Origin of the sequence: Herbiconiux sp. (assembly GCF_004297105.1) — a bacterium.
Lineage (GTDB): Bacteria > Actinomycetota > Actinomycetes > Actinomycetales > Microbacteriaceae > Herbiconiux.
In genome coordinates this window covers 56,797-281,173 of the sequence record NZ_SCVE01000012.1, presented here as the reverse complement: position 1 = coordinate 281,173, position 224,377 = coordinate 56,797, and the positions used below count along the sequence as shown (strand labels likewise).

Annotated in this window: 222 protein-coding genes, 4 tRNA genes and 2 pseudogenes (1 of these 228 cut by a window edge); 150 read left to right on the top strand and 78 right to left on the bottom strand. The window is 69.4% G+C overall.

Annotation, left to right across the window (positions count from 1 at the left end; translation table 11 throughout):
• Positions 1-186: 186 nt before the first annotated feature.
• From EPO52_RS07715 to EPO52_RS07665, 11 genes are all read left to right on the top strand, one after another.
• Positions 187-1,227: a substrate-binding domain-containing protein gene (locus tag EPO52_RS07715; protein ID WP_290804260.1), complete on the top strand. Its 1,041-nt coding sequence runs from the start codon at positions 187-189 to the stop codon at positions 1,225-1,227.
• Between the two features lie 103 nt (positions 1,228-1,330).
• Positions 1,331-2,404 (top strand): ABC transporter permease, encoded by a 1,074-nt coding sequence (locus EPO52_RS07710; RefSeq protein WP_290804257.1) that lies wholly within the window; start codon positions 1,331-1,333, stop codon positions 2,402-2,404.
• 1 nt (position 2,405) lies between these two features.
• Positions 2,406-3,233 (top strand): ATP-binding cassette domain-containing protein, encoded by an 828-nt coding sequence (locus EPO52_RS07705; protein ID WP_290804254.1) that lies wholly within the window; start codon positions 2,406-2,408, stop codon positions 3,231-3,233.
• A complete protein-coding gene (gene eda, locus EPO52_RS07700; RefSeq protein ID WP_290804252.1) occupies positions 3,230-3,922 on the top strand; it encodes a bifunctional 4-hydroxy-2-oxoglutarate aldolase/2-dehydro-3-deoxy-phosphogluconate aldolase in 693 nt (230 codons plus the stop codon). The genes EPO52_RS07705 and eda overlap by 4 nt, the downstream gene beginning before the upstream one ends.
• Entirely contained in the window at positions 3,912-4,748 is an 837-nt protein-coding gene (locus EPO52_RS07695; RefSeq protein ID WP_290804249.1) for an SDR family oxidoreductase, read from the top strand. Before eda ends, EPO52_RS07695 begins: the two co-directional genes overlap by 11 nt.
• 5 nt (positions 4,749-4,753) lie before the next feature.
• Positions 4,754-5,878 (top strand): galactitol-1-phosphate 5-dehydrogenase, encoded by a 1,125-nt coding sequence (locus EPO52_RS07690; RefSeq protein ID WP_290804247.1) that lies wholly within the window; start codon positions 4,754-4,756, stop codon positions 5,876-5,878.
• Entirely contained in the window at positions 5,875-6,927 is a 1,053-nt protein-coding gene (locus tag EPO52_RS07685; protein WP_290804244.1) for a zinc-dependent dehydrogenase, read from the top strand. The genes EPO52_RS07690 and EPO52_RS07685 overlap by 4 nt, the downstream gene beginning before the upstream one ends.
• Positions 6,927-7,868: a shikimate dehydrogenase gene (locus EPO52_RS07680; RefSeq protein WP_290804241.1), complete on the top strand. Its 942-nt coding sequence runs from the start codon at positions 6,927-6,929 to the stop codon at positions 7,866-7,868. The genes EPO52_RS07685 and EPO52_RS07680 overlap by 1 nt, the downstream gene beginning before the upstream one ends.
• Positions 7,869-7,892: 24 nt before the next feature.
• A complete protein-coding gene (locus EPO52_RS07675) occupies positions 7,893-8,486 on the top strand; it encodes a glucose-6-phosphate isomerase family protein (RefSeq protein ID WP_290804238.1) in 594 nt (197 codons plus the stop codon).
• A gap of 8 nt (positions 8,487-8,494) precedes the next feature.
• The gene (locus tag EPO52_RS07670; RefSeq protein WP_290804234.1) at positions 8,495-9,436 is read left to right on the top strand and encodes an NAD(P)-dependent oxidoreductase; all 942 of its coding nucleotides are present in this window, start codon (positions 8,495-8,497) and stop codon (positions 9,434-9,436) included.
• Positions 9,414-10,319, top strand: coding sequence for a MurR/RpiR family transcriptional regulator (locus tag EPO52_RS07665; RefSeq protein WP_290804231.1), 906 nt, complete (start codon positions 9,414-9,416; stop codon positions 10,317-10,319). The genes EPO52_RS07670 and EPO52_RS07665 overlap by 23 nt, the downstream gene beginning before the upstream one ends.
• Positions 10,320-10,412: 93 nt before the next feature.
• On the opposite strand, the gene glpK is transcribed toward EPO52_RS07665, so the two are convergent.
• A complete protein-coding gene (glpK, locus tag EPO52_RS07660) occupies positions 10,413-11,912 on the bottom strand; it encodes a glycerol kinase GlpK (RefSeq protein ID WP_290804229.1) in 1,500 nt (499 codons plus the stop codon).
• Between the two features lie 123 nt (positions 11,913-12,035).
• Here glpK and EPO52_RS07655 point away from each other — a divergent pair, with 123 nt between their 5' ends.
• On the top strand, positions 12,036-13,127 hold the full coding sequence (locus EPO52_RS07655) for an alcohol dehydrogenase catalytic domain-containing protein (protein WP_290804226.1): 1,092 nt from the start codon (positions 12,036-12,038) through the stop codon (positions 13,125-13,127).
• Positions 13,128-13,155: 28 nt separating this feature from the next.
• On the opposite strand, the gene EPO52_RS07650 is transcribed toward EPO52_RS07655, so the two are convergent.
• Positions 13,156-13,863 carry an SDR family oxidoreductase gene (locus tag EPO52_RS07650; protein WP_290804223.1) on the bottom strand — a complete coding sequence of 236 codons (708 nt, stop codon included), beginning with the start codon at positions 13,861-13,863 and terminating at the stop codon, positions 13,156-13,158.
• 74 nt (positions 13,864-13,937) lie between these two features.
• Here EPO52_RS07650 and EPO52_RS07645 point away from each other — a divergent pair, with 74 nt between their 5' ends.
• Genes EPO52_RS07645 through EPO52_RS07635 form a run of 3 tightly spaced genes read left to right on the top strand, consistent with a single transcriptional unit; the run spans position 13,938 to position 16,317 of the window.
• Positions 13,938-14,807, top strand: coding sequence for a transketolase (locus EPO52_RS07645; RefSeq protein WP_290804220.1), 870 nt, complete (start codon positions 13,938-13,940; stop codon positions 14,805-14,807).
• On the top strand, positions 14,804-15,781 hold the full coding sequence (locus EPO52_RS07640) for a transketolase C-terminal domain-containing protein (protein ID WP_290804217.1): 978 nt from the start codon (positions 14,804-14,806) through the stop codon (positions 15,779-15,781). The genes EPO52_RS07645 and EPO52_RS07640 overlap by 4 nt, the downstream gene beginning before the upstream one ends.
• On the top strand, positions 15,778-16,317 hold the full coding sequence (locus EPO52_RS07635) for a hypothetical protein (protein ID WP_290804214.1): 540 nt from the start codon (positions 15,778-15,780) through the stop codon (positions 16,315-16,317). The genes EPO52_RS07640 and EPO52_RS07635 overlap by 4 nt, the downstream gene beginning before the upstream one ends.
• Positions 16,318-16,372: 55 nt before the next feature.
• Here EPO52_RS07635 and EPO52_RS07630 read toward each other — a convergent pair whose 3' ends face one another.
• Positions 16,373-17,293 carry a shikimate dehydrogenase gene (locus tag EPO52_RS07630; RefSeq protein WP_290804211.1) on the bottom strand — a complete coding sequence of 307 codons (921 nt, stop codon included), beginning with the start codon at positions 17,291-17,293 and terminating at the stop codon, positions 16,373-16,375.
• The gene (locus EPO52_RS07625; protein ID WP_290804208.1) at positions 17,290-18,150 is read right to left on the bottom strand and encodes an MBL fold metallo-hydrolase; all 861 of its coding nucleotides are present in this window, start codon (positions 18,148-18,150) and stop codon (positions 17,290-17,292) included. Before EPO52_RS07625 ends, EPO52_RS07630 begins: the two co-directional genes overlap by 4 nt.
• 119 nt (positions 18,151-18,269) lie before the next feature.
• Here EPO52_RS07625 and EPO52_RS07620 point away from each other — a divergent pair, with 119 nt between their 5' ends.
• From EPO52_RS07620 to EPO52_RS07610, 3 genes are all read left to right on the top strand, one after another.
• Positions 18,270-19,166, top strand: coding sequence for an alpha/beta hydrolase fold domain-containing protein (locus tag EPO52_RS07620; RefSeq protein WP_290804205.1), 897 nt, complete (start codon positions 18,270-18,272; stop codon positions 19,164-19,166).
• A gap of 469 nt (positions 19,167-19,635) precedes the next feature.
• Positions 19,636-19,956, top strand: coding sequence for a hypothetical protein (locus EPO52_RS07615; protein ID WP_290804202.1), 321 nt, complete (start codon positions 19,636-19,638; stop codon positions 19,954-19,956).
• Between the two features lie 86 nt (positions 19,957-20,042).
• On the top strand, positions 20,043-21,350 hold the full coding sequence (locus tag EPO52_RS07610) for an MFS transporter (protein ID WP_290804199.1): 1,308 nt from the start codon (positions 20,043-20,045) through the stop codon (positions 21,348-21,350).
• Here the strand turns inward: EPO52_RS07610 and EPO52_RS07605 are convergent.
• Complete coding sequence (locus tag EPO52_RS07605; protein ID WP_290804196.1) at positions 21,338-21,538, bottom strand: hypothetical protein; 201 nt, start codon at positions 21,536-21,538, stop codon at positions 21,338-21,340. The genes EPO52_RS07610 and EPO52_RS07605 overlap by 13 nt on opposite strands.
• 97 nt (positions 21,539-21,635) lie before the next feature.
• Here EPO52_RS07605 and EPO52_RS07600 point away from each other — a divergent pair, with 97 nt between their 5' ends.
• The 5 genes from EPO52_RS07600 to EPO52_RS07580 all read left to right on the top strand — a co-directional run bounded on the left by EPO52_RS07600 (position 21,636) and on the right by EPO52_RS07580 (position 27,576).
• The gene (locus tag EPO52_RS07600) at positions 21,636-23,222 is read left to right on the top strand and encodes a carboxylesterase/lipase family protein (protein ID WP_290804193.1); all 1,587 of its coding nucleotides are present in this window, start codon (positions 21,636-21,638) and stop codon (positions 23,220-23,222) included.
• Positions 23,223-23,823: 601 nt separating this feature from the next.
• A complete protein-coding gene (locus tag EPO52_RS07595; protein WP_290804190.1) occupies positions 23,824-24,492 on the top strand; it encodes a TRIC cation channel family protein in 669 nt (222 codons plus the stop codon).
• A gap of 182 nt (positions 24,493-24,674) precedes the next feature.
• Positions 24,675-25,187, top strand: coding sequence for a hypothetical protein (locus tag EPO52_RS07590; protein WP_290804188.1), 513 nt, complete (start codon positions 24,675-24,677; stop codon positions 25,185-25,187).
• 11 nt (positions 25,188-25,198) lie between these two features.
• Positions 25,199-26,068, top strand: coding sequence for an FAD:protein FMN transferase (locus tag EPO52_RS07585; RefSeq protein ID WP_290804185.1), 870 nt, complete (start codon positions 25,199-25,201; stop codon positions 26,066-26,068).
• Positions 26,065-27,576 carry an FAD-dependent oxidoreductase gene (locus EPO52_RS07580; protein ID WP_290804182.1) on the top strand — a complete coding sequence of 504 codons (1,512 nt, stop codon included), beginning with the start codon at positions 26,065-26,067 and terminating at the stop codon, positions 27,574-27,576. The genes EPO52_RS07585 and EPO52_RS07580 overlap by 4 nt, the downstream gene beginning before the upstream one ends.
• 38 nt (positions 27,577-27,614) lie before the next feature.
• Here the strand turns inward: EPO52_RS07580 and EPO52_RS07575 are convergent, their stop codons facing one another.
• Complete coding sequence (locus EPO52_RS07575) at positions 27,615-29,030, bottom strand: deoxyribodipyrimidine photo-lyase (protein WP_290804179.1); 1,416 nt, start codon at positions 29,028-29,030, stop codon at positions 27,615-27,617.
• A 48-nt stretch (positions 29,031-29,078) separates the two neighbouring features.
• On the bottom strand, positions 29,079-29,537 hold the full coding sequence (locus tag EPO52_RS07570; protein ID WP_290804176.1) for a MarR family winged helix-turn-helix transcriptional regulator: 459 nt from the start codon (positions 29,535-29,537) through the stop codon (positions 29,079-29,081).
• A 353-nt stretch (positions 29,538-29,890) separates the two neighbouring features.
• Here EPO52_RS07570 and EPO52_RS07565 point away from each other — a divergent pair, with 353 nt between their 5' ends.
• Together EPO52_RS07565 and EPO52_RS07560 are read left to right on the top strand one after the other, a co-directional pair.
• The gene (locus EPO52_RS07565) at positions 29,891-30,496 is read left to right on the top strand and encodes a sigma-70 family RNA polymerase sigma factor (protein ID WP_290804173.1); all 606 of its coding nucleotides are present in this window, start codon (positions 29,891-29,893) and stop codon (positions 30,494-30,496) included.
• Positions 30,462-31,436 (top strand): hypothetical protein, encoded by a 975-nt coding sequence (locus tag EPO52_RS07560; protein WP_290804171.1) that lies wholly within the window; start codon positions 30,462-30,464, stop codon positions 31,434-31,436. Before EPO52_RS07565 ends, EPO52_RS07560 begins: the two co-directional genes overlap by 35 nt.
• A gap of 99 nt (positions 31,437-31,535) precedes the next feature.
• Here EPO52_RS07560 and EPO52_RS07555 read toward each other — a convergent pair whose 3' ends face one another.
• A complete protein-coding gene (locus EPO52_RS07555) occupies positions 31,536-32,327 on the bottom strand; it encodes a DeoR/GlpR family DNA-binding transcription regulator (RefSeq protein ID WP_290804169.1) in 792 nt (263 codons plus the stop codon).
• An 81-nt stretch (positions 32,328-32,408) separates the two neighbouring features.
• Here EPO52_RS07555 and EPO52_RS07550 point away from each other — a divergent pair, with 81 nt between their 5' ends.
• The 7 genes from EPO52_RS07550 to EPO52_RS07520 all read left to right on the top strand — a co-directional run bounded on the left by EPO52_RS07550 (position 32,409) and on the right by EPO52_RS07520 (position 39,375).
• Positions 32,409-33,056, top strand: coding sequence for a hypothetical protein (locus EPO52_RS07550; protein WP_290804166.1), 648 nt, complete (start codon positions 32,409-32,411; stop codon positions 33,054-33,056).
• Between the two features lie 40 nt (positions 33,057-33,096).
• Positions 33,097-34,407, top strand: a complete 1,311-nt coding sequence (locus EPO52_RS07545) for an MFS transporter (protein ID WP_290804163.1) — start codon at positions 33,097-33,099, stop codon at positions 34,405-34,407.
• A 9-nt stretch (positions 34,408-34,416) separates the two neighbouring features.
• Positions 34,417-34,992: an AAA family ATPase gene (locus EPO52_RS07540; RefSeq protein WP_290804160.1), complete on the top strand. Its 576-nt coding sequence runs from the start codon at positions 34,417-34,419 to the stop codon at positions 34,990-34,992.
• 95 nt (positions 34,993-35,087) lie between these two features.
• Positions 35,088-35,915 carry a DeoR/GlpR family DNA-binding transcription regulator gene (locus tag EPO52_RS07535; RefSeq protein WP_363339632.1) on the top strand — a complete coding sequence of 276 codons (828 nt, stop codon included), beginning with the start codon at positions 35,088-35,090 and terminating at the stop codon, positions 35,913-35,915.
• Positions 35,912-36,916, top strand: a complete 1,005-nt coding sequence (locus EPO52_RS07530) for a 1-phosphofructokinase family hexose kinase (RefSeq protein ID WP_290804157.1) — start codon at positions 35,912-35,914, stop codon at positions 36,914-36,916. Before EPO52_RS07535 ends, EPO52_RS07530 begins: the two co-directional genes overlap by 4 nt.
• 20 nt (positions 36,917-36,936) lie before the next feature.
• Positions 36,937-39,075: a fructose-specific PTS transporter subunit EIIC gene (locus EPO52_RS07525; RefSeq protein WP_290804155.1), complete on the top strand. Its 2,139-nt coding sequence runs from the start codon at positions 36,937-36,939 to the stop codon at positions 39,073-39,075.
• A gap of 30 nt (positions 39,076-39,105) precedes the next feature.
• Positions 39,106-39,375, top strand: a complete 270-nt coding sequence (locus EPO52_RS07520; RefSeq protein ID WP_290804152.1) for an HPr family phosphocarrier protein — start codon at positions 39,106-39,108, stop codon at positions 39,373-39,375.
• Positions 39,376-39,379: 4 nt separating this feature from the next.
• On the opposite strand, the gene EPO52_RS07515 is transcribed toward EPO52_RS07520, so the two are convergent.
• Entirely contained in the window at positions 39,380-40,486 is a 1,107-nt protein-coding gene (locus EPO52_RS07515; RefSeq protein WP_290804149.1) for a LacI family DNA-binding transcriptional regulator, read from the bottom strand.
• 153 nt (positions 40,487-40,639) lie between these two features.
• Between EPO52_RS07515 and EPO52_RS07510 the strand changes: the two genes are divergently transcribed.
• From EPO52_RS07510 to EPO52_RS07490, 5 genes are read left to right on the top strand one after another with little or no spacing between them, the layout of a single operon-like run.
• Positions 40,640-41,989, top strand: coding sequence for an extracellular solute-binding protein (locus EPO52_RS07510; protein WP_290804146.1), 1,350 nt, complete (start codon positions 40,640-40,642; stop codon positions 41,987-41,989).
• A complete protein-coding gene (locus EPO52_RS07505; protein WP_363339627.1) occupies positions 41,986-42,948 on the top strand; it encodes a sugar ABC transporter permease in 963 nt (320 codons plus the stop codon). The genes EPO52_RS07510 and EPO52_RS07505 overlap by 4 nt, the downstream gene beginning before the upstream one ends.
• Positions 42,945-43,769 (top strand): carbohydrate ABC transporter permease, encoded by an 825-nt coding sequence (locus EPO52_RS07500; RefSeq protein WP_290804143.1) that lies wholly within the window; start codon positions 42,945-42,947, stop codon positions 43,767-43,769. Before EPO52_RS07505 ends, EPO52_RS07500 begins: the two co-directional genes overlap by 4 nt.
• Positions 43,770-43,776: 7 nt before the next feature.
• Complete coding sequence (locus EPO52_RS07495; protein WP_290804141.1) at positions 43,777-44,766, top strand: glycosyl hydrolase family 32; 990 nt, start codon at positions 43,777-43,779, stop codon at positions 44,764-44,766.
• Positions 44,763-45,950, top strand: a complete 1,188-nt coding sequence (locus tag EPO52_RS07490) for a serine hydrolase domain-containing protein (protein WP_290804139.1) — start codon at positions 44,763-44,765, stop codon at positions 45,948-45,950. Before EPO52_RS07495 ends, EPO52_RS07490 begins: the two co-directional genes overlap by 4 nt.
• A gap of 52 nt (positions 45,951-46,002) precedes the next feature.
• Here the strand turns inward: EPO52_RS07490 and EPO52_RS07485 are convergent, their stop codons facing one another.
• Positions 46,003-46,611, bottom strand: a complete 609-nt coding sequence (locus tag EPO52_RS07485) for a TetR/AcrR family transcriptional regulator (RefSeq protein ID WP_290804136.1) — start codon at positions 46,609-46,611, stop codon at positions 46,003-46,005.
• 62 nt (positions 46,612-46,673) lie between these two features.
• On the opposite strand from EPO52_RS07485, the gene EPO52_RS07480 reads away from it, so the two are divergent.
• The 3 genes from EPO52_RS07480 (at position 46,674) to EPO52_RS07470 (ending at position 49,577) form a co-directional block, all read left to right on the top strand.
• Complete coding sequence (locus EPO52_RS07480; RefSeq protein WP_290804133.1) at positions 46,674-47,570, top strand: oxidoreductase; 897 nt, start codon at positions 46,674-46,676, stop codon at positions 47,568-47,570.
• A gap of 106 nt (positions 47,571-47,676) precedes the next feature.
• A complete protein-coding gene (locus tag EPO52_RS07475) occupies positions 47,677-48,267 on the top strand; it encodes a helix-turn-helix domain-containing protein (protein WP_290804131.1) in 591 nt (196 codons plus the stop codon).
• Positions 48,264-49,577, top strand: coding sequence for an MFS transporter (locus EPO52_RS07470; protein ID WP_290804128.1), 1,314 nt, complete (start codon positions 48,264-48,266; stop codon positions 49,575-49,577). Before EPO52_RS07475 ends, EPO52_RS07470 begins: the two co-directional genes overlap by 4 nt.
• A gap of 157 nt (positions 49,578-49,734) precedes the next feature.
• Here EPO52_RS07470 and EPO52_RS07465 read toward each other — a convergent pair whose 3' ends face one another.
• Complete coding sequence (locus EPO52_RS07465) at positions 49,735-50,439, bottom strand: winged helix-turn-helix domain-containing protein (RefSeq protein WP_290804126.1); 705 nt, start codon at positions 50,437-50,439, stop codon at positions 49,735-49,737.
• 377 nt (positions 50,440-50,816) lie between these two features.
• Here EPO52_RS07465 and EPO52_RS07460 point away from each other — a divergent pair, with 377 nt between their 5' ends.
• A complete protein-coding gene (locus tag EPO52_RS07460; protein ID WP_290804124.1) occupies positions 50,817-52,283 on the top strand; it encodes an MFS transporter in 1,467 nt (488 codons plus the stop codon).
• Between the two features lie 137 nt (positions 52,284-52,420).
• Here EPO52_RS07460 and upp read toward each other — a convergent pair whose 3' ends face one another.
• Positions 52,421-53,053, bottom strand: coding sequence for a uracil phosphoribosyltransferase (gene upp / locus EPO52_RS07455; RefSeq protein ID WP_290804121.1), 633 nt, complete (start codon positions 53,051-53,053; stop codon positions 52,421-52,423).
• A 76-nt stretch (positions 53,054-53,129) separates the two neighbouring features.
• Between upp and tadA the strand changes: the two genes are divergently transcribed.
• The gene (tadA, locus tag EPO52_RS07450) at positions 53,130-53,567 is read left to right on the top strand and encodes a tRNA adenosine(34) deaminase TadA (protein ID WP_290806148.1); all 438 of its coding nucleotides are present in this window, start codon (positions 53,130-53,132) and stop codon (positions 53,565-53,567) included.
• A 175-nt stretch (positions 53,568-53,742) separates the two neighbouring features.
• Here tadA and EPO52_RS07445 read toward each other — a convergent pair whose 3' ends face one another.
• Both EPO52_RS07445 and EPO52_RS07440 read right to left on the bottom strand, forming a co-directional pair.
• A complete protein-coding gene (locus tag EPO52_RS07445; protein ID WP_290804118.1) occupies positions 53,743-54,462 on the bottom strand; it encodes a glutamine amidotransferase in 720 nt (239 codons plus the stop codon).
• A complete protein-coding gene (locus tag EPO52_RS07440; RefSeq protein WP_290804116.1) occupies positions 54,459-55,421 on the bottom strand; it encodes a cation diffusion facilitator family transporter in 963 nt (320 codons plus the stop codon). The genes EPO52_RS07445 and EPO52_RS07440 overlap by 4 nt, the downstream gene beginning before the upstream one ends.
• An 83-nt stretch (positions 55,422-55,504) precedes the next feature.
• Here EPO52_RS07440 and proC point away from each other — a divergent pair, with 83 nt between their 5' ends.
• Complete coding sequence (gene proC / locus EPO52_RS07435) at positions 55,505-56,368, top strand: pyrroline-5-carboxylate reductase (protein WP_290804113.1); 864 nt, start codon at positions 55,505-55,507, stop codon at positions 56,366-56,368.
• Between the two features lie 213 nt (positions 56,369-56,581).
• On the opposite strand, the gene EPO52_RS07430 is transcribed toward proC, so the two are convergent.
• Both EPO52_RS07430 and EPO52_RS07425 read right to left on the bottom strand, forming a co-directional pair.
• Complete coding sequence (locus EPO52_RS07430) at positions 56,582-57,253, bottom strand: TrkA family potassium uptake protein (protein WP_290804111.1); 672 nt, start codon at positions 57,251-57,253, stop codon at positions 56,582-56,584.
• Positions 57,246-58,733 carry a potassium transporter TrkG gene (locus EPO52_RS07425; protein ID WP_290804109.1) on the bottom strand — a complete coding sequence of 496 codons (1,488 nt, stop codon included), beginning with the start codon at positions 58,731-58,733 and terminating at the stop codon, positions 57,246-57,248. Before EPO52_RS07425 ends, EPO52_RS07430 begins: the two co-directional genes overlap by 8 nt.
• A gap of 120 nt (positions 58,734-58,853) precedes the next feature.
• Between EPO52_RS07425 and EPO52_RS07420 the strand changes: the two genes are divergently transcribed.
• From EPO52_RS07420 to EPO52_RS07390, 7 genes are all read left to right on the top strand, one after another.
• Positions 58,854-59,315 carry a metalloregulator ArsR/SmtB family transcription factor gene (locus EPO52_RS07420; RefSeq protein WP_290804107.1) on the top strand — a complete coding sequence of 154 codons (462 nt, stop codon included), beginning with the start codon at positions 58,854-58,856 and terminating at the stop codon, positions 59,313-59,315.
• 85 nt (positions 59,316-59,400) lie between these two features.
• Positions 59,401-59,607: a helix-turn-helix domain-containing protein gene (locus EPO52_RS07415; RefSeq protein WP_290804106.1), complete on the top strand. Its 207-nt coding sequence runs from the start codon at positions 59,401-59,403 to the stop codon at positions 59,605-59,607.
• An 83-nt stretch (positions 59,608-59,690) separates the two neighbouring features.
• Positions 59,691-59,789, top strand: coding sequence for an AURKAIP1/COX24 domain-containing protein (locus tag EPO52_RS07410; RefSeq protein WP_003792170.1), 99 nt, complete (start codon positions 59,691-59,693; stop codon positions 59,787-59,789).
• A gap of 110 nt (positions 59,790-59,899) precedes the next feature.
• Complete coding sequence (locus tag EPO52_RS07405; protein WP_290804105.1) at positions 59,900-60,214, top strand: hypothetical protein; 315 nt, start codon at positions 59,900-59,902, stop codon at positions 60,212-60,214.
• Between the two features lie 32 nt (positions 60,215-60,246).
• The gene (locus EPO52_RS07400) at positions 60,247-60,525 is read left to right on the top strand and encodes a glutaredoxin family protein (RefSeq protein ID WP_290804104.1); all 279 of its coding nucleotides are present in this window, start codon (positions 60,247-60,249) and stop codon (positions 60,523-60,525) included.
• Positions 60,522-60,821 (top strand): Dabb family protein, encoded by a 300-nt coding sequence (locus EPO52_RS07395; protein ID WP_290804103.1) that lies wholly within the window; start codon positions 60,522-60,524, stop codon positions 60,819-60,821. The genes EPO52_RS07400 and EPO52_RS07395 overlap by 4 nt, the downstream gene beginning before the upstream one ends.
• Positions 60,818-61,363 carry a GNAT family N-acetyltransferase gene (locus tag EPO52_RS07390; protein ID WP_290804102.1) on the top strand — a complete coding sequence of 182 codons (546 nt, stop codon included), beginning with the start codon at positions 60,818-60,820 and terminating at the stop codon, positions 61,361-61,363. Before EPO52_RS07395 ends, EPO52_RS07390 begins: the two co-directional genes overlap by 4 nt.
• 66 nt (positions 61,364-61,429) lie before the next feature.
• Here EPO52_RS07390 and aspS read toward each other — a convergent pair whose 3' ends face one another.
• Complete coding sequence (aspS, locus tag EPO52_RS07385) at positions 61,430-62,755, bottom strand: aspartate--tRNA(Asn) ligase (protein WP_290804101.1); 1,326 nt, start codon at positions 62,753-62,755, stop codon at positions 61,430-61,432.
• Positions 62,756-63,048: 293 nt separating this feature from the next.
• Between aspS and EPO52_RS07380 the strand changes: the two genes are divergently transcribed.
• Genes EPO52_RS07380 through ccsB form a run of 5 tightly spaced genes read left to right on the top strand, consistent with a single transcriptional unit; the run spans position 63,049 to position 67,809 of the window.
• On the top strand, positions 63,049-63,693 hold the full coding sequence (locus EPO52_RS07380; protein WP_290804100.1) for a histidine phosphatase family protein: 645 nt from the start codon (positions 63,049-63,051) through the stop codon (positions 63,691-63,693).
• Entirely contained in the window at positions 63,690-64,286 is a 597-nt protein-coding gene (locus EPO52_RS07375; protein ID WP_290804099.1) for a TlpA disulfide reductase family protein, read from the top strand. Before EPO52_RS07380 ends, EPO52_RS07375 begins: the two co-directional genes overlap by 4 nt.
• A gap of 3 nt (positions 64,287-64,289) precedes the next feature.
• A complete protein-coding gene (locus tag EPO52_RS07370) occupies positions 64,290-65,087 on the top strand; it encodes a cytochrome c biogenesis protein CcdA (RefSeq protein WP_290804098.1) in 798 nt (265 codons plus the stop codon).
• Positions 65,071-66,726, top strand: coding sequence for a cytochrome c biogenesis protein ResB (locus EPO52_RS07365; RefSeq protein ID WP_290804097.1), 1,656 nt, complete (start codon positions 65,071-65,073; stop codon positions 66,724-66,726). Before EPO52_RS07370 ends, EPO52_RS07365 begins: the two co-directional genes overlap by 17 nt.
• A 9-nt stretch (positions 66,727-66,735) precedes the next feature.
• Entirely contained in the window at positions 66,736-67,809 is a 1,074-nt protein-coding gene (ccsB, locus tag EPO52_RS07360; RefSeq protein ID WP_290804096.1) for a c-type cytochrome biogenesis protein CcsB, read from the top strand.
• Between the two features lie 95 nt (positions 67,810-67,904).
• On the opposite strand, the gene EPO52_RS07355 is transcribed toward ccsB, so the two are convergent.
• Positions 67,905-68,906: an o-succinylbenzoate synthase gene (locus EPO52_RS07355; RefSeq protein ID WP_290804095.1), complete on the bottom strand. Its 1,002-nt coding sequence runs from the start codon at positions 68,904-68,906 to the stop codon at positions 67,905-67,907.
• Positions 68,907-68,989: 83 nt separating this feature from the next.
• On the opposite strand from EPO52_RS07355, the gene EPO52_RS07350 reads away from it, so the two are divergent.
• The 3 genes from EPO52_RS07350 to EPO52_RS07340 are packed head-to-tail and all read left to right on the top strand — an operon-like array spanning position 68,990 to position 72,127.
• Entirely contained in the window at positions 68,990-69,907 is a 918-nt protein-coding gene (locus tag EPO52_RS07350) for a 1,4-dihydroxy-2-naphthoyl-CoA synthase (RefSeq protein ID WP_290804094.1), read from the top strand.
• A gap of 13 nt (positions 69,908-69,920) precedes the next feature.
• Positions 69,921-71,156 carry an AMP-binding protein gene (locus EPO52_RS07345; protein WP_290804093.1) on the top strand — a complete coding sequence of 412 codons (1,236 nt, stop codon included), beginning with the start codon at positions 69,921-69,923 and terminating at the stop codon, positions 71,154-71,156.
• Between the two features lie 11 nt (positions 71,157-71,167).
• Complete coding sequence (locus EPO52_RS07340) at positions 71,168-72,127, top strand: 1,4-dihydroxy-2-naphthoate polyprenyltransferase (protein WP_290804092.1); 960 nt, start codon at positions 71,168-71,170, stop codon at positions 72,125-72,127.
• A gap of 99 nt (positions 72,128-72,226) precedes the next feature.
• Here EPO52_RS07340 and EPO52_RS07335 read toward each other — a convergent pair whose 3' ends face one another.
• On the bottom strand, positions 72,227-72,532 hold the full coding sequence (locus EPO52_RS07335; protein ID WP_290804091.1) for a DUF4229 domain-containing protein: 306 nt from the start codon (positions 72,530-72,532) through the stop codon (positions 72,227-72,229).
• A 105-nt stretch (positions 72,533-72,637) separates the two neighbouring features.
• Between EPO52_RS07335 and EPO52_RS07330 the strand changes: the two genes are divergently transcribed.
• The 3 genes from EPO52_RS07330 to recQ all read left to right on the top strand — a co-directional run bounded on the left by EPO52_RS07330 (position 72,638) and on the right by recQ (position 77,206).
• Complete coding sequence (locus EPO52_RS07330; protein WP_290804090.1) at positions 72,638-72,988, top strand: PLDc N-terminal domain-containing protein; 351 nt, start codon at positions 72,638-72,640, stop codon at positions 72,986-72,988.
• Positions 72,985-74,994: a thiamine pyrophosphate-binding protein gene (locus tag EPO52_RS07325; protein WP_290804088.1), complete on the top strand. Its 2,010-nt coding sequence runs from the start codon at positions 72,985-72,987 to the stop codon at positions 74,992-74,994. The genes EPO52_RS07330 and EPO52_RS07325 overlap by 4 nt, the downstream gene beginning before the upstream one ends.
• 94 nt (positions 74,995-75,088) lie before the next feature.
• Positions 75,089-77,206 carry a DNA helicase RecQ gene (recQ, locus tag EPO52_RS07320; RefSeq protein ID WP_290804087.1) on the top strand — a complete coding sequence of 706 codons (2,118 nt, stop codon included), beginning with the start codon at positions 75,089-75,091 and terminating at the stop codon, positions 77,204-77,206.
• A 95-nt stretch (positions 77,207-77,301) separates the two neighbouring features.
• On the opposite strand, the gene EPO52_RS07315 is transcribed toward recQ, so the two are convergent.
• Positions 77,302-78,096, bottom strand: coding sequence for a DUF305 domain-containing protein (locus EPO52_RS07315; RefSeq protein WP_290804085.1), 795 nt, complete (start codon positions 78,094-78,096; stop codon positions 77,302-77,304).
• Between the two features lie 5 nt (positions 78,097-78,101).
• Complete coding sequence (locus EPO52_RS07310; RefSeq protein ID WP_290804084.1) at positions 78,102-78,797, bottom strand: DUF3105 domain-containing protein; 696 nt, start codon at positions 78,795-78,797, stop codon at positions 78,102-78,104.
• A 135-nt stretch (positions 78,798-78,932) separates the two neighbouring features.
• On the opposite strand from EPO52_RS07310, the gene EPO52_RS07305 reads away from it, so the two are divergent.
• A complete protein-coding gene (locus tag EPO52_RS07305) occupies positions 78,933-79,664 on the top strand; it encodes a lysophospholipid acyltransferase family protein (RefSeq protein WP_290804083.1) in 732 nt (243 codons plus the stop codon).
• A gap of 143 nt (positions 79,665-79,807) precedes the next feature.
• On the opposite strand, the gene EPO52_RS07300 is transcribed toward EPO52_RS07305, so the two are convergent.
• On the bottom strand, positions 79,808-80,311 hold the full coding sequence (locus EPO52_RS07300; RefSeq protein ID WP_290804081.1) for a helix-turn-helix domain-containing protein: 504 nt from the start codon (positions 80,309-80,311) through the stop codon (positions 79,808-79,810).
• Positions 80,312-80,376: 65 nt separating this feature from the next.
• Here EPO52_RS07300 and EPO52_RS07295 point away from each other — a divergent pair, with 65 nt between their 5' ends.
• The 8 genes from EPO52_RS07295 to EPO52_RS07260 all read left to right on the top strand — a co-directional run bounded on the left by EPO52_RS07295 (position 80,377) and on the right by EPO52_RS07260 (position 89,684).
• On the top strand, positions 80,377-81,621 hold the full coding sequence (locus EPO52_RS07295) for an MFS transporter (protein WP_290804080.1): 1,245 nt from the start codon (positions 80,377-80,379) through the stop codon (positions 81,619-81,621).
• A gap of 101 nt (positions 81,622-81,722) precedes the next feature.
• The gene (locus EPO52_RS07290; RefSeq protein ID WP_290804079.1) at positions 81,723-83,894 is read left to right on the top strand and encodes an acyl-CoA dehydrogenase; all 2,172 of its coding nucleotides are present in this window, start codon (positions 81,723-81,725) and stop codon (positions 83,892-83,894) included.
• 207 nt (positions 83,895-84,101) lie between these two features.
• Positions 84,102-85,043 carry an ABC transporter ATP-binding protein gene (locus EPO52_RS07285; protein WP_290804078.1) on the top strand — a complete coding sequence of 314 codons (942 nt, stop codon included), beginning with the start codon at positions 84,102-84,104 and terminating at the stop codon, positions 85,041-85,043.
• Positions 85,040-85,861, top strand: coding sequence for an ABC transporter permease (locus EPO52_RS07280; RefSeq protein WP_290804076.1), 822 nt, complete (start codon positions 85,040-85,042; stop codon positions 85,859-85,861). Before EPO52_RS07285 ends, EPO52_RS07280 begins: the two co-directional genes overlap by 4 nt.
• Entirely contained in the window at positions 85,804-87,231 is a 1,428-nt protein-coding gene (locus EPO52_RS07275) for a histidine kinase (protein ID WP_290804074.1), read from the top strand. Before EPO52_RS07280 ends, EPO52_RS07275 begins: the two co-directional genes overlap by 58 nt.
• The gene (locus tag EPO52_RS07270) at positions 87,228-87,929 is read left to right on the top strand and encodes a response regulator transcription factor (protein ID WP_290804072.1); all 702 of its coding nucleotides are present in this window, start codon (positions 87,228-87,230) and stop codon (positions 87,927-87,929) included. The genes EPO52_RS07275 and EPO52_RS07270 overlap by 4 nt, the downstream gene beginning before the upstream one ends.
• A gap of 44 nt (positions 87,930-87,973) precedes the next feature.
• Complete coding sequence (locus EPO52_RS07265) at positions 87,974-88,849, top strand: endo alpha-1,4 polygalactosaminidase (protein WP_290804070.1); 876 nt, start codon at positions 87,974-87,976, stop codon at positions 88,847-88,849.
• 157 nt (positions 88,850-89,006) lie between these two features.
• Positions 89,007-89,684, top strand: coding sequence for an HAD hydrolase-like protein (locus EPO52_RS07260; RefSeq protein WP_290804068.1), 678 nt, complete (start codon positions 89,007-89,009; stop codon positions 89,682-89,684).
• On the opposite strand, the gene EPO52_RS07255 is transcribed toward EPO52_RS07260, so the two are convergent.
• Positions 89,675-90,376 (bottom strand): DUF2510 domain-containing protein, encoded by a 702-nt coding sequence (locus EPO52_RS07255; protein WP_290804066.1) that lies wholly within the window; start codon positions 90,374-90,376, stop codon positions 89,675-89,677. The two genes, EPO52_RS07260 and EPO52_RS07255, sit on opposite strands and share 10 nt — an antisense overlap.
• A gap of 82 nt (positions 90,377-90,458) precedes the next feature.
• On the opposite strand from EPO52_RS07255, the gene EPO52_RS07250 reads away from it, so the two are divergent.
• The 4 genes from EPO52_RS07250 to mtnB are packed head-to-tail and all read left to right on the top strand — an operon-like array spanning position 90,459 to position 94,202.
• Positions 90,459-91,532, top strand: a complete 1,074-nt coding sequence (locus EPO52_RS07250) for a hypothetical protein (RefSeq protein WP_290804064.1) — start codon at positions 90,459-90,461, stop codon at positions 91,530-91,532.
• A complete protein-coding gene (locus tag EPO52_RS07245; RefSeq protein WP_290804062.1) occupies positions 91,529-92,725 on the top strand; it encodes a phosphotransferase in 1,197 nt (398 codons plus the stop codon). Before EPO52_RS07250 ends, EPO52_RS07245 begins: the two co-directional genes overlap by 4 nt.
• Positions 92,722-93,495: an acireductone synthase gene (gene mtnC, locus EPO52_RS07240; RefSeq protein WP_290804060.1), complete on the top strand. Its 774-nt coding sequence runs from the start codon at positions 92,722-92,724 to the stop codon at positions 93,493-93,495. Before EPO52_RS07245 ends, mtnC begins: the two co-directional genes overlap by 4 nt.
• On the top strand, positions 93,492-94,202 hold the full coding sequence (gene mtnB / locus EPO52_RS07235) for a methylthioribulose 1-phosphate dehydratase (protein WP_290804058.1): 711 nt from the start codon (positions 93,492-93,494) through the stop codon (positions 94,200-94,202). The genes mtnC and mtnB overlap by 4 nt, the downstream gene beginning before the upstream one ends.
• Positions 94,203-94,774: 572 nt before the next feature.
• On the opposite strand, the gene EPO52_RS07230 is transcribed toward mtnB, so the two are convergent.
• The 6 genes from EPO52_RS07230 to EPO52_RS07205 all read right to left on the bottom strand — a co-directional run bounded on the left by EPO52_RS07230 (position 94,775) and on the right by EPO52_RS07205 (position 102,149).
• Positions 94,775-95,662: an aminotransferase class IV gene (locus EPO52_RS07230; protein ID WP_290804056.1), complete on the bottom strand. Its 888-nt coding sequence runs from the start codon at positions 95,660-95,662 to the stop codon at positions 94,775-94,777.
• A 49-nt stretch (positions 95,663-95,711) separates the two neighbouring features.
• Positions 95,712-96,935 carry a low temperature requirement protein A gene (locus EPO52_RS07225; RefSeq protein ID WP_290804054.1) on the bottom strand — a complete coding sequence of 408 codons (1,224 nt, stop codon included), beginning with the start codon at positions 96,933-96,935 and terminating at the stop codon, positions 95,712-95,714.
• A gap of 163 nt (positions 96,936-97,098) precedes the next feature.
• Positions 97,099-98,340: an S-methyl-5-thioribose kinase gene (mtnK, locus tag EPO52_RS07220; RefSeq protein ID WP_290804052.1), complete on the bottom strand. Its 1,242-nt coding sequence runs from the start codon at positions 98,338-98,340 to the stop codon at positions 97,099-97,101.
• A gap of 13 nt (positions 98,341-98,353) precedes the next feature.
• Complete coding sequence (locus EPO52_RS07215) at positions 98,354-99,418, bottom strand: ABC transporter permease (RefSeq protein WP_290804050.1); 1,065 nt, start codon at positions 99,416-99,418, stop codon at positions 98,354-98,356.
• A gap of 2 nt (positions 99,419-99,420) precedes the next feature.
• The gene (locus EPO52_RS07210; RefSeq protein WP_290804048.1) at positions 99,421-101,055 is read right to left on the bottom strand and encodes a sugar ABC transporter ATP-binding protein; all 1,635 of its coding nucleotides are present in this window, start codon (positions 101,053-101,055) and stop codon (positions 99,421-99,423) included.
• On the bottom strand, positions 101,052-102,149 hold the full coding sequence (locus EPO52_RS07205) for a substrate-binding domain-containing protein (RefSeq protein WP_290804046.1): 1,098 nt from the start codon (positions 102,147-102,149) through the stop codon (positions 101,052-101,054). Before EPO52_RS07205 ends, EPO52_RS07210 begins: the two co-directional genes overlap by 4 nt.
• A 173-nt stretch (positions 102,150-102,322) precedes the next feature.
• Here EPO52_RS07205 and EPO52_RS07200 point away from each other — a divergent pair, with 173 nt between their 5' ends.
• Positions 102,323-102,898, top strand: a complete 576-nt coding sequence (locus EPO52_RS07200; RefSeq protein WP_290804045.1) for a cupin — start codon at positions 102,323-102,325, stop codon at positions 102,896-102,898.
• A 54-nt stretch (positions 102,899-102,952) separates the two neighbouring features.
• Here the strand turns inward: EPO52_RS07200 and EPO52_RS07195 are convergent, their stop codons facing one another.
• The 3 genes from EPO52_RS07195 to EPO52_RS07185 all read right to left on the bottom strand — a co-directional run bounded on the left by EPO52_RS07195 (position 102,953) and on the right by EPO52_RS07185 (position 106,278).
• Positions 102,953-104,086: a VIT1/CCC1 transporter family protein gene (locus EPO52_RS07195; RefSeq protein ID WP_290804043.1), complete on the bottom strand. Its 1,134-nt coding sequence runs from the start codon at positions 104,084-104,086 to the stop codon at positions 102,953-102,955.
• Positions 104,087-104,362: 276 nt separating this feature from the next.
• Positions 104,363-105,565, bottom strand: coding sequence for an acyl-CoA dehydrogenase family protein (locus EPO52_RS07190; RefSeq protein ID WP_290804041.1), 1,203 nt, complete (start codon positions 105,563-105,565; stop codon positions 104,363-104,365).
• A 71-nt stretch (positions 105,566-105,636) separates the two neighbouring features.
• Positions 105,637-106,278, bottom strand: coding sequence for a histidine phosphatase family protein (locus EPO52_RS07185; protein ID WP_290804039.1), 642 nt, complete (start codon positions 106,276-106,278; stop codon positions 105,637-105,639).
• A 119-nt stretch (positions 106,279-106,397) separates the two neighbouring features.
• Between EPO52_RS07185 and EPO52_RS07180 the strand changes: the two genes are divergently transcribed.
• The 4 genes from EPO52_RS07180 (at position 106,398) to EPO52_RS07165 (ending at position 110,307) form a co-directional block, all read left to right on the top strand.
• On the top strand, positions 106,398-107,825 hold the full coding sequence (locus EPO52_RS07180) for an amidohydrolase family protein (RefSeq protein ID WP_290804037.1): 1,428 nt from the start codon (positions 106,398-106,400) through the stop codon (positions 107,823-107,825).
• Between the two features lie 115 nt (positions 107,826-107,940).
• Positions 107,941-108,399 (top strand): GNAT family N-acetyltransferase, encoded by a 459-nt coding sequence (locus EPO52_RS07175; protein ID WP_290804035.1) that lies wholly within the window; start codon positions 107,941-107,943, stop codon positions 108,397-108,399.
• A gap of 34 nt (positions 108,400-108,433) precedes the next feature.
• Positions 108,434-109,303, top strand: coding sequence for a PPK2 family polyphosphate kinase (locus EPO52_RS07170; protein WP_290804033.1), 870 nt, complete (start codon positions 108,434-108,436; stop codon positions 109,301-109,303).
• A 107-nt stretch (positions 109,304-109,410) separates the two neighbouring features.
• Entirely contained in the window at positions 109,411-110,307 is an 897-nt protein-coding gene (locus tag EPO52_RS07165) for an alpha/beta hydrolase (protein ID WP_290804031.1), read from the top strand.
• Between the two features lie 122 nt (positions 110,308-110,429).
• Here EPO52_RS07165 and EPO52_RS07160 read toward each other — a convergent pair whose 3' ends face one another.
• The gene (locus EPO52_RS07160; RefSeq protein ID WP_290804029.1) at positions 110,430-111,644 is read right to left on the bottom strand and encodes a Bcr/CflA family efflux MFS transporter; all 1,215 of its coding nucleotides are present in this window, start codon (positions 111,642-111,644) and stop codon (positions 110,430-110,432) included.
• An 83-nt stretch (positions 111,645-111,727) separates the two neighbouring features.
• Here EPO52_RS07160 and EPO52_RS07155 point away from each other — a divergent pair, with 83 nt between their 5' ends.
• The gene (locus EPO52_RS07155) at positions 111,728-112,552 is read left to right on the top strand and encodes an SDR family oxidoreductase (RefSeq protein ID WP_290804027.1); all 825 of its coding nucleotides are present in this window, start codon (positions 111,728-111,730) and stop codon (positions 112,550-112,552) included.
• Between the two features lie 13 nt (positions 112,553-112,565).
• On the opposite strand, the gene EPO52_RS07150 is transcribed toward EPO52_RS07155, so the two are convergent.
• A complete protein-coding gene (locus tag EPO52_RS07150) occupies positions 112,566-113,531 on the bottom strand; it encodes an NAD(P)/FAD-dependent oxidoreductase (RefSeq protein WP_290804025.1) in 966 nt (321 codons plus the stop codon).
• Positions 113,532-113,589: 58 nt separating this feature from the next.
• Between EPO52_RS07150 and EPO52_RS07145 the strand changes: the two genes are divergently transcribed.
• The 12 genes from EPO52_RS07145 to EPO52_RS07090 all read left to right on the top strand — a co-directional run bounded on the left by EPO52_RS07145 (position 113,590) and on the right by EPO52_RS07090 (position 126,581).
• Positions 113,590-114,180 (top strand): XRE family transcriptional regulator, encoded by a 591-nt coding sequence (locus EPO52_RS07145; protein WP_290804024.1) that lies wholly within the window; start codon positions 113,590-113,592, stop codon positions 114,178-114,180.
• Between the two features lie 26 nt (positions 114,181-114,206).
• Positions 114,207-114,872, top strand: coding sequence for a hypothetical protein (locus EPO52_RS07140; protein ID WP_290804022.1), 666 nt, complete (start codon positions 114,207-114,209; stop codon positions 114,870-114,872).
• A gap of 210 nt (positions 114,873-115,082) precedes the next feature.
• Positions 115,083-117,515, top strand: a complete 2,433-nt coding sequence (locus EPO52_RS07135; RefSeq protein ID WP_290804020.1) for a glycosyltransferase family 2 protein — start codon at positions 115,083-115,085, stop codon at positions 117,513-117,515.
• Positions 117,512-119,197, top strand: coding sequence for a carbohydrate-binding protein (locus EPO52_RS07130; RefSeq protein ID WP_290804018.1), 1,686 nt, complete (start codon positions 117,512-117,514; stop codon positions 119,195-119,197). Before EPO52_RS07135 ends, EPO52_RS07130 begins: the two co-directional genes overlap by 4 nt.
• 50 nt (positions 119,198-119,247) lie before the next feature.
• The gene (locus tag EPO52_RS07125; protein WP_290804016.1) at positions 119,248-120,771 is read left to right on the top strand and encodes a hypothetical protein; all 1,524 of its coding nucleotides are present in this window, start codon (positions 119,248-119,250) and stop codon (positions 120,769-120,771) included.
• 217 nt (positions 120,772-120,988) lie between these two features.
• Positions 120,989-122,128, top strand: a complete 1,140-nt coding sequence (locus EPO52_RS07120) for an NAD(P)/FAD-dependent oxidoreductase (RefSeq protein ID WP_290804014.1) — start codon at positions 120,989-120,991, stop codon at positions 122,126-122,128.
• Positions 122,129-122,130: 2 nt separating this feature from the next.
• Positions 122,131-122,709, top strand: coding sequence for an amino acid synthesis family protein (locus EPO52_RS07115; RefSeq protein ID WP_290804012.1), 579 nt, complete (start codon positions 122,131-122,133; stop codon positions 122,707-122,709).
• Positions 122,710-122,748: 39 nt separating this feature from the next.
• Positions 122,749-123,597, top strand: coding sequence for a class II aldolase/adducin family protein (locus EPO52_RS07110; protein WP_290804011.1), 849 nt, complete (start codon positions 122,749-122,751; stop codon positions 123,595-123,597).
• Complete coding sequence (locus EPO52_RS07105; RefSeq protein ID WP_290804009.1) at positions 123,594-124,529, top strand: 3-hydroxyacyl-CoA dehydrogenase NAD-binding domain-containing protein; 936 nt, start codon at positions 123,594-123,596, stop codon at positions 124,527-124,529. The genes EPO52_RS07110 and EPO52_RS07105 overlap by 4 nt, the downstream gene beginning before the upstream one ends.
• Positions 124,530-124,540: 11 nt before the next feature.
• Positions 124,541-125,380, top strand: coding sequence for an alpha/beta hydrolase (locus EPO52_RS07100; protein WP_290804007.1), 840 nt, complete (start codon positions 124,541-124,543; stop codon positions 125,378-125,380).
• 20 nt (positions 125,381-125,400) lie between these two features.
• The gene (locus tag EPO52_RS07095; RefSeq protein ID WP_290804005.1) at positions 125,401-125,856 is read left to right on the top strand and encodes a YbhB/YbcL family Raf kinase inhibitor-like protein; all 456 of its coding nucleotides are present in this window, start codon (positions 125,401-125,403) and stop codon (positions 125,854-125,856) included.
• An 11-nt stretch (positions 125,857-125,867) separates the two neighbouring features.
• On the top strand, positions 125,868-126,581 hold the full coding sequence (locus EPO52_RS07090) for an amidohydrolase family protein (RefSeq protein WP_290804003.1): 714 nt from the start codon (positions 125,868-125,870) through the stop codon (positions 126,579-126,581).
• 74 nt (positions 126,582-126,655) lie between these two features.
• Here the strand turns inward: EPO52_RS07090 and EPO52_RS07085 are convergent, their stop codons facing one another.
• From EPO52_RS07085 to EPO52_RS07070, 4 genes are all read right to left on the bottom strand, one after another.
• Positions 126,656-128,206: a GMC family oxidoreductase N-terminal domain-containing protein gene (locus tag EPO52_RS07085; protein ID WP_290804001.1), complete on the bottom strand. Its 1,551-nt coding sequence runs from the start codon at positions 128,204-128,206 to the stop codon at positions 126,656-126,658.
• Between the two features lie 2 nt (positions 128,207-128,208).
• Positions 128,209-128,943, bottom strand: coding sequence for an SDR family NAD(P)-dependent oxidoreductase (locus tag EPO52_RS07080; RefSeq protein ID WP_290803999.1), 735 nt, complete (start codon positions 128,941-128,943; stop codon positions 128,209-128,211).
• 57 nt (positions 128,944-129,000) lie between these two features.
• The gene (locus EPO52_RS07075; protein WP_290803998.1) at positions 129,001-129,759 is read right to left on the bottom strand and encodes an N-acyl homoserine lactonase family protein; all 759 of its coding nucleotides are present in this window, start codon (positions 129,757-129,759) and stop codon (positions 129,001-129,003) included.
• A 105-nt stretch (positions 129,760-129,864) separates the two neighbouring features.
• Complete coding sequence (locus tag EPO52_RS07070) at positions 129,865-130,263, bottom strand: hypothetical protein (protein WP_290803996.1); 399 nt, start codon at positions 130,261-130,263, stop codon at positions 129,865-129,867.
• Between the two features lie 184 nt (positions 130,264-130,447).
• Between EPO52_RS07070 and EPO52_RS07065 the strand changes: the two genes are divergently transcribed.
• The 6 genes from EPO52_RS07065 (at position 130,448) to EPO52_RS07040 (ending at position 137,437) form a co-directional block, all read left to right on the top strand.
• A complete protein-coding gene (locus tag EPO52_RS07065; protein ID WP_290803994.1) occupies positions 130,448-131,545 on the top strand; it encodes a BMP family ABC transporter substrate-binding protein in 1,098 nt (365 codons plus the stop codon).
• A gap of 91 nt (positions 131,546-131,636) precedes the next feature.
• Positions 131,637-133,235, top strand: coding sequence for an ABC transporter ATP-binding protein (locus tag EPO52_RS07060; protein ID WP_290803992.1), 1,599 nt, complete (start codon positions 131,637-131,639; stop codon positions 133,233-133,235).
• On the top strand, positions 133,235-134,467 hold the full coding sequence (locus tag EPO52_RS07055; RefSeq protein ID WP_290803990.1) for an ABC transporter permease: 1,233 nt from the start codon (positions 133,235-133,237) through the stop codon (positions 134,465-134,467). Before EPO52_RS07060 ends, EPO52_RS07055 begins: the two co-directional genes overlap by 1 nt.
• On the top strand, positions 134,464-135,399 hold the full coding sequence (locus EPO52_RS07050; protein WP_290803988.1) for an ABC transporter permease: 936 nt from the start codon (positions 134,464-134,466) through the stop codon (positions 135,397-135,399). Before EPO52_RS07055 ends, EPO52_RS07050 begins: the two co-directional genes overlap by 4 nt.
• A gap of 29 nt (positions 135,400-135,428) precedes the next feature.
• The gene (locus tag EPO52_RS07045; protein ID WP_290803986.1) at positions 135,429-136,589 is read left to right on the top strand and encodes an alanine--glyoxylate aminotransferase family protein; all 1,161 of its coding nucleotides are present in this window, start codon (positions 135,429-135,431) and stop codon (positions 136,587-136,589) included.
• A gap of 83 nt (positions 136,590-136,672) precedes the next feature.
• Positions 136,673-137,437: an IclR family transcriptional regulator gene (locus EPO52_RS07040; RefSeq protein WP_290803983.1), complete on the top strand. Its 765-nt coding sequence runs from the start codon at positions 136,673-136,675 to the stop codon at positions 137,435-137,437.
• 167 nt (positions 137,438-137,604) lie between these two features.
• Here the strand turns inward: EPO52_RS07040 and EPO52_RS07035 are convergent, their stop codons facing one another.
• Positions 137,605-139,284 (bottom strand): amidase family protein, encoded by a 1,680-nt coding sequence (locus EPO52_RS07035; protein WP_290803980.1) that lies wholly within the window; start codon positions 139,282-139,284, stop codon positions 137,605-137,607.
• Positions 139,285-139,298: 14 nt separating this feature from the next.
• Positions 139,299-140,453: an alanine--glyoxylate aminotransferase family protein gene (locus tag EPO52_RS07030; RefSeq protein ID WP_290803978.1), complete on the bottom strand. Its 1,155-nt coding sequence runs from the start codon at positions 140,451-140,453 to the stop codon at positions 139,299-139,301.
• A 189-nt stretch (positions 140,454-140,642) separates the two neighbouring features.
• Here EPO52_RS07030 and EPO52_RS07025 point away from each other — a divergent pair, with 189 nt between their 5' ends.
• From EPO52_RS07025 to EPO52_RS07015, 3 genes are all read left to right on the top strand, one after another.
• Positions 140,643-141,953 carry an acyl-CoA dehydrogenase gene (locus tag EPO52_RS07025; protein WP_290803976.1) on the top strand — a complete coding sequence of 437 codons (1,311 nt, stop codon included), beginning with the start codon at positions 140,643-140,645 and terminating at the stop codon, positions 141,951-141,953.
• A gap of 187 nt (positions 141,954-142,140) precedes the next feature.
• Positions 142,141-143,571: a bifunctional PIG-L family deacetylase/class I SAM-dependent methyltransferase gene (locus EPO52_RS07020; RefSeq protein WP_290803973.1), complete on the top strand. Its 1,431-nt coding sequence runs from the start codon at positions 142,141-142,143 to the stop codon at positions 143,569-143,571.
• 28 nt (positions 143,572-143,599) lie between these two features.
• Entirely contained in the window at positions 143,600-144,352 is a 753-nt protein-coding gene (locus tag EPO52_RS07015; RefSeq protein ID WP_290803970.1) for a glycosyltransferase, read from the top strand.
• 19 nt (positions 144,353-144,371) lie between these two features.
• Here EPO52_RS07015 and EPO52_RS07010 read toward each other — a convergent pair whose 3' ends face one another.
• The 3 genes from EPO52_RS07010 to EPO52_RS07000 all read right to left on the bottom strand — a co-directional run bounded on the left by EPO52_RS07010 (position 144,372) and on the right by EPO52_RS07000 (position 147,316).
• Positions 144,372-145,010 (bottom strand): hypothetical protein, encoded by a 639-nt coding sequence (locus EPO52_RS07010; RefSeq protein ID WP_290803969.1) that lies wholly within the window; start codon positions 145,008-145,010, stop codon positions 144,372-144,374.
• Positions 145,011-145,700: 690 nt separating this feature from the next.
• Positions 145,701-146,312 carry a hypothetical protein gene (locus EPO52_RS07005; protein WP_290803967.1) on the bottom strand — a complete coding sequence of 204 codons (612 nt, stop codon included), beginning with the start codon at positions 146,310-146,312 and terminating at the stop codon, positions 145,701-145,703.
• A gap of 29 nt (positions 146,313-146,341) precedes the next feature.
• Positions 146,342-147,316, bottom strand: coding sequence for a DMT family transporter (locus EPO52_RS07000; protein ID WP_290803964.1), 975 nt, complete (start codon positions 147,314-147,316; stop codon positions 146,342-146,344).
• 97 nt (positions 147,317-147,413) lie between these two features.
• Between EPO52_RS07000 and EPO52_RS06995 the strand changes: the two genes are divergently transcribed.
• From EPO52_RS06995 to EPO52_RS06970, 6 genes are all read left to right on the top strand, one after another.
• Complete coding sequence (locus tag EPO52_RS06995) at positions 147,414-147,971, top strand: CGNR zinc finger domain-containing protein (RefSeq protein ID WP_290803961.1); 558 nt, start codon at positions 147,414-147,416, stop codon at positions 147,969-147,971.
• 79 nt (positions 147,972-148,050) lie between these two features.
• The gene (locus EPO52_RS06990; protein WP_290803959.1) at positions 148,051-148,941 is read left to right on the top strand and encodes an SDR family oxidoreductase; all 891 of its coding nucleotides are present in this window, start codon (positions 148,051-148,053) and stop codon (positions 148,939-148,941) included.
• Positions 148,941-149,855: an SMP-30/gluconolactonase/LRE family protein gene (locus EPO52_RS06985; RefSeq protein WP_290803956.1), complete on the top strand. Its 915-nt coding sequence runs from the start codon at positions 148,941-148,943 to the stop codon at positions 149,853-149,855. Before EPO52_RS06990 ends, EPO52_RS06985 begins: the two co-directional genes overlap by 1 nt.
• 118 nt (positions 149,856-149,973) lie before the next feature.
• Positions 149,974-150,774, top strand: coding sequence for an SDR family oxidoreductase (locus EPO52_RS06980; RefSeq protein WP_290803954.1), 801 nt, complete (start codon positions 149,974-149,976; stop codon positions 150,772-150,774).
• Positions 150,761-152,542, top strand: a complete 1,782-nt coding sequence (locus EPO52_RS06975; RefSeq protein ID WP_290803952.1) for a glycoside hydrolase family 15 protein — start codon at positions 150,761-150,763, stop codon at positions 152,540-152,542. Before EPO52_RS06980 ends, EPO52_RS06975 begins: the two co-directional genes overlap by 14 nt.
• 46 nt (positions 152,543-152,588) lie before the next feature.
• Entirely contained in the window at positions 152,589-154,082 is a 1,494-nt protein-coding gene (locus EPO52_RS06970) for a helix-turn-helix transcriptional regulator (RefSeq protein ID WP_290803950.1), read from the top strand.
• Positions 154,083-154,106: 24 nt separating this feature from the next.
• Here the strand turns inward: EPO52_RS06970 and EPO52_RS06965 are convergent, their stop codons facing one another.
• The 3 genes from EPO52_RS06965 to EPO52_RS06955 all read right to left on the bottom strand — a co-directional run bounded on the left by EPO52_RS06965 (position 154,107) and on the right by EPO52_RS06955 (position 156,487).
• The gene (locus EPO52_RS06965; RefSeq protein ID WP_290803947.1) at positions 154,107-155,036 is read right to left on the bottom strand and encodes a CPBP family intramembrane glutamic endopeptidase; all 930 of its coding nucleotides are present in this window, start codon (positions 155,034-155,036) and stop codon (positions 154,107-154,109) included.
• Positions 155,037-155,173: 137 nt separating this feature from the next.
• Positions 155,174-155,716, bottom strand: coding sequence for a DUF1697 domain-containing protein (locus EPO52_RS06960; protein ID WP_290803945.1), 543 nt, complete (start codon positions 155,714-155,716; stop codon positions 155,174-155,176).
• Positions 155,717-155,803: 87 nt separating this feature from the next.
• The gene (locus EPO52_RS06955) at positions 155,804-156,487 is read right to left on the bottom strand and encodes a GNAT family N-acetyltransferase (RefSeq protein WP_290803942.1); all 684 of its coding nucleotides are present in this window, start codon (positions 156,485-156,487) and stop codon (positions 155,804-155,806) included.
• Between the two features lie 185 nt (positions 156,488-156,672).
• On the opposite strand from EPO52_RS06955, the gene EPO52_RS06950 reads away from it, so the two are divergent.
• Positions 156,673-157,377, top strand: coding sequence for a response regulator transcription factor (locus EPO52_RS06950; protein WP_290806145.1), 705 nt, complete (start codon positions 156,673-156,675; stop codon positions 157,375-157,377).
• Positions 157,374-158,903: a HAMP domain-containing sensor histidine kinase gene (locus tag EPO52_RS06945; RefSeq protein ID WP_290803939.1), complete on the top strand. Its 1,530-nt coding sequence runs from the start codon at positions 157,374-157,376 to the stop codon at positions 158,901-158,903. The genes EPO52_RS06950 and EPO52_RS06945 overlap by 4 nt, the downstream gene beginning before the upstream one ends.
• 15 nt (positions 158,904-158,918) lie before the next feature.
• On the opposite strand, the gene EPO52_RS06940 is transcribed toward EPO52_RS06945, so the two are convergent.
• Positions 158,919-159,749 (bottom strand): TspO/MBR family protein, encoded by an 831-nt coding sequence (locus tag EPO52_RS06940; RefSeq protein WP_290803936.1) that lies wholly within the window; start codon positions 159,747-159,749, stop codon positions 158,919-158,921.
• Positions 159,750-159,806: 57 nt separating this feature from the next.
• The gene (locus EPO52_RS06935; protein WP_290803933.1) at positions 159,807-161,342 is read right to left on the bottom strand and encodes a LuxR family transcriptional regulator; all 1,536 of its coding nucleotides are present in this window, start codon (positions 161,340-161,342) and stop codon (positions 159,807-159,809) included.
• Between the two features lie 81 nt (positions 161,343-161,423).
• On the opposite strand from EPO52_RS06935, the gene EPO52_RS06930 reads away from it, so the two are divergent.
• Positions 161,424-162,437, top strand: a complete 1,014-nt coding sequence (locus EPO52_RS06930; protein ID WP_290803930.1) for a hypothetical protein — start codon at positions 161,424-161,426, stop codon at positions 162,435-162,437.
• On the opposite strand, the gene EPO52_RS06925 is transcribed toward EPO52_RS06930, so the two are convergent.
• The 16 genes from EPO52_RS06925 to EPO52_RS06850 all read right to left on the bottom strand — a co-directional run bounded on the left by EPO52_RS06925 (position 162,409) and on the right by EPO52_RS06850 (position 176,843).
• Positions 162,409-164,439, bottom strand: coding sequence for a hypothetical protein (locus EPO52_RS06925; RefSeq protein WP_290803927.1), 2,031 nt, complete (start codon positions 164,437-164,439; stop codon positions 162,409-162,411). The two genes, EPO52_RS06930 and EPO52_RS06925, sit on opposite strands and share 29 nt — an antisense overlap.
• A complete protein-coding gene (locus EPO52_RS06920; RefSeq protein ID WP_290803924.1) occupies positions 164,432-165,508 on the bottom strand; it encodes a hypothetical protein in 1,077 nt (358 codons plus the stop codon). Before EPO52_RS06920 ends, EPO52_RS06925 begins: the two co-directional genes overlap by 8 nt.
• Positions 165,509-165,516: 8 nt before the next feature.
• Positions 165,517-166,371, bottom strand: coding sequence for a carbohydrate ABC transporter permease (locus EPO52_RS06915; protein ID WP_290803920.1), 855 nt, complete (start codon positions 166,369-166,371; stop codon positions 165,517-165,519).
• Complete coding sequence (locus EPO52_RS06910) at positions 166,368-167,345, bottom strand: sugar ABC transporter permease (RefSeq protein WP_290803918.1); 978 nt, start codon at positions 167,343-167,345, stop codon at positions 166,368-166,370. The genes EPO52_RS06915 and EPO52_RS06910 overlap by 4 nt, the downstream gene beginning before the upstream one ends.
• A gap of 5 nt (positions 167,346-167,350) precedes the next feature.
• Positions 167,351-168,649, bottom strand: a complete 1,299-nt coding sequence (locus EPO52_RS06905) for an extracellular solute-binding protein (protein ID WP_290803916.1) — start codon at positions 168,647-168,649, stop codon at positions 167,351-167,353.
• A 9-nt stretch (positions 168,650-168,658) separates the two neighbouring features.
• The gene (locus EPO52_RS06900; protein ID WP_290803913.1) at positions 168,659-169,723 is read right to left on the bottom strand and encodes a LacI family DNA-binding transcriptional regulator; all 1,065 of its coding nucleotides are present in this window, start codon (positions 169,721-169,723) and stop codon (positions 168,659-168,661) included.
• Positions 169,724-169,849: 126 nt separating this feature from the next.
• Entirely contained in the window at positions 169,850-171,061 is a 1,212-nt protein-coding gene (locus EPO52_RS06895; RefSeq protein WP_290803910.1) for an ATP-binding protein, read from the bottom strand.
• A 40-nt stretch (positions 171,062-171,101) separates the two neighbouring features.
• Positions 171,102-171,785 (bottom strand): response regulator transcription factor, encoded by a 684-nt coding sequence (locus tag EPO52_RS06890; protein ID WP_290803908.1) that lies wholly within the window; start codon positions 171,783-171,785, stop codon positions 171,102-171,104.
• 74 nt (positions 171,786-171,859) lie between these two features.
• The gene (locus tag EPO52_RS06885; protein WP_290803905.1) at positions 171,860-172,570 is read right to left on the bottom strand and encodes an SOS response-associated peptidase; all 711 of its coding nucleotides are present in this window, start codon (positions 172,568-172,570) and stop codon (positions 171,860-171,862) included.
• Positions 172,571-172,611: 41 nt separating this feature from the next.
• Entirely contained in the window at positions 172,612-173,460 is an 849-nt protein-coding gene (locus tag EPO52_RS06880) for a fused MFS/spermidine synthase (RefSeq protein ID WP_290803902.1), read from the bottom strand.
• Positions 173,457-174,671, bottom strand: coding sequence for a winged helix DNA-binding domain-containing protein (locus tag EPO52_RS06875; RefSeq protein WP_290803899.1), 1,215 nt, complete (start codon positions 174,669-174,671; stop codon positions 173,457-173,459). The genes EPO52_RS06880 and EPO52_RS06875 overlap by 4 nt, the downstream gene beginning before the upstream one ends.
• Before the next feature lie 106 nt (positions 174,672-174,777).
• On the bottom strand, positions 174,778-175,677 hold the full coding sequence (locus EPO52_RS06870; protein WP_290803896.1) for a DNA/RNA non-specific endonuclease: 900 nt from the start codon (positions 175,675-175,677) through the stop codon (positions 174,778-174,780).
• 69 nt (positions 175,678-175,746) lie between these two features.
• On the bottom strand, positions 175,747-176,340 hold the full coding sequence (locus EPO52_RS06865) for a hypothetical protein (protein WP_290803893.1): 594 nt from the start codon (positions 176,338-176,340) through the stop codon (positions 175,747-175,749).
• 136 nt (positions 176,341-176,476) lie between these two features.
• Positions 176,477-176,549 (bottom strand) — tRNA-Phe (locus tag EPO52_RS06860).
• A gap of 79 nt (positions 176,550-176,628) precedes the next feature.
• Positions 176,629-176,702 (bottom strand) — tRNA-Asp (locus EPO52_RS06855).
• Positions 176,703-176,770: 68 nt separating this feature from the next.
• Positions 176,771-176,843, bottom strand: a tRNA-Glu gene (locus tag EPO52_RS06850).
• Positions 176,844-177,055: 212 nt separating this feature from the next.
• Between EPO52_RS06850 and EPO52_RS06845 the strand changes: the two genes are divergently transcribed.
• Together EPO52_RS06845 and EPO52_RS06840 are read left to right on the top strand one after the other, a co-directional pair.
• Positions 177,056-178,324 carry a M23 family metallopeptidase gene (locus EPO52_RS06845; protein WP_290803890.1) on the top strand — a complete coding sequence of 423 codons (1,269 nt, stop codon included), beginning with the start codon at positions 177,056-177,058 and terminating at the stop codon, positions 178,322-178,324.
• 5 nt (positions 178,325-178,329) lie between these two features.
• Complete coding sequence (locus EPO52_RS06840) at positions 178,330-179,637, top strand: M23 family metallopeptidase (RefSeq protein WP_290803887.1); 1,308 nt, start codon at positions 178,330-178,332, stop codon at positions 179,635-179,637.
• A gap of 109 nt (positions 179,638-179,746) precedes the next feature.
• Here EPO52_RS06840 and EPO52_RS06835 read toward each other — a convergent pair whose 3' ends face one another.
• Entirely contained in the window at positions 179,747-180,241 is a 495-nt protein-coding gene (locus tag EPO52_RS06835) for an inorganic diphosphatase (protein WP_290803885.1), read from the bottom strand.
• Positions 180,242-180,328: 87 nt separating this feature from the next.
• Between EPO52_RS06835 and EPO52_RS06830 the strand changes: the two are divergent.
• The 18 genes and pseudogenes from EPO52_RS06830 to cls form a co-directional block, all read left to right on the top strand.
• Positions 180,329-180,685 (top strand): annotated as a pseudogene (locus EPO52_RS06830) (ATP-binding protein); the annotation flags it as partial.
• A gap of 555 nt (positions 180,686-181,240) precedes the next feature.
• Positions 181,241-182,020, top strand: a pseudogene (locus EPO52_RS06825) (ATP-binding protein); the annotation flags it as partial.
• An 8-nt stretch (positions 182,021-182,028) separates the two neighbouring features.
• On the top strand, positions 182,029-182,580 hold the full coding sequence (gene hpt, locus EPO52_RS06820) for a hypoxanthine phosphoribosyltransferase (protein WP_290803883.1): 552 nt from the start codon (positions 182,029-182,031) through the stop codon (positions 182,578-182,580).
• A 255-nt stretch (positions 182,581-182,835) separates the two neighbouring features.
• Positions 182,836-183,072, top strand: a complete 237-nt coding sequence (locus EPO52_RS06815) for a hypothetical protein (RefSeq protein ID WP_290803881.1) — start codon at positions 182,836-182,838, stop codon at positions 183,070-183,072.
• 168 nt (positions 183,073-183,240) lie between these two features.
• Positions 183,241-185,253 carry an ATP-dependent zinc metalloprotease FtsH gene (ftsH, locus tag EPO52_RS06810; protein ID WP_290803878.1) on the top strand — a complete coding sequence of 671 codons (2,013 nt, stop codon included), beginning with the start codon at positions 183,241-183,243 and terminating at the stop codon, positions 185,251-185,253.
• A 5-nt stretch (positions 185,254-185,258) separates the two neighbouring features.
• Positions 185,259-185,909: a GTP cyclohydrolase I gene (folE, locus tag EPO52_RS06805; RefSeq protein ID WP_290803875.1), complete on the top strand. Its 651-nt coding sequence runs from the start codon at positions 185,259-185,261 to the stop codon at positions 185,907-185,909.
• On the top strand, positions 185,906-186,727 hold the full coding sequence (folP, locus tag EPO52_RS06800) for a dihydropteroate synthase (protein WP_290803873.1): 822 nt from the start codon (positions 185,906-185,908) through the stop codon (positions 186,725-186,727). Before folE ends, folP begins: the two co-directional genes overlap by 4 nt.
• Positions 186,724-187,110 (top strand): dihydroneopterin aldolase, encoded by a 387-nt coding sequence (gene folB, locus EPO52_RS06795; RefSeq protein ID WP_290803871.1) that lies wholly within the window; start codon positions 186,724-186,726, stop codon positions 187,108-187,110. The genes folP and folB overlap by 4 nt, the downstream gene beginning before the upstream one ends.
• Positions 187,107-187,658: a 2-amino-4-hydroxy-6-hydroxymethyldihydropteridine diphosphokinase gene (gene folK / locus EPO52_RS06790; protein WP_290803868.1), complete on the top strand. Its 552-nt coding sequence runs from the start codon at positions 187,107-187,109 to the stop codon at positions 187,656-187,658. Before folB ends, folK begins: the two co-directional genes overlap by 4 nt.
• Positions 187,655-188,107: a DUF3180 domain-containing protein gene (locus EPO52_RS06785; RefSeq protein ID WP_290803866.1), complete on the top strand. Its 453-nt coding sequence runs from the start codon at positions 187,655-187,657 to the stop codon at positions 188,105-188,107. Before folK ends, EPO52_RS06785 begins: the two co-directional genes overlap by 4 nt.
• Positions 188,108-188,114: 7 nt before the next feature.
• A complete protein-coding gene (locus EPO52_RS06780; RefSeq protein WP_290803862.1) occupies positions 188,115-188,621 on the top strand; it encodes a PH domain-containing protein in 507 nt (168 codons plus the stop codon).
• Positions 188,622-188,631: 10 nt separating this feature from the next.
• Positions 188,632-190,164: a PH domain-containing protein gene (locus EPO52_RS06775; protein ID WP_290803857.1), complete on the top strand. Its 1,533-nt coding sequence runs from the start codon at positions 188,632-188,634 to the stop codon at positions 190,162-190,164.
• Positions 190,161-190,865, top strand: coding sequence for a Rossmann-like and DUF2520 domain-containing protein (locus EPO52_RS06770; RefSeq protein ID WP_290803855.1), 705 nt, complete (start codon positions 190,161-190,163; stop codon positions 190,863-190,865). The genes EPO52_RS06775 and EPO52_RS06770 overlap by 4 nt, the downstream gene beginning before the upstream one ends.
• 93 nt (positions 190,866-190,958) lie before the next feature.
• On the top strand, positions 190,959-191,852 hold the full coding sequence (gene panC / locus EPO52_RS06765) for a pantoate--beta-alanine ligase (RefSeq protein ID WP_290803852.1): 894 nt from the start codon (positions 190,959-190,961) through the stop codon (positions 191,850-191,852).
• Positions 191,853-191,949: 97 nt separating this feature from the next.
• Positions 191,950-193,464, top strand: a complete 1,515-nt coding sequence (gene lysS / locus EPO52_RS06760) for a lysine--tRNA ligase (RefSeq protein WP_290803849.1) — start codon at positions 191,950-191,952, stop codon at positions 193,462-193,464.
• Positions 193,465-193,501: 37 nt separating this feature from the next.
• On the top strand, positions 193,502-193,711 hold the full coding sequence (locus EPO52_RS06755) for a hypothetical protein (RefSeq protein WP_290803847.1): 210 nt from the start codon (positions 193,502-193,504) through the stop codon (positions 193,709-193,711).
• Between the two features lie 33 nt (positions 193,712-193,744).
• Positions 193,745-193,927, top strand: a complete 183-nt coding sequence (locus tag EPO52_RS06750; RefSeq protein WP_290803844.1) for a hypothetical protein — start codon at positions 193,745-193,747, stop codon at positions 193,925-193,927.
• Between the two features lie 51 nt (positions 193,928-193,978).
• Positions 193,979-195,451 carry a cardiolipin synthase gene (cls, locus tag EPO52_RS06745; RefSeq protein ID WP_290803841.1) on the top strand — a complete coding sequence of 491 codons (1,473 nt, stop codon included), beginning with the start codon at positions 193,979-193,981 and terminating at the stop codon, positions 195,449-195,451.
• 172 nt (positions 195,452-195,623) lie between these two features.
• On the opposite strand, the gene EPO52_RS06740 is transcribed toward cls, so the two are convergent.
• Positions 195,624-196,697, bottom strand: a complete 1,074-nt coding sequence (locus EPO52_RS06740) for a pirin family protein (protein WP_290803839.1) — start codon at positions 196,695-196,697, stop codon at positions 195,624-195,626.
• Positions 196,698-196,788: 91 nt separating this feature from the next.
• Between EPO52_RS06740 and EPO52_RS06735 the strand changes: the two genes are divergently transcribed.
• A complete protein-coding gene (locus EPO52_RS06735; RefSeq protein WP_290803836.1) occupies positions 196,789-197,211 on the top strand; it encodes a DUF5684 domain-containing protein in 423 nt (140 codons plus the stop codon).
• A gap of 6 nt (positions 197,212-197,217) precedes the next feature.
• Here the strand turns inward: EPO52_RS06735 and EPO52_RS06730 are convergent, their stop codons facing one another.
• Together EPO52_RS06730 and EPO52_RS06725 are read right to left on the bottom strand one after the other, a co-directional pair.
• On the bottom strand, positions 197,218-197,496 hold the full coding sequence (locus EPO52_RS06730; RefSeq protein ID WP_290803833.1) for a hypothetical protein: 279 nt from the start codon (positions 197,494-197,496) through the stop codon (positions 197,218-197,220).
• On the bottom strand, positions 197,496-197,726 hold the full coding sequence (locus EPO52_RS06725; RefSeq protein ID WP_290803831.1) for a hypothetical protein: 231 nt from the start codon (positions 197,724-197,726) through the stop codon (positions 197,496-197,498). The genes EPO52_RS06730 and EPO52_RS06725 overlap by 1 nt, the downstream gene beginning before the upstream one ends.
• Before the next feature lie 239 nt (positions 197,727-197,965).
• Here EPO52_RS06725 and EPO52_RS06720 point away from each other — a divergent pair, with 239 nt between their 5' ends.
• The 3 genes from EPO52_RS06720 (at position 197,966) to EPO52_RS06710 (ending at position 201,474) form a co-directional block, all read left to right on the top strand.
• Positions 197,966-200,488, top strand: a complete 2,523-nt coding sequence (locus EPO52_RS06720) for an ATP-dependent Clp protease ATP-binding subunit (protein WP_290803830.1) — start codon at positions 197,966-197,968, stop codon at positions 200,486-200,488.
• A 153-nt stretch (positions 200,489-200,641) separates the two neighbouring features.
• A complete protein-coding gene (locus EPO52_RS06715) occupies positions 200,642-201,157 on the top strand; it encodes an amino-acid N-acetyltransferase (RefSeq protein ID WP_290803827.1) in 516 nt (171 codons plus the stop codon).
• The gene (locus tag EPO52_RS06710; RefSeq protein WP_290803824.1) at positions 201,157-201,474 is read left to right on the top strand and encodes a hypothetical protein; all 318 of its coding nucleotides are present in this window, start codon (positions 201,157-201,159) and stop codon (positions 201,472-201,474) included. The genes EPO52_RS06715 and EPO52_RS06710 overlap by 1 nt, the downstream gene beginning before the upstream one ends.
• Here EPO52_RS06710 and EPO52_RS06705 read toward each other — a convergent pair.
• Positions 201,471-201,791, bottom strand: coding sequence for a TraR/DksA C4-type zinc finger protein (locus EPO52_RS06705; protein WP_290803822.1), 321 nt, complete (start codon positions 201,789-201,791; stop codon positions 201,471-201,473). The two genes, EPO52_RS06710 and EPO52_RS06705, sit on opposite strands and share 4 nt — an antisense overlap.
• Before the next feature lie 41 nt (positions 201,792-201,832).
• Positions 201,833-202,003, bottom strand: coding sequence for a hypothetical protein (locus EPO52_RS06700; protein ID WP_290803819.1), 171 nt, complete (start codon positions 202,001-202,003; stop codon positions 201,833-201,835).
• Positions 202,004-202,073: 70 nt separating this feature from the next.
• Between EPO52_RS06700 and EPO52_RS06695 the strand changes: the two genes are divergently transcribed.
• The 5 genes from EPO52_RS06695 to EPO52_RS06675 all read left to right on the top strand — a co-directional run bounded on the left by EPO52_RS06695 (position 202,074) and on the right by EPO52_RS06675 (position 207,064).
• Positions 202,074-202,580 (top strand): 8-oxo-dGTP diphosphatase, encoded by a 507-nt coding sequence (locus EPO52_RS06695; RefSeq protein WP_290803817.1) that lies wholly within the window; start codon positions 202,074-202,076, stop codon positions 202,578-202,580.
• A gap of 9 nt (positions 202,581-202,589) precedes the next feature.
• Complete coding sequence (locus EPO52_RS06690) at positions 202,590-202,844, top strand: hypothetical protein (protein ID WP_290803815.1); 255 nt, start codon at positions 202,590-202,592, stop codon at positions 202,842-202,844.
• 30 nt (positions 202,845-202,874) lie between these two features.
• Positions 202,875-204,347 (top strand): SDR family NAD(P)-dependent oxidoreductase, encoded by a 1,473-nt coding sequence (locus tag EPO52_RS06685; RefSeq protein ID WP_290803811.1) that lies wholly within the window; start codon positions 202,875-202,877, stop codon positions 204,345-204,347.
• 145 nt (positions 204,348-204,492) lie between these two features.
• The gene (locus EPO52_RS06680; protein ID WP_290803808.1) at positions 204,493-205,779 is read left to right on the top strand and encodes a GAF domain-containing protein; all 1,287 of its coding nucleotides are present in this window, start codon (positions 204,493-204,495) and stop codon (positions 205,777-205,779) included.
• 76 nt (positions 205,780-205,855) lie between these two features.
• Positions 205,856-207,064 (top strand): MFS transporter, encoded by a 1,209-nt coding sequence (locus EPO52_RS06675; RefSeq protein ID WP_290803805.1) that lies wholly within the window; start codon positions 205,856-205,858, stop codon positions 207,062-207,064.
• Between the two features lie 33 nt (positions 207,065-207,097).
• On the opposite strand, the gene EPO52_RS06670 is transcribed toward EPO52_RS06675, so the two are convergent.
• Positions 207,098-208,009 carry an AraC family transcriptional regulator gene (locus EPO52_RS06670; protein ID WP_290803802.1) on the bottom strand — a complete coding sequence of 304 codons (912 nt, stop codon included), beginning with the start codon at positions 208,007-208,009 and terminating at the stop codon, positions 207,098-207,100.
• Positions 208,010-208,142: 133 nt separating this feature from the next.
• Between EPO52_RS06670 and EPO52_RS06665 the strand changes: the two genes are divergently transcribed.
• Genes EPO52_RS06665 through EPO52_RS06655 form a run of 3 tightly spaced genes read left to right on the top strand, consistent with a single transcriptional unit; the run spans position 208,143 to position 210,860 of the window.
• Complete coding sequence (locus EPO52_RS06665) at positions 208,143-209,720, top strand: aldehyde dehydrogenase family protein (protein ID WP_290803800.1); 1,578 nt, start codon at positions 208,143-208,145, stop codon at positions 209,718-209,720.
• A complete protein-coding gene (locus EPO52_RS06660) occupies positions 209,720-210,145 on the top strand; it encodes a DUF779 domain-containing protein (protein WP_290803797.1) in 426 nt (141 codons plus the stop codon). The genes EPO52_RS06665 and EPO52_RS06660 overlap by 1 nt, the downstream gene beginning before the upstream one ends.
• 28 nt (positions 210,146-210,173) lie before the next feature.
• Positions 210,174-210,860, top strand: a complete 687-nt coding sequence (locus tag EPO52_RS06655; RefSeq protein ID WP_290803795.1) for a hypothetical protein — start codon at positions 210,174-210,176, stop codon at positions 210,858-210,860.
• On the opposite strand, the gene EPO52_RS06650 is transcribed toward EPO52_RS06655, so the two are convergent.
• A complete protein-coding gene (locus EPO52_RS06650; RefSeq protein WP_290803792.1) occupies positions 210,847-211,233 on the bottom strand; it encodes a cell division protein CrgA in 387 nt (128 codons plus the stop codon). The two genes, EPO52_RS06655 and EPO52_RS06650, sit on opposite strands and share 14 nt — an antisense overlap.
• Before the next feature lie 131 nt (positions 211,234-211,364).
• On the opposite strand from EPO52_RS06650, the gene EPO52_RS06645 reads away from it, so the two are divergent.
• From EPO52_RS06645 to EPO52_RS06635, 3 genes are all read left to right on the top strand, one after another.
• Positions 211,365-211,517 (top strand): hypothetical protein, encoded by a 153-nt coding sequence (locus tag EPO52_RS06645; protein ID WP_290803789.1) that lies wholly within the window; start codon positions 211,365-211,367, stop codon positions 211,515-211,517.
• A 146-nt stretch (positions 211,518-211,663) separates the two neighbouring features.
• On the top strand, positions 211,664-212,851 hold the full coding sequence (locus EPO52_RS06640) for an RtcB family protein (RefSeq protein ID WP_290803785.1): 1,188 nt from the start codon (positions 211,664-211,666) through the stop codon (positions 212,849-212,851).
• Between the two features lie 96 nt (positions 212,852-212,947).
• Positions 212,948-214,498 carry a carboxylesterase/lipase family protein gene (locus tag EPO52_RS06635; protein WP_290803782.1) on the top strand — a complete coding sequence of 517 codons (1,551 nt, stop codon included), beginning with the start codon at positions 212,948-212,950 and terminating at the stop codon, positions 214,496-214,498.
• Positions 214,499-214,636: 138 nt separating this feature from the next.
• On the opposite strand, the gene radA is transcribed toward EPO52_RS06635, so the two are convergent.
• Positions 214,637-215,959: a DNA repair protein RadA gene (gene radA / locus EPO52_RS06630; RefSeq protein WP_290803779.1), complete on the bottom strand. Its 1,323-nt coding sequence runs from the start codon at positions 215,957-215,959 to the stop codon at positions 214,637-214,639.
• 63 nt (positions 215,960-216,022) lie between these two features.
• Positions 216,023-216,808 carry a hypothetical protein gene (locus EPO52_RS06625; protein ID WP_290803776.1) on the bottom strand — a complete coding sequence of 262 codons (786 nt, stop codon included), beginning with the start codon at positions 216,806-216,808 and terminating at the stop codon, positions 216,023-216,025.
• Between the two features lie 124 nt (positions 216,809-216,932).
• Between EPO52_RS06625 and EPO52_RS06620 the strand changes: the two genes are divergently transcribed.
• From EPO52_RS06620 to EPO52_RS06610, 3 genes are all read left to right on the top strand, one after another.
• Positions 216,933-218,117, top strand: a complete 1,185-nt coding sequence (locus tag EPO52_RS06620) for an acyl-CoA dehydrogenase family protein (protein WP_290803774.1) — start codon at positions 216,933-216,935, stop codon at positions 218,115-218,117.
• A gap of 7 nt (positions 218,118-218,124) precedes the next feature.
• Positions 218,125-218,541 carry a DUF6855 family protein gene (locus EPO52_RS06615; RefSeq protein ID WP_290803772.1) on the top strand — a complete coding sequence of 139 codons (417 nt, stop codon included), beginning with the start codon at positions 218,125-218,127 and terminating at the stop codon, positions 218,539-218,541.
• A gap of 150 nt (positions 218,542-218,691) precedes the next feature.
• The gene (locus EPO52_RS06610; protein WP_290806142.1) at positions 218,692-220,284 is read left to right on the top strand and encodes a stealth conserved region 3 domain-containing protein; all 1,593 of its coding nucleotides are present in this window, start codon (positions 218,692-218,694) and stop codon (positions 220,282-220,284) included.
• On the opposite strand, the gene EPO52_RS06605 is transcribed toward EPO52_RS06610, so the two are convergent.
• Entirely contained in the window at positions 220,220-221,164 is a 945-nt protein-coding gene (locus tag EPO52_RS06605) for a phosphodiesterase (RefSeq protein WP_290803770.1), read from the bottom strand. The genes EPO52_RS06610 and EPO52_RS06605 overlap by 65 nt on opposite strands.
• 169 nt (positions 221,165-221,333) lie before the next feature.
• Positions 221,334-221,981, bottom strand: coding sequence for a potassium channel family protein (locus EPO52_RS06600; protein ID WP_290803767.1), 648 nt, complete (start codon positions 221,979-221,981; stop codon positions 221,334-221,336).
• Between the two features lie 62 nt (positions 221,982-222,043).
• Between EPO52_RS06600 and EPO52_RS06595 the strand changes: the two genes are divergently transcribed.
• Positions 222,044-222,964, top strand: coding sequence for an alpha/beta hydrolase (locus EPO52_RS06595; protein ID WP_290803765.1), 921 nt, complete (start codon positions 222,044-222,046; stop codon positions 222,962-222,964).
• Here the strand turns inward: EPO52_RS06595 and EPO52_RS06590 are convergent.
• Positions 222,961-223,740 carry a glycosyltransferase family A protein gene (locus tag EPO52_RS06590; RefSeq protein ID WP_290803762.1) on the bottom strand — a complete coding sequence of 260 codons (780 nt, stop codon included), beginning with the start codon at positions 223,738-223,740 and terminating at the stop codon, positions 222,961-222,963. The genes EPO52_RS06595 and EPO52_RS06590 overlap by 4 nt on opposite strands.
• 60 nt (positions 223,741-223,800) lie before the next feature.
• Here EPO52_RS06590 and EPO52_RS06585 point away from each other — a divergent pair.
• Positions 223,801-223,890: transfer RNA gene (locus EPO52_RS06585), tRNA-Ser, on the top strand.
• Between the two features lie 410 nt (positions 223,891-224,300).
• On the opposite strand, the gene EPO52_RS06580 is transcribed toward EPO52_RS06585, so the two are convergent.
• A protein-coding gene (locus EPO52_RS06580; protein ID WP_290803760.1) for an FRG domain-containing protein crosses the window boundary here: on the bottom strand, positions 224,301-224,377 show its end. Its footprint extends 1,366 nt past the window's final position; 77 of the gene's 1,443 nt are visible here — the last part of the coding sequence; the start codon falls outside the window, past its right edge; its stop codon occupies positions 224,301-224,303.

Below are 224,377 nucleotides of genomic sequence, written 5' to 3'. Positions count from 1 at the left end.
CGATCGGCACGGGAGAAGTGGTCATTGCGCCGATCCTGCCAGTGCCTGCGTGGGAAGGCGCGCACGGGGGCCGAATTCACCCCCGCGGGTGAGCAGGAAACATTCTTTGCTTTCGTCTTGTAATCGTAGAAATTTCCCCTATTCTAATTCCACCGGTAATCATTTCCCTTCCTTCGAGAGGTACTCATGAACGCACGAACTCGCAGCATCGTCGCTGCGACCGCCGCTGGAGCGATGGTGCTCCTCGGCTTGAGCGGCTGCAGCGCCGCTTCTTCGTCGAACTCGGACGAGCCGCTGGTCGGCCTCGTCATCAAGACCCAGGACAACCCCTTCTACGTGAAGATGACCGAGGGAGCGAAGACGGAGGCCGAGGCGCTCCGCTTCAACCTCCAGGTCGCGAGCGGAGACGGCCAGAGCGACGTCGACTCGCAGATCAAGGCCATCGAGAACTTCACGGCCCAGGGCGCCAAGGCGATCCTCATCACTCCGGCCGGCGACGGCATCGTGCCCGCCATCAAGAAGGCTCAGGATGCGGGCATCGTGGTCTTCGCGATGGACTCGCCTCTCAGCGAGGGCTCGGGGATCGACGGCACCTTCGCCACCGACAACGTGCTCGCCGGCAAGCTCGTGGGCGAGTGGGCCAAGGCGGCGCTCGGCGACACTCCCGCGCGCATCGCCACCCTCGACCTCAGCACCGATCAGATCCCGGTCGACGTGGCCCGCAACCAGGGCTTCCTCGAGGGCTTCGGCATCGACCTCGCCGATCCCACCAAGATGTGGGACGAGACAGACCCACGCCTGATCGGTCACGAAGTCACCGACGCGAACGAGGCCGGCGGCCGCACCGGCATGGAGAAGCTCCTGCAGAAGGATCCGACCATCAACCTCGTCTACACGATCAACGAGCCCACGGCGGCCGGTGCCTACCAGGCGGTGACTGCGGCCGGTCTCCAGGACTCCATCACCATCGTCTCCGTCGACGGAGGCTGCCCCGGGGTCACGAACGTGAAGGAGGGCGTCATCGCCGCCACCTCCATGCAGTTCCCGCTCGAGATGTCGAAGCAGGCGCTCCAGGCCGTGAAGGCCTACCTCGCCGACGGCACGAAGCCGCAGAACAGCGACGGCCTCGACTTCACCAACACCGGTGTGACCCTCATCACCGACAAGCCGCAGTCGGGCGTCGACTCCGAAGACACCACCTTCGGTCTCGACAAGTGCTGGGGCTGACCCCCTGAGCATCCGGGGGCGGTTGCGTCATCGCCGCCGCCCCCGGCCCTCCGCGATACCCGATCCCCGGAATCATCCGCACAAAGACGTAGGAAGTCCGACCATGAACAGAAGCGCAACCGACACCCCGGACGCCGAGCGGGCGAGCATCCCCGCCCCGAAGTCGCCGATGGGTCTCGTCGAGATCGACGGCGGCGGCCGCCTCACCCCCCTCCAGTGGGTGGAGCGCCGGATGCTCTCGCGACCCCTGATCGGCCCGCTCGCGGTGCTCGTGCTCGCGCTGATCGTGTTCTCGATCGTGTCGCCGAACTTCGGCACGCTCCAGAACTTCTCCCTGATCCTGCAGCAGGTGCAGGTGATCGCGATGCTCGGCATCGCGCAGACCCTCATCATCCTGACCGCGGGAATCGACCTCTCGGTCGCCGCGGTGATGCTTCTCGCGCAGGTCGTGATGGGCAAGCTCGCGGTGACGCTGGGCCTCCCGGTCGAACTCGCCCTGGTGCTCGGCATCCTCGTCGGGGTGGCCTGTGGTGCCATCAACGGCCTCATCGTGACGAAGCTCAACATCCCGCCCTTCATCGCCACCCTCGGCACACTGAGCATCTTCTACGCCCTCAACATCTTCATCTCCGACGGTGAGAGCGTGCCCTACGCCGACGTGCCCGCGCTGTTCAACTGGCTCGGCACCGGCTTCCAGGTGCTCGGCACCACCTTCACCTTCGGTCAGGTGCTCACGATCCTGATGTTCGTCGTGTTCGCCTACATCCTGAGGAGCACCGCGTGGGGCACCCACATCTACGCGGTCGGCGACAACCTCGAGGCGGCACGGCTCAGCGGCATCCGGGTGAACCGCGTGCTGATGTCGGTGTACGTGGTCGCCGGCGCCATCATCGGCGTCACCGCGTGGCTGCTGATCGGCCGCATCGGCTCGATCTCACCCACCGCGGGTGCCTCGTACAACCTCGCCTCCATCACCGCCGTGGTGATCGGTGGCACGAGCCTCTTCGGCGGCCGCGGCCGCATCATGGGCACCCTGCTCGGCGCGGTGATCGTCGGAGTCTTCTCCAGCGGTCTCTCCCTCGCCGGGTTCGACAACCTCTGGCAGGAGTTCACCATCGGAATCCTCATCATCGGCGCGGTCGCCGTCGACCAGCGCCTTCGCAAGATCGGACGATGACATGACCACCGAATCCGTCACCCCCACCACGCCCTCCGCGCGGTCGACCGAGCTCGTGCTCGAGGCCCGCAAGATCGTGAAGCGTTACGGCCACGTCGTGGCGCTCGACGAGACCGACTTCGAGATCCGCCAGGGCGAGGTGCTCGCGATCATCGGCGACAACGGCGCCGGCAAGTCGTCTCTCATCCAGTGCCTCTCCGGCGCGGTGCAGCCCGATGAAGGCGAACTGCTCGTGAGCGGCGTGCCCGCGACGCTGAAGTCGCCCGTCGAGGCGCGCAAGCTCGGCATCGAGACGGTGTTCCAGAGTCTCGCCGTGTCGCCCGCACTGGATGTGGCGAGCAACATCTTCCTCGGCCGCGAACTCCGCCGGGCGGGCATCGCCGGCAGCGTGTTCCGGATGCTCGACAAGAAGAAGATGCGACAGGAAGCCCTCGGCGCCATGTCGGAACTCGGACTCCAGACGCTCCAGAACGTCGGCCAGTCGGTCGAGACCCTCTCAGGGGGCCAGCGCCAGGGTGTCGCCGTGGCGCGGGCCGCGGCCTTCGGTTCGAAGGTCGTCATCCTCGACGAGCCCACCGCCGCTCTCGGTGTGAAGGAGTCGGGGCGCGTGGTGAAACTCATCAAGGACATCAATGCCCGCGGCATCCCGGTGATCCTAATCTCGCACAACATGCCCCAGATCTTCGAGGTCGCCGATCGCGTGCACATCCAGCGACTCGGCAAGCGGATCGCACTGGTCGAGACCGCACAGATCGACATGGGCGACGCCGTGGCCATGATGGTGGGGGCGAAGACCCCCGAGCAGCTGGGACTGGAGACCGCGTCGTGAGCGCCGTGATCGACCGGGCGTCGTCGTCGACCACGGAATTCCTCCGCCAGGCGGGCGTCGTGCCCGTGGTCGTGGTCGCCTCGGCCGATGAAGGAGTCCGTCTCGCCGAGGCGCTCGCGGAGGGTGGCCTGCCCGGAATGGAGGTGACCTTCCGGTCGCCCGCGGCGGCCGAGGCGATCCGTGCCGTGCGCGCCGCGCTGCCCGACTTCGTGGTCGGCGCCGGCACTCTGCTGAGCCCGGCCGACGTCGTCGCAGCCGCCGAGGCCGGTGCCCACTTCGGAGTGGCACCGGGCACGACGCCCGACGTCGTGGCTCACGCACACCGGCACGGGCTCGATTTCATCCCCGGGGCGGCGACCGCATCCGAGGTGGAGCGCGCTCTCGGGCTCGGCGCGGCCGTCGTGAAGCTGTTCCCCGCCGAGGTGCTGGGCGGAGTGGCTCTCCTCGACGCCTTCGCGGGCCCGTATCCGCACGCCCGGTTCATGCCCACCGGCGGCATCCGGGTCGACGACCTGCCGCGCTATCTCGAGCGCGGCAACGTCCTCGCCTGCGGTGGCACCTGGATCGCTCCCCGTGCCCTTCTCGACTCCGGCGACTTCGCCGAGATCTCGCGCCGAGCGGCATCCGCCGCCGACGCCGTACGAACCATCAGAGAACCATCTGGAAAGGAGCACCCTCATGGTGCCTGACTACCTCCCCCTCGCCGGCGACGCGCTCGTCGGCAGAGTCGCCCTCATCACCGGTGCGGCATCCGGAATCGGTGAAGCGGTGGCGCGGATCTACGCCGCGAACGGTGCCAAGGTGGCTCTGATCGACATCGACACCGCCCGGCTCGATCAGGTGGCCGCCGACATCGTGGAGCGCGGCGGCGACGTGATCGCCCTCACCGGCAACGTGGTCAGCGAAGACCAGGTGCGGTCGTTCTTCGCCGAGACCATCGCGAAGTGGGGCCGCCTCGACCTCGTGGTGAACAGCGCCGGCCGCGACTCGCTCGCGCCGCCGATCACCGAGGTGACGCTCGAGGAGTGGAACAAGACCATCGAGCCCAACCTCACCGGCGTCTTCCTCTGCTGCCGCGAAGCGTTCCTGCAGATGGAGAAGCAGGCCTCGGGTGGCCGCATCATCAACATGGGCTCCTCGTCGACGAAGGTGGCCTCCGGTCCCGGACACAGCCCCTATCGCGCGTCGAAGCACGGCATGCTCGGTCTGTCGAAGAACATCCTCATCGAGGGGATGGAGAAGAACATCGGCGTCACCGTTCTGAACCCCTCGCACGTGCGCACGCCGATGACCGAGATCATCGACAAGGGGCTCTACGACGGCGACCTCCCGGCCTACACCGACGGCTGGCTCGACGAGAAGGAGATCGCGGAGGGCCTGTCGGCCAGCTGCATCGACGTGTCGAACGTGGCCGAGGCCGCCCTCTACATCGCCACCCGCACCCCGGATGTCACCATCCCCACCTTCTCGCTGTACCCCACCCACAAGGTGCTCCGGTACGGCATGGAGGTCTGACCTCCATGAAGGCAGCAGTACTGCGCGGCGTGCGCGACATCGCCGTGCTCGACGTCCCCCTGCCCGAACCGGTCGGCATCGACCCCGTGCTCGTGCGCATCGGCGCCGTGGGGGTGTGTGGTTCCGATGTGCTCCGGTTCGGCGTCGGCAAGGGATACGGCTTCCCGCTCGTGCTCGGACACGAGATGTCGGGCACCGTGGAGGAGGACTCCCCGAGCGGTGCACTGCGGGCGGGCGACCGTGTCGCGATCTTCCCGTGCATCCCGGATGCGGCCGACCCCATGACCGAGATCGGCGAATACACCCTCGCCGAGAAGTACGACTACTTCGGATCACGCCGCGATGGCGGACTCGAGGAGTTCCTGCGGGTGCCGGAGCGCAACCTCGTGAAGCTGCCGGAGGGCACCACCCTCATCGCGGGAGCCCTGGTGGAGCCCGCCGGTGTCGCGCTGCACGCCGTGCGCAAGGCCGAGGTGCCCCCGAACGCCTCCGCCCTCGTGATCGGGGCCGGGCCGATCGGCTTGTTCGCGGCGCAGTGGCTGCGCATCCTGGGCGTGGTGCGGGTGATCGTGTCCGACGTCGACGAGCGCAAGCGCGCCGTGGCCCAGCACCTCGGCTTCGAGACCCTCGACGCCACGACCGGCCCATCCGACGAGCTCGCACTCGCGGCCACCGGGGGGCGGGGGGTCGACATCGCCGTCGAGGCGAGCGGGCTCGGCATCACGTTCCTCCAGGCGGTGCATTCGGCCGCCCACCGCGGTCAGGTCATCCTGCTCGGCGATCTGAGCACGGATGTCGCGCTGCCCAAGGAGACCGTGTCGCGCATCCTGCGCCGGGAGCTCGTGCTGCGCGGCACCTGGAACGCGGTGATCACGCCGCGCGTCACCAACGACTGGGAGATGGTGGTGGCCTGCCTCGGCCGAACCCTCAAGGTCGACGACCTGGTGAGCCACGTCGAAGAGCTCGACGACGCCCCGGAGGTGTTCGCCCGGCTGGCCGACCGGGCAGGCTGGTCGAACAAGACGATCTTCGCCGTCTCAGCCGATGCCCTCGCCGAGCGCGCTGCGGCGTTGGAGGCCTCGCTGTCGGCTTCCCTCGCCGGCTCGCTCGAGAAGGCGGGAGCACGATGAGGGCCGCCGTCTTCCGGGAGCCGGGCCTCATCGAGGTCGCCGACATCCCCCTCCCCGAAGTGGGGCCGGGCGACGCGCTCGTGCGCGTGCGCGCGGCGAGCGTGTGCGGCACCGACCTGCGCATCTCGAAGCACGGCCACTTCCGCATCCCGGCAGGCACCTCGCGCGTGCTCGGCCACGAGTGGACGGGCGACATCGTCGAGGTGGGCCGCGATGTTCAGGGCTTCGCGGTGGGCGACCGGGTCAGTGCCGCCCCCAACGTCGGATGCGGCCGGTGCGCCATGTGCGCCCGCGGCCTCAACCAGCTCTGCCCCGACTACGAGGCGTTCGGCATCACCATGAACGGCGGCTTCGCCGAGTACCTCCTCATCCCGGCCATCGCCTTCGAGCGCGGCAACGTGTTCCCGGTTCCTGCGCATCTGAGCGACGAGATCGCCGCCGTCATCGAGCCACTGTCTTGCTGCCTGCACGGCCAGCGCGCGATCGGCCTGTCGGCGGCCGACTCGGTGCTCATCATCGGGGCCGGGCCGATCGGATGCTTCCACACCGCCCTCGCGAAGCGCGCCGGTGCACGTCAGGTGATCGTGGCGAACACCCGTCAGCCGCGGCTCGACATCGCGGGTCTGATGGGAGCGGACCACCTGATCAACGTCTCCGAACTCGATCTCCGGGAGGAGGTGATGCGGCTGACCGACGGCCAGGGGGTCGACGTGGTGATCACCTGCGTCTCGAAACCCGAGGTCATCGCCTCGGCCACCGACCTCGCCGGTCGTCTGGGCCGCATCAACGTCTTCTCCGGTCTGGGTGACGGAGCCCGGCCCCCGATCGACGTGAACTCGCTGCACTACCGCGAGCAGATCCTCACCGGCACCACGGGCTCGAGTGTCACCGACTACGGCGACGTGATCGACATCGTCGCCACGAGCGACATCGACCTCTCGCCGATCGTCTCGCACCGGTGGGCGCTCGACGACATCCACGCGGCGATGGAGACCTCCCGCTCGGGCGCCGGCATGAAGTCGGTCATCGTGTTCGGGGAGGTGGCCTGATGGCCGAGGTGCTCACACCCGACACGCTCCGGCCGCAGCCGGAACCCACCTTCTTCTTCGTGGGCGTCACCACCGGCTCGTCGTCGATCATGGAGGTCTTCCCGAAGTGGGCCGACCACCTCGGCATCCCGCGGCGCATCGTCGGCATCGACGTGCCGCTCGACTCCCCGCCGGAGGTCTATCGACGGGTCGTCGAGTACCTGCGCGACGATCCGTTCGCCCTCGGTGCGCTCGTCACGACCCACAAGCTCAACCTCTTCAAGGCGAGTCGCGACCTCTTCGACGAGATCGGCGAGTCGGCCGCGCAGCTCGATGAGATCAGCAGCATCTCCAAGCGCGGCGACCGACTGCTCGGCCACGCGATGGACGATGTGACGAGCGGTCTCGCCTATGACGCGATCGCGGGCGACGGAACGGCAGAGCTGCTGCTCCTCGGTGCCGGCGGTTCATCGCTCGCGCTGACCCTGCACCTGCATCGCCGGCAGCAGAGCGGAGCGCCCGTGCCGAGCCGGCTCGTGGTGACGAACCGCCGCGCGGGGCGCCTCGACGAGATGCGCGAGTTCCACGCGCGCATCGGGTTCGGCATCCCCACCGACTACGCGCTCGCTCCGGAGCCGATCTTCAACGACGCGGTGCTCGCGCAATTCGCCCCCGGCGCGGTGGTGGTCAATGCGACCGGCCTCGGCAAAGACCGGCCGGGCTCGCCGCTCACCGACGCGGCCCGGTTCCCGGCCGGCGCCATCGCCTGGGACTTCAACTACCGTGGCGACCTCGTGTTCCTCGACCAGGCGGCGCGCCAGGCCGATCGCGGTGTGACATCCGTCGACGGCTGGTTCTACTTCCTCCACGGCTGGACCCGGGTCATGGCCCAGGTCTTCGACATCCACATCCCCACCTCCGGCGCCGCCTTCGACGCCCTCTCCCGCATCGCCCGTTCCTGACGGGCGCGACACAAAGGAAACCTGATGAGCACTCCCTCCCTCGCCCCCATCACGAAGGCCGTGGCCACCCAGTTCGACCTCGTGTCCGGGCTCACCGCCGACCGTCCCTCGCTGCGCCGCCCGCTCTCGGCGATGGCCGGCATGTACGCCGACACCGCCGCCTTCGACGCGGCGGTCGCGGCCGACGACGTGCTGAGCTATGAGTTCTACGACTTCGGTGTGCCCTCGCTCGAGACCGAGGTGGCCTACGGCACGAGCATCACCTACCCGGGCAAAGTGGGCGACGAGTACTTCATGACCAAAGGGCACTTCCACACCCGCCTCGAGTCGGCCGAGATCTACCTCTGCCTCTCCGGCCAGGGCCTGATGCTGATGGAGAGCCCCGAGGGCGACGTCCAGGTCGAGGAGTTCCGACCGGGTCGTTCGGTGTACGTGCCGGGCCGCTATGCGCACCGCAGCATCAACACGTCGGCCACGGAGCCGCTCATCACGTTCTTCGCCTTCCCGGGCGACGCCGGCCACGACTACGGCACCATCGAGACGAAGGGCTTCCGAAAGATCGTCGTCGATCGCGACGGCTCGCCCGAGCTGCTCGACAACCCACGCTGGGGCAACTGAGGCATCCGATGCCCGACCGCATCGTCGTCACCCCGCGCTCGGCCCACGGGCATCCGGCCATCGAGCGGATGCGCGCGGCCGGCTACGAGGTCGTGTTCCCCTCGCCGGGCGCGGTGCCCACCGCTGAGCAGCTACGCGCCTCGCTCGCCGGCAGCGTCGGCTATCTGGCCGGCATCGAACCGGTGACCCGGGACATCCTCGAGGCGGCGCCGCGGCTCCGAGCGATCTCGCGCAACGGTACCGGGGCCGACGCGATCGACCTCGCGGCGGCTGCTGAGCGTGGAGTGCGGGTGCTGCGCGCGCCCGCGGCCAACGCGCAGGGAGTGGCGGAGCTCACCGTGGCGCTGATGCTCGCGGCCGCCCGGTCGCTGCCCTACGCCGCCGGCGCCATCCGGGCCGGCGAGTGGGGCCGGCGCCAAGGTGTCGAGCTGGGAGGGCGGCGCCTCGGCGTGATCGGCGCCGGGCAGATCGGGAGGAGGGTCATCCGGGTGGCTCTCGCGCTCGGCATGAGTGTGCGCGCCTACGACGCGTATCCGGATGCCTCGTTCACGCCCGACGGCGACTTCGCGTTCGCCCCGCTCGACGACGTGCTCGCGAGCGCCGACGTGCTGACGCTGCACGCTCCCCCCGCCGAGAAGCCGCTCGTCGATCGGGCGGTGCTGACGGGGCTGCCCGCCGGTGCCCTCCTGGTGAACACGGCGCGCGCCTCCCTGGTGGATGAGGAGGCGGTGCTCGAGGTGCTCGACAGCGGAGCCCTCCGCGCCTACGCCACCGATGTCTACGCAGTCGAGCCGCCGGGCGTCACCGCGCTCACGAGCCATCCCGCGGTGATCGGCACGGCGCACATCGGAGGCTTCACCGCGGAGAGCGTGGAGCGGGCCATGAGCGCAGCCGTCGACAACCTGCTCGACGCTTTAGACTCTGACCGTGAGCGACCAGGCCATGAGTGACAACATCCTGCACCAGATCTCGCGCAGGGCGGGTTCGCTGAGTCCTGCGCTCCGCGGTGTCGCCGACGTCATCCTCACGAACCCCGAGGAGGCTCAGGCGCTCTCCATCACCGAGCTCGCCGGCCGGGCCGGGGTGGCCGACTCCACGGTCTCGCGGTTCCTCCGCGAGCTCGATCTCGAGGGCTACAACCAGCTCCGGCTCGGCATCGCCCAGGCGATCTACTCCCGACCGGGTGCCGCCGAAACCCGCACCAGCTGGGTGTACGAAGGGGTGTTGAAGGGCGACAGCCCGGAGAACGTCGTGGAGAAGGTGCTGCACGGCAGCTTCGAATCGCTCACCCGCACGGCCGAGCGGCTCGACCCGGAGATCCTCCTCAAGACGGTGGAGCGCATCCACGCCGCGTCGTCGGTCTACTTCGCCGCCATGGGGTCGTCGTCGACCGCGGCCGAGAACGCCACCATGCGCTTCGTGCGTGCGGGCGTGCGCTGCCACTTCTTCCGTGACCAGAGCGTGCAGTCGATGGGCAGCGCGACACTCGGGCAGGGCGACATCCTGATCGCCATCAGCGACTCCGGAGACTCCACGTCGGTGGTCTCCTCGGCGCAGATCGCCAAGTTCCACGGCGCGCACACCCTCGGCATCACCTCCAACGTCGACTCGGCGCTCGCCTCCGTGGTCGATGACGTGTTGCTCACCGCGGGCACGGTGGCGTCATCCGACGTCTACGGCGAGTCGGTCACGGCCAAGTGGGGGCAGCTGCTCGCCATCGACGTGCTCTACGCCACGTATGCCACGAAGTACTACGAGGAGACCGCCGACTACCTGCAGGAGAGCTACCTGCGGGCCATCAAGCCCACCCGGGTCAGCGACTCCCGCGCCTGACGAAGGCCCGGTCGCGCCCGATCTGACGTTTCGCGTCGATCACGACGAGCGCGAACCGTCACGGTCGGCGCGTGCGCTCGACGGCCGCGTGCTTCAGTGCGTGACCCAGTCGAGGGAGCGGGAGACCGCCTTGGTCCAACCCGCGTAGAGGCGCTCGCGGGTCTCGGCATCCATCTGCGGTTCGAAGCTGCGCTCGATGTCGATCGAGTCGCGCAGCTGGTCCTGTGACGACCAGAAGCCAACGGCGAGGCCCGCGAGGAAGGCGGCGCCCCGCGCGGTCGACTCGGTGACGCGCGGTCGGCGCACGGGTACTCCGAGCTGATCCGCCTGGAACTGGAGGTGGAAGTCGTTCGCCACCGCGCCGCCGTCGACCCGGAGCTCGGGCAGCGGGTTGCCCGACTCGGCCGTCATGGCGTCGATGACGTCACGGTAGGAGTAGCTCATGGACTCGAGGGCGGCTCGCACGAGCTGAGCCCGCCCGGTTCCCGGAGTGATGCCGAACACGGTGGCACGGGCGTACTGGTCCCAGTACGGAGAGGCCAACCCGGTGAAGGCCGGAACGAGATAGACCCCTCCGGTGTCGGGAACGGATGCGGCGATCGCCGCCGTCTCCTCCACGCTGTCGATCACCCGGAGCTCGTCGCGCAGCCACTTGATGGTCACACCGACGCCGAAGAAGACACCCTCGAGCGCATACTCCACCCGACCGTCGAGTCCCCAGGCGATCGTGGTGATGAGCCCGGCCTTCGATTCCACGAGGGCGGTGCCGGTGTTCATCATCACCGAGCCACCCGTGCCATAGGTGGCCTTGACCGAACCCGGTGTGAAGCAGGCCTGGCCGAACAGAGCGCCCTGCTGGTCGCCGGTGGCCGAGGCGACCGGGATGGCGGCGCCGAAGCCGGCGGCTTCACCGGTGCTGCCGTACACCTCGCTCGAGGGGCGCACCTCGGGAAGGATCCCGATCGGGATGTCGAGGAGGGCCAGGATGTCCCGGTCCCACTCCAGCTCGCGGATGTTGAAGCACATCGTGCGCGACGCGTTCGAGTAGTCGGTGACGTGGGCTGCGCCATCCGTGAGCTTCCAGATGAGCCAGGAGTCGATGGTGCCCGCCAGCAGTTCGCCGGCCTCGGCGCGCTCGCGGGCGCCCGGTACGTTGTCGAGCAGCCACTTGATCTTTGTGCCGGAGAAGTAGGTGTCGATTGGCAGGCCGGTGGCGTGGCGCACCCGCTCGGCGTGGCCGAGGTCGCGGAGTTCGTCGCAGAAGCCGGCCGTGCGGCCGTCCTGCCAGACGAGGGCGTTGTGCACGGGCTCGCCGGTGCGCCTGTCCCAGAGCACGCAGGTCTCGCGCTGGTTCGTGATGCCGATCGCGGCCACGGCAGACGCTTCGACACCCGACTCCTCGAGCACGCGGTGCGCGACGCGGCGCTGGGACTCCCAGATGTCCGTCGCATCGTGCTCCACCCAACCGGGGGAGGGGTAGTGCTGCTCGAACTCCTCCTGCGCGATGTGCTCCACCGAGCCGTCGTGCCGGAACAGGATCGCGCGAACGCTGCCTGTACCCGCGTCCAGTGCCATCACATGGGTTGTGCTCATCGTCGAACCGCGTCCACTTCATCGTGTTTGTTGACCGGGCTTCATGCCCCTCACTAGAGTGGCCGAAGATTATTCCGAACTCAAGTCCGGAAGAGAAATAATTACCGAATCGGGAGCGATCTCATGCGAGCAGCCGTCCTCAATGCCCCCCACGAGCGCCTGCGCATCGAGCGGATCGACACCCCGGATGCGCTCGAGCCCCACGAGGTGCGGGTCGCCACAGCGGCCGTCGGCATCTGCCACTCCGATCTGCACGTGATCGACGGCCGCGTCGCGCGGCCGATGCCGGTGGTGCTCGGGCATGAGGCCTCCGGAGTGGTCACCGAGGTCGGTGCCGCCGTGCGCGATGTCGCCGTCGGCGACCACGTCGTCGCGTGCTTCGTGGTGTTCTGCGGCGAGTGCCGGATGTGCCGCGCGGGGCGCCCGGCGATGTGCCAGAACCGCGAGGCCACGATGCGCAAGGCGGATGCGACCCCCCGCCTGTCCCGTGTCGGCCGCGAGGTGCACCAGTGGACCAACATCGCCGGCTTCGCCGAAGAGATGGTGCTGCACCGCAACGCCGTGACCGTCATCGACGCCCGGATGCCGCTCGACCTCGCCGCCATGCTCGGCTGCGCGGTGGCCACGGGGGTGGGATCGGCGCGCAAGGTGGCGGCGGTCGCGCCCGGCGACCACGTCGTGGTGATCGGCGCGGGCGGTGTGGGGCTCAACGTCTGCCAGGGGGCGGCGGCGGCGGGAGCGGCGAGCGTGATCGCACTCGATCGCAGCGACGAGCGCCTGGCCCTGGCGTCGGAGCGGTTCGGGGCCAGCCATGTGATCAACACCGCATCGGTGGTTGATGCCGCATCGGTCATCCGCGACATCACGGATGGGGGAGCAGATCACGCGTTCGAGGCGGTGGGGGTTCCGGCGCTCATCGATCTCGCGCTCGACGCGACCGCGCGCGGCGGGTCGGTGTGGGCGGTCGGAGTGTTCGGTGACGACGCCCGGATCGCGTTCTCGGCCGGGCAGCTGCACTCGGGCAAGGGCGTGCACGGCGTGCGGGCCGGATCGCTGCAGCCGCAGACCGACCTGCCCCTGCTCGTGGGCGACTTCCTGGCCGGCCGGCTGGAGCTCGAGGCGCTCGCGGGGCGGCGGATCGGGCTCGACGAGATCAACGACGGCGTGGCCGACCTCGTGGCCGGAGTGGGCGCGCGCACCCTCGTCGTGTTCTGAGGTCGACGAGGGCACGCGCCGCTCGGCGTCACGCGATGGCGTAGCCGCCGTCGACGTTCAGCACGGTGCCCGTGATGTAGCTCGCATCAGGCGACACGAGGAAGCCGATCGCCGCCGCCACCTCGGATGCGCCGCCCCAGCGGCCGAGGGGGATGCGTGCCGTGATGCGTGCATAGCGGTCGGCGTCGTCGCGCGCACGCCGCGACATGGGCGTCGCGATCCAGCCCGGTGCCACGGCGTTCACCCGGATGCCCTCCGCGGCATAGGCCACGGCCTGGGAACGGGTGAGCGCGACGATCGCCCCCTTCGACGCCGCATAGGCGGGGGATCCCGCCGAGCCGAAGTAGCTCCACATCGACGCGAAGTTCACGATCGCGCCATCCGCGTCGGAGAGCCGGCTGCGAAGGAGCTCGGCGACGGCCAGGACCCCGGTGGCGTTGATGCCGAGCACGGCGTCGAAGGATGCGGGCTCCCACTCGTCGTCACGCAGCACCGCCGCAGCCGTCACGAGTGCGGAGACCGCCCCCAAGTCGCTCACGGCATCGAAGAGTGCGGCGCCGTCGCTCACGTCACAGCGGCGGAAGCTGATGGCCTCGGGGAGATCGGCATCGGCGTCGAGTCCCAGTGCTCGCACGGCCCAGCCCCTCTCGAGCAAGAGCTCGGCGACGGCGCGGCCGATGCCGGTTCCCCCACCCGTGATGACGGCGAGAGGGGGCTGGGAGTGGTCGGTGGTCATGGTTTCTCCATCCGTATCGAAATATATTCCGAACATAGCTTGACCCCGGGTGAAATTTCAATGACGATGGGGGCATGCACTCTGCAACGACGCTCCTGCCCGATCGGCCGACCGCCGATGACGCCTCCCTCGCCGATCGCGCAACCTTCGTGCGCACCGAGGCGATCCGCCTGATCGAGATCGCCAAGGTCGGTCACTACAGTTCGGTGTTCTCCGCCGCCGAGATCTTCGCCGCCCTCTACTACGGGGTGATGCGCACGGATTCCGCGAATCCCGCCTGGGCCGACCGTGATCGTTTCCTGATGGGAAAGGGGCACGCCGCCGTCGGGCTGTTCCCCATCCTCGCCGACCTCGGCTACTTCTCCCGCGAGGTGCTCGACAGCTACACCCGCCTCGGCAGCCCGCTGGGCGACCACCCCGACATGACCAAGGTCGCGGGCATCGACTTCAGCTCCGGCTCCATCGGCCATGCGCTGTCGAACGGGCTCGGGATGGCGCTCGGAGGGCGTCTGGCGGGTCGCGACTTCAGCGTGTTCGTGATGCTCGGCGATGGTGAGATGCAGGAAGGGCAGGTCTGGGAGGCGGCGCTCGCCGGAGCCCACCACCGGCTTGGCAAGCTGGTGGCCATCGTGGACCGCAATGGTTTCCAGCTCGACGGCAGCGTCGACGACGTGATCGGCATCGAGCCCCTCGGCGACAAGTGGCGCGCGTTCGGCTGGGAGGTGCACGAGGTCGACGGCCACGATGCATCCGCGGTGCGCGATCTGCTGCGCGCGCTCGCTGAGCGGCCCGCCGACGCGGCCCCGAGCTGCGTGGTGGCCCACACCAAGAAGGGCAAGGGCGTCGCCTATATGGAGGAGGAGCCCGGGTGGCACCTCGGCTACCTCGTGCCGGCCGATGCGGAGGCCGCCGTGGCCGAGATCCTCGAGGGGGGTCGCGCATGAGCGCCACGCTGACCGAGGGCTCCTGGCAGTACCGGGGCCTGAACGCGCAGAACCCCGGCCTCGACCACCTCTCCGACGGGTTGCTCGATCTCGTGGACGCAGGCCACCCGGTCGTGGCCGGCACGGCCGATCTGCAGTACTCGAACGGTCTCGTGAAGTTCGCCGAACGGCATCCCGACCGATTCGTGCAGTTCGGCATCTCCGAGCAGAACATGGTGTCGGCGGCGGCGGGCCTCGCCACCACGGGAGCGATGCCCTTCGTGGCCACCTTCGCGTCGTTCCTCGCGCTCCTCTGCTGCGAGCAGATCCGCATGGACGTGGCCTACACGAAACTCCCGGTGCGCCTCATCGGTCACCACACGGGCATCGCGCTCGGCTTCTACGGCACCAGCCACCACGCCACCGAAGACATCTCCACGATGCGGGCCATCGCCGGTCTCACCGTGGTGTCGCCCGCCGACGGGCCTCAGTTGCGGGCTGCCATCCGGGCGTCGGCCGAGTGGCCGGAGCCGATCTACTTCCGCACCAGCCGGGGCCGCGATCCTCAGGTCTACGACGACGACGTGGTGTTCGAGTTCGGTCGCGGTATCGAGCACTCCACGGGAACGGATGTCACCCTCATCGCGTGCGGCACCCAGGTGCATCCGGCCCTGCGCGCGGCCGAGACGCTTCGAGCCGAAGGGCTCTCGGTCGGCGTGATCGACATGCCCACCATCAAGCCGCTCGACCGGTCGCTGGTGCTCGCCGCCTCGGAGCGGAGCGACATCGTGATGACCGTCGAGGAGCACAACGTGCTCGGCGGCCTCGGTGCCGCCGTGGCCGAGGTGATGGCCGAGGCCCCCTCGCGTGCACGGCTCGTGCGGCACGGCATCCACGACGAGTACAGCCTGATCGCGCCGCCCACCCACCTCTACGCGCACTACCGGCTCGACGCGCCGGGGATCGCGGCGGTGGTGCGGGAGGCTCTGGCATGAGCGCGCTCCCTGCAGCAGGGCTTCCGTCGCACTGGCATCCCGCGACCGGCCGCGTGCTGCCCGGCGAGGCGGTGATCTTCGACCTCGACGGCGTGCTCGCCGATGCGATGCATCGGCAGCACTTCCTGCATCGCGAAGAACCCGATTGGCGCGGGTTCTACGGCGGTGTCGACGCCGACGGCGTGATCGAAGCCGGACGCGCGCTCGCCGCGGCCATGCGTCACGACGTGCGGATCGTGATCCTCACCGGTCGTATCGACGAGGTCGCCGCCACCACGCGCGAGTGGCTCGTCGGCAACGGCCTGCGCTGGGACCTGCTGGTGTGCCGACCGCCCGACGAGGATGACTCGTCCCGGCACGCGGTCGACTACAAGCGCGATGAAGTGGCACGACTGCGGGAGTGGGGGATCGACCCCGTGCTCGCGATCGACGACAACCGCAAGATCGTGGAGATGTACGCCGAATTCGACATCCCCGGTGTGTACTTCCCGAGCGGGTACTACGACAGCTCGTCGCGGTACGACGGCGGGGTCTGACTCCGTTCGGCCCTTCGTGGTGGGAGGGCCGAACGGAACCTCCGGGTCGGGTCCGTCAGGCCAGGACGGAGCGGGCGATCGTCGAGAGCCGGTCGAACGTGGGCGCGTCGATCTCGATGTCGTGCACGACGCTCACCACGTGCGTCCAGGAGTAGACGAAGTAGTCCCAGCCGTCGACGACCGTCAGGCGCCGTTCCTCCGCCTGGGCCTCTGCCTGGCGGAGGAACGGGCGCTCCCCGCGGTAGTTCATGTCCCAGGCGATCGAGTCGCGCGGGTACTGCACGGCATCGGTGAGTGGGGAGCCCGGGCGATCCTTGCCCATTCCGGTGGCGTTCACGACGAGGGAGTGAGGCGGCAGGCCGGCCACCACGGCGTCGGCCTCGTCGGCCGTGGCGGTGACGATCGGGGTCGTCGGGATGCGGAATCCGATCGTTCGCTGCAGCGCACCGAGCTCGTCGAGCCGATCGGTCGATCGGGCGGTGACCCGGATGCGCGCGGGCACCGGGAGGCCTGCCTGGTCGGCGCGATGGATGCCGAGGACGGTGGCGATCGAGGCCCCACCTGCGCCGAGCAGCAGGAGGTCGCCGTCCTTCCTCCAGAACCCCTCGGGCACGAGCGACTGCAGGGCGAGCCAGCTCGTGCGGTCGTCGAGCGCAGCGCCGAGAAGCCGGCCACGACTCTTGTGCAGGCAGCTCACCTCGTGGAGGAGCACGGCCGAATCGTCGAGTTCTTCGATGAGGTCGGCGGCGGCCGACAGCACGTTCAGCTTGTGGGTCGTGATCAGGCCGCCCATCGAGTCGGGATCGTCTTTCACGCGTGCGACGGCCGATCGGTAGTCGGCGGCCGGGGCGTCGATCGGGAAGTCGATGCCCCGGAGTGCCGAATCGATACCGAGCTCCTCCATCCAGAGCGGGTAGATGCGCTGCATCGCGGACTGGCCTGTGGTCACCCCGAAGAACCAGAACGTCGAGGTCATGCCGTCACGTCCGTCAGCAGGTCCTTCAGGCGGAAGGGCTCGCCGAGTGCCGGGATGTGCCAGCGGGGATCGTCGACCCCCGCGAGCCGGTGGCGGAGGTCATCCGGATCTGCGCTGTTGAACTCGAAGAGCCCCCAGTGGTGGCACACGAGCGCCGGGATCGCTGCGGCGCGGCAGAGCGCCACCGCCTCGTCGAGCTCGAAGTTGCCCGGCACGCCGTGACCGGCGCGGTGGGCGTCGCGACCGTTCACGGGAAGGAGTGCGATGTCGACATCGAGTGAGCGGATGAGCTCCTCCTGCCCTGCATAGGGGGCGCAGTCGCCGGAGTGGTACAGACGCACTCCGCCGATGTCGATCACGTAGCCGAGAAAGAGGTGCTGGCCGTGGGGGTCGAGGGAGATCTGCTCGTGAGCGGCCGGAACGGCGGTGACGGTGATGCTGCCGGCGCCGAAGTACTCGCCGGCGTCGAGGCCGAGAAGTCGTGAGGCCGGGATGCCGCGGGAGATGCCCTTGACGGCTTCCGACCGGGGCACCACGAAGAGCGGGTCACTCGAGGTCTGCAGGTACGGGATGGAGCCGAGGTCCATGTGGTCGGTGTGGCCGTGGGTGCAGAGCACGAGGTCGAGGCCGGTGACATCCGAGGGATTGACGGGTGACGGATGCTGACGGGTGTGCGGAAAGATCTGCCCGCGGTACTTGTCGGCGAGCACGTCGCTCAGGTAGGGATCGATGAACACGAGCTCGTCGCGGTAGCGGAGGGCGAAGCCCGCCTGGCCGAGCCACCAGGCGACCACGTCGTGATCCCAGCCGGGCGGCGGCGGAAATGCCGGGTCGAGGGGGAGGGCGGCATCCGCCATGGGCAAGCTCCTTCGCAAGAATTTCTCTCAGACTACTAAACGTCGAAATTTCTTGCAAACACCCCGGCTTTCGACCTCGTCCACTCCACGCGGAGGCGGCCGGATGAGAGGATCGCACTGTGACCGCAGCCATGACTCTCACGAAGCACGCCGCCGCGCTCGTCTGGGGGCGTGATCGGGCGCGCACCGATTCGGCCGCCATCCGCGCCGAGCTCGTCGAGCGCGAGTATCCGCCGGCCGCACCGATCCCGGCCTTCCTTCGTCGCCGTCACGAGGTCGAGATCGCCACCGTGAAGGGTCGGCCGGTCATCACGTTCACGCCGAAGGATCATCCGCCGGCCACGGAGCTCATCTACCTCCACGGCGGCGCCTACGTGCAGCCGATCGGGCTGCCGCAGTGGATCATCGTGGGTCAGATGCTCCGCCGCCTGGATGCCGCGGTGACCGTGCCGCTCTATGGGCTCGCCCCGTGGCACACGATCGACGATGCGCTCGCCCTCCTGAGCGAGGTGCACGCGATGGTGCGAGCGCGGGCCTCCCAGGCCGGTGTGCCCCTCGCGATCGGCGGTGATTCGGCGGGTGGCGGCCTCACGCTCGCCCACTCCGTCTCCCAGCGCGACGCGGGAGCCGATCTGCCCGACCGCCTTCTTCTCATCTGCCCCTGGGTCGATGTGACGGTCACGCATCCCGATGTCGCCGCGCTCGTGCGGCACGACCTCACCCTCAACCCGGCGGGGCTGCGGGTCGCGGGTGAGCTCTGGGCGGGCACGCGCGACGTGCGCGACCCCGTGGTCAGCCCGATCTACGCCGATCTGGCGGGCCTCCCGCCGATGCGCTCCGTCGTGGGCGGTCAGGAGATCCTGCTCCCGGATGCGCGCGACTTCGACCGCGCGGCACGCGCGGCGGGCGTCGACGCCTCACTGCGTGTCTACCCGGCCGGATTCCACGAGTTCCCGGTTGCGACGTACACCCGGGAGTCCCGCAGCGCGCTCACCTGGCTCACCGAACCATTCTGACCGGAGGTCGTCAGACGATCCCGGCGCCCCACTCAATCGGTTACGCTCGGAAACGGACGCCTCGGGGGAGGCGCTTCCGGGGTGTGGCTGATGAATGGGGGCCTCGATGATGACCATCCGAACGCGGGTGATCATGTGCGTGACGCTCGGGATGCTCATTGCGGGCGTCCCCGCCACCGGCGCAGTCGCCGCTGAAGTCGCACCGCCCCCTGCTCCCGAGGCACCCGTCGGGCCGTCGGAGGTGCCGGTCTACCCCGTGCCTTCACCACTCGAGTCTGCGGCTGAGTCCGATTGGGTGCCTCGCCCCACGGCGGAGCCCTCTCAGCCGATGCTGGACCTCCCGGTTCCTCCGCCGATCGACCTCACGTCGGGGCTCGAAGCGGCCTGGGCGGCGAACCATCCGCCCGGGACAGTGCACGCGTCGAATACGGGCGGCGATCGAAGCGACGGTGCCCTGGGCGAATCGGCGGTGTCCGCCGAACCAGTGTCCGCCGAGCCCGCCGCGGCTTCGCCGGAGAGCGCTTTCGGCGCGTGGGCTGTTCCGAGCGAGGCCGACCGGGGGCTCTGGCTGCGGGTGCTGCCCGCAGCGGTTCGCGCTGCGCCCGCCTCGGCCGGAGCGGAGTTCGTGGCGAAGGGTGAGGTCGGGCGGATGCTCGAGGAGCAGCGCTCCGGCACCGCAGGGCTCACCCGAACCGTCGTGGTGCTGATCGGCGGTCTGCTCGCGCTGGCTGCCGTCGTCGGCACCGTCGTGCTTCCCCGGCTCCGGAGGGGTGCCGCGCCGGAGGCCTGACGCAGGCGGACCCCCGCAGGAGTGTGAGCGCGCGCAGAACGAGGGCGGTCCGGCCCGGTGTCGGAGGCGATGTGTACGCTGTTCACATGGATTCGGAACCGACAGCGGTAGCCATCGGGGCGGAATCGACCCCGCACTGGCGGCGCAACGTCGGGCTCTTCCTCGGCGGGCAGACCGTCTCGCTGTTCGGCTCCATGATCGTGCAGTACGCGGTGATGTGGTACGTCACGTTCGAGACCAAGTCGGGCTTCGCCGTGGCGCTCTACGCGGTCGCGGCCTTCCTCCCACAGGGGATCGTGTCGATCTTCGGCGGCACACTCGCCGACCGCATGAACCGGCGTGTGCTCGTGATGATCTCCGACGGCACCATCGCCGCGGTCACCCTCGTGCTCGCCCTGTTGATGCTCAACGGGGTCACCGATCTGTGGATCATCCTGCTCGCCGTCGGTGTGCGCTCGGTCGGCGCGGGCGTGCAGACGCCCGCCGTGCAGGCGATGATCCCGCAGATCGCACCGCCCGATCAGCTCATGCGGGTGAACGGGGTCTTCCAGACCATCCAGTCGGCCATGGCTCTGCTCGCACCGGCGGTGGCCGGCGCGGTGTTCGGCATCTTCGGCATCGTGCCCGTGTTCTTCATCGACGTGGTCACGGCAGCCATCGGCATCCTGCTGCTCGCCTTCGTGGCCGTGCCCACCCTCGCCTCGATCGCCGCGAAGACGTCGAGCTACCGCGAAGACCTCCTCGAGGGCATGCGCTACATCGGCAACCACCGTGTGGTGCGCTGGCTTCTCGTGGTGTTCGCCATCATCTTCCTGCTCACCGTCGCCCCGTCGTTCATCACTCCGCTCATGGTGGCCCGTACGTTCGGAACCGAGGTGTGGATGGTCACGGTGCTCGAGGTGGCATTCAGCACGGGCATGATCCTCGGCGGCGTGCTCGTGTCGACGGTGCTGACGAAGGTCAGCCGCATGGGCCTCATCCTCTTCGCCTCATTCGGCTTCGCGGTCTTCACCATCGCACTCGGACTCAGCCCGAACCTCTGGGTCTTCTATGGCTTCATGTTCGCGTTCGGTCTGCTCGTGCCGCTCTTCTCGGCGCCGTTCATGACCCTGGTGCAAGAGACCGTCGAACCCGGGATGCACGGCCGTGTCTTCAGCTACGTCGGCATCGTGATGGCGCTCGCCACCCCTATCGGCATGACGGTCTTCGGCCCTCTGGCCGACGTCGTGAGCGTGCAGTCACTGCTCGTGGTGGGCGGGATCGCCACGATCGCCGTCGTTCTCGTCGCCGTGCTGCTGCCCTCGGGCCGTGCGGCTGTCGCGGCCGCGCGGGAGGTCGAAAATGCTCCGGATGCGCCAGGCGGCGACGAGGCCGGCTCCGCTTATTCCTCGTAGCCGAAGTTGTCCTTCAGCACCTCTTCGTCATCGTCGAAGACGGGGTCGACCTTCTCCTCGTCGGTGACCTCGGCGTCGTCGTCGATGTCGGAGGTCTCGTCGAGGTCGACGTCTTCCAGCTCGGTGTCGGACAGCGAGAACTCCTGGGTCTCGTCGGGTTCCTCGATGCGCTCGTTCAGGTCGGCCATGACGTCTCCTCGTCTCGGATCATGCGTGCCCTCCCACCGTAGACACATTCGGGCGACGCGCGGAGAGAACTCAGTCGCGGTGGGTAGCATTTCGATCATGACGCGCGTGGGGCAGGAGTCTCTGATCCGGCAGACGACCGCGGGTGCGGTGCGCGGCAGCAGGCAGGGAGCGGTGCTGAGCTGGAAGGGCGTGCCCTTCGCCGCGGCCCCCGTCGGCGAACGCCGTTTCCGGCGCCCGGCGCCTCCCGAGAAGTGGCACGAGCTGCGTGATGCCACCGCCTTCGGTCCCATGGCGTTGCAGCGTCCGCTCAAGTCGATGGAGGTCGTGCCGGGGGTGGGCGTGGCGGAGGACTGCCTGAGCCTCAACGTCTGGGCACCGCGCGATGCGATGCAGTCGGCCGCATCCGGAACCCCGAAACCCGTGATGGTCTGGATTCACGGCGGGGGCTACTTCCAGGGCTCCACCGCGCAGCGCTACTACGACGGCCGGCACCTGGCCGAGAACGGCGACGTGGTGGTCGTCTCGGTCAACTACCGGCTGGGGGTCTTCGGCTTCGTCGACTTCTCGAGCCTCGGTGACGGGGGGAGCAGGAACTCCGGCTTCCGCCACGGCTTCGACGCCAACATCGGCCTGCGCGACCAGATCGCCGGACTCGAGTGGGTGCGCGACAACATCGCCGCGTTCGGCGGCGACCCCGGCAACGTCACCCTCTTCGGCGAGTCTGCGGGAGGGGCATCCGTCATCGCGCTGATGGCCTCGCCGCTGACCACCGGCCTGTTCCACCGGGCCATCGCCCAGAGCGCTCCCGTCACGTCGATCTACGGTCGCGAGCGCGCGGCTGCCGTGGCTGAGCGGCTGCTCGCCATCGTCGGCATCGACCGTCACGAGGCTCACCGCCTGCGCGACCTCGACCCCTTCGACCTCGTGGATGCGGGTGCCGAGCTCGTGCACCAGGTCTCGTCCGAGGTTCCCGGAACCCTCGCCATGGCCCCCGTGCTCGACGACGAGGTGCTGCCCGAGTACCCGCTCACCGTGTTCCGTGAGGGCCGCGCGCCGCGTATCCCCCTGATCGTGGGCACGAATCACGACGAGTCGTCGTTCTTCAAGCTGATGCGCTCGCCGCTGCTGCCGATCACACCGGCAGCGGTCGAGCAGATGTTCGCCGAGATCGCGAGCGACCGCCCCGAGTTCGAGGGTGTCGGTGAGCGCATCACCGGCGCCTACCCCTCGTATCCGCGGCGCCGTACCCCCGCCGAGGTGTCGCGGGATGCGGGCTTCCGCATGCCCTCGATCTGGCTCGCCGAGGCGCACTCGCGCCACGCACCCACCTGGATGTACCGCTTCGACCACGCCACGCCCCTCCTGCGCGTGACGGGCATCGGCGCCACCCACGCGGCAGAGCTCGCCTACGTGTTCGGCTCGTTCGCCCCGCGCGGCAAAGACATCGTGTTCGGCATGGGCGGCCGCCCCGAGGCCCTGCGCGTCTCCGCGCGCATGCAGGCGCGCTGGCTCGCATTCGCCCACGGCCGGTCACCGGATGCCGACGCGGCTCCGGTCGACTGGCCGCCCTACGAGGAGAGCGGGCGCAGCACCCTCATCATCGATCGCGACGACGTGATCGAGCACGACCCGGATGCCGACATCCGCGAGGCCTGGGGCCCCGAGATCCTCGCCTTCCGCTGAGGTCTCGGCCCAGACCGCCGCCGCGCGCCGCCGCGCGCTCCCGGAGGTTGCCACAAGTTGTGGCAACTCGAGCGTCCGGGCAACACGATGGGGCAAGTCGGTGTGGGGCGTGCCCGCGGCGGCCAACGCGCACGTCCGGGCAACAGGAAGGGGCAAGTCGGCGTGTGGCGTGCCCGCGCCGGCCGGCCGCGTTCCCGGGGTTGCCACAAGTTGTGGCAACTGGAGCGTCCGGGCAACAGGATGGGGCAAGTCGACGTGTGGCGTGCCCGCGCCGGCCCGGCGCGTTCCCGGGGTTGCCACAAGTTGTGGCAACTGGAGCTTCCGGGCAACAGGAAGGGGCAAGTCGGCGTGGGGCGTGCCCGCGGCGGCCCGGCGCGTTCCCGGGGTTGCCACAAGTTGTGGCAACTGGAGCTTCCGGGCAACAGGAAGGGGCAAGTCGGCGTGGGGCGTGCCCGCGGCGGCCCGGCGTGCAGCCCTGCGCGCACGCGTTCCGGGGTGCCACAAGTTGTGGCAACTCGCTCCCGGGTGCCACAAGTTGTGGCAACCCGCGTCCGGGTGCCACAAGAAGTGGCAACCCGCCCTGCCGTGGTAGGAATGCAGCATGGTGGCCGAACAGTTCGTCACGCCCTTCTGGCTCGACCTCGCGGCCACGGCGCTCGGCAGCGTGCAGGGCGCGATGTTCGCCGCCCAGTTCAAGGACAAGCGCCTCGACCTTCTCGGCGTCGGCCTGATCGGCGTGGTCACCGGTTTCGGCGGCGGTATGCTGCGCGATCTGCTGCTCAACCAGGTTCCGGCGGCGCTGCAGTCGAACTGGTACATCCCCGTCGCCATCGCGGCCGCCCTCGTGGGCATGCTGCTCGAGCGGCTGTTCACCCGGCTGAACGTCGTGATCACGATTCTCGACGCAGTGAGCCTCGGCCTCTTCTGCGCCATCGGGGCGAGCAAGGCGCTCTCGGTCGGTCTGCCGGTTGTGCCGGCGGTGTTCGTGGGAATCGCGGCCGCGGTCGGTGGCGGCATGCTGCGTGACATCCTGCTCGGGATGCCGATCGGCGTGATGCACGTCGGTTCGCTCTACGCGGTGGCGGCCGGGGCGGGCGCGATCTTCCTCGTGGCGGCCACCGCGGCCGGATCCGACATCACGGTGGCCGGGATCGGATGCGTGATCGTGACCACGCTCATCCGCCTGCTGGCCGTGCGTTTCGGCTGGAGCCTGCCCGAGCAGCGCACCATCAGCACTCTGCGACGACTCCGTCGCCAGAAGAGTGCGTGATTTCCGACAGGAGATTGAACGTTTTCGCAGGCGCTCCCGTTGACCCCAGATGAGGCCGACGGGCGCCCTCCGGGTCACCGAGCGCTCTCATAGGAAGCGCCAAGGGGCCCCAAAGGAGCCTGAAAGACTCGATCGATACGTTCGTATCAGTCCACTGACCGAGACAACGACAGGACCCCCTGATGAACACTCGACAGAAGAAGATCGCCCTTGCCACGATGAGTGGGCTCTCGCTGTCCGTCGCCCTGGCGGGCTGTGCCACCGATACCGCATCCTCCTCCGCCGAGGCGCAGACCGTCGCCCCCACGACGGCGAGCACCTCGTCGGCTGCCACCTCCTCGGCTGCCGCCTCGTCGACCGCGACCGACTCGGCCACCACCGATTCCGGCAGCAGCGCGAGCACCTACACCGATGGCACCTACGAGGCCACGGGCACCTACACCTCGCCCAACGGCCAGGAGGAGGTCGACGTGTCGATCACCCTCGCGAACGATGTCATCACGGCCGTCACGGTCACCCCGCAGGCGTCCAACCCCAACTCGGTGCGCTACCAGAACGAGTTCGCCGACGGCATCGCCGCGGTGGTGGTGGGTCAGGACATCGACGAGATCCAGGTCTCGCGCGTCGCCGGGTCGAGCCTCACGAGCGGCGGCTTCAACGAGGCCGTCGAGACCATCAAGTCCGAGGCGGCGTAAGGGCCGCGCGCATGAGCCGCGCCTCTTTCGACTTCGACGCCATCGGTACCCGGTGGCAGATCGAGACGGCCGAGCCGCTCGACGAGGCGACCCGGCGTGCGGTGACCGACCGCATCGAGTCGTTCGACCAGGTCTACTCCCGCTTCCGAACCGATTCCCTCGTGTCGCAGATCGCCGCCGGGGCAGGCCGCTTCGAGTTCCCGGATGACTCGCTCGAGCTCTTCGGGCTGTACGACAGGTTGTACTCTGCCACCGGCGGCGCGGTCGATCCGCTGGTGGGCCGCGACCTCGAGCGGCTCGGCTACGACCGCGTCTACAGCCTGCAGCCGGTGACGGCTCCGGATGTCTCGCTGCGGGCATCCTGGGCCGCCGACGTCACCCGCGACGGTGCCGCACTCACCACCACCCGGCCCGTCGTGATCGACGTCGGGGCGGCGGGCAAGGGCTACCTCGTCGACCTCGTACGCGCCGTGCTCGAGGATCATGGCGTCGACGACGTGGTGATCGATGCGAGCGGCGATCTCGTGCACCGGGGCGCGTCGCCCATCAGGGTGGGCCTCGAGCATCCGCTCGACCCGACGAAGGCGATCGGTGTGGCCGAGTTCGCGAACACCTCGCTCTGCGCCTCGGCGAGCAACCGCCGCGCGTGGGGCGATGGGCTGCACCACATCCTGGACGCGCGCAGCGGGAACCCGGCACGTGAGGTGATCGCCACCTGGGTGATCGCCGCCGACACCGCCCTCGCCGACGGGCTCGCCACCGCACTCTTCTTCACCGGTGCCCATGAGCTCGCGAACACATTCCACTTCAGCTATGTACGCATGTACGCCGATGGGCGGGCCGAGCGCTCGCGGTACTTCCCGGGAGAACTCTTCACATGAAAGCACGATTCGACACCCTGATCGGGCGCGTCACCATGTACAACCTCATGGTGATCGTGCTCGGCGCGATCGCCGTCGTCGCCTTGATCGAGAGTGCCCTCGGCCAGATCTTCTACACGCCGCTCGAGATGATCCTCAGCCTCGCCGTGGCCATCGTCGTCACTGCAGTGGCGAGCTGGGTCTTCGCGCTCGCGTTCCGCACGCGAGCGCACCTCCCGTCGTCCACGATCACCGGGCTGCTGATCTTCTTCGTGTTCATCCCCACCGCCGACCCCACGGGGCTCCTGCTGATGGCGCTCACCGCCGTGGTCGCGGCGGCATCCAAGTTCCTCCTGGCCATCCGGGGCCGGCACGTGCTCAACCCGGTGGCCGCCGCCGCCGTGATCATGTCGGTCACCGCGCTCAATCCCTCGGGCTGGTGGGTGGCCACGCCGGTGCTGCTCCCGGTGGTCGTGGTGGGCGCGTTCCTCGTGCTCTACCGCACCGGACGGCTCGCGATCGGCGGCACCTTCGTGCTGCTCGCGCTCGTGATCGTCACGGCGCGCATGGTGATCCTCGGCAGTTCCTTCGGCGATGCGCTCTGGCTGGCTGTGGGCTCGTTCCCCATCGTGTTCCTCGCGGGCTTCATGCTGAGCGAGCCGCTGACGCTCCCTCCTCGCCGGGGGCAGCAGCTCCTCGTCGCGGCCGTCGTGGCGGTGCTCTTCTCCATCCCCTTCTCGATCGGCCCGGTGTACTCCTCGCCCGAGATCGCTCTCGTGATCGGCAACATCGTGGCGTTCTTCTTCGGGCAGCGCCGGGGCATCCGGCTTCGCTACGTGGGCTCGCGGCAGCTCACCCCCACGAGCACGGCCTTCGACTTCGAGCCGTCGCATCCGGTGCGCTTCCTGCCGGGTCAGTATCTCGAGCTGGCGCTGCCGCACCGGGGTGCCGACTCACGCGGTACGCGGCGCATGTTCAGCATCACCTCGGCACCGGATGCCCCGGATCGGGTGAGCGTCGGCATCAAGCTCTCGCAGCCCTCGAGCTCGTTCAAGAAGGCGCTGGTGGGGCTCACGCCCGGCACCACCGTGCGGTCGACCTGGGTGGGCGGCGACTTCCTGCTGCCCCGGGATGCCTCGCACCCCGTGCTTCTCGCCGCCGGCGGCATCGGCATCACACCGTTCGTGAGCCAGCTCGCGGCACGCTCGGCCGGGGGCACACAACCCGTCGACGTGGTACTCGTCTACGCGGTGTCGGCACCCGATGAGCTGGCCTACGCCGACGAACTGGCGGCCGCCGGCATCCGGGTGCTGGTGACGGCACCCACCGAGCCGCCGGCGCTGCCGTCGGGGTGGGTGTACCTCGGGGCGGCCCGGGTCACGGCCGACGTGCTGCGCGCCGCGGTGCCCGACATCGATGCGCGACGCGCCTACGTGTCGGGCCCGCCCGGCTTCGTCGATCATGTGTCGGCCGAGCTGCGTCATGCGGGCGCCCGCGGCATCCGCACCGACGCCTTCGCGGGCTACTAGCCCCTCCGGCCACTCCGCGGAACGTCGAGCGGGCGGGGTCAGCGGATGGTGGCGTAGGCGTCGAGTGCGGCCGCGCGCGACTCCTTGAGGTCGACCATGGGCTCGGGATACGCATCCGTTCCCAGCTCGGGTACGTAGCGCGCGATGTAGGCGCCGTGCGGGTCGAACTTCGAGGCCTGCAACTCGGGGTTGAAGACCCGGAAGTACGGCGCCGCATCCGGCCCCGACCCGGCCACCCACTGCCAGTTCAACGCGTTGGAGGCGGGATCGGCGTCGACGAGCGTGTCCCAGAACCAGGCCTCGCCCACCCGCCAGTCGACCCGCAGGTTCTTCACGAGGAATGACGCCACCACCATGCGCACGCGGTTGTGCATCACACCGGTCTGCCACAGCTCGCGCATGCCGGCGTCGACGAGTGGGATGCCCGTCTGACCCTGCTGCCACCGCTCGAGATCGCGCGCGGGCAGCTCGTCCCAGGGGAAGCGATCGAACTCGGGCCGCATGTTCTCAGTGGTGATCGAGGGCAGGTGGAAGAGGAGGTGGTAGGCGAACTCGCGCCACACGAGCTGCCGGAGGAAGGCGGCGGCCCCGGATGTCGTGCCTCCGCGTTCCCCGTCGGCGGCGGGAGGTGCGGATGACGCCGAAGCACCCCGCGCCCGGTGCCTCTCCACCGCATGCCACACCTCGAACGGGCTGATCTCGCCGAAGCGCAGGTGCGGCGAGAGTCCCGACGTGCCGTCTTCGGCGGGGAAGTCCTGTTCATCGACGTACTCGTCGACTCCGCTCCGCAGGAAGGCGGCGAGCCGGGCATGCGCCCCGGCCGCGCCGGGCTGCCAGCGCGTACGCAGCCCCTCGGCCCAGTCGGGCCTCGTCGGCAGCAACCCCCACGACGCGAGGTCGTCGCTCGGCAGGCGTCGGTGCTGCAGCCCGTCATCCGCCGTGGGAGCGGGCACCGGATGCCGCGGAGCGGGCTTCGCGAGCACGGCGCGGTAGAACGGCGTGAACACCTTGTACCAGCCGCCCTGGCCGGTGAGGATCGTCCATGGCTCCACGAGCACCGAGCCGTGGAAGCTCTGCACGTCGATACCGTCGTCCTTCAACGACGACTTGAGGCCGGTGTCGATGGCCCGTTCGGCTTCGCCGTAGCGGCGGTTCCAGAACACGGCGGTCGCGCCGCTCTCGGCGACGACGGCCCGCACCACCTCGTCGGCGGTTCCGCGGCGGAGCGTGAGCGTCAGACCCACCTCGCGCAGTTCATCCGCGAGCGCCTCCAGGCTGCCATGCAGCCACCACGACGATGCTGCGCCGAGCGGCCGGATGCCGGCGCTCTCCCTGTCGAGCACGTACAGGCACACGATCGGGTCTCCCCGCAGGACGGCGGCGTGCACGGCGGGGTTGTCACGCAGGCGGAGGTCGTCGCGCAACCAGACGACGGTGGTGGGATTCGCGCTCACGGAGTCAGTCAACTCGCTCCCGGCGCATCCCGCACCCGAGGGTGTTCGCTAGCGGGCCGACGCCGTCCGCGCCGCGACGCCCACCCGCAGCTTGTCGCACAGCCGGGTGAGCTCGTCGAGCTCCTCGCCCGACAGCGTGCCCGACATGTGATCGCTGATCGAGGCGCCGTGGATCACGGCGGCCTGACGGTACGTCTGCACACCCTTCTCGGTGAGAGCGACCAGGGTTCCCCGCCCGTCGCTCGGGTCGTCGTGCTTCTCGAGGATGCCGCGCGAGACCAGTCGATCGACCAGGCGGCTGATCGACGGCTGAGTGAGCAGCACCTTCTCGCCCAGATCGCGGATGCGCAACGTCTTCCCGGGTTGCCCGAAGAGGTTGAACATCACGTCGTACTCGTTGAACGACACGATGTCGGTCGGGAACTCCGTGGCGAGCTGGCGCATCACGCTCACCTGCGCTCGGAAGAGCGATTCCCACGCGGCGACGGGGGAGACATCCGGTGCCATCCCAGCTCCTGACACTCGAGGCGAAAAGGTGGCTCTCATTCTGACACGGCCGCCACGGCTCGCCCCGAGGCGGGCGTTTAAATGATTGAGGGCCCGTCGTAGAGGCTAACGACGGGCCCTCTCCCTTGCACCAAGAGTGTCCTGCAATCACATTCCGCCGAAGCTGCCACAGCAAACAACTTCGGCTCTTCGAATATATAACGGTCTGGTAACGGGGAGCAAGTTACCAAATCGTTATTTTCCTGGGAATTGGCTGTGTGCCCCATTCGGGGGTGTGCGGGAGGGGTTCGACCGTCGGCGATCGCACGAGGAGATTGGCGTGAACCGGGTGAGCTGAATCGGACAATACGGTTATGAGTTCCGACAATGAGGTGATCGAACGCTCGGCCGTCGAGCCGGCCGTGTTCGCGACCCTCTACGACCGCCATGCTCCGAGCGTGTTCCGGTACGCCGCCCAGCGGCTCGGTGATGACGCGGGCCAGGACGTGATGTCGGAGACGTTCCTGGTGGCCTTCGAGCGCCGCGCGTCGTACGACCTCACTGTGCCGGATGCCCGCCCGTGGCTACTGGGCATCGCGACCCGGTTGATGCGCAAGCACTCCCGGGTCGAGGCGGCCGCCTGGAAGGGCATGTCGGCCGATCTCGCAGCCCAGATCGCGCCGGACGCCGTGGAGTCGACCGGCTCGCGAATCGATGCCGAACGTCTGTCCCGCCGACTCGCGAAGACCCTGCGTCATCTGTCGCCGGCCGATCGCGACACGCTGCTGCTCTACGCCTGGGCAGACCTGGACTACTCCTCGATCGCCGCCGTGACCGGCGTGCCGGTGGGCACGGTCAAGTCGCGACTGAATCGGGCCCGCCGCCTCTTACGCCGCGCCGCCGGCGCCGGCAGCACGACCACCTCTACCGAACAGGAGATCGACCATGGACGAACTGACACTGCTCCGCAACGCTCGTGACGACACCCGCGAGCCCACCCCCGAGATGATCGCCGAGGGCCGCGAGGCGCTGGTGAACCGGATCGCCCGGGGTGACGGAACCACCACCACCGAGCTCCCGCGCAGCGCCCGACGCCGGACGCTGCCGCGCGTGACGTGGGTGGCGGCGGGAGTGGCGGCCGGGATGATCGCGGTGCTGGTGGCGGGCAACATCAGCCTGGGTGCCCAGTCGGCATACGCCAGCGGTGTGCTCCGCGCCGCTGCCACGGAGACCATCGCCTACGCGAACCTCGTGCCGGACTCGGGCGAGTACCTCCGCGCACGTACGCACGCCCGCTGGCAGGCCTGCACCGGCGACGAGGACGGCGCCGTGGTGTGTGCGCCGAACGACCAGATCCTGGATGTGTTCATGCCGGCCGACCCGGCCGCGGAGTGGGTTCTCTTCCGCGACTGGGGGAACCAGTCCGGGATCACCACGGATGGGTCCATCGAGACCATCCGGGCCGCCGACGGTGCGTTCTACGGCCCCGATTCCTCGTGGGTCACGGTCGACTACGCCGACATCCCCACCGAGGGAGCTGCGGCCTACGACTGGATCGACAGCCAGTACACCGGGGGATCGGCGTCGCGCGACGAAGACGACTTCGTGCGCATCACCGACATCCTGCGCTCCGGTCTGGTTCCTGCGCCCCAGCGCGCGGCCCTTCTCGATGCCCTGTCGCGCATCCCAGGCGTGACCGCCACGGATGACGTCGCCAACCTCGATGGGGTGACGGGAACCGCGATCGGCCGCAACGAGCCCGTGCGTGCGGGCGAACGGCAGGAGGTCATCATCGATCCGGCCACCGGTCTGATCATCGGCGAACGAACCGTCTCCGGAACCACCGTGTTCGGCTGGGGGCCCGACGAGGTCGTCGAGCTCACGGCGATCGAGACCACGATCGCGACGACCGCACCATGACCCTCTGGGGCGACGAACCGATCGACCCCGCTGCGCTCGACCTCCCGCCGACCACGTCGATATCGATTCCCCTGCCCTCGCCGGCCGACGGATCCGGGCTCAGACTGTGGCGAGGCGGAGGTCGAGGCCGAGATCGCCGAGTGATGCGCGTGCGTCGGGGGGCAGATCCGCGTCGGTGATGGCGATGTCGAGGGCGTCGAGGGGGGCGACCTTGAACCGCTCGAAGGTGCCGAACTTCGTGCTGTCGGCGAGGAGCACGCACGAGGACGAGGCGGCCATGGCGGCCTTCTTCAGCACCACCTTGTCGGTGGCCGGGGTGGTGACGCCGTGCGCCACATCCCAGGTGCCGGTGCTCAAGAAGAAGAGGTCGAGGCTGATCGACCCGAGCGTGGCGGCGGCGAGGCTGCCGCTCGATGAGCCGCTCGAGACGTCGACCACGCCTCCCGTGTGGATCGTCTCGATGCTCGGGTAGTCGAGGAGCGTGGTGACCACGAAGAAGTCGTTGGTCACCACGGTGAGGCCGCGGCGGGTGGCCAGGAAGGGTACGACGGCCTCGCAGGTCGTTCCTGCATCCAGGAACACGACCATGTCGTCGTCGACGAGGCCGGCGGCCAGTTCGGCGATCGCTCGTTTTCGGGGCAGCTCCAGCCCGGCCCGCGAGGCGCGCTCGCGTGGGGGTTCGGAGCCCTTCCACTCGCTGAGCCGCACCCCGCCCTGAACGGAGACCACCTGACCGCTCTCCTCGAGCGCGGCGATGTCGCGCCGCACGGTCATGTGCGAGACGCCGAGGAGGTCGACGATGTGCCGGATGCTCAGCACACCCGCGCTCCGGAGCAGCCGCAGGATCTCCTGATGGCGCTGTTCGGGGATGAGAGGCGGGGTGGTGCTCACGACCCAGAGCCTAGCGCTCCGTGGGACAGATTCGAGAAAATGTGTGAACGTTTGTGAATCTATGAGCTATTGTGATGCTCAATGTTAAGCAAATTCGATGTGCTGCGCGCCATCCATGACACCGGTGCCGTCTTGATCATCCGGCTCGACAGCGCCGACGAAGCCCTCCAGGTCGCGAGGGCCGCCATCGCTGGCGGCTTCCGCGCGCTGGAGATCACCCTGAGCGTGCCGGATGCGCTGGGCGTCATCCGCATGCTCTCCACCGAGTACGCCGGCCAGGGCGTCGCCATCGGCGCGGGCACCGTACTCGACGCGGAGGCTGCGTTCGCCTGCGTGCAGGCCGGGGCGCGCATCCTCGTGAGCCCCAACCTCGACCCGGGCATGATCCGCACCGCGGCCCGCTACCAGGCGGTCTCGATCAGCGGCGCCTTCACGCCCACCGAGATCGTCGACACGATGTCTGCCGGGGCCGACATCGTGAAGCTCTTCCCCACCGAGATCGCGGGCCCCGACTACCTGAAGACCGTCAGGGCGCCGCTCGCTCAGGCGCCGATCCTGCCCGCCGGCGGCGCCACGCCCGAGAACGTGGGCACCTGGTTCGCCGCGGGAGCCGTCGCCGTGGGCGTCGGCAGTGCCGTCACGAAGGCGGCACGGCCCGACGGCGACTACTCCAAGGTCACGCGCGCCGCCGAGGCCTTCCTTGCGGCGATCGCGGCCGCCCGCGCCTGACAGCCCCGAACATCCCCCCACACACAAAGGAGTGAATGGCATGAGCCAGACGACCATCGAGGCACCCGTCCTCAGCAAGGCCGAGAAGAAGACCGTCAGGATCCGCTGGTTCCTCGTGGGCTTCCTCATCCTCGGTGGGGTGGTGAACTACCTCGATCGATCCACGCTCAGCGTGGCGAACACCACCATCGCCCAGGAGTTCAACCTCGACGCCCTGCAGATGGGTCTGCTGCTCTCGGCGTTCTCCTGGCCGTACGCCATCGCCAACCTCCCGGCCGGCTACCTCGTCGACAAGTTCGGGCCCAAGAAGATGTTCGCGTTCGCCGCAGGCGCCTGGTCGCTGGTGTCGATCGTCACGGCCGCCGCCAACTCCTTCGGCTTCCTCTACGCGGCCCGTGTCGCCCTCGGTATCGCGGAGTCGCCCTTCTTCACCTCGGCGCTCAAGGTCAATGAGCGCTGGTTCAACAAGAAGGAGCGTGCGCTCCCCGTCTCGCTGGTGAACACCGGATCGCAGATCGCGAACGCCATCGCACCTCCGCTCCTCACCTTCCTGCTGCTCACCATGAGCTGGCGGGGCATGTTCATCATCGTGGGCGCCTTCGGCATCGTGATCGCCCTCGTCTGGCTGCGCATCTACCGCGACCCCACCCTCAAGGAGCAGGCCCTCATCAAGGGCGCGGAGGCCGAGGCGCGGGTCGCGGCCACCAACGAGAAGGTCGGCTGGGGCCAGCTGTTCAAGTACCGCAACACGTGGTTCATGATCCTCGGCGCCTTCGGCATCTTCTACACCGTGTGGGTCTACCTCACCTGGCTGCCGAGCTACCTGCAGACCGCTCGCGGGTTCAGCCTCGCCGAGAGCGGCTGGCTCGCCTCGCTCCCGTTCCTGTGCGGCATCATCGGTGTGATCTTCGGTGGCTGGCTCTCCGGCCGCCTCGTCGGACGGGGTGTGAACACCGTGCGCGCCCGAAAGATCCCCATCGTCGGCGGCGCCCTGCTGGCTGCGGCAGCCGTGCTCCCCGTGGCCTACGTCGACAGCACTCCGCTCGCGATCGTGCTGCTCTCGGTGGGCTACTTCGCCTCGCAGGTTCCCATCGGATGCCTCTGGACCCTCGCCTCCGACATCGCGCCCTCCAATCAGGTGGCCTCGCTGGGTGCGATCCAGAACTTCGGCGGATTCATCGGCGCGGCCGTCGCGCCCGTGGTGACCGGTGCCATCCTCGCCTCGACCGGGGGCAACTACACGCTCGTGTTCCTCATCGGCGGAGTGCTGCTGCTCGTCGGCGCCCTCTCCTACGGCCTGTTCGTCAAGGAGCGCCCGGCCGCCCCGAGCGAGTCCGTGACGACGGCGTAGCCTGACGTCATGGGCAGCACCCTGTACTTCGTGATCGGCCCGGCGGGCTCCGGCAAGTCGACCGTGAGCACGCTGATCGCCGAGCGGATGCACGCGGCCTACCTCGATAAGGACTCGGTGGCGACCTTCTTCACCGAGGCCTTGCTCGAGGCGGCCGGCACCGACAAGCACGAGCGCGACAACAACGAGTACTACCAGCGCGTGGTGATGGACCTGGAGTACCGCACTCTGCTGCGGCTCGCCGGCGACAACCTCCGGCTCGGTAACCCGGTGGTGCTCGACGCGCCCTTCGTGCGCTACTTCCCGCGCGACGACTTCCTCGAGAAGGCCGCGGAGGAGCACGACTGGCCGCGCGACGTCGAGATCGTGGTGGTGCACGTGACGGTGGAGGGCTCCCGGGTGAAGAACCGGGTGGATGCCCGCGGCTACGAGCGCGACGCCTGGAAGCTCGCCCACTGGGACGAGTTCTGGGCCACCGCTCAGGCCTCGGAGTGCCGCTGGCGGGGTGCCCACCACATCCTCTTCGACAACAGCGCCGACGGGGCTGCCGGCAATCTCGAGAGCGCCCTGGCCGCCTTCATCTGACGATTCCCCCCCGGGTCTCGGCCTGAATCTGTGCCGATCTTCATTCGGATGTTGCTTTTCCCGACATTCGGATCTAAAGTCACAGAAACGCAGAAATGCGCAGATTCAGAGCCGAGTCCAGAAGGGTCATCGTCGACATGTACGCCATCGAACGCCACGAACGCATCGGCGTCGTCATCGGGAGCAGAGGCCGGGTCACGGTGGCCGAGCTCGCCGAGTCGCTCGGTGTCACCTCCGAGACGGTGCGCCGCGATCTCGACCTGCTCGAGCGGCAGGGCCTGCTGCGCCGCGTGCACGGGGGCGCCGTGGCCAACACGAAGACGAGCCTGATCGAGCCCACCGTCGCCGACCGCGTCGACCGTGCGCGGGGCGCCAAGGCATCGATCGCGGATGCGGCCCTCGCTCTCCTCGGCGAGGGCTTCTCAGGGTCGGTGCTGCTCGACTCCGGTACCACGACCGGTGCCCTCGCCGAGCGACTGGCCGGGTGGCGCTCCGCGGATGGCCGCGAGCTCATCGTCATCACCAACTCGGTGCCCATCGCCGCGCTGCTGCACCTCAACCCGGCGATCGATCTCCACCTGCTCGGCGGTACCGTGCGCGGGGTCACGAGCGCGGCGGTCGGCACGACCACCCTCGATCAGCTCGCCCACCTGCGGCCCGACATCGCCTTCGTGGGCGCGAACGGCATCAGCGCCGAGTTCGGCCTCAGCACGCCCGACGAGCGAGAGGCATCGGTCAAGTCGGCGATGATCCGCAGCGCCCGCCGCTCGGTGGCGCTCGTCGATTCCACGAAGCTCGGCGACGAGGCGCTGCACCGCTTCGCCGAACTGCGCGACCTCGACACTCTCATCTCCGACCAGGATCCCTCCGGCACGCTGTCGGCGGCGCTCGACGCCGACGAGGTCGAGGTGATCGTCGCGTGATCCTCACCGTCACCGTCAACCCGTCGTTCGACCGCACCATCGACCTCGCCGAACCCCTCCAGCACGGCCAGGTGCAGCGGGTCTCCCATTCCACGCAGGAGCCGGGAGGCAAGGGCGTCAACGTCTCCCGTGCCCTGCAGGCCGCCGGATGCGCCACTCTGGCGATCCTGCCCGGTGACGCCGGCGACCCGATGGTCGAGGCGCTCGGTGCGGCGGGGATCCCGGTGGAGTGCGTACCGGTGGGCGCGAGCATCCGTGCGAACACCACGATCACCGAACCCGACGGCACCACGACCAAGCTCAATGAGCCGGGTGCGCCGATCAGCCCCGACGCCCTCGATGGCATCGTGGACCTCGTGGCCCGGCGGTCCGCCGCGGCGTCGTGGGTGGTGCTCGCCGGTTCTCTTCCTCCCGGAGCGCCGGCCGACTTCTACGCACGCATCGTCGCCGCCATCCGGCAGCGGGCCGCGCGCGACGGGGTCTCGGCCCCCTCGATCGCCGTCGACAGCTCGGGAGATCCGCTCTCCGCCCTGCTCTCCTCCGGTGAAACCGTCGACCTCATCAAACCGAACGGCGAAGAGCTGCTGGCGGTGGCCGGGGCTCTCGGTGAGCCGGTGGCCGGCATCCCGGTCGACGACTTCGAGGCCGACGAGGCGCAGGTCGTGGCCGTCGCCCAGAGCCTCCTCTCACCGACGCTCGGCCGTGTCCTCGTCACGCTCGGCTCGCGCGGAGCACTGCTCGTCTCCGAACAGCACGTGCTCGCGGCGCGCGCACCGGTGATCGTGGCCCGCAGCACGGTCGGCGCGGGGGACTGCTCGCTGGCGGGCTACCTCCTCGCAACCGAACGAGGTGCCGCCGCCGCCGAGGCGCTCGCCCAGGCCGTGGCGCACGGCGCGGCCGCCGCATCCCTGCCCGGTTCCACCGTGCCCACCCCCGACCTCACCCATCCCGGCGACATCGTCGTCAGCCACCGTCCGCGCGTCGTCGCCGGCCGGAGATAACGAAGGAGTCCACCCCCACCATGTCCGCACTCATCACCACCGATCTGGTCGTTCTCGACCTCGACCTGGGCTCCGAGAAGTCCCGGGTCATCCGCCGGCTCGCCGAGCTGGTCGTGGCCTCGGGCCGCGCCACCGACGCCGAGGCTCTCTACGCCGACGCCTGGGACCGGGAGAGCAAGACCGACACCGGCATCCCCGGCGGCATCGCCATCCCGCACTGCCGCTCGACCGCGGTGCTCGAGCCCACCCTCGCCATGGCGCGTCCGCGACCGGGCGTCGACTTCGGCGCCGCCGATGGTCCCGCCGACCTCATCTTCTTCATCGCCGCACCGGATGGCGCCGACCAGGAGCACCTCGTGCTGCTGTCGACGCTCGCCCGGTCGCTGATCAAGCCCGAGTTCGTGCAGGCGTTGCGGGATGCCCCCACGAAGGAGGCGATCGTGGCGCTCGTCGACGGTGCGCTCTCGGGCACCACGCCGGCTGCCTCAGCGGCGGCCCCTGCGGCGGCAGCCGCCGCGACGGAGCCCGTCGCCCCGGCGGCCGAGCGCGAACGACCCGTGCTCGTGGGCGTCACCGCCTGCCCCACCGGGATCGCGCACACCTACATGGCGGCCGACTCCCTCGTGGCCGCCGCCGAACGGGCCGGAGTGGAACTCCACGTCGAGACGCAGGGCTCCTCGGGAGCGGATCCGCTCGATCCGGCCCTCATCGCCCGCGCGGTCGCCGTGGTCTTCGCCGTCGACGTCGATGTGCGCGACAAGGCCCGGTTCGCGGGCAAGCCCGTCATCCAGGCCCCCGTGAAGCGAGGCATCGACGAGCCCGACGCGATGATCGCCGAGGCACTCGCCGCCGCGACCGACCCCGCAGCGCGTCGCGTGGCCGGTGACTCGTCGTCCGCATCCGCGGGTGCAGCCGCATCCGACGAGCACATCGGCGCGAAGCTCAAGCGCTACCTGCTCACCGGTGTGAGCTACATGATCCCGTTCGTGGCGGGCGGCGGCCTGCTGATCGCCCTCGGCTTCCTGCTCGCGGGCTACCAGATCAATGCGAGCGCCACCGACATCGTGCTGAACAACTCGCTCTGGAACCTGCCCGACGGCGGGCTCGCCACGTACCTCGGAGCGGTCTCGTTCGTGATCGGCGCCGCCTCGATGGGCTTCCTGGTGCCGGCGCTCGCGGGGTACATCGCCTACGCGATCGCCGACCGGCCGGGCATCGCCGTGGGCTTCACCGCGGGTGCCGTCGCTCTCATCATGAACGCCGGCTTCCTCGGCGGACTGGTCGGCGGCCTCCTCGCCGGGTTCATCGCCTGGGCCATCGGGCGGCTGCGCGTGCCACGGGTGGTCCGCGGGCTCATGCCCGTCGTGATCATCCCGCTGTTCGGCTCGATCTTCGCGTCGGGACTCATGCTGCTCGTTCTCGGTGGGCCGATCGCCCTGCTCATGAGCGGCCTGAACGACTGGCTGTCCTCGCTCACGGGAGTCTCCGCGATCCTGCTGGGCGTCATCCTGGGTGCCATGATGGCGGTCGACCTCGGCGGCCCGATCAACAAGGTCGCCTACGCCTTCGCCGTGGCCGGCCTCGCCGCCGGAACGGTCGAGAACCAGGCGCCCTGGCAGATCATGGCCGCGGTCATGGCCGCCGGTATGGTTCCGCCGCTCGCCCTGGCTCTCGCCACCGTCATCGACCGACGGCTCTTCAGCCAGGCGGAGCGCGAGAACGGCAAGGCGGCGTGGTTCCTCGGAGCGGCGTTCATCTCCGAGGGCGCCATCCCGTTCGCCGCGGCGGACCCGCTGCGCGTCATCCCCGCGGGCATCGTCGGCAGCGCCCTCACCGGAGCCATCGTGATGGGAACCGGCGTCACCTCGCAGGCACCGCACGGCGGTTTCGTGGTGTTCTTCGCCATCGGCAACTTCGGGATGTTCGTGCTCGCAATCCTGGCCGGCATGGTGGTGAGCGCCGCGCTCGTCGTCGTGCTCAAGCGCTTCGTGCGCCGCCGTCCGCGCGAGGAGAACACCTCCATCGGGTCATCGGCGCCGGCGACCACCGGCCGCGGCAGCGCCGCCGGCCCGCTGGCGGACGGCCGCCCTGCTCCCGCGTACGCGGCATCCGCCTCGACCGAGGTGGCGCCCGAGCGCACCTCCGTCGTCACCCGATAGCACCACCCCTCTCCCGAAAGGCACAGAACAATGACCGAGAGAACCGCCATCATCGCCAGCCGCGTCGGGCTCCACGCCCGGCCCGCATCGCTCTTCATCGAGGCCGTCAAGCGCCAGCCGGTGAAGGTCACCATCTCGAAAGACGGCAGCACGCCGATGGATGCGTCGAGCATCCTGTCGATCATGAGCCTCGGCGCGGGCAACGGCGACGCGGTCGTGCTCGCCGCCGAGGGCGAGGGCGCCGACGGCGCGCTCACCGAATTGGTGGCCCTGCTCGAGACCGACCTCGACGCCGAGTAGGCGCTCAGGCGTCGGCGGCGTCCGCGCCGGTTCCGGCCCGGAGTTCGGCAAGCCGTCTCGTCGCGAGATCGGCGGTGCCGCTCCGGGCCGGAGTCACCCTGGCGATCGAGCTGCGCTCGACGACGGGCATCGGGATCAGGCGTTCGCCCGGGCCCGCGTTCGAGAGCAGGAGCCGCACGGCCTCCCGGCCCATCACCACGTGGGGGAGACCGATCGTGGTGAGCCCGGGGCGGAGGTAGGAGGCGAGTTCGTCGTTGTCGAACGACACGATCGAGATGTCCTGGCCGACGGTCAGCCCGCGTTCGGTGCAGGCCTGGTAGGCGCCGAAGGCGAGCCGGTCGTTCATGCACAACAGCGCCCGCACATCGGTGCGGCGGTCGAGCAGCTCGGCGGTGAGGTCGTAGCCGTTGTGGGGCTCCCAGTCCCAGCACGACTCCTCCGCCACGAGGGTGAGGCCGAGTTGCGCCAGCTCCGAGCGCAGTCCGCGGATCCTCCGGTCGACCGTGGCGGAGCGGAACAGGTCGCGTTCGGCCTCGTCGTTCTGCCCGATGAGCGCGATTCCCTCGGAGTGGCCCGCCGCCGCGAGGAGATCCACGGCGGCCCGGCCGCCGGCCTCCTCGTCGGGCAGCACCGAGACGCCGTGACGCGGGTTGGTCGCATTGAGCATGACCACCTTCGTGGCCTCGGGCAGGTCGGGAACGTACAGCTCCCTGGCCCGCACGGTACCGAAGATGATGCCGTCGACCTGGCGGTCGAGCACGGCTTCGATCGCCTCGACCTCGCGGGCCGGCTCACCGCGGGTCTCCATGACGAGCACCACGTGCCCGGCTCGCTCGGCCTCCTCCAGAGCACCCTGGATCAGGCCGCTGGCGAATCGGGTCGTGGCGACGACATCCGAGATGAACGCGATCGAGAGCGTACGGTCGGTGCGGAGGGCGCGGGCCCCGATGTTGGGCCGGTAGCCCAGTTCAGCGGCCGCCGCGTGCACGCGCGCGTGCGCCTCGGCGGAGAACCGGGTATCGGGCTTCCCGTTGAGGATGAGAGACGCCGCCGTCGGCGACAACCCGGCCATCCGGGCGACATCCGCCAGCGTGGTCCGCTTCGCGAACATGCACTCCCTTCCCACTCGACGTCGGTTCGGCCGGGGGAGCCGCTTGACATGTCTGCCTGATCGAGCAATCATATCCCCAGCCATTGGTAAATGCATTTACCAAGTGGTCGACCCACCGCATCCCTAGCATTACGTCCTGACGAAGGAGTCATCATGGCACTACGAAATACCCGACGGCGCGCCGTCGCCGGAACGGCCACCGCAGCCGTTCTGCTGCTCGGCCTCGCCGCATGCGCCCCCGGATCGTCCGCCCCCGCCACCCAGGCGAGCGGCACGGTCGACACCGCGGCGCCGACCGGCGACATCACCATCACCATCCAGGACGAGACCGGGTTCCCGGTCACCTCCGACCTCGCCGACGAGTTCACGAAGCAGTACCCGAACGTGAAATTCGACATCAAGCGCGACAGCTTCCAGAACCTCCTGGCGAACTCCCCGCGCCTGCTGGCCAGCGACGACGCGCCCGACCTCATCCGGCTCTCCACCCTCGGCACGACGGTCAAGGACGGCCTGCTCACGAACCTCGACCCGTACTTCGACGCCTATGGCTGGGACACGTTCCCCGCGGGCCAGCTGGCCGGCGCCCGGATGGACGACAACGGCGTGCGCGGCGACGGATCGCTCTGGCAGTTCGGCATCGGCTACAGCGTCACCGGCATCTACATGAACCAGGCGCTCGCCGACCAGGTGGGCATCACCGAGGTCCCGGCCACCCTCGACGAGCTCGAGGCCGATCTGCAGAAGGCCAAGGACGCCGGCGTGCTGCCCATCCAGACCGGCATGCAGGACGGCGTGGGCACCTTCGTGCTGCAGGCCCTCATCAACCAGTACGGCGACAAGCAGGAACTCGTCGACTGGATGTTCAACAAGCCCGGCGCCACGATCGAGACCGACGCCGCCCTCAAGGGAGCGACGACGTTCCAGGAGTGGGCCGAGAAGGGCTACCTCCCCTCCGACGTCAACGCCATCAACTACACCACGATGGTCTCCAACTTCACGTCGGGCCAGGGCCTGTTCATGTGGGACGGCAACTGGGATGCGGCCAACATCGACACCGGGCTCGGCAAGGGCAACGCCCAGTTCTTCCTGATGCCTCCCGTCGAAGAGGGCGGTGACTACGTGGCCATGGGCACCGGCAACACCTTCGCCATCCCCGCGAAGGCGAAGAACGCCGACGCCACCGCCTTCTTCCTGAACTGGATCGCCACCAACGACAAGGCCCGCCAGATCGTGGTGGATGTCACGGGCGCCTCCCCGGGCGGCGACCCCGCTCAGGCCCTCCCGACGGTCGAAGACGGCACCCTGATCGCGAAGGCCCTCGAGGTCTCGGCCGAGGTCGGTGCGGATGACGGATTCACCGACTTCATGGCGAACTCCACCGCGGGCATCTACCAGGGCTCGCTGCAGCCCAACGAGCAGTTGCTGCTGACCAGCAAGATCACGCCCGAGGACTTCCTGAAGTCGACGCAGGAGTTCTACGAGAACGATCTCGCAGCGAAGTGACGACCACGCGACAAGGCAGCTCGGCCGGGGTGGCTCGCACCACCCCGGCCGGGCCGGCCCGTGCTCCCCGGCGGCGCCGGGGGCGCGCAGCCCGACGGATGATCCTGGCCGGCTGGCTGATGCTCCTCCCGGCCCTGCTGGCCTACCTCTGCTTCGTGATCTACCCCCTGATCACGGCCGTGCAGTACTCGTTCTACAAGTGGAACGGCATCGGCGCGTCCACCTGGGTGGGCATCGGCAACTACGTGGAGATCTTCACGAGCCCCGAGCTGCTCGCCCCGATCTTCAATGCCCTCATCCTCATTCTGTTCTTCTCCGGCATCCCGATCGTCGCCGGGCTCGCACTGGCGAACCTCCTGCGCACCATGAAGCCGGGACCGTTCGCCACCGCCTCGCGAACCATCCTCTTCCTGCCGCAGATCGTGCCGCTGGTCGCGGCGGGCATCGCCTGGTCGTGGATGTACGCCCAGACCGGAACAATCAACTCGATCCTGAATGCCGTGGGGCTCGGCTTCCTCTCCCGCTCGTGGCTGGGGGAGTTCGACACGGCCCTGCCCGCGGTGGGCCTCATCGGCTCCTGGGTGCTGACCGGGCTGTGCACCGTGCTGCTGCTGACCGGCATGGGCAAGATCGACGGATCGCTCTACGAAGCGGTTCGCCTCGACGGCGCAGGCTGGTTCCGGGAGTTCATCACCGTCACCCTCCCCGGCCTCCGTCAGGAGATCGCGGTTCTGGTGACCATCACGGTGATCGCCGCGCTCAGCACCTTCGACATCATCTACACCACCACGAAGGGCGGCCCGGGCACCACCACGCTCGTGCCCGGCATCTCGATCTTCCGGCTCGCCTTCGTGCAGAGCCAGGTCGGTCTCGCCTCGGCGTTCGGCATCGTGCTGCTCGTGTTCGTGCTGATCATCGTGATCCCCATCCAGAGACTCTCCCGGGAGCGTGACCAGTGATCGTCAACCGCACCGAGCTGATCGTCGGGCGCATCCTGCTCGTCGTCATCCTGCTGCTCACCCTGCTGCCCTTCGCGAGCATGCTCGCCGCTGCTCTGCAGTCACCCGATCGCATCCCGAACGGCTTCGCGTGGCCGACCGACCCGCACTGGGAGAACTTCGTCACGGCCTTCGTGGTCGGCAACATCGGCACGCTCATGCTCTCGAGCCTGTTCATCGTGGCGATCGTCGTTCCCGTGTGTCTGGTCTTCTCCACCCTCGCGGGGTACGCGCTGGGCAATCTGCGCATCCCCGGCGGCCGCGTGGTTCTGATCGGCATGATCGTCGGGCTCACCATCCCGTTCGAGGCGATCGTGATCCCGCTCTACTACCAGCTCACCTCCTACGGCGTCATCAACACCCAGTGGGCCGTGATCCTCCCCCTGATCGGTCTGTACATGCCCTTCAGCGTGTTCTGGATGCGGGCGCACTTCGTCGGCGTGCCGCGCGAGATCTCCGAGGCGGCCCGGGTCGACGGAGCGAGCGTCTGGCAGGAGCTGCGCAGCATCCAGCTGCCCCTGGCCCGGCCGGCGCTCTCGGCGCTCGGGATCCTCCTGTTCCTGTGGACCTGGAACCAGTTCCTGCTGCCCCTCGTGATGATCGACGACCCCGACAAGCGCACAATGGCCGGCGCCCTCGGCGCCTTCCAGGGCCAGTACATCGATGCACTGCCCTTGCTGTTCGCGGCATCGTTGCTGGTCATGGTGCCCACCGTCATCGTCTACATCATCTTCCAACGACAGTTCATCGGCGCCCTGCTCCAGGGTGCCGTGAAAGGCTAGAACCTCCGTGACCTTCTCCCTTCCGCACGCCTGGGTGTGGGACTTCTGGACCGCCCGCGAGGGTGACACCTTCCACCTCTACTACCTCCACGCGCCCAAGGAACTCGGTGACCCGGAGCTGCGGCACCGCAACGCCGCCATCGGCCACGCCACGTCGACCGACCTGCGCACCTGGACCGATCACGGCCCGGTGATCGAGCACGGACTCCCGGATGCCGCGGACGCGACCGCGACCTGGACCGGAAGCGTCCTGCGCGATCCGTCCGGCGTGTGGCGCATGTTCTACACCGGGTCGCGGTTCCCGGCGGAGGAGGAGCGCACCAACATCGAGACCGTGCTCTCGGCCACCTCGGCGGATCTCCACACCTGGACGAAAGACCCGGCCGTGACGCTCTCGGCCGATCCCGACTGGTACGAGACCCTCGCCGACGGCACCTGGCACGAGGAGGCCTGGCGGGATCCCTGGATCGCGCAGGACGCGGACGGCGCCTGGCACATGCTGATCACCGCTCGGTCGCGATCGGTCGCCGACGGCGTCGATCCCCGCGACCGCGGCGTGATCGGGCACGCGATCTCGGCCGACCTCCACCGCTGGCGGGTGGCCGAGCCCCTGAGCGCGCCGGGAGAGGGCTTCGCGCACCTCGAGGTGCTGCAACTCGTCGAGATCGACGGGCGCCAGGCGCTGCTGTTCTCGTGCGACTCGCCTCACCTGGCCGGAGAACGCGTCGGCGAGCGCGGGGGCGTCTGGGCGCTGGCCGTGCCCGAGGGCGGACTGTTCTCGGGAGAGCTCCTCTCCTTGCGCGACGCGCACGCGGTGACCGGCGACGAGCTGTATGCCGGCCGGGCCGTGAGCCTTCCCGAGGGGGGATGGGCGCTGCTCGGCTTCGAGAACATCGGCTCGAGCGGATCATTCATCGGGCGGCTGTCCGATCCGGTGCCGCTGCAGTGGGACGAGACCGGGCGACTCGTCGCCCGCCGCACGGAGGTCGTGCGGTGAGCGGCACGGGCGCGCACATCGGAGGGTCGGTCGCCGCGGGCTTCGAGCCCGTTCTCGAGGCGTTCCGGCTCTCGGCCGACGGGGACGCCGGCACCGGGGCGGCGCTGAGCATCCGCCACCGCGGAGAGGTCGTCGTGGATCTGTGGACGGGCGTCGCCGATTCGCGCACCGGCCGGGAGTGGACGGGCGACACCCCCAGTGTCATCTTCTCCTGCACCAAGGGAGTGATGTCGATCCTCCTCGCGCGACTCGTGCAGGAGGGGCGCCTCGACTACGAGGCGCCGGTCGCCGACTACTGGCCCGAATACGCCGTCGCGGGCAAGTCGGCCACACAGGTCAAGCACGCCATCTCGCACCGGGCGGGACTGTCGGCGCCTCGGGTCGACTGGTCGCGGGAGGACATCCTCGACTGGAGCCGGGCCGTCGCGCTGCTCGAGGCGCAGGAACCGCTCTGGCACCCCGGGGCGGCCTGGAGCTATCACGCCATCACGCACGGCTGGCTCACCGGAGAACTGGTGCGTCGCGTCACCGGTCTCCTCCCGGGCGAGTACCTGAGGCAGCTCGTCACCACACCGCTCGCGGTCGATGCCTGGGTGGGTCTGCCCGAAGAGCGCCATGCGGATGTCGCGCACCTGGTGGTCGGGCCGACGCTGCGCGACCTCACCGCTCGGCAGGCCGATGAGGCGCGACACCTCGATGTCGATTGGCTCGGCCGTGCGATGACCCTCGGCGGCGCATTGCCTCCCGAACTCGTCGGGGACGACGATGGTTTCAATCGCGCCGATGTGCAGGCCGCCCAGATCCCGGGGGCCGGCGGGATCGCCTCCGCCCGGGCTCTCGCCACGATCTGGTCGGCCACCGTCCATGCCACGAACGGACAACGGTTGCTGGATGACGCGACCCTCGAGCTCGCCACCCGGGAGCAGAGCGCCGGGCCGCCGCACTTCACGGCCCCCGGGCCGTGGCCGCGCTGGGGGATGGGGTTCCAGCTCGATTCCGCAGCGCGCCGCTATCTCGGGGCCGAGAGCTTCGGCCACGACGGTGCGGGCGGGCAGGTGGCCTTCGCCGACCGGCGACATGAGATCGGCTTCGCCTTCCTCACCAACCGGATGGAGGCCGACGACCCCCGGGGAACCGCGATCGTGGACGCGCTCGGACAGGTGCTGGACGACGCCGGGCGCTGAGCGGCCTCGAGCTGTAATGAGGCCATGGCCTCAGGTGGCGGGGTGGCTCGGCTCACGAGCGCACAGCCCGCCCGTTGTCGTCCGGCGAAGCGATGAACCGGGGCACGGCGTTGTCCACGAGGTGAGGCACGGTGTCCGGCGACACCACGCCGCAATTCACCAACGCGGCGATCCCTTGAAGCGCCGCCAAGAACACCGTGGCCGTGACTTCGGCCTCCCCGGCAGGCACGACCCCGTCGTGTTCTGCGTCGCGAAAAAGCTGCAGGAGGGGCTCGAACGTCTTGGCCGCGCTCGCCCCGATCACCCCCTCACCGTCTTCGCTCTCGTGCCGGAACATGACATCGACAAGGTTCGGCTTCTCGATCCCGAAGGCGACGTAAGCCCCCGCCACCCGGCGCGCTTGGCCCTGCAGCTCGGGTGTCGACGCGATCGCCCGGGAGATCTCCTCGGCGAGCTGGTGAAATCCCTCAACAGCCAGCGCTTGGAGCAGGCGCTGGCGGTCGGCGAAATGCCGGGCCGGCGCTGCATGGGAGACCCCGAGATCCCGCGCCAGCTCGCGAAGCGACAACGCTTCCGCGCCACGGTGACCGAGAACGATCATGGCTCGATCGAGAAGAGCCTCCCGGAGATTGCTCCGTCGATAAGGAGTGGTGTCTGCCATAGGGATAGCCTACCGCGTGTGTTGTCATTGACAACAATGTTGGCACTGCCTACTGTGGAGGCATGACACGACTCCCTTCTTCGTCCCTCATTCCCGACCAGACCGGACGTACGGCGGTGATCACGGGCGGCAACAGCGGTATCGGTTACGCGGCGGCGGCAGCGCTCTCCGCGAAGGGTGCCCGGGTGGTCCTCGCGGTCCGCGACCTCGAGAAAGGCCGGGCCGCAGCGCAGGCGATCGGATCCGGCGCAGAAGCTCGCCGCCTGGACCTGTCGTCGCTGTCCTCGGTGCGCGAATTCGCCGACGGATTCGACGGATCGATCGACTACCTGATCAACAACGCCGGGGCCATGAGCAGCACCCGGCAGGCCACCAGGGATGGCTTCGAAAGCCAGTTCGGCGTGAACCACCTCGGACACTTCGCCCTCACGAACCTCCTGATCGATCGCGTCACCGCCCGCGTCGTGACCGTCACGTCCACCGCGCACAACTCCGCGTCCATTGACTTCGACGACTTGCAGTGGGAACACCGGCGCTACCGTCCATTCGGTGCCTACGGACAGTCGAAGCTGGCAAACCTCTTGTTCACGGCCGAACTGCAACGACGCCTCACGGATGCGGGGTCACTCGTGCGCTCGAACGCCGCCCATCCCGGCTGGGCCTCGACAGGATTCACCATCACCAGCGGCAATCGCGTCATCGACCGCCTGAGCGCCCTCGCCACCCCACTGATGGCACACGGTCCGGAAGGAGGAGCCCTCCCCACTCTCCTCGCCACCACGGGCGAGGTTCCCGGCGACTCCTTCGCCGGCCCCAGCCGATTCGGAGTCCGTGGCCCCGCAACCCTGGTCAACCGCTCAGCGGCAGCGCATGACGTTCAGCTCGCACGCCACCTCTGGGTGGTCTCCGAAGAACTCACTCACACCACCTTCCCCCTCGCCTCGACAACCGCCACCTGACCGTCGCGACCGGTCAAAAGCCTCGGAAAGGTCACACGACGTCGGGAGAGCATGATTTGTGTGCAGAATACTTGTGCACACAAATCAGGCATGGCATGCTGTCTCCATGCCTCACGATGATGCCTCGTATACCGGCCTCCGCCTCGATGAGAAGGCGGTGCGCGTGCTCGCGCATCCTCTGCGCTCGCGCATCCTGAGCCGGCTACGACTGCACGGGCCGGCGACGGCCACCGAACTCGCCACAGCTCTGGTCACGAACACCGGCGCCACCAGTTATCACCTCCGCGCCCTCGAGGGTGTGGGGCTCGTCACCGACACCGGCGACGGTGTCGGTAAACGGCGGGTGTGGCGTGCATCGACCGAATTCCACAGCTGGGTGAGTTCCGACTTCGCCCACGACGACGATGCGCAGACGGCACTGGGATGGCTCGAGCGTGACTATGTGCGCCAGTTCGCACACCGGGCCGAGGCGTGGCTCGACGCCCAGCACCACTGGCCGGCGGAGTGGGTCGACCGTCTCGGGCTGTCCGATTCGGTCGTGACGGTGACGCCCGAGCAGGCCGAGGCGATGGCCGGCGAGGTCTCGGCCGTCATCGCGCGGTATCGGACGGCTGGAGAGGGTGACGAGCGGGCCCGGCGTGTGTTCGTCGTGGTGCACACCAGCCCGGTCGATCCCGCAAGCGTTCTGCCCGAGTGATCCTGACCGCCGCGCAGGCGGAACGGCGCCTGCTGATCCTCACCACCACACGCTGGCTCCCCGTCGGCCTCACTTTCGGGCTCACCCTGCTGTTGCCGCTCGAGCGAGGCATCACCCTGGTGCAGCTCGGAGTGCTTCTGTCGGTGCAGGGATTCGTGGTGCTGGGGCTCGAGCTGCCGACGGGTGGCCTCGCCGACTCGATCGGCCGCCGGCCGTTGCTGGTGGCATCCGGGGTGCTGGCGGTGCTGTCGACGGTGCTCTTCGTCGTGGCCGACATGTTCTGGATGTTCGCCATCGCCATGGTGCTGCAGGGCGTGTTCCGGGCGCTCGACTCCGGGCCGCTCGAGGCCTGGTACGTCGACACGGCCCAGGCCTCGGATCCGCACGTGCCCATCGACCGCGCTCTGAGCCGGGCGGCCACGGTGCTCGGCGGCGCGATCGCGGTGGGAGCGCTCCTCGGCGGAGCGCTCGTGGCGTGGCATCCGATCGCTGCGGTCTCTGCCCTGGTGCCGCCGTTCGTGATGGCCGCGGTGCTCTCCGCGGGTCACACGCTGCTGACGGCGCTGCTCGTGCGTGAGTCAGGAGCGACGGATACGGGGAAACCGAACGGCGACGCGTCGGACTCGCGCCGTGCGGCGGCCCGCATCGAAGTGATTCTGCACGCAGCGCGTGGCACGGTCGGCCGGGCGGTGCGCGGCGCCCCGGCGGCGGTGGTCGAGGGCGTGCGCGTGGTGGGCGGCTCGCGGGTGCTGCGGGCGCTCGTGCTCGTCGAGGTGTTCTGGAGCATCGCGATGATCGCCTTCGAGACGCTCACGCCCATCCGCCTGGCCGAACTCGTCGGGGGCGAGGATGCCGCGGGCGCGCTCTTCGGCCCGATGTCGGCCGTGGCCTGGGCCGTGTTCGCGGCGGGCTCCGCAGTGGCGGGCTTCGCGAGCCGATGGATCGGCGTGGCGTGGACCGCGATCGTGGCCCGCGTGCTGAACGGCGCCTTCGTCGTGCTGATGGGTGTGGCGGCGGGTCTGCCAGGCCTCGTGGCGGGCTATTGGCTGGCGTACGCCACCCACGGTGCCGCGGGACCGATGCACAGCACCCTCCTGCACCGCCAGGCGGTCGCGGCGAACCGCGCCACGGTGCTGTCGGTGAACTCCATGGTGGCCGGCGGCGCCTACAGCCTCGGCCTCCTGGCCCTCACGCCACTCGCCGAAGCGACCACCCCGGCAACAGCCATGATCGCGGCAGGCACCTTCAGCATCCTCGGCGCCCTCCTCTACCTCCCCGCCCTACGAGCCGAACGCCACACCAGCTATTAAGGAAAAGCAAAGGAGCAATGCCCTGCGAAGCCCCTGCGGCGCGGTGAAAAGCGGCGGCGTGTACGTCGCTTTTCACCGTGAGAGGCGTCTCAAGGAAGGGACGGGCAACGTGTGCCGAGCTGCGCCGCAGAGGCGGCGGCGCAGCGTCTCCCGATCTCTAAAAGAGATCGGGAGACGGAGTAGAACTGTGCCGAACCGACACGTCCGCGTGGCGGTCGAAGCGGTAGCCCACGCCGCGCACGGTGCGCACGATGTCTTCGTAGTCGCCGAGCTTCGAGCGCAGGCGCCGCACGTGCACGTCGATCGTGCGCTCGTTCGGCACCTCGTCGTCGCCCGCGCTCCACAGGGCGCTGATCAGCTCGGCGCGCTCGATGGTGCGGCCCTCGCGCAGCACGAGGTACTGCAGCAGCTCGAACTCCTTGTAGGTGAGGTTCGCCGTCTCATTGTCGAGCAGCACCCGCTTGCGGGAGAGGTCGACCACCACTCCGTCGCGGGCGCGGTCGTCGGCATCCGGAACCTGGCGGTGCTTGGCCAGCGCCGCCGGGTCCTGCAGGGCGAGGCGCACCACGTCGACGTCGCGGCCGCCCGCACCGCGGGGGGCGAGTGCCACGGCGGCGTACGTGCTCGAGGAGGGGGCGATCTCGGCGGCGAGGGCCTTGAGGGCTTCGACGATGCGGCCGAGGTCGGTGCCGTCGGCGGCGGCCTTGGCTTCGTCGATGCCCACGTAGAGAACGAAGCCGCGGGCCTCGGTGCCTTCGGGCACCGCGCGGATGTGGGGAGCGGGGGTGATCTGCTCGACCCGCTTCAGCGGCGTGACGGTCGAGAGAGTGGAGGGGCGGGTGTCAAGGTGTGCGATCGACATGGGGATGTCCTTCAGGCAGCGACCCAGGGATGGCGGGCCGGAAATGTGTCGTGTTTTCGGGATCCGGATGCGGATCCACGGGAGGGCACCGGATGATTCCGGATGCCGGGAGTTCGACTCGCTCCGCGCCTTCAGCGGCGGCGGGGGTCGGAACTCGGACGGAGGATTCTCGTCAGAGACACATTCGACAACACATGACGACGCTGCCGGCCATCATCATGCCGGCATTCCCAGGGGCCTCAAAGGAGGTCAGGGCGTGCGCGTTGTCAGTCATGTGCAGTAGTCAAGCGGATGTGCGCATCCGTTGTCAACCGGATCGGGCGCATTCTCTGCCCCCAGTCCTGGGGAGATAGTTGCTGCCGGTATAGATTCGGAAGGTGACTGCACCCGGCTCGTCTTCGTCCCTTGCGAATCTCTCGAGTCGATCCCAATGGCAGGCCTTCGCGGTGTGCATCGCCGTGGCGGCCCTCACGATCCTCGATCTGTCGAAGGTGAATGTCGGTCTGCCGTCGATCGAGAAATCACTCGGTGCCGATTCGTCGGCACTGCAGGTGATCGTGGCGGGCTATGCGCTCGCCTTCGGGCTCGCGCTGGTGCCGGCCGGCCGGCTGGGTGATCTCTACTCGCGCAAAGTGATGTTCGTCATCGGCCTGAGCGGATTCACCGTGGCGAGTGCATTGTGCGCGCTGGCGCCGAACATCGAGACCCTGCTGGTGGCGCGCATCCTGCAGGGTGTGGCGGCGGGTGTTCAGATGCCGCAGGTGCTCGGTCTGGTGCAGCAGCTGTTCCAGGGTGAGGCACGCGGCCGGGCGTTCGGGCTCTTCGGTGCCACGATCGGCGTCGCGACGGCATTCGGGCCGACGCTCGGGGGTCTTCTCATCGCGGTGGGCGGAGCAACGGATGGCTGGCGGCTGCTGTTCTGGATGAACGTGCCCCTCGGCATCATCGCGCTCGCCTTCGCCCTTCGGCTGCTCCCCCGCACCCAGCCGCACCAGCCGGGGGCGCGCAACCTCGACCTCGTCGGCATCGTGCTGCTCGGCATCGGTGTGTTCGCCTTCATGCTGCCGTTCGTGCTGACGACGGGAGGGCCTGACGACGCTCCCCTGCGCTGGCTGTGGCTCGCCGCGAGCGCGGCCGCGATCGCTCTGTTCGTGCTCTGGGAGCGGCGCTACGAAGCGGCGGGCAAGTCGCCCGCCATCCAGTTCGCGCTGTTCCGGCTCGGCTCCTACCGCAACGGGCTGCTGCTGGCCACGGCCTACTTCGCCGCCATCCCGGCGGTGTTTCTCCTGACGACGCTGTTCCTGCAGCAGGGGCTCGGGTATCCGCCGGTGTTCGCGGGCATGGTGAGCATCCCGTTCGCGCTGACCTCGGCGGTCAGTTCGCTCATCGGCGGCCGGTTGGTGAACCGCTACGGGCGCTCCCTCGTGGTGCTCGGGCTCGGCATCGCATTCGTGGGGTTCGTACTGCTGCTCGTGGCGGCGGAGGTGCCGCCGGCCGAGTACTCGATCTGGTGGATGGGCGGTGCGATGGCCGTGGCCGGCATCGGGGGCGGTCTCGTGATCTCACCGAACCAGACGCTGACGCTCGCCGAGATCCCGGTGACCGAGGGCGGTGTGGCGGGGTCGATGGCCCAGGTGGGGCAGCGGGTCGGCACCGCGGTGGGGGTTGCAGCGGCCTCGTCGCTCTTCTTCGCGACGCTCTACCGCGAGGCCCCGGGCGCCGACATGGTCGACACCTACCACGAGGGCTACCGCAACGGCTTCCTGGTGACGCTGGCGCTGGTGCTGGTCGCCCTGCTCATAGGCCTGGTCGACCTCCGGCGCAGAGCCAAAGCCGCGAACTAGAGTCACGACCCGGCGACTGTCCCGCCTTGGGCCGTCGATAAGGCCCAGCAGCTTTCAGTCGCGTGGTGTGCGGTCGGCAGTGACGGCACGCGAACATGTCGCCTCGCGCCGCAGAGGCGGCGGCGCGAGCAGAAAATTCAGACCGTACCGTAGAGGCGGTCGCCGGCGTCGCCGAGGCCCGGGACGATGTAGCCCTTCTCGTTCAGGCGCTCGTCGAGGGCGCCGAGCACGAGAGTGACGTCGCGGCCCTCGGTGGCCTTCTCGAGGGCCGCCACACCCTCGGGTGCGGCGAGGAGGCAGATGGCCGTGACATCCTGCGCCCCGCGGGCGAAGAGGAACTCGATGGCCGCGCCGAGTGAGCCACCGGTGGCCAGCATCGGGTCGAGCACGAAGCACTGTCGGTCGGAGAGGTCGTCGGGCAGGCGCTCGGCGTAGGTGGTGGGCTCGAGGGTCTCCTCGTTGCGCACCATGCCGAGAAAGCCGACCTCGGCGCTCGGTACGAGCTTCACCATGCCCTCGAGCATGCCCAGCCCGGCGCGCAGGATCGGCACCACGAGCGGCCGCGGGTCGCTGATGGCCACGCCGGTGGTCTCGGCCACCGGGGTCTGGATCGTCACCGGATGCACGCGCACGTTGCGGGTAGCCTCATAGGCGAGAAGCGTCACGAGCTCTTCGGCCAGCGAACGGAAGGTGGGGGAGGGCGTCGTCACGTCGCGCAGCACCGTGAGTTTGTGGGTGATGAGCGGGTGGTCGGCAACGTGAACTCGCATGAGGTCAATCTACTGGAAAGGATGCGCGGTGACCGATCCCGGTGTCCTCCCGTCCGTCGAGACCCTCGGTGAGTGGATGGATCTAGCGATCGCCGAGGCGCGGGCCGCACTGGCCACGGATGATGTGCCCGTGGGCGCGATCGTGTTCGATGCATCCGGTGCGGTGATCGGCGTGGGCCGCAACGAGAAGGAGCATCGCCACGACCCGACGGCGCACGCCGAGGTCGAGGCCATCCGCCAGGCCACGTCGGCGCGAGGGGCGTGGCAGCTCGCGGATGCGACGCTCGTGGTGACCCTCGAACCCTGTGTGATGTGTGCCGGCGCCATCCTGGCAGCCCGTATCCCGCGGGTGGTGTTCGGCGCGTGGGACGAGAAGGCCGGGGCCGCGGGCTCCGTCTACGACCTGCTGCGCGACCGGCGGCTCAACCACCGGGTCGAGGTGGTGGGCGGGGTGTCGGCGGAGGCCGGGGCCGAGCTGCTCACGACGTTCTTCCGATCCCGCCCGTCGGAGTGATCTGCCGCCGCGGACATCCACAATCCTCCGCGAAACCGGCCCCGTAGAGCCGTCGCTTGCGTCTAGGTGTGGAGTTGTCCGCCGGCGGGCGGGCAGGCGGAGCGCTCGCGGACGGTCGGAGTGCGCACCCCGCTACGACCGCGAGGGGAGAGCGGATGTTTGGTGCTCGACGTTTCTAGGGCGCATCGAGGCGCCCGAGGTAGTCGGCGAGCATGCGGGCCGAGGCCTCCTGCATGGCGGCGCCGTGCCGCTCGCGGTCGGCGCGCAGCGCCTCGGGCGTGTAGCCGGCCTCGGTGACGTAGCGCAGGTCGCCCGTGAGCCACTGCTCGTGCATCTCGTCGGTGAGCTCGGGGTGGAACTGCACCGCGAGCATCCACTCGCCGATGCCGTAGGCCTCGTTCTCGTACGCGGCCGACGAGGCGAGCAGCGTGGTGCCCTCGGGGAGGTCGAAGGTGTCGCCGTGCCACTCGGCCATCGCGACGCCGACGGTGTGGCGCACGGGCGACGTGAGCCCCGCATCCGTCAGCGCGAGAGGGCGGTAGCCCACATCGACCCGGCCGCCTCTGCGCACCTCGCTGCCGAGCGCCGCCGCGATCAGCTGGGCACCGAAGCAGACGCCGAGTGTGGGCCGCTCCGACGCCAGGCGTTCGCGCACGGCGGCGAGCTCGGTGGCGATGAAGGTGTGGCGATCGCTCTCGTAGACGCCGGCCGTGGAGCCGAGCACGATGAGCAGGTCGGCGTCGGCCGCCCCCGTCAGCGCCTGCTCGAACCCCGGTGCACTCGCGTCGACGATCTCGATGTCGTACCCGTGCTCGTCGAGCACCGTCTCGAAGTTGCCGAGATGCACGTGGGCTTCGTGGCGGATGACCGCCGCCCGCCGCCGCTGCCTGCTCAATCGGCGCTCTTGATGATGATGGCCGAGGTGTTCAACTCGGTCTCGACCGGTGCCACGAACACGTCGGGCTCGATGTAGATCACCCGTGCCAGGGGGACCGCCTCCCGGATGTTGCCTTCGACCTCATTGATGGTCTCGGCCACGTCGCGCAGCTCCGATTCGGGGTCGAGCGCGATCTTCGCACCGACGAGCAGTTCGTCGGGCCCGAGGTAGAGGGTCTTGATGTGGATGAGGCGGTCGACCTTGGGGGTCGACTCGATGGCCGCCACGATGGCATCGTGGTCGGCATCCGTCGCGCCCTCGCCCACGAGCAGGCTCTTGGTCTCGATGCCCAGGATGATCGCCACGACCACGAGCAGGGCGCCGATGAAGAGGGTTCCGATGCCGTCCCAGATGCCATTGCCCGTGATGACCGAGAGCCCCACGCCGAGGAAGGCGAACGCCAGACCGGTGAGCGCCGCCGTGTCTTCGAGCAGCACCACGGGCAGCTCGGGGGCCTTGGCGCGGCGCACGAACTGCACCCAGCTCTGCTTTCCGCGGGTGTGGTTCGACTCCTTGATGGCGGTGCGAAGCGAGAAGCTCTCGAGCCCGATGGCAATCACGAGCACGGCGATCGGGATCCACGGCAGCTCGATCGCGTGCGGGTGGGTGATCTTCTCGATGCCCTCGTAGATGGCGAAGACGCCACCCACCGAGAACAGGATGATCGACACCACGAAGGCGTACACGTAACGCTCGCGGCCGTAGCCGAACGGATGTTCCTTGTCGGCCTTCTTCTTCGCCTGGCGGCCGCCGAGGAGCAGGAGGAGCTGGTTGCCGGAGTCGGCGAGCGAGTGCACACCTTCTGCGAGCATCGAAGACGAGCCGGAGAGGAAGAACGCCACGAACTTCGCGATCGCGATCCCGACGTTCGCCAGCAGGGCCGCGATGATCGCCCGGGTGCCACCAGAAGTGCTCACGTCTCGTCCTCTTCTCGTTCCGCGGCGATCGGCGTCGTTCTTCGGCCCATCGACTCCGCTGCCGCCAATCCTAGGATGGTCGGATGAGCAGCGCTGAGTCCGACGAATCACAGACCACTGAACTCCCCTCGATCGCCGTTCTCGGCGCCGGTTCGATGGGCCGCGCCATCCTCTCCGGGCTGCTGGCCCCGCACGTGCACGTGACCGGCGGCATCCGGGTGACGAACCGCTCGGCCGCGAAGGCTGCGGAGTTCGACGATGAGCCCGCCGTCACCGCCTTCGCCACCGACGACGACCCCGATGCGAACCGTCGCGCGGTGGCCGGGGCATCCGTGGTTCTCGTGGCGGTGAAGCCGGCGATGGTGCCCGATCTGCTCGACGAGGTCGCCGACGCGCTCGAGCCCGGGACCGTGGTGGTGAGCGTCGCCGCCGGCGTGACCGTGGCCACCTTCGAGGAGCACCTGCCGGAGGGCATCGCCGTCATCCGCTCGATGCCGAACACCCCTGCGGTGGTGGGCAAGGCCGTGACGGGGATCTCGCCCGGAACGCGCTCGACCGACCCCGAGCTGGCGCTCGTGCGTGCGCTGTTCGAGACGGTGGGGACGGTGGTCGAGGTTCCGGAATCACAGCTCGATGCTCTCAGCACGATCTCCGGGTCGGGCCCCGCGTACGTGTTTCTGTTGATAGAAGCGATGACCGCTGCCGCTGTGGAGAAGGGGTTCACCGACGAGCAGGCGGCGATCCTCGTGAACGGCACCTTCGCCGGCGCGGCGGAGCTCCTGGTGGCCTCGGGCAAGACGCCCACCGACCTACGCATCCAGGTGACCAGCCCCAAGGGCACCACCGAGCGCGCGATCGCCGTGCTGCAGGATGCCGACCTCCCGGCCCTCTTCACGAAGGCCACCGACGCGGCGCTGGCCCGCGCCAAGGAACTCGCCGCGGGCTAGGCACTCTCGACTTGCCACAACTTGTGGCAAGTCGCCCCTCCAGGCGACAACTACTGTCAACTCGGCTGCGAACCACGCTCGCGACTTGCCACAAGTTGTGGCAAGTCGCATCCGGTTGCCACACCTTGTGGCAAGCCGGCAGCCGGCCGTTCCGGCAGCCGGGCAACCCGCCCGCCGGGTCGCCCGGCGGCGAGCCCCGCCAACCAGCGACGGTCAGTTGCCGAGCGCGGCGAACGTCTCGATGTCCGAGCTCTTGCCCGAGACGATGATGAGGTCATGGTTCGAGACCACGGTCGACTCCGTGGCATAGGTGAACGGCTTGCCCGGGCTCTTCACGCCCACGACCGTCACGTGGTACTTCGACCGCACGCCCGACTCGGTGAGGTTGAGACCCCGGATCGGCTTCGGCGGGTACATCTTCACGAGCGCGAAGTCGTCGTCGAACTCGATGAAGTCGAGCATCCGGCCCGACACCAGGTGGGCGACGCGCTCGCCGGCCTCGGCCTCGGGATAGATCACGTGGTTCGCCCCGATGCGCTCCAGGATCTTGCCGTGCGAGCGCGAGATGGCCTTCGCCCAGATCTGCGGCACCTTCAGGTCGACGAGGTTCGCGGTGATCAGCACGGAGGCCTCGATCGACGAGCCGACGGCCACCACGGCGACCTGGAACTCCTGCGCCCCGATCTGCCGCAGAGCTTCGACGTTCTTGGCATCCGCCTGCACCGTGTGCGTGACGCGCTCCGACCACTTCTGCACGAGCCGCTCGTCTTCGTCGATCGCGAGCACCTCGCGGCCCAGGCGGTCGAGCTCGCCGGCGGTGGCGGCGCCGAAGCGGCCGAGCCCGATGACGAGCACGGGTGCGTCGTGCTTGATCCGGTCAACCAACGATGGGCCTCTCTTCCGGGCGTTTGTAGAGCTGCTGCCGCTGGCTCGCGGCGAGGGCGGCGGCAAGTGTCACAGTACCAACGCGCCCCATGAACATCGTGGCCGCCATGATGTACACGCCCGCATCCGGGAGAGAAGCGGTGAGACCGGTGGTGAGGCCGGAGGTCGCGAACGCCGAGATCACGTCGAACAGCACGAAATCGAGCGGCGCCTTCGAGATCTGCAGGATGAGGATGCTCGACACCGCCACCGTGGTCGCCCCCCACAGCACCACCGAGACGCCGAGGCGCAGCACGTCGCCGGGGATGCGCCGGCCGAACGACTCCATGTCCTGCACGCCGCGCGCCTCGGCGAACGCGGCGAGGAAGAGGACGGCGAGCGTGGTGACCTTGATGCCACCGGCCGTCGACGCCGAGCCGCCGCCGATGAACATGAGCATGTCGGTGACCAGCAGGCTCGACCCGTTCAGGTCGGGAATCGAGATGGTGGAGAAGCCGCCCGAGCGCGTCATCACCGAGAGGAAGAAGCTCTGAAAGACCGTGTCTCCGGCGTTCAGCCCGCCGAAGGTGTCGGGGTTGTCGAACTCCAGCACGATGTAGAGCACCGCGCCCGCCACGATGAGCAGGGCGCTCGTGACGAGGGTGAGCTTCACGTGCACCGACCAGCGCACCCGGGTCTCGGGCCGCTTCTTGGTCTTGCGGCGCACGTGCCAGGCCTTGAGGCTGCGCGAGAGCGTGTAGATCACCGGGAAGCCGATGCTGCCGAGGAAGACCCCCACCATGAGGATGGTCAAGAAGAAGTAGTCGTTCGCGAACGGCGTGAGCCCCTCGGCGTTCGGCGAGAATCCGGTGTTCGTGAAGGCCATGGCCGAGTAGTAGAAGCTGTGCCACACGGCCTCGCCGACGGGGATGCCGTCGAGCAGCATCCGGGGGAACAGCAGACCCGCGAGCACCACCTCGATCACGGCGGCGCTGATGGCGACGGTGGCCAGCAGACTGCCGATCTCGCCGAGGCGCACGGCTTGGCCCTCGGCGACCGGCCCGTGGTGCATCCGGAGGGGGTTGGTGTCGCTGGCGGCGATGAGCCGGGCGCGCAGACCGAGTCGGCGGGACACGGCCAGACCCAGGATGCTCGCCAGGGTCAGCACGCCGAGCGCCCCGATCTGCACCCCGATGAAGATGATGACGTGGCCGAACGCCGACCAGTGGGTGGCCATGTCGACGGTCGCGAGGCCGGTGACGCAGATCACCGAGACGGCGGTGAAGAGGGAGTCGGCGAGGCCGGTGACCGTGCCGTCGGCGCTCGCGATGGGGAGCGAGAACAGCACGGTGAAGATGACGATGAGGCTGGCGAAGATGAGGATCGCGAAACGCGAGGGCGAGTTCTCCGAGAACTCGCGGAAGCCGTTGCGCACCCGGCCGGCCACGGAGCGGCTGCGATTCAGCGGATTGCGGCTGATCGCGGTGCTGCGACTGGTCATCTCTCATCCTCGCATCAGGCAGGCGTCCGGGCGACCCTCCGCGAACGCTGCAATGCTACCGGGGGTTACACGCTCGTCGAAGGTGGCACTTTTGCAGGTCTTCCCCACTAGCCTTGTCGCATGGCCGACATCTTCTCAGTGATTGCTGACCCCACGAGGCGTCAGCTCCTGTCGTTGCTGCTCGAGCGCTACGTGGCCGCCGACCAGGCCAGCGCATCCGGAGCGGGCGAAGGGGAATTCAGTGTCTCCGAGCTCGTCTCCCAGCTCGAACTGAGTCAGCCCACGGTGTCGAAGCACCTCAAGGTGCTGCGCGATGCGGGGCTCGTGGTGGTGCGCGAAGAGGGCCAGCACCGCTTCTACAAGATCGACGTGACCCCCCTCGAAGACGTGGAGGACTGGATCATCCCCTTCCTCTCCGCCGACTTCGACTCCACCGAAGAAGACGAGCTGTGGGAGAACGCCTCCGACGCCGTGAAGTCGGCCGCCTCCACCTTCGGAGCCAATGTCGGCCGTCGCGCGGCGGCCACCTCGCACGCGGTGAAGTCGGTCACCGAAGACCTGGTGTCGAAGCTCCGTCGCTGACCCTCCGTGCTCGCCCGGCCTGGGGCAGATGTGACGTGAGTGACGCGTCTTGTATGTGCGACGCCTATGACGCTAGTGTTTCGCCATGGCTCAAGACCTCGATGACGTGCGGTTCCTCACCGTCGCCGAGGTCGCGGAGATGATGCGCGTCTCGAAGATGACGGTCTACCGCCTCGTGCACTCGGGTGAACTCCCCGCCATCCGCTTCGGTCGCTCGTTCCGCGTGCCCGAATCAGCGGTGGCGCATGCGCTCACCAACCACATCGCCGACAGCGCCGCAGATACTGCCTAGCGCAGACTGCTACACTTCTGCGAGGCTGTTTCAGCCCCTGACCGCCGAACGGCGCGGTCACTTCCAATACGTGTGAGGTCTCTGTGGGTTCCGTAATCAAGAAGCGTCGCAAGCGCATGGCGAAGAAGAAGCACCGCAAGCTGCTTCGCAAGACCCGCCACCAGCGTCGCAACAAGAAGTAGCACGAGACTTTCGTCTCGCTGCACTTCGCGAGCAGAGCGTCAGGCTTCGGTCTGGCGCTTTTTGCGTGCGCTTGCGCACGCAAAAAAATAGGCACAGAGCGTAAAACGATATGACGTCTTCAGACTCCGAATACTGCTGCACCCTGATCATCCAAGTCGCGGTGACCAAGCTCGACGCGCTCGCGATCGTGGCCCTCGCGGTCGACCGGCCGATCTCAGGTGCGGGATCGGTGCATCCGTTCATCGAGCTCGAGGGCGGCGCGCGCGTCGAGATCGAGATCCCCAAGTTCGGCGAACCGCCGCCGTTGGCGCTCGACGTCTACTCGACGCTCAGCCAGGATCACGCGGCGATGAGTGCGCTCGCGCTGCTCGCCGCCCTGGAGGCGGCGACGTCGTGGGCGATCAAGCCCGACTTCGTGCTGTGACCGGTCACGGCGCCGCTCGGTATGCTTGGGGTGTGGCATCCGTCTCCCTCACGTTCATCGGCAAACCCGACTGTCACCTGTGTGAAGACGCGCGGGTCGTGGTGCGCGGCGTGCTCGACGATCTCGCGGCCGACTCGTCGGTCTCGGCTCCCGAGGTGACGGTGACCGAGCTGTCGATCCTCGACAACCCGGCGCTCATGGACGAGTTCGCGGAGGAGATACCCGTGGTGATGATCGACGGGCGTGTGCACACGATCTGGCGGGTCGATCCGGCTCGTCTTCGTCGAGCCCTGTTGGAGGCATCCGAATGATCCGTCACGTCGTCGCATGGAAGCTGGCCGCCACCGAGCAGGAGCAGAAGGCGGCGGATGCGGCCACGATCAGCGGGCTGCTGCAGTCGCTCGTCGGCGTGGTGCCGTCGATCTCGGCGCTGACCGTGGGGCCGAACAGGGCGTACTTCGAATCGAACTGGGACGTGGCGCTCGTGGCCGACTTCGAGTCGCTCGAGGGCCTCGAGGCCTACCAGTCGCATCCGGCGCACCTCGAGGTGGTGCCGCAGATCAAGGCGCTCGTCTCGGGGCGGGTCGCGGTCGACTTCGAGTTGTGACCCCACGCGGCCCTCAGCTCGAGACCGAGCGGCTGGTGCTGCGGCGGTGGCGGGAGCTCGACCTCGAGCCGTTTGCGGCGATGAACGCCGACGCCGAGGTGATGGAGTTCTTTCCGGCGCCCCTGACGCGGGTGCAGAGTGACGCGCTCGCGGCGCGGGCCGACGGCGGCTTCGAGACTCGTGGCTTCGGCCTGTGGGCGCTCGAGCTGCGGGCGACCGGCGAGTTCATCGGGTTCACCGGGCTTGCGCCGCTGCCGGAGGGAGTCGGGCCGACCGGCGGGGTCGAGGTCGGCTGGCGGCTGGCGCGCCCGTTCTGGGGCGCCGGCTACGCCACGGAGGCGGCGCGGGCCGCGCTCGACTCCGCGTTCGGCACGCTCGGGTTGGCGGAGGTGAGTTCGATCACCGCCGTGCTCAACGTGCGGTCGCAAGCCGTGATGCGGCGCATCGGCATGCGCGAGATCGAGTCTTTCGAGCATCCGCGCGTGCCTGAGGCGTCGCGGTTGCGGCCGCATGTGCGGTTCGTGATCGATCGACCGGTGTAAGTACGGGAAAAAGGAGGACCGACGCCCTATACGGCGTCGGTCCTCCTTTTTCGCGTAGTTACACGGTTAGGGGGTCAGGCGGGTCGGGCCGCGGAAGAGGTAGACGACCTCGCGGAGGTTCGTCTGGTGCAGCATCAGCATCAGCACGCGCGAGAGGCCCATGCCGAATCCGCCGTGCGGCGGCACCCCGTAGCGGAAGAAGTCGAGGTAGAACTCGAGCTCCTCGGGGTCGAGGCCCTTCTCGCGGGCCTGCTCGATGAGCACGTCGACACGGTGCTCGCGCTGGGCGCCCGTCGAGATCTCGACGCCGTTGTACACGAGGTCGTAGCTGTTCGTGAGCCCCGCGTCATCCGCATGGCGCATGTGGTAGAACGGCCGGATGCTCGAGGCGTAGTCGGTGAGGAACACGAAGTCGTGCCCGTACGTCTCCTTGACGTAGGCCGCGATCTGGCGTTCGCCCTCCGGGTCCATGTCGTCGTCTTCGCGGGGCACGACATAGCCGCGCGAGGCCACGATCTCTTTCGCCTCGGCGAGTGGGATGCGCGGGAACGGCTGGGTGGGCACCTCGATCTCGACCCCGAACAACGCGAGGATCTCGTCGCCGTGCTTCTCCTTCACCGCGGTGAGGCCGGCCACCATGAGGTCTTCGTGGAGCTGCATGACGTCTTCGTGGGAGTCGATCCAGGAGATCTCGGCGTCGACGCTGGTGAACTCCGTGGCGTGCCGCGAGGTGAAGGAGGGGTCGGCGCGGAACGCGGGACCGACCTCGAACACCTTGCCGAAACCGGCCGGCTGCGCCATCTGCTTGAAGAACTGAGGGCTCTGCGACAGGTAGGCCTTCGTGTCGAAGTACTCCACCTCGAAGAGCTCCGCGCGCGACTCCGACGCCGAGGCCATGAGCTTCGGTGTGTGGATCTCGATGAAGTCGTGCTCGACCCAGTAGGTGCGCCAGGCGTGCTCGAGCGTGGTCTGCACGCGGAACACCAGGTTCTGCTCGGGGCGACGCAGGTCGAGGAAGCGCCAGTCCATGCGCTTGTCGATGCCGGAGTCGGCCGCGATCGGGGTCTCGGGGTTGGCGAGGGTCTCGACCTCGAGCGAGGCGAGCTTCACCTCGATGCCGCCGAGCTTCACCCGCTCGTCGTGCTTCAGCTCACCGGTGACGGTGATGAACGAGCCCTGCGAGAGCGCCGAGATCGTCTCGGCGACGGCCTCGGTGTCGTCGGTGCGCGGGTTCACCAGCTGCACGGCACCCGATTCGTCGCGCAACACGACGAACTGCACCTTCTTCTGATCGCGAACCGTATCGACCCAGCCCGAGACGGTGACGAAACCGTCTTCGAGGGCGGCGAGGTTCTTGACAAGGGTGCGGGGGCTGCGTTCGGTCACGGGCATTGAGTCTACCCGTGGCGGAACGGCAGCGCGGGGCGCCGGATCAGGCGCGGCTGCTGGGCACGGCGCGGTAGCCGTCGACCCGCACGGTGCGGATGGTGGCGATGACGCCGGCGGCGGCGAGGAGAGCGAAAACGGAGAGCGTGATGATGGTCATGAGTAAGCCTTTCTGACCTCTATTCCACCAGCGTTCACTGTGCAGCACAATCGCATAGTTCTACACATCCGATGTAGTTCAGCTTCACGAACGCCGCTCTCGGCGGATACACGGCAACACCGCTCGTAGACTGGAGAGCGTGCCCGCCGATCAGATCCACCTCGTCCGTCACGGCGAGGTCTTCAACCCCGATGGAGTGCTCTACGGCCGCATCCCCGGGTTCCACCTCTCCGACCTCGGTCGGGCGATGGCACAGGCGGCCGCTGACGACCTGATCGCCCGCGATCGCCGCATCTCGCGCCTCTACACCTCGCCCCTGCAGCGGGCCCGCGAATCGGGCGAGCCGATCGCGGCCGGCCTCGGCCTCGAGCCTCGCATCGAGGAGCGCATCATCGAGCCCACGAACGCGTTCGAGGGCCGAAAGATGTCGGGCCCAGGCGGCGCGCTCCGCGATCCGCGCATGTGGCGCTTCTTCTACAACCCGTGGCGCCCGTCGTGGGGCGAGTCGTTCACGAGTCTCTCCACCCGCATGATGGCGGCGATGACGGATGCACACGCCTCCGTCGACGAGGGCGACGTCGTGATGGTCAGCCACCAGTCGCCGATCTGGATCGCTCACCGCACGATCATGGGAGAGTCGCTCCCGCACGACCCGCGCAAGCGCCGGTGCGCTCTCTCCAGCATCACCACCTTCGAGCGTCGGGGTGACCGCTTCGTCGAGGTCGGCTACACCGACCCGGCCGCGGCTCTCGCCGCCGGCGCCACCGACGTGGGGGCGGTGTGAAGCTTCCCCGCACACTCCGGGCCGCCGTTGCGGTCGCCGCCGTCGGAGCCACCCTGCTCCTGGCAGCGTGCACCAGCGACCCGCTCGCCCAGCAGTACCTCAATGGCGACAACAAGGGCTACATCTCGGGTGACGGCACCGTCACCGAGGTCGCTGAGGCCGATCGCGGCGCTCCCGTGCAGTTCGAGGGCACCGACGTCGAGGGCAACACGATCTCGTCGAGCGACTACGCCGGCAAGGTTCTCGTTCTCAACTTCTGGTACGCCGGATGCGCGCCCTGCCGCGCCGAGGCCCCTCTTCTCGAGCAGCTCAACACGGAGCACCAGGGTGCGGATGTCTCGTTCCTCGGTGTGAACGTGCGCGATCAGGCCGACACGGCCCTCTCGTTCGAGAAGAACTACGGCATCACCTATCCCTCGATCGTCGACACGGATGGCGCCCTGCAGTTCGCCTTCTCCGGCACGGTGGCCCCCAACGCGGTGCCCACCACCCTCGTGCTCGACACGCAGGGCCGAGTGGCCGCGCGCATCCTGGGCCGGGTGAGCGAGGCGTCGATCCTCGACACCCTCATCACGTCGAACCTAGCGGGCTGAGGCATGGGCAACCCCTTCGCCGAGATCGTGCTGAGCGGTCAGCTGCTGCTGGCCATCCCGATCGCCCTGCTGGCGGGCCTCGTGTCCTTCGCGTCGCCGTGTGTGCTGCCACTCGTGCCGGGCTACCTCGCCTACGTGGGGGGCATCTCCGAAGCGGGGCGCGTCACCGGAACCGCCGCGGCGGGAGCGGATGGCGACACCGACGCGGCCGGCCGCAAGGCGGCCCGTCGGCGGATGCTGCTCGGCGTCGCCCTCTTCATCCTCGGCTTCTCGGCGATCTTCCTCGCCTACTCCGCTGTGTTCGGCGTGCTGGGCACCTGGCTCGTGGTCTGGCAGGACGTGATCACCCGCATCATGGGCGTGGTGGTGATCGCTCTGGGCCTCGTCTTCATCGGCCAGTTCAGCTTTCTGCAGCGCACGTTCAAGCCGAGCTGGCGGCCCGCCACCGGCCTCGCCGGCGCCCCTATCCTCGGCATCGTGTTCGGCCTCGGCTGGACTCCCTGCATCGGCCCGACGCTCGGAGCGATCCAGGCGCTCAGCCTCAGCGGCGGGTCGGCGTGGAGCGGGGTGCTGCTCGGCCTCTTCTACTGCATCGGCCTCGGAGTCCCGTTCCTGCTCGTGGCCCTCGGTCTCGACTGGGTGACGAGCTCGGTCTCGTTCCTCAAGCGGCACATCCGCGTGATCAACATCGTCGGCGGCGCACTGCTGGTGGCCATCGGCATCCTCATGGTCTCGGGTCTCTGGACCATCTGGATCTACGAACTCCAGGCGGTGATCTCCGGTTTTGTCCCGTCCATCTGATCATTACGACTCCGCCGAACCGGCGCCCGCGAAGGGCGGCGACTCCGACGACATCGTCAGCCCCAAGCTCGGCCCCGTGGGCTGGCTGCGCTGGTTCTGGCGGCAGCTCACGAGCATGCGCACGGCGCTCTTCCTGCTGCTCCTGCTCGCCCTCGCGGCGGTTCCGGGCTCGCTCGTGCCGCAGCGCGCCGCCGACCCGAACGGTGTCACCCAGTACTTCGTCGACAACCCCGATCTGGCGCCGATCCTCGACAAGGTGCAGGCCTTCGACGTCTACACGTCGGTGTGGTTCTCGGCCATCTACCTGCTGCTCTTCGTCTCGCTGATCGGCTGCGTCGTCCCGCGCACGAAGCACCACTTCGACGCGCTGCGGGCGAAGCCGCCGCGCACCCCGGCCAGGCTGTCGCGGCTCGCGGGCTTCACCACGCGCGACATCGCAGCCGCCGAGAGCGGAGCGACCGCCGCATCCGTCGTCGATTCGGCCCGCACGCTGCTGAAGCGGCAGCGCTACCGCACGGTCGTGTTCACGGGCGTCGACCGCGCGACCGGAGCCGAGACGGTGTCGGTGTCGGCCGAGCGCGGGTACATGCGCGAGACCGGCAACCTGGTGTTCCACTCGGCGCTCGTCGGCATCCTGATCACCGTGGGAATCGGTGGCGGGTTCGGCTACCAGGGCCAGCGCGTCGTGGTCGAGGGGCAGACGTTCGTCAACACGCTGCTCGCCTACGACTCCTTCAACCCGGGCCGCTTCTTCACCGACAGCCAGCTCTCGCGCTACACCCTCTCGCTCGACTCGTTCAGCGCCACCTACGAGACGCAGTCTCTCAAGGCCTTCGGCCAGCCCCTCGACTACGAGGCCAAGGTGACCACCACGGATGAATCGGGCACCACGTCGTCCGAGTCGATCAAGGTGAACAGCCCACTGAAGATCGGCGGCACCGACGTCTACCTCCTCGGCAACGGCTACGCCCCCACCATCACGGTGCGCGACAACGACGGCAACGTGGTCTTCACCGATTCGGTGCCTTTCCTGCCGCAGGATGCGAGCCTCACCTCGCTCGGTGTGGTGAAGGTTCCGGATGGCCTCGACGAGCAGCTGGGAATGATCGGCTTCTTCTACCCCACGCAGGCGCAGTCGTCGACAGGGGCCTACTACTCCTCCTTCCCCGATCTGCAGTACCCGGTGCTCACGCTCAACGTGTACGAGGGTGATCTGGGCCTCGACGGCGGGGTGCCCGCATCCGTGTACTCGCTGAACACCGACTCGATGACGCAGCTGACAGGCGGGTCGACCGGGGTGAAGTCGATCGAGCTCAAGCCGGGGGAGTCCATGGAGCTGCCGAACGGCCTCGGCACGGTGTCGCTGGATGGGGTGAAGCGCTTCGCGTCGTTCGACATCCATCACGACGCCACGCAGCTCTGGGTGCTCACGTTCGCGATCCTGGTGCTCGCGGGGCTGTTGACCTCGCTCTTCATTCCGCGCCGGCGGCTCTGGGTGAAGGCGACCGACCGCGGAGACGGCTCGGTGCACGTGGAGTACGCGGGGCTCGCACGGGGCGACGACCCGCGACTCGTCGAAGCTGTGACCGCGCTGGCCGACAAGCATTCCACCTCGTTCTCACCCGATCCCAAGGCTTAGGCTCTATCCGTGACGCAAACCCTCGACGAGATCTCGATCATCCTCATCTACTCGGCCATGGCCGTGTACGCGCTCGCGTTCATCGCGTTCGCACTGGATCTGGCGCGCCGGTCGTCGACGGTGAAGAAGGCGACCAGCGTGGCTCTCGCGGACGACGTCGTCGCCGCTGATGTCCCGGTGCCGGTCTCGGCGTCGGCGCCCGCCACGGCCTCCGGTTCGTCGTCGGTCTCGACCCCCGTCGGTGGCTTCGGATCCGGCGCTCCCGGCACGCCCGCCGATGACGCGAGCCTCGTGTCGCTCGACGGGCGTGACGCCTCCGGCAAGCGCTCGATCGCGCTGCGCCTCGGGGTGTCGTTCACGATCCTGGCCTGGGTGATCCAGCTCGTCGGCGTGGTGCTGCGCGGCATCGCCGCCGCGCGGGTGCCGTGGGCCAACATGTACGAGTTCTCGATCACGGGCACGCTGCTGATCGTGGCCGTGTTCCTGGTGGTGCTGCTGCGCGAAGACCTGCGCTTCCTGGGCACCTTCGTCACCGGCCTGGTGCTCATCCTGCTCGGTATCTCCACCGTCAACTACTACGTGAGCGTTTCGCCGCTTCCTCCCGCACTGCAGTCGGCCTGGCTCGTGATCCACGTCTTCGTGGCGAGTCTCGGCACGGCGTTCTTCGCGCTCGGTGGTGCGCTCTCGATCGTGCAGCTGCTGCAGACCAAGGGCGACGCGGTCGGGCGGCTGGGTTCGGCGCTGCGCCTGCGGTTCCTCCGCACCCTGCCGGATGCCGAGACGCTCGAGCGTCTCGCCTACCGGGTCAACATCGTCGGCTTCGTGTTCTGGACGTTCACGCTCATCGCGGGCGCCATCTGGGCCGAGCGCGCGTGGGGCCGGTACTGGGGCTGGGACACCAAAGAGGTGTGGACCTTCATCATCTGGGTCATCTACGCGGGCTACATCCACGCGCGTGCCACACGGGGCTGGCGCGGGTCGCGGTCTGCCTGGCTGGCCATCGTGGGCTTCGCCGCGGTGCTGTTCAACTTCGGCATCGTGAACGTGTTCTTCAAAGGCCTGCACGCGTACTCGGGCCTCTGACCCCTGCACCCCTCCCAGATCCGTCACTTTTTGCGCGTTCTGAGCGATTTTCGCGCAAAAAGTGACGGATCTGCGAACTCTCGGGGCGGTCGTGCTCAGGTGAGGAGGGCGTGACAGCGGATGACGCGCTCGCGCCACCACTGTTCGCGCTCCGGTGAGGCGCGGTGCCGCGCCAGCAGCGCCGGGTCGACCTCGGGGCGCTCGACCGGGATGCTGCCGCCGCGGGGAACGAGACTGCGGGCATCCGGAACCACGTCGCCCGTGAAGAGATCGACGGTCGCCAGCCCGCAGTCGTAGTCGAGATCGGGGAGCGCGGCGGCGAGATGAGCGCCCATCGCGATGCCGACCGAGCTCTCCAGGGCTGAGGAGATGACGGCGGGGAGGCCCGCCTCGGCCACGATGGCCAGCGCACGACGGATGCCGCCGAGCGGCTGGGCCTTCACCACGAGGAGGTCGGCGGCACCGGCGCGGGCGACGGCGAGCGGATCCTCGGCCTTGCGCACGCTCTCATCCGCCGCCACGAGGATGCCGAGGTAGGCGATGCGCTCGCGCAACTCGGCCAGCTCGTCGACGCGGGCGCAGGGCTGCTCGACGTACTCGAGGTCGAACTCGGCCAGGCGGTGCACGGCGTGCTCGGCCTCATCCACGTTCCAGCCGCCATTGGCGTCGACGCGGATGCGGCCTTCCGCTCCGATCACGTCGCGCACGCGCCGCACGCGGGCCACGTCGTCGTCGAGGGACTGGCCGCGTTCGGCGACCTTCACCTTGACGGTGCGGCACCCGTCGTAGTGGGCGAGCACCCGCTCGACGTCGTCGGGTGCGACAGCGGGGAGGGTGGCGTTGACCGGGATGCGGTCGCGCTGGCGGGCGGGCGCCGGCGACCAGCCGAAGTCGAGGGCGGCGCGAAGCCAGTGCGCGGCCTCCTCATCGCCGTATTCGGGGAAGGGGGAGAACTCGGTCCACCCCTGTGGGCCCTCGAGGAGCGCCATCTCGCGCACCGTCTGGCCGCGAAAGCGCGTGTGCAGGGGGATGGCCACGACCTGCAGGCCGTCGAGGAGCTCGGCGGCCTCGGGGCGGTGGTCCGGAACGTCTTGCACTCCACAAGTCTCTGCCCCGGCCGAGTTCTCCACAAACCCGGCCTCCTGGATCGCTGCTCCGCCAGCCGGACTACCCTGGGAGCATGACCGAAAGCACCACCGTCTCCGACATCTTCGACCCCGCGGAGTGGGTCGTCGCCCCCGGCTCCGAGGGGTTCACCGACATCACCTACCACCTCGATGTCGCGGGGCGAGTGGCGCGCATCGCATTCGACCGGCCCGAGGTGCGCAACGCCTTCCGGCCGAAGACGGTCGACGAGCTCTATGCCGCGCTCGACGACGCTCGGCAGAACCCCAAGGTGGGCGTCGTGCTCCTCACCGGCAACGGCCCGAGCCCGCGCGACGGCGGCTGGGCGTTCTGCAGCGGGGGCGACCAGCGCATCCGGGGCCGCGACGGCTACAAGTACTCCGAGGAGGAGACGGCGGCGGGCATCGACGTCGCGCGCGCCGGGCGGCTGCACATCCTCGAGGTGCAGCGCCTCATCCGCTTCATGCCCAAGGTGGTCATCGCGGTCGTTCCCGGCTGGGCCGCGGGCGGCGGCCACTCGCTGCACGTCGTGTGTGACCTCACCATCGCGAGCGCCGAGCACGGCCGGTTCAAGCAGACGGATGCCGACGTCGGCTCGTTCGACGGCGGCTACGGCAGTGCCTACTTCGCCCGCCAGATCGGGCAGAAGTTCGCGCGCGAGGTGTTCTTCCTGGCCGAGGAGTACAGCGCGCAGCGGGCCTACGAGATGGGTGCGGTGAACCGTGTCGTGCCGCACGAGGAGCTCGAGGCCGAGGCGCTGCGCTGGGCGCGCACCATCCTCGGCAAGTCGCCCACCGCCATCCGCATGCTGAAGTACTCGTTCAACGCGGTCGACGATGGGCTCGTGGGTCAGCAGGTGTTCGCAGGGGAGGCGACTCGGCTCGCGTACGCGAGCGACGAGGCCGTCGAGGGGCGCGACTCCTTCCTCGAGAAGCGGGATCCCGACTGGTCGGCCTTCCCTTATCACTTCTGAGATCGGCGGCACCGTGCGCCGGCTGGAGGTGATCGACGGGTCCGACCCGTCGGTGGTGGGGCGCGCGTTGCGCGTGGCCCTGGCGAATGACGGGCCGGCGCTGCTGCCGCGCGAGTTCGTCGATGTGGTGCCGCTCGGCGACCCCTCCGTGGGGCGCACGTCGACGCTCCCCGCCGAGGTGCCGCGGGCGATCGCGCTCGTGATCGAGACCTCGGGCTCATCGGGGTTGCCGAAGCGGGTGGCCCTCAGCGCGGATGCGCTGCTGGCGTCCGCCGCAGCGGCCGAGGGCGCGCTGGGCGGGCCGGGGCAGTGGCTGCTCGCCCTGCCCACCCACTACATCGCGGGGGTTCAGGTGCTCGTGCGGTCGATCGCGGCGGGCACCACGCCGCTCGTACTCGGGCGAGGGCACTTCTCGGCGGCCGATTTCGCCGCGCTGGCCGATCGGCTCGAGGCGCCCGTGCGCTACACCTCGCTCGTGCCGGCGCAGCTCGCGCGGCTCGTCACCGCCGCAGAGGCGGATGCCGGCATCCGCCGCTCGGTCTCGCGCTTCGATGCCGTGCTCGTGGGCGGGCAGGCGTTGCCGGCCGCGCTGCACGAGCGGGCGCTGGCCCTGGGGATCGCCGTGGTGCGCACCTACGGATCCAGCGAGACCGCGGGCGGCTGCGTCTACGACGGCCTGCCGATCGGGCAGACCCTCGCGCGCACGCGGGGCGGAGAGCTCGAGCTGTCGGGTCCGTCGCTCGCGGTGGGCTACCTGGGCGACGAGGAACTCAACGAGGCCAAGTTCTTCACCGACGAGGGGGTGCGCTGGTATCGCACGGGCGACGCGGGCACGATCGAGGGCGGCGACGCCTCCGGGATCGCGGGTGCGGTGGCAGGTGGTTCGGTCACCGTGACGGGCCGGCTCGACAACGTCATCATCTCGGGCGGCATCAAGGTCTCGCTCGACCGCGTCGAGCGCATCGTGCAGTGGGTGCCCGGTTTCGAAGAAGCCGTGGTCGTGGGCGCGGCCGATGAGGTCTGGGGTCAGGTCGGCGTCGTGGTGGTCGAGGAGTCCGCGCTGGCCGCGGCCGGTGTGCAGGTCGGCGGTGCGGATCCGCTGGAGCAGGTTCGGCGGGTCGTCGCCGACGCGGCCGGGCGTGCGGCAGCGCCCGCGCGGCTGCTGGTCGTCGAGCGCGTGTCCCGGCTCTCGTCGGGCAAGCCCGACCGTCAGCTGATCGCCAGCCGGCTCCAAGACGACCCTCACTAGAATCAGGCCCGATGTCCACAACCAAGAAGCGGCGCTCCGGTCACCCCGCCCGCATCAACGCCTCCACCCGCAAGGGTCCCGCCACCCGGCCCCAGGGCCCGCGCACCGCCGCCGGCGCCTGGATCGCCGGAGCCCGGTTGCGCACCCTGCCACTCGGCGTCGCACCGGTCGCCCTCGGCACCGGTGCCGCCATGGTCATGACCGACATCTCCAAGTGGCTCGTGCTGCTCTGCCTGCTCGTCGCGGTCTTCCTGCAGATCGGCGTGAACTACGCCAACGACTACTCCGACGGGGTGCGCGGCACCGATGACGTGCGCGTGGGGCCGCCGCGCCTCACCGGTTCGGGGCTGGTGCCTGCCAGGCGGGTGCTCGTCGTGGCCCTCGTGTTCTTCGGCCTGGCCGCCGCATCCGGTCTCGCCATCACCGTCATCACCGGGCACTGGTGGCTCCTGGCGGTTGGTGCCGCCGCCATCGCCGCGGGGTGGTTCTACACGGGCGGCAAGCACCCGTACGGGTACTACGCGCTCGGCGAGCTGTTCGTGTTCGTGTTCTTCGGTCTCGTGGCCACAGCCGGCACCACGTTCATCCTGGCCGGTGACGTGAACTTCGAGAGCTGGGCGGGCGGCGTCGCCATGGGCGCGATCGCGTGCGCGGTGCTGATGGCCAACAACATCCGCGACATCGAGCAGGACAAGCTCGTGAAGAAGCGCACCCTCGCCGTGCTGATCGGCCGCACGGCGTCGCGCATCGTCTACGTGTTCTGGCTGCTCGTCGCCTACGCGGTGCTGGCGTTCTTCGCGTTGCTCTACCCGAAGGCGCTGCTGGTGTTCTTCACACTGCTGCTCACGCTGCCCGCCATCGTGATCATGCTCACCGCGAAGAAGCCGCGCGAGTTCATCACCGTGCTCCAGCTCACCAGCCTGTTCGGTCTGCTCTACGGCATCGGCCTCGGCCTGTCGTTCGCCTTCTGACCGGCGGCCATCCCGAGTCTGCGCGCCCGCTCTGACGGTTCGCTGCCGTCATGACGAGCGCGAAGCGTCACGGGGCCGCGCACGCAGGGGAAAGGGCCGCTACGGTGCCTCGGTGCGCCGGGTCGCGTCGTCGACCGCGGTGTCTTCGACGTCTTCGTCGTCGGAGGTCGACATGGCCTTCGCGCGAGCGGCCTGACCCCGGTTCTCGCGTGCCGCGTGCAGCGTCTTCGATGCCTCCTCGCGCGGCTTGCGCAAGAAGATGATCGAGATGCAGAGCGAGATGAGCGCCGCCACGATCGCGGCGATGAACGGCTGGATCTGCAGCAGGAGCAGCACCGCGAGCACCACCGCGAAGATCCCCACGCGGATGAGGGTGTACACGAGCCACGTACGTCCTGGTTTCACCTCTGAAGTCTAAGTCGCGCATCCTGACCGAGTGCTCCACGGAGCGCTCAGAACGAGCTCGCGGACTCGCGGCAGGCTCCCGGATCCCGGGGGTACAGTTACTGCATGGCTCGCCTACTCCTCGCCCTCATCATCGTGGTGGTGGCGTTCACGGTGTACGCGCTCGTCGACTGCCTGATGCTCCCGAAGTCGAGGGTCAAGGCTCTCCCGCGGGTCGCGTGGGTGTTCATCATCCTTCTGTTCACGCCCATCGGCGGTGTCTTGTGGCTGCTGTTCGGCCGCGGTCGCCGGGTCACCGCGCAGCCCAGACGCGCCATGGGCCCGGATGACGATCCCGATTTCCTGGGAACCATCCGCCCCATTCACGACCCCAATGAAGACGAGCGCATCCGCGAGCTCGAGAAGCGCCTCGCCGAGACCGACGACGAGCAGGACAACGGCAGAACCGACCGGTGACCCCGAGCGCTGCGGCGACGTTCGCCACCCGGCTGCTCGACGCCTTCGTCGAGCTGGGCGTTCAGCATGCCGTCGTGTCGCCGGGCTCCCGCTCGCAGGCCCTGGCGCTGGCGCTCGCGGAGCTCGAGGCGCGCGGTGCACTCGCGCTGCACGTGCGCATCGATGAGCGGGTGGCCGCGTTCACCGCGCTCGGCATCGCGCGGGAGACGGGGCGGCCGGCACTCGTGGTCACCACCTCGGGCACGGCGGTCGCCAACCTGCTGCCGGCCGTGATGGAGGCCTCGCACTCGGGTGTGCCGATGCTGCTCCTCACCGCCGACCGGCCGGCGCGGTTGCGCGGAACGGGCTCGAACCAGACCACGTGGCAGCCCGGTGTCTTCGGCCGTTTCGCTCGAGGCGAGGTCGATGTGCCGGCGCCCACCGCCGACGCGATCCCGGATGCGCGCGCTCTCGCCGACACCGCGTACCGCACGGCGACCTCGGCCGCCGCCGCGGGGCCCGTGCATCTCAACCTCCAGTTCGTGGAGCCGCTGTCGGGGGCGCTCATCGAGGAGCCCGAACCGCTGTCGGGCGCGTTCATCGACGAGGCCGAAGCGCTGTCGGGCGCCTTCGTCGACGAGACCGAAGCGCTGTCGGGCGCGGCATCCGGATCGGCGCCCGCATCCGGGACCACGCCGGGGGTTGCGGATCCGGTGTCGTCAGCCGGTGCTTCGGCTTCGGCTTCCTTGTCCTCGGAGCCCAGGTCTCACTCCGATTCTGCTGCCGAGACCGCTGCGGTACCCGATTCTGCTGCCGAGACCGCTGCGGCATCCGATTCCCCCTCCCCGACCGCCGCATCCGGCTCCGGCGACTCCGAGGTGTCGGCGCCAGGAGCTGCGGCAGCGGCATCCGCTTCTCCGAGGCGCGCCCTGCACCTGGCGCCCGGCCCTCGCACGCTCGTGGTGGCGGGTGCCGACGCAGGCGACGGCGCCAACGCCTTCGCCCTGCACGCGGGCTGGCCGCTCATCGCCGAGGTTTCGAGCGGCGCGCGGTTCGGGCCGAACCTCGTGCCCGCCTATCGGCGGCTGCTCGACCACCCCGACTTCGCGGAGCGCATCGAGCGCGTGGTGGTGTTCGGGCATCCGACGCTCAGCCGGCAGGTCGCGGCCCTCGTGGGGCGCGACGACCTCGAGACGGTGGTGGTGCGCGGGCGCGGGGAGCCGTTCGTGCCCAGCGCGCTCGCCGTGGTCGTCGACGAGGTCACGGCCGACGCCGAAGACCGCGCCGACCGGGCGTCCCGCGCCTGGACCGGTCAGTGGGTGTTCGCCGGCCGCGAGCTGCTCGACCGGGAGGCGGCCGACGACGAGGTGGCTGCTCCGCTCGACGTGCGGGGTGGTGCCGACGACCCCGCCGGGGCACGTGAGTTCGCTCGCGCCGAACTCGCCGCATTACGGGCACCGGTGAGCCGTCGTGCGCTCGCGCTCGCCACCTGGCAGGCCACCTGGCCGCACGATCGGCTCGTGCTGGGGGCCTCGCGGCTGATCCGGGAGCTCGATGTCGCGGCCGGGGGCAAGAAGGTCACCGTGCACGCGAACCGCGGGCTGGCGGGGATCGACGGCACGATCTCCACCGCGCTCGGCATCGCCGCAGCGAGCCAGTCCGGCACCGGCGCGGGGTCGCTCGCTCAGCAGCGGGCCGGCACGACGCGCGTGCTCCTCGGCGATCTCGCGCTGCTGCACGATGTGGGTGCGCTGCTGCTCACGCCGGGCGAGCGGCGGCCGCGTATCCAGCTCGTGGTCGGAAACGACGGGGGCGGCACGATCTTCGACGGGCTCGAGGTGGCCTCCACGGCCGTGCGGGAGGCCTTCGATCGCGTCATGTTCACGCCTCAGGATGTCGGCATCGCCGCCCTGGCGGCCGCCTACGGCTGGGAGCATCGCGCCATCTCCACGCGTGGCGATCTCGATTCGGCGCTGGCGTCGCCGCCGGCGGGGCCGAGCATCCTGGAGGTCGCGCTCGAGCGGTGAGCGTCTTCTCCTGCACAGGTCGCGCTCACTGGGAGGGTTCTCCCCGATCCGGGCTCCGGCCTCGGATGTCGGCCCGGCGAACTAGGCTCGACGCGTGACAGACACATCCGCATCCGTAGCCCTCGACACCCTGAGCCGGGTGTTCGGGTACGACTCCTTCCGGGGCGACCAGGCCGAGGTCATCGACCATGTCATCGCCGGCGGCGACGCCGTCGTGCTCATGCCCACGGGTGCGGGCAAGTCGCTCTGCTACCAGGTGCCGTCGCTCGTGCGGCAGGGCACCGGCGTGGTCATCTCGCCCCTCATCGCGCTCATGCACGACCAGGTCGAGGCCATGAAGGCCGTGGGCGTGCGCGCTGCGTTCCTCAATTCGACGCAGGATGCGGCGGAGCGCGCCGAGGTCGAGCAGGCCTACCTCTCGGGCCGACTCGATCTGCTCTACGTCGCGCCCGAGCGCCTCTCGGCGGAGAGCACCAAGCGCTTCCTCTCCGGGGGAGAGATCGCGCTGTTCGCCATCGATGAGGCCCACTGCGTGTCGCAGTGGGGCCACGACTTCCGGCCCGACTACCTGGCTCTCGCCGAGCTGGCCGAACGCTGGCCGACGGTGCCCCGAATCGCACTCACGGCCACCGCCACGGAGGCGACGCACAAAGAGATCACGCAGCGGCTGTCGCTCGGAGATGCACGGCACTTCGTGGCGAGCTTCGACCGGCCCAACATCCAGTACCGCATCGATCCGAAGCTCGAGGTGCGCAAGCAGCTGCTGTCGTTCATCCGCAACGAGCACGCGGGCGACGCGGGCATCGTCTACGCGATGTCGCGCAAGACGGTCGAGGGCACGGCGGAGTTCCTGGCGGCCAACGGCGTCGACGCCATGCCCTATCACGCGGGTCTGGATGCACGGGTGCGCGCCCGCACGCAGGCGCGCTTCCTGCGCGACGAGGGTGTGGTCATCGTGGCCACCATCGCATTCGGCATGGGGATCGACAAGCCCGATGTGCGGTTCGTGGCGCACATCGATCTGCCGAAGTCGGTCGAGGGCTACTACCAGGAGACGGGGCGTGCCGGTCGTGACGGTCTGCCGTCGACGGCATGGATGGCCTACGGCCTGAACGACGTCATGCAGCAGCGCCGCATGATCGACGAGTCCCCGGGCGACCTCGCGCACCGGCGCCGGCTCTCCGCGCATCTCGACGCGATGCTCGCCCTCTGCGAGACGGTGCACTGCCGGCGGGTGAACCTGCTCGGTTACTTCGGGCAGGCGAGCGAGCCGTGCGGCAACTGTGACACCTGCCTTCAGCCGCCCGCATCGTGGGATGGCACGGTGGCGGCCCAGAAGCTGCTCTCGACCGTGGTTCGGCTCGAGCGCGAGCGCAACCAGCGCTTCGGTGCCGGGCACCTCATCGACATCCTGCGCGGCAAGCGCACGCCGCGGGTCGAGCAGCAGGGTCACGATGCGCTCAGCACATGGGGTATCGGCACCGATCTGAGCGAGCAGCAGTGGCGCGGGGTCGTACGGCAGCTGCTCGCGCAGGGGCTGCTCGCGGTGAATGACGACGGGTACGGCACGTTGGTGATCACGCCGGAGAGCGCGGCGGTGCTCTCGGGGTCCCGCCCTGTGCCGCTCCGGGTCGAACCCGATCGGCCGGCGTCATCCCGCGGTGGTTCGGGATCGGGTTCCGGTTCCGGTGGCCGCGGTGGGCGCTCGTCTGCCGCGAAGGCCGAGCTCTCGGCCGAAGACGGCGAGCTGTTCGAGGCTCTCCGCGCCTGGCGCGCGGCCACGGCGAAGGAGCAGGGTGTACCGGCCTACGTCGTGTTCCACGACGCCACCCTCGCGGCGATCGCGGCCCTCCGCCCGCAGTCGGTCTCCGACCTCGTGGGCGTCGCCGGGATCGGCGACCGCAAACGCGAGTCCTACGGCGAGGGTCTCATCGAGACCGTCGTGGCGGGCGCCTTCTCGGGCACCCCGAGCGCCGCGCCGGCCCCCGCCGACAGTGCCGGCTCTGCTCCGTCCGGCTCTTTCGCCGCCCGCACGTCCCGGGGGCAGTCGTCCGGCCGCGGTGGCGGTTCCCGTCGCTCGGGCACGGCATCGTCGGCCGGGCCGACCTTCGACGATGTCCCACCCTCTGATGCGCCCTATCCGGACGAGTACCCGCCGTTCGACGAGTACCCGCCCTTCGACGACCACGACGCCCCACCGCCCGACGAGTGATCACCGGCGGAGCGGAGCGGTCGGCGCCGCCGGGCGCACCTCGTGCTCGCGCGTCGCGGCTCGGGTGAGTGAGCGAGTGAGAGAGAACAGCGACGCTACTGCCGAGCGGCCAGCAGTTCCTGCATGTAGGTGATCTCGCCCGTCTGGGCGAAGACGACGGCGTTCGCGAGCGCCAGTACGAGCGGGTTCGTGGTGCGGGCGATGGCCGCATCCGCCATCTCCACACCGCCCTGGTGGTGGGCGATCATGAGCTCGAGGAAGAGGCGCTCCGCCTCGACCCCCGACAGCGTCGAGAGGCGTGCGATGTCATCGGAGGAGGCCATGCCCGGCATGGTGCCTCCCGGCACCATCGGCTCCGTCCCGGCTGTCCCGGCCGCCGCGGTCGAAGACGACGACGGATCGGCCGTGGCCGCAGTGGAGCCCCCGTGGGCATGGGCATCCGAGTCGTCGAGCGTCGGCTGCAGCATCCACGTCATCGAGGGCTGCGACGACGCCTGCGGCAGCCCCCACGAGTTCAGCCAGCCGTACATCTGACCCGACTGGTTCGCCTGCGACGTGGCGATGTCGTAGGCGAGCGAGCTGATCTCGGGGTCGTCGGTCTGCTGGCGGATGATCATCGCCATCTCCACGGCCTGGTTGTGGTGCTCCTGCATGTCGCGGGCGAAGCCGGCTTCCACACTCGTGTCGCCCGGGGTGGGCACGCGCGGTGCGGCGAGCCAGCCTGCGGCGAAGGCGCCGACACCGATCAGCACCGCCGCCACGATCGCCGCCAGGGCGATCCGCCCCCGCGAACGAGGTGCGGCGGTCGTGGAAGCCGCCCGGGCACCGGATGCCTCGGCCGTGCTCTCACCGGAGCCCGGCCCCGTGCTGCCGCTGCCCTCATCCGTCACGGCGATCAGGCCACCTTGCCGGGTGCATCGAGTCCGCCGGTGCAGGCTGCGCCGGGCTCGGGTGCGTCGTTGGACCGCCAGAACTTCTGCACGAACTCGCCGAGACGCTCGTCGTCGGGCGAGTCCATGAACACCTGGTTGCCCCACGCCGATGCGACGACGGGCGACGGGAGGCCGGGGTAGGGCGAGACGACGACGTAGGTGTCGGGCAGCTGGGAGCGGATCTTCTGCACCCCTGCCTCATCGATCACCGCCGGATCGTAGGTGACCCACACGGAGCCGTGCTCGAGCGCGTGCACCGCGTTCTCGTTCGGAACGGCCTCGCTGTACACGCCGCAGTTCAGCCAGACGCCCGCGTGGTCGCCGCCGGCGGGTGGGGTCTGTGCGTAGTCGACCGTGCCCGTGACGTGGTTCGAGGTGAGCCCGGAGTAGGTCTTGAGGTCGCCGATCGAGATCGACGCGGGGTCGACCTGCGGCTTCGCGCTCGACACCACGAAGCCGATCACGAGCCCTATGACGAGCACCCCCGCCACGCTGCCGCCGATCCAGGCGAAACGGCGATTGCGCTGCTGGCGCTTCTGCTCCGCCACCATCGCAGCGACCTTCTCGGCACGGCGCGCATCGCGCTCCTGCTTGACGGTGAGCTTCTTCGCCTGGTCTTTGGCTTTCGGCGGGATCGAGGAGGGGGAGTCGGAGGGCACGGCTCTCATTTCGGTATCGGCGGAAATCAGGAGTTGAAGCGACAACTATTCCTAGGATGCCTGGGAGATCCATGTCTGTGCAATCGGTGTGAATGCATACCCGCAGCGGAATACCCCTCGTGTGAAGATCGGGGGATGTTCAAGACTGTGGCCAGGGGAGTCGTGCGGCCGATCGCCCGCGTCGTCTACCGGCCCACGGTGACCGGACGGCAGAACGTGCCGCTCGAAGGTCCCGTGCTGTTCGCCAGCAACCATCTCAGCTTCATCGACAGCGTCGTGATCACGCTCATCGCCCCGCGCGATGTGCGCTTCCTCGCGAAGGCGGAGTACTTCACCGGCGAGGGCATGAAGGGCCGCGTCTCGCGTTCCTTCTTCGAGTCCATCGGAGCCATCCCGGTCGATCGATCCAGCGCGACCGCCGCCCAGGACTCGCTCGAGCGCGGCCGCGAAGTGCTCGACGCGGGCGGCGCGTTCGCGATCTATCCCGAGGGAACCCGTTCTCGCGACGGGCGCCTGTACCGAGGCCGCACCGGCGTGGCCTGGCTGGCCCTGACCACCGGATGCCCCATCGTGCCCGTCGCTCTCAGCGGCACCCAGGAGCTGTTGCCGGTCGACACGACGGTGCCGCGCATCCGCCCTGTCTCGATTCAGTTCGGCGAGCCGATCGACGCGGCGAGCTACGGCGATGCCTCGTCGGCCCGAGCGCGGCGGCGGCTGACCGAAGACGTGATGAGCGCGATCGGCGCGATGTCGGGCCAGGAACTCGCGGGCACCTACAACGAGCCGCCGGCCGCCTCCGTGGTGGAGCGCGTCAAGCGCGCCATGCGCCGCAACGATCCCGAGTCGGGCGCGGGCGACCCGATCTGATCCGGCCATCGGCGGATCCGTCAGTTGTGGCCCTCAGGGGCAGTTCTTGGGGCGCGAACTGACGGATCGGGAAGTGGGTGGCGGGGTCCGGCAGGTGCGGACCCACGACGTGGCCCGGAGGGCGCGAACTGACGGATGGGCACTCACCAGGCGGTTCGGGCCGCCGGGCCCGGCACGATCGCCACGGCGTCGGGCTGCACCACGGCCCCATCGGGCCGCACGAACTCGAGGCGCGCGGGCTCGCCGCTCGCCGCGTCGACCACGCGGGAGGACGCGCCACCCGCGTACGGGTTGTACGTGTCGCCCCACTGCACGAGGGCGCCCAGCACGATCGACAGGCCCTGCCCGCTCTCGGTGAGGTGGTAGCTGAACCGCTCGCGCGAACCCGGGTCACGGTAGCCGCGCTTCTCGAGAACCCCGGCGTCGACCAGCTTCGCCAGGCGGTTCGAGAGGATGTCGCTCGGCGCCCCGAGCGAGTCACGGAACTCGGAGAAGCGGGTGCGCCCCCGGAAAGCGTCTCGCACGATCAGCAGCGACCACTTCTCGCCCACGATGTCGAGGGTGCGCACGATCTGGCAGCGCGCGACGAGGTCGGCTGACGCAGCGGCGGAGGCGGCGTCGACGGCGGTGTCCACGATCTCGTTCATGCCCACAGAGTACGACGATCGCATCTAAATTGGAAATTCCAACTCAGAGCGATTAGGGTCGCCCCATGACGAATTCGTGGCGCTTCGCCCGGCGGGGCACGTTCTGGTCGGCGGCGGCCGTGCTCGCCCTCTGCCTCTGGGCCAGCGGGGCGCCGAGCGTGCTGTACCCGGTGTATGCCGCCGAGTGGCACCTGCCCGCGGTGGTCACCACCTCCGTGTTCGGCGCCTATCCGCTCGCCCTGCTGATCGTTCTGCTGTTCTTCGGTGGCCTCTCCGACAGCATCGGCCGACGCCGCGCGATGCTGCTCGGCGTCGCGCTGATCGCGATCGCGGCGGCGGTGTTCGCGCTGGCGCCGAATGTCGGCTGGCTCTTCGCCGGCCGAATCCTCCAAGGCCTGGGAACCGGTTTCGCCCTTGGCGCCGCCAGTGCGGCCCTGGTCGAGAACAACACCTCGCCGAACCCCCGCGTCGCGAGCACCCTCACCACGGCGTCGACCGCCACGGGGCTCACCGTCGCCCTCATCCTCTCCGGCTTCCTGGCGCAATACGCACCGTTCCCGCTGGTGCTCTCGTTCGCCGTGCTCTTCGTCGTCGCCGCACTCGTGTTCGTGGCGGTCGGACTCACGCCGTCAGACACGGCGGGGCTCGGCGCACCGAGCTGGAAGCCGAAAGCCATCCGGATGCCGCGGGGCATGCTGCTCGCCTTCATCGCCGCAGTGCTCTCGGTGTCGGTGGCCTACAGCGTGGGCGCGATCTTCCTCTCGCTCGGCGCCCAGATGGCCCGTGAACTCACCGGCACCACCGATCTGCTCGTGATCGGTGCTCTGCTCGGCGTCTCGTCGATCGCGATCGGGATGACCGCCCTCTTCTTGCGCGGGGTGCCGGCGCACGTGTCGATCGTGGTGGGCGGCATCCTGTCGCTGGGCGGCCTGCTCGTCATGGCCGGCGCAGCAGCCTGGGGATCGCTGCCGCTCTTCTTCGCCTGGTGCATCGTGGGTGGCATCGGCTACTCCTTCGCCTTCACCGGCGGCCTCGGCCTCATCAACAAGGCGGCACCCGTGCGCCATCGCGGGGGTACTCTCTCGCTGGTCTACTTGTTCTCCTACCTGCTTCAGGCGCTCACGGCGGTGGGTGCCGGCGCGCTCGCCACAGCGCTCGGTCTCGGTGTCGCGGTCGACATCATGGCGCCGCTCCTCGGCGTGCTCGCCGTGGCCGCCATCCTGTTCGCTCTGATCGACGTCGCCCGGGCACGGCGATCGGATTCGCCCTCCCCTGCTTTGTCTCACTCGTCACTCGAAACCCGCTCCTGACTGTGGGAACCCGACAGTCGCCCGCCAGGCGTCGGCGGGCGGAGTTGTAGGCCGCGAACGGGACATTTCCGCGTCCCCGTACCGAGTTCTAGCGTGGAGGCATGACGGACACGGTCGACACCAGCAACCCCACGAACGAAGCGCAGGAGATCGAGAAAGAGCTCGACGATTCGGCACGCGTCCTGAAGCGCGGTGCAGCATCCGCAGGCGCCGGTGACCGCCGCGCGAGCACGAACGACGTGGTCGTCGCCCGCACCGACGTCGAGTGGCTCGGCGAGTATCTCCTCGGCACGTGGGCCGCCGTTCGGCTCGGCGCCCGTGAGCTGACGGCGCGCCCCGAGCTGCAGCGCGTCGAAGGTCAGACCTACCCTGAGCACCGCGAGCGCGTGTTCGGCCAGCTGAAGCTGCTGGTCGAGAACGGGCAGGTGCACCGGGCGTTCCCGAAGTCGCTCGGCGGCGAAGACGACCACGGTGGCAACATCGCGGGCTTCGAGGAGCTCGTCACCGCGGATCCGTCGCTGCAGATCAAGTCGGGGGTTCAGTGGGGTCTCTTCGGTGCCGCGGTTCTGCACCTCGGCACGCAGTACCACCACGACACCTTCCTGCCCGGCATCATGAGCCTCGAGGTGCCCGGCGCCTTCGCCATGACCGAGACGGGCCACGGGTCGGATGTCGCGGCCATCGGCACCACGGCCACCTACGACGAGGCCACCCAGGAGTTCGTGCTCGACACCCCGTTCCGCGGTGCCTGGAAGGACTACCTGGGCAACGCGGCCAAAGACGGCATCGCGGCCGTGGTGTTCGCCCAACTCGTCACCAAGAACGTCAACCACGGCGTGCACGCCTTCTACGTGCCGATCCGGGATGCAGCCACAGGCGACTTCCTGCCCGGTGTCGGGGGAGAGGACGACGGCCTGAAGGGTGGACTCAACGGCATCGACAACGGCCGCCTGCACTTCACCGACGTGCGCATCCCGCGCGCCAACCTGCTGAACCGCTACGGCGACGTGGCCGAGGACGGCACCTACTCCTCCAGCATCGAGAGCCCCGGCCGCCGATTCTTCACGATGCTGGGCACGCTCGTGCAGGGCCGGGTGTCGCTGGATGGCGCATCCGTCGCCGCGGCGAAGATCGCGCTCACCATCGCCATCACCTACGGCAACGAGCGCCGACAGTTCACGGCCGGCAGCGATACCGACGAAGAGGTGCTGCTCGACTATCAGCTGCACCAGAAGAGGCTCATCCCCAAGCTGGCCACCACCTATGCCGCGAGCTTCGCGCACGAGCAGCTGCTCACGAAGTTCGATCAGGTGTTCTCCGGGGCCGCAGACACCGACGAAGACCGTCAGGATCTCGAGACCCTGGCCGCCGCGCTCAAGCCCCTGAGCACGTGGCATGCGCTCGAGACGTTGCAGGAGGCCCGGGAAGCCTGCGGCGGGGCAGGCTTCCTCGCCGAGAACCGCCTCGTCGGCCTGCGCGCCGACCTCGACATCTACGCCACGTTCGAGGGGGACAACCACGTGCTGCTGCAGCTCGTGGCCAAGCGTCTGCTCAGCGACTACAGCCGCCGCTTCGCCAAGGCCGACTTCGGTGTGCTCGCCCGCTATGTGGTGGAGCAGGCCGCCGACCGCACGGTGAACAGCAGCGGACTCCGCTCGCTGGCGCAGCGCGTGGCCGACCTCGGATCGACCGCGCGCTCCGTCGGACAGCTGCGCGAGGCATCCGCTCAGCGTCAGCTGCTCACCGACCGGGTCGAGACGATGGTGGCCGAGATCGCCGGTGCTCTGCGCCCGGCGTCGAAGCTCTCGAAGAAGGATGCGGCCGACCTCTTCAACCTGCACCAGGCTCAGATCATCGAGGCGGCGCGCGCCCACGCGGAACTGCTGCAGTGGGAGGCGTTCACCGAGGCGCTCGAGGGCGAGGCGGGGCTGACATCCGGCATGGACGACGGCACGCGGGTCGTGCTCACCTGGCTGCGCGACCTCTTCGGACTCGGTCTCGTGGAGAAGCACCTCGCCTGGTACCTGATGAACGGCCGCCTCTCGCCGAAGCGGGCCCAGGCAGTGGGACTCTACACCGAGCGCCTGGCGGCGCGCATCCGGCCCCACGCGCAGGACCTCGTGAAGGCCTTCGGCTACGGCCCCGAGCACGTGCGCGCCGCCATCGCCACGGGCGCCGAGAAGGCCCGCCAGACCGAGGCGCGCGACTACTACCGCGAGGCCCGCGCCGCGGGAACCCTCCCTTCCCCGGAGAAGAAGCCCAAGCGCCCCTGACCTCCTCGCGACTCGCCAAAAAACGGTCCAAAACCCAGGTTCGAGACCGTTTTTTGGCGAGTCGCGATGAGGGCGGTGGTACCTCGGTACTACTGGGGGAGTAGAGCGGCGGGCCGAGGCGGCACCTGGGGCGGATGAGGCGGGAGGGCTGCATCCGTAGCGTGGAGATGTGGCGCAGAGAGCGCCCATCACACCACAGGAGAACCCATGATCGAGGCGACTTCCCTGACCAAACGCTACGGTGCCCGCACCGCCGTGAACGACGTGAGCTTCACCGTGCGACCCGGACAGGTGACCGGATTCCTCGGCCCCAACGGCGCCGGCAAGTCCACCACCATGCGCATGATCGTGGGGCTCGACCGCCCCACCCAGGGCCGAGTGCTCGTCAACGGCAAGCCCTACGCCGAGCACCGTTCGCCCCTCCACGAGGTGGGCGCCCTGCTCGAGGCGAAGGCCGTGCACACCGGCCGCAGCGCCCGCAACCACCTGCGCGGCATCGCGGCGACCCACGGCATCCCCACCCGCCGCGTCGACGAGGTGATCGACCTCACCGGCCTGCACACCGTCGCCCGCAAACGCGTCGGCGGCTTCTCGCTCGGGATGGGTCAGCGCCTCGGTCTCGCTGCCGCGCTGCTCGGCGACCCGGCCACGCTCATCCTCGACGAGCCCGTGAACGGTCTCGACCCGGAGGGCGTGCTCTGGGTGCGCGGCTTCGTTCGGCAGCTCGCCGCCGAGGGTCGCACCGTGCTGCTCTCGAGCCACCTGATGAGCGAGATGGCCGTCACGGCCGACCACATCATCGTGCTCGGCAAGGGCCGCATCGTGGCCGACTCCACGGTGGCCGACATCGTCGGCTCCACTCAGACGTTCGTGCGGGTGCGCAGCCCGCGCATCGACGACGTGGCCCGCCGGCTCACGCAGCCCGACGTCACCGTCACCGGTGTCGCGGCCGACACCATCGAGGTACGCGGGCTCGGCGCCGAGGTGATCGGCGACGCCGCGCTCTCGATCGGTGTCGCCCTGCACGAGCTCACCACCATCAGCGGTTCACTCGAAGACGCCTACATGCAGCTCACCCGCGACGAAGTGGAGTACCGCACAGCCGTCACCCCGGATGCCGCGCCGCTCGCCGAGGAGGTGGCTCGATGACCGCCGCCGTCGAGACCCCCGTCGTGGCCCGCGCCACGCTCCGCCCGGTTGCGGATGCGCGCCTGCGCTTCTCGGGAGTGCTGAGGAGCGAGTGGATCAAGCTCACCACCCTGCGCTCCACCGTCTGGATCTGGGCCATCCTGTTCGCCCTGCAGATCGGCATGGGCGCGCTGATGGTGCTCAGCCAGGACCGCTTCGGCGACCCCAGCCAAGGAGCCGCACAGACCGCTGTGTTCGCCGCGAGCATCGGGCTGATCTTCAACCAGCTCGTGATCGCGGTGCTGGGCGTGCTGGTGATCAGCGGGGAGTACGGCACCGGGCAGATCCGCTCGAGCCTCACCGCAGTACCCAAGCGCCTGCCCGTGCTCTGGGCGAAAGCGCTCGTGTTCGGCGTGAGCACCTTCGTGGTGGGCCTCCTCGCCATCATCGCGGCCTACGCGGTGACCTGGCCGATGCTCGACTCGAAGGGCATCACCTCCGACCTCGGTGACCCGGATGTCTGGGCCCACCTCGTGGGCGGCGCCGGCTACCTGGCCCTCGTCGGTCTCGTCGCCTTCTTCATCGGAGCCCTGCTCCGCCACACCGCCGCCGGCATCGCTGCGGCCGTCGGCCTGCTGCTCGTGGTGCCGAGCGTGCTGAGCTTCATCGTGGCCGACTGGTCGACCGTGCTCGGCCAGTGGCTGCCCGGCTCGGTGGGCCAGGGCCTCTTCTTCGGCAGCGACATCTTCGAGCCCTGGCAGGCCGTGCTGGTTATGCTCGGGTGGGTCACGGTGTTCGCGGTTCCCGCCGCCGTGCTGCTGAAACGGAGGGACGCCTGACCTCGGCTCCACAGACCACGTCCTCGGCGCCGGCCTTCCCGTCCGGCGCCGAGGATCTGCGTCTGCCCAAACCGCCGGGGTTCATCCGCTCGTTCTTCACCAGGCATCCGTGGCTGCTCGACAGCCTGATCGCCGCGGCGTACGCGGTGCCGGTCGGCATCGCCTCGCTCGTGCTCTTCGTGCTCACGGTCATGGGGGCGGCGCCCTGGGGCGACGACCCCGTGCGGAGCAGTCCGATCTTCGCGGGGGCCGCCCTCTACGTCACGGCGGCGGTGAGCGTCGGCCTGCTGTTCCGGCGGCACGTGCCGGTGATCACCGCCACCATCTGCGCGGTGGCGCTGCTCGTGCCGATCAGCCCCGCCTCGCAGGCGGACGGGCTGCCCATGATGTTCGCGCTCTACGCCCTCGCGGTCTACCGCACGGCGCGCTCGGCCTGGATCTGGGTCGCCATCGCTGTGGCCGCCAGCACCGGGTCGTTGCTCATCTACTCGCCCGACGACCTGGCGGGCAATATCGGCAACGCGGTGCTCTCCGCCCTCGTGTTCGTGATCGCCACCCTCGTGGGCATCACCTTCGGTAACCGTCGGCGCTACATCCAGGCACTCCTCGACCGGGCGGCCCAGCTCGCGCGCGAACGCGACCAGCGGGCGCAGCTCGCGGCGGCGGCCGAACGGGCGCGCATCGCCCGGGAGATGCACGACATCGTGGCGCACAGCCTCACCGTGATCGTGGCGCTCTCCGACGGGGCAGAAGCGAGCCTCGACCGCTCACCCGAGACCGCGCGCGAGGCCGTGCGCCAGACCGGCATCACGGCCCGGCGCGCTCTCGCCGACGTGCGACGCTCGCTCGGCGTGCTCACCGAGGCGCCGGGGGCAGCGGATGCCGCGCTCGCGCCCCAGCCCGGGGTGAGCGAGCTGCCCGAGCTCATCGCCTCGTTCCGCGCCGCAGGCCTTCCCGTTCGCTACACCGTGCACGGGGACCCGCCCGCCGATCCGGTGCTGCAGCTCACCGTCTTCCGCGTGCTCCAGGAGGCGCTCACGAATGCGCTGCGCTACGCCGTGCAGGTGACGGCGGTGGATGTCGTTCTCGCGTACGATTCGGGCGGCATCACCATCGAGGTGAGCGACGACGGGATCGATCCCGGTCGCGGTGCGCCGTCGGCCGGCTCGGGCCGCGGCATCATCGGCATGCGCGAGCGCGTGGCCGTCTACGGTGGGCGGGTCGAGACGGGGCCTGCCGGAAGCCGCGGCTGGCGGGTGCGCGCCGTACTGCCCGTCGCCGCGGTCACGATGCCCACCCACCCGGCCGCACCCGCCCCGGCTGCCGCCCCCGCACCTGCCCCCGTACCGACCTCAGACGGAGACCGATGACCGACCCCGCCGCCCCCATCCGCATCCTGCTGGTCGACGACCAGCAGCTCATCCGCCTCGGCATGCGCCTGGTGCTCGACGCCGAAGAGGGTCTCGAGGTGGTGGGCGAAGCCGGCGACGGATACGAGGCGCTCGCCGCGGTGCAGCGCCTGCGGCCCGACGTGGTGCTGATGGACGTACGGATGCCCGGCCTGGACGGCATCGAGGCCACCCGCTCGATCGTGGCGACGAACCCGGCCAGCCGCATCATCATCCTCACCACCTTCGACCTCGACGAGTACGCCTTCGCGGGCCTGAACGCGGGGGCCAGCGGCTTCCTGCTGAAGGATGCGCGGCCCGCCGAACTCGTGTCGGCCATCCGCGCGGTGGCCTCGGGAGACGCAGCGGTGTCGCCGCGCGTCACCCGGAAGCTGCTCGAGATCTTCGGGCCACAGCTGCCGGGCCCTGCGCCCACGGTCGACGCCTCCCCGTCGCAGGCGCCGGATGCCGCCGCACAGACTCTTCTCGCCACCCTCACCGAGCGGGAGCGCGAAGTGCTGGTGGCCATGGCGGAGGGCCTCACCAACACCGAGATCGCGGGACGCCTGTTCCTCTCGGAATCGACCGTGAAGACCCATGTCGGTCGCGTGCTGATGAAACTCGAGCTGCGCGACAGGGTGCAAGCCGTGATTTTCGCCTATTCGGTGGGCCTGGTGTGAGGCGATTCGGCAGAACCTCGGGTTGGCCCAATAGCATCGATCGCGTGGATCGTCGTCTTCTCGCCATCAGCGTCGTGGCCGTGGCCGCACTGGCTCTCACCGGGTGCGTGGCCGATTCCTCCGGTCAGGCGGCGGTGACCTCCTCCACACCCACGGCGAGCGAGACTCCCACTCCCACACCCACCCCGGTCGATCCGCTCGCCGTCGTGCCGCTGCCCGCCGCGGCCAAGGTCGACTACCAGCTCGGCGGGGCCTACGATCCCGAGCCCGACGTCACCGTGGTGGCACGCGACAGCGGCCAGCAGCCCGTGAAAGACGTCTACTCCATCTGCTACGTCAACGGCTTCCAGACCCAGCCCGGCGAGCTCTGGCCCAACTCCCTCGTGCTGCACGACGCCTCCGGCGAGAAGGTCACCGACCCCGATTGGCCCGACGAGAACATCCTCGACATCTCCACGCCCGACAACCGGGCGGCGATCGCCGACAAGATCGCCGTGACGGTGGCCGGATGCGCCGGGGCTGGCTTCGACGCCGTGGAGTTCGACAACCTCGACTCCTTCACCCGGGCCGACGGCGCCTTCGGGATCGAAGACGCCGTGGCCTACGCCACGCTCCTGGTCACGAGCGCCCATCGCGCAGGACTCGCCGTGGGGCAGAAGAACACGCCGGAGCTGGGCGCGCGAGGACGGGACGAGATCGGCTTCGACTTCGCCGTGTCCGAGGAGTGCCAGCGCTACGACGAGTGCGCCGCGTACACCGGGGTCTACGGCGACCAGGTGATCGACATCGAGTACTCCGACAACATGATGGAGACGTGGACGGCGATCTGCGAAGATCCGCAGCTGCCTCCCGCGAGCGTGCTGCGCGACCGCAAGCTGCTGCCCGACGACAAACCCGGTTACGTCGCCAAGTACTGCTGACGGTCCGCCCCGGCATCGGTCGGTGCGGCCGGGCGTTCCCAGGGTTCACGATCCGTTCATCCGCAGGTCGGCAGAGCCTCAGTCGCGCACTCCGGTGCGTGGCGGAGGATTGACGGAACCTCGGGATGGCCGAGCGTGACGGCCGGACGGGGACGACGTGAACAGACACGAGCGACGCGCGGGAGCCGTCCTCGGTGACACCATGGTGCTGTTCGACTGGAACGGCACGATCGTGGTCGACGCCGATCACGCGCGCGCCGCTCTGAACCTCGTGCTCGGGCGTCGCGGCCTGCCGGCGTTCGGTGAGGCCGAGTTCTCGATGCGCTTCCGTCTCCCGTTCTCGGAGCTGCTCGGGCGGCTCGGCATCGAGGCGGACGACCGGCCCGCCGCCGAGGAGGAGTGGAACACGGAGCTCTCCACGATGCGCACTCGCCTGTGCCCCGGCGCCCCGGAGTGCCTCGTGTCGTTGGCGCAGGACGGAGCGTGGCTGGGGGTGTTGTCGGCGTCATCCGCCGCCGCGGTGCGCTTCGACCAGCGGTCGCTCGCCGTGCCCCCGGTGTTCCACATGGTCGACGCGTCGATCGACGACAAGTTCGAGGCGCTGTTGCGCCACCGGCCCACCCGCACCCGCGCCTACTACGTGGGCGACTCGGCTGACGACATGCGGTGCGCCTCCGCCGCCGACTACATCGCCGTCGGCGTGAGCCCGGGGTTCGCGGATGAATCGGCCCGCCTGTTGCGCGCAGCTGGCGCCGCCCACGTCATCTCGTCGCTGGACGAGCTCGTGGGCCTCATCCAGGTCGACGACCCCGTCGGGTCAGTCGCTCAGGTGTAGCTCCCGGTGAGCACGGCCGAGTTGAAGGCGGCCTGGATCACCACGATCACCACGATGATGCTGATGATCCAGCTCAGGGCGTAGAGGGCGATCGACACCCACATCGGGGCGATTCCACGGCCGGAGCGACGGCGCGCGATCACCGAGCGGCCGATGGCGTAGACGGGGGCGCCGACCAGGGCGAAGAAGCTCCAGGCCCAGTGGAACGGCCGCACGAAGCCGTTGCGGCGCAGCCAGCGGTGGTCGAAATACGACAGCACGATGATCGCGGCGGCGATGGCGAAGGTGAGCAGGGTGCTGATGCCCTGCGCGAGCAGACCGGCTGTCGAGTAGCCGCCGTAGGTCGACGACGAGTACGGATTGGTGGCCTCGGTGATGCCGCGGTCGAACTCGGTGAACGAGAGGGGCAGCAGCAGGAGGTTGAGCAGCGGCATCAAGGTGATGGCCCAGATGAGGGGGCCGTACACCGGCGCACCCGGGGGTACCGTGGCGATGGGCTGCGGCGTGAACGCGTAGGCGGGAGCGGAGGGGTAGCTCGATGCGGCTTGGGCGCCTGCGTGCGGCCACTGCAGGTGCTCGGTCCACTGCGTGCCGTCCCACCAGCGCAGCTGAGGTGACCCGGCGGGGTCGGCATGCCAGCCGGGCGGGGTGCTGCCGGATGAGGTGGTGGGGTTGCCGGTCGAGTCGCTCACGTGGTCCCTTTCTGACGGACGAGGCAAGCATACGATGCCCACCGAACCGGTATCCTCGTCTGGGGACTTCGACGGGATGGGCATGAGCACTGGCTTCGGCAACACACCCGCGCTCGACGACTCCGTTCGCGTCGAGGGCGGGGTCGTGCGCATCCTCGATCGCCGGGTCTTTCCCGAGGCGGTCGACTGGGTCACGGCGCATGACGCCGAGGAGGTGGCCGCGGCCATCGCCGCGATGGTCACCCAGAGCTCGGGCCCTCTGTATGCCGCCTACGCCGGGCTCGAGATCACGGCCGGTCAGCTGACCGGCCTCGCTCCGGATGCGGCCCGCGAGCGGATGCGCGTCGCCGGCCACGCCCTCGAGACCGCGCGGCCCACCAACAACCACCCGCGCGAAGCCGTTCAGCGCGTGCTCGCCGCCGTCGACGAGGCCGCCCAGGCTCCCGGTGCCACGACCGCGCAGCTCGTCGAGGCCGCAGTCGATGCGGCGCGCTCCGGCGCGCGTCTCTACCGGGAGCGCAGCCACCGCCTCGCCACCGCCGCCGTCGAGCTGCTGCCCGACGGCGCCCGCCTGCTCACCCACTGCTGGATGGACAGCTACCTGATCGAGCTCGTACGGGCGGCCCGCGAGGTGGGCAAGCGCTTCGACTGGGTGGCCACCGAGACGCGCCCCTACCTGCAGGGTGCCCGGCTCACCGCGCACACGCTCGCCGAATTCGGCGAGCACGTCACCCTCATCACCGACAGCATGGGCGCTGCGGCGCTCGCTCCCGGCTCGGCCATCGGCCCGATCGATGCGCTCGTCACGGCAGCCGACCGTGTGGCACTCGATGGCAGCGTCGTGAACAAGGTGGGCACGCTCGGCCTCGCGATCGCCGCGTCGGCGTTCGATGTGCCGTTCTACGCGCTCGTGCAGTCGCCCGATCCCGAGGCGCCCACGGCCGCCGACATCGTGATGGAGCAGCGCGACCCCGCCGAGGTGCTGCACACGCTCGGCCGGCGCACGGCATCCGCCCTGGTCACGGATGCCTGGTACCCCGCCTTCGACGTGACGCCGCCGCGTTTCGTCACCCGCATCGCCACCGATCGCGGGGTGTTCGTGCCGGAGCGGGTGTCCGACTACTTCGCGCCGGCCGTTGCGGGAGCATCGGCATGACCGACTCTCCGTACGAGCTGCTCGTCACGCGCGACGACGTGGTGCGCTACCTCGCGGAGGCCGGTCACCTGGGGCGGCTGGCCGCCGACGCGGAGGTCGTCGAGGTGGTGGAGGTCACCGCCGGCAACATGAACCGGGTCTTCATCGCCCGAGGTCCCCTCGGGTCGCTCGCGGTCAAGCAGGCGCCGCCCTGGGTGCAGGTGGCGGGCCCGGAATGGCCGATCGACCCGGCGCGCATCGCCTCGGAGGCGCGCACGTACGAGCTGCTCGCCTCGCGGGTGCCGGAGTCGATCCCCGCCGTGGTGGCGTTCGACGCCGACCGGTACGTGATCGTCATGGAAGACCTCTCGGGGCTCGAGGTGCTGCGCGACGTTCTCGTGGCGGAGCTGGCATCCGGTGCTTCTGCGTCGTCGACGCTGGATCTCGCAGGACTCGGCGCCGTGGTGGGGCGCTTCGTGGGTGAACTGGCCGTGTCGACATCCGTTGCCGCGCTCGGCGCGACCGCGCACGCCGAGCTGGTGGCCCTCGCGGCGAACCCCGAACTCTGTGCCCTCACGCTCGACGTGGTGCTCGATGAGCCGTACCGCGAGCACGAGCACAACCACTGGCATCCCGCGCTCGACGAGCGGGTGCGGGCGCTGCGCGGCAACTCCGCGGTGCGCGAGGCCGTGGCCCACGTGCGGGGCATATTCCTCGAGCGGCATGAGGCGCTCATCCACGGTGACCTGCACTCCGGATCGGTGATGGTGGGGCGTGCTCCCGCCGACGATCGGCAGCTCGTGAAGGTGTTCGACCCGGAGTTCAGCTTCGTGGGGCCGATCGGAATGGACCTCGGGCTGTTCTGGGCCAACCTGGAGATTGCCGCGATCGCCGCCGACGTGGTGGGGGCGCACGACCTCGCCCGCGCACGCTCGGCCGCCATCCCGGCGAGCCTCGACGCCTTCGCCGCCGCCTGGAACGACGACAGCACCCTCGCCACGATCGTGGCCGACGCCTGGCGCTTCGCCGGGGTCGAGGGCATCCGCCGTGCCGCAGGCTACTCGCACGCCGCCGACATCGAGTCGCTGCCGGAACCCGCCCGGGCGGATGCCTCGGTGCGTCTTTTCGATGCAGCCCGCCATCACCTCCTCACGGGCACCGAGTCGCCCGCCGATCCCGCCCGTTCACCCGCCTCCGGAAGGACCTCCTCGTGACCGACGCCCCGCACCCCGAATCCGCGCTGACGCCCGAGCCCACCCCCACGCCTGATCCGCTCGTCGTCGATGCGAAGTACCTCGTGGTCGACCTCGAGGGCACCACGAGCGCGGCCGGCTTCATCCTGGGCGACCTCTACGACTACGCGCGCCCGCGCCTCGCCGCCTGGCTCGACGCGCACGCCTCCGACCCCGCGATCGCCGAGGCGCGCGCGCAGGTCATCCACGACGCGTCGCTGCCGACGGATGCCTCCACCGACGAGATCGTGGCCGTCATGCACGAGTGGATGGAACGCGACGTCAAGGCCACGCCGCTCAAGACCGTGCAGGGACAGATCTGGGCCGAGGGCTTCGCGCGCGACGAGATCTCGTCGCACTTCTTCGACGACGTCATCCCGAAGCTGCGCGAGTGGCACGCGCACGGCCTCGGCCTCGCGGTGTTCTCGTCGGGCTCGGTGGCCTCGCAGGTGCCGTGGTTCCGGCACTCGCCCGACGGCGACCTCACGTCGCTCATCACCGACTACTTCGACACCATCAAGGCGGGCCCGAAGAAGGAGTCGTCGTCGTACGACCGCATCGCGGCGGCGCTCGGCGTTCCCGCGGCGGAGATCGTGTTCTTCACCGACAACCCGGGCGAGGTGTCGGCGGCCCTCGAGGCCGGCTGGCAGGTCGTGGCGTTCTCGCGCGAGGGCGAGCCGTTCTTCGAGGCCGACTTCGGGGGCTCATCCGTCGTCTCGTCGTTCGACGACGTGGAGGTCGTGCCCTCGTGAGCACCGGCACGGGCGCCTGGGCGCCCAACGTCTTCTCGCCCGAGGGCCTGACCGCTTCGACGGTCACGGATGCGGGGGCGGCGCTGGCGGCGGAGGCGGCGCGTTTCGCGGCGCTCGGCTGGATGCCCGGCACTGCCGGAAACCTGTCGATCACGCTCGACCGCGACCCGCTGCGGCTGGCGGTGACGGCATCCGGGCTCGACAAGGGCGAGCTCACGGCTTCGGACATCGTGCTGGTCGATGGCAACGGCGACTGGACCGGTTCGGGCGCGGGTGCCGACGACGGCCTCACCGAGTCGCTCGGGCTGGCCCGCAAGCCCTCGGCCGAGGCGGGCCTGCACGCCCGCATCGCCCGGGTGACCGGTGCGGGTGCCGGCATCCACGTGCACGCCCTGGCCGCCGTGCGCGCGGGACGCGCCTGGCCCGAGGGCGTGGTGCTGCACGACCTCGAGATGCTGAAGGGCATCGGTCACAGTGCCCACGGCGAGCGGGTGGTCATCCCCGTGGTGCAGAACCATCAGGACATGCGCGTGCTCGGCGATGCCTTCGAGCGCGTCTACACGGGCCGCACCGATTCGGTCGGCGAGGTGCCCGCTCTCATCGTGGCCGACCACGGCATCTACGCCTGGGGCGCCGACCTGCGTCAGGCGCGCTGGCACCTCGAGCTCACCGAGGCACTGCTGCAGATCGCGCTCGCCACCCGCTGAGGTGCCCACGCGGGTTGCCACAACATGTGGCAACCCGCGTGCGCACGCCACAACTTGTGGCAAGCGGACTTGCGCCCGCGGGGGCATCCGCGTGTCGGCGGTTGCCACATGTTGTGGCAACCCGGGTGCGTATGCAGCATCGTGTGGCAAGTGGATCGGCGGGGCTGGCGGGGCATGCGCGTGTCGGCGGTTGCCACATGTTGTGGCAACCCGCGTGCCCACGCCGCAACTTGTGGCAAGCGGGCTTGCGCCTGCCGTGACGTGCGTCATCCGGTTGTCAGGAAGTGTCGCCTCGGGATGAGGGTTGCCACATGTTGTGGCAACGTGCGTGCGCAGGCCACAGCTTGTGGCAAGTGGATCGGCGGGGCTGGCGGGGGCATGCGCGTGTCGGCGGTTGCCACATGTTGTGGCAACTCGCGTGCCCACGCCACAACTTGTGGCAAGCGGACTTGCGCCCGCGGTGACGTGCGTCATCCATTTGTCAGAAAGTGTCGCCTCGGGATGAGGGTTGCCACATGTTGTGGCAACCCGAGGCGGAGGGATGCGCCCGGGGCCGACGCAGAGGTAGCGGCTCAGGCCGGGCCGAGGCCGAAGGTCTTCTGGAGGAGGGTCGCGGTGAACTCGGCGTCGACCGCGAGTGGGGCGCCGTCGAGCTCGCGCACGGGCGCGATCAGCCGGCCGCTCGAGAGCAGCCAGATCGCGTCGGCCGAGGCGAGCTCGGCGGAGGAGATGACCGCCTCGGCGGTGTCGAAGCCCATCGCGTCGAGCGTGTCGAAGACGGCCGCCTGGGTGGTGCCGGCGAGGATGCCGAGGTCGGTGCGCGGGGTGCGGAAGCGGTCGCCGTGCCGAACCAGCACGTTCGACGTCGGTCCCTCCAGCACGATGTCGTCGGTGCTGACGAAGATCACGTCGTCGGCGCCGCGCCGCTCGGCCTCACGCAGGGCCGCCTTGTTGAGCGCGTAGGACAGTGTCTTCGCGCCCTGGAGCAGCCACGGCGAGGTCTGCGCGATGTCATGCCGGTAGCCGCGGTCGAGTGTGACGGCGCGGATGCCGTCGCGCCGGTGACCGGAGTGGTCGGGGCCGGTGAGCACCTGGATCCACCCGCTCGCCTCGTCGGCGCCCTCGATGCCGCGGCTGTACAGCAGCTTCACGAGGAGCTCAGGCTCGGGCCGGTGTGCAGCGAGCCCGCGTCGGGCGGCCGCCTCGAAGGCGGCGAGATCGGGTACCGGCAGGTCGAGCATCGCCGCCGAGTGCGCAAGCCGGGCGAGGTGCCGATCGAGCTCGATGAACCGCCCGTCGATCACCCCGATCGACTCGAACACCCCGTCACCTCGCGTCACGGCGAGATCGGCGACGTTGAGCGAAGCCTGCCCGAGGGGCACCGCGACATCCGCCACCCCTCCCTCGACGTACACCACGAGATCTCCGAGAGTCGTGGTGGAGGTGGTGTCATCGTTCATGGGGTGGCTCCTGCGGGTCGGCGCTGCAAACACCTCCCAGTCTGCCCCGTCAGGCGAGTAGTCGCGCCAGCATCGCCGCTTCGTGCTTGTGGCCGATGGTCTCGTAGCCCACCACCACCACGAACGGGGAGAGGGTGATGAGGATGAGGCAGACGCCGAGCGACGCACCCCAGGTCGCGGCCAGCACCGCGAGAACGAGAAGCGCGACCGTGCCGGCGATGAGGCCGAAATGGAAAGGATCGACCTCGGCGACCAGGTAGTCGTACAGGGCGAAGATGGACAGACACAGGATGAGCACCGGAATGGCCACGCACAGCACCGCGCCCACCGTGCCGATCTGCGCCTCGTTCTCGATCACGTAAGCGGCCACATGAAGGCCGCCACCGGTGGCGGCGATGGACGAGAACACGAGGAGGTGCCCGTATCCCCACACGAACGCCTTGCGCCGGTACCGCTGCAGGATCTTTCCCGCCGGCAGGATGAAGTACGACCACCAGACGCCGAAGGTGAGCCCGACTCCGGCGGTGACGAGCAGTATCGCCTCGCTGCTCCACCCCTGGTGCGTCACGACGGCCGACACCGCGGTGACCGTTCCGAACACCCCTTCGCCCAGCGCGATGATGGTGAGGAGTCCGTAGCGCTCGGCGATGTGGTGCGCGTGCCAGGGGGTGCCGCCCCGCCCGCTCCTCTCGCCGATCACGATCTCGGCGATGTAGGGGCCCGCGAGCTCGATGGCGAAGAGCACGACGGCGATCGCGGCGGTGACCCAGAAGCTGGCGTGGGCGATGGCGACAGCCACCCAGCCGACCTGCGCGACGATGATCGTGATCGCATAGGCGAGACTCGTGGCGCGGCGACCGGGATCCTGGCGGGCCGCGCGCAGCCACTGCGCCACCATCGCCACGCGCATCACCACGTACCCGGCCACCAGCACCGAGTTGTCCACGTAGGCGCCCGCGTCGATCGACGCGAAGAGCGGTGGGATGCCGAGGGCCAGCACGACCACACCTACCATCTGCACGAGCGTGGTGACGCGGTAGTACCAGTCATCGGTGTCGTAGGCGGAGGCGAACCAGGAGAAGTTGATCCACGCCCAGCAGACCGAGAACATCGCGAAGGCGAAACCCGCGAGGGCGGTGGCGGTGTGCCCTTCGGCGAGATAGTGCGCGAGCTCGCCGCTGGCCTGGCTGAACGCCACCACGAAGGCGAGGTCGAAGAGCAGCTCGAGGGGTGTCGCGGCACGATGGGCCTCGTCGGGATCGCGCCCGGACATCCGAATCAGCCGATGGGGCGACCGGTGCGCGGATGGCGCGGTACCACTGGTCTCGGCACTCACCTGCGGCCTCCCCTCGTGGCTGCGTGCACTCATCGTGACAGAACGACGCCACCATCGCGAGAGGTCGATTCGGCGCCGGGCCGCGCTGGGGGCAGGGGCGTCAGCGGGTGGCGGCGGCGCGGAGGATGGCGAGCGACTCGGCGGCCAGGGCGTCGACGTCGGCGATGCCGTGGCGGGTGAGGGCCAGGGCGCGACCGGCGCGGAGCACACCGCGCGCGGCGCCCTCGCGGAGGGCCGGCGGCAGCGACTCGATGTCGCTCGCCTTCGCAAAGCCGATGATGCGGCGGATGGCCTTCGCCGCGGCGAAGATCGCCGCATCGTCGCGGATGCCCCCCAGCAGCTGCTCGAGAACGTCGTCGCCCCAGACGCGTGGGTCGACCCGCGACGGCCACAGGATGCGGTACTCCGTCTCGAAGGCGGACCACAGTCGGCCCGGCAGCGTCAGGATGAGCGCGGCACGGTCATCCTCACCGAGTGCCGAAGCCCGCGCCGCCGCGATGATGAAGTTGGCCCACAGAGCGCCGAGGTCGAAACCGGTCGGCCCCACGAACCCGAATTCGCTGTCGAACGCACGAACGGATGCGGGAGCATCCCCAGTGGCTGAACGCACGAACACCGACCCCGTGTGCAGGTCGCCGTGGATCAGCGACTGCGCCGTGGTCATGAACCGCCACTTCGCGAGGCCCATCTCGCGTACGAGAGCGGAGTCGGCACGCAGCTCGGCGACATCCGGTTCATTGGCGGGCAGCACCCCGTTGTGCGAATGCTCGATGTACGGCTCGGTGAACACGAGGTCTTCGGTGATCTGCGCCAGCTCGGGGTTCACGGCACGGGCCACGAGCTGCTTGTGCTCGAGCGGGTTCATGCCGAGTGGCGACGTGGCGAACGCCGTGCGCGCGACGTACAGGCCGAGCTCGGCCGCTGCGTACTCGTGCACCCGGCCCTCGTTCAGCTCGTTGCGCCACACCCGGTGGTCGGAGAGGTTCTCGATGGCCAGCACGTAGTGGGCCGGGTCGAAGTCGTAGAAGCCGGGCACGTGCACCGGGTCGGCGACCGAGTGCGCCCCGAGAACCGTGGCCTCGCGCGCCGAACGCTCCCGCGTCATCGGCCACGAGGGGTCGGTGCGCACGTGCGGCAGGGACTGCTTCAGAACGACGGATGCGCCATCGGCGTCGTCGATGATGAACACGAGATTGAGGTTGCCGTCTCCCACCTCACGCACCGACGCGATGCGGGCGGCGTCGATGCGGCCCGCGAGCGCCTGCCGGGTGCCGAGGTAGGCGGTGACGGTCTCGGCGGTGAGCTGCGAGAAGTCGAGGGACGAGTCGAGCGGGTCGGTCATGGCGCGGGCGTTCCTAGCTGGCGGAGGTCGTGGAACCCGCGGTCACCACGGTGCGACGGCGCGAGAAGGTGAAGCTGAAGAGCAGGGCGATGAGCAGCACGATCCCCTTGCCGAAGTCCTGCGCGTAGTAGGGCAGGCCGAGCATGGTGAAGCCGGTGACCATCACCGCGATCAGCACCGCCCCGAGCGCGGTGCCCCAGGCGTTGGGCCGGCCGATGCCGAGCACGCTCACGCCCACCAGCGCCACGGCGACGGCGTCGAGCAGCAGCGAGTTGCCGGCGCTCACGTCGCCCTGGCCGATGCGCGCCGCGAGCAGCAGGCCGGCGATCGACGCGAGCAGACCGCAGCCCATGTAGGCGGCGGTGCGGTACCACTGCACCCGGATGCCCGACAGCCGCGCCGCCTCGGAGTTCGTGCCGACCGCGAAGAGCGCCCGGCCCCAGCGGGTGCGCTCGAGCAGGAACCACAGCACGATCGTGATCACCAGGAAGATGATCACCGGCACCGGGACGGGCCCGATGCTGCCGCGGTCGAGCCAGAGGAAATCGGCCGTGAACTTGCCCGGTGCGGTGGTGCCGTTCGAGAGGGTCATCTGCGACGAGATCGACTTGCCGTCGACGATGATGAGCTTGAGGCCGACGATCACGAACATCGTGGTCAGCGTCGCCAGCAGGTCGGGGATGCGTGCGACCACGATGAGGAACGCGTTCAGTGCCCCGATCAAGAGCCCGCAGATGAGCACCACCGCCACGGCGACGCCGCCCACCTGGTTGGCGATCACCATGGTCCAGGCCGCGATCGACACCGCGAAGCCGGCGGAGGCACCGACCGAGAGGTCGATGCCGCCCACCGTCATCGCGAGCATCACGCCGAGACCGGCGATGGCCGTGGGCGCGATGTACTTCAGCATGCCGAAGATGTTGTCGACGGTGCGGAAGTTCGGCTCGGTGATGAGGAAGAACAGGATGAGGGCGGCCGTGACCGCCACGAAGCCCCACTTCACGACGAACGCGGAGACCCGCTCGCCGGTGGAGCGGGTGGGGAGGGGGCGCGGCGCGGTGGTCGTAGGGCTAGTCATGGTCAGTTGCTTTCAGGAGTGGACTCGGGGGAGACAGGAGCGTCGTCGCGCGGAGGCGCCGGCTCGCCGGCCGGGGCGGGCGCTGCCGTGGGCGAGCGCTCCTGGCCGAGGAACGCGCCGATCACGGCCGCCCGGTCGACCTCGTCGGCGTAGCGGTCGAGCTCGACCTGCCCCGCCACGAGAACCACGATGCGGTCGGCGACCTCGAAGATCTCATCCACGTCGCTCGAGAGCACCACGGCGGCCGCGCCGTCGGCGGCGAGAGCGGAGAGGCGGGCGCCGATCTCGCGGCGGGCGGCGATGTCGACGCCGCGGAACGGCTCGTCGAGCAGCGCGAGACGCGGACCCGCCGAGATCCAGCGGCCCACGACGACCTTCTGCTGGTTGCCGCCCGAGAGATCGTCGATCGCCTCATCCGGCCCACTGGTGACCACGGAGAGCGACTCGATGACCTCCTCGGTGCGACGCCTCTCGGCGCGGCCACGCAGAAGACCGCCGACGCTCGACTTCTTCAGGAACGGCAGTGTGATGTTCTGCTGCACCGACCAGCCGGGGAGGATGCCCTGCCGCTGGCGGTCTTCGGGCACGAGCACGACGCCGGCCGCGATGGCGTCGCCGGGGCGCCGGGGTGCGTAGGCGGCGCCTTCGAGCGCCAGCGTTCCGGCGAGCGGGGCGGCGAGCCCGCCGAGCAGTTCGGCGATCTCGGTCTTGCCGGCCCCGATGAGGCCCAGCACGCCGAGCACTTCGCCGGCTTTGATGGTGAGGTCGATCGGCGCGGACTCGGGGAAGAGCTGGATGCCGTCGAGGGTGGCGACGGTGGTGGTGCCCCGGTGGGTGGTGCCGCGGTCGTGGTCGAGATCGGTGGCCCGGCCGAGCATGTCGTGCAGGATCTCGTGCCACTCGAAGGGACGCACCGTGTTGCTCTGCACGATGCCGTCGCGCAGCACCACCACGCGGTCGGCGAGGGCCTCGATCTCACCGAAGCGGTGCGACACGTAGACGATCGAGAGGCCGTTCGCGCGGAGGGCGCGCAACACGTCGAAGAGCCGCTCGGCCTCGGCGGCGGTGAGGGCCGAGGTGGGCTCGTCGAGGATCAGCAACTGCGGGGTGCTGCGCAGCGCCCGTGCGAGAACGAGCAGCTGGGCATCGGAGATGGCGAGGCGGTCGGCGTCCTGATTCAGGATGCCGTCGGACCAGTCGAGCCCCAGCGTCGCCAGCGCGGCGCGGGCATCCGCCAGCGCGGCCCGCTTGTTGCGCAGCGGGTGCCGTGACGCGTGCGCCAGGTCGTCGAGCGTGAGGTTCTCGGCCACCGAGAGACCCGGCACGATGCCGTCGGCCACCTTCTGGTGCACGGCCGAGATGCCGAGCTGCCGTGCCTGCACCGGGGAGCCGAGGTGCACCACGGCGCCGTCGATGCGGATCTCGCCGCTGTAGCGCGGGTTGGCGCCCGAGAGCGCCTTGATGAGTGTGGACTTGCCGGCTCCGTTCGCCCCGAGGAGCGCGGTGATCTCGCCCGCCCGGAAGTCGAGCGAGACGTCGGTGAGCACGACGTTCGAGCCGTAGGCGACGGAGACGCCGACGAGGGACACGACGCTGACGTCGTGCCCCTCGATCGGAGCGGCGGTGGCAAGGGTCATTCGGAGACCGCGGGCAGCCAATCCGCCACGACGACGTCGTCGAGCTTCAGCGACGGCTCAGCGGCTCGCAGCTCGGTGACATTGGTGATGGTGTTGTCGGCCAGGAACTGCTGCGTGATGGTCTTGGCGGGGAACTGCACGTCGGTCTCGTCGAGCTGGCCGGCGAGGCTCAGAGCGAGCGAGCGCACGACGGCGGCGCCGACCGCGGCGGGATCGGTGGCCGAGGTGGCGACCCAGGGGCTGCCGTCGGCCGTGATGACCTCGATGTCGGCGTTCGAGATGTCGATTCCGTACACCTTCACCTTGTCTTGGAGGTTGTTCTGGATGACGGCCTGCACCGTACCCTTGGTGATCTCATCGTACGGGGCGAAGATCGCCTGCACATCCGGGTTCTGCTTGAGGGCGGCGTCGACCAGCGGGATGTTGTCGGTGGCGGTGGACTCGGAGACCTTGCCGGTGGAGAACACCACGTCGAGGTTGTGGTCGGCGACGTACTGGTTCCAGACCACCGCGCGGCGGTCGAGTGCGGCGAAGCCCTCGGCCGAGACATAGCCGACCTTCGCGCCGTCTCCGACGTCGTCGATCAGCTGGTCGAGCACGCCGGAGGCCATGGACTCGTCGGACTGGCTCGTGGTGATGACGCCGGTGGAATCGGTGAGGGCGAGGTCGTAGACCACCACGGGGATGCCCGCCGCGACGGCTTCGGTGATGAGCGGCTGCAGGGTGTCGGTCTGGCCGTGGTCGACGATGATGGCGTCGGGCTTGGAGGCGATGGCCTGCTCGAGGTCGCTGGCCTGCTTCGCGTTGTCGTTGCGGGCATCCGTGACCGAGAGGTCGATGTTGGCCTGCTTCGCCTGCGCCTGGGCGCCGGCCCCCCACGCCTCGAAGTAGTCGCCGGCACCGCTCTGGCGAACGAGGGCGACCTTCACGGGGTCGCCGTCGAACGGGGCGGGCAGGGCCGCGGATGCCGTGGGTGCCGCCGTGGAGCCCGACGAGGTGTCGGTGGTGCCGCTCGACTGCGAGCAGGCGGTGAGGGCGAGGACGCTGACCGCGGCGAGTGCGGTGACGACCGCCGCTTTGCGGAAGATGGCCATGATGGTGCTCCTTCGGGAACGGAGGGAAGAAATGGTGTCGGCTGGGCCGGCGGGCTGTGATTGCCCTCCGATTCAACTGTGCGGGCGTGCCCTCCAGCGAATCGTGTTTCCCTCTGTTACTTTTCGGAGCCCTCGGGGGTTCGGTGCAGGAGTAGAGGAATAACATGGGGGTCATGACCCTGCTGACCGTGTGGAACGACAACGACCCCCAGACTCCCGAGCTGCAGACGCGCGACGCCGAGACCATCCGTGAGGTGCTCGCCGGACTCGGTGCCCGCTTCAGCCGATGGGAGCTCAAAGACCTCTCCGCGGAGCCGACCCAGGACGAGGTGCTCGCCGCGTACGCCGACGAGATCGCGGCCGTCAACTCCGAGCACGGCTACACCCTCGTCGACGTGGTGTCGATCACGCGCGACGACACCGACGAGTACCGCGAGGCATCCGCCACCGCTCGTCAGAAGTTCCTCAACGAGCACGAGCACGACGACGACGAGGACCGCTTCTTCGCCCGAGGCTCCGGCGTCTTCTACCTGCACGTGAACGGCAAGGTGCACGCGGTCTTCTGCGAGGCCGGCGACCTGCTCTCCGTGCCGAAGGACACCACCCACTGGTTCGACATGGGCACGTCGCCCGACTACGTGTCGGTGCGCTTCTTCCACGACGACGACGGCTGGGTGGGCAACTTCACCGGCAGCGACGTGTCGAGCAGGTTCGCCACCTACGACGAGCTGGCCTCGGTCTCGGCCTAGTCGACGTCGAATGCACTCTGAGCCGGAAGGGGAGACCCTTCCGGCTCAGTCGTCTCACCCCAGGCTCGCGCCGAACAGCAGACCCAACACGTAGGTGACGGCCGCGGCACCGAAGCCGATCGCGAGCTGCCGCAGCGCTCTCTTCAGGGGCGGCCCGCCCGAGAGAAGGCCGACCACGGCGCCCGTGCCGAGCAGCGCGAGCCCCACGAGCGCGGCGGCCACGGCGATCGCCACGCCACCGGTGAGCCCGAAGACGTAGGGGAGCACCGGGATGACGGCTCCCGATGCGAAGAAGCAGAACGACGAGATCGCGGCCTGCCACGCCGTGCCGATCTCCTCGTGCTCCACGGGATCGCCGGGCGCGACGCCCTCGATCTCGGGGGCGGTGAGACCCGCGTCGCCCGCCCGCTGGATGCGGATGGCCGAGGTCGCGGTGGTCAGGCCGCCGAACACATCGTGGGCCTTGGCCTCCGCTTCCTCCTCCGACAGGCCGCGGGCGCGGTACACGAGGGCCAGTTCGTTGGCGTCGACGTCGAGCTTCGGCACCGCGGTGGCCGCATCCGGATCGGGCGTGGAGGCCGCGAGGAGTTCGCGCTGCGAGCGCACCGACACGAATTCGCCGGCACCCATCGAGAGCGCGCCGGCGAGCAGGCCCGCCACCCCCGTGGCCAGCACGACGGTGTTGGGCACCCCGGTGGCGCCGATGCCGAGCACCAGGGCGAGGTTCGAGACCAGTCCGTCGTTGGCGCCGAAGACCGCGGCGCGGAACGTGCCCGACAGGCGGCTCCGGCCTTTCGCGGCGAGGCTGCGCACCACCTCGCCGTGGATGCGTTCGTCGGCCGCCATGGCGGGCGTCGCATCCGCATCGGAGTCGTACGGGGAGCGGGCCTCGGCGCGCTGCATCAGCGCGAGCACGAACACGGAACCGAAGCGCCGGGCGAGCACGGCCAGCATCCGGGTGCGGATGTCGGCCCTGCGGGGTTTGCCGACGTCGTCGCCGAGCAGCATGAGCCAATGGTCCTCGTGCCGCCCCTCCGCGTCGGCGAGGGCCTCGAGGATCTGCTTCTCGGAGCCGGTGCGGCGCAGCGCGAGTTCGCGGTAGACCTGCGCCTCGGCCCGTTCGTCGGCGAGATACTGACGCCAGCGGCGGATGTCTGCGGGCGTGGGATGCGTGGTGGTGGGGGACATGGGAACTCCAGATCGGCGGGCGGCGCGGATGCGCTGTCGGGTGTCGATCGAAGGTCTCGTTCGCCTCGGCCGGAGCCGGGGTGGAATGCCGGGCCGATCATCGTGATGGCCAGTGTGTCGACAGAACCGCTGCCCGCGACCGGGCGCTGGAACTACTCCCCTTCAATGCCCCCATTCTGGCATCCGACCGGCGAGCAGCCGCCCGGGAGGCCGTTACTCCCAGTTTTTCGACTCACCGAAAGAGGCCAGGGCGGCAGCGGGATTCACCCCGGTGCGTCAGCTGTAGCCCGAGGGTTCGGGGTAGTCGCCCCTCAGGGCGTGGTCGCCCACTTCCTGGGCCTTGTAGACCACCGGGTCGTGCAGTGTGATGGTGCGGGCGTTGCGCCAGAAGCGGTCGAAGCCATAGGCCTCGCCTGTGGCGCGTGCGCCGGTGAGCTCGAACAGGCGGGTGCTCACGTCGAGCGCGGTCTTCGTGGAGACGACCTTCGCGGCGGCGATCTCCACCGCGAGCTCGCCCCGCTCGTCGTCGGTGAGCTGCCAGCCGCGGTCGGCGGCGACGGCGAAGGCATCGGTGGCCCGCCAGGTGAGGGCATCGGATGCCCGGGTGGCGGCCGTGAGATCACCGATCAGCTCGCGGATGTACGGGTCGTCGACCGCTCGCTCGACACCGCTCGTCGACCAGGGTTTCGTGGTGCTGCGCACGTAGGAGGCAGCGGCAGCGAGCGCGCCCTCCGCCAGCCCCACATGGATGTGTTCGAGCGCGAGCTGGAACAGCAGGATCGACAGCGACGCGTACGGGCGGTAGCGCGCACCCGACTGCTCCCCGTAGCCGAGCACGTGCGCATCCGGAACCCGGGCCGCATCGAACGACACCGAGCCCGACGCGCTGAGCCGCTGGCCGATGTTCGCCCAGTCGTCGTGGTGGACGACCCCCGGCTGCCTCGCATCGATGATGATGGCGAGCTTCTCGCCCGAGTCGACCCGGGTGGCGGTGGCCGTGATGCGGTCGGAGACCTGAGCGCCGGTGGCGAAGAACTTGCGGCCCGTCACGGTGAAGCCGCCCTCGGCGGGGGTGAGCTCGAGACCGGCGTCGCGCGGGTTGCCCGCACCGCCCCAGAACCAGTGGTTCGCGGCGAGGCCGCGCTGAAGCTCCTCGATGCGCGACTCGTTCTCGTTGAGCTGCAGCCGCCAGGAGTTCACGAAGTGATAGGCGAACACGTGCCCGAGGCCGGCGTCGGCGCGGATGACGGGCCGCAGCGCGGTGAAGACCGTGTGCCAGTCGAGGCCGCCACCGCCGCGGGAGCGGGGCACGAGCACCGGGAGCACGCCCGTGGCGCGCACCGTCTCGACCTCACCGAAGGGCGCGGTGCCCTCCTTGTCGCGCGCCACCGCGACGCTCGCGAAGCCGTCGGCGACGACCGAGAGGGCGTCGATCGCCGCGGCGGGATCGGTGATGACGGGAGGGAGCTGCTCGGTCACGGACGGGTCTCCTGATGGGCGGGTCGGTGGGTGTGGGGCCGGTCGGCTGTGGCGGAACGGGTCAGGTCCGGTCAGTCGGCCCAGGGCGTGCGGTTCCATGACCGCAGCACCTGGTTGCCGTGCTCGAAGCCGAGCACGCTGATCGACGCGGTGTCGAGCACCACGAATTCACCGGCGTGGATGGGGAGGCCCATCCACGTGACGGTGAGGGTGCGCAGGTAGTGGCCGTGCGAGAAGAGCAGCACGTCTTCGCCGGTGTTGAGGGTGGAGTGGGCGCGGCGGATGATGGCCTGGTTGCGGGCGAGCACGTCGGCGGCCTCTTCACCGCGACCCTCGCCGTCGGGCTGCACCCCGTCTTCCCACAGGGTCCACGGGCCGCCGAACGCCTCGGCGATCTGCGGGCTGGTGAGGCCCTCGTAGGCCCCGTAGTCCCACTCGGCGAGGTCGGGATCGACCTCCGCCACATCGCCGAAGCCCGCGAGGGCGGCGGTGTCGGTTGCTCGCCGGCGCGGACTCGTGAGCACGAGCCCGAAGGAACGGCCGGCCAGTGCCCGCCCGACGGCACGCGCCTGTTCTTCACCGCGCGCGGTGAGCGGGATGTCGGTGCGCCCCGTGTGCTGCCCGCTGAGGCTCCACTCGGTCTCGCCGTGGCGAACCAGCACGATCTGGGGGGCGCGAGCGGGTGGCTGGGGGGCATCTGCCGACGAGGTCATGAGGTCCAAGCGAGAAGGGCGAGTAGGGCCTCCCCAGAATATCGCCCGCCGGGGGCCCGGAAACCTGCCGTGCAATCAGCGGAAACGTGAGCGCAATCTGTGCAGGAGAGGATGGCGTCATGACCCAGGACACCCCCGCATCCCCGACCGTGCTCACCGTGGTGAACGCGGTCGTCATCCCGATGGCCGACGGCGTCGACTGGTTCCGGGGCTGGTTCACCGTGGGCGACGACGGCACCATCACGGCGATGGGCGAGGGTGCGCTGCCGGCCGCACTCGAGTCGATCGGCGGCGGCCAGGTGCTCGACGTGAAAGGCGCCTTCGTGGCACCGGGCTTCATCTCGGCGCACAGCCACATCTTCACCTCCGGCATGCGCGGCATGACCCCGGGCGACAACCTCTACGGCTGGGTGGGCGAGCAGAGCACCTTCGTGTCGGGCGCGGATGCCGAGGACATCTACTGGTTCACCCTGCACGGCTGCCTCGACTTCCTCGGCAACGGCGTGACCGCGGCCTACAACTTCACCGACTCCCGCGTCGTCGGCAAGTACGATGCCGAGACCGACACGCGCGAGATCTACGAGGTCCGGCCCGAGGAGTACCTCTTCCGTCAGATCGATGCCGCTCGGGATGCGGGACTCCGCACGATGAACTCGATCCGGCTCGACAGCGAGTTCCAGCCCGGGGACGAGGCCTTCGAGGTGTTCGCGCGGGCGGTCGAGTACGTGAAGCGGAGCGTTCCGCCCGAGCTCGACCTCGGGGCATCCGTGTTCGGGGCGGTGCAATGGTCGGCCTCGAAACAGGCCGCCCGCGACGAGGTGAAGGCCATGGATGCCCACGGCATCGGCAATCAGGCGCACTTCCTCGAGACGAGCGAGGCCCTCGATCAGCAACGCGAGAAGTTCCGCTGGTACGAGGAGGCGGGGGCCCTCCGGCCGGGGTTCCTGTTCGGGCATTTCGTGCATCCGGATGCGTACATGTCACGCGTGGCCGCCGAGAAGGGCGCGGGCATGGTGTGGCAGCCCACCTCCAACGGACGGCTCGGCTCGGGCGTGGCCGACATCCCGCGCTACCGCGACCTCCGCATGCCGATCGGTATCGGACTCGACGACCAGAGCTGCACCGACGTCTCCGACCCGTTCCAGAACCTCCGCATCGGCGCGTACACGCAGCGGGCCGTGGCCCAGGATGCCTCGATCGTGATGCCGCGCGACATGCTCCGGATGCACACCCTCGGTTCCGCCGAGGCGCTCGGCCTGCAGGTGGCGGCGCGCATCGGCTCGCTCGAGGTGGGCAAGCTCGCCGACTTCCTGGTGGTCGACCCCGTCTCGCCCGACACCGGGCCCGTGTGGGACGTGTACGCGCACTACGCGTTCGCGATGGGGCTGCGCAACCTGAAGAAGGTGTTCGTGGGCGGGCGGCTCGTCTCCGAGGAGGGGGTGTCGACGCATCCGCTCGCCGAACGCGCCTCGACCGAGCTGCACTCCCGCGTGCGCGAGGTGGCCGCCCGCGCCGCCTCCCGCAGCACGGAGCGCTTGGCCTGGTAACCTCCTCGCGACTCGCCAAGATCCGGTCTGGATCGCGCGGAATGGACCGGATTTTGGCGACTCGCGAAGAGGTGTGGGCGGGTAGGGTGTGCGCATGGGCGTGAGGTTGCGGGCTATGGGAGCGGGGGCGCTGGGCGCCTTCCTGGAGCGCAGCAGCGCGGAGTACGTGCGCGAGCGCATCGAGGCGGGGGATTCGCCGGAGTACGCCGCGGAGCGGGCCGCGCAGTCGAACGCGGAGTACTTCCCCGACGGGAAGCCTGCCGAGGGGCAGCTGATCTTCGACGTGGTCGACGACAGCCAGGGCGAGGGGGGCGAGGTCGTCGGCACGATCTGGATCGGGCCGTTCTCGCTCGAGCATCCGACGGCGTGGTGGGTCTTCGACGTCGAGATCGTCGCCGACAAGCGCGGGCAGGGCTACGGCCGGCTCGCCATGCAGCTCGCCGAGGTCGCGGCGCGCGAGCACGGCGCCGAGAAGCTCGGTCTCAATGTGTTCGGCCACAACTCGGTGGCTCAGAACCTCTACCGGTCGCTCGGCTACGAGACGACGGCGATCAACATGGCCAAGTCCCTGTGAGGCCGGCCACCGCACCGACAGTGAGGAGCGAGCGATGAGCAAGCACAAGGGGATGAGTGAAGGCGGATCGCCCGCGGGGCGCTGGCACGACCGGCTGCGGGCCGAGCGGCCGTTCGACATCGCCGCGCAGAAGACCGGCGCGACCCCCGGAACGCTCGACAAGGAGACCGCGGAGGAGGAGTTCGAGGGCACGAACCGCTCGCTCTCGAAGCTGCAGGAGAAGCTCTTCGCCGAGAGCCTCCACGGCGGAAAGCGCTCCGTTCTCATCGTGCTGCAGGGCATGGACACCGCGGGCAAAGGTGGGGTCGTGAAGCGGGTGGTGGGCTCGGTCGACCCCCAGGGCATCTCGCACCGGGCGTTCAAGCGGCCCACGGAGGAGGAGTTGTCGCATCCGTTCCTCTGGCGCATCGAGAAGGCGCTGCCGACCCCGGGCCACATCGGCGTGTTCGATCGCTCGCACTACGAAGACGTGCTGGTGCCGAAAGTGCACAAGTCGCTCAGCGACGACGAGATCGCCGCTCGGTACGCGCTCATCAACGACTGGGAGACGAAGCTCGTCGAGGGCGGAACGGCGGTGATCAAGGTCTTCCTCAACCTCGGCTACGCCGAACAGAAGAACCGCCTGCTGCGCCGGCTCGAGCGCTCGGACAAGCACTGGAAGTTCAATCCGGGCGATGTCGACGACCGGGCGCTGTGGCCGCTCTTCCAAGACGCGTATCAGGCGGCGATCAACGCCACGAACACGGATGTCGCGCCCTGGCACGTGGTTCCGGCCGACAACAAGTGGTACTCGGCGCTAGCCGTGCAGCAGCTGCTCGACGAGACCCTGCGGTCGTTCGAGCTCACCTGGCCCGAGCCCGACTACGACGTCGATGAGCAACGTGCGCGCCTGATGGGCACCTGACCTTCCGGCATCTGCTCGACCGGCCCGTGGGGCGGCGTTCAGCGTGCACGCAGACTGCTCCCAGTCGCCGAGGTGGAACACGACCGGTGGAGCGGTATCGTGCAGAGGTGGGGATCCGGCAGACACTCGTGCTTCCGGACGGTCGCACGCTCGCATACCGGGTCTTCGGTGATCCCGAGGGCTTCCCGGTGCTCACCTGCCACGGCGGACTGATGAGCGGTCTGGATGCCGAGACCGGCGACGAACTCGCCCGCGAACGCGGCATCGCGCTGATCTCGCCCGACCGGCCCGGAATCGGTGGCACCTCGCTCCGGCCCGGACACGGCACGCTCGACTGGGCGCAGAGCGACGTGACCGCTCTGCTCGACCATCTCGGCGCATCCGGGGTCGACATGACGCGGTTCGGAGTCACCGGCTGGTCGGAGGGCGGTCAGTACGCGCTCGCCGTGGCACGGGTGCACGCGCACCGGGTGACCCGTGTGGTGATCGTGGCGGGTGCGTTGCCGCTCGACGAACCCGGCACCCTCGCCGCGCTGAACGGCACCGATCGCCGGCTGGCCTGGCTGTCGGAGCGAACGCCGTGGATCGCGCGCGGCGTCTTCGGCGCGATGCGCACGGCGGTGCGCCTTGCGCCGGCGCTCGCGGTGCGGGCCTCCGGCCGGGCGCTCGACTCCAGCGACGCTCGACTCCTGCGGAGCCGGATCACCTGGTTCTCGCGCGCGGTGGGTGAGGGGCTCGCCGATACCCGGGGCGCCGTGGAGGAGTACAACGCCTTCGTGGGTGCCTGGGGTTTCGCGCCCTCGGAGGTGAGTGTGCCGGTCGTGGTGCACCAGGGCGCCGCCGACCGGCTGGTGCCCGCCGCGTGGGCCCACGAACTCGCGGGCCGGCTGCCGGATGCGCGGGTGCGGCTCTACCCGGATGAGGGACACTTCATCGTGGTGACACGTCGGGCCGAGGTGCTCGACGAGTTCGCGGCCGACGCGGCGTCGCGCGCCGCCCCCTGACGCGCCGAGCGGCGCCGCATCCGCGCTCGCCGGAACGACGGAGTCTCGGAGCGAATCGCGAAAACGACGGAGCCGTGGCCCGTAGTCGCCCGTGAACTCCGTCGTTCGCGGCGAGCCTGCGCTCAAGCGGCGGTGACGGATGCCGGCGGCGCGCCGGTTCGGGACGGGCGCGGGAGGCACGCCAGAAGCAGCGCCAGGCCGAGGGCGGCGCACAGGACGTAGATGGCGCCGAGCGGGGTCTGGGTGTCGTCGGGCAGCGCGGCCGCCGCGCCCATCGCGACAGCCACGAAGAGGTAGCAGGCGGCGCTGGTGAGCCCGCCGATCAGGCCGAGGTTGCGGTCGAAGAGCCCGAGCGCGAGACCGTAGGCCATCGGGCAGAGTGCGCCGCAGCCGAGCATCACGAACATGCCGCCCACCGTGATGAGCACGAGCTGCGGCCCCACGAGGAGACCGCTGGCGAACAGGATGACGGCCCCCAGCGTGAAGGAGGCGAGCGCCGAGAACCCGAGCATCCGCGACGAGATGCGCGTGGCGAGTGATCCCGTGGCGAGCTCGCCCGCGAGGTTCGCCGCGCCGACGAGCAGCGCGATGAGCCCGTAGGCGGCGGGCGGCAGGCCGAGCGCGGTCTCGTAGAGCAGCGGGGCCACCACCCCGAAGAGCAGCTGCGCGGTAGCGAACACCGCGAAGACGAGGGTGAGCCCGATGAACAGCTTCTGCCGCAGCGTCGAACCGAGCACGTGCGCGATCACACGCGGGCGGATGGGCTCGGCCTTGGCCGGGTCGAGCGTCTCCGGCAGCAACCGCCACACCACCACTCCGGCGATCAACGCCAGTGCGGCGACCAGCACGAAGATGCCGCGCCACGAGACGAACTGCACGAGCGCCCCGCCCACGGCGGGCGCGAGAACGGGTGCCAGGCCCCAGGATGCGCCGAGCCAGCCCGAGAGCGAGGTGAGCTCGCGACCGCGGGAGATGTCGGCGGCGATGGCGTACACGATCACCATGCACGAGCATCCGCCCACCCCCTGCAGGAAGCGGAGACCGAGCAGCAGCCAGATGTCGGAGGTGAGGGCGATTCCGACGCTGGTCACGAGGAGCAGGGCCAGCCCCACGAGCAGCGTGCGCTTGCGGCCCCTGGCGTCGGCCACGATGCCCATCGGCAGCAGGCCGAGGCTCATGCCGAGTACGTAGGCGGCCACCGTGTTCTGCACGAGGGTGGTGGATGCGCCGAGCTCCTCGGCCATGTGCGGGATGGCCGGCGTGTAGATGTCGATCGGCACCTGGCTGAGCGGGATGACCCCGAGCAGGATGGCGACGAGCGCGCGCCGATTCACCACGTGATCCCCATGGTGGTCAGTGTAGGGAAGTCGGGACTCCGGTACTACGTTCGGGAGGGGGAACGTCGTTCGAGAGGAACACCATGACAGAGAAGATCTGGTTCATCACCGGCACGTCACGTGGCTTCGGCCGCGAGTGGGCGATCGCCGCCCTGGAGCGCGGGGACAGCGTGGCCGCCACCGCGCGCGACACCGCCACCCTGGCGGATCTGGTCGACCGCTTCGGCGACCGCATCCTGCCGCTGCAGCTCGACGTCACCGATCGTGAGGCCGACTTCGCCGCCGTCACCGAGGCCTACAACTACTTCGGCCGCCTCGATGTGGTCGTGAACAACGCCGGGTACGGCCAGTTCGGCTTCATCGAGGAACTCACCGAGGAGGAGGCGCGCGACCAGATCGAGACGAATGTGTTCGGCGCCCTCTGGATCACCCAGGCCGCGCTGCCCTATCTCCGCGGGCAGGGCAGCGGCCACATCATCCAGGTGTCGTCGATCGGCGGTATCTCGGCGTTCCAGAACATCGGCATCTACAACGCCTCGAAGTGGGCGCTCGAGGGCTTCTCGCAGGCGCTCTCGCAGGAGGTCGCCTCGTTCGGGATCAGGGTGACGCTGATCGAGCCCGGCGGGTTCGACACCGACTGGGGCGGAGCATCCGCCCGGCACGCCGAGGCGCTGCCCGACTACGAGGCCGCGCACGCCGCCGCCGCCGAGGCGCGCAAGTCGCGGGTGTCGGAGCCCGGCGACCCGCGCGCGTCGGCCGCTGCCGTGCTGCGCCTCGTGGATGCCGAGGAGCCGCCGCTGCGGGTGTTCTTCGGCACCTCGCCGCTGCGCATCGCGAAGGCCGACTACGCCGGCCGCATCGCGGAGTGGGAGAAGTGGAGCGACATCTCGGAGCTCGCCCAGGGCTGAGTGCGGCGTACCGTCAGCGCGTAAGGGCCTGGCGGGTGTCGTCGCCCACGAGGTCGGCGTTGATGACGGTGGCCGCGGTGAGTCCGCTCGCCGCCGCCACGATCACGAGCATGTGCGCCGCGGCCGTGTTGCCGGCCACCCAGACGCCGGGCACCGAGGTCAGCCCGGTGGGGTCGGATGCCGTCCACTCGCCCATTGGGCCCTCCACCCGCTCGGCGCCCAGCTGGCGCAGCAGCTCGTCGTTCGGCACCAGCCGGGGGCCCACGAAGAGGGCGTCGAGGTCGACGGTGCTGCCGTCGTCGAGGGCCACGCCGGTCAGCACCCCGGCGGCATCCGACAGCACCTCGGTGATCGCCGGGGTCAGGATGCGCGTTCCTCGCGCTTCGAAGCCGCGCCGGGTCTCGGGGTCGAGGTCGGCGGTGAGGGGTCCGATGAAGGTGACGTCGTCGGTCCACTGCCGCACGAGTCCGGCCTGGTGCGTGCTCATGGGACTGGTGGCGATGACGCCGATGCGCCGGTCGCGCACCTCCCAGCCGTCGCAGTAGGGGCAGGCCACGGCCCCACGACCCCACTGCTCGCGGAGGCCGGGGATGTCGGGCAGCTCGTCACGGAGGCCGGTGGCGACGAGCAGTCGTCGGCCTGCGAGCACGCGCCCGTCGTCGAGGGTGATCGTGAATGCCCCCGCCTCGCCGCCGGCCGACACCGCCGTCGCGTGGACGATCTCGGCACCGTAGCCGCGCACCTCGGCGCGTCCCAGCTCGAGCAGCTCGAGGGGCGACATCCCGTCGCGGGTGAGGAACCCGTGCATGTGGGCGGCGAAGCGGTTGCGGGGTGCGCCGGCGTCGATCACCACGACCCGGCGGCGTGCGCGGGCGAGAACGAGGGCGGCGTTCAGGCCGGCGGCGCCGCCGCCCACGACGATGACGTCCCAGGGCTGGTCGGTGAGAGGGCTGCGGGGTGTGGTGTCTGTCTCGGTCATGTCGTCCACGATCCGCGCCCGGCTCGCTATCGGCAAGGAGGTGTGCTGAAATAGCAAAATGGAAGCGAGTCAGGGAGCCCGGATCGGCGCCCGCCTGCGCTCCGCTCGTCTTCAGGCCGATCTCACCCTCGCGGCCCTCTCGGCCACGACCGGCATCTCGGCGAGCACCATCTCGCGGCTCGAGGGCGGCAAGCGGGCCCCCAATCTCGAGTTGCTCATCCCGCTCTCGGCGGCCCTCGAAGTGACGATCGACGAGCTCGTCGCCGACTCGGTGCCCGATCCGCGCGTGCACACCCGCACCGTGCGCTCGAACGGCGCGGTGGTGCACCAGCTCTCGCGCGACTCCTCGCAGAACCAGGCGGTGCGCATGATCATGCCCGCCCGCTCGCCCGGCGTCCCCGAGCCCTCGCTCAAGACGCACGACGGCTTCGAGTGGCTCTACGTGCTCTCCGGCCGGCTACGGCTGATGCTCGGCGAGCACGACCTCGTGTTGAAGCCGGGCGAGGCGGCCGAGTTCGCCACCCGGGTGCCGCACTGGCTGGGCAGCGCCGACGAGCATCCCGTCGAGCTCATGTGCATCTTCAACCGCGACGGCGAACGCATCCATGTGCGGGCCCAGACCGAGCCTGATCGACGGGCGGGCCGTTGACGGGGGTTCGGGAGTAGCCTCGGCGCATGGAGAGGCGTGAGGGTTCGCGCGACCTGCGCTTCACCGGGCGCATCGCCGGCTTCGGTACGGCGTCCGGCACGCGCATCGTGATCGGGATGTGGCACGACTCGCCGTTCGGCCGCTTCGCCGACGTGATGGTCGAAGATGCCGGTGGGCATCGGCTGCTCCTCGCGCCGAGCCGTGAGATCGCGGATTTCGTGGCAGCCACCTACACCTTCGACGAGGTGCTGGTGCGGCCGGTGCGCGTGCGCCGCATCGCGGGCGGCCTCGCGGTCGAGGTGGGGGATTCCGCACTCGTGGACGCATCGGATGCTCGTTCCTGGCGCCTGTCGGTGCGCATCCGGGTGGGCGCCGTGTCACCGCTCGGGCGTGTGCTCCGCTCGATTCCGGCCCGGCTCGGCACCTGGCCGGCGTGGTTGCGGGTGATCGATCCGCTCGCGGGACTCCTCCTTCCCGGGGTGCGCACCGCCGGAAGCGCCGGGGGAGGGCGACGGGAGTTCTACGGCGTCACGCGGGTGCGCCGGATCGCCTGGGCGTCGGCCCGGCTCGACGGCATCGACCTCGGGGGGTTCGCCCCCCTGAGGCCCTCGGTGCGCTTCGGATTCGGGTCGGCGCCGCCCGAGCCGAGTCTTGTGGATCTCGTCACCACGATCCGCGATCCGTCCCTCTGACGGGGGGAGGAAAGTTAACTCAGCTCAAGTATTGCGTCAGTTTTTGCTCAGGACGCGCTGGGCGACAGCTGTCGCCCGATAGCGTGAGGCCACCGGCCGCAGCGGCGCACCCACGCCTGCAGGGCCGGTACCCGACCCGAAGCCCGCGACGGCGGACGCGCTCACCCGGCGCGCTCGCCGCCTCGGTGCAGCACGCAACCCGAAGGACTCATGTCGAAGCCGACGCCGCCCTCCATTCGCCGACGGCAGTGGGGCGCAGAACGTATCCGCACGCCCCTGCCGACCGTCCACCGGCGACCATCCGACGCGAAGATCGTGTGGGGCCGCGTGGCCATCATCATCACGGTCACGGCGTGGGTCGTCTACCTCATCACCACGATCATCCGGCAGTTCTTCGAGTACGGGAACGAGGACTTCCGTCTCTCGCTCGAGGCGATCTTCTATCTCGTCGTGGTGACCTTCCTCACCTTCTCGGCACTGATGTACCTCGTCGCGCGTCAGGGGGCGTTGCGCCGCTTCCGCGACCACGTGAGGGTGCCGCGGGCCGAGCTCGATCGCCACTTCGCCGAGGGACACCGCGGGGGCATGACGGTGCTCGTGCCGTCGTATGCCGAGGAGCCTTCCGTCATCCGCAAGACGCTCTGGTCGGCCGCGCTGCAGGAGTACCCGGATCTGCGGGTGGTTCTCCTTCTCGACGACCCGCCCGCCCCCACCGATCCGTTCATCGCCGATCGACTCGACCGCACCCGCCGGATCACCGAGGGCATCGCCGAGGCGCTTCGGGAACCGGGCATCCGCTTCGCCGACGACCTCCTGACCTTCGAGCACCAGTTGCTCACCACCAGCGACGTCGACGACGAGGCCGTGCGCCGACTCGCCGACTCCTACCGCGAGGCCGTGCGGTGGCTGCATGAGATGGCCGCCGCCGAGGAGCACGAAGACCACGTCGACACCTTCTTCATCGAGCAGGTGCTCGGCGGCCTCGCCGACGACCTCGAGCTGACCGCCCGCGCGCTCGACGGCTCCCGTGAGGCCGGGGTCGCCCCCACCGCCGACCGGATGCTCGAACTCCACCGGCGTCTCGTCTGGATCTTCACGGCCGAGATGGCCGTCTTCGAGCGCAAGACGTATGCGTCGCTCTCGCACGAGGCCAACAAGGCGATGAACCTCAATGCGTACATCGGCCTGATGGGTGGGCGCTACCGAGTGGAGCAGACCCCCGACGGCCCGATCCTCCGCCCGGTGCTAGGGGCTCAGCGCGCCGATCTCGTGGTGCCCAATGCCGAGTACCTGCTGACACTCGACGCCGACTCCTTGCTGTTGCGCGACTACTGCCTGCGGCTCGTGTACCTGCTCGAGCAACCCGACAACGAGCGCGTCGCCGTGACACAGACGCCCTACTCCTCGTTCCGGGGGGCGCCGACGCGCCTCGAGCGGCTCGCGGGTGCCAGCACTGATCTGCAGCACATCCTGCACCAGGGGCTCACCGAGTACGACGCCACGTTCTGGGTGGGGGCCAACGCGGTCATCCGGATGGAGGCGCTCGACGACATCCTCGAGATCGAGACCGTGGGCGGATTCGAGGTGCGCCGCTACGTGCAGGACCGCACGGTGATCGAGGATACGGAGTCGAGCATCGATCTCGGCCAGCACGGCTGGACCCTCGTGAACTACCCGGAGAGGCTCAGCTACAGCGCCACACCGCCCGACTTCGGATCGCTGATCGTGCAGCGGCGACGGTGGGCCAACGGCGGTCTGCTCATCCTGCCCAAGTTCCTCCGTCAGCTGAAGGCGCGCAAGCGAGCGGGCGATCCGATCCGCTGGACGGAGTCGATGCTCCGGGTGAACTACATGGCATCGATCGCCTGGGCGAGTGTCGGCCTCGTGTTCCTGCTCGCCTATCCCTACGACAGTCGCCTCCTCAGCCCGCTCGTTCTCGTGGCGGCCCTGCCGTACTTCATCGCGCAGGCCAGCGACCTGAAGGCGTGCGGATACAAGTACAGCGACATCCTGCGCATCTATGGTTTCAATCTCATCCTGCTGCCCGTGAACCTGGCGGGCGTGATCAAGTCGGTCGAGCAGTCGCTCACCGGCAAGAAGATCCCCTTCGCCCGCACGCCGAAGGTGCGCAACCGTACGGCGTCGCCCCTCCTCTATGTCGTGGCACCGTACGGAATCGTGGCCTTCTCGGTGCTCACCGCGTGGCGGAACGTCTCCGACGAGAACTGGGGGAATGCGGCGTTCGCGGCGTTCAACGCGTTCTGTGCATCCTGGGCCATCCTCGGCAACATCGGCGTGCTCAACTCGCTCGCCGACATCTGGCTGGGCCTGACGGAGTGGATGTGGGTCGACCGCAAGCGCGATGACGACGACGACGAGGCCTCGGCCTCCGTGGGCGAGTTCGATTGGCAGAAGGCGCTCTATCACGGTCACACCGCACCGGGCTCGGGATCCCGGTCGCGGCGCGCCGAGTCGCGGTGGGCGAAGCGGGCGGCCGACCCGAAGCGGGTGGGGGCCGAGGCGAAGCCGGGAGACCTCGCGGAGGCCGAACCCGATGTGGTCGATGCGATGCAGCCCGGTCAGGAGGGCGTCGATCCGGTGTCCCCTCTGGTGGGCGCCACGGATGAAAGCCGCTCCGCATGAGCGGCGCGCAACCGATGGCCCGTGGCCCGAAGTACCGTGCTGCGGGTCCGCACGACGGCAAGCGCCTGTCGTTCTGGCGGGTGCTGCTCGCGGTGGTCGTCGTCGCCGTCGTCGCCGCGGTCGCCGTCTTCGGGTTCCAGATCTTCGTGGTCGACCAGGCGCGTGCCGGTGGGGCAGCCCCCTGGTTCGCGGGCTACGTCGACGCCACGGTCACGCCTCAGTACGCCTTCGAGTCGCCGGAGTCGGACGCTCAGGCCGACGTCGTGCTGTCGTTCGTGGTGGCCGAATCGGCGGAGGCCTGCACGCCGAGCTGGGGTGCCGCCTACACGCTCGACGCCGCGGCGCAGCAGCTCGACATGGATCGCAGGATCGCGCGCCTCCGGCAGATCGGCGGAGACGCGATCGTGTCGTTCGGTGGCGCGAGCAACGTCGAACTCGCCACGGCCTGCACCGATGTCGACGACCTCGAGAAGGCCTACGCGGCCGTCGTCGACCGCTACGACCTGTCGACGATCGACCTCGACATCGAGGCGGATGACCTCACCGATGCCGTGGCCGGCCAGCGCCGGGCGGAGGCGCTCGCCGCCCTGCAGGCGGAACGCCGGGCGGCGGGGACTCCCCTGGCCGTGTGGGTGACCCTGCCCGTGGCGCAGAACGGACTGACGCCCGAGGGCGAGTATCTCGTCACCCAGATGCTCGCGGCCGGCGTCGATCTCGCCGGAGTGAACGTGATGACCATGGATTACGGCACCGACCTGGGCGGCCGGTCCATGGGCGAGGTCGCGATCGGGGCCCTCGAGGCCACCCACACCCAGCTGGGCGAGCTCTACTCGAAAGCAGGGACGGATCTGACCGATGCGTCGCTCTGGGCGAAGCTCGGTGCCACGTCGATGATCGGCCAGAACGACATCCGCGGCGAGGTCTTCGGGCTCGCCGACGCCACAGAGCTCAACACGTTCGGCCAGCAGAAGCAGCTGGGCCGCCTCTCGGCGTGGTCGCTCAACCGCGACACCCCCTGTGGGCCGAACTACCTCGACGTGCGCACGGTGTCGAACCAGTGCAGTGGAGTGGACCAGGAAGCGGGGCAGTTCGCCGACCTCCTGTCGGCCGGATTCGGCGGCAGCCCCAGTGCGGTAGCCGCCGGTGCGCCGCAGTCCACAGCCACCGCAGGATCGACGGGATCACCGACTCCGTCGGCCACAGCCGAGACCGGCCCGGGCCGATCCACCGATCCGCTACCGGACGACCCGGCGACGAGTCCGTACCCGATCTGGTCGCTCGGAACCACCTACCTCGCGGGTTCGAAGGTCGTCTGGCACGGCACGGTGTACGAGGCCAAGTGGTGGAACCTCGGCGAAGTACCCGATCAGCCGGTGCAGAGCGCCGGCGATACGCCCTGGACGTTGATCGGTCCGGTCCTGCCCGGGGAGACCCCGTATCAGGCGAGCACCCTCCCCGAGGGCACCTACCCCGAGTGGTCGGGCGCTGCGGTGTACCAGGAGGGCGACCGAGTGCTCTTCAAAGGCGTGCCTTTCGTGGCGAAGTGGTGGACGCAGGGCGACAGCCCCGCGGCCACGGCACCCGATTCCGATGGCTCCCCGTGGCTCGCGCTCACGGCTGCCCAGGTCGAGGAGATCGCGGGGAGCGCCTCGACGGCTGTTTCCCCCACTCCTGCGCCCTGATCGCTCGACCCGACGTTGCGATTCCGGTCCTCGTGTCTGAGGATTGCTCAATGACATCACTGAGCCCATTCTCTCTCCGTCTCGGCACCAGCTCCTTCGGGGGCTATCACGCCGAGGGGTGGCACCCCACGCTCGCCGTTCAGCTGGTCGGCCCCGCTCCGGCGGGGGCGTGGCTGGAGTGGACGGTCGCGCGTCCCGACGGCGGCCTCTGGTTCACCCGCCGAGCCCCGATCGCGGAGCTCGGCGCGGGTGAGACCGCCGACATCGACCTGCGGCCCGAGCAGGATTCGGGCGACCTCGATGTCGAAGGGTCGATCGGGTTCACCCTGCGGCTCGTCTCCGAACTCGAGGGTGTCGACGACCTGCTCCACGACGCGTCGGTGCGCGTGGTCGCCCTCCCCGGCGCCCATCGCTTCGCCGTCGACCCCGAGCGGATGCCGCCCTGGGGCTTCGTGGCCCTCGACGCGGTCGACGAACCCGACGCGCCACGACTCTGCGCCACGGTGGTCGTGGCGGGGGAGGCGGAGGCCTGGGAGTTCGAGGCCCACCTGTTCCACGACGGCCGTCGTATCGCGCAGGCCGACTCTCCCGACACGCGGTACGCCTTCACGGCGAACGACGGCACGGTCGTGGGGCGGGAACTCGCGCTGCGCTTCGACGCGGTGCGGGGGTGGAACGACCTGCAGGCCTCGGGGTGGGGAGCGGGCTGGCATCTGCTCGACGCGCACGATGGGCACTACGAGGTGAAGCTGCTGCGTGAGGGGGCGGTGGTGCAGGTGATCGCGTTCGGCGTGGTGCGTGGCCGGGTCGTGGCCACCGGCCTGGCGGCGAGTGATCTGGAGATGGCCGAGGTCTACGCCCGGCGCAGTGCGGTGGAGGCGGGGCCCGGGCCCGAACCCGAGCCGCAGCAGGCCCCGGAGCCGGCATCCGAGGCGGGTGGCGCGGTCGATGTGGTCTCGTTGCGGGCCTTCTTCGATCGGGCGGAGCGGCTGCTCCTCACCTGGGAGACCGACCTCCTCGAGGCGGCTCCGCCGTTCGAGCTCGCCCAGGTGCTCGCCGCAGAGGCGGTGCTGGCCGAGCGCCCGGGCTACGCCGTGCTCCGCGATGCGGCATCCGCGATCCCCGACGGGCACCCGGTGGAGCTCGCCGGTGAGCCGACGACGATCGGCGGGCTGCGTCGCCGCGTCGAGGCGCTCTTCGCGGCGGCCGAAGCCCGCATCACCGGCGCCGAGGAGGGGGCGGATGAGGTGCTCGCGCCGTATCGGGCCCTGCTCTCCGGTGACAAGCTGCGGGTGTTCGACGAGCATCCGGCCGACGCGTTCCTCTACACGACGACCGACCGTCGGGTGATCGAGACGCCGGAGGAGATCGCAGAAGCCGAGTTCTGGTACTTCGAAGGCCCTCTCGACCTGCCGAGCACGGCCACGGTCGACGGTGTGCGCATCGACGTCACGGTCCAGGGCTGGCGCGTGCTCGGCTGGCAGTTCGCCCCCGACCACTCGATCGTCGATCAGTTCGAGACCCAGGGCCATGGCGCCGGCGCACCCCGATCGGCCTACCGGCACACCCCCTGAGCGCGTCAGGCCGACCCCGGCGGTCCCGTTCCGACCCCTGCGGCGATGAGGGCGGTGTGGTGTTACGGACGTGTAAAACGTTGACCCAACCCGCCCTGATCTCTTGCGGGTGGAGAGATCACGATGCCAGAATCTCTACTATTACGAGAACAAGTCCTCAAAATGTGAGAATTTGAGAGTCGAAATGACGTCTCGAAAACGAAAGAGGGGAACACAGATGACGGATCGCCGTCGCCGCGCCGAGATCTCCGGTGGAGGTTTCGCGGGACTCACCGCCGCAGCAGCACTGGCCCAGATGGGCTGGAGCGTCCGCGTGCACGAGAAGGCCCCCGAACTCCGCACCGAGGGTGCAGGAATCGTGCTCTGGAACAACAGCCTGCAGGTCATCCAGAAGCTCGGCGCCCTGCCCGACCTGATGTCGAAGTCGATGACCCCGCCGGCCTACGAGACGCGCATGAACAACGTCATCCAGTCGCAGGAGACTCTCGACGGTCACCGGTGGCGCACACTCACCCGCCCGCACCTCTACGAGACGCTGCTGATCGCCGCTCGTGAGGCCGGCGTTGAGGTGCTCGCCGGCTCCGAGGTGACCGGCGCCACCGCCGAGGGCGTCATCACCTTCGCCGACGGCAGCTCGGCCGAGGCCGACTTGATCATCGGCGCCGACGGTGTGGGTTCTGCGGTGCGCGACTCGCTCGGCATCCCGCTCACCCGCGAACGCTCTCGCGACGGCATCACGCGCTTCCTCGTGCCTCGCCGGAAGGCGGAGCTGCAGGCGCTCGAGCCCGACACCGAGTGGGACAACGTCATCGACTTCTGGAACCTCGACCCGCGGGTGCTGCGCGTGCTCTACACGCCGGCCAACGACGAGGAGCTCTACATCGCCCTGATGTCGCCGGCCGCCGACGCCGACGGCTCGCGTGTGCCCATCGACCTGCCGCTCTGGACCTCCGTGTTCCCGCAGCTCGCCCCCGTGCTCGAGGTGGCGGCGGAGACCCCCGGCAAGTACTACGGCTACCAGACCACCCGCCTCGACTACTGGAGCGACGGCAAGGTCGTCGTGATCGGCGACGCCGCGCACGCCATGTGCCCGGCTCTCGCCCAGGGCGCCGGAAGCGCCATGCAGAACGCCTGGACGCTCGCCGTCGCGGCCACCGCCGCGAGCGACGCCGATCTGCCCGAAGCGCTGAAGGAGTGGGAGCGCATCGAGCGTCCCCTCACCGACCGCACCCAGGACAGGTCGCAGTGGTACGCCGACACCCGCGAGATGGCGAAGGGCGGCCAGTTCACGGGCGAGTCCTTCGAAGCCGCTCAGTACAACCCCACCGACCCCCACCGCCACGAGGTGCACGCATAGCCATGAGTATCGATCCGTTCTACGACGTCCGCGCCTGGCACTCGTTCGTGCAGGAGACCCTGCACGAGCTCGGCCCGGCACCCGAGCAGCCGCTCGTGAAGGCCGCGGTCGCCGTGGTCATCAAGAACCCCTACGCCGGCCAGTGGGTCGACGACCTCTCCCCGCTCACCGACCCGAGCGCGAGTCTCGGCACCGAACTCGGTGCCCGCGCGCTGGCGCTGCTCGGCGGCCGGCCCGCCGAGAGCTACGGAAAGGGCGGCATCGCCGGCGTGAACGGCGAGCAGGAGCACGTGGTGGCCTGCGTCACCACCATCTTCGGCAACGCGTTCCGCGACGCCATCGGCGGCGGCGAGGCCTGGATCTCGTCGGCCACCAAGACGGCTGCCGCGGGTGCGCCCATCGACATCCCTCTGGCGTACAAGGATGAGGTGTACGTACGGTCGCACTACGACGCGATCACCATCACGATCCCGGATGCCCCGCGCCCCGACGAGCTCGTCATCATCGCGGCCGTGGCCACCGGAGGCCGGGTGAACGCCCGTGTGGGCGGCATCACCGTGGCCGACGTGCTCGCCCGCTAGCCCGCATCCCGAGACCACCGCACAACCTGAGGAGTCAGCGTGACCTACACGCACACGAAGAACTATGAGGACGCGTCGATCGCGAGCATCCTCGCCGATGTCGCCCGCGCGCACCGCATCCTGGAGCTCGAGGGTCACGGCGACATGTCGATGGGCCACCTGTCGTTCCGCGACCCGTTCGGTCGCGGGCTCTGGCTGAAGCGCGGCAACCTGGCGCTCAGCGAGGTGGAGGGGGACGACTTCATCCTCATCGACTTCGACGGCACCGTGCTCGAGGGCACCGGCCTCCGCCACCTCGAGTGGCCGCTGCACGCCGAGATCATGAAGGCGCGTCCCGATGTGAACTTCGTGGGCCACTCGCACGCGCACTACTCCACGGTGCTCGGTGCATCCGAGGAGAACCTCAAGCCGTACAACAACCACGGCGTGTGGTTCGCCTACGAGGGCGTGCCCCGCTTCGCCGAGACGAGCCACATCATCACCACGGTGCCGCTCGGTGTGGCGGCGGCGAAGGCCCTCGGCGACGCGCAGGCCATCCTGCTGGCCAACCACGGCATCGCCTTCGTCGGCAGCACCGTGGCCGAGGTGACGCTCACCGGCATCTTCCTCGAGAAGGCCGCCCGCTTCCAGGTCGACCTCAAGGCATCCGGCTTCGTCCCCATCGAGCCCGACGCCGAGGAGACAAAGGAGAAGTTCGACCGCATCTACCCGGCCAAGGCCCAGCACAACTTCTGGACCTACTTCAACCGGCGGCTGGAACGCGTCGAAGGCGCCTTCGGCATCGGCATCTCGCCGATCGCGCTCCCGCCCGGCATCTCATCAGCCCCGACCCCAGCGACCGCACCGACCCCACTGATCCACATCACGCGAGAGAGAGTACCCAGATGAGCAGTCTTCCGAACATCGCAACCGTCATCGGATCGGGAACCATGGGCCCCGGCATCGCCGCGACCCTCGCCCGTGCCGGCGCGACGGTGCGCCTCTACGACATCTCGGAAGACGCCATCGCGCGCGCCGAGGCCGCCTACGGCGTGGTCAACAACGTGCTCGAGGCCGTCGACTCGCCCTCCGCCCCCGGCGGATCGGTGACCTTCGGAACCGACCTCGACGAGGCCCTCGCCGACACCGAGCTCATCATCGAGGCCGTGCCCGAGGTGCTCGCCCTCAAGCAGAAGGTGCTCGCCGACCTCGAGGCACGCATCAGCGACGACGTGATCATCGCCACGAACACCTCGGGCATCCCGATCAGCACCATGGCCGAGTCGATGACCGTGCCCGGTCGCCTGATCGGCATGCACTGGTCGAACCCGCCGCACCTCATCCCGATGATAGAGATCATCCCCGGCAAGGCGACGGACGAGGCGCTCGTCGGTCAGCTCACCGAGATCGTGAAGTCGTTCAACTACGTGCCGGTGCTCGAGAAGGAGATCCCCGGCTTCGTCGAGAACCGTGTGCTCTACGCGATCCTCCGCGAGTGCATGGCGCTGCTCGAAGAGGGCATCGTCACGCCCGAAGGCCTCGACGCCTGCGTCAAGTGGGGCATCGGCTACAAGCTCTCCGTGATCGGCCCGACCCGTCTGCTCGACATGGCCGGCCTCGACATCTACCAGGCCGTCTCGAGCTACCTGAACAAAGACCTCGACGTCAGCACCGACACCCCGCAGTTCATCAAGGACAAGATCGCCGAGGGCAAGCTCGGCTTCAAGTCGAACGGCGGAATGTACGAGTACGGCGAAGGCGACGTCGACGCCAAGCGCAAGGAGATCGTCACCGGTCTCATCGCGGCGCGCAAGACGCTCTCCTCCATCCCGAACGTCTGACCCTCCGTCTGATGAACTCCGCCGTCTCCCTCACCTCGATCGCAGACGGTCTCACCCGCACCCGGGGCGCCGATGTCGACATCGCGTTCCGGGTGCGGGGTTCCGGGCCGGCGGTCGTGCTGCTGCACGGCACGTCGGCCAACCACGCCGTCTGGGAGCCGATCGGTGACGCTCTGCAGAGCCACGCCACCGTGATCGCGCTCGACCAGCGCGGTCACGGCCGCAGCGACAAGCCGGCATCCGGATACGCCGCCGACGACTTCGCGGTTGACGTGATCAGTGTGCTCGACGCGCTCGGAATCGAGAAGGCGCTCGTGGCCGGGCACTCGCTCGGCGGGCGCAACTCCTGGGTCACCGCGGCGCTGCACCCCGCGCGGGTCACCGGTGCCGTCGTGGTCGACTACACGCCGTACGTCGAGACCGAGGTGCTCGACGAACTCGACGTGCGGGTGGCGGGCGGGTTCCGCTCGTTCACCGGTCCCGCCGACATCGAGGCCTACCTGCGCGAGCGGTACACCGCCATCCTCCCCGGGGCCGTGCGCCGCCGGGCGCGCTGGGGCTACCGCGAACAGGATGACGGCAGCTGGGTGCCGTACGCCTCGCCTGAGGCGATGCATCAGCTCATCGAGGGCTTCCGCACCCCCTGGAGCGACGAGTTCCGCGCTGTGGATGTGCCGATGTCGCACCTCCGCGGATCGACCAGTCGTATCGTGAGTGAGGAGGCGTGGCGGTCGGCCGTCGCCGACCGGCCCGGCGATCGCTGGGTCGAGATCGAGGGCGCCGACCACTACATCCCCGAAGAATTCCCCGACCTCGTCACTGCCGAGCTCGACCGCGTGCTCGGCGCCTGAAACACCGGAAGGACACCACCATGCCCATGTTCGACAAGCTCGCCGTCTCGAGTCCCGATTTCGAGAACCTCGGCCGCATCCCCGACCGCCTCTCCGCCGACGGCGGCAACGAGACGCCCGTCATCGAGTTGGCGGGTGCGCCCGAGGGCACCGTCGAGCTCGCCCTCATCGTGAACGATCCGGATGCCCCGCTGCCCCACGGCTTCACGCACTGGGTGGTCTACGGCATCCCCGCCGACACCACCACGCTCGACCTCTCGGCCGAGGGTGTCGTCGTGGGTCCGATGGGCGCCGGACAGACGGTCTGGTACGGCCCGCAGCCGCCGGCAGGACACGGTGTTCACCACTACTTCTTCCACGTCTACGCACTCGGCAAGGCCGTCGAGGGCGCGCCGACGCGCGAGGAGTTCCTCGCGACGTACGCCGGAGACGTGCTCGAGACGGCCCGCTACGTCGGCACGTTCTCGAACGACTGAGGCGCATCCGGATGCCCATCACCGACGCACACATGCACGTGGGGGACTTCCCCACCTTCGGGGTGAACCTCGATGAGGACCACCTGGCCGACTACCTGGTGAAGAACGACATCGACACCGGCATGGTCTTCCACCAGGACAATGCGATGGTGCGGCGGGTCATCCAGGACATCCCGGGCGCGTACGGACTGTACTGGGCGAACCCGAAGCTCGGCGACCCCATCCCCGAGCTGAAGGACTACCTCGACGATCCGAAATTCCGGGGCGTCAAGCTGCATCCGCTCATGGACGGGTTCCACCCCGACGATCCGATGGTGTGGCCCATCATCGAGCTGCTGATCGAACGTGATCTTCCGGCCCTCATCCACTGCGGGCATCCGATCTTCTCGTTGCCGTGGAGCATCGAGGAGCTCATCGCCCGTTACGAGGACGCGAAGATCATCCTCGGGCACATGGGGCACGGCAACATCATCTACATCGACGCGTCGATCAAGGTGGCGGAGCGGCACCCCAACGTGTGGCTCGAGACGAGCGGCATGCCGATGAGCATCAAGATCCTCGAGGCGGTGCAGAAGGTGGGGTCGAACCGCGTGATGTACGGCTCCGACGGCCCCTGGCACGAGCCCAAGGTCGAGCAGCTGAAGGTGCAGCTCGCGGGCCTCACCCCGGCCGACCTCGACGACGTGATGAACAACACGGCCCAACGCCTCTTCCTGGGCGCCTGACCCCTCTTCGCGACTCGCCAAAATCCGGTCTATTCAGCGAGAAATAGACCGGATTTTGGCGACTCGCGAGGAGGTCAGTGGGTGTACGTGGAGGCGAAGGATTCGGCGATGGCCAGGACTGCGGCGTGCACCGGGCCCGCGGTGATGGACGGGATGACCGAGGCGTCGACCACGAACAGGTTGTCGAGGCCGCGGAACCGCAGGCCGGGAGTGACGGGGGCGTCGTCCGAGGCGCCCATGCGCAGCGTGCCCACCGGGTGATGGTGGGTGATCGCGGCGGCCGCGATGAACGCATCCGCCTCGGCCTCGCTCAGAGCCGAGCCGGCACCTGGCAGCACCTCCGCCGCCCGCCAGGCATCGAGTCCGGCCGAGGCGCCCACGAGACGGGCGTGCTCGAGCGCGGCCCGGAACGTGGCGCGGTCGTGCTCGGTGGCGAGGTAGTTCGGGTCGATGATCGGCTCGTGCGAGATGTCCGGCCCCGAGATGCGCAGGGAGCCTCGGCTCGTGGGGTTCGTGACTCCGAAGAGCAGCGTGTACCCCTCGCCGGGGTGCACCGTGGCGGCATCCGTCTCGGCGAACGACTCCGAGTAGCTCGGGCCGACGACGCATCCGACCACCATGTCCACGGCCCCGGATGTCGCACTGAGGCCCGACCGTGAGAGATACGTCATCGACTCCGAGAGCTGCAGCTTCGTGGGCGGCACGGGCTTCGCCGAGCGGTACAGGTTTCCCGCGCCCAGCAGGTGGTCGTGCAGATTCTTGCCCACCTCGGGCGACGCGAGCACGACAGGCACGCCCGCGGCCGAGAGATCGGCGGGGTCGCCGATGCCGGAGCGCATGAGCAGCAGCGGGTCACCGATCGACCCGCCGGCGAGGATGATCTCGTCGGCCTCCAGAACCTCGTCGCGCCCGTCTCGGGTCACCTCGACACCGGTCACCCGGCCCCCGGCAACCTGCAGCCGGTGCACCGTCACCTCGGTGAGAAGAGTGAGGTTCGGCCGGTCGAGCACCGGGTCGAGGTAGACGTCGGACACGATCACGCGCTCGCCGTCGCGGATGGTGAGCGAGTTGGGCGTGGCGCCGAGCATCTCGCCGCCGTTGTGGTCGGGGATGCGCGGCACCCCGAGCGCCTGCCAGGCCGCGATGTAGTCCTGCACGAGGGGGCTCGAGAGGTCGGGTCCGGGGGAGAGCACCGGGAGCGGGCCGTCTGACCCGTGCACCGCATCCGCTCCACCGGAGAACGACTCCATGGCCTTGAAGAAGGGGAGCAGCGCATCCCACGACCAACGCTCGTCGCCGGTCGCCTCGACCCAGCGGTCGAAGTCGGCCCGGCAGCCGCGCATGTGCGCCATGGCGTGCACGAGGCTCGACCCGCCGGGTCCGCGGCCGCGCGCCCACTCGAGGCTGCGGCCGCCGAGACCGGGCTGCGGGATGGTGCGGTAGGCCCAGTCGTAGGAGCGGCCGTGGATGAACGGCCAGAGCTCCGGCCGCCGCATCTCGGGATCGGTGACGCGCGAACCCGCCTCCACCACGGTGACGTGGCGGGACGGATCCGCGCTGAGCCGGTTCGCCAGCACGCTGCCGGCGGAACCCGCTCCGATGATCAGGACGTCGGTGTGTGCCACCGTCAGTTGCGGGTGTGACCGGCGTCGACCACGAGGGTCTGCCCGGTGATCCACTCGGCCTTCTCCGAGGCGAGGAACGCCACCGCCGGAGCGACATCGGCGGGCACCCCGCGACGGTTGATGGCCTGCATCGGCACGACGTAGTCGAACCCGGCCTGGTGCGGGCCCGACATGACTCCTTCGCTCGCGATGATGCCGGGGGCGACCGCATTGATGGTGATGCCGAGCTTGCCGAGCTCGCCGGCGAGGCCGCGCACGAGGCCGATCGAGGCGCCCTTGGTGGCCACGTAGTGGGCGCAGTCGGGAGTGCCGGCCACGAACGTGTTCGAGGCGATGTTGACGATGCGGCCGTAGCCCGCCTTGCCCATGATGGGCGTGATGGCGTGGGTGGTGAGGTAGATGCCGTCGAGGTTCACGCTCATGACCTTGCGCCACTCCTCGAAGGAGATGTCGGCCCACGAGGTGAGGGGCACCAGCGCGGCGTTGTTCACGAGCACGTCGATGCGGCCGAACTCGGCCACGATCTCGTCGACGACGGTCTGCACCTGCTCGGGGCTCGACACGTCGAGGGTCTTCGCGACTCCGCCGATGCGCTCCGCGACCGTTGCGGCACCCTCGCCGTTGATGTCGGCGACGACGACCTTGAGGCCGTCGGCGGCGAGCTCCTCGGCGATGGCGGCGCCGATGCCCTGCGCCGCTCCGGTGACGAGCGCGACGCGCTGTGCTGTCTCAGCCATTACTGGTGTTCCTCTCTAGAACTTCTCGGGTTGTTCGGTGTTCGGCGAAGTGGCGGGTCAGTTGCCGCCGTAGTACTCCGGTGCGAGCTTCCAGGTCTGGAAGGGCGCGAGCTCGTGCGACGGGTAGATGTCGGCGTCCCTGGTGCGGGCGAGGTAGTTGAGGCGGCGGATGGCCTCGACCGACTTCGTGGGGTCGAGGTGGAAGCCCGCGATCCACTCCTTCTCGAGGGTGGTGTGCGTGTAGGCCGCGTCGCCGCAGAAGAGCATGCTCTTCTCGTTCTCCAGCTCCACGAGCAGGGAGTAGTGGCCGATGGTGTGACCGGGGGTCTCGAAGAGCCACACGCCCGGCACGATCTCGTAATCGCCCGAGATGGGCTTGTAGGACACACCCGCGTGATCGAACGAGAGGTCGGAGTAGCCGAGACGCTCGAAGGGCTCGGGCACCTTCGCGTGGCGCAGCTCCTCCTTGTGCACCAGCGTGGTGGCGTTCGTGAGGTACTTGTTGCCGCCCACGTGGTCGAAGTGGAAGTGCGAGTTCACCACGATGTCGACGTCTTCGGGCGTGAAGCCGGCCTTCGCGAGCTGCGCCGGGATGGTCTGCTCGGGCGTCTGCAGGGGCAGCTCGAACGGCAGCACCTTGTTGACGTGATCGAGGTCGAAGCCCGTGTCGTAGAGGATCAGGGCATCCGGATGCTCGATCAGCACGCTGTAGACGGGGAACCTGACGGGGTTGCCGGCATTGATGTGCCAGTGCACATCCGACTCGTCGATGACGAGGGTGCCGCCGTCGAGCAGGGTGACCTTGGGGTCCGACATCGTGACCTCACTTCATTCTCATATGGCGTTAATTGCTGCTCACGCTATGAGAACCGATTTCCCGGTGTCAAGAGGCTCGTGCGGAGTTTACGAGCCAGAAACACGTCAGGGTGCGGTGACGCCCGGGAAGTCCTCGAACTTCGGGGCGAAGTCGTAATACGCGTACCGGTAGCAGTGGTCGATCATCGGATCGGCGGAGAAGTCGCCGATGCACGTGGCGTCCTGGTAGCGCTCGCCGCTGTCGTCGGTGTAGTGCACCCGGCACATCACGCGCCAGAGCGTGTCGCTGTCGACGGCCGGATCGGTGATCGGATGCTCCGACGGAAGCCAGCACTCGGTGGACTCGATGCGGTCGGCGTCGACGTTCGAGGTCGGCCCGGCCACCTCCGCCAGGGTGGTGAGCGCGACCGTGTCCTGCTCCGAGAGGGGAGCGGGCGACGCGCATCCGGCGAGGGTGAGAACAGCTGCGGCAGCCAGCAGCAGCAGTGCGCGAGGATGATGCATGGGTACCTCCTTCCATCTCATGGTCGTTGGTACGTGTTTCCGGGGTGTAAAATCTCGGAATTGATCGTTGACGCTGTCGTCATCCTTCTCATACTGTATCGCTACCCCCGCACATTGTGAGAAAGACCGCACCCCACACAACGGCCAAGATCGGGGGCCCCTTATCTGGAGAGGACCTTCAGCAATGTTCACATTCACCAGCGGCTCCCGAGGCCGCACCGCCTCACGCGTCGCCGTCCTGGCGACGGCCGGCGCGCTCGCCCTCAGCCTCGCAGCCTGCTCGAGCGGTCGCGGCGACACCACGAGCGGCGACTCGACCGCCGCGGCCGAAGCGACCACCGTCACCAAGTTCGCTCTGGTCGCACCGGAGAACGAATCCGACTTCGGCTGGAACCAGGCCGGCCTGTCCGGTGCCCAGGAGGCTGCCGACGAACTCGGCATCGACGTCACCCTCGTTCCCGACGCCGGCTGGGACAACGCCGAGACCGTCCTCGGCCAGGTCATCGACGGCGGCGCCCAGTTCGTGATCGCCCACGCCTCCGGCTACGGCGTCGCAGCCACCAGTGTGGCGGCCGACAAGAAGACCCCGATCCTGATCCAGGATGCGGGTGAGAACATCCCCGGTCAGATCGCCGTCACCCAGACCCAGGCTCAGGAGGGCGGCTACCTCGCCGGCATCGCCGCGGCCATGACGACGAAGAGCAAGACGATCGGCATCGTGGTGTCGGCCGACGACCTCAACTGGTTCAAGATGTCCGCCGGCTTCGCCGAGGGCGTCTACAGCGTCGACCCGACGATCAACGTGCTCTACACCTCGGTCGGTCCGGCGGCCTACGCCGATGCCGCCGGTGGCAAGACCGCGACCGAGCAGCTCATCGCCTCCGGTGCCGACGTCATCTTCGGCATGGGCGACGGTGCGACGCACGGTTACCTCCAGGCCGTCGAGGCCGCTCCCGGTGTGAAGTACATCGCCGACATCGGTGACGTCACCTCGGGCCTCAGCGACCCCAGCGTCCTGCTCACTTCGGTGCTCTGGAACTACGGACCCACCTACGTGCAGGCCATCAAGGACGTCGAAGCCGGCACGTTCGGCGAGCAGGGCTACGAGCTCACCGTCGAGAACGGCGGCCTCAGCCTCCAGGAGACCGACAACCTCACGTCGACCATCCAGTCGGCGATCGACAAGGCCAAGGCGGGCATCGCCGACGGCTCGATCGTGCCCACGCCGGCCTCCTCCGCCGACGAGGTCAACACGGTGATCGCGGCCAAGAAGGGCGCCTGACCCGAACCGGTTCCGGTGTCGGGCGCCCCAGGCGCCCGGCACCGGTCATCCGGCCGCTCCACCCCACGTCCCTCTTGCCCTGGAGTACCTCTTGACTACATCGACCGCGCCCGACGTGATCTCACTCCGCGAGATCACGAAGGCCTTCCCCGGGGTCGTGGCGAACGACCGGATCTCGCTCGACATCGTGAGCGGGCAGGTGCACTGCCTGCTCGGTGAGAACGGGGCCGGCAAGTCGACGCTCATCAGCATCCTGGCCGGCATGCAGCAGCCCGACTCGGGAACCATCGCCATCAACGGCGCGATCACCCCCATCAACTCGCCGAAGGCGGCCGTCGACCACGGCATCGGCGTGGTGCACCAGCACTCCACCCTCGTTCCCGCCTTCACGGTGCTCGAGAACCTCATGCTCGGCGAGACCGGCGTGATGCTCGGCAAGAAGAAGGCGAAAGAGCGCCTCGACGAGCTCTCCGAACTCCTCGGCGCGCAGATCGACCCCCACGCCATCGCCGCCGACCTCGGTCTCGGCCAGCAGCAGCAGGTGGAGATCGCGAAGGCCATCTGGAAGGGCAGCCGGCTGCTCATCCTCGACGAACCCACCTCCATGCTCACCCCGCAGGCCATCGAGCACCTGGGCGAGAGCATCGAGCGCGTGAAGGCCCAGGGCCTCGCCGTGGTGTTCATCACCCACAAGCTCCGCGAGGCCTATGCGATGGGCGACTGCGTCACCGTGCTCCGCGGGGGCCGCAACGTGGGCCACATCTCGGTGGAGCAGCTCGCCTCCTACGACGAGCAGCAGGCGCAGGATGCGATCCTCAGCGCCATGTTCGGCGACGACATCAACACGGTCAGCGACGAAGCCGCCGCAGAACTCGCGGGCGCCACCGAATCGGTGCGCGAGACCCGCGGCATCGACTTGGAGAACCGGCCCGTGCGACTCGAACTCTCGGGCGTCTCGAGCCGCGGCCACGGCCGCGACGTCGAGGTCGACGATGTGGCGTTGCAGGTGCACGAGGGAGAGATCCTCGGCATCGCGGGCATCGACGGCCACGGCCAGGGCGCCCTCGCCGAGGTGGCCGCCGGCCAGCGCTCCACCTCGAGCGGCATCGTGCGCTTCGACGGTCAGGATGTCACCCGCCTCGGTGTGCGCGGGCGCCAGCAGCTCGGCCTCCGCTACGTCACCGACGACCGCCTGCACGAGGGGACCGTCGGCTCCATGTCGGTGGCCCTCAACCTCGTGGTGAAGCGCATCGGGCAGCGGCCGTTCTGGAAGTTCGGGCAGATCCAGCGCAAGGCCGTCGACGCCGAAGCCGCTCGCCTCATCGAGGAGTACGGCATCCGCACCCCCTCGTCGGCCACGCGGGCCGGCACACTGTCGGGCGGCAATATCCAGAAGATCCTCCTGGCGCGTGAGCTCACGCACGGCGCCCGGCTCGTGATCGTGAACAAGCCCACCTACGGGCTCGACCTGAAAACCGTGCACCTCGTGCGCGAGATCCTCATCGACTTCGCCGCGAACGGCGGATCGGTACTGCTGCTGTCGACCGACCTGGATGAGCTCGTGGAGCTCTCCCACCGCATCGAGATCATCTCGAGCGGGCGCATCGTCGGCAGCGTGACCAACGACGGACCCGGAACGGCGGAAAAAGTGGGGCATTACATGACCGGCGCGATCGAGGGTGTGCACTGATGCGCGCAGAGCAATCCCGGGGCCGGGCTGCTGTCGACGGACTCGTCCGGTCGATCCTGCCCGTCATCCTCGCCCTCATCGTGGCGGGGCTCATCATCCTCGCCATGGGCAGCAACCCGCTCGACTTCTTCGCGGGAGTCTGGACCTACGGGATCACGGGCACGAACTGGCAGCGGAGTCTCGTGCTCATGGCGCCGCTCGTCATCGTGGCCGTCGGTCTCATCATCGCGTTCCGCGGCCAGCTGTGGAACCTCGGCTACAACGGCCAGTACCTGCTTGGCGCCGTGGTGGCATCCGGATTCGGGCCGTACCTCTTCGCGGCACTGCCCGCCTGGCTCGCGACGATCGTCATCTTCCTCGGCGCCCTGCTCGTGGGTGCGGTCTGGTCGCTCATCCCCGCCATCCTGAAGGCGCGCTACGGCACGAACGAGATCATCACCTCGCTCGTCATGTCGTTCATCGGGGTGGGCATCGCGAACCTGCTCATCAAGGGGCCGTTCAAAGACCCCTCGACCCCCCAGCCGCAGACCGCCGTCATCCCCGACGACCAGCTGCTGCCCTACATCCCGGGTACCGCGATCCACATCGGCCTGCTGATCGCCATCGTGCTCGCGATCGTGGCGCAGTTCGTGTTCACCCGCACCTCCTTCGGCCTGCGGATGGACATCTTCGGGGCCAGCCCCAAGGCCGCCCGCCACGTGGGCATCAACTCCACCTGGATGGTGATCCTGCTGTTCGCCCTGTCGAGCGCGCTCATCGCGTTCGCCGGAGCGGTCGATGTGCTCGGCCAGTACAGCTACCAGCGGGCCAACTGGGATCCGCACTACGGCGACGCCGTGATGCCGTTCGTCTTCCTCGCGCGGCTCAGCCCGCTCGCGGCCATCCCTCTCGTGGCGTTCTACGCCGTGCTCGCCACGGGTGGCACGCTCGCGGCGCAGCAGGCCGGCCTCAACGTCGACTTCCTGCTCGTGATCGTGGGTCTCATCCTGATCTTCATGACCATCACCGAGTACGTGGGCGAGAAGCGCCGCCTCGGTCAGAGCTATCTGCCGCCGGGCCTCCGGCGTACCCTGTTGCGGCCCTTCCAGGGCACGCCGAGCCCGCGGGCCTCCGCGCAGGAGAGGGTGGGGGAGCCGATCCCCCCTGACACCCCGGTGTCCGAATCCGCCCCTGAGACCGCACCTGCCACTGCCACTGACCCTGCCCCTGCCCCGGAAGCGAGGACGTCATGACCGACATGCTCTCCGCTGCCTTCGTGACCGTCTTCATCGCCTCGGTCATCGGTCAGGCCATGCCGCTCATCCTCGCCTCCGTGGGGGAGACCATCGGCGAACAGGCCGGCGTGCTCAACCTCGGTATCGAGGGTGTGATGCTCGTGGGCGCCTACTCCGGCTTCATCGTCACCCTCACCACCGGCAACTTCTGGCTCGGCATGCTCGCCGGCGCCGTCGGCGGCGTGGTCGCGAACCTCGCGATGCTCGTGCTCAACGTGTGGCTCGGCCTCAACCAGATCGTGATCGGTCTCGCCATCACGCTCATCGGCGAGGGCATCACGAGCGTGCTCTACCTGCAGAACAACGCCAAGTCGAACACGAGCCTCGGCACCGCGCCGGCGCTGTCCATCCCGGGCCTCAGTGACATCCCGGTGGTCGGGCCGTCGATCTTCCAGCAGTCGGGCATCTTCTGGGTGGCGATCGTGCTCGTGATCGTGGCCGGGTTCTTCCTCTCCCGCACCAACTGGGGGCTCTCGATCCGGGCCGCGGGGCAGAAGCCGTCGTCGCTGGATGCCGCGGGCGGCAGTGTGATCAAGATCCGCTCGCACGCCGTCATCCTGGGCGGGGCGTTCGTGGGCCTCGGTGGCGCCTACCTCGCAGAGCTCACCACGGCCACGTTCACGCCGTTCATCACCAACGGGCTCGGCTTCATCGCCATCGTGATCACGATGCTCTCGCGGGGGCGCATCCTGATCGTGGCGATCACCTCCGTGGTCTACGGCTTCACGGTCGCCGTCGGACCCGCTCTTCAGGTGCTGGGCTACAACGTCCCGGCCGACGTCATCAAGATGATCCCGTTCATCGTCGTGATCCTGACGCTGATCGTCTTCGCCCGCAGCTCGGTCGTTCCGCCCGCGCTCGGCGCTCCCTACATCCGCGGCGCGCGCTGACGCCGTCGCAGACGAGAAAGGCACCACCCATGGCACTCCCCGATTTCACCCTCTCGGCCGGACCGGTCGCGGTCACGGCGCGCACGCTCGCCGGGCTCGGCAAGCCGCTGCTCTACCACTACGACCCCGAGTTCAAGGCCACCTTCGAGCGCACGCAGCAGAAGGTGGCGCAGATCTTCAAGACCCGGAACGACATCGTCCTGATGCAGGGCGAGGCGATCGTGGGACTCGAAGGCGCCCTCCGCTCGCTCATCACGCCGGGGATGCACGTGCTCAATCTCGTGCAGGGCGTGTTCGGCAAGGGAACCGGCTACTGGATCTCGGGCTTCGGCGCCGTGCTGCACGAGATCGAGGTCGGCTATGACGACGCCGTCACTCCCGCGCAGGTCGAGGCCTACCTCGACGAGCACCCTGAGATCGAGATGGTGTGCCTCGTGGCGTCGGAGACCCCGTCGGGTACCGTCACGGATGTCGCGGCGATCGGGCCGATGTGCCGTGACCGTGGCATCCTCACCTACGTCGACACCGTCTCGGGCGTGCTCGGCATGGAATGGGAGACGGATGCGTGGGGGCTCGACCTCTGCGTGGCCGGCGCCCAGAAGTGCCTCGGCGGCCCTCCCGGCGTGGCGCTCATCTCGGTGAGCCAGAAGGCGTGGGACGCGATGTACGCGAACCCGCTCGCCCCGCGCGACTCGTATCTCTCGCTGATCGACTGGAAGGAGAAGTGGCTCGGTGAGGGCCGCTTCCCGTACACGCCGTCGGTGAGCGACATGAACGGCCTCGAAGCCGCGCTCGATCAGGCGCTGGAAGAGGGGATCGACGAAGTCGTGGCACGGCACGAGGCGGCGGCGGCCGTCACCCGCACGGGGGCGCGGGCCATGGGGCTCGAGCTCTGGGCCGTGCGCGAGGAGATCGCCTCGGCGTGCGTGACCAGCATCCGGTTGCCCGACTCGATCGACAATGCGCTGGTGCGCGACCACGCCCGCGAGAGGTACGGGGTGATGCTGTCGCACGGGCAGGGCGCGGGCAACCTCATCCGGCTGTCGCACATGGGCCCGACGGCCGGCGGCATGTACTCGATCGTCGGGCTGGCCGCCCTCGGGCGCACCCTCGCCGACCTCGGGATGCAGGTCGATGTGGGTGCAGGACTGGAGGCGGCCCTGGCGGCCCTTGCCGAACAGCGTCGATGACGTTCTGTCACGACCGCCGCACCTCCGCTCCGCACCAGGGTTAGGATCGAGACAAATCCATGATGAATGAAGACGGAGTCGCAGTGACCGCTGAGCCACAGCGCACCAAGGGAGTGGACAGCGCGCGTCGAGCGCTGCAGATCCTCCTGCAGTTCAGTGAGAACACGCCTGAGCTCACGGTCGACAATCTGCTCGAAGACCACGACATCTCGGTGCCGAGCGCCTACCGCTACATCTCCCTGCTGCGCGAGATGGACCTCATCGAGGAGCGCGAGAAGGGCCGGTTCGTGCTCTCGCCGCAGGTGCTGCGGCTCGCGCGGGCGGCAGAGGCCTCGTTCGACTACCGGGCGCAGGCGCAGCCCGTGCTCAACAAGCTGGCGGATGTGACCGGCGAGACTGCCCTGTATCTCCGGCGGGTCAACGACTCGGCGGTGTGCCTCGCGATCGCGGAGTCGGACCATCCGATCTCCATCTCGTTCCAGCCCGGCCACCTCATGCCGCTGCACGGCGGTGCGGCGGCGAAGGTGCTGCTGAGCGAGTTCACGCCGTCGAAGCTGTCGCAGTACTTCAGCCGTCTGGGGTCGACCCTCTCGAAGACGGCCCGCGCGAACCTGGAGAACGACCTCGCCGCCATCCGCGCGAGCGGCTACGCCGAGAGCGCGGGCGAGGTCGACCAGGGTGTGTGGGCGAGTGCGGCGGGCATCCACGTGAAGGGCACCCTCGTGGGTGCGGTCACCGTGGTGGCACCGGCCTACCGTCTCTCGGAGGATCACCGCGCCGCCATCGCCGACGCCGTGCGTGCCGGTGCTCGCGACTTCGACGAGGCTCTGGCGGCCCGCCGCGCCTGACCTTCACGGGCGCTCGCGGGGTCGCAGGATTTGTCGCCCGCTTCGTCGTTTGGCGACCAATTCTGCGACCCCGCGGCCCATGCCGCTGCGACTGAGCCGGTGCGTCCGCGCCCTTCCTGACCTCCCGCGCTGCTCATGACGGGCGCGAACCGTCAGGATGGGCGCGGTCAGCTGTGGGGTGGGTGGTGGGTGGCCGCCCAGGGGTGGGCCGCCTCGAAGTTGGCTGCGGCGCGGAGGACGCGGGCGTCGGCGAGGTGGCCGCCCGCCAGTTGGAGGCCGACCGGGAGGCCCGAGGCGGTGAGGCCCACGGGCACGCTGGCCGCCGGGGTGCCGGTGAAGTTGAAGGGGTAGGTGTTGATCCAGCCGAGATGGCGGCGGCGCAGCGTCTGGCCATCGAGGTGCGACGGCCCCCAGTGCGCGGCCGGGTAGCCCGGCACGCGCACGGTGGGGCTCAGCAGGATGTCGTGCGACCCCATGAACGCCGCGAACGCCCGGTAGAACGCACCGCGCACGAGCTCCGCGGCCGCGACGACGTCGCCGTTCGATGCCGCGCCCGTGGAGACGATCTCCCAGAGCTCCTCGTCGACGGTTCCGGATGCTCGCATGCCGCCCCAGTCGTAGGCCCCGAGATCGGGCGCGTAGGCCGGCAGCCACACGCCGTTCCAGAACGCCTCCTCCGGATCCGGCCACTCGGGCGACGCTTCGACGATCGTGGCGCCGCGCTCCTCGAACGCCGGGAGCGCCGCCTCGCACAGCGCGAGGATCTCGGGATCGGTGTCGTCGCGCGCGCCGATGCCGAGGTCGGGCGACCAGGCGATGCGCCAGCCCGAGAGGTCGCCCTCGAGCGCGGCGACGTAGTCGGTGCCGTCGCTCGGCAGACTCAGGGGGTCCACCGCATCCGGACCCGACTCGACGTTCAGTAGCAGCGCCACATCGGCGACCGAGCGGCTGATGATGCCGTGGCTGATGAACGTGGCGTGCCGGTAGGGCAGCAGTTCGTTCGGGATGCGGCCCGTGCTCGGCTTGAACCCGACCAGCCCGCACATCGCCGCGGGCACCCGGATCGACCCGGCGCCGTCGCTGCCATCCGCCACCGGGGTGAGCCCCGCCGCGACCGAGGCGGATGCGCCGCCGCTCGAGCCGCCGGGGGAGTGGTCGAGCTTCCAGGGGTTGCGGGTCGACCCGTAGAGGTGATTCTCGGTGCCGCAGTAGTAGCCGTTCTCGGGCAGGTTCGTCTTGCCCATGAAGAGGCCCCCGGCGGCAGCGAGGCGCTGCGTCACGACGGCGTCGTGGGCGGCGCGGTGACCTTCCATCGGCTTCATCGAGCCCGTGTGGGGCAGGCCCCGCGCCGCGGTGCTCTCCTTGAGGGAGTACGGCACGCCGGCCAGGGGACCGACGTCGTCGCCCGCGTCGATCGCCGCGTCGAGCCGGTGCGCATCCGCTCGCACCTGTGCCGGGTCGAACACCACGAAGGCGTTCAGGGCCGGGTTCAGGCGCTCGATGCGCTCGATGAAGTGCTCGGCGATGTCGCTCACGCGGAGTCGTCGGGCGCGCACCTCGCGGGCGATCTCGGTGGCCGACATCCAGGTGAGGTCGGCGTGCGTGGAGCGCACGGCGCCGGATGCCGCAGGCGTGCCAGGTGCAAGGGTGCCGGATGCCGCAGGCGTGCCCGATGCCGCAGGTGTGCCGGATGCCGCAGGTGTGCCGGATGCCGCAGGTGTGCCGGATGCCGCAGGTGTGCCGGATGCCCCCGGCGTGCCGGGTGCAAGGGCGCCGGATGCCCCGGGCGTGCTGCGTGCCGGGCCTCCGGTTGCCCCGGGCGCACCAGGAGTGGGTTCGCCGGCCATCCCGCTCGCCCCGCTCACTCGGTGCCGAGCAGTGCCATCGCCGCCTCGACGCCCGCGCCGAGGTCGACCTCGGCGCCGAGATCGCGGAGGCCGGCTCCGAGGGCGGTGAGCCCCACGATCTGGTACATCCCCGTGGCGGTGGGGCCCATGTGCCCGAGGTGCACGAGGTTGCCGGCGCTGCCCCCGGTGGAGAGCATCACGCCGTAGCGCTCGCGCACGTGCGCCACGAGGTCGGTGTGTACGATGCCCTCGGGCATCTTCACGGCCGTGATCGGGTTGCCCGAGATCTCCTCCGACTTCGGCCACAGCTCGAGGCCCATGGCGCGCACACCGGCGCGGGTGACCGCGGCCGCGCGGGCGTGCCGGGCGATCGACTTCTCGATGCCCTCCTCGAGGATCGCGTCGAGCGCGGCCTCGAGGCCCACGATGTCGGTCACCGACGGGGTGAAGGGGAAGGTGCCGTTCTCGAGCCAGGCCACCTTCCAGTCGATCAGTGAGATGTAGGAGTAGCGGGGCGCGTTCTCGTTGGCGAGCATCCGTTCCCAGGCTTCCGGGCTCACCGACACCATCGTGACGCCGACCGGGCCGCCGAGGCACTTCTGGCCGCCGGAGACGCACACGTCGAGCTGCCAGGCATCCGGTTCGAACGGCACGCCGCCGATCGACGAGAGCGCATCGACGAGGGTGAGCGCGCCGTGCTTGCGGGCGATGGGGCCGAGCTGCGACACGTCGGAGATCGTGCCCGAGGGGGTCTCGGAGTGCACGATCGTGACGAGTTCGATCTCCGGATGCGCGGCCAGGTAGGCGTCGACGTCGGCCGGGTCGACCGCGTCGTCGTACTCCACCTCGATCTCGTGCAGCACGGCGCCGTAGCTCTCGAGCCACTGCCCCATGCCCTTTCCGTAGATGCCCTGCACGAGGTTGAGCACGTGCATCCCGGGGGTCGTCAGCGAGCGGGCAGCACCCTCGAGCGCGAGGATGCCCTCGCCCTGGAGCAGGAGCATGTCGTTCTCCGTGTGGAAGAACGCGGCCGCCTTCTCGGTGGTGCGACGGAAGGTCTCGAGGAAGCTCGGGTCGAGGTGGTACGTGATCTGGGCGCCGAGGGCGTTCAGGGTGCGCGGTGACGCCATGGTCGGTCCTGCGGTGAGCGTGAAATCGGGAGCCTTCATGGGTCGTCCTCTCAGGGCCAGTTTTTATCACGATACAACTCGCGCCTATTGCAGCGTGCGAGAAGGTGAGAGACGTAACGCGCTGTTTACGTGGAGTCGCGATGTCAAGGGGTTGGCGGGATCGGTGCGCAGGTCTCTGCTGGAACTCGGAGCCGAGTCGCGGCGCCGCAGTCGAGAGGGCAGAGACCGATGACGAAGGGGCTCTCGCTCGACGGATGGATGGTGTCGGGGGCTCTGCGCGCGAGCTGGGGCGCGGGTTCGGGTCCGGGTTCGGCGGCAGGTGCATTGGATGACCTCTTCGACGCCGCCGAGGCCGCGCGCGATGACCGCGAGCGCGCCTTCTCGCTCGCCCGGGACGTCGCGGCGGCCATCCCGCGGCCCGCGCAGGGGCGTACCCTGCGGTATCTCGAGACCCTCGCCACCCTGGGCGCGGCCGACGTCACCGTGGCGCGGATCGTGGAGCCGCACGTCGACGCGGCGATGATCCTCGCCGAGTGCCCCGACGAGGTCGATCTGGCGGCGATCGGTGCCACGCACGCCTCCACGTGGGGCGTGTTCGCGGCCGAAGGCCCGGGGGAGCCGTTGCGCGCGATCCCGGATGCGGGCGGCTGGACGCTGCGGGGAACCAAGCCCTGGTGCTCCCTCGCCGGCGAACTGAGCCACGCACTCGTCACGGCGCGGGTCGGTTCGGAGGCGGATGCGGCGCGGGGGCTCTTCGCGGTGGCGCTGCGTCAGGAGGGGGTGCACGCGCATCCGGAGTCCTGGGTGGCGCGCGGCTTCCCAACGATCCCGAGCGGGCCCACCGACTTCGATGGCGTGCGGGCGGTGCCCGTCGGGCAGCCCGGGTGGTACCTCGAGCGGGCGGGCTTCGAGTGGGGTGGCATCGGGGTGGCCGCGTGCTGGTTCGGCGGCGCGGTGGGGGTGGCCAGGCGCGTGGTCGCCGCCGCCCAGAAGCGCGGCGACGACATCGGGTACCTGCACGCGGGGCGGGTGGCGGCGAGTGTGTCGGCTGCGGGCTCCGCTCTGGCTTCGGCGGCCCGCGCGATCGATGCGGCAGCCGATGTCGCGGCGCCGACGACCCGTGGCGTGCCTTCGGCGACTGATCCCGCCGGGGCCGTGGCTGCGCTGCCTGCCGGTCGCCGGGCCTTCGTGATCGATGCCGCGGCCGCAGCCGCGCCGCCCGCCGCTCGCGTAACCTCCGTGGTCGAAGCCGCCACCGATTCAGCCGAAGCACCTGCGCCCGCCGCCCGCGAACGGGAGGCCGCCGCGGCACTCGACGCGACCGAGCGGGCGCTGCTCGCGCAGGTGACGCGCTCCGTGGTGCGGCGGGAGTGCGAGGCGATCCTCGCGGAGGCGGCGTCGGCGCTCGGCCCCGCACCTCTCGCTCTCGACGAGCGGTACGCCGCGCGGGTCGCCGACCTCGAGCTGTACCTGCGCCAAGACCACGGGGCGCGCGACGAACTGCGCGCCGGCCGCCTGCTGACGGGTGGCGCGGCGTGAAGGGCCGTGACGGCCATGGCCCCGCAGCCGCCCTATGGCGGCCACCAACCACCCGCCGCACGGCTGAACGCGCCGTTCCTGACGGTTCGCGTCCGTCATGCTCGGCGCGGACCGTCAGGCCGGGCGCGGACGTGCTCGGCCAGCCGACCCGCCGCACGCTCCGAGGCTCGACAGGGGGAGAGGGCTCATGAGTTTTCAGCACGATGAGACGGGAGTCGACGAGAGCATGTGGCGGGATGCGTTCGCGGCGCGGCGCGAAGCGCTGCCCGAGCTCGATGCGGCGTGGCTCGCCGGGATCGCACACCTCGTGGTGGTGGCCGCGCACCCCGACGACGAGACGCTCGGCGCGGCCGGGCTGCTCTCGCGCGCGTACCGGGCCGGTGTGCGCTCGAGCGTGATCGTGGCCACGTCGGGCGAGGCGTCGCATCCGGATTCCTCGACCCACACGCCCGAGGAACTGGGCCGCCTACGCGAGGAGGAGTGCCTCGCGGCAGTGGCCGAGGTCGACCCCGGCGCCGCAGTCACGTTTTTGCGCCTGCCCGATGGGCACCTCGACGAGAGCATGCGGAGGGCCGAACTCGGGGAGGCGATCGTGCAGCTCCTGTTGTCGTCGGCGCCCGACACCCGATCCGTGGTGGTGTCGCCGTGGGTGGGTGACCGCCATCCCGATCATGCCGCGGCGGCCGGGGCCGCGCAGGAGGCGGCGGGTCGTGCGCGAGCGGAGGGGCGTGAGGTGGAGGTACTCGCCACGCCCATCTGGCTCTGGTTCTGGGCCGAGCCGGGCGATGCGAGGGTTCCCTGGACCCGGATGCGCATCCTCCCGCTCGATGCCGACGCCGTGGCGGCCAAGGGTGCCGCGCTCGCCCGGCATGTGAGCCAGGTGCAGCCGCTCAGCGGGCTGCCGGGCGACGAGGTGCTGCTGCATCCGGGCATGATCGCGCATTTCGAGCGGGATTTCGAGGCGTTCGTGGGAGAGGAGCCCGACGCGCCTGATGATGACGGCGCCGACGACGAGCTCGCCCGCTACTTCGAGACCCTGCACGCCGACGCCGACGACCCCTGGGGTTTCGAGACCCGCTGGTACGAGCAGCGCAAGCGGGCCGTGCTGCTCGCGTCGCTGCCCGCGCGCGACTACGCGTCTGTGCTCGAAGTCGGCTGCTCGACCGGGGTGCTCACGCTCGACCTCGCTGCGCGCGTGCGGCACGGTGGCTCGGTGCTCGGCGTCGACCTCTCGGCCCACGCGGTGGAGCGGGCGCAGGCGCGGCTGAGCGCACATCCGGAAGCCACGGCCGAGCGGATGCGGGTGCCCGACGAGTGGCCCGACGGCCGCTTCGACCTCGTGGTGATCTCGGAGATCGGCTACTACCTCGATCCTGCCGAGCTCACGGCCGTGGTGGAACGGGTGCTCGGCTCGTTGACCGATGATGGAGCCGTGGTGCTGTGCCACTGGCGGCATCCGGTCGAGGGCCGGTCGGAGACGGGTGACTCGGTGCACGCCGCCGTGCGGGCTCGCCCCGAGTTCGGCACCGTGGCGCAGCACCTCGAGGAGGACTTCGTGCTCGATGTCTTCGAGCGCGCGCCCGTGCAGTCGGTGGCCCGGCGGGAGGGGATCGTGTGATCCCCGTGAGTGACGATGTGACGCCTCGGTGGCCGGTGACGCGATGGGGCGGTGTGCGGTGATCCGCGTGCTCGACGTGGTGGTGCCTGCGCGCAACGAGGAGGCGCTGATCGGCGCGTGCCTGCGGGCGCTCCTCGCCGCGCGCGCTGCGCTCCGGGCGCGGGAGCCCGCGGTGCGCTGCCGGCTGATCGTGGCCCTCGACTCCTGCACGGATGCGACGGCCGATGTGGTGGCCGCCTTCGCGCCCGACGTCGAAGCGCTGTCGCTGCAGGTGGGCAACGTGGGCCGCTCGCGTTCGGCGGCCGTCGACCTCGCCCTGTGCGGCTTCGACCGACCGCGCGAGCACTGGATCTGCAGCACGGATGCCGACTCGGCGGTTCCCGAGACCTGGCTGCTCGACCACCTCGCCGCCGCCCGCGAGGGCGCGCTGCTGGCGCTCGGCTCGGTGCGGCCCCGGCACACCGATCTGGCGCCGGGCGCCTACGACGACTGGCTCGCCCGCCACGCGACGGGTGCCCGTCACGTCTTCGGCGCGAACCTCGGCGTGCGAGCCGACGCGTACCTTCTGGCGGGCGGCTTCCCTGCCCTCCGCGTGGGTGAGGATGTGGCCCTGGCAGAGGCCGTGGAGGCGCTCGACCCGGCGTTCCGCTCGGCGCTGGGCGTGCATCCGGATGCCCCGGTCACCGTCTCCGTGCCGCACTCGGTGGTGCTCACCTCGGGCCGTCTCGACGGCCGCACCCCGGGCGGCTTCGCCGGCTACCTCCGCACCCTCGTCGACTGACCCGGCTCTCGAACTCTGGCTAAGAGGCGATGAGCTGCCCACCCGGCAAGGTGTCTTCGAGGTTGCCATCTCGTTGTTCGCCGATCAGAGGCCACACGACGGCCTCGTTCTCGTACTGGAGAATCAGCCCTTGGGGGCCGGCTGTGATGAAGAGGGCTTGGCCCGCGGGTCGCCCCGCGTCGGGTTCGGCGATCGCGAAATCCACGACGTCAGTCGGTTCGCCATCTCCGGCTGGAACGAGATAGGCGACTACTCGAGCACCTGCACGCAGGCCTCGGTCATACGCGCCCGCTTCCTGTTGGCCGGGGTTCGGCAACTCGACATAGAGCAGGCCGTCATCGCCGGCGGGGAGGTCTCCCCGCACGGGCTTGGTGTCGCGTAGGACGAGAACGATGGTCGAGATGCCCGGCTCGTTCGGGCTCTTGGGCACAATCTTGAGCCGGCCCTCTTGGACTCGATCGATCGTTGCCATCACCACGAGGCTGCTTTGATCGGCAAGTGCGGATGGGGAGGCGGCCGGGTCGTAGTCGTATTCGATTCCGGCGAACTGTTCGACGCTCTGCTGGGCTGAGTAGGGGCTCAGCGGCTCGGCGCTTGCCGCAGGGCTCGGAATGCTCGTGTCGCTCGCACATCCGGTGAGGGTGGTCGCAAGGATCATCGACCCTGCGAGAACGGCCAATATGGATCGCTTTACAGTGCGCATCGTTTTTCCTCAGTAGGCCTGGTCGATGTGGTCTCGATGGTGCTGCGAGTATTCGATCCACCAGAGCTCGCCCGTGACCGTGCCGCTCTTCATGCAGTCGTTGTTCTCTCCGTCGCCACGATAGCAAAGATGAGGTAAAGTCGTGATCTGTCACGTGGATCACACGGTCGAAGCAGTTCTGGCGCGCTGCGGCCAGCGGATGAGCGCACTAACCTCGGTCTGAACGGATGCGTGTGAAGCGAAGAGCGATGGCGCCTATTCGTGCTCTGCTCGGCGGCCATCCGTTCGAAATCGAATAGAGAAGAGAGATATGAATCCGCGACGATGGAGAGTGATCGGGTCTGCTCTGATCGTCGTAGGCGGCGTGTGGGCGGCCGTCGGGATTATCCTGAGCGGATTCGGCGTATTTCTCCCGATCTTGGCGGCAGTGCCACTCGTGTTCGCTGGGGCGGTGATTGTCTACCTCAAGGGCCCCGGCGCACAAATTCGCGCGGATGCGGATGCGGATTGATTGCCTCGGCCTACCGTGTCTCGGAAGCCGGCGCACTCCGGAACGACTCTAGGTCGACGAAGTCGACGAAGACCGGACGGGGGAACGTCTGCTCCCCCACGACATAGCTCGGGCTGTGGTGTGCGCGCAGCGGGTCACATGTACATCAGCTGCACGAGCACCGGGTAGATGACGGCGCCGAGTACGCCGACCAGGGCGGCTGCGCCCAGCGCGATGCCCGCGGCGGCGAACGTCTTCGACGTGCCGCGGCGCGAGAGGGCGACGATGCCGAGGACGACGGCGGCGATGCCGATGAGGGCGCTGAGAACCGTGTGCACCGTGCTGATGGCACCGAAGATGTCGCCCGACATCACGCGGAGGGCTCCCGCCTGCACGAAGAGGAAGACGAGCCCGAGCAGCGGGTCGATCGCGCCCACCACGAGCGACGCGAGGCCGAGCGGGTTGCGGCCGGCGGCGCCGGACTGCGGCGCGGGCGCGCCCGACGGGTTCGAGCCGTAGCCCGGATGCTGCGGGCGCGGCGGCTGGCCGGGCGCGGGGTACCCGGTCTGGCCTGGTGCTTCGTACCGGGGCTGCTGCGGCACCTGGGCGCCCGGATGGCCCGGAGCGGCATAGCCGGGCTGAGCGGGGGCGGGATGGGCCGGCTGGGCGGCATCCGGCTGTCCATAAGAGACCGGATGCGACGCACCGGGCGGGTTCGGCCCGTAGCCCGGGTGGCGCGGCGGCTGGTCGGCGGGGGGCTGAGTCACGAGGGATCCCTTCGTCGGTACCCCCATGCCTACCGCGTCGTCGCCGAGAACGCGATACCGGAAGCCGGGTCGGGCGTGATCGGCTCGGGCTCCACGAGCGCACCCGGCCTCTCCTTCTCGAGCTTCACGAGCACCACGCCGGCAACGATCAGTGCTCCGCCGAGGCCCTGCACGAGCGTCGGAACCTCACCCAGGAGAAGCCAGGCGAACAGCACGGCGAAGAGCACCTCGACCAGGCCCACGAACGAGGCCACGCGCGATCCGAGCCGGATCGCCCCGAGCAGGCCCGACACGTATGCGAAGGCGGTCGCCACCAGCACCACGACGCCCATGGGCACCATCCACGACACCTCGCCGAGGCCGGGCATCACGACGGGGTCGAACGAGAACCGGAGCGGCACGAGCCCGGTCAGCCCCACGAGCACGAGAGCGGCGGCACCCACCAGCAGCCCCGCGCTGACGAGCGTCACCGGGGGGAGCCCCTGACTCGGCAGAGCCGAGATGAGGTAGTAGCCCGCCAGACACAGTGCCGCCAGCAGCGCGAAGATCACGCCGAGCACATCGAGCCCGCCGACACCGCTCGGGTCGACCACGAGCACGAGCCCCGCCACGCTCAAAGCTGCACCGACGATCGTGAGCAGGGCCGGAGCGATGCGGGTGCGTGCCCAGGCGAGCAGCACCAGCAGGATGGGCGCGGTGTATTCGATGAGCAGGGCCACCCCCACCGGCAGACTGCTGATGGAGGCGAAGTAGAACACCTGGGCGCCGATGACGGCGATGAGCCCGTAGGCGAGCACGAGCTTCCAGGCTTTCAGCAGCAGGCCGAACCGGCCGCGCAGGGCGATGAGTGCCGGGATGAGCAGAACCAGACCGCCACCGGCCGCGCGCACGGCGACGGCGGCCGCAGGCGACCATCCCGCATCCAGCAGCGGCTTGACGAACGGGCCACTGGTGCCGAACGCGGCCGCGGCGGCCAGTGCGAAGAAGAGCCCGGAGGTGCGCATCGCCCGCCCTTTCGTGAGATCGTGTCGTGACGCCCCTGTCATGAGTCACGAGGGCTTACGCTAGTGACACTACTCACGGACCATGTCAGGAGTCAACTTGGTTTTCACCTATGACACCGAAGCGACCCTCGCCTTCGCCTCGGCGCTTGTGAACACCCTCGGCGGCATCTCGGCCGGCAACCCCGACGGGCTGACCGAGATCGGCGAACTCGAGGTCATCCTCGACGAGCACGACTACTCGGGCCGCCGCGACCGTGACCGGGCCGAGCTCGACGAGGTGCGGGCGCTCCGCGACGAGTTCCGGCGCTTCTGGGAGCTCGACCGCGACACGGCAGTCGACCTCGTCAACCGCATGCTGCGCGATGCCCGGGCACTCCCGCAGCTCGTGCGGCACGGTGACTGGGACTGGCACCTGCACGCCACCGAATCGGATGCCCCCCTCGCCACGCGCATGCGGGTGGAGGTGGCCATGGCCTTCATCGACGTGATCCGCAGCGACGAGTACGACCGCCTGCGGGTGTGCGAGGCATCCGACTGCGACGCCGTGCTCGTCGACCTGTCGCGCAACCGCTCGAAGCGCTACTGCGACATCGGCAACTGCGGCAACCGGATGAACGTGATCGCCTACCGCGCACGCCAAGCCGGCGAGGGCTGAGCGCCGCCGCCACTTACCAGGATGTGCTGCCGCTGCCAATCGGTGGCCGGTTGTGACCGACCGTCCTAGCGTGAATTGCATGACCACGATGTACACCCCCCAGGACCCGATCAAGCAGTACCCCAACCCGCCGTTCCCCCCGCAGCAGCAGGACGCTCCCGGCGACGTGCACAAGATGGACCCCGCGCCCGACCACGGCGAGGAGAGCTACATCGGCTTCGGTCGCCTGGCCGGCCGCAAGGCCATCGTCACCGGCGCCGACTCCGGCATCGGCCGGGCCGTCGCCATCGCTTACGCGCGTGAGGGTGCGGATGTCGCACTCTCCTACCTCCCCGAGGAGCAGGAGCAGGCCGAAGAGGTGGCCGCTCTCGTCGAGAAGGCCGGCCGGAAGGCCCTGCTCTACCCCGGCGACCTGCAGGACGAGGCCACCAACACGGCCCTCGTCGAGAAGACCGTGGAGGAGTTCGGCGGCGTCGACATCCTCGCCATCATCGCGGGCGTGATGCCCACGGTCGACAGCATCGACGACTTCGAGACCGCCACGCTCGACCACGTGCTGAAGACGAACATCTACCCTCTGTTCTGGCTCACCAAGGCCGCCTCGCCGCACTTCGAGCCCGGGGCATCGATCATCACCTGCTCGAGCATCCAGGGCTACGTGCCCTCGCCCTCGCTGGCCGAGTACGCGGTGTCGAAGGCCGGCATCGCGAACTGGACCCGGGCGATGGCCCAGCAGCTCGCGGAGCGCGGCATCCGGGTCAACGGCGTGGCTCCCGGCCCGGTGTGGACCCCACTGCAGCCGTCATCGGTGCCGAACGAGAAGATCGAGCAGTTCGGCAGCGAGGCCGCCTACGGCCGGGCCGGTCAGCCGGCCGAGCTCGCGCCGCCGTTCGTGCTGCTCGCCTCGCAGGAGGCCAGCTACATCAGCGGCGAGACCATCGCCGTCACCGGTGGAACCCCCACGCACTAGTGACCGGTACCGAGCCCGGCGACCACGCGGCGGCGCACCCAGCAGCGGATGCGCCGCTCGCGCTGTGGCGCGACGCCGGCGCCATCCTCGTCGAGAGCCTCTGGTGGGATGCGGCCCGGCGCGCGATGCGCTGGACCGACATCTCCACCGGCGAACTCCACACGAGCCCGATCGACGGAGCACCGGATGGCTCCGACGACGAGGTGCTCCGGCTTCCGCCGCCCCTCGCCTCGTTCCAGCCGAACCGCACGGGTGGGCTGGTGGTGGCGCTCGGCGACCGCGTGGTCGTGGTCGATGAGCGCGGGACAATCACCCGCACCGTAGCCGAGATCGACCACCGGCACGGCGAGCTGCGGCTGAACGAGGGCAAGTGCGATCCGTTCGGGGCCTTCGTGGTGGGCTCGATGAACCTCCGCGACGAGACTCCGGATGGCGCGCTCTACCGCGTGCACGCCGACGGCCGCCTCGAGACCCTGCTCGGGGGCCTCTCGGTGGCCAATGGCTTCGAGTGGAGCGACGACGGTGCCACGTTCTACTTCACCGACACCACCGTGAAGACCGTCTACCGCGCGCCCTACTCGGCCGACGGCCCACTGGGCGAACCCGTCGCTCTGCTCACCGGCTTGCCCTCCGACGGCCTCGCCCGCGACCGCGACGGCGGGTTCTGGAGCGGCCTGTACGGCGAGGGAGCCGTCGTGAGGCGCACGGCCGCCGGCGCCGTCACCGATCGCATCGATCTGCCCGCTCCCAACATCACCTCGGTGGCGTTCGGCGGCGATGACCTCGCGACGCTGTTCGTGGGGTCGGCGCGCGAGCAGCTGGCCGAAGGCGAGCTGGCGACGCATCCGTCGAGCGGGGGCATCTTCGCCCTCGACACCGGGCGGCACGGCCACCCCGTGAACTCCTTCGGCTGACGCCGCCGCGGCGCCCCCCGCCCCCCCGCCGCAGCGCCGCTCCGCCGCGAAGGCCGAAACCCCACGAACCCTACGACCCCCTCAATCCCACCGACCCGCTCCTGAAAGGACGACCCACATGGATCTCGGAATCACCGGCAAGAAAGCCCTCATCACCGGCGGCGACTCGGGCATCGGCTGGCACACCGCCCGGTTGCTGCTCGCCGAGGGCGCGACCGTGGTCATCTCCGACCAGGACCAGGACGAGCTCGACAAGGCGGCCAAGAAGCTCGACGCCCCGAAGGGCCGGCTCTTCGCCTTCGCGGCCGACATCACGAGCGTCGACTCGCTCGCCGCGCTGCACGCGAGCGTGGCCGAAGCCGTGGGCGACATCGACATCCTGGTGCAGGCCGCCGGCGTCACCGGGGCGCAGGGTCTCTTCCACGAGGTCACCGACGAGGGCTGGGTGAAGACGATCGAGACCGACCTCATCGGCCCGGTGCGCCTCACCCGCGAATTCCTGCCCGACCTGCGCAAGGGCGGCTGGGGGAGACTGGTGTATCTCGCGTCGGAGGACGCCGTGCAGCCCTACGACGACGAGTTGCCGTACTGCGCCGCGAAGGCGGGCATCCTCGCCCTCGCGAAGGGTCTGTCGCGGTCGTACGCGCTCGAGGGCCTGCTGGTGAACGCGGTGTCGCCGGCCTTCATCCACACGCCCATGACCGACGCCATGATGCAGAAGCGCGGCGACGAGCTCGGGGTGCCCACGAACGAGGCGATCGAGTCGTTCCTCGACGAGGAGCGGCCCTACATGGAGCTGAAGCGGCGCGGAGAACCGGATGAGGTGGCCAATGTGGTGGCCTTCCTCTGCTCCGAGGCGGCCTCGTTCGTGAACGGGTCGAACTACCGGGTGGACTCGGGTTCCGTTGCCACGATCTGATTCCGGGTACGCCGACCTCCGCGACTATGCCGTGATCGGCGACGGCCGCACGGTCGCGGCGATCGCGCGCGACGGGCGGATCGACTGGATGCCCTTCCCGTCCCTCGACACCGACCCGGTGTTCGCCGCGCTCGTCGACGAGGCGCGCGGGGGGCACGTGTCCCTCGCTCCGGTCGGGCCGTTCGAATCCACCCGGGAGTACGTTTCGGGCACGAACGTGCTGCGCACCACCTTCACCACCTCGACGGGCTCGGCCGTGCTGACGGATGCCCTCGTGACAGGAGTCGCCGGCCGCCTGCCCTGGGCCGAACTCGCGCGCCGCGTGGAGGGTCTGGAGGGCTCGGTCGCCTTCGCCTGGCAGGTCATTCCCGGAGAGGCATATACCGGAGATCCGGTTCAGCGCGTGGAGACCGTGCACGGCCCCGTACTGAAGGTCGGCACCATCGACCTCGTGCTGGTGGGCTTCGAGCACGGCCGGAGCGACGGCCCACTGAGCTTCGAAGGAGCCTTCACCACGAGCTCCGGCTCACGTCACCTCATCGCCCTCTGCGGCACCGACGACGAGCCCATCCATCTGCCCGATCCGCGCATCGTCGATCAGGGCATCGACCGCAGCATCGACAACTGGGCCACCTGGTCGACGGTGTTCGACTACGACGGGCCGTGGGCCGACGCCGTGCAGCGCAGTGCCCTCGCCCTCAAGCTGCTCATCTACTCGCCCACGGGGTCGATCGCGGCCGCGGCCACCTCGGGACTGCCCGAGAACCCGAAGGGTGGCAAGAACTACGACTACCGTTTCGCCTGGGTGCGCGACCTCGCCTACACGGTGGGTGCGCTCACGCACTTCGGTCTGAGGGAGGAGACCCACGCCGCGGTGTCGTGGGTGCTCACGACGTTCAAGGCGCACGGCGACGAACTCGGCATCTTCTACACGCTCGACGGCCGGCAGCCCGACGGGGTGCGCCGAACGCACGCGGAGGGGTGGCGGGGTATCGGTCCGGTCGAGTCGGGCAACCGCGCGGCCGGTCAGCTGCAACTCGGCGTCTACGCCGATGTGCTGGGCATCATGCGGCAGTACGTGGAGGCGGGCAACATCCTCGACGCGCACACGGGTTCGCTGCTCGTCGGCTTCGCGAACAGCGCGTGCCGGATGTGGCAGAAGAAGGACTCGGGCATGTGGGAACTGCCCAAGAAGCGGCACTACGTCACGAGCAAGATCGGCTGCTGGCGGGCGCTCGACGACGCCTGCCGGCTGGCCGAGCTCGGCGAACTGCGGCCGACCGCCGACGACCTGGAGCACTGGCAGAAGAACAAGCGGCTTCTCGAGGAGTGGATCGCGGCGAACGGCTGGTCGGAGAAGCGGAAGGCCTACGTGATGTATCCGGGTTCGAAGGCGCTCGACGCATCCGTTCTGCTGCACACCTCGAGTGAATTCGGGCCGGAGGAACGGATGCGCGCCACCGTCGACCGCGTGCGCGAGGAGCTCGCGGTGGGCCCCCACGTCTACCGCTACTCGGGTGTCGACCAGGAGGAGGCCACCTTCGTGGCGTGCGGCTTCTGGCTCGCGCAGGCGCTCGGCGAGCTCGGTGCGGTGCCGGATGCGGTCGCACGCATGGACGCACTCGTCGACTCCGCCAACGACGTGGGGCTGTTCTCCGAGATGATCGATCCGGCGACCGGTGACTTCTGGGGAAACCTCCCCCAAGGCCTCAGCCATCTCGCGCTCGTGGACGCCGCCATCGCGATCCAGCGTGCCCGCGGCGACTGATCGCGCGAATACCGTGATCGACTGATGTCGCGAATACGATGGCGGAATGGGAGATCCGGCATTGCGTGCCGACGCGCACGGGAGTGACATCGTCTCTCCCGACCTCTCACCCGGATCGACACGCAGGATGCTGACGGCGGCGATCGAGGTACTCACGTCGTCGCTGCCCGGGCATGTGTCGTCGGCCCGGTCGTCGCAGAGTCTGCTCGCGCGCGTCGCGCCCGCGATCCTGTCGGGCTTGCGGCGCGAAGAGCGGTGCCTGCTGAGCGCGGGGATGATTCTGGCCCGCGCGCGGTCGGGTGACTCGGCCGGAGCCGTCGAGTTGGTCGAGGCCGAGATCGCCCGAGCGGTCGTGACCCACTCCGACGTGCCCGCCGCGTCGGCGTCCGCCTTCTGGGCGGCCGCTTCCGAGGCGTTCGTCACGGCCGGCTGGCCCCGGAACGGTGCTCGGTTCGCGCTCGAGGCGAAAGAGGCCGCCGATGCGACGGGCAGTGATTCCGCTCGATTCCGGGCACTGGCGCTGCTCGCGGTCAGTCGTGCGCTGAACGGCGAATACACCGCGGCGGCCGAGGTGGTGCTGTCGGCGCGCACTCTCGAGCGGAATCACGGATGGTCGAGCTCGACGGCCACGTACCCGCTCCTGCTGGGCGAGATCCTGCTCGCCTCCGCGAATCTGGACACGGCGTCACTCGATTCGTGCGCGGTGCAGCTGAGCGAAGACCCGACCGGCGATGTGTCATGGCCGGCCACGGCCACGGCGGCGCGGGCCATGAGCCTCATGGTGCAGGGGCAGACCAGCGAAGCGCTCACCACGATCATGACCGTGACCAACGGAACCGATGTCTCCGGGATCACCGAGATGATCCGCGGCTTCTCCCTCGGCATCCACGCCGACCTGCTGCTGGCCCGGGGCGAGCCGACGCGCACGCTGGCGCTCCTGGCCGGTCGCGAGTCACCCGGGGGCCATGCTCTCTGCTTCGACATGCAGCGGGCGGCGGCCCACCTGCAGCTCGGCGACTACCGCTCGGTGATCTCGGCCACAGACAGCTGCATCCGGCTCGGCACGGAGCACTGCCTGCGCACGATCCCGCCGCTGCTGCTGCGGAGGGCCGTGGCCTGGCACCGTCTCGGTCGCCCGGAGGCGGCCGATCGCGATTTCGAGGATGCGTTCCACCTCATCGTCGCGTCGGGCTCCTCGACACCGCTGCTCACGGTGCCGCTCGACGATCTGCTCCTCCTGCTCGACCGTCTCCTCGACCGCAGGCCCGAGCTCGAGCCCAGGATCCTCGATGTGCGCACTCGGATCCAGCGGGTACCGGCGGCGACCGCGCCGAGACGGATCCCCCCGCTGCTCACGAAGCGCGAGACCGAACTCGCCCACGCGCTGCGTCGGGGCACTCCGCTCCGCGCCATCGCGGTGTCGCAGCACGTCTCGTACAACACCGTGAAGTCGCAGGCGCGGTCGCTCTACGTGAAGCTGGCCGTGACCTCGAGAGACGAGGCCGTGCAGGTTCTCGAACAGGTGGGGTTCTTCGACTGAGTCAGGGGTGCCCACGGAGCATCGTCATCGCACCAGGGCGCGCTCGGCCGGCAACATCGCGCCGCGCCGCACGGCGATCACGGCCATGGCGATCCCGGTCAGGAGAGCGACCGCCACCAGCACCACCGACCCTTCGCCACCGAGCGCACCGCCGGTCAGGAGATCGGGGCCGGTGAGCTGCCCGGTGATGAGCGAGTCTCCGGACTCGTTCCCGGAGACGTTCAACCCGAAGACCGCGCTCTGCGTCGCGTTGAAGGCGAGGTGGAGGGCGATCGGCAGCCAGAGGCGCCGGGTGAGGAGGTAGGCCAGGTTCAGGATCAGGCTCGCGGAGAGGAAGACGAACACCGCGGCGATCGGGCCCGCCGGTGAGCTGAGCGAGTGCACGAGAGCGAAGACCACGCTCGTGATGAGCAGCGCCGGCCACGAGCCCAGCCAGCCGTCGAGCAGGCGGAGCAGGAAGCCGCGGAAGAACACCTCTTCGACGACCGCGGGACCGACGCCCACCATCAGCCCCGTGAGGATGCCCGAGGTGAGCGAGATCCCGTGAGGCTGGTAGACGCCGAGGACGCCGAGGATGCCCATCGAGAGGGCGACGATCCCGAAGCCGATGAGCAGCCCCCATCCGATCTCCGGGGCCGCCCGCGGGCCCATGAGCTCGCGGGGCGGCCGACGCGAGACGAGGCGCACGATCAGCAGGAAGCCGATGATCGCCACGACCGCTCCGACGGCGAAGCCGATCACGGGTGCCGGGCCGTCTCCGGCGAGCACCTCGCCCACGGTCGCACTCGCCTCGCCGCTCGAGGTGGCCGCGAAGACGAGCACCGCGGCGACCGTGACGGCCAGTTGGCACAGGGCGTACAGCACCACCCCCAGGATGAGTTGGACGACGCGTCTGCGCTCGGGCGGGCGTGCCCCGCCCCGCACTCCATCCCTGTTCGGAGTAACCGTGGCCACGTCCGCCCCCTTCCGCTCCTGCCGATGGCGCCGCATCCGCGCATCGCCGGTTCATCTTGGTCGACGGGGAGCAGGCCAGCGAGGTGGAGACGCCGATTTCACCCCCGCTTCTCGCCCTCCTGGTGGGAGTGCGCGCGTCAGAGCAGTTTGCGCAGGGTGCGGAGGTTGCGGGTGGTGGTCGTGGCCTTGAAGGACGACTTGGCGAGGAACTTCGACAGTGCCGTGTCGGTGCTGGAGCCCTTCGGCACCTCCCAGTAGACGACGGTGGGGCCCGCCTCGGCGCGCTCCGGCAGGGCTGCATCCGGAGCCAGAGCGGCCGCGGCGGCCAGCACCTCCTCGCGCACCGAGGGATCGGAGAAGAACACGACGTAGGGCTGGCGGTCGTCGACTTCGGGGTAGGGGTAGCCGTCGACGATGCCGGCGAGATCGTCGTGCTCGACGAGAACGATCCAGGCGTCGTAGCCGAAGCGCTCGCCGAGCGCCTTCTCGATGTGCGTCTTGAGGGCGGAATGCCCGGTGGGCGTGCCGCCCTCATCCGTCTCGAAGAGCACGTTGCCCGAGGCGAGCACGGTCTTCACACCCGTGAAGCCGAGGTCGCGGAAGAGCGCGGCCAACTCGGTGCTCTTCACCGTGATGCCATTCACATTCACCCCGCGCAAGAGCGCCGCGTACCGAGTCATGCGCCCACGCTACCGCCCGTCCGGGCGGGTGCGCCCGTGCCCGCTCGCGTTCTGACGTTCTGGGCCTGTCGTGACGGGCGCGAGGCGTCAGAATGCGAGCGGGCAGGGCGAGCGCTGCTCGAGGTGGAACACCGATTCCGGGGCGCCGTGGCGGGCGGAGTGCCGCTCGCGGAAGCCGAGCCGCCGGGCGAGGGCCACCGATCGGGTGTTGCGCGCATCCGTCACCGCCGTGATGCGCCTGGCCCGCACCTCGTCGAAGGCGAACTGCAGCACCCGCGACGCGGCCTCGGTGGCGAAGCCCGCCCCGCTGAACGACGGATGCAGCACCCACCCGATCTCGACCGATCGGGTCACGGCCGGCACCGAACGCAGGTGCAGAGACACGTCGCCGATCACGCGGCCCTCGTGTTCGAGCGCCAGCGCCAGGAAGTCGTCGGCCTGCCACAGCCGCGTGTGCCGGGTGCGGTCGCGCAGGTGTCGCGCCGAGCTGCGACGGTCGCGCTCGGGCCAGGGGAGGAACTCGATCACCGAGGGCTCCGACTGGAGCGCGAACCAGTCATCGGCGTCGCCCATCCGGTAGGCGCGCAGAGTGAGCCGCGGAGTTCGGAGGCGCGGTGCGTCGAACGGAACCTCGGTGCGGGCACCGCGCAGAATCCGGGGGCGGCGCACTCCCGCCGAAGCCAGCGCCTCCCGGAGACGGGCCGGCGTGATCGGCAGGGCGGGGGCGACCGGGGAAAAGCGTGCGGTGCGGATTGCTCGCATCTGCGTCATGCCCCCGACCGTAGGTGGCCCCCTCATGCGGGGGGTATGGAAACATTTGAGGTGTCTATGAATCGCGCCGAAATCGGGCAGAGCCCCGCGCGCGTGGAAAGAATGGGAGGATGCCCGGCTCTCCGATCACCGACGAACTCGCCTCCTCCGGGCGTCGGCGCGCCGTTCTCGCCAAGCTCCCGCGGATGTATCGCGCCGACGGGTCCGCCATCCGCGTGCTGCTCGTCGATGACGAGGTGGTGCTCACCAGTCTCGTGAGCCTCGCGCTCGCCTACGAGGGATGGACCGTCGACATCGCGCACGACGGCAGCACCGCCCTGCAGCTCTACCGCGACCAGCGCCCCGATGTCGTGGTGCTCGACATCATGCTGCCCGACACCGACGGCATCACCCTGCTGAAGCAGCTCCGCGAGCTCGAGCAGTCGTCTCCCACCCTCTTCCTCACCGCGCGCGACTCCGTCGACGACCGCATCGTGGGCCTCACGGCCGGCGGCGACGACTACATGACGAAGCCGTTCAGTCTCGAAGAGCTCGTGGCGCGGCTGCGGGGTCTGCTCCGCCGCTCGATGATGACGGTGTCGGATGAGGACTCCCGCATCGTGGTGGGCGACCTCCTGCTCGACGAGAACAGCTACGAGGTGAATCGTGCGGGCGCCCCCATCGCGCTCACCACCACCGAGTTCGAACTGCTGCGGTACTTCATGCGCAACCCGCGCCGGGTGCTGTCCCGTGCGCAGATCCTCGACCGGGTGTGGAACTACGACTTCGCGGGCAAGGCCTCGATCGTCGATCTCTACGTGTCGTACCTGCGCAAGAAGATCGACAGCGACCGGCCCTCCATGATCCACACCGTGCGCGGTGTGGGGTACGTGCTGAGGCCCGCCGAATGACCGACGCGCGCCCGACGCGGCGCCCGTGGACGCTGAGTCGACGGCTCGTGGTGGGAACGGCGGCGCTCGTCGCATCCGTCTTCGTGGTGGTGGGGATCGCATCGATCGCCACGCTCTCGAGTTCGGTCACGACCGTGGTCGACACCCAGCTCACCGGCTCGATGTCGGCGCTCAGCCACTCGGTCGAGAAGTTCCGCATCGGCAGTTCGGGATCATCGGAGTCCGACCACCCGGAGAAGCCCTTCGTCGACTACACCGGGCACGGGCCGGGAGCCTTCATCGCGCTCATCCAGGCCGACGGCACGGTGGCCGACTCGGCCCGGTTCTCCGACGAGGACGCACAGACCCTCGACCCGGTGGCGATCGCTCAGATCGAGGCCGCCGACCTCGAGGTCGGAACGCACGAGAACATCGAGCTCACGGGTCTCGGCAGCTACCGCATCGCCACGCAGTACGACAGCGCGGGCGACATCCTCGTGGCCGGAGCCTCGATGGCCACGGCCGACTCGGCCGTGATGCAGGAGGCGATCACCATCGTGATCCTCGGCCTCGTGGCCATCGCGCTCATCGTCGCCGGCGTCGTGGTGATCGTGCGGCTCGCGCTGCGGCCGCTCGGCCGTGTGGTGGGCACCGCCGTCGAGGTGGCGGGTCTGCCCCTCGACCGCGGCGACGTGGTGATCGCGCCGCGGGTGCACGCGTCCGACACCGATCCGCGCACCGAGGTGGGCAAGGTGGGCGAGGCGCTCAACCTGTTGCTCGCGCACGTCGACGACGCGCTCGCCGTGCGCGCCGCGGCCGACAAGCGGATGCGCCGATTCGTCACCGACGCCAGCCACGAGCTCCGCACGCCGCTCGCCGCGATCCAGGGCTACGCCGAACTCACCCGTCAGGATGCGGAGTCGCTGCCCGACATCACCGAGTACTCGCTCGCCCGTATCGAGTCGGAGGCGAAGCGCATGAACTCGCTCGTGAGCGACCTGCTGCTGCTCGCCCGCCTCGATGAGGGGCAGGACCTGCATCTCGATGAGATCGACCTCGGCGAGATCGCGGTGAACGCCGTGAGCGATGCGAGGGCGACGGCACCGACCAGGCCCTGGGCGGTGCAGGTTCCGGATGCCCCGGCTCTCGTCACCGGCGACCGCGAGCGTCTGCACCAGGTGGTGCTGAACCTGCTCTCGAACGCGGTGGTGCACACGCCGGAGGGCACCTCGATCACGACCTCGGTGTCGTTCCCCGACGGCGGGGACGTGGTGGAGCTGCGAGTGAGCGACGACGGTCCGGGCATCCCGGCCGACCTGCAACCGGAACTGTTCGAGCGCTTTGCCCGCGGCGACTCCTCCCGCTCACGGCGCTCCGGCAGCACGGGGCTCGGTCTCGCGATCGTCTCCTCGATCGTCGAGGCGCACGAGGGCGACATCACGGTGGACTCGTCACCCGAGGGCACGACCTTCATCCTGCGCTTCGCCCGTCTGCCCGGTGCGTCGCCGGCCCCGCAGGCGAGCACGCGGGCCTCCGCTTCGGCCTGAGTGCGGTTCGGTGGGTCAGGCCGTCACCGCGCGGGCCCGGCTGACGGCGGCGACGCGGATCACGACCGTGGCCACCACGAGCGCGGCGGCGACGACGATCGCTGCCGTCGCCACGGGCGCCGACACGAGCTCGCCGGTGGAGCGGGAGACCGCCACCCAGGCGAGACCCCACGCGAGCGATGCCGTGGGGGCGAGGCGGCCGGCACCGAAGGCCGCGAGAGCCAGCCCCGCGAGCCCGGCGACGATCACGATCGTGACACCCCAGGCATCCGGGGCCCAGCCGAACCCGTCGAAACCGGCCACCATGAGGCCCGCCGTCAGGTTGGCGGCCGTGGCCACGCAGACCCAGCCGAGGTAGAGGCCGATGGTGCCGTCGACCACGATCGACTCGATCAGCGGCTGCGGCCGCGTGCGGGTGCGCACGACGAGCACGAAGGTCACGAGCAGGGCCGCGAGCAGCACCACGATGACGACGGCGCTCAGCGCCAGCAGCCCGGCCTGGACGCTCAGGATCCAGGCGGCGTTCAGCAGCAACGTGGCGGCGATGGGGTAGCCGAGACGGCGCTGCCGGGGGCTGCCGGTCTGGCGCGGGAGGAACTGCCAGACGGCGTAGGCGAGCAGACCGAGGTAGATCGCCGACCAGATCGAGAAGGCCGGGCCTGCGGGCGCGATGAGTGTGGCGTCGGCCGATAGCGCTCCTCCGGCCGCATCCTGGATCGGCGTACCGCCGGCGGCCCCCGAGCCGATGAACGCCCCGATCACGGCGAGCACGGCGCTCCCTGCGACCACGAACTGGCGCACCCTGTCGGATCGATGGGTGGACGGGGCGGGTGAGAACTCGGCCATGGCATCTCCTCTGATTTCGCTAATCAGCTTAGAGAGTTTGGTGCCGCACCGCTCGTCTCAGGCCCAGATCTCCGGGCGGCCCAGCGCCAGGTCGACCGCGTGACGACGCTCGGTCACACCGAGCTTGCGGTACAGCGTGCGCAGCTGCGACTTCACCGTGTTGACCGAGACGTGCTCGGCGGCGGCGATCTCGGTGAGCAACGCGCCGTCCATCAGGTAGCGCAGCACGACCCGCTCGCGTGCCGAGAGGGTGACACCGAGGGGCTTCTGGATGTCGTGGTGCTCGGAGAGCTGCTGGATGCGGAGACGGGCATCCTCGGGGATCGCGGGGAGACCCGTCGGATCGAACTCGTCACGTTCCTCGGGGCTCAGCCGCAGCAGGATCTCGTAGAGCCGCTCCCGGGCGATGATCGCGAGGCAGGTTCCGAAGTGACGGGAGGCATCGGCGCTCCGCCCGCGGCGCTGGTTCACGAGAGCGAGCACGGCGAGCATGTTCGCCGAGACGCTCGCAGCGGGCTGGTCGCGCAATGACGAGGCGGCCGATGCCGCCGCCTGGTCGGCGTCTCCGTAGCGCACGAGGTACCAGGCCCGCAGCACCGCGGGCAGGTTGTACTGGGTGGCGTCGGGAATCGCCGGCGTCGTGGCGAGCAGGGCGCGGGCGCCGGTGGCGTCGCCTGCCGCCAGCAGCAGCTCCAGCTGCGCCACCCAGAGCAACCAGGCATTGAGGCCTCCGCTCCAGGTCGGGGCGGGATGCGCGCTGATGCCGGAGCTCAGCAGGGTGAGCTGAGCGCGCGGGTCGCCGGTGAGGGCCGCGAGACGGGATTCGACGAACATCCGGATGGCCCACGGCTCCGGGCTCGTGGAGTCCGAGGGCGCCTGGTCGAGTGCGGCGCGGGCGCCTTCGCCGTCGAGTCGGGCCCCGGCGATGAGCGCGCGGGCGAAGCAGCCCATGGCGTGCACCGTGTCGGTGGGGTCGTTCACCGCGTCGGGCATCCGCGCGAGCCAGCGCTCCGCCTCGACGATGTTGCCCGCGAGGGCGTGGTTGAAGGCGATCGACCCGGCGGCCTCCACGGCGATGCGCGTGCTCGCATGCACGAGCGCTTCGTCGTAGGTGCGCTCGTAGGCGCGCACCGCGTCGACGAGGTGCCCGGCGAACTGCAGGCTGATGGCCCACTGCAGGCGGAGGTCGGGAAGCACGGGGCGGATCTCGACGAGTGCCTCGTCGGGCACGTCGTGGATCGTCGAGTGCGCCTGATGCACCAAGCCGGCCGCCTCCGCGAATCGGCCGGCGAAGCGTTCGGTGGCGGAACGGCTTGTGAGGTCGGCGAGCACGTCCATCAGCGAGGTCGGCTGCGAGGGCGAATGCCGGTAGCGCACCGGGCGCGCGACGCCCGCGACGGGAAGGAAGTTGACGTAGTCGCGCGCGGCGATCATGCGTGGGTACTCGGCGAGCACGTCGGCCGGGATGGCGTTGAGCGCCGCTTTCAACTGGTCGCGGTCGCCTTCCATCAAGGCGTTCCAGTCGGCCTCGACGGCCTGGATCAGGCCGCTCCAGTTGCTCTGGGCCAAGGCGTGCGCAACATGCGTGTTCATCGTCTCTCCCTACCCCTGATCCTAGCGACGCTCCGGCGCACGACGTCATTCCGACCCGGATCGGCCGCTAGCGTGAATGCCATGTCGACCCTGTCACGCGGTTTCGGAGTAGCCAAACGCGCGGTCTCGGGGCCCAACAAGCCCGCGCTCGTCGTGTCGCTGCTCGTCTCCCTGTTCGCCGCCCTCTTCGTGGCCTCCTACAGTCTCGCGATGGGCAACCCGCAGCCGCACGACGTGCCGATCGGTCTCGTCTCGGAGACGGTGACGCCGACCTCGTTCGACCAGAGCCTCGAGTCGGTCACCACCACGTCGTTCGACGTCAGCACGTTCGCCACGGAGGATGCCGCCAAGCAGGCCATCGAGCAGCAGCAGATCTATGGGGCTCTCGTGACGGCATCCGCGGGTCAGGATGCCCAGCTCTACGTGTCGAGCGCATCGGGGGCGTCGATCGCGAAGCTGATCGAGAGCGACTCGGCCACGATCGCGCAGAAGCTCGGTGTGGCGGTGACGGTGACGGATCTGAACCCGCTGAGCCCGAGCGACCCGAGCGGGCTGGTGCTCTTCTACCTGGCGCTCGCGTGCACCATCATCGGGTTCGTCGGCGCCATCCAGACCCGGGTGAATGCGGGCCTGACACTCGCGGGAGAGGTGACCTGGGATGTCATCCGCGCGGTGCTCGTGGGCCTCGTGGTCACGCTCACGGCCGGGCCGATCCTCGGTTTCGAGAGCTTCCCGGTCGTGCCGGTGTGGGCGGTGCTCGCCGCGACGGTGATGGTGGGCGGCTCGGTGTACAGCTTCTTCCGGGTGGTGATCGGGGGCAGGTGGGCGCTCCTGCCCACCTGGATCCTGTTCATCCTCGTGAGCAACCCGTCGTCGGGTGGCGCGGTGGCGCCGCAGCTGTTGCCCCCGTTCTACGAGTTCATGGGCCGGTGGATGCCCACGGGCGCCACCGTGCGGGCGCTGCGCGATCTCACCTACTTCCCGGATGCGCCGCACGCCGAGCCCTATCTCGTGCTGGGCGGCTGGCTCGTGGTCTCGACGGCGGCGTTCATCGTGGCGCGCCGCATCAAGTACGGGGCAGGCCGGCTGGAGTAGCGGCGCGCTCCGAGGTGCACGCCTCGGCGTCGGCGAAGACCTCGGCGATCGCGTGGGCGGCCGGCTTCGGTCTGCCCCACCAATCCAGCAGCGACAGGCTGACGGCACACGGGAACGAGTCATGGCCGAGCCAGACCACGAAGCCGGCGCACCGCGGGAACCGCTCGAGCGTGGCGCGCGCGGCGATGCCGAGCAGCTCCGCCTGGCGCCGGGCGCTCTCGGCCACCCACTCCTCGATGGGCTGATCCGGGTCGGCCGCATCGAATCGGTTCAGCCACCAGCCCGACGAGTGGGTCCAGCGCTGGCGCAGCTCGCCGCGGCTCGGTGCGTGCCGCAGATCGAAGTGGTCGAGCAGATCGATCCCGCTCGCGCCGGCCACGCCCACCTCGGAGCGCATCACGGCGTCGTCGTTCTGCCAGTACGCGCGCCACTCGGCGGTGCTGCCGGTGAACTCCCACGGGCCGTGCACGTCGTGGTGCAGGCCCCGACCGAACTCCCGCGCATCCGCTTCGAAGCGAGGGCCCGTGGGCGAGGTGGCGACGTACCGCCGCCCGGGGTCGGCGGCGGCCAGCGCCGCGCCCGCAGCGGCCAGGGCCGGATGCTCGATCGTGAGCGGCGTGCCCGGCACCGCGGGTTGCGTCACGCGGGTGAGCTCGTTGCCGCCGCCCCACATCACCAGGCAGGGATGGTGCGCCAGGCGCTCGGCGTACGACTCGGCGATCGCGGCGAACTCCGCTGCGAAGGCGGCATCCGACGGCGGCTCGTTGTCGAGCCCGGAAGAACTCAGCGGCAGCTCCTGCCAGACCAGCAGTCCGAGCTCGTCGCAGAGGTCGTAGAACAGCGGCCGCTCGAGGCCCGCACCTCCCCACACGCGGATGAGGGTGACGCCGAGATCGCGGTAGGCGGTCAATCGGGCGCGGTAGTCCTCGTCCGGCACGTCGGCGAAGTCGGGGCGGATGGGCACCCAGTTGACCCCCGCCAGGAAGACCTCGGCGCCGTTCACGCGGCACAGCCAGGCATCCGCGTCTGCCGGGGCGTCGAGCGTGGGCAGCCACTCGATCGAGCGGAAGCCCACCCGATGGCGCACGGTGCCGAGCACGGCGCCGTCGGCGGCGCGCAGAGTGAGGGTGACGCCGTACAGGGCCTGCTCGCCCCGCGGGCGAACGTGCCACGGTGCGGGGGAGTCGATCGGCACGGAGATCCCGGCGCCCTGTGACGCGCTCGCCGCCGACGCCATCACGATGGTGGAGGCGACGCTGCGGCCTTCTGGATCGCGCACCTCGACCTCGAGCGACTCCGTGCCGTCGAGAGCACACGCCGAGCTGTCGACCCGAACCGCTCCGCGCGCTGTGGACAGGTCGTACTCGGCGTGCACGCGGATGCCGCCGAGGTCGCCGCCGGCCGGGCCGAGGAGCACGGCGACCTGGTCGGTGACGGCCGTCTGCACGATCCTGGGGGTCCAGTCCCACCCGTAGTAGAAGCGCGGTTTCCAGTCGCGGATGCGGCTCGTCCAGCCGTTCTGACCCAGTCCGTCCGGCACACGCGTGAACAGGATCGTCACCTCCGCGCCTCCCGCGCGCACCGCATCCGTCAGGTCGAAGCGGTGCGGAGTGAACGATCCGCTGAACTCGCCGATCACCGTCTCGTCGATGAGCACGGTTCCCGCGAAATCGAGGCCGGGGCAGTCGAGCAGCACCCGGTCGAGCGGATGCTGCTGCAGCCACTCCCGGGCCTCGGCGGGCAGCGCGCGGCTGAACGACCAGTGCCGGTGCTCGATCCACTCGCTGAGTCGCGACTGCTCTCCGCGCATCGGGTCGGCGGCCAGTCCGGCCGCCAGGAGCGCGCCGCGCACCGAGCCCGGCACCGCCGCGGGCACCGGGCCGACATCCGGATTCTGAACCTTCGCCCGCTCGGCGGTGAGGGCGAGCTCCCAGTCGTTCTGGCGCCAGCCGCGCAGCGTCCACTCCCCGTCGAGGGAGATCCGCCGGCGACGGTCACTCATGGTCGGCCGTCTCGGCCCGGTAGAAGTACATCTCCCGGCTGCCCTCGGCGGCATCCCAGCCCTGGGCGAAGTAGAGGCCGCCGTCGAACTCGGCGAGACCGCCCCAGGCGAGGGATCCGCCGCGGTGCAACGCGCGCTGGGTGAACGGGGCGTCGACGCTGTAGAGCGCCTGGGCCGCCGCCAGGTCGCCCGCGGCATCCTGGTAGAAGAAGTCGAGCACCAGGTCGCCCGAGTCGTCGTGACCCGTCACCGCGCAGGCGACCTCGAAGAGCGTGCCGCCGTACTCGGAGAGGTCGAGGTAGTCCTGCTGCTCGAAGCGCCAGGTCACCAGGTCGTCGGAGCGGCCCACGTAGCGCACCCCGTTGCAGCCCTCGGACAGGTACATGAGGTACTCGCCGCCGATTCGGATGGCCTCACCGCGGGTGTTGCGCGGGATGACCGCGCCCTTCACCCAGAGGCGTGAGATCTCGTAGGGCACCACGATGCCGCGCTTCTCCCAGTGCACCAGGTCGTCGGAGACCGCCACCATGATGTCGCAGCCGATGCCCTCGAGCGGATGCCCGAACGACGGGTAGCGCTCGGCCTCCTCGGTATCGGTGAAGTCCCAGATGCCGTTGTAGAAGAGCACGTAGCGGCCGTCGTCGCCCTTGTAGATCTTGGGGTCCTCCACGCTGAGCACCTCGTTGTCCCTGGTCGGGAACACGATCGGGTTCGCGGGGTCGTCGACCCAGCCGCCCTCCGTCGTGTAGTGGGCGATGCCGATGCGGCTGCACATCGATTCCTTGCGCGGCGAGGCGCGGTAGAACAGGTGGAGGGTGTCGCCCTCGACCAGGATCGAGGGGTTGAAGATGAAACCATCGGTCCAGCCGATGTCGGTCGGGTCCGGCCACTCGGCGGGCTGGCGGAACGTCAACGAGTCGTCTCTGCGGAACGGGCCGATCGCCCAGTCGGGCCGTTCGGGGTACACCGCCGAGAACTGGTCGGTGGTGATGTACGAGATCAGCGGGTCGTCGAAGCGCAGGTTGGCCTGATAGGCCTCGCTGAGGCGCTCGCGGGTGAGGGGGTGCATCCGATTCCTTATCCTTTGACTGCGGAGCCGACATCCGTCGACACGAAATAGCGCTGGAAGACGATGAAGAGGATCACGACGGGAGCCGCCAGCACCACGGCCCCGGCCAGCACGGAGCCGTAGGGGTTCGCGGTGGAGGCCGCGACGTTCGTCACGTAGTTCGCGAGCGACACGGCGAGCGGCTGCATCGCCGCATCCTTCGTGATGAGGAAGGGCCAGAGGAACTCGTTCCAGGGCCCGATGAAGGTGAGCAGAACGGCGGTCACGATCGCCGGCCGGACGAGGGGGAGTGCCACCCGGCGGAGCAGCGTCAGCTCGCCGGCGCCGTCGATCCGGGCCGCGTCGAAGAGTTCGCGGGGGAGCTGCAGGAAGTACTGGCGAAACACCAGCACGGCCGTGGAGTTGATGGCGAACGGCAGGATCATGCCGAGGTAGTTGTCGGAAAGCCCGTAGTTGCGCGCGATCAGCACATACAGCGGGATCATCAGCAACTGGAACGGCACCACCTGCACCAGAAGCACCAACGCGAAGGTCGCCCCGCGGCCGCGCCACTTCAGGATGGCCAGCGCGTACCCGGCGAGAACACCGAACACCACGGTGCACAGAACGACCCCGCCGGTGAAGATGCCCGAGTTGATCAGCCCGGCGAAGAGGTTGATGCGGCTGTTGATCGCCTCGTAATTGGCGGTGGTGATGTTGTCGGGCGATGGGAACGCGCCCGCGACCGAGGTGTCGGGAGTCAGCTGGAGCGACCCGATCACCATGTAGTAGAAGGGGAAGAGGAACAGGATCGCTCCCGCCCCGAGCACGACTGCGCGCAGGATGGTCTGCGGGCGGCTCAGCTTCGTCGATGTGCGGCTCATTCGTCTCTCCCTCCGGCGAAGCGCCGTTGCAGCAGCGCGACGATGAGTACGGCGATGGTGAGGATGATGCCGAGCGCGGCCGCGAATCCCGGATGACCCTGCTGGATTCCGCGCTGGTACATGATGAGCACCGGTGAGGCGGATGCCCCGTTCGGCCCTCCGCCGCCCGTGAGCAGGTAGGGCTCGGTGAAGAGGTTCGCGCCGATGATGGTCGAGAGCATCAGTACGAGGACGGTGGCCTGGCGCACTCCGGGCACGGTCACCGAGAAGAAGCTGCGGATGGGCCCGGCGCCGTCGGTCGAGGCCGACTCGTACAGCTCCTGCGGCACGTTCTGGAGCGCCGCCAGGTAGAGCAGGATGTAGAACCCGAGCTGCTTCCAGGTGACGAAGAGGGCGATGGTGGGCATGGCGAGGGCCGGGTTCACGAGCCACGACGGGTCGGGCGCCAGCGGGCCGAGCACGTTGTTGACGAGACCGCCGCCGCCGAAGAGGAAGAGCCACACGCCCACGAGCGCCACGCTCGCCGTGACGTAGGGCACGTAGTAGCTCACACGCAGGAAGGTGCGGAGGTGCACCACTTTGTTCAGGGCGGTGGCCAGCACGATCGACAGCACCACGGTGAGCGGCACGTTGATCACGAGGAAGACGAGCACGTTGCCGAACGACTGCAGCACGGCAGGATCCGTGAGCACCGCGATGTAGTTGTCGAGACCGACGAACGGCTTGTCGACCTCCACGCCCGGGGCGCTGAAGAAGTAGTCGAAGAACGACATGTAGATGGCGAACACCAGCGGGTAGGCGAACACGACGATCGCGAACACGAGGTAGGGGGCGCCGAACAGCCAGCCGATCGGCTGGACGCCGAGCACGCGGGAGAGGAGCGGACGGCGCGCCGCGGGGCGGGCATCCGTGGTTCCGGGGTCCCGCCGGGGAGACCGCACGCGGTCCCCCCGGCGGGTGGTGGAGCTCGACATCGGGATCAGCCCTGGCCTGCCAGCGAATCGATCTTCTTCGCGGCCTCGTCGAGCGCGGACCGGGCATCGCCGTCGCCGCTGATGATCGCCTTGGTGTAGGCGTCGCGGAGCGCCTGCATCATGGCCACGGACTCGGGGTCGGTGGGATCCTCGACCGTGCGGTTCGCCTGGTCGCCGAACACCTCGTAGTCGGGGTTGGCCGCGAAGTAGTCGGAGTAGGTCGTTGCGAGATCGGTGCGGATCGGCATCTGACCGGTGATGTCGAGCAGCTGTCCGTCCTGCTCCTCGCTCGTGGCGAACTTCAGCACGTCCCACGCGGTTCCCTGGTTCTCGCAGGAGCTGTACATGCCGACCGACTTCGCATCCGAGAACGTGTAGGTCTCATCGGCGGGCGTGCCGTTCTCGGTGGGCACCGGCACGGCGCCCCAGTTCGCGATCTTCTCGCCGTAATAGGCGATGGCCCAGGGGCCCACGATGGCCATGGCCGCCTTGCCGTCGACGAAGGCGTCGCCCTCGTACTTCTCCTTGCCGGCGAGGTCGTCGGAGTAGATCGAGCTCCAGAAGTCGGCCACCGCGTAGCCGTCGTCGTTCGCGAAGGTGGCCTTGCCGTCCTCCACGATGCCCTTGCCGCCCGTCTGAGCGGCGTAGAGCGGGATGAAGTCGAAGTTCGGCTGGAAGAACTCGCTCGTGGGCGAGGGGTTGATCGCGTAGGTGGCCGCACCGCTCGACACGAGCTGCTTCGCCGAGGCGAGGAATTCGTCGTAGGTCGAGAGGGGCGGGTTCTCGGCATCGAGACCGGCCGCGGTGAAGAGGTCTTTGTTGTAGAAGATCATCACGGGGTTCGACTTCCACGGCAGCTGGTAGAACCCGCCGTCGGCCGACTTGTACTGGTCGGCGATGGCGCCGCTCCGGGCTTCGATGTAGCTCGTGCCGTCATCGAACTTCGAGAGGTCGACGAGTCCGCCCTGCTTCTGGAACTGGCCGGTCGCGGCGGGGAGGTTGTTGAACACCAGGCACGGGGTGGTGCCGGCGGTGATGGCCGCGGTGATGACCTCCTCGCTGCTCTTGCCGGCCGGGATCTCCTGCGCCGTGATCTGCTCGTCGGGATGGTCGGCGTTCCAGGCCTCCACCATCCCCTTGCCCCATTCGACCTCGGCGGCATTGTTCGAGTACCAGATGCTGATGGGACCGTGGCTGGTCATGGCATCCGTGGCGGTTCCGCCGCCCCCGCTCGAGCACGCGGCGAGCGAGAGAGCGGCCACCGCCGTCGCGGCGACGAGTGCGATGCGTGTGCGTCTTTGCACAGGGTTCTCCTATCGTGAAGACGGCTGGGCCGTCGGTCGTTCCGAAGACGGCTGCGCCGCCTGTGGTGGTGGTGCGATGGATCCGCGCGGGATGAACTCCGCGTCGGGGAGCGTGACATCGTCGGATGCCCCGGTCTCGATGAGCGCCAGCAGCGACAGGGCTGCGGCGCGGCCCCACTCGGCCGGGTCGTTGCCGACCGTCGCGAGCGGAGGGAACAGGTAGCGCGACATCTCCGAGCCGTCCATGCCCGTGATCGAGAGGTCGTCGGGCAGGCGCAGTCCGAGTTCCTGGGCGACGGCCATTCCCGCCATCGCCATGGGGTCGTTGGCGAACACGATCGCGGTGGGCTTCTCGGCCATCCCGAGCAGGGCGTGGGTGGCCTGGGCGCCGGAGTCGGGCGAGAAGTCGCCGCTCACGACGATCGGGGTGCCGCCGCTCGCGCGCACGGCCTCGGTGAACTGGTCGCGGCGATGGGTGCCGTGCAGCATCCGTTCGTCGCCGGCGACGTGCGCGATGCGGGTGTGACCGAGTTCGCGGAGCCGGGAGACCACGGCGGCGATGCCCTTGCCGTAATCGCGGTCGATCACCGGGAAGTCGCTCGGCACATCGGCATGGCCGAGCGTGACGGCGGGCAGCGCGAGTTCGGCGAGCAGCGCGATGCGGGGGTCACGGTGCCGGAGGTCGGTGACGAAGACACCATCGACCCGGCTCTCGGCGGCGAGCTTGCGGTAGGTGTCGAGCTCCCGCTCCTCGTCGGGCACGACGCTCAGCAGCATGACGCGCCCGCGGTCGGAGAGAACGGATTCGACACCCGAGATGAAGGCCGGGAAGAACGGGTCGGAGCCGATGATCTCCGGGTCGCGCAGAACGACGAGCCCGAGGGCGTAGGCGCTGCGAGTGGTGAGCGATCGCGCATTCGGATTGGGGCGCCAGCCGAGCTCGGCCGCGGCGGCGAGGACGCGCTCGCGCGTGGCGGCGGAGACGCCAGGCCGCCCGTTGACCACGAACGAGACGAGACCCTTCGAGACGCCCGCTTCATGAGCGACGTCACTGATCGTCGGCTTCTTGCTCACGCCTTCTCCTCGCTGAGATGTGCCCGGTACGGACCATCCGGCTTCTGTACCGGTTTAGTCGTGAGGAGCCTATACCGGTTTAGGCAGCAGGGCAAGCGGTCGCTGAAGCGACCTGAGGGCTCGGCGTCAGGCCCGCCCGTCGGGAACCACGGCGCTCACTCTCGCGCCCAGGCCGGAGGGACCCGGGCCGAGGTCGATGCGGCCGCCCACGAGATCGAGCTGGTGACGAAGGTTGCGGATTCCGCTGAGCTCGACGGGCTCGATGAGTCCGGTGCCGTCGTCGTCGATCACGACCTCGAACGCGGAGTCGCGATGATCCAGCCGCACCCGCAGCTCCGTCGCGTGCCCGTGCTTGAGCGCGTTCGAGAGCGACTCCTCCACGATGCGCACGAGCAGCAGGCGGCGTTCGGGACTCAGCATCCGGTTGCCGTGTGCCTCGAGTGCGAGCACGTCGTCGGAGAAGTCGAGCACGAAAGCGATGGTCGACGGGAGCGGCTGGAAGAGGGCCCGAATGGCCGGAACCGCTCCGCGGTCGAGTTCGGCCGGGTAGAGAAGGCGGCTCATGGCTCGCAGGTCCTGCTCGCGCAGGTCGTCGAGATCGGCGCGGATGGCCGCGAGCTCCGCGGTTGCGGATCTGTCTGGATCGTCGTCGCTGCCTTCTGCGCGCCGGCGGCTGCCGGAGGGCTCGCCTTCGCCCCCTCGCCGGTCGGCCTCGATGAGCGCCGTGATCCGTGCCGACAGCAGCACGAAGCGCTGCTGCACGGTTCCGTGGAGGCCGTCGGCGAGCTCGCGTCGCATCCGCAGCTCTTCGCTCTGCAGGGCTTCGAGGGCGGCGGCCGAGCGCAGGGCCTGCTGGGCCGAAGCGCGTTCGCCGGTGCGGAGGCGGCGGCGGGCATCCGTCTGGGCGAGCGCGATGGTGAGCGAGATGCTGCCGGCGATCGTGGCTGTCACGACCTCGGCGGAGACCTCGATGCCGTCGCCGGGAGCGTAGATGCCGATGCCGATCTGAACGGCGGCGCGCGCCAGTGCGGCACCGAAGGCGATCGCGAAGCCGGTGCCGAGCCGGCCCGGGATTCCGCGTTCCTGTGGGTTCAGCAGCGCGACGCCGAGAAGGCCGACGGCGACGGCCGATCCGTTCGCGACGAGGCGGACCACGAGGTTGATCAGGGTGACGGGATCGGATCCCATCATCGACCGGGGCAGGATGCCGAGCACGAACACCGACTGCACCGAGACGCCCACGGCGAAGATGCCGAGCACGATCCCGAAGGTGAGGAGGGTGACGCGGCGGTCGTCGGCCCGGTCTGCCGGGGTGACCGCATCCGGAGTGACGGTCATGCCGGCCGCTCGGTCGGCGGGGCGGGAGACAGCGCCTGCGTCACGATGCCGCGCTCTCGTCGAGGAAGCGCAGGGCCGCCGCCACTCTCGGGTTCACGACGCCTCCGGATGCGAGTCCCAGTTCGGCGTAGATCCCGGCGATGTGGTTGTCGACCGAGCGGGGCGCGAGGCCCAGGCGGCTGGCGATGCCCGCGTTCGAGAGGCCCTCGGCGAGCAGCCTGAGCACCTCGTACTGCCGGGTGCTCAGTCGGGAGAGCCCGGTTCCGCGCCGAGGTCGTCGCCGCGCGACCAGCTCGGGGTCGAACACCGAGCGCCCCTCGGCCGACACCTCGATCGCGCGCAGCAGAGCGGGCAGGCTGAGGGCAGAGGTCTTCGAGAGGTAGCTCCAGCCGTGGGTGATGGTGCGGGGCAGATCGAGCAGCACATCCAGCGAGTCGGTCGCCGAGAGCAGCACGATGCCGAGCGCGGGGTTCGCGGCGCGCAGGTCGACACCCAGGTCGATGCCGCTGCCGTCGCCGAGCTGTACATCGAGCACGGCGACGTCGATCGACCTCACGGCGAGGTCGGTGCCTTCGTGCAGCAAGGTGCGGCGGGCGGATGCGGCATCGGCAGCCGCAACGGAGACCGACACCCCGGGTGCCGCATCCAGCCCGGTGACGAGCAGCTGACGGAACAACGCCTGGTCCTCGACCACCGCCACCCTGATTGCTCTCTTGCCGGACACCCTTTCAATAGTGGTGCATCGACGGGTCCGAGGTCAGCCATTGACACGGCTGAAGGGAGAAGCAGTGCCGTGGTCTAGCCGGCCAGCGGCTCGATGAGGGTCGGGTCGTCTTTGGCCACCGAGGTGTCGCGAACGTTGTTGACGCGCCTCGACACGGGGTAGGTGGTGATGGTGCGGGCGACGGCGAGCGACGAGCGGTCGAGCATCGCCACGAGGCTGTCTTTCGCATCCGTCTTCTCGAGCGTGACGGGTTCGATCCAGGTGTCCCAGGTGTCGGGGGTGAGGAACACCGGCATGCGGTCGTGCACCTCGCCCGAGGCATCGGCGGCCTCGCGGGTGATGATGGTGAAGTTCACGGTCCACTCGTTCTCGACCTTCCTGAGCTCGTAGAGACCGGCCGCCGCGAGCAGGGTCTCGGGGGCGTGGATGAAGTGGGGCTGCTTGCCGTGCTCGGTGGCCTCCCACTCGTAGTAGCCGTTCATCGGCACGATGCAGCGGCGCTGGGCGAAGGCGTTGCGGAACAACCCGTTCGTGGCCACGCTCTCGAGTCGCGCGTTGATGGGCGCCGGACCGCCGGGCTTCGCCCAGGCCGGCTTGAGACCCCAGCTCGCGAGATCGATCTCGCGCAGCGTCTCGCCGTCCTTCACCCGGTCGCGAACGATCGGCGCGTTCTCGGTGGGGGCGATGTTGTAGGAGGGTGTCCAGTCTTCCGGGCGCCCGCCGCGGGCCACGAACTCGGCGATCAGTTCGTCGGTCTCGGCGCTCATGCTGAATCGGCCGCACATGGCTTGCTCCGTTCGGATCGGTGGTGTCTCTTGTGGTCGGGTCAGGCCCAGGGGGCTCGTGCGGTGAATTCCGCGGCGGTGAGAACCGACCCCGGATGCGGCCCCGCTGCGGCGAGGCCCGGTACCAGATCGAACAGCCCGGGGGAGGCCGACGCCAGGAGCACGGAGTTGCCTGCCCGCCCCGATGTGACCACCGAGGCGGGGCCGAGCACGAGCACGTGGGGGAGCGCCGCGGAGACGGCGTGGAGGAGTTCGCGCGTCATCGGCAGGCCCTCGTCGTCGGCCACGTTGACGGCGAGCACCCCGTCGGGAGCGACCAGCCCGGCGACACCCGTGTAGAAGTCGGCCGTGCGGAGAGCGGGGGGAGTGACGATGCCGCGATAGAGGTCGCTCACCACGAGATCGGCCTCGCCCCGTGAGGTGTCGGCGAGCCGCGGCACCTCGAGCGCGGCATCCCCCGCCTGCACGGTCAGCCGTGTTCCGGCCGGCAGCGGGAGGTGGTCGGTGACGAAGTCGATCAGCTCGCCGTGCAGCTCCACGACGTGCTGGGTGGAGTCGGGGCGCGTGGCCTGCACGTAGCGGACGAGCGTCAGGGCCCCGGCCCCGAGGTGCACGGCGGTGATGGGCCGGCCGGGCATCCGGAACCGATCGATGACCGCGCCGATGCGGCGCACGTAGTCGAAGAAGAGCGAACCGGGGTCGCCGAGGTCGACGTGCGACTGGTCGGCGCCGTCGATGGCGAGCACGAAGGCGCTCGCAACGAAGGGGTCGCGACGGATCTCGGCCCGCGCACCGCCCAACCTCAAGGTGCGGCCCGCTGTGGGGCCGGCTGTGCGGTCGACCGCGTGGCCGCCGGCCGCGGCGGCTGAACCGGGCGTCGGCGAGTTCATGACGCGGGCCCGTCGGCGATCACGAGGGTGAGCCCGAGAAACCGGGCGAACCGGCGGAACTCGCGCTCGAACCCGGTCTGTTCGGCTGCCGACAGGGGCGCGAACGGCATCGGCGTGACCGTGACCTTCGATGCGGTGAGGGCGCGCTTCCAGGTGCCGACCACCGTGCCGCGCGACACGAGCATCGGGAGGAACACCCCGTTGTCGCCCGGCACGATCCGGGAGGAGAACTCCTCGGGCACGGCCGGTGTGCGGCTCTGGTACCCGAGCAGGTACTCGTCGAACCCGGGCAGGGCGTGAAAGGATCGCACGCTGGGTCGCGGTGCCGGTGGTGTGGCTTCGACCGTGCGGGCCCCCTGGGTCGCCGAGATCGTGTCGCCCGCGGTCACCGCGCGCCGGTCGCCCCCCACCGGGTCGGCGTCGGCGCGGACCCAGTACGACGTGTGGCCCAGCTCGATCTCCTGGAGCCGGTCGCGCACCCGCTCGAGTCCGAGCGTGGCATCCGCCACCGAGACCTTCGACCACCAGCAGAAATCCTTCAGGGTGGCCGGCCCGTGACCCGTGACGTAGCGCAGCACGAACTCCCCGAGGGCCTCGGCGCGCGGGAGTTCGCGAGTGGGCGGAGCCCACTCATCGAGCAGCACCATCGCCTGCTGGGTGCCGCGGGCCGGGCCCCAGCAGATGAGACCGTCGTGCGCGAGCCGCCAGATGAGATGCATGCCGCGCTGGCCGTCGGTGGCGATGCCCCCTGCTTCGAGGAGGGCGGTGAACTCCTCGCGGGAGAGCGCTCCGCCGCCGGAGAGTTCGGCACGCGCGATCGCCGTGGCGCGTGCGAACGCGGCGTCGTCGAGCCCCAGGTCGCGGTGGCGTTTCTCCATCGACCGCACGGTGCGGGGTGCGGTGAGGTCGAGCATCCATCGCAGGTCGTCGGGGCGAGTGAAGTGCAGGGTGCCGCGCATCGGCCACGACCGAACGATCTCACCGGCGTCGAGCGCTGCCGTCAGGTCGGCCCGGGTCGAGCCCGGCGCACGGAGCCCCACGGCCCAGCTCCCCTGCGCGAAGTCTTGAGCCTGCATCGCGAGCAGGCGCTCGACCACCTCGGTGACGGTCACGTCGCGCGCCGGAGCGACCCCCTGCGCCTCGAGCCGCAGTCGCAGCACCTCGCGGGCAGCGGCTTTGGCGGCACCCGCTCCCGAACCTGCTCCGGCCATGCGCCCAGTATCCTCTCCCCCTCCGACACCCGCCCCACGGCCCCGCGCCGCGTCCCCTCGTGGGTCACCCGCGACGGGAGGTGCGGCGCGGGCATCGGGCGGTCCGCTACAGCACGATCTGGCCGGGAGTGTGAAGCTCGGTCCACGCGCGTGACGTGCCGGGGCGTGCGGTGGCGGCGTCGGCGAAGGCGTCGGCCGCGGGTATCGGCCCGAAGTCGAGAGCGGTGAGGCCGGCGATGTCGGAGATGCCGAGCTGGAAGGTGCGGAACGGGCCGAGCGGCGGCGGAGCATCCGTCGCCCGTGCGGCGGCCCGCGCCCCCTCGAGCTCGATCCCGTCGAGCTGCGGGCTCTGGTCGAGCAGGAATCCCGCCGCCCGGAGCCGTGCCGGGTCCTGCCCCTCCGGTGCCGAGCCGGCTCCGCTGCCCGTCGCATCCGCCCAGGCCGCCACCTTCCAGAATCGGGTCGGGATGCGCGTGCCCCGGTACGACACATCGTCATCGCCGAACACGGGCCCCGTGAAGACGCTGAGCCGCAGCCTGTTCGCCGAGGCGTACTCGAGAACGTGGTCCTCGAGCCCGTTCCAGAGCTCCTTCGACTGGTTGAACTCCGCCGCCTGCGGAGCCGCGTTGGTGTAGGCGAAGGTGTCTCGGTTGGCGCGCTCGGCGGCATCCATCGGCCCCCAGACCGGGTCCCTCCTGCGCACGAGATGCCCCCGGTCGAGGTCGTTGCGGGCGTAGACCTCAGGCCCGGTCTGCTCGGCCGCATCCACTCGCTCATCGAGGTGCCAGTCGTCGCCGCGCGCGATGTCGCGGAGGGCCGCTCCGTCGATGTTCGCCGCCGCCACGGCCGCGAGCTTGCGCCCGGCATCCAGCAGCACGGTGAAGTGCAGGTAGGTCAGTTCCCGGATGCGGCGCTCCGCCTCGGTCGCGCGCGGCAGCCCGCACTCCACCCCGAGAAACCCCTGGTCGAACCCGGCCGTGCCCATGGCGCCTGCGTCATCACCCATGTCGCCAGTCGACCACGATCTCCAGGCACCGCAACCGGTGTGCACCCGTTCGGCGCGAGGAATCCGAACTCAGCCCCAGAAGGTCCGCGCCTTGCCCTCCTCCGGTCGCTCCGCCGGCGACCCCGCGCTGAACATCGTGTCGTCGCGCAGGCAGTAGAGGGAGCGGTAGTACACGGCCGCCCTCTTGTCCCACGCGCCCTGCAGGCGGCGGAAGTGCGGCCGCGCGATCAGCGCGATCAGGCCCGCGAGCCCCCAGGCCGCGAGAACGATCGGGAGCAGGAGGTAGATACCCGTGAGGACCGCACCGATCAATGATCCGCTCACGGCGCCGCCGGTGATCAGGGCGAGCGCGAGTCCGCCGAGCGTGAACCAGAGCGCCCACGGCCCCACGGGCGGGCGGGGTCGCGGAGGCGGAGCGAGGCGCAGGGCGAGGGCGCGGTGCGGGAGGGTCGTGCTCTGCTGCAGGATCATGCCGACCATCTGCACCCGGTCCAGCGATCCGCAGATCGGGCACCGGGTCGATTTCGGAAGGGAGTGCACCGGGCCGAGGCCGTCCTGGAATCGGTCGCTCCAGTCGTCGCCCGTCCACCAGCGCTGCCGGCCGCTGCCGTCGTCGTACCAGCCCGCCGGAGCCGGTGGTGCGGCGTCGCTCGGGTCGCTCATGCGGAACCTCCGTGTGGGTCGAGGCATGATACTGACGCGACGTGAACTGTCGGCGCGGGCGGGGGAGCCCGAGTGGATGGCCTGGGCCCGCATATGAAAGAACCCCCGCCATGTAGAAGCTAGGCGAGGGTTCCAGTGGCTCCGACGGGCGTCGATCCCGTGACCTCACGATTTTCAGTCGTGCGCTCTACCAACTGAGCTACAGAGCCGAACAGCTCCGCTGTATTTCAATACAGTATGTGCCGCTCTAGCGAAAAGCCCTTCCGATTGGAAGGGCTTCGCGCCTTGCGACCCTGACGGGACTTGAACCCGCGACCTCCGCCGTGACAGGGCGGCACGCTAACCAACTGCGCTACAGGGCCTTACTTGTGTTCCTATTGTATGTGGTGCTGTGGTGCTCTGTTGCCGACCCAGTCACACCCGATTACCGTGACCCCAACGGGATTCGAACCCGTGCTGCCGCCGTGAAAGGGCGGTGTCCTAGGCCACTAAACGATGGGGCCGGTTCGACAACTCAACGAGTATGCCACATCCTCTGCACAGCCGCCAATCGAGGTCGAGTTGTGCACACCCGGGCGAATGTCCCCGGCGTTCGGCCGGGCCCGGGTTAGATTCACGGGAGCGCTGTGACAGATGTGACGGATGCGCACGACACCGCGCGGTGAGAGTGCGTTCCGCGGTTGCGCGCCTGGCATTTTCGGCACGGCAGGGGTTTATGAAGAGCACGACAGCGGGTTCGGCGCGGCGGCGCTTCGGCGGTCCGTCCACACGCACGCACCAGGCCCTCGCCGCCTTCGCGCTGTGCGCCGCGCTCGTCGTGAGTGCCGCCCTCTCGGCCGCACCGGCTTTCGCCGACGACTACCCCACGTGGGACGACGTGAAGAACGCGCAGGCGAACGAGGCCGCCAAGAACGACGAGGTCGCCCGCATCACGGGCCTCATCGAGAGCATGACCGCCGAGGTGCAGAGCGCCCAGGCCCTCGCCACCCAGCGCGGCACCGAGTATCAAGCCGCTCAAGAGAAGTACGACACGGCGAACTACGTGGCGACCGAGCTCGAGGGTCAGGCCGCCGAGGCCACCGCGCGCGCCGACACCTCCAACCGCCAGGCCGGCCAACTGGCCGCCCAGCTGTCCCGCACGGGCGGAAACGACCTCACCGTGAACCTCTTCGTGGGCGGAGGTCAGCTCTCGAGCGACCTCCTCTACCAGCTGAGCGCCATGTCGAAGCTCACCGAGAAGACCTCGCAGATCTACGCGCAGGCGGAGCAGGACCGCAATACCGCGTCCGCCCTCACCGACCAGGCCACCATCGCCCGAGACGAGCTGAAGAGCCTCGCCGATGCCGCCCAGGCGCTCCGTGACGAGGCCGTCGCGGCTCAGCAGGCCGCGGAGGCGGCACTGAGTGTGCAGCAGACCCACCAGGAGGAGCTGCAGGCCCAGCTCGCAGTGCTTCAGCAGAACCTGGCCACCACCGAGGCCGACTTCAAGAAGGGCGTCGAAGAGCGCGCCGCCGCCGCGCGGGCGGCCGCCGCATCCGGGCAGAAGACGCTTCCCTACATCGCGGCGAGCGGATGGGGCAGCCCGTTCCCCGGAGCGGTCTCCTCCGACGAGTACGGGATGCGGGTGAACCCGGTGTCGGGGGCCTACATCCTGCATTCCGGCATCGACCTCGTCTACAGCAGCGGCACCTGCGGTGCCACGGTGTACGCCGCCGCCGAGGGGCTCGTGAACTTCGCCGGCCCGAACGGCGGCTACGGCAACTTCATCCAGATCGACCATGGCGGCGGCACCGCCACGGCCTACGGTCACAACACCGCGCTGCTCGTCGGCAACGGCGACTACGTCACCGTCGGTCAGCCCATCGCCTACGCCGGCACCACGGGCAACTCCACCGGATGCCACGTGCACTTCGAGGTGCGCCAGGGCGGCACCGCCACCAACCCCCGAACCTTCATGGCGAACCAGGGAATCGATTTCGGATGACGAACATGACCAGCTCCCGCGCACGCGCCGCCCTTCCGGCACGGCGTCGCACCCTCCCGCGCTTCCTCGCGGCGCTCAGTCTCGCCGCCGGCATCGTGGCCGTCGACGTGCTCCGGGGCGAGAACGCCGCGTGGGCCGTCGACTATCCCAGCTGGGAAGACGTGCTCGCCGCCCGCAGCAGCGAATCGGCCAAGAACGCCGAGGTCGCGAACATCCAGTCGCTCATTGTGGCGGCACAGGCCGAGGTCGAGGCGGCCCAGGCGTTCGCGGTGCAGAAGTCGAACGAGTTCCAGGCGGCTCAAGAGGCCTACGACCTCGCGGTGTACCGCGCCGACGAGCTCGCCGCCCAGTCGGCCGAGGCCGGCAGCCGTGCCGACGCCTCGAACAAGCAGGCCGGTCAGCTCATCTCGCAGCTCACCCGCACCGGCGGGGTCGACCTCACCGTGAACCTCATCATCTCAGGCGACGACTCCGACGACCTGCTCTACCAGCTCGGCGCCATGAGCCGGCTCACCGAGACGGCCAGCACGCTGCACGAGCAGGCCGCGCAAGACCGCAACACCGCCACGGCGCTCACCGCCCAGGCCGACACGGCCGAGGGCGAGCTCGAAGGTCTCCGGGCTCTCGCCGAGCAGGCCTTCGAAGACGCCATCGCCGCGGAGGATGCCGCAGAGGCGCTCCTGGCCGAACAGGAGTCTCAGCGCGTGGTGCTCGACGCCCAGTTGGCCGCGCTCCAGGCCGAGACCGTGCAGACCGTGGCGGACTACGAGAAGGGTGTCGAAGAGCGCCGCAAGGCCGAGGAGGCTGCGCGTGCCGAAGCGGCGCGTGTGGCGGCCGAACAGCGTGCCGCAGCCGCCGCGGCGGCCGCGGCCGCGTCGTCCGGGGGCGGGGGCAGTGCACCTCCCGTCTCCGTGGGCGGCTGGTCGAGCCCCCTCTCGCGCTGGCGTGTGAGCGACGAGTTCGGCATGCGCTTCCACCCCATCGACAAGGTGAACCGCCTGCACGCCGGTATCGACCTGGTGGCGCCCGGCGGCACCTGCGGGGTGGCGGTGTACGCCGCCGCATCCGGAACCGTCACCCAGGCCAGCTACAACGGAGGCCTCGGCAACTCGGTCACGATCAATCACGGCGGAGGCCTCACCACGGTCTACGGCCACAACAGCTCGCTCGCCGTGAGTCGCGGGCAGTCGGTGGGCGGCGGTCAGCTCATCGCCTACGCCGGTACCACGGGTTCGTCCACCGGATGCCACGTGCACTTCGAGACCCGGGTGAACGGCACCGCGCAGAACCCGCGCAACTACGTGGGCTTCTGACCCGCCACCCCTCCCGCGTACGCCCCCTTAACGCGCACATCCGTCACTTTCTGCTCGAAAATCGTTCAGTTCGAGCAGAAAGTGACGGATGTGGGGAGGGAGTGGGGGCCTAGTGGCCGCCCTCCTCCTTGAGCTTGGCGAAACCGGCCTCGACGATGGCCTCGGCCTCTGCGGCGTTGCCCCAGCCCTCGACCTTCACGAACTTGCCGGGCTCGAGGTCTTTGTACCGCGCGAAGAAGTGCTCGATCTCTTTACGTGTCTGCTCGGGAACGTCGTCGATGTCCTGGATGTGGGCCCACCGGGGGTCTTTCGCGGGCACCACGACCACCTTGGCGTCGGAGCCAGCCTCGTCGCTCATGTTGAACACGCCGACGGGGCGCACCTTGACACCCACTCCCGGGAACGTGGGGTACTCGAGCAGCACGAGCGCGTCGACGGGGTCGCCGTCGAGGCCCAGGGTGTTCTCGAAGAATCCGTAGTCGGTGGGGTAGACGAAGCTCGTGAAGAGCACGCGGTCGAGGTAGACGCGACCGGTCTCGTGGTCGACTTCGTACTTGTTGCGGCTTCCCTTGGGAATTTCGACGACGACGTCGTACGCGGCCATGTGTGGTGCTCCCTCATCTGCGTGCGTGGTTCGGCGGTCGGGGCCCGGATGTGCGCCCCGAAACTGCAATAACGTTACTGGATGCACATGCCCGACCGCCGACCGCGCCTCACGCCCGCGATCGCCGACGTGCGTCGAGCGGTGCGCGAGACGCTCCTGGCGCAGTTCCCCCTCGCGGCGCGCGAGGTCGCCGAGCGGGGCGATTCGCGACCGAGTGCGCGACCCGGCGCGGTCACCCCGGGCGCTGACCTGCTGGTAGCGCTGAGTGGCGGCCCCGACTCGCTGGCGCTCGCGGCGGCCACCGCGTTCGAGGCGCCCCGGGCCGGGCTGCGGGCGGGTGCCGTGATCGTCGACCACGGTCTGCAGGCGGGGTCGGATGCGGTCGCCGCGCGCGCGGCCGAGCAGGCGCGCGCCCTCGGCCTCGATCCCGTGCTCGTCGTGAGGGCCATGATCCCGACGTCGGCTCCCGCCGGTCGCGTTGAGCCGTTGACCTCCGCTGTTCGCGTTGAGCCGTTGACCTCCGCTGTTCGCGTTGAGCCTTCGACCTCCGCCGCTCGCGGTGAGCCCTCCACCCGCGCCACCACCACCGTCGGTGCTCCCGTCATCCCCGCCGGTGCCAGCGCGCCTGCGGTCGATGGCGAATCCGTCGGCGACCGCGTCGCGCTGGCATCCGCCGCGCTCAGTGGGGCCGCCGCGTCTCGGGCTGTCTCCGCCGAGACCGCGACCGAGACCGAGACCGCGACCGAGACCGAGACCGCGACCGAGACCGAGACCGCGACCGCGACCGCGACCGAGGCCGCGACCGAGGCCGCGACCGAGACCGCGACCGAGACCGAGACCGCGACCGTGACCGCGACCGTGACCGGGGCCGCGACCGAGGCCGGGACCGAGGTCGGGGCCGAGACCGGGGCTGAGACCGAGGCCGGGACCGGGGCTGAGACCGAGGCCGGGGCCGGGACCGGGGCCGGGACCGGGACCGGGGCCGTCGTCGGGGCTGGTTCCGCGGGCGGGCCGGAGGCCGCCGCCCGTGCGGCACGCTACGCGGCCATCGATGCGGCTCTCGCCGAGACGGGGGCCCGCGCGGTGCTGCTCGGGCACACACTCGACGATCAGGCAGAGACCGTGCTCCTCGGTCTCGCCCGGGGCGCGGGGGCGGCGAGCCTCTCGGGGATGGCGGTGGTGACTCCACCACCGGGGGTGCCCAGCCACGACCATGCCGACAACCATGCCCACGGCACCGCCTCAACGGTCGCCGGGCCGCCGTTCGGAGCGCGCATCCGGCCACTGCTCGGCATCCGTCGCCGTGTCACCGAACAGTTCTGCGCCGACTCCGGCCTCGAGCCCTGGCACGACCCGCACAACCAGAGCAGCGCGTACGCCCGCGTGCGGGTGCGCCGGAGTGTGCTGCCCCTGCTCGAAGCCGAGCTCGGACCCGGCATCGCCGAGGCGCTCGCCCGCACCGCCGAGCAGTTGCGCGAAGACGACGAGACCCTGCACGACATCGCCACCGAGACCATCGAAGACCTCGTGGAGCACGCGGAGGCGGGCATCGCGGTCTCGGTGGGAGCCCTCGCGGCGAACCCGCCGGCACTGCGCAACCGCGTCATCCGGTACGTGGTCGACAGCGAGTTCGGGGTGTCGCTGTCGCGCAGCCAGACGCTCGCCGTGGCCGAACTCGTCACGGCGTGGACGGGGCAGAAGGGCGTCGATCTGCCAGGGATTAGAGTGGTGCGGCAGGGTGCCCGGCTGGTGTTCCAGAGGGCCGGGCAGGGCGAGTAGGAGATTACATGGACACCGTCGACGTGCCGTCGGACATCAGCGAGGTTCTGTTCACGAAGGAACAGATCCAGGCGAAGATCGAGGAGCTGGCGCGCCAGATCGAGGCCGACTACGCGGGTCAAGACCTGCTGATCGTGGGCGTTCTGAAGGGTGCGGTGATGGTGATGGCCGACCTCGCTCGGGCCCTCACCATGCAGATCAACATGGACTGGATGGCGGTCTCCTCCTACGGTTCGGGCACGCAGTCGAGCGGCGTCGTGCGCATCCTGAAAGACCTCGACACCGACATCACCGGCCGCAAGGTGCTCATCGTCGAAGACATCATCGACTCGGGCCTCACCCTCTCGTGGTTGCTCGCCAACCTCCGTTCGCGCGGCCCGGAGTCGGTGGAGATCTGCGCCCTGCTCCGCAAGCCGGAGGCGGCCAAGGTCGAGATCGACGTGAAGTACGTGGGGTACGAGATCCCGAACGCCTTCGTGGTGGGGTACGGCCTCGACTACGCCGAGCGCTACCGCAACCTCAAGTCGATCGGCATCCTCGCCCCGCACGTCTACAGCTAGCGCCTGGCACATGCGCCCGTTCTGACGGTGCGCGCTTGTCATGACACGTGCACTTCGTCAGAACGGGCGCATCCACTGCTCCTGCACGGCGGATGCATCGGGGGTGCTTCTCCCCAGAACGCGGTGAGGGCATCCGAACGGGGCGTGGCCGCGAAACGATGGCCGCATGATCGAGCACCTCACGACGTTGCGGGCCGACGGGTTGAGCACGGCCGTCACTACGAGGTGGACTTCTGGTGGGAGGCCGAGAACGTCGTGGGTGAATCCGACGGCAAGGGCAAGTACATCGACGAGGAGTTCGCGAACGGGCGCTCGCCCGGTGAGATCGTGTGGGAGGAGAAGCGCCGGGAGGATGCGATCCGGCACCGCGGGCACCGGGTCGTTCGCTGGGGTTGGGCGGAGGCGATCCGCCCACCTGTGCTCCGCGCCCTGCTCCTCGAGGCGGGTGTGCGCGAGGGCCGCGTCGGGCCTGACGTCCCGCGCTCGTCATGACTCGAGCGAACCGTCAGGATGGGCGCGCAAGCGCGCCGTGTGCGGCACGGCGGAGCGCTTGTTACGCCCACGGGGAACATGGAGGCGGCGTCCAGCGCGCGGCGGGTACCCTGGCACAACGACATAAGCATCGTGCCGGTACCCGCGGCACCAAAGCGATGAAGAGACATGAACGCAAAGCGCATCCTTCGATCTCCCATTCCGTACATCCTCTTGGGTGCGATCGCCCTCTGGATCGGCTTCAGCCTGATCACCAGCGCCGGTTATCAGCAGGTCACCACGCAGGAGGGTCTCGGCTTCCTCTCGAGCGGCAAGGTCTCCGAAGCCACCATCATCGATGGTGAGCAGCGCGTCGACATGACGCTGACGAGCAAAGACGACAAGTACGGCGACAAGGTGCAGTTCTACTACGTCGCCCCCCGTGGTTCCGAAGTGGTCGCGGCGGTGACGGAGGCGAACCCCTCCGACGGGTACAACGACCAGGTTCCGCAGACCAACTGGTTCCTCTCGGCCCTCAGCATCTTCCTCCCCATCCTGCTGATTGGCGCGTTCTTCTGGTTCATGCTCTCGGGCATGCAGGGCGGCGGCAGCAAGGTGATGCAGTTCGGCAAGTCGAAGGCGAAGCTCGTCACCAAGGAGACCCCGAAGGTCACCTTCGACGACGTCGCCGGCGCCGAGGAGGCGCTCGAAGAACTGGAGGAGATCAAAGACTTCCTGAAGGAGCCCGCGAAGTTCCTCGCCGTGGGCGCCCGCATCCCGAAGGGTGTGCTGCTCTACGGCCCTCCCGGTACCGGTAAGACCCTGCTCGCCCGGGCCGTGGCCGGCGAGGCGGGCGTGCCGTTCTACTCGATCTCCGGATCCGACTTCGTCGAGATGTTCGTGGGTGTCGGTGCGAGCCGCGTGCGCGACCTGTTCCAGCAGGCGAAGGAGAACTCCCCCGCCATCATCTTCATCGACGAGATCGACGCCGTGGGCCGTCACCGTGGCGCCGGAATGGGCGGCGGTCACGACGAGCGCGAGCAGACGCTCAACCAGCTCCTGGTCGAGATGGACGGCTTCGACGTCAAGACGAACGTCATCCTCATCGCCGCCACCAACCGGCCCGACATCCTCGACCCCGCGCTGCTGCGCCCGGGCCGCTTCGACCGCCAGATCGGCGTCGACGCCCCCGATCTCAACGGCCGCAAGAAGATCCTCGAGGTGCACGGCAAGGGCAAGCCCCTCGCCGCCGGTGTCGACCTCGAGGTCGTCGCCCGCAAGACGCCGGGCTTCACCGGCGCCGACCTCGCGAACGTGCTCAACGAGGCCGCGCTGCTCACGGCTCGCAGCAATGCGCAGCTGATCGACAACCGCGCGCTCGACGAGGCCATCGACCGCGTCATCGCCGGCCCCCAGCGCCGCACCCGCATCATGCGCGACCAGGAGAAGCTCGTCACCGCCTACCACGAGGGCGGCCACGCCCTGGTGGCCACGGCCATGAACTACACCGACCCGGTGACGAAGATCACCATCCTCCCGCGTGGTCGTGCCCTCGGCTACACGATGGTGCTCCCGCTCGAAGACCGCTATTCCGTGAGCCGCAACGAGCTGCTCGACCAGCTCGCCTACGCCATGGGCGGCCGCGTCGCCGAGGAGGTCGTGTTCCACGACCCCACCACCGGCGCCTCGAACGACATCGAGAAGGCCACCGCCACCGCGAAGAAGATGGTCACCGAGTACGGCATGACCGCCACTCTCGGCGCGGTGAAGCTCGGCAGCGCCTCCGGCGAGATGTTCCTCGGCCGCAACATGGGCCACGAGCGCGACTACTCCGAGAGCCTCGCCCAGCAGGTCGACGCCGAGGTGCGCCAGCTCATCGAGTCGGCGCACGACGAGGCGTGGCAGGTACTGAACGACAACCGCGACATCCTCGACAAGCTCGCTGCGATGCTGCTCGAGAAAGAGACGCTCGACCACGAGCAGCTCGCCGATCTCTTCAAAGACGTCAAGAAGCTCCCGCTCCGGCCGCAGTGGCTCTCGAGCGAGAACCGTCCGGTGTCGTCTCTGCCGCCCGTGGAGTTCCCCACGGCCAAGGCGCCCATCGACAGCAGCGCCGTCGACGGGGGAGTCGATTCCGACCCGGAGCCCGAGGCAAAGCCGAAGCGCACCCCGCGCATCAACCCCCGCCCCGCCACCGCGTAGCCGCCGTGGCCACCGTCGACCGGCAGCGGATCGAGGCCGCGGTCGCCGAGCTGCTGGCCGCGGTCGGAGACGACCCCGCGCGCGCAGAGCTCCGCGACACCCCTCGGCGCGTGGCCGAGCTGTACGCCGAGCTGTACGCGGGCGTCGGGCACGACCCTGCCGGCGCTCTGGGCTCCACCTTCGAGACCCCGGATGCGGCCACTCCGGCGAACCCGCGGCCACCTGCCCAGGCTGCCGCCGGTGAACCCGAGTCGTCGCCCTCCGGCCGCCCCGTGCTGCTCCGCGACATCGCCTTCCGCTCCGTCTGCGAGCACCATCTGCTGCCCTTCGAGGGTGTCGCCCACGTCGCCTATGAGCCCGACCGCATCATCGCGGGCCTCGGCGGGATCGTCTCCGTGATCGAGTGCGCCGCATCCCGCCCCCAGCTGCAGGAGCGCCTCACCGACGACATCGCCGAAGCGATCGAACGCGGTCTCGGTGCCCGCGGCGTGCTCGTGGTGCTCGACGCCCGGCACGGCTGCGTCACCGCTCGCGGCCCCCGCCAGACCGCCAGCACCACCGTCACGCTCGCGGCGCGCGGCTCGCTCGCGGAGCCGGCGGCCCGCGCCGAACTGATGTCGCTCATCGCCGCCCCCACCCGAGGAGCCACGCCGTGACCGAGATCCTCGGCATCGTCAACGTCACCCCCGACTCGTTCAGCGACGGCGGACTCTGGTTCGACCGCGACGCCGCCGTGCGCCATGCCGTCGGCCTCGTGGCCCGCGGCGCCGACATCATCGACGTCGGCGGCGAATCCACCCGCCCCGGTGCGACACGCATCGCGATCTCGGAGGAGCAGCGCCGCGTGCTCCCCGTGGTGCGGGAGCTCGTGGCCCGCGGTATCACGGTGAGCATCGACACCATGAACGCCGCCACCGCCGACGCGGCCATCGCGGCCGGCGCCTCGATCGTCAACGATGTGTCGGGCGGGCTCGCCGATCCCGAGATGGACGACCTGATCGTCGCCTCCGGAGCCCGCTTCGTGGTGATGCACTGGCGCGGCCAGAGCGACACGATGGCGCTCAACGCCCGCTATCGCGATGTCGTGAGCGAGGTGCTCGGCGAGATCGAGTACCGCGCCGCCCAGCTCATCATCAAGGGGGTCGACCCGTCGCGCCTGATCATCGACCCCGGGCTCGGTTTCGCCAAGCACGCGGCCCACAACTGGACGCTCCTCGGCCACCTCGACCGCTTCACCGCCCTCGGCCTGCCGGTGCTCATCGGTGCATCGCGCAAGCGCTTCCTCGGCGAGCTCGTTCCGGGCAGCGCCCACGCCTCCGAGCGCGACCTGGCCTCGGCGGTGCTGGCCGCGCTCGCCGCCCGCGAGGGCGTGTGGGGCGTGCGGGTGCATGATGTGACGATGACCAGAGCGGCACTCGACGTCGCCGCCGCATGGACCGCCGGCGCCGAAGAACCAGCAGGGGAGCGGATGTGACCGAGCTCGACCTCCTCACCATCACCGGCCTCGAGGTGTTCGCCCACCATGGCGTGTTCGACTTCGAGCGCGAGAACGGCCAGCGCTTCGTGATCGACGTCGAGCTCGCCCTCGACACCGCGGGTGCCGCATCCGGCGACGATCTCGCGCAGACCGTGCACTACGGCGAGCTCTCCGTCGAGATCGCCGAGGCCGTGTCCGCCGACCCCGTCGACCTGATCGAGACGCTCGCCGAGCGTGTCGCGGGCGTGGTGCTCGCGCATCCTCCGGTCGAGCGTGTGAGGGTCGTGGTGCACAAGCCCGACGCTCCCATCACCGTTCCCTTCTCCGACGTCTCCATCACGATCACCCGCCGACGCGCACGACCAGGGGCCACCACATGAATCCGAACAACCGGGCCGTCGAGAGCGTCGAGCGGCGCACCATCCGTCTCCCCGCGGTGCTCGCCTTCGGCAGCAACCTGGGCGACCGCGAGGCCACCATCCTCGCGGCGGTCGACGAGCTGCGCGCCACCGAGGGTGTGGAGGTCACCGCGATGTCGCGCCTCTACGAGACCACGGCCGTGAAACCGGATGGCATCGACCTCGATGCTCCGTCGTACCTGAACGCGGTCGCCGCCATCCGCACCAGCCTCCACCCCGACGAGCTGCTCACCGTGGTGAACCGCATCGAGAACGACCACGGCCGGGTGCGCGCCGAACGCTGGGGCGACCGCACGCTCGACGTCGACATCATCACCTTCGCCTCGGTCGAGCTCGACACCGAGCGTCTCACGCTGCCGCATCCGCGCGCCGCCGTGCGCGACTTCGTGCTGGTGCCGTGGCTCGAGATCGAACCGGATGCGGTGCTGCCGGGTCACGGCCGCATCGACGCGCTGCTGGCCCGCATCCCCGAGACCACCCTGCGCCCCTATGCCGGGGAGCCGCGGTGACGCACACCCGCTCCTGGACCGTGATCGCCTTCGGCCTGGTGGGCGCGATCGTGGGCTTCGTGCTCGAGGTGGCGCTGGCCGCGGGCGGCATGCCCGTGCTCATCCCTCCGTACACGCTCGCGATCACCCTGGTGGCCGCTGCGGCCGTCGTGGTGGCGCTCGCCGTGCCCATCCGGCGCTCCATCCGCGGCACCTCGGCGACCCGCATCAACCCGTTCCGGGCCATGCGCGTCGTCGTGCTCGCCAAGGCGTCGAGCCTCGTCGGCGGCCTGATCGCAGGCTTCGGCGTGGGCATCGTGGTCTTCCTCCTGACCCGCCCCGTCGTGGCCGATGTAGGCTCGTTGTGGCCCGGGTTCGCCGCCGCCCTGGGCGGTGCGACGCTTCTCGTCGCCGGCCTCGTGGCCGAGCGGATGTGCACCCTGCCGCCTGACGAACCGGAAGCGAAGTGAGAACCGAGTGTCCGAGAGCGGAGAACCCGTCACCGCGTCGAACCGCTTGACCTTCGACGGGGAGTGGCGCGGGGTCAGCCCGAAGTACGTCGGCGTCGAGCTCGTGTCGAGCGCCATCGGAGCGTTGGTGCTCTGCGGCATCACGGTGCCGTTCATCCTGCTCGGCGCCTGGTTCGGCTGGGCCGCCCTCGCGGCGGCCGCCGTCGTGGGTGGGCTCGTGCTCGCCTTCGCTCCGCGCCGGGTGCGCTCGATCGGCTACCGGCTGCGGGACGACGACCTCGAGTTCAGACGCGGCATCATGTTCCACCGCGTGGTGTCGGTTCCCTACGGCCGGATGCAGCTCATCGACATCAACCGGGGCCCCGTCGCCCGGGCGCTCGGCCTCGCCGAGTTGAAGTTCGTCACGGCCGCGGCGGCCACGGGAGTGAGCATCCCGGGCCTCGTCGAGGCCGACGCCAACCGTCTGCGCGACGAGCTCGTGTCGCTGGCCGAATCGCGCCGCGTGGGATTGTGACCGCTCAGCCGTGAACGACCTCACCGACGGCGAGTGGCACCGGCTCCACCCGGCCACCCCGCTGCTGCGCGGCGGAATCATCCTGATCGCCGTGCTCGGCTTCGTGCTCTCGAACTTCCGCGAGCGGCTCGTGGAGTGGGTGTTCGGCGCGCCCGACCTGCCGGGTGATCCGTTGCAGACCGCATACGAGCGCGGCCAGATCGGCTGGGCCGCCGTGATCGTGGCGGCCGTGCTCATCCTCGGCATCGTGATCTTCTACGCCTCCTGGCGCATGCACACCTTCCGCGTGGGCGACGACGTGGTGGAGGTGCGCAGTGGCATCCTCTTCCGCACGCACCGCCGGGCGCGGCTCGACCGCGTGCAGGGTGTCGCGATCAGCCGGCCGCTCTTCGCACGGATCTTCGGCGCGGCCAAGCTCGACGTGAGCGTCGCAGGGCAGGACGCGAAGGTGCAGCTCTCCTACCTCGGCTCGGCCGAGGCCGACCGGCTGCGACGCGACGTGCTGCAGCTGGCGTCGGGCGCCCGCGCTCAGCCGCAGGAGGAGGCGGCCGCATCCGCCCCGGTGCCGGTATCGCCGGCCGTGACGGGGGCCGAATCCGGCGTCGTGAACCAGCGGATGCGCGAATTCCTCGCTCCCGAGCTCGATCCGGATGCGGCTCCCCCCGAGTCCGTGGTGCGCATCCCGCCCGTGCGCCTCATCCTCTCCCTGGTGCTCAGCGGCTTCACGGTGGCGCTGATCGTGGTGGCGGTGTTCGTGCTCACCACGAGCCTGCTCGGGCGGCGCGAGTTCTTCTTCATCCTCATCATCCCGGGGCTCGCCGCCGCCTTCGGCTATTACTTCAACCGCTTCACGAAGTCGCTGCGCTACAGCATCGCCGCCACTCCCGACGGCGTGCGGGTGGGCTTCGGCCTGCTCTCGACGAGCAACGACACCCTGCCGCCCGGCCGCATCCACGCCATCGAGGTCTCGCAGCCGCTGCTCTGGCGGCCGGTCGGATGGTGGATGATCCGCATCAACCGGGCAGGGGCGGCCGGTGAGTCGAACGCCCAGACGAGCACCACGATGCTGCCAGTGGGCACCGTCGACGACGTGCGCAAGGTGCTCGGGCTGCTGCTTCCGGGGCTGGCGGGCGAGCAGACCCGCGAGCTGGTGCTGGACGGGCTCGTGGGCCGTTCCGGCCGGGTGGAGAGCGCGTTCACCGACGCGCCCCGTCGGGCCTGGCCGCTCCGCCCGTTCTCCTGGCGACGCACCGGCTACGCCCGCTCGGGCGACGCCGTGCTCGTGCGCTCGGGCTTCCTGTGGCGGCATCTCTCGGTGGTGCCGCTCGCGCGGGTGCAGAGCGTGCGCATCACGCAGGGGCCCGTGCGGCGGCGCCTCGACCTCGTAGAGCTCACCCTGCAGACCGTGTCGGGGCCGGTGCGCGCCTCCGTGGGTGTCGCCGACCGTGCGCAGGGCACCGCGGCCTTCGAGGAGTGGTCGGCCGGCGCCGTTCGCGCCGCCGCCGCCGACCGGTCGCACCGCTGGGCAGAAGGAGAACGATGAAGCCGTCGGAACGAACAGGTCGACTCGGGGTCGGCATCGTCGGCGCCGGCCGGGTGGGCACCGTGCTCGGTGCCGCGCTCGCCGGGGCCGGTCACGCCGTCGTGGGCGTCTCCGCCATCTCGGACGCGAGCCGGGAACGCGCGGATGCGATGCTCCCGGGAGTCCCCGTGCTCACCATCCCCGAGCTCGTCGAGCGCAGCGAGCTCGTCGTGCTCGCGGTGCCCTCGGATGAACTCGCCACGCTCGTGGCCGGGCTCGCCGAGACGGGAACCTGGCAGATGGGGCAGCTGGTGATGCACACCGCCGCCCGGTTCGGGGTCGACGTGCTGGCACCGGCACGGGCATCCGGGATCATCCCGCTCGCCGTGCACCCCGCCATGTCATTCACCGGAACGAGCATCGATCTCGCCCGCCTGGCCGGAACGTACTTCGCCGTGACGGCTCCCACCCCCGTGCTGCCGATCGCCCAGGCGCTCGTGGTGGAGATGGGTGGGGAGCCGGTGGTGGTGGCGGAGGCCGATCGGGCCGCCTACGCCGAGGCCATCGAGACCGCCACGACGTTCTCCACCGCGATCGTGGAGCAGGCGGTCGGTCTTCTCGGTGGGATCGGGGTGGAGGGTCCCGGGCGTGTGCTCGCCCCCCTCATCCGCTCGTCGGTCGAGAACGCCCTGTCGCGAAACGGGGGCGCCCTGCCCGGCTGACGGGCGGCGCTCGCGGTGCCGAAAGGCGCGCGAAGCCCGGTAACATGGCGACGCGGTCGTGCACTTCGACGCCCGTTCCAGTAAGGAGTTCCGGTGGCAGAAGCCGTTTCGGATGCCGTCGGCCTCGAGCCTCCCCGCATCACCACCAGTGTGGCCGGCGTGCGCCAGGCCATCGCCGACGCCCGCGTCACCGCTCCGGGCGCCCGTGTCGCCCTCGTGCCCACGATGGGTGCTCTGCATGCGGGTCACCTCGCCCTCGTCGAGCGGGCCGCCGAACTCGCCGACATCGTGGTGGTGTCGATCTTCGTGAACCCGTTGCAGTTCAACGACCCGGCCGACCTCGAGCGCTACCCGCGCGACCTCGACGCGGATGTGCGCATCCTCACCGGGCACGGTGCCGATCTGGTGTTCGCACCCGAGGTCACCGAGCTCTACCCGAACGGCGACGCCACCACCCGCGTGACGGGCGGCCGCGTGGGCGGCCTGTTCGAGGGCCGCAGCCGCCCCGGCCACTTCGACGGCGTGCTCACGGTCGTCTCGAAGCTCATCAACTCCGTCGGACCCGACGTCGTGCTCTTCGGCGAGAAGGATGCCCAGCAGGTCTACCTGGTGGGCAGAATGATCGCCGACCTCAACATGCCCGTCGAGGTCGAGGTGGTCGACACCGTGCGCGACGACGACGGCCTGGCGCTGTCGAGCCGCAACCGCTTCCTCGATTCCCGGGAGCGCCGTGCAGCGCTCACGCTGCCGCACGTGCTCGAGGCCGCGGAGTCGGCGTCCGATCGTGGCATCGACGCCGTGCTCGCGGCCGCGCAGGCGGCGGCGATGGGGGAGCAGCTCGTCGAGGTCGACTATCTCGCGGTGGTGCATCCGGTGACCTTCCTGCCGGTCGACGACGACTACACCGGCAAGGCGCGCGTGGTGATCGCGGCGAAGGTGGGCGCCACGCGTCTCATCGACACCGCGGCCATCTACCTCGGCCGCTGAGCGGCCCCCTCCCGAGAGCGTGGCAGGAGCGTCCGCGGCTCCGGCGAGGGTCGGCGCCCGGTAAACTTGGGCCGACTTCCGAGGAGAACCGCCCCGCATGACCGATGCATCCGCCCCGAACCCGCACGACACCCCCGAGCTCACCGAGGCGGAGGTCTCGGAGCAGAAGGCCGTGCGCCTGGCCAAGCGCGACCGGCTGATCGAGTCGGGCGCCGAGGCGTACCCCGTCGCGGTACCGGTCACCACCACCATCCCCGCCGTGCGGGCGAAGTGGGGACACCTCGCGGCCGACGAGGTCTCGGGCGAGACCGTCGGCATCGCCGGCCGCGTGGTGCACCTGCGCAACACCGGCAAGCTCTGCTTCGTGTCGCTCCAGTCGGGCGACGGCACCCGTATCCAGGCGATGATCTCGCTCGCCGCCGTGGGCGAGGAGGCGCTGGCGGCGTTCAAGGAGCTCGTCGACCTGGGTGACCACCTGTTCGTGGCCGGCGAGGTCATATCCTCGCGTCGCGGCGAGCTGTCGATCATGGTCACCGAGTGGAAGATCGCGTCGAAGGCCATCCAGCCGCTGCCGAACCTGCACACCGAGCTCTCCGAGGAGACCCGGATGCGCAGCCGCTACCTCGATCTCATCGTGCGCGACCAGGCCCGCCAGGTGGTGCGCACCCGTGCCCTCACAATGGCGTCGATGCGCGCCACCTTCGCCGAGCGCGATTACCTCGAGGTCGAGACCCCGATGCTGCAGACGATGCACGGCGGCGCCGCGGCCCGCCCCTTCGCCACGCACTCCAACGCCTTCGACACCGAGCTCTACCTCCGCATCGCGCCCGAGCTGTTCCTCAAGCGCGCCGTGGTGGGCGGGATCGACCGGGTGTTCGAGATCAACCGCAACTTCCGCAACGAGGGCGCCGACTCCACGCACTCGCCCGAGTTCGCGATGCTCGAGGCCTACGAGGCCTACGGCGACTACACCTCCATCGCCGAGCTCACGCAGTCCCTCATCCAGAACGCGGCCCTCGCCGTGGCCGGCTCGCACGTCGTCACCTGGGCCGACGGAACCGAGTACGACCTCGGTGGCCAGTGGGACCGCATCAGCATGTACGAGTCGCTCAGCGCCGCATCCGGGGTCTCCGTCACGCCGGCGACGTCGGTGGCGGAGCTGCAGGCGATCGCCGACCGTGAGGGCGTGGAGGTGCACCTGCCCAACCACGGCAAGCTCGTCGAGGAGCTCTGGGAGCACTTCGTGAAGGGCGGCCTCGTGCGCCCCACCTTCGTGCTCGACTTCCCCGTGGAGACCAGTCCGCTCACCCGCGCCCACCGCAGCATCCCGGGTGTCGTGGAGAAGTGGGATCTGTACATCAGGGGCTTCGAGCTGGCCACCGGCTATTCCGAGCTGGTCGACCCCGTCATCCAGCGTGAGCGCTTCGTGGAGCAGGCCAAGCAGGCCGCCGCGGGCGACGACGAGGCGATGCGCCTCGACGAGGAGTTCCTGCGGGCGCTCGAGTTCGGTATGCCCCCGTCGGGCGGCATGGGCATGGGCGTCGACCGCCTGCTGATGGCGCTCACGGGCCTCGGCATCCGGGAGACCATCCTCTTCCCGCTGGTCAAGTGACCGGCGGGCCATCAGGTGCGCGTGACAGGATGAGCGCATGAGCTTTCTCGGCGGCGGCAGCAAGGATCCCTTCGAGCCCGGCAAGACCGAGCGCGAGAACCTCGAGAAGGGCCGCGGCGGCCCCGTCGGCGACGAGCCCAATCCCAACAAGCCCACGACCACGCGCATCGCCATCTGGATCATCGTGGGGGCGGTGGGCGTCTACTTCATCGTGTCCGGCATCATCGGCATCGCCACCCACTCATGACGCGCACATCCCGCATGACGTATCGTTGAACCGATGGATGATTTCTGGCCCGCGATCTTCGCATTGGCGCCCACCGTACTGATCGGCCTGGTGTTCTGGTTCATCATGCGTGCGCTCATCCGCTCGGACAAGTCCGAACGCAAGGCCCTCGCCAAGATCGAGGCCGAAGAGCGAGCGCGACTCGGTCTGCCGTCGGCCAAGGCCGACGTCTCCTGACCCTCCGACCCGCTACGGTATCCCTGGGGAGTTCGCCGAGGAGGAGGCCGCATGTCGGGTACTGACGTCGCGGTTCTCGTCTTCCTTCTGCTGCTCGCCCTCGACTTCGTCATCCGTGTCGTCTCGGTGATCGTGGTGCCGCGCAACCGGCGGCCCTCCACCGGCATCGCGTGGCTGATGGCCATCTTCGTGCTGCCCTTCGTGGGCTTTCTGCTGTTCCTCCTCATCGGAAGCTACAAGCTGCCGAAGTCGCGGCGCGAGAAGCAGCACGCCATCAACGAGTTCATCATCGAGACCACGGAGGGCATCGACAAGGTCAGCGAGGACTCGCCGTGGCCCCCGTGGTTCCGCAACGTGGTGGAGCTCAACCGCAATCTCGGCGCCATGCCGCTCGTCGGCGGCAACGACGCGTCACTCGTGGGGGACTACGACGAGTCGATCCGGCAGATGACCGCCGACATCGCCAAGGCGGAGCGCTACGTGCACGCCGAGTTCTACATCCTGTCGCTCGACGCGACCACGGCGCCCTTCTTCGACGCGCTCGAAGCGGCGGCCAAGCGCGGCGTGACCGTGCGCGTGCTGCTCGACCACATCGCATCCGTGCGTGCGCCGGGCAACCGCAAGACGGTGAAGCGGCTCAATTCGATGGGCGTGAAATGGCACTTCATGCTGCCCGTGCAGCCCTTGAAGGGCAAGTGGCAGCGGCCCGACCTGCGCAACCACCGCAAGATCCTGGTGATCGATGGCGACGTGGCCTACATGGGTTCGCAGAACGTGGTCGACCGCAGCTACAACAAGAAGGGCAACATCAAGCGCGGGCTGATGTGGCAAGACCTCATGACGCGGCTCGAGGGCCCCATCGTCGCCGGTATCAACGCCATCTTCATCACCGACTGGTACAGCGAGTCGAACGAGCTGCTGCTGCGCGAGACCCGGCCGATCACCGACGACGTGATCGAGGAGGGCGAGGAGGCGCTCGACATGCAGGTCGTGCCATCCGGCCCGGGGTTCGACGGCGAGAACAACCTGAGGCTCTTCTTGGCGCTGCTCTACAGCGCGCAGAAGCGCATCATCATCACGAGCCCCTATTTCGTGCCGGATGACGCGATGATGTACGCCATCACCACCGCCACCGAGCGGGGCCTCGAGGTGCAGCTGTTCGTCTCCGAGATCGGCGACCAGGCGCTCGTCTACCACGCCCAGCGCTCCTACTACGAGGTGCTGCTGAGGGCCGGAGTGCGTATCTACATGTACCAGGCGCCCTACATCCTGCACGCGAAGCACTTCACGATCGACGACGACGTGGCCGTGATCGGCTCGAGCAACATGGACATGCGTTCGTTCAGTCTCAACATGGAGGTGTCGCTGATGGTGCGTGGGCGTACCTTCGTCGACCAGATGCGGGCGGTCGAAGACGGCTACCGTGCTGTGTCTCGCGAGCTCACTCTCGACGAGTGGCACAAGCAGCCCCTGCGGTCGACGGTGCTCGACAACCTGGCGCGTCTCACCTCGGCCATCCAGTAGGGGCGCTGTCCCGCTCGCGTTCCTCTCCGTCTCGGTCGTCGAGACCGACTCACCGACCGTGACGATCGGGCCCACCACGCTGGTGCTCACGTTCGCGGGCATCGCCGGGGGTCTCACGTTCGGGAAGCCGGCAGAGGTCGCCCTGACGCCCTGACGCTCCGACGCGCTGGCCTCAGCGGTTGCGGGGTTGGAGGCGCACCCCGGGCAGCACCGGGGCCGGGAGGGGAGCGCCGGCGAAGTGATGGTCGCTCGCGCCGAAGCGTGCGGTGGTGAAGACGGACTCCGGATGCGACGGGTCGGCGGCTTCGGCGGAGGCCTCGCCCGCGGCATCCGGAGCCGGCACGCCGCCATCCGGCTCGGGAGCACCCGACTCCCGCTGCCATTGGGTGCGGTAGGCCACGATCTCCTCGTGGCTTCGGCCGACGAAGTTCCACCACATCAAGATCTTCTCGTCGAGCGGCTCGCCGCCGATGAGGAGCAGGCGTGCGGGCTCCGTGCCGGCGCGCACGTCGAGGGAGGGGCGGCCGAGGCCGGTGTACGCCAGCTCGGTGCGCTCGACGGCCGTGCCATCGACCGAGACGGGCCCCGAATCCACCAGAAGGCCGTACTCGAAGTCGGGGCGGAGCGGCAGCTCGACCGCACCGCCGGCCGGCAGGCGCACCTCGACCGCCACGAGCGGTGTGAAGGTGGTCGCGCCCACCGAGCATCCGGCGAAATCGCCGATGAAGATGCTGAGGTCGGCGTCGCCGAGCTGTGTCGTGGCGGCCTCATGGCTCTCGAAGAAGGGGTCCACCTCGCGCGACGCCGACGGAAGCGCGACCCAGAGCTGGGCGCCGTGCAGAACCCGGGTGTCGTCGGTCGACACCTCGGAGTGCGAGATGCCGTGCCCGGCCGTCATCAGGTTGAGCACACCCGGCCGAACGAAGGCGTGGCTGCCGACGCTGTCGCGGTGCTCGATCTCGCCCTCGAACAGCCAGCTCACGGTCTGCAGCCCGGTGTGCGGATGCGGCGGCACCACCATTCCACCGGTGTGCGAGACATCCGCCGGCCCGTAGTGGTCGATGAAGCACCAGGCGCCGATCATGGTGCGTTCGCGGCTGGGCAGGGTGCGGTGAACCGTCATCGCCCGCGGACCGCCGAGCGGCACCTCGCGCGCGGTCATGATCTCGACGACCTGCGGAGCGCCGACCGCCGTGGCGTCGCACTCGACCCAGGTCTCCGTCGGCGCCTCCTCGAGGTTGCTCATAGCAGAATCCTATGGTGCCGCTACGATCTCCATCGGGGTCGCGCACATCCGTGCATCCGCGGCCCGGACACCGACAGTCGGGGGACATCCTGTGATCGCATCCACTCTCGCCGAGAGCAACTCCTTCTCCTACAGCTACCAGTTCGATCCGTTCTCCTCGTTCGCGAGCCTCGTCATCACCGCGCTGGTGATCGTGGGCATGTGGATCACGTTCGACAAAGCCGGTCGTCACGGGTGGGCGGCGATCATCCCGTTCTACAACATCTACGTGCTCTGCAAGGTGGCGGGCAAGCCGGGTTGGTGGTGGATCCTCTACATCATCCCGATCGTGAACATCGTGATCGGCATCATCGTGGCCGTGAACGTCGCGCGCAATTTCGGCAAGGGCGGCGCATTCGGCTTCTTCCTGCTCTTCTGGCCGTTCCCGTTCATCGGCTACCCGATCCTCGCGTTCGGTAGTGCCCAGTACCTCGGCGAGAAGCCCGGCACGGGCGCTCCCGCCGTCGCGATCTGACTTCTGTCACGCCTGGGCGCTTTTCGGCACGCCATATCGCTGCCGGGCCGCCTCGCCGGAGGTGCCCAGGATCGCCCCGATCGTGCTCCACGTGACACGGCCTGCCCGCGCTGCAGCGACAGCCTTGGTGAGTCGAACTTCCGCCTGGACCCGGGCGGCGGCGGCTTCATGCAAGGCGAGGTAGGCGTTACCGTCCATCTCATCTTCTGGCTTTGGCTCGTAGGCTTCGAAGACGGCCGCGTATTCATCGGCGCGCGCGAGTATTTGTCTCAGCGATTTCGGCATCACCGGCCCCGCAGATATTTGGATCGCGCAGGCATTGCGTGCACGACGTGAGTGTCTCCAGCGATGGTCACAAGGCCGACCTCGAGCAGTGCGGCGTTGGTCGCAGGGCCCACGAACATGGCGAAGCCTTCACCAATGTCATGGCTGTAGATCCAGTGATCGAGCGCATGCTCTATGTCCTCCTCAGACGTGCCGTGCTTACGGGCGGAGCGGGCAATATGCCAGTCCATCAAAGTCTAACAAGTTAACTTGCATTGAGAAATGGTCATCCGCAAGCGTGACCCTCTCCGGCTTCACCGATCATCGGTCCGGCAGATCTGCGGAGAGCCACTGCCTCAACGACCGCTGTGGAGGAGTGGACAGAAAGCTGTCACGCCCACGGCGAACAGGGGCTGTCCGGCCCCTGTTCGCTGGCTAGTCTCTTCGTAACGGCCGTCATCTACCTGCCCTGGCGGCCAGGGAGACAGACATGTTTGAGAGATTCACCGACCGAGCTCGTCGCGTCGTCGTCTTGGCGCAAGAAGAAGCCAAGATGCTCAACCACAACTACATCGGCACCGAGCACATCCTGCTCGGCCTCATCCACGAGGGTGAGGGCGTCGCCGCCAAGGCGCTCGAGTCGCTGAACATCTCGCTCGACGCCGTGCGCGAGCAGGTGCAGGACATCATCGGCCAGGGCCAGCAGCAGCCCACGGGGCACATCCCCTTCACGCCGCGCGCGAAGAAGGTGCTCGAGCTCTCGCTGCGCGAGGCCCTGCAGCTCGGCCACAACTACATCGGCACCGAGCACATCCTGCTCGGCCTCATCCGTGAGGGTGAAGGCGTCGCCGCTCAGGTGCTCGTCAAGCTGGGCGCCGACCTGAACCGCGTGCGCCAGCAGGTCATCCAGCTCCTCTCCGGTTACCAGGGCAAGGAGCAGGTCGCCGTCGGCGGCAACGACCAGGCACCCGACAAGGGCTCGCAGATCCTCGACCAGTTCGGCCGCAACCTCACACAGGCCGCGCGCGACAACAAGCTCGACCCCGTGATCGGCCGCGAGAAGGAGATCGAGCGGGTCATGCAGATCCTCTCGCGTCGCTCGAAGAACAACCCCGTTCTGATCGGCGAGCCCGGCGTCGGCAAGACCGCCGTGGTCGAGGGCCTCGCCCAGGCCATCGTGCGCGGAGACGTGCCGGAGACGCTGAAAGACAAGCAGCTCTACACGCTCGACCTCGGCTCGCTCATCGCCGGTTCCCGCTACCGCGGTGACTTCGAGGAGCGCCTCAAGAAGGTCACCAAGGAGATCCGCACCCGCGGCGACATCATCACCTTCATCGACGAGATCCACACCCTCGTCGGCGCGGGTGCCGCCGAGGGCGCCATCGACGCGGCCAGCATCCTGAAGCCGCTGCTCGCCCGCGGTGAGCTGCAGACCATCGGCGCCACCACGCTCGACGAGTACCGCAAGCACTTCGAGAAAGACGCGGCGCTCGAGCGCCGGTTCCAGCCCATCCAGGTCGCTGAGCCGTCGCTGCCCCACGCCATCAACATCCTCAAGGGGCTGCGCGACAAGTACGAGGCGTTCCACAAGGTGTCGATCACGGATGGCGCCATCGTCGCCGCCGCGAACCTCGCCGACCGCTACGTGCAAGACCGCTTCCTGCCCGACAAGGCCATCGACCTGATCGACGAGGCCGGCGCGCGCCTTCGCCTCAGCATCCTGTCGGCCCCGCCGGAGCTGCGCGAGTTCGACGAGCGCATCGCCGCCGTGCGCGGCCAGAAGGAAGCCGCGATCGAAGACCAGGACTTCGAGAAGGCCGCATCGCTCCGCGACGAGGAGAAGAACCTCCTCGGCGAGCGCCTGCGCCTCGAGAAGCAGTGGAAGTCGGGCGACGTGCAGACCTCCGGCATCGTGGATGAGGGGCTCATCGCCGAGGTGCTGGCCCAGGCCACGGGCATCCCGGTCTTCAAGCTCACCGAGGAGGAGTCGGCTCGGCTCGTGTTCATGGAGAAGGCCCTGCACCAGCGGGTCATCGGCCAGAACGAGGCCATCGCCGCGCTCTCCCGCACCATCCGCCGCACGCGCGCCGGCCTGAAAGACCCGAAGCGCCCCTCCGGTTCGTTCATCTTCGCCGGCCCCACGGGTGTCGGTAAGACCGAGCTCGCCAAGGCGCTCGCCGAGTTCCTGTTCGACGACGAGAACGCGCTCATCTCCCTCGACATGTCGGAGTACGGCGAGAAGCACACGGTCTCGCGACTGTTCGGTGCCCCTCCCGGGTTCGTCGGCTTCGAAGAGGGCGGTCAGCTCACCGAGAAGGTGCGGCGCAAGCCGTTCAGCGTGGTGCTGTTCGACGAGATCGAGAAGGCCCACCCCGACATCTTCAACTCGCTCCTCCAGGTGCTGGAAGAGGGCCGGTTGACGGATGGCCAGGGTCGCGTCGTCGACTTCAAGAACACGGTCATCATCATGACCACCAACCTCGGTACCAAAGACATCACGGGCAGCCCCATCGGCTTCCAGGTGTCGGGCAATGAGTCCACCTCGTACGACCGCATGAAGGCGAAGGTCTCGGAGGAGCTGAAGAAGAACTTCAAGCCGGAGTTCCTCAACCGCGTCGACGACACCATCGTCTTCCCGCAGCTGAACAAGGAAGAGCTGCTGCAGATCGTCGATCTGTTCATCAAGCGCCTGCGCGACCGCCTGCTCGACCGCGACATGACGATCGAGCTCACGCTCGCCGCCAAGGAGCGCCTCATCGAGGTGGGCTTCGACCCGTCGCTCGGTGCGCGTCCGCTGCGTCGTGCCATGCAGCACGAGGTCGAAGACCAGCTGTCGGAGCGCATCCTGCAGGGTGAGCTCAACGCGGGCGACCACATCCACGTCGACTTCGAAGACGGCAAGTTCACCTTCGTGCAGACCTCGCGCGAGCCGGTCGCCATCGGCGCCGGCGTGGGCGACCAGCAGCAGGCCTCGGCCGCTGCGGCCGCCGCAGCGCTGGGCGACCTCGACTAGCAACCCCCTCGAAGGGCCGGGCACCACGGTGCCCGGCCCTTCGCCGTCCTCCTCGCGAGTCGCCAAAATCCGGTGCAATTGACCCCTTTTAGACCGGATTCTGGCGACTCGCGAGGAGGACGGTGGGGGTGGGGAGGGCGATACGCTGGTGCGATGAGTTCGAGCAAGGCGCCCGTCACCGTTCGGCGGGCGCGCACCAGTGACATACCCGGCATCCAGCAGATGGTGGAGCCCCTGGTGCAGCGACGAATCCTGCTCGGCAAAGACGCCGTGGTGTTCTACGAGGCCGTGCAGGAGTTCAAGGTCGCCGTCGACGACCGCGGTGCGATCATCGGCTGCGGCGCCCTCCACGTCTTCTGGGAAGACCTCGGCGAGGTGCGCACCCTCGCCGTGAGCGACGCCTGGCTCGGCCAGGGTGTGGGCCGGATGCTGCTCGCCGCTCTCGAGGAAGAGGCTCGCGAACTCGGCCTGAGCCGACTCTTCTGCCTCACCTTCGAGGTGCCCTTCTTCGAGCGCAACGGCTTCATCGCGTCGCCGCTGGCGCTCGTGGAGCCCGAGGTCTACGCCGAACTCGTGCGCTCACCCGACGAGGGTGTCGCCGAGTTCCTCGATCTGGCCCGGGTGAAGCCCAACACCCTCGGCAACACGCGAATGCTGAAGCACCTCTGATGGCGGCCGACGACACGACTCCGGAGGCGGGCGACGAACGCCTCGACGCAACCGGGTCTGAGGCTCCCCGCCGGAGCTTCAACGAGCGCTTGCGGGCCCGGTACTTCGGCAAGCGCCGCCCCGACGAGACCGCGGTCGAGGCGGAGGCGGCGGAATCCGTTCTCCCGAAGTCGAACCAGATGGGCTTCTTCGGCCGCGTGCAGCGCCCGGGCGGCTTCGACACCCCGCCGGATGAGCCGGTGGAGCTCGAGGGCCCGCTCCCGTGGGAGCTGGGCGGCGACGAAGACCCCGGCGACAAGAACGCCGTCGACCGCTAGGCGCAGTTCACGCAGTGCGTGGCGGCCGGGCGGATCTCGAGCCGGCCCACGGGGATCGGGAGGCCGCACGTGAGGCAGAGGCCGTAGGTGCCCGCCGCCACGCGGGCGAGGGCGGCATCCGTCGCCTCGAGGCGTCGTGCGGCGGCCAGCTCAAGGCCTCGGATGCGCGACCACTCGCTCGACAGCGTCGGCCCCTCGGGGTCGTGCTCGTCGTCGTCGGGCGATGACTCGCGCACGGTGCGCAGCTCCGCCATCGATGCGCGCAGCTCGCCGATCTGCGCGAGCGCCGCTTCGCGTTCGCCTGTCAGGGCCGCCACCGGATCGAACGGCGGGGGCGCAGCATCCGGTTGGGAGACGATCAGCCCGCGGGAGCCGGGCCGTCGGTGGGGGTGGCTTCGCCGATGAACTCGCGCAGCTCGGCCTCGACCTCCTTGTCGAAGCTGTCCTGCTCCTCGTCCTCGTCGACCTCCGGGTGCTGCCCGTTGTGCTCGAACGACTCCGGCGTGGGGGGATCGATGAAAGTACTCATGTGCACGAGGGTACGCCTGCGTCGCGCGGCCCGAAACATCCCGAACACATCCGGGAGTTATCATCCACAGATGTCTCCCGTCTCTCCGTACCAGGTGTGCGTCGCCTTCCTCACGCGGGTGGGCGAAGACGGTCGCGTCGAAGTGCTGCTCGGTCGCAAGAAGACAGGCCTCGGCTCGGGCAACATCGTGGGCCTCGGGGGCAAGGTCGAGGTGGGCGAATCGGCGCTCGACGCGATCGTGCGCGAGATCGAGGAGGAGTCGAGCCTCGTGGTCGCCGCCGCCGACCTCACCGAGATGGGTCTCGTGAAGTTCGCGTTCCCGTACCGGGAGAACTGGAGTCAGGACTCGACGGTGTTCGTGGCGTCGCGCTGGACGGGCACGCCGCAGGAGTCCGACGAGGTCTCGCCCGACTGGTACCCCGTCGACGAGCTGCCCCTCGACGGCATGTGGGATGACGCCAAGTACTGGCTCCCCGGCGTGCTCGCCGGCAGCCGGGTGCTCGGCGACTTCACCTTCGGTGAGGACTGCGCCACCGTCTCGTCGTACGAGCTCTTCGACGCCGGCGAGCGCGCGTAGCATTGACGGGTGCTGGAACCCGGACCCGAACACAACCGCCTGACCCGCCAGTTCCTCGGCGCCCTCGTGGTGGTGATCGTCGGATGCCTCGGCCTTCTCGCCTCGCTGGTGTTCCTCTATCCGGCGCACTCCGCCGGCCTCGGCGTCGCTCTCACCATCACCCTGGTGCTGAGCGCCGTGGTGGTGGTCGCGGGAGCTGTGACGTGCATCGTTCTCGCCCGTCGCATCGGCGCGCTCAATCGCAGGAACGGGCGGCGGCGCTAGTTCGGCGAGGGGCAGGACGTAGAATCTCCTGTGCCCTCCGAGACTCCCGACCCGCCGAAGGCCGGTATCGACCCGCATGATCTCGCCGTGTCGCTGAAGGTTCTCGCGCAGATGTCCGACCTCGCCGAGGATCATCCCGACTTCGTGGTGATGCGCAAGGCCACCGCGAAGATGTTCAAGGCCGTGAAGAACCATCGGCGTCGCGAGATCCGCGCGAGCGTCGCCGATGCCGATCGCGAGGTCATCGCCGCCACCGCCACGGGAGCGCCCGACCGCATCGACGACGAGACACGCGGCGTGCCGATCCGCACGTCCACGACGGCTGCGAGCGCCGGCACCCTGCTGAAGCCGCGCAACTGCTACATCTGCAAGCAGCCGTACACGGTGGTCGACGCGTTCTACCATCAGCTCTGCCCCTCCTGCGCCGCGATGAGTCACGCCAAGCGCGAGGCACGAACCGACCTCACCGGCCGGCGCGCGCTGCTCACCGGCGGGCGCGCCAAGATCGGCATGTACATCGCCCTGCGGCTGCTGCGCGACGGCGCCCACACCACCATCACCACGCGCTTCCCCCGCGACGCCGTGCGCCGGTTCGCCGGTCTCCCCGACTCGGCCGACTGGATGCATCGGCTCAAGATCGTCGGCATCGACCTCCGCGACCCCGCCCAGGTGATCGGGCTCGCCGACGATGTGGCGGCTGCGGGGCCGCTCGACATCCTCATCAACAACGCCACCCAGACCGTGAGACGCTCAACTGGTGCGTACCAGCCTCTGGTGGATGCCGAACTCGCGCCGCTGCCGGGCGGCCCGCTTCCCGAGCTGATCACCTTCGGCCACACGAACGACCAGCATCCGCAGGCCCTCGCCGACTCGGTGAGTGCCCATCCGATCCTCGCCGCCGCCGCCGCACGGGCGGAGGAGCTCACGGCTCAGGCCCTTGCGCCCGGGTCGAGCTCACTGGAGCGGCACACCACCGGTACGGCGATCGATGCCGGAGGGCTCGTGCCGGATCTCCACGACGTCAATTCGTGGACCCAGCGCGTCGACGAGGTCGATCCGCTCGAGATGCTCGAGGTGCAGCTCGCCAACACCACGGCGCCGTTCCTCCTGATCTCGCGGCTGCGATCCGCGCTCGCCGCGAGTCCGGCGCGACGCCGCTACATCGTGAATGTGAGTGCGATGGAGGGGGTGTTCGGCCGCGGCTACAAGGGCCCGGGGCATCCGCACACCAACATGGCGAAGGCGGCGGTGAACATGCTCACCCGCACGAGTTCGCGCGAGATGTTCGAGACCGATCGCATCCTGATGACGAGTGTCGACACGGGCTGGATCACCGACGAGCGGCCGCATCCCACCAAGATCCGGCTCGCCGAAGAAGGCTTCCATGCTCCGCTCGATCTCGTCGACGGCGCGGCCCGGGTGTACGACCCGATCGTGCGCGGCGAGGGCGGGGAGGATCTGTTCGGGGTCTTCCTGAAGGACTACGCGCCGGGCTCGTGGTGAGAACGCACCCGCTCGGCTGACCGGGTCGCGCGCACCCCGAACGGGCCCACGCTCTGGTCGTGCGGAGGTTCGCGCGCGATACTGGGTGCGCGAGCATCCGTGTCCGGGCTCCCACCCCACGATCGACGGCGATTGGCGGTAGACCATGTCGAGTCCTTGGCTGGCTCATCCCGATCCCGAAGACCGTCGCCGCACCCGTGCGGTGGTGCACGAGTCGTGGCAGCGGGCACGCGACAACGCGCTCGACCCCGAGCACCTGTTGCCCGATCTCGAGGTGCCGGAGGACGTGCTCTCCGACTACCGTCGCGCCCATCCACTCTCGCTCGTGCTGCCCGTCATCCAGCGCCTGCTCGTGCGCGACGCCGAGGGCTCGGGGCTGCTCGTCGCGGTGGGCGACGAGATGGGCCGCCTGCTCTGGGTCGACGGTGACCGGGCCTCGAAACGAGCGGCCGAGGAGATGCGGTTCGTGGAAGGCGCCGGCTGGTCGGAGCGGCGGGTGGGAACCTCGGCGCCCGGCACGGCCCTCGAACTCGATCACGGCATCCAGATCCACGACGCCGAGCACTTCAACCGGCTCGTGCACGGCTGGAGCTGCACGGCGGTGCCGGTGCACGATCCCGAGACCCGGCGCATCCTGGGCGTGATCGACATCACGGGCGACGCCCGTGCCGTCGACCCCCATACGCTGCCGCTCATCGAGGCCACGGCGGCGGCAGCCGAGGCCGAACTCATGGTGCTGAGGCTGCGCGCCGCGAGCGAGCACCGCACCGCGGGAACCCGGATGAGCGTGGCCGGCTTCGCGGCGACGGCGACGGCGACGGCGCCGGGCCGTGCTCCCCGGCAGCGCCCTGTCTCGATGCATGTCCTGGGGCGCGACACGGGTGAGATCACGGGGGCGTCGGGAGGCGTGCGGGAGCTCAGCATCCGGCACTCCGAGATCGTGACCCTGCTCGCCTGGCATCGCGAGGGCCTCTCGGCGGCGCGCCTCGCCGGGCTCGTGTACGGCGACGACGCCGCAACGGTGACGCTGCGCGCCGAGATCGTGCGGTTGCGCCGCATCCTGCAGAGCTCGGGCATCGAGCTGGAGTCGCGACCGTACCGCCTCGGCTCACCCATCGAACTCGACGCCCACCACGTCACCTCCCTGCTCGACAAGGGCGCCCACCGGGTGGCGCTCGCCGCCTACCGCGGTGCGCTGCTCCCGGGCTCGGATGCGCCCGGCATCGTCGACATCCGTGACCGTGTGCGGGTGCGTCTCCGCGAGGCGATCCTCACGGATGCCGCCATCGACGTGCTGCTCGACTATGCCGCCACCGAGGACGGGCTGACCGACGCGGAAGTGTGGACGGCCGCGCTCCGCCTCCTGCCGGCGCGCTCGCCGAAGCGCGCCGGGGTCGTCGCGCAGCTGGAGGCGCTCGAGCGCTCGGAGTGAGGCGACCCCGGACGATCGGCATGGTCTCTGCGACGATCGGCGGGATGGATCCGGCGTTCGTCGCGTTGCACCCTGCATGACCGCAGAAACCGCCTCGCTCGACCTGAGCTCGCCGACACCGACCTCGACATCGCCCCGCAAGGACTCCTGGGCCGGTGTCATCTCCCTCGGACTCGGGGTGTTCGCCCTGGTGATGGCCGAATTCCTTCCGGCGAGCCTGCTCACCCGTGTGGCGAGCGACCTGGGCGTGAGCGAGGGCGTGGCCGGTCAGTCGGTGAGCGTCACGGCGATCGTGGCCGCCATCGCGGGGCTCACCATCCCCGTGCTGCTGCCCCGGGTCGACCGCCGGCACCTCATGCTCGGGCTCGGCCTGCTCGCCGTGCTCTCCGATCTGATGGTGGCCATCGCTCCGAGCTACCCGGTGCTGCTCGCCGCGCGAGTGCTGCTCGGCATCGCGCTCGGCGGGTTCTGGGCCCTCGCCATCTCGGTCACGGCGCGACTCGTCTCGCCCGAGCGCCTCGGGCGCGCGATGACCGTGGTCAACATGGGCGTCTCGCTCGCCACCGTCGCGGCCATCCCGCTCGGCACCTGGCTCGGCGAGGTGTGGGGGTGGCGGCCCGTGTTCCTGCTCGCCGCCGGCGTCGGCGCGGTCGCCCTGCTCGCGCAACTGTTCGTGCTGCCATCGATCCGCGCCACAGGCTCGGTCGGATTCGGTGCGCTGTTCGCGACGCTGCGCTCGCGTCTGATCCTGCTCGCCCTGATCGCCACGGGTCTCGTGGCCGGTGGGCACTTCGCGGCGTTCACCTACATCCGCCCCGCCGCCACCGACGTGGGCGGGTTCGACCCGGCGGGCCTGGCGGTCCTGTTGCTCGTCTACGGGCTCGCGGCGTTCGCCGGCAATCTCATTGCCGGGCCCCTGGTCGACAAGCGGATGCGCGTGGCCGCGTTCGTCTTCCCCGTTGTGCTAGGCGCCGCGCTCCTGCTGTTCGCCTTCTCCGGCGGCAATCAGGCCGTCGTGCTGGTGGCGGTGGCGCTCTGGGGATTCGGCTTCGGTGCGGTGCCCACCACTCTGCAGACCTGGATGGCCCGCGCCGAACCGAGCCGGTTGGAGAGTGTGGGTGGCCTCCAGGCCGCGACCTTCCAGGTGTCGATCGCTCTCGGCGCGGTGGTGGGCGGAGTGCTCGTCGACGGAGTCGGCGTGGGAGCAGCACTCCTGGCGGGCGGCCTCGCGGCGCTCGCCGGCGGGATGCTGCTGACATCGCTCCGGATGCGGCCTGCGGGCTGAGTTGCAGCGGACCGGGGTGCGGCGGGTGAGTCGTTACTCGGGCAGCGCGCTCTCGGCACCCTGCCGCCACGCCCTGGGTGACAGGCCGGTGTGCCGGCGGAAGGCGCGGCTGAAAGCCACGTCGGAGACATAGCCGAGCGCGGTGGCCGTCTGCCCCACGCTGAGCCCGTCACCAGCGAGCAGCTGCTTGGCCCGCTCCATCCGCACGCGCGTGAGGTAGGTGAGCGGCGGAGCGCCCACTGCGAGCCGGAACTGCTCGGCGAACACCGAGCGGGACGAGTTCGCCACCCGGGCGAGTCCGGCCACGCTCCACCGGGCTCCGGGCCGGCTCTGGATGGCCTCCACCGCGCGCGCGATGTCCGGGTCACGCAACGCCAACTGCCAGCCTCCGTCGAGGTGGTCGCAGACCTGCTCCGCCCAGCTGCGCACCGTCGCCGCCACGATCAGGGTGGCGAGTGCTTCGGTCAGCGACGAGGCCGCCGAGCGGCCCGCATCCTGCTCCTCCCGGATGCCCCGCACGAGACCGTCGACGAGGGCGGATGTCTCCGCGAGACCGCAGCTCATCATGAGCTCGGGCAGACCGCCGTCGAGGATCGAGGCGGGCGCCACCACCGCACCCAGGTCGACCGACGCGGCACCGCGGGGGAGCGCGCTGCCCTCGTATCGAAGGGTCCCGGTCAGGATCTCGGAGTCAGCGATGGCGGTGAGGGTGTGCGCCCGGCCGAGGGGGAGCAGCACGACGTCGCCCGTCCGCACGATCGCACACGCGTCGAGGCCCGAGACGCTGGCCGAGCCCGAAAGCACATGGTGCACCACCGCGGAGCCGTCGTCGAGCTCTCGCCGGTGGCCCGCGGCGAGGGCCCCGATCGTCACGGCGCGGGCGCGGAAGCGCAGCCGGGCGAGCAACTCGCTCAGTGCATCCGGATGCGTCGTCGTCGGCCTCATGCTGGGTGCAATGCCGACGACGCGGTGGGCATTCCCTGCTGCCCGCCGGCGGGCCTGCGCGTGCAACCCGATGCAACCTCCTGAGGCGTAGCTTTGCGCGCATCCGACACCGTCGTCGCAAAAGGAGCAGTCCATGACCATCATCGATCGTCCGGCCGAGCAGGAGACCGCCCCCGCGGCGCCCGGCTCCACCGTCTACGCGAACCCCGGAACCGCGGGTGCCGTAATGCAGTTCAAGCCGCGGTACGACAACTACATCGGCGGCGAGTACGTTCCGCCGGCGAACGGCCAGTACTTCCAGAACCCGACCCCCATCACGGGCCAGAACTTCACCGAGATCGCGCGCGGCACGGCGGCCGACGTCGACCGGGCCGTCGAGGCCGGCTGGAAGGCGTTCGAGGCCTGGGGCAAGACGAGCGTCGCCGAGCGCGCCGTCATCCTCAACAAGATCGCCGACCGCATGGAGCAGAACCTCGAGCTGCTGGCCGTGGCCGAGACGTGGGAGAACGGCAAGCCGGTGCGGGAGACGCTCGCGGCCGACATCCCGCTCGCCATCGACCACTTCCGTTACTTCGCCGGCTGCATCCGCGCCCAGGAGGGCGGCATCTCCGAACTCGACAACGACACCGTGGCGTACCACTTCCACGAGCCGCTCGGGGTCGTGGGGCAGATCATCCCCTGGAACTTCCCCATCCTGATGGCGGTCTGGAAGCTCGCGCCCGCGCTCGCCGCCGGCAACTGCGTCGTGCTGAAGCCGGCCGAGCAGACCCCGGCGTCGATCCACGTGCTGATGGGCCTCATCGAGGACCTGCTGCCCGCCGGTGTGCTGAACATCGTGAACGGCTTCGGAATCGAGGCCGGTGCTCCGCTCGCGTCGCACAAGAACATCCGCAAGATCGCGTTCACCGGTGAGACCACCACGGGCCGCCTGATCATGCAGTACGCGAGCGAGAACCTCATCCCCGTCACGCTGGAACTCGGCGGCAAGAGCCCGAACGTGTTCTTCGCCGACGTGGCCGACGAGAAGGACTCCTTCTACGACAAGGCGCTCGAGGGCTTCACGTTCTTCGCGCTCAACCAGGGCGAGGTGTGCACCTGCCCGTCGCGCGCGCTCGTGCAGCGCTCGATCTACGACGGCTTCGTGGCCGACGGCCTCGACCGGGTGGCGAAGGTGAAGCAGGGCAACCCGCTCGACACCTCCACCATGATCGGGGCGCAGGCCTCGAACGACCAGCTCGAGAAGATCCTCAGCTACATGGACATCGGCAAGCAGGAAGGCGCTCGCCTGCTGGCGGGCGGCGAGCGGGCCGATCTCGGCGGCGAGCTCTCCGGCGGCTTCTACGTGCAGCCGACGGTGTTCGAGGGCACGAACTCGATGCGCATCTTCCAGGAGGAGATCTTCGGCCCGGTGCTCGCCCTCACGAGCTTCGACGACTACGACGACGCCATCTCCATCGCCAACGACACCCTCTACGGGTTGGGCGCCGGCGTGTGGTCGCGCTCGGGGTCGCAGCTCTACCGGGCGGGCCGCGCCATCCAGGCCGGCCGCGTGTGGTCGAACACCTATCACCAGTACCCCGCGCACGCCGCGTTCGGTGGCTACAAGCAGTCGGGCATCGGCCGGGAGAACCACCGGATGATGCTCGACCACTACCAGCAGACGAAGAACCTCCTCGTCTCCTACGCCGATGGGCCGATGGGATTCTTCTGATGCCCGAGACCCCCTCGTCGGGCGCTCCGGCGCTCACCCGGGTCGATGTGACGGATGCCGCAGCAGACATGCTGCGGCATCTCGCCACCTCGTACGGGCAGCTGATGTTCCACCAGTCGGGCGGATGCTGCGACGGCTCGTCGCCGATGTGCTACCCGGTGGGCATGTTCCGGGTCGGGGCGTCCGACATCCTGATCGGCACGCTGCACGTCGAGGGCACGTACCCCATCGAGGTGTACATGTCGCGGTCGCAGTTCGAGTACTGGAAGTACACGTTCCTCACCATCGACCTCGTCGACGGGCGGGGGAGCGGCTTCTCGATCGAGGCGCCGGAGGGCAAGAGGTTCATGATCCGGTCGCGCCTGCTCGAAGACAGCGAACTCGCAGCCTTCGGACTGGCGACTCGCGATGGTGTGACCGCGTAGTCGCGCATCCGCTGGTTACCCTGATCTCATGTCGACGATCAGGCATCCCGTGGGGCCGCAGCCCAAGAAGGTGTACTGGCGGCGACGGCTGGTGGTGCTCTTCGTGCTGCTGGCCGTCATCGCGGTGGTGGTGCTGATCGTGGTGCGCCCCGGGTCGGGCGCTCAGGGTGAGCCGGCGCCGGTGGCCGCACCCTCCGCCTCGTCGACCGCAGCCGCCTCGACGGATGCGCCGGCCGATCCCGCGGCCACACCCGCCTCCGGTTCCGACTCCGCCGCCGAGACCCCCGCCGCCCCTGCGGTCGAGGCGGGCGATGCGTGCGATCCCTCGACGATCCGGGTGGAGCCGGTGACGGATGCGGTGACCTACGCGCCCGGGGTGAACCCCCAGATCTCCTTCACCATCACGAACACCGGCTCTGTCGCCTGCACGGTGAACGCGGGCACCTCGCAGCAGAAGTACACGATCACGAGCGGTGCCGAGACCTACTGGGTCTCCACCGACTGCCAGTCGGGTGCATCCGACACCGAGGCGCTCCTCGAGCCGAACGTGCCGGTCTCCTCGACGCCGTTCGCCTGGGACCGCACCCGCTCCTCGGCCAGCACCTGCGGTGCCGCCGACCGCGCCCAGGTGCCGGGCGGCGGCTCCTCGTACCACCTGAACGTGGAGGTGGGCGGAGTCTCCGCGGCCACCACCACCCAGTTCATCCTCGACTGACGGTCGGGCCTCGACCCACCAGCGTCAGCACCAGCCCGAGGACCGCGACGATGAAGCCGGGCACGAGAACCGCGAAGCCGATCAGGATGTTCCACGCGAACACGCCGGCGATCGGGGCTCGCCCCTGCGACAGGAAGAACGTGAGGATCCACACCAGGCCCACGACGAAGCCGATGATTCCGAGAATCAGCAGCACCCCTCCCACGCGGAGCAGTGGACTCCTGCGCTGGGGTGCGACGGTGGACAGGTCTCCGCGCGCCGATCGGGCGGCGGCGCTTCGGCGGGAGATCACCAGGGCGATGATGGCCGCGGCGATCAGGATGAACGTGCCGATGCCGAGCAGGGCCACCACGATGAGTGTCAACGGGTCCATGGTGGTGAGCCTAACGGCCGGTACGGGATCGGCGGGTGACCTCCTCGACATCGGCTTGCAGTGTGCTGGTGGTCTGTTCTCCGCCGGGGCCGATCGACGTAGGGTGAGCGCAACGACAGCAAGGAGCACCGATGAGCGACGTTGACCAGCCCGGAACCGACGGCCCGAACCTCGGCAAAGACGGCACGATCCCCAACTCCGACACCGGCATCGCGGTCGGCCACGACCCCGACGGCTCGCACTTCAACCAGGAAGAGGAAGACGGCGACGAAGCCGCGGAGTAGCGACCTGGCCGAAGCCCCTGCGACTTCTCCTTCGGAGAAGGCCGCAGGGGCTTTCGTGTGCCTCCTGAAAATAGTGCTGGACGAGGCCGCCGCGCATCCGTATTCTGGAACGTTTCGCTCACAGCAGGGCGAACAGGGAAGCGGACATGAGGCGCATCAGCAAGACACTCTTCAGTTGGGCATCGATCCTCGATGACGAGACCGAGGCGCAGGCGGTGACGGCATCCCGGATGCCCTTCATCCACCCGCACATCGCCCTGATGCCGGATGCGCACCTCGGCAAGGGGGCCACCGTCGGCTCGGTCATCCCCACGCTCGGTGCCATCATCCCGGCCGCCGTGGGTGTGGACATCGGATGCGGCATGATCGCCGTTCGTACCGGCTTCACCGCCGACGACCTGCCGAGCGACCGGCAGCCCCTCCGTGAGGCGATCGAGCGCGCCGTTCCGCTGTCGGCCGGGGTGTACAACACCGAGATCACCGCGACGGCCGCGCCGCGCATCGCCGAACTCGAGGAGCTGGCCGCATCCGGAGCCGAAGGCGCACCCGCGCACCGGTTCGACCCCGCCGACTACGCGGCCAACTGGCGGCTGCAGCTCGGAACGCTCGGCTCGGGCAACCACTTCATCGAGGTGAGCCTCGACGAAGACGAGCGGGTGTGGCTGTTCCTGCACTCCGGCTCGCGCGGTGTGGGCAACCGCATCGCGGGCGCCCACATCCAGGCCGCCCAGGAGTACGACGCGCGCAACTGGATCGTGCTGCCCGACCGCGACCTCGCCTACCTCGTCGAGGGCACCGTGGAGTTCGACCGCTACATCGCCGAACTGCGCTGGGCCCAGCGCTTCGCCTTCCTCAACCGCGAGGAGATGATGGATCGCGTGGTCGCCGAGGTCGAGGCCTGGGTGGGCCGGCCCGTGGTCGAGGCCGAGCGCGTGAACTGCCACCACAACTACACCGAGAAGGAGCACCACTACGGCAAAGACGTGTGGCTCTCCCGCAAGGGCGCGATCGATGCGAGCGCGGGCCTGCCGGGCCTCATCCCGGGGTCGATGGGCACCGCGTCGTACGTGGTGACGGGCAAGGGCAACCGACTGTCGTTGAACTCGTCGCCCCACGGGGCGGGCCGCGAGTACTCGCGGTCGGCGGCGCGCCGCACCTTCACGCGCCAGCAGCTCGACGAGGCGATGGCGGGCATCGAGTGGCGGGCCACCGATGCGTTCCTCGACGAGATCCCGCAGGCCTACAAGCCCATCGACCAGGTGATGGCGGATGCCGCCGACCTCGTGGAGGTACGGCACACACTCCGGCAGATCGTGAACGTGAAAGGCGACTGAGGTCACCCCGCACCAGGAGGGCTTGCGCCCGCGGCGCACTCGCGCCTCGAGCGCAAGCCCTCCTGATGTTCATCCGGCGGGGCTACGATTCGGCACGTGGCTCTGCGAACACGAACGGATGCTCTCGAGATCGCCGTGACCGGTGGCCTCGTGCGAGGCGTCACGCGCCGGGGCCTGCACACGTGGCGCGGAATCCCCTATGCCGCGCCGCCCGTGGGCTCGCTCCGCTTCCGGGCGCCTCGCCCGGTGGTGCCGTGGGCCGGCGTGCGCGACGCGAGCGAGTTCGGCCCCGTCTCGATGCAGTCGCGCAACGGCAACTTCATCGGGGCTTCCCGCTCGACGCCCATGGACGAGGACTGTCTCACGATCAACGTGATCCGGCCCGCATCCGACACCGACGGCCTTCCCGTCATGGTGTTCATCCACGGCGGCGCCTACAGCGTCGGCTCGTCGGCCGAGTACCCGAAGAACGGCGAGACGCTCGTGCGGGAGGGCGGCGTGATCTACGTGAGCTTCAACTACCGGCTGGGGGCCCTCGGCTACCTCGACTTCACCCGCTACTCCACGCCCGAGCGCCCGATCGAGTCGAACCTGGGCCTTCGCGACCAGGTGGCCGCGCTCGCCTGGGTGCGTGACAACATCGCCGCATTCGGCGGCGACCCCGCGAACGTCACCCTCTTCGGCGAATCGGCCGGTGGCAACGCCGTCACCACGCTCATGGCCGTGCCCGCCGCTCACGGTCTGTTCGCCCGGGCCATCGCCCAGAGTGCGCCCCCGAACGCCGTCTACCTGCCCGAGATGGCAGCCGTCTGGGCCGACGAGTTCGTGGAGCTGCTCGCGGAGAACATCGACACCGACGGCGTGGAGAACACCTCCGACGACACGGCGGGCCAGATCCTGGTCGATGCCGCTGCCGTCGAACTGATCGACGCCGCCGTGACCCTGACCCTCAGAACCCCGGATGCGCATCCGGGCACCATCGTGATGTCACCGGTGATCGACGGAGACTTCCTGCCCGAACGACCCCTCGATGCCTTCAAGGAGGGACGGGTGGCTCGGGCGCCGCTGATCATCGGCACGAACGACCGGGAGGGATCGCTGTTCACCGGGCGGCTCGACATCCTCGCCACGACGCCGAAGCGCATCCGCGCCATCTTCGGCCGCACCAAGAAGAAGCCGCGCAAGGCCATCAAGGCGGAGTATCCCGAGCTGCCCGCGAAGCGCCCCGCGGCCGATTTCGGCGGCGACTACGCGTTCTGGTACCCCACCGTGAAGGTGGCCGAACGACACTCCCGCTTCATGCCCGTGCACTTCTACCGCTTCGACATCGCGCCGCGCCTCGTGCACCTCGCGGGATTCGATGCCACCCACGGCCTCGACCTCTACGCCATCTTCGACCGGATGGACGGCTGGTTCGGCCGCACGATGACGATCCTCGGTGGCCGCCGCACCTTCACGGCGGCAGGCAAGCGGATGCGCGCCTTCTGGCTCGCCTTCGCCCGCGACGGCAGCGTCGACGAATCGGTGTGGCCGCGCTACGACGAGACCGAGCGCCTCACCCTCATCTTCGACGAGACCGACCGTGTCGAATCCGACCCCCGCGCCTCGAAGCGCCTTGCCTGGCAGGAGTTCGTGCCCCACGTCTGACGCTCCGGCTGTCCACGGGGTGATGAGGGGTGGGAAACGACGGACTGTGCCGGGCGATACGGGCCGAAGCTCCGTCGTTCGCTGGATTCGGGTTGAATCCCCGTCGTTCGCGGAGAGGGACGGGGACGGGGACGCAGGTCAGCCGAAGGCGCGGCCCAGGGCGCGGGTGAGTTGGCGCACGTCGTCGTCGATGATGGTGCCGAAGCCCAGCCGCTTGGCCTCGGAGGCCCGGATGCGGCTCGACGACACCGGGCGGATCTCGCCCGCGAGGCTGATCTCACCGAACGCCGCCAGATCGTGCGCCAGCGGCTTGTCGTTCGACGCGGATGCGAGCGCGAGAGCGATGGCCAGATCGGCCGCCGGCTCCGTGAGCTTCACGCCGCCGACCGTCGACACGTAGACATCTTTGTCGCTCAGCGGGATGCGCGCACGCCGCTCGAGAACGGCGAGGATCATCGCCACCCGCGACGAGTCGACCCCGTTCGTGACCCGCCGCGGATTCGGCGACGGCGTCGACACCACGAGCGCCTGCACCTCCACCGGAAGGGCCCGCCGCCCCTCGAGCGCGACGGTGACGCAGGTGCCGGAGACGGCATCCGACCCGCGTGAGAGGAACAGCCCGCTCGGGTCGGGCACCTCGGCGATGCCGTCGGAGGTCATCTCGAAGCAGCCCACCTCGTCGGTGGGCCCGAAGCGGTTCTTGAGCGCCCGCACGAAGCGCAACGAGGTCTGCCGGTCGCCCTCGAACTGGCACACCACGTCGACGAGGTGCTCGAGCACCCGTGGCCCCGCGATCGACCCGTCTTTCGTGACGTGCCCCACGAGCAGCACGGGCAGCGATCGCTCCTTCGCCACGCGGATGAGCGAGGATGCCACCTCCCGCACCTGCGTCGGCGACCCGGCCGCACTCTCGAGCGACGCTGACGACACCGTCTGCACCGAGTCGACGATGACGAGGTGCGGCTGCACCGCGTCGATCTGCCCGAGCACCGTGGCCAGATCGGTCTCGGCCGCCAGCATGAGCGTGGGTGAGAGGGAGTGGGTGCGCTCGGCGCGCAGCTTCACCTGCGACACCGACTCCTCGGCCGAGACGTAGAGCACCCGCAGGTGCTCTTCGGCCGCTTTGGCCGCCACTTCGAGCAGCAGCGTCGACTTGCCCACGCCGGGTTCACCGGAGAGCAGGATGGCGGCGCCGGGCACGAGCCCGCCGCCGAGCACCCGGTCGAACTCGCCGATGCCCGTGGCCCAGTGCGAGGCGACGTCGGAGGAGATCTCGGTGATGGGCCGCGCGATGCGCTCGGCGCCGAGCACCGTGGCGCGCACGGCCCGCGTGATGCCCTCGTTCTCGGCCGCCGACACCACGGTGCCCCACGACTGGCACTCGCTGCAGCGGCCCACCCACTTGGCCGTCTGCCACCCGCACTCGGTGCAGCGGTATGCGCTCTGCGATTTCGTGGCCATGAGCATCACCCTAGAGCCGACCCCGGACATCCGCGGCCGTCTCCCCAGGGAAGCGGTCAGGGGTTAGTCGTCGGAGTCCTCGTCGTCGTAGGCCGGGTAGCTCGCGCGGCCCTTGGCCGAGAGGGTGGCGGCGCGCTCCGCGAGGCGGCGGCGCACCTCCGTCTGGGCCTTCTCCACGAAGGCCGGGTCGAGCGGCGTGGTGGGGTAACCGGATGTGCCGTGGTACTTCTCGATGTAGGCGTCGAGCTCGGGGCCCGACTCCCACGACGTGATGAGGCAGTAGCGCGGTTCCGTGCCCTGGTGCCAGACCGCGTGCCAGAAGCGCTGGGTGTCGATGATGAGCTGTGCGCCCGCGGGCAGCGCGATGCGCACCTCGGTGTCGGGGTCGAAACGGTCTTCGCGCAGGATGAGCACGGAGTCCTTGTCGTCGGAGAGATTGAAGTAGCCGCGCACGATCCAGCCGGTGCCGTCGGGGTTCAGGCGGTTGTTGTCGTCCTGGTGCAGGTTGTAGAGCGCGGTGGCGTAGTCGTTCGGCTGCAGCTCGATCACGCGGCAGCGGCCGATGTTGGCACCGGGCTCCTCGGCACGGGCCTTGAGGATGGGGGCCTTGGCCACATTCGCCTCGACCCAGACACCGTCTTTGTCGGTGCGGGGAGGCGTGTGGTTCCAGAAGCCGTTGCAGTCCATGTCGCCCGAGGCGCTGGCGAGCGGCGCGAAGCGGGTCTCTCCCGATGACTTCCAGTCGACGTACTCCAGGTCGAGCCATTCCTTCGGATCGGCCGACTGGTCGTAGGGATCGAGAACGACATAGCCGTCTTTCTCGAATGCTCGTGATCGGATGTAGCTCATCGTGAAATGAACCCTTTCGGTAAGAGGACCAGCACGTTTCAACATGCCCGACTTAGGCAAGGCTAACATCCGCGATCCCGCAGTCACCCTGGACGACGGAAGGTTGCGAGAGCATGATGACGACATGCAACGAGACATCTATGACGATGACCACAATGCCTTCCGTGAACTCGTGCGCGACTGGACCGCCCGGCACGTCACCGCCGAGTCGCGGCAGCGCTGGGATCGTGAGGGCGAGATCGACCGCGCGACGATGCAGTCGGCCGCCGAGCTCGGCATCATCGGCCTCTCCGTGCCGGAGGAATTCGGGGGCGGTGGGATGCTGCAGGACTTCCGGTTCCGCATGATCGTGACCGAGGAGGTCATCGCCGCCGGATCGGGTTCGCTGGCCGAGGCCTTCTCCATCCACGACGATCTCGCCGTGCCCTACATCGCTCGCATGGGCACGCCCGCCCAGCAGGAGAAGTGGCTGCCCCGCATGGCGACGGGGGAGGTGCTCGGCGCGCTGGCGATGACGGAGCCGGATGCGGGCAGCGACCTGCGCAGCATCCGCACCACTGCGACGAAGGTCGACGGCGGCTACCGCGTGAACGGCTCGAAGATCTTCATCTCGAGCGGCCGCACCGCCGACCTCCTCGTGACCTTCGTGAAGACCGGTGAGGGGAACCGCCCGGATGCGTTCAGCCTCGTGCTGATCGAAGACGGCATGGAGGGCTTCGAGCACAGCCGCGTGCTCGACAAGCTCGGCTACCACGGCCACGACACGGCAGAGCTCACCTTCACCGACGTCTTCGTGCCCGACGAGAACCTCATCGGCGGGGAGGCAGGTGCCGGCTTCGTTCAGCTCATGAAGAACCTCCCGCTCGAGCGCCTGTCGATCGGTGCCGCGGGCGCGGCGGCAGCCCAGGCCGGCTTCGACTGGACGGTGGCCTACACGAAAGACCGCCGCACCTTCGGCAAGCGGGTGATCGATCACCAGAACACCCGCTTCCGGCTGGCGGAGATGGCCGCCACCATCGACGCCCTCTGGGCCTACCTCGATCGTGCGATCGTGGCCTATTCGAAGGAGGCGCTGACCCCGGAGGATGCCGCCAAGGTGAAGTTGTGGGCCTCCGAGCGCGAGGGTGAGGTGCTCGACGAGTGCCTGCAACTGCACGGCGGCTACGGCTACATGAACGAGTACCCGGTGGCGCGCGCCTACACGGAGGCGCGGGTGCACCGCATCTACGGCGGCAGCAACGAGATCATGCGCGAGATCGTGGGCCGGGAGATCGCGGGGCGTGACACCGCGGCACCTGCCGGAGGATGATGAGCGCATGACCGCTGGAACGAAAGACGACCCCTGGCAGCTCACCACGGCTCCCGGTACCTCGAGCTACACGATGCATCGCGACGAGGATGCCGACCCCGCCCTCCTCGTGTGCCAGGTGGGCTCGACGAAGTTGAGCTACCTCGCCACCGCGGTCGACGACCTCCATGCCTGGCTGCTGTCGCAGAAAGACAACGGAGACGACGGGTGGGTGGCACTCGGCGCCGCCGATGAGCAGAAGCCCGCCGCATCCGGAACCGTTGAGGCGTGGGGTCGTGCCGACGACAACCCGGCCGGCGGCTGGTACGGCGTGCGCAAGGGATACCGTGGCCGATTCGGCATGTACCTGCCGCCGCTGCTCGAACACCTCGGCCTCGCCGAACTCACCCACGATGCCCGCAACAACCGGATGCGCGCGATCTGAACTGCGCCCTGCGAGAACAGCGTCCTGCGACAGGCGAATGCGGGCGTAAGGTGAATCGACTGGCGACGACGGCAGGAGATCCACCGAACCCGAGCCTAGGAGGCGACTTTGACCGATGATGTATCCGGAGCCCCCCACCTCGAATCAGTCCTGCGAGTCGCGACGTCGCATCCGATCGGTCTCGACCGCCACGACCTCGTTCTGCGCAAAGGCCAGCTGACCCTTCTCAACGGCCACGCGACTCCGCGTGAATCGATGATCGAAGACCTCTTCTTCATCGCCGACGCCCTCGATGCGGCGCACGTGCCCTTCATGCTGGTGCGGGGCAACGACGAGCGACCCGTGCTGGCCGTGCGCTGGAACGACCGCAAGCGGGCGAAGAGCGCCCTCATCGAGAGCATGGCCGGCGAGCCCTTCTACTCGAAGGCGCCCGGTGCCCCTGCCCTCCTCGTGGCCGACGGCAAGCTGGCACGCGACCCGAAGGCGCGCGTGATGCGGCTCTTCCGGCCGCGCATCGAGCCGATCGGCCGCCTGCGCTACGGCGCCGAGTCGGCCGTCCAGATCGAGTTCTGGCAGCGCATCGGCGACGTCGTCGAAGCGCCGGTCGAGAATTCGCTCACCCGCCGCACCATTCCGGCCGACGAGATGGTCGAGACCACTGTCGACCTCTACGGCCGCACCTGGACAACCATCGAGGGCATGTTCAACCAGCTCGCGAGCGACATCGGCTTCGACGTCGACCTCGTGTTCTCCTGGGTCGACGGCACCGCGATCGAGTTCCAGCGGGCCCGCGCCAAGCGCATGGCCAGCTATGTGGTGGGCGACGGCGACGACTCCGAGGCCCGCTACCGCCAGATCGACGAACTGAAGTACGCCCTGCGCAGTGTCTACATGTTCGCCCCGTGGGTGCGCCGCATCTTCATCGCCACCGACTCGCCCAGACCCGCGTGGCTGGCCGACGACCCCCGGGTCACGATCATGCCGAGCGAGGAGTTCTTCAAAGACCTGAGCGACCTCCCCACCCACAACTCGCACGCCGTCGAGGCGCAGCTGCACCGCATCCCGGGCATCGCCGAGCACTTCCTGTATTCGAACGACGACATGTTCTTCGGCCGCCCCGTGACTCCCGATCTCTTCTTCTCACCCGGTGGCATCACGAAGTTCGTCGAAGCCGACACCCGGATCGGTCTGGGCGCCAACGCGGTGCACCGCAGCGGCTTCGAGAACGCCGCCCGCGTGAACCGGGAGCTGCTGCAGGCCCGCTTCGGCCGCATCACCACCCGTCATCTCGAACACTGCGCGGCGCCACTGCGCAAGAGCGTGCTGTTCGAGATGGAGGAGGAGTTCTCGGCCGAGTTCGCGCGCACGGCGGCGAGCCCGTTCCGATCGGCCACCGACATCTCGGTCACGAACTCCTTCTACCACTACTACGCGTTGATGACCGGGCGTGCCGTGGTGCAGACCGAGGCGAAGGTCAAGTACATCGAGACCACGTTGCGCTCGGCCCTCAAAGAGATGGACACGCTGCTCAAGAAGCGGTCGATGGACATGTTCTGCCTCAACGACGGGTCGAAGCCCGAGATCGAGGTGGAGGAGCGCACCACCGCGGTCATCTCGTTCCTCGAGCGGTACTTCCCGTTCCCGGCCCCATGGGAACAGCCGGTCGAGGCCGCTGTTCCTAGACGCCCGTCGGCAGAAGGATCGGCATCGTCATCGGCGGTTCGGGCGATACCCGCGGGCTGACCGCATCCGCGATCCGGATGCCGTCGGCCGCCAGGCGGCGGCGGGTCTCGTCGGCCGTGATGTAGTCGAGGGTGGGGTAGGTGCCGATCGGCACCACCGAGTGCAGCACCGTGTTCTCGTAGACGTGCACGAGGTTGAAGGCCTGCGCGCCGGCGCGGCCCTTGGTGCCGCCGACCTCCACGTTCAGGTCCTGCGTGTAGCAGGTGGCGGATGCCACGGAGACGGGGATGCCGGCGAAGGTCGCGTTGGTGGAGTAGTGCAGGTGCCCGGCGATGATGGAGCGCACATCCGAGCCCTCGAGCACCTCGGCGAGGCTCTTCTGGTCGCGCAGTTCGACGGCCACGGCCAGGTCGAGCACGCTCGGCACGGGCGGGTGGTGCATCGCGAGGATGGTGCCGTGCGGGGCGGGGAAGGCCAGTTCCTCGGCGAGCCAGTCGAGCTGGTCGCTCGAGACCTCGCCGTAGTGGTGGCCCGGAACGGTGGAGTCGAGGGTGATCACGCGCAGGCCGTTGATGTCGTACACGCGGTCGACGCTGCGGTCGGTCGGCACCTCGCCGAAGAGTCCTTCGCGGAAGGAGGCGCGGTCGTCGTGATTGCCCATCACCCAGATCACGTGGGCCCCGAGCCGCGCGGCGGCCGGCTCGACGATCGCGCGGAGCCGGGCGTAGGCATCCGGCTCGCCCTTGTCGGCGAGGTCGCCGGTGAAGATGATGGCCTCGGGACGGCCCCCCGAGGCCTCCAGCTCGGCGAACACGTCGCGCAGGTGGTTCTCGCTGTCGACGGAACCGTAGAGCTTGGCGCCTCCCGCGAGCAGGTGCGTGTCGCTCAGGTGGAGGAGGAAATGGTTCGGCCTCGGGTACTCGGCCGTTCTGATAGTCACAAGACTTCTCAATTCGGGTGAGGTGCGAGCTTCAGGGATTGATGCCCGTCCGTGGTGCTGCAACGACTCAAGCACGCGAATCTGAACGGAAAGAGAACGTTCGCCCGCGAGTCGGCCGAAAACCAAGTGTTGTCGGCCACCTCTCGGGGGGACACCCCCAGTGCGGGGGTCAGCGGCTGGTGCGCTGCCGGCCGATCCGCTCGTTGAGGTACGACACGATCGTGGCGGTGGAGACGCCGACGATGGCGACACCGCCGAACATCAGGATGACCGCGAGCACCCGGCCGAGCAGGGTGACGGGCACATAGTCGCCGTAGCCGACCGTGGTCATGGTCACGCAGGCCCACCAGATGGCGTCGCCGAAGCTGTCGATGGTCGCGCCGGGCGCGCCACGCTCGGCCGACAGCTCGGCCAACGAGATCGAATACACGAACAGGACCACGAAGAGGGTGGCCTGGATGACGAGGCGCAGCCGCACCGACGAGCCGCTGTGCCGGCGGAAGTAGGGAACATCCTTCAGCCGGGTCAGCAGCAGGAACGGCCGGAACACGGGCACGGCCACCGACAACAGGTCCAGCGGCGCCGAGCGCACGAAGGCGAGCTTGTGGGTGGCGAGCGCGAGCCGCACCACGTAGTCGGTGGCGAAGGCCACCCAGATCACCGCGATCACGATGTTCAGAACGGCGGATGCGGCCGGCTCGAGCCCGGTGTCGATCACCACCACCGAGTAGCAGACGATGAAGACCAGCGAGAGCGACACCAGGGGAGTGCCGGTCGAGGCCTCCCAGGAGGCGCGCCGGTCGTGGGGCTCATTCATCGGACCATCCCTTCGGGCTCAGAATGGCACGTCGGCGGGGAGGCAGAGGGTAAGTTGGGGGCGTGTTGGACCCGGCTCTGGAGTCGAGATCGCTTGCCGTCGCGCGCGACGAGAGCCTTCCCGACATCGATTGGTCGACACCGCCGGTGGGGGCGGTCGTCTCGACGTTCCGCGCGCCCAGCGGAGAACTCGCGGTGGTCTCGCTCGGCGACCCCGCGCATCCGCGGGTCGTGCTGGTGGCGGGGGTCACGGGTTCGAAGGAGGATTTCCACTTCGTGATGCCCGAGCTGGCTGCCGCCGGGTACTACGTTCAGAGCTACGACCTGGCGGGGCAGTACGAGTCGAACCGGGCCGGTCCGTGGAATCTCGACCCGCCCCAACCGCACTACACGTTGGGGCTGTTCGTCGACGACATGGTCGCGTTCCTCGAGCGTGGCGCACCGGGGTCGCCCTCGCGGGCCGTGCATCTGCTCGGCTATTCGTTCGCGGGTGTGGTGGCGCAAGTGGTGGCCGCGCGGCATCCGCAGCTCGTGGCGAGTCTCGCACTGCTCGGCACGCCACCGGATCCCGGCCAGAGCTTCGCGGGGGTCAGCCGTCTGGGCCGCTTCTCCGGGGCGGCGACTCCGGGGGCGGCGGCGAACCTCATGCGCTGGGGCGTGCAGGCGAACGTGCTGCGGGTGAAGCCCGGCCGGATCGCGTTCGTGCGGGCGCGCTTCCACCTGACGCGGCGTGACTCGCACCGCGACATCATGGCCATCATGATGCAGGCACCCGACCTCGAGGGCGAGCTCGCCGCGCTGCGTGTGCCCAAGGCGGTGGCGGTGGGCGAGCACGATCTCTGGCCGCTGTCGAGGCATGCGCGGTTCGCCCAGGCGATCGGCGCATCCATCCACGTGTACCGAACCGGGCACAGCCCGTGTGAAGACGCGCCCTATGAGTTGAGCCTCGACCTGCTGTCCCTGTACGACAAGGCTGGCGCCTAGAAGGCTTCGCGCTCTTGCGCGCCGGACGCCTCGTCGGCGGCCCGCCGGCGCGCAGCCTGCCGTCGGGCCCAGCGCTGCCACGGCCAGTGACCGGGGATGTTGACACCGATCGTGCGGAACGCCCAGCCGAGGCGCCGGAGCAGCCCCTCGTAGCTGTGGAAGGGGCGTCCGGAGATGGGCATGACGAGGGTGGGGTCGTACTCCACCGTCATGTCGGGCAGGAGGTGGTAGGAGATGTCGAGGTCGTCGTGCACGCGGCGGTCGGTGCGGTGCACGTCGTCGCGGATGCGCAGCCAGGCCTCCTTGGTGATCGCCATGTTCGAGCCGAACAGGGGGGCGTGCCCGAGGAAGAGGCTCATCCAGGTGACGTAGCCGCCGAGATAGAACGTCTCGCCGGCCCAGGCGCCGGCCCTGCTGATGCCGTAGAACCTGCCCGGCCCGGTGAGCCCGGTGGGGGCATCCGGTGCGGTGAACACGCTGTCGATCCGCTCGAGCCAATCGGGGTGCGGCACCGAATCGGCATCCATGCGCGCCAGCACCTGCCCGGTGGCCCGGTCGAACCCGGCGGCGGCGGCCCTGAGGATCCCCTGCACCGGCTCGCTCACGACCACGGCCCCGTATTCGCGCGCCACCGCGGCGGTGTGGTCGCTCGAGCCGTTGTCGACCACGACCACCTCGTCGGCCATCCGGCTCTGCGCGGTGAGTGCGTTCAGGGCGCGTCGAAGGAACTCGGCGTCATCCCGCGCGGGGATGACGACAGAGATCGTGACTCCCATGCGCTCAGCCTAGCCGCGCCGGATTGGCGAGACGGCGGCGGCTCGCGTACACTCGTCCCCGGTACCGTGTCCGAGCGGCCGAAGGTGCAACTCTCGAAAAGTTGTGTGGGGGAGACTCCACCGTGGGTTCAAATCCCACCGGTACCGCCATCAGAACACCTCATCAGGGGCACTTTCCGAAGTGCCCCTGATCTGCGTTTGACTACATCTTGACTGCATTCGGAGCGTTATCGCGCTGCGTTGGCAGAAAACCGGGTTGATCGGGTTTGTCCACATCGGTGCGTGATTGCGTGATCGAGCCGGGGCTCCCGTTGATGGCACCCCCATTAGCCTCCCGCCCAAGTGGGGTCTTCGTGCTGGGCGATCCGCGATCGTCGAGCACGAACCCCGAGAAGCCCGGTGTGGCGCTGACGCAGATGATCTCGCGCACGTAACGACGGGGTGAGCGTCAATGAGCGACGCACCCGCTCCGGACGTCTCCCTTCACGCGTCCGATAGAGATTCTGGCCCGTGGAGGGCTGCAGGACTAAGCGTTGATACTCCCGAAGGGTTGGAGTCTTTTAGCCTGCTTCGAGCGGCGTCGCGAATGATGCGAATTCGGACCTCAGGTGACTACTGAGGGCTCCGATGTCCGGAT

Bases quoted from the DNA above. Each gene is read 5' to 3' on its own strand.
- EPO52_RS07715 (WP_290804260.1), top strand. From the start codon at position 187: ATGAACGCACGAACTCGCAGCATCGTCGCTGCGACCGCCGCTGGAGCG.
- EPO52_RS07710 (WP_290804257.1), top strand. From the start codon at position 1,331: ATGAACAGAAGCGCAACCGACACCCCGGACGCCGAGCGGGCGAGCATC.
- EPO52_RS07705 (WP_290804254.1), top strand. From the start codon at position 2,406: ATGACCACCGAATCCGTCACCCCCACCACGCCCTCCGCGCGGTCGACC.
- EPO52_RS07695 (WP_290804249.1), top strand. From the start codon at position 3,912: ATGGTGCCTGACTACCTCCCCCTCGCCGGCGACGCGCTCGTCGGCAGA.
- EPO52_RS07690 (WP_290804247.1), top strand. From the start codon at position 4,754: ATGAAGGCAGCAGTACTGCGCGGCGTGCGCGACATCGCCGTGCTCGAC.
- EPO52_RS07685 (WP_290804244.1), top strand. From the start codon at position 5,875: ATGAGGGCCGCCGTCTTCCGGGAGCCGGGCCTCATCGAGGTCGCCGAC.
- EPO52_RS07680 (WP_290804241.1), top strand. From the start codon at position 6,927: ATGGCCGAGGTGCTCACACCCGACACGCTCCGGCCGCAGCCGGAACCC.
- EPO52_RS07675 (WP_290804238.1), top strand. From the start codon at position 7,893: ATGAGCACTCCCTCCCTCGCCCCCATCACGAAGGCCGTGGCCACCCAG.
- EPO52_RS07670 (WP_290804234.1), top strand. From the start codon at position 8,495: ATGCCCGACCGCATCGTCGTCACCCCGCGCTCGGCCCACGGGCATCCG.
- glpK (WP_290804229.1), bottom strand. From the start codon at position 11,912: ATGAGCACAACCCATGTGATGGCACTGGACGCGGGTACAGGCAGCGTT.
- EPO52_RS07655 (WP_290804226.1), top strand. From the start codon at position 12,036: ATGCGAGCAGCCGTCCTCAATGCCCCCCACGAGCGCCTGCGCATCGAG.
- EPO52_RS07650 (WP_290804223.1), bottom strand. From the start codon at position 13,863: ATGACCACCGACCACTCCCAGCCCCCTCTCGCCGTCATCACGGGTGGG.
- EPO52_RS07645 (WP_290804220.1), top strand. From the start codon at position 13,938: ATGCACTCTGCAACGACGCTCCTGCCCGATCGGCCGACCGCCGATGAC.
- EPO52_RS07640 (WP_290804217.1), top strand. From the start codon at position 14,804: ATGAGCGCCACGCTGACCGAGGGCTCCTGGCAGTACCGGGGCCTGAAC.
- EPO52_RS07635 (WP_290804214.1), top strand. From the start codon at position 15,778: ATGAGCGCGCTCCCTGCAGCAGGGCTTCCGTCGCACTGGCATCCCGCG.
- EPO52_RS07630 (WP_290804211.1), bottom strand. From the start codon at position 17,293: ATGACCTCGACGTTCTGGTTCTTCGGGGTGACCACAGGCCAGTCCGCG.
- EPO52_RS07625 (WP_290804208.1), bottom strand. From the start codon at position 18,150: ATGGCGGATGCCGCCCTCCCCCTCGACCCGGCATTTCCGCCGCCGCCC.
- EPO52_RS07610 (WP_290804199.1), top strand. From the start codon at position 20,043: ATGGATTCGGAACCGACAGCGGTAGCCATCGGGGCGGAATCGACCCCG.
- EPO52_RS07605 (WP_290804196.1), bottom strand. From the start codon at position 21,538: ATGGCCGACCTGAACGAGCGCATCGAGGAACCCGACGAGACCCAGGAG.
- EPO52_RS07600 (WP_290804193.1), top strand. From the start codon at position 21,636: ATGACGCGCGTGGGGCAGGAGTCTCTGATCCGGCAGACGACCGCGGGT.
- EPO52_RS07595 (WP_290804190.1), top strand. From the start codon at position 23,824: ATGGTGGCCGAACAGTTCGTCACGCCCTTCTGGCTCGACCTCGCGGCC.
- EPO52_RS07590 (WP_290804188.1), top strand. From the start codon at position 24,675: ATGAACACTCGACAGAAGAAGATCGCCCTTGCCACGATGAGTGGGCTC.
- EPO52_RS07585 (WP_290804185.1), top strand. From the start codon at position 25,199: ATGAGCCGCGCCTCTTTCGACTTCGACGCCATCGGTACCCGGTGGCAG.
- EPO52_RS07580 (WP_290804182.1), top strand. From the start codon at position 26,065: ATGAAAGCACGATTCGACACCCTGATCGGGCGCGTCACCATGTACAAC.
- EPO52_RS07570 (WP_290804176.1), bottom strand. From the start codon at position 29,537: ATGGCACCGGATGTCTCCCCCGTCGCCGCGTGGGAATCGCTCTTCCGA.
- EPO52_RS07565 (WP_290804173.1), top strand. From the start codon at position 29,891: ATGAGTTCCGACAATGAGGTGATCGAACGCTCGGCCGTCGAGCCGGCC.
- EPO52_RS07560 (WP_290804171.1), top strand. From the start codon at position 30,462: ATGGACGAACTGACACTGCTCCGCAACGCTCGTGACGACACCCGCGAG.
- EPO52_RS07550 (WP_290804166.1), top strand. From the start codon at position 32,409: ATGTTAAGCAAATTCGATGTGCTGCGCGCCATCCATGACACCGGTGCC.
- EPO52_RS07545 (WP_290804163.1), top strand. From the start codon at position 33,097: ATGAGCCAGACGACCATCGAGGCACCCGTCCTCAGCAAGGCCGAGAAG.
- EPO52_RS07540 (WP_290804160.1), top strand. From the start codon at position 34,417: ATGGGCAGCACCCTGTACTTCGTGATCGGCCCGGCGGGCTCCGGCAAG.
- EPO52_RS07535 (WP_363339632.1), top strand. From the start codon at position 35,088: ATGCGCAGATTCAGAGCCGAGTCCAGAAGGGTCATCGTCGACATGTAC.
- EPO52_RS07525 (WP_290804155.1), top strand. From the start codon at position 36,937: ATGTCCGCACTCATCACCACCGATCTGGTCGTTCTCGACCTCGACCTG.
- EPO52_RS07520 (WP_290804152.1), top strand. From the start codon at position 39,106: ATGACCGAGAGAACCGCCATCATCGCCAGCCGCGTCGGGCTCCACGCC.
- EPO52_RS07515 (WP_290804149.1), bottom strand. From the start codon at position 40,486: ATGTTCGCGAAGCGGACCACGCTGGCGGATGTCGCCCGGATGGCCGGG.
- EPO52_RS07510 (WP_290804146.1), top strand. From the start codon at position 40,640: ATGGCACTACGAAATACCCGACGGCGCGCCGTCGCCGGAACGGCCACC.
- EPO52_RS07485 (WP_290804136.1), bottom strand. From the start codon at position 46,611: ATGGCAGACACCACTCCTTATCGACGGAGCAATCTCCGGGAGGCTCTT.
- EPO52_RS07480 (WP_290804133.1), top strand. From the start codon at position 46,674: ATGACACGACTCCCTTCTTCGTCCCTCATTCCCGACCAGACCGGACGT.
- EPO52_RS07475 (WP_290804131.1), top strand. From the start codon at position 47,677: ATGCCTCACGATGATGCCTCGTATACCGGCCTCCGCCTCGATGAGAAG.
- EPO52_RS07465 (WP_290804126.1), bottom strand. From the start codon at position 50,439: ATGTCGATCGCACACCTTGACACCCGCCCCTCCACTCTCTCGACCGTC.
- upp (WP_290804121.1), bottom strand. From the start codon at position 53,053: ATGCGAGTTCACGTTGCCGACCACCCGCTCATCACCCACAAACTCACG.
- tadA (WP_290806148.1), top strand. From the start codon at position 53,130: ATGGATCTAGCGATCGCCGAGGCGCGGGCCGCACTGGCCACGGATGAT.
- proC (WP_290804113.1), top strand. From the start codon at position 55,505: ATGAGCAGCGCTGAGTCCGACGAATCACAGACCACTGAACTCCCCTCG.
- EPO52_RS07425 (WP_290804109.1), bottom strand. From the start codon at position 58,733: ATGACCAGTCGCAGCACCGCGATCAGCCGCAATCCGCTGAATCGCAGC.
- EPO52_RS07420 (WP_290804107.1), top strand. From the start codon at position 58,854: ATGGCCGACATCTTCTCAGTGATTGCTGACCCCACGAGGCGTCAGCTC.
- EPO52_RS07415 (WP_290804106.1), top strand. From the start codon at position 59,401: ATGGCTCAAGACCTCGATGACGTGCGGTTCCTCACCGTCGCCGAGGTC.
- EPO52_RS07405 (WP_290804105.1), top strand. From the start codon at position 59,900: ATGACGTCTTCAGACTCCGAATACTGCTGCACCCTGATCATCCAAGTC.
- EPO52_RS07395 (WP_290804103.1), top strand. From the start codon at position 60,522: ATGATCCGTCACGTCGTCGCATGGAAGCTGGCCGCCACCGAGCAGGAG.
- aspS (WP_290804101.1), bottom strand. From the start codon at position 62,755: ATGCCCGTGACCGAACGCAGCCCCCGCACCCTTGTCAAGAACCTCGCC.
- EPO52_RS07370 (WP_290804098.1), top strand. From the start codon at position 64,290: ATGGGCAACCCCTTCGCCGAGATCGTGCTGAGCGGTCAGCTGCTGCTG.
- EPO52_RS07350 (WP_290804094.1), top strand. From the start codon at position 68,990: ATGACCGAAAGCACCACCGTCTCCGACATCTTCGACCCCGCGGAGTGG.
- EPO52_RS07340 (WP_290804092.1), top strand. From the start codon at position 71,168: ATGTCCACAACCAAGAAGCGGCGCTCCGGTCACCCCGCCCGCATCAAC.
- EPO52_RS07330 (WP_290804090.1), top strand. From the start codon at position 72,638: ATGGCTCGCCTACTCCTCGCCCTCATCATCGTGGTGGTGGCGTTCACG.
- EPO52_RS07305 (WP_290804083.1), top strand. From the start codon at position 78,933: ATGTTCAAGACTGTGGCCAGGGGAGTCGTGCGGCCGATCGCCCGCGTC.
- EPO52_RS07300 (WP_290804081.1), bottom strand. From the start codon at position 80,311: ATGAACGAGATCGTGGACACCGCCGTCGACGCCGCCTCCGCCGCTGCG.
- EPO52_RS07295 (WP_290804080.1), top strand. From the start codon at position 80,377: ATGACGAATTCGTGGCGCTTCGCCCGGCGGGGCACGTTCTGGTCGGCG.
- EPO52_RS07290 (WP_290804079.1), top strand. From the start codon at position 81,723: ATGACGGACACGGTCGACACCAGCAACCCCACGAACGAAGCGCAGGAG.
- EPO52_RS07285 (WP_290804078.1), top strand. From the start codon at position 84,102: ATGATCGAGGCGACTTCCCTGACCAAACGCTACGGTGCCCGCACCGCC.
- EPO52_RS07280 (WP_290804076.1), top strand. From the start codon at position 85,040: ATGACCGCCGCCGTCGAGACCCCCGTCGTGGCCCGCGCCACGCTCCGC.
- EPO52_RS07270 (WP_290804072.1), top strand. From the start codon at position 87,228: ATGACCGACCCCGCCGCCCCCATCCGCATCCTGCTGGTCGACGACCAG.
- EPO52_RS07250 (WP_290804064.1), top strand. From the start codon at position 90,459: ATGAGCACTGGCTTCGGCAACACACCCGCGCTCGACGACTCCGTTCGC.
- EPO52_RS07245 (WP_290804062.1), top strand. From the start codon at position 91,529: ATGACCGACTCTCCGTACGAGCTGCTCGTCACGCGCGACGACGTGGTG.
- EPO52_RS07230 (WP_290804056.1), bottom strand. From the start codon at position 95,662: ATGAACGATGACACCACCTCCACCACGACTCTCGGAGATCTCGTGGTG.
- EPO52_RS07225 (WP_290804054.1), bottom strand. From the start codon at position 96,935: ATGTCCGGGCGCGATCCCGACGAGGCCCATCGTGCCGCGACACCCCTC.
- mtnK (WP_290804052.1), bottom strand. From the start codon at position 98,340: ATGACCGACCCGCTCGACTCGTCCCTCGACTTCTCGCAGCTCACCGCC.
- EPO52_RS07215 (WP_290804050.1), bottom strand. From the start codon at position 99,418: ATGACTAGCCCTACGACCACCGCGCCGCGCCCCCTCCCCACCCGCTCC.
- EPO52_RS07210 (WP_290804048.1), bottom strand. From the start codon at position 101,055: ATGACCCTTGCCACCGCCGCTCCGATCGAGGGGCACGACGTCAGCGTC.
- EPO52_RS07205 (WP_290804046.1), bottom strand. From the start codon at position 102,149: ATGGCCATCTTCCGCAAAGCGGCGGTCGTCACCGCACTCGCCGCGGTC.
- EPO52_RS07200 (WP_290804045.1), top strand. From the start codon at position 102,323: ATGACCCTGCTGACCGTGTGGAACGACAACGACCCCCAGACTCCCGAG.
- EPO52_RS07195 (WP_290804043.1), bottom strand. From the start codon at position 104,086: ATGTCCCCCACCACCACGCATCCCACGCCCGCAGACATCCGCCGCTGG.
- EPO52_RS07185 (WP_290804039.1), bottom strand. From the start codon at position 106,278: ATGACCTCGTCGGCAGATGCCCCCCAGCCACCCGCTCGCGCCCCCCAG.
- EPO52_RS07180 (WP_290804037.1), top strand. From the start codon at position 106,398: ATGACCCAGGACACCCCCGCATCCCCGACCGTGCTCACCGTGGTGAAC.
- EPO52_RS07175 (WP_290804035.1), top strand. From the start codon at position 107,941: ATGGGAGCGGGGGCGCTGGGCGCCTTCCTGGAGCGCAGCAGCGCGGAG.
- EPO52_RS07170 (WP_290804033.1), top strand. From the start codon at position 108,434: ATGAGCAAGCACAAGGGGATGAGTGAAGGCGGATCGCCCGCGGGGCGC.
- EPO52_RS07155 (WP_290804027.1), top strand. From the start codon at position 111,728: ATGACAGAGAAGATCTGGTTCATCACCGGCACGTCACGTGGCTTCGGC.
- EPO52_RS07150 (WP_290804025.1), bottom strand. From the start codon at position 113,531: ATGACCGAGACAGACACCACACCCCGCAGCCCTCTCACCGACCAGCCC.
- EPO52_RS07145 (WP_290804024.1), top strand. From the start codon at position 113,590: ATGGAAGCGAGTCAGGGAGCCCGGATCGGCGCCCGCCTGCGCTCCGCT.
- EPO52_RS07140 (WP_290804022.1), top strand. From the start codon at position 114,207: ATGGAGAGGCGTGAGGGTTCGCGCGACCTGCGCTTCACCGGGCGCATC.
- EPO52_RS07135 (WP_290804020.1), top strand. From the start codon at position 115,083: ATGTCGAAGCCGACGCCGCCCTCCATTCGCCGACGGCAGTGGGGCGCA.
- EPO52_RS07130 (WP_290804018.1), top strand. From the start codon at position 117,512: ATGAGCGGCGCGCAACCGATGGCCCGTGGCCCGAAGTACCGTGCTGCG.
- EPO52_RS07125 (WP_290804016.1), top strand. From the start codon at position 119,248: ATGACATCACTGAGCCCATTCTCTCTCCGTCTCGGCACCAGCTCCTTC.
- EPO52_RS07120 (WP_290804014.1), top strand. From the start codon at position 120,989: ATGACGGATCGCCGTCGCCGCGCCGAGATCTCCGGTGGAGGTTTCGCG.
- EPO52_RS07115 (WP_290804012.1), top strand. From the start codon at position 122,131: ATGAGTATCGATCCGTTCTACGACGTCCGCGCCTGGCACTCGTTCGTG.
- EPO52_RS07105 (WP_290804009.1), top strand. From the start codon at position 123,594: ATGAGCAGTCTTCCGAACATCGCAACCGTCATCGGATCGGGAACCATG.
- EPO52_RS07100 (WP_290804007.1), top strand. From the start codon at position 124,541: ATGAACTCCGCCGTCTCCCTCACCTCGATCGCAGACGGTCTCACCCGC.
- EPO52_RS07095 (WP_290804005.1), top strand. From the start codon at position 125,401: ATGCCCATGTTCGACAAGCTCGCCGTCTCGAGTCCCGATTTCGAGAAC.
- EPO52_RS07090 (WP_290804003.1), top strand. From the start codon at position 125,868: ATGCCCATCACCGACGCACACATGCACGTGGGGGACTTCCCCACCTTC.
- EPO52_RS07080 (WP_290803999.1), bottom strand. From the start codon at position 128,943: ATGGCTGAGACAGCACAGCGCGTCGCGCTCGTCACCGGAGCGGCGCAG.
- EPO52_RS07075 (WP_290803998.1), bottom strand. From the start codon at position 129,759: ATGTCGGACCCCAAGGTCACCCTGCTCGACGGCGGCACCCTCGTCATC.
- EPO52_RS07070 (WP_290803996.1), bottom strand. From the start codon at position 130,263: ATGCATCATCCTCGCGCACTGCTGCTGCTGGCTGCCGCAGCTGTTCTC.
- EPO52_RS07065 (WP_290803994.1), top strand. From the start codon at position 130,448: ATGTTCACATTCACCAGCGGCTCCCGAGGCCGCACCGCCTCACGCGTC.
- EPO52_RS07055 (WP_290803990.1), top strand. From the start codon at position 133,235: ATGCGCGCAGAGCAATCCCGGGGCCGGGCTGCTGTCGACGGACTCGTC.
- EPO52_RS07050 (WP_290803988.1), top strand. From the start codon at position 134,464: ATGACCGACATGCTCTCCGCTGCCTTCGTGACCGTCTTCATCGCCTCG.
- EPO52_RS07045 (WP_290803986.1), top strand. From the start codon at position 135,429: ATGGCACTCCCCGATTTCACCCTCTCGGCCGGACCGGTCGCGGTCACG.
- EPO52_RS07035 (WP_290803980.1), bottom strand. From the start codon at position 139,284: ATGGCCGGCGAACCCACTCCTGGTGCGCCCGGGGCAACCGGAGGCCCG.
- EPO52_RS07030 (WP_290803978.1), bottom strand. From the start codon at position 140,453: ATGAAGGCTCCCGATTTCACGCTCACCGCAGGACCGACCATGGCGTCA.
- EPO52_RS07025 (WP_290803976.1), top strand. From the start codon at position 140,643: ATGACGAAGGGGCTCTCGCTCGACGGATGGATGGTGTCGGGGGCTCTG.
- EPO52_RS07020 (WP_290803973.1), top strand. From the start codon at position 142,141: ATGAGTTTTCAGCACGATGAGACGGGAGTCGACGAGAGCATGTGGCGG.
- EPO52_RS07010 (WP_290803969.1), bottom strand. From the start codon at position 145,010: ATGATCCTTGCGACCACCCTCACCGGATGTGCGAGCGACACGAGCATT.
- EPO52_RS07000 (WP_290803964.1), bottom strand. From the start codon at position 147,316: ATGCGCACCTCCGGGCTCTTCTTCGCACTGGCCGCCGCGGCCGCGTTC.
- EPO52_RS06990 (WP_290803959.1), top strand. From the start codon at position 148,051: ATGACCACGATGTACACCCCCCAGGACCCGATCAAGCAGTACCCCAAC.
- EPO52_RS06980 (WP_290803954.1), top strand. From the start codon at position 149,974: ATGGATCTCGGAATCACCGGCAAGAAAGCCCTCATCACCGGCGGCGAC.
- EPO52_RS06970 (WP_290803950.1), top strand. From the start codon at position 152,589: ATGGGAGATCCGGCATTGCGTGCCGACGCGCACGGGAGTGACATCGTC.
- EPO52_RS06960 (WP_290803945.1), bottom strand. From the start codon at position 155,716: ATGACTCGGTACGCGGCGCTCTTGCGCGGGGTGAATGTGAATGGCATC.
- EPO52_RS06955 (WP_290803942.1), bottom strand. From the start codon at position 156,487: ATGACGCAGATGCGAGCAATCCGCACCGCACGCTTTTCCCCGGTCGCC.
- EPO52_RS06950 (WP_290806145.1), top strand. From the start codon at position 156,673: ATGTATCGCGCCGACGGGTCCGCCATCCGCGTGCTGCTCGTCGATGAC.
- EPO52_RS06945 (WP_290803939.1), top strand. From the start codon at position 157,374: ATGACCGACGCGCGCCCGACGCGGCGCCCGTGGACGCTGAGTCGACGG.
- EPO52_RS06940 (WP_290803936.1), bottom strand. From the start codon at position 159,749: ATGGCCGAGTTCTCACCCGCCCCGTCCACCCATCGATCCGACAGGGTG.
- EPO52_RS06935 (WP_290803933.1), bottom strand. From the start codon at position 161,342: ATGAACACGCATGTTGCGCACGCCTTGGCCCAGAGCAACTGGAGCGGC.
- EPO52_RS06930 (WP_290803930.1), top strand. From the start codon at position 161,424: ATGTCGACCCTGTCACGCGGTTTCGGAGTAGCCAAACGCGCGGTCTCG.
- EPO52_RS06925 (WP_290803927.1), bottom strand. From the start codon at position 164,439: ATGAGTGACCGTCGCCGGCGGATCTCCCTCGACGGGGAGTGGACGCTG.
- EPO52_RS06920 (WP_290803924.1), bottom strand. From the start codon at position 165,508: ATGCACCCCCTCACCCGCGAGCGCCTCAGCGAGGCCTATCAGGCCAAC.
- EPO52_RS06915 (WP_290803920.1), bottom strand. From the start codon at position 166,371: ATGAGCCGCACATCGACGAAGCTGAGCCGCCCGCAGACCATCCTGCGC.
- EPO52_RS06910 (WP_290803918.1), bottom strand. From the start codon at position 167,345: ATGTCGAGCTCCACCACCCGCCGGGGGGACCGCGTGCGGTCTCCCCGG.
- EPO52_RS06895 (WP_290803910.1), bottom strand. From the start codon at position 171,061: ATGACCGTCACTCCGGATGCGGTCACCCCGGCAGACCGGGCCGACGAC.
- EPO52_RS06885 (WP_290803905.1), bottom strand. From the start codon at position 172,570: ATGTGCGGCCGATTCAGCATGAGCGCCGAGACCGACGAACTGATCGCC.
- EPO52_RS06880 (WP_290803902.1), bottom strand. From the start codon at position 173,460: ATGAACTCGCCGACGCCCGGTTCAGCCGCCGCGGCCGGCGGCCACGCG.
- EPO52_RS06875 (WP_290803899.1), bottom strand. From the start codon at position 174,671: ATGGCCGGAGCAGGTTCGGGAGCGGGTGCCGCCAAAGCCGCTGCCCGC.
- EPO52_RS06870 (WP_290803896.1), bottom strand. From the start codon at position 175,677: ATGGGTGATGACGCAGGCGCCATGGGCACGGCCGGGTTCGACCAGGGG.
- EPO52_RS06865 (WP_290803893.1), bottom strand. From the start codon at position 176,340: ATGAGCGACCCGAGCGACGCCGCACCACCGGCTCCGGCGGGCTGGTAC.
- EPO52_RS06845 (WP_290803890.1), top strand. From the start codon at position 177,056: ATGAAGAGCACGACAGCGGGTTCGGCGCGGCGGCGCTTCGGCGGTCCG.
- EPO52_RS06840 (WP_290803887.1), top strand. From the start codon at position 178,330: ATGACCAGCTCCCGCGCACGCGCCGCCCTTCCGGCACGGCGTCGCACC.
- EPO52_RS06835 (WP_290803885.1), bottom strand. From the start codon at position 180,241: ATGGCCGCGTACGACGTCGTCGTCGAAATTCCCAAGGGAAGCCGCAAC.
- hpt (WP_290803883.1), top strand. From the start codon at position 182,029: ATGGACACCGTCGACGTGCCGTCGGACATCAGCGAGGTTCTGTTCACG.
- ftsH (WP_290803878.1), top strand. From the start codon at position 183,241: ATGAACGCAAAGCGCATCCTTCGATCTCCCATTCCGTACATCCTCTTG.
- folK (WP_290803868.1), top strand. From the start codon at position 187,107: ATGAATCCGAACAACCGGGCCGTCGAGAGCGTCGAGCGGCGCACCATC.
- EPO52_RS06770 (WP_290803855.1), top strand. From the start codon at position 190,161: ATGAAGCCGTCGGAACGAACAGGTCGACTCGGGGTCGGCATCGTCGGC.
- lysS (WP_290803849.1), top strand. From the start codon at position 191,950: ATGACCGATGCATCCGCCCCGAACCCGCACGACACCCCCGAGCTCACC.
- EPO52_RS06755 (WP_290803847.1), top strand. From the start codon at position 193,502: ATGAGCTTTCTCGGCGGCGGCAGCAAGGATCCCTTCGAGCCCGGCAAG.
- EPO52_RS06750 (WP_290803844.1), top strand. From the start codon at position 193,745: ATGGATGATTTCTGGCCCGCGATCTTCGCATTGGCGCCCACCGTACTG.
- cls (WP_290803841.1), top strand. From the start codon at position 193,979: ATGTCGGGTACTGACGTCGCGGTTCTCGTCTTCCTTCTGCTGCTCGCC.
- EPO52_RS06740 (WP_290803839.1), bottom strand. From the start codon at position 196,697: ATGAGCAACCTCGAGGAGGCGCCGACGGAGACCTGGGTCGAGTGCGAC.
- EPO52_RS06730 (WP_290803833.1), bottom strand. From the start codon at position 197,496: ATGCCGAAATCGCTGAGACAAATACTCGCGCGCGCCGATGAATACGCG.
- EPO52_RS06725 (WP_290803831.1), bottom strand. From the start codon at position 197,726: ATGGACTGGCATATTGCCCGCTCCGCCCGTAAGCACGGCACGTCTGAG.
- EPO52_RS06720 (WP_290803830.1), top strand. From the start codon at position 197,966: ATGTTTGAGAGATTCACCGACCGAGCTCGTCGCGTCGTCGTCTTGGCG.
- EPO52_RS06715 (WP_290803827.1), top strand. From the start codon at position 200,642: ATGAGTTCGAGCAAGGCGCCCGTCACCGTTCGGCGGGCGCGCACCAGT.
- EPO52_RS06710 (WP_290803824.1), top strand. From the start codon at position 201,157: ATGGCGGCCGACGACACGACTCCGGAGGCGGGCGACGAACGCCTCGAC.
- EPO52_RS06700 (WP_290803819.1), bottom strand. From the start codon at position 202,003: ATGAGTACTTTCATCGATCCCCCCACGCCGGAGTCGTTCGAGCACAAC.
- EPO52_RS06695 (WP_290803817.1), top strand. From the start codon at position 202,074: ATGTCTCCCGTCTCTCCGTACCAGGTGTGCGTCGCCTTCCTCACGCGG.
- EPO52_RS06680 (WP_290803808.1), top strand. From the start codon at position 204,493: ATGTCGAGTCCTTGGCTGGCTCATCCCGATCCCGAAGACCGTCGCCGC.
- EPO52_RS06675 (WP_290803805.1), top strand. From the start codon at position 205,856: ATGACCGCAGAAACCGCCTCGCTCGACCTGAGCTCGCCGACACCGACC.
- EPO52_RS06670 (WP_290803802.1), bottom strand. From the start codon at position 208,009: ATGAGGCCGACGACGACGCATCCGGATGCACTGAGCGAGTTGCTCGCC.
- EPO52_RS06665 (WP_290803800.1), top strand. From the start codon at position 208,143: ATGACCATCATCGATCGTCCGGCCGAGCAGGAGACCGCCCCCGCGGCG.
- EPO52_RS06660 (WP_290803797.1), top strand. From the start codon at position 209,720: ATGCCCGAGACCCCCTCGTCGGGCGCTCCGGCGCTCACCCGGGTCGAT.
- EPO52_RS06655 (WP_290803795.1), top strand. From the start codon at position 210,174: ATGTCGACGATCAGGCATCCCGTGGGGCCGCAGCCCAAGAAGGTGTAC.
- EPO52_RS06650 (WP_290803792.1), bottom strand. From the start codon at position 211,233: ATGGACCCGTTGACACTCATCGTGGTGGCCCTGCTCGGCATCGGCACG.
- EPO52_RS06645 (WP_290803789.1), top strand. From the start codon at position 211,365: ATGAGCGACGTTGACCAGCCCGGAACCGACGGCCCGAACCTCGGCAAA.
- EPO52_RS06640 (WP_290803785.1), top strand. From the start codon at position 211,664: ATGAGGCGCATCAGCAAGACACTCTTCAGTTGGGCATCGATCCTCGAT.
- radA (WP_290803779.1), bottom strand. From the start codon at position 215,959: ATGGCCACGAAATCGCAGAGCGCATACCGCTGCACCGAGTGCGGGTGG.
- EPO52_RS06625 (WP_290803776.1), bottom strand. From the start codon at position 216,808: ATGAGCTACATCCGATCACGAGCATTCGAGAAAGACGGCTATGTCGTT.
- EPO52_RS06620 (WP_290803774.1), top strand. From the start codon at position 216,933: ATGCAACGAGACATCTATGACGATGACCACAATGCCTTCCGTGAACTC.
- EPO52_RS06615 (WP_290803772.1), top strand. From the start codon at position 218,125: ATGACCGCTGGAACGAAAGACGACCCCTGGCAGCTCACCACGGCTCCC.
- EPO52_RS06600 (WP_290803767.1), bottom strand. From the start codon at position 221,981: ATGAATGAGCCCCACGACCGGCGCGCCTCCTGGGAGGCCTCGACCGGC.
- EPO52_RS06590 (WP_290803762.1), bottom strand. From the start codon at position 223,740: ATGGGAGTCACGATCTCTGTCGTCATCCCCGCGCGGGATGACGCCGAG.